Below are 230,686 nucleotides of genomic sequence, written 5' to 3'. Positions count from 1 at the left end.
TTGCTGCAGCAAATAGCACAACGGTAATAATAGGTTTCTTTGCCCGTAAGTTTCTTAACAACAGCCCTATAAAAGTAAAAAAGGATAGTTTACTCACTAAATAAAGGCAGCCCAGCAACAGGGGGTCTACATCGTGTTTATCGCCTAAGGCAATTATCCAGTCTTTTAAAAGGGTAAGGTAGTGGGTCATTAATGCAATGTATGAATAACAAGTTACTTAACGGTGATTTACAGAAAATCGCATATTATTTTTTACTAAGTTCCTGTTTTCTTTTTGCGCTTAAATATTTACGTACCGGGATATCATAAAATACCATTACCAAATAAGCCAAACCAACCAAAAGAACCATACTTATTATAATTATAACGGCCAGTTGCCCGGGGCCCGGCTTATGGGCTACATAATAGTTGGCGAACATCCATATTACCGCGTAGTGGGTCATATACAGGGGGTATGATATATTGCCCGAAAACACACAAAGCTTTTTTAGCCCTTGTGCAAGTATTGCCCCGGCACCCAACGCCACCAATAACGGGAAATAAAATATCACAACCAATGGCTCGGTTACCCAGTTCCATTTGGTAAAGGGCATTAAAAAGGCCAGCATCAGTAATATGGCTATCCCCATAAAGCCCAATTTATTCTTAATGATCCAGCCTCTGCGATAAATAAGCAGCCCCGCTAAAAACGAGTAACCGATGCGCGCGCAGCCATCCCAAAAGTTACCCTTACCCCAGCCACCCATAATATTGCCTGCATGGTAGGTAACAAAACAAAGTACCACAGCTGCAACTATAGTTAATAAAATAAGCCAGCCCATTTTTAAGCGGAACAATATAAAAGCGTAAAAAATATTGGCTACATATTCCCAAAATAACGACCACGCCGGTGCATTTAAACCAAACTGATTAAAAACCCGCTCGGGCATTACCGGGAATGGGATAAGGAATATTGAACATACAAATATCAGCACAGTTTTACCCAGGCTGTATCCTACCGGGCCAACAAACGGATCAAACAAAAAAGCCAGTAACCCCAATACCGAGCCTAATATAACCAATGGGTGCAACCTGATGATCCTCGACTTAAAAAACTCCATAATGCCCATTTTGCCAATCCGGTCATCATAAGCATAGCCTATAACAAAGCCAGATAAACAGAAAAAGAAATCTACTGCCAGGAAGCCATGCGCTATAAAATTTTGGCTGTAATCCGAATAGGCCACTTCCATAAAATGGAAGGCAACAACAGATAAGGCGGCAACGCCCCTTAAGCCGTCCAGTATCTCGAAGTGCTGTTTGGTTTTCAGGATTTCGGGGCTTAGCTTTTCGTCAGTCATTGTTCTTTAGGTGTTATAACTCCAAGATTAATAAATAATACCGATTTACCCATACGCTTTTCTATAAGATTAAGCCTGCCTGGATAAACTGCCGGCTAGTACTCCTAATGTTTTTTTATCTTATATTGCAGTAAACATATAAAGCCGTTTTTTAATGCACGAAATATTGCTGTTATGCATGGGGCTTATCCTCAGCGTTTCTTTCCTGGTTGTGGTGGCAAATAAGTTAAAAATAGCATACCCCATATTTTTAGTGATAGCTGGTTTAGCCTGCAGCTTTATACCCGGCATCCCCAATATCCATATCGACCCTAACCTTGTTTTCCTGGTGATACTGCCCCCGGTATTGTACGATGCGGCCCAAAATACGTCATGGAAAGCCCTTTGGAAATGGCGGCGTATTATCACCGTTATGGCGCTGGGTTATGTTTTACTCACTGCAACAGCAGTGGCTATTGTGAGCCATTTGCTTATCCCCGGGTTTTCATTGGCGCAGGGCTTTTTACTTGGGGCTATTATTTCCCCGCCCGATGCTGCTGCGGCAACCTCAGTACTGCGTTTTATAAAAATGCCCAAAGGGATAGTAGCCATTTTAGAAGGCGAAAGCCTGCTGAACGATGCAAGCAGTTTAACCATATTCAGGTTTGCACTGGCGGCTATAATCAGTAGTAATTTTGAGTGGTATAATGCCGCTGGTGGTTTCTTAGTAGTTACATTTTCGGGTATTGCCATCGGGCTGGTTTTGGGGCTGATATTTTATGCCATTTACCGTTGGCTTCCCACCAATTCAAACCTCGACATCGCATTTTCGCTGGTGCTGCCATATATCATCTACCTTATTGCTGAAGAACTGCATTCATCGGGCGTACTGGCTGTTGTAAGCGGGGGATTATTTATCTCGTACAGGAACCATTTTGTTTTAACTCACAGCAGCCGGCTAAAATCAAATGCAGTTTGGCCATCTCTTGTATTTATTATTAACGCCGTTATATTTTTCCTGATAGGCCTGCAGGTTACCGAAATTGTTGCGGGTTTAAAAAACGTAGCGTTATCTGAGGCTCTTAAAATAGCGCTCATCATCACGGCTGTTGTTATTGTAATAAGGCTGTTTGCCGGCTTATTTTCTGCCTGGTTTACACGTTTTATCAGCCAGTATATTACTGTGGCCCAAAGCAGGCCCGGATGGCGAAACCCACTTATAGTAAGCTGGACAGGCATGCGCGGGGTTGTTTCACTCGCCTCGGCCCTATCTATTCCCTTGCTGTTAAACAACCAGCCTTTTCCACATCGCAACCTTATACTGTTTATAACATTTGTTGTTATAATAGTTACTCTTGTGGGGCAGGGCCTTACCTTACCTGTAATAGTGCGCTGGTTAAAACCCGAACCGCTTTCTGAGGATAAAACCGATGATCAGCAGGTATTGGAAATTGAGATAGCCCTTTTAGAGCGTGCTGTTGAAGAGTTAGGTGAAAACTACCCGCTCGACCTTAAAAACAATGTGCTGTTGCAAAACAAGCTCGACCTGCTAAAAAACAAATTGAAATTATATTCAGAATCGTGTTATAATGAACCTCAAAAAAAGATAGTCAAAAAAATGACAACACGTTTCCAAAGCATCATATCAGCCATAATTGAGCAGCAGCGGGCAGAGTTGCACCAGTTTCGTACCAAAGATAAATTTGATGATGATGTGATCCGCCTGATAGAAAACCGTCTCGACCTGGAAGAAGAGGGCCTGCAGGGGGAAGTAGATTAAACAACCCTACGCATCTGCCAATTCTACCCAAACCGGTCCGTGGTCGCTGGTTTTTTCCCAGCCGCGTACGTTGCGGTCAACACCGGCGGCTAAAAGCCGTTTATTCACATCAGGGCTTAACAAGAAATGATCTATCCGTAAACCGGCATCACGGCCGTAGGCATTGCGAAAATAATCCCAAAAGGTATAAATAACCTTATCGGGGTTAAGCTTGCGGATGGCGTCCGTCCAGCCCTGATCAACCAGTGCCTTAAAGGCCACCCGTGTTTCCGGGCGAAAGAGGGCGTCTTCTACCCAGCGTTCAGCCTTATAGGCATCCAGTTCGGTAGGTATCGCGTTATAATCTCCGGTTAACACAACCGGTTTGCCCGATGCAAGCAATTCGGCTGCATGTTCGGCAAACCGTTCAAACCAGCGCAGCTTATATTCAAACTTAGGGCCGGGTGCCGGGTTGCCATTTGGCAGGTACAGGCAGCCAATGGTAATGCCGTTTACCTCGGCTTCAATATAGCGGCTATGGGTATCGTCGGGGTCGCCGGGTAAGCCACGCCGGGTTTCTTTTATATCTAAATTACGGGTAAGTATAGCAACTCCATTCCAGCTTTTTTGCCCGTGCCATATCGCATTATACCCGGCATCCTTAATGGCCTGTTCGGGGAATTTTTCATCGGGTGCTTTCAATTCCTGCAGGCAGGCAACATCGGGCGTGCTTTCTTCCAGCCAGCGCAGCAACACCGGCAGGCGGCCGTTTATTCCGTTAACATTGTAGGTGGCTATTTTCATAATATAAGGGGACAGGCAGTTGCTTTAATAATTTAAAGGTAATATTTTCCATCATTGGGCCAATGCCCGTGCCCTATATTTAACGCCGTATATTAAAGAATTATCGGGGTATCTATCAACTTACGCCAATCAGCTATTATCAAAGCCGGGTTTTGCATATCCTCGGTAAGCTCTGTTATTTTCTGGTTGATGTATGGTGGGATAGCATCCCTCTTAAAGGCCTCGTAATTAGCATTTTTATCTTTCTTTTCATCCTGGCCTATCTCTCTTTCAATAGATGTAGGCACCCCGCAATCAACAAGGCGCGCCATCCAAACCGTTTTAAAAATGGTGCCTATCCTGGGTGTATATCCATTGGCTACTTGTTTACTGAATTTTTGACTGCCAACCTGCTTACGGCGCTTATCAAGCACGGATACCCATGTTTTTTCGGCAAAATCTGCAAACTGTTTCGCCGTTTTTGATATGGTACCTGTTTTAGGTTTGCCATAGCTCGATTCAAGCGGCGATTTCCATTTCTTTTCCTTTTCGTTATAATTACCCGGGTCAACAAAGGCCATCTCCTGTGTAATACCAAGCTGCAGGGCAGCTCCCAGCATAAATACACCAAGGCCTGCATTTGCAAGCTTTGCATCTTGTAATGAACCCAGCATTCCGCCGGGGCCTGTTAAAAAAAGTTATCATACTTTTGCAGCAGGGTAAATAATTTATCCCTGTCGTTTTTATTATTCAGGTCGGCATTTTGTTTTGCCGGTATGTATTCATTCTCCAGTTTGCTCATCAGGTTATGCAAGCCACCGTTTATGGTGAGGATGGTATTAGCATCTATCTTTTGGTCTACAATACGGGCTACCTCCTGGTAAACCTGGTCGAAATAGTCGGGCACCTCTTCAGGGAAAAAGTGGTTCACAATCATATCGCCTATAAATCCACCCACTTTAGACAGGATGGCCCCGCCAATGCCTTTCGCTATGGTCATAGCTAACGATTTCTTCTTTGCCTTTAACCTGAAAGCTGGCTTGGGGTTAAGGTTAGCATTATTTGCCAACTCTGGCTTAAGTACATTTATGGCTCCATTTTCATCAAGCCGGATATTGATAACCACATAATACATGGTAGCCAGGTTGGTAATACGCTCAAACACTATTGTACCGGCGGCAATCTCTCCATATTTTTTTGAAAGTACACCTAACGTTTCTTTTTCGGCATATTCCCCCAATAACATCGGATAATTGCTATGGATGGTTTGCATCAGGCAATCAATCCTTTTTTGGATGCCAGGTGTAATTTGTGGTAGCTTGGATGGTTCTACCAACGGCAAAGTCCCGGTTTTTATATTTTCAGTACCAGGGAAAAGATTACCGGCCGAGTTGATCTGTGCATAAACGGTAAATATGTCCTGATAATAACCGGGGGCAATATTGGGCTTAAGGGCGCCGGGTACAAGTGCAATGTCCGGCTTAATTGCCGCTACATCGGCAGAGATCGCCATAGTTTTCATTTAATAAGGTTTGGGTTAGTTAATAGCAATTAAACACAGCAACATGCTGATAGCATGTTAGTTACTTTTAAAATTAGGCAAATATTATGGCCCCAAAAGGGGAAATACACCTTTTGGGAATGCCCTTTTTGGCCCTATTTGCCAACCCCACAGTATTTAGCTTTTGTGACGGGAATCTATGGCTTATTTTAGCGCTTTTGCAATGGCCTCGTCTGTTACTTTAGCCATTATTTTATACCCGGCGGCATTGGGGTGTACGCCATCAATGGTGAGGTCGGCGCGTGTTCCTTTTTTATCATCTACCAGTGGGCTGTAGTAGTCAAGCAGGATCAATTTATTTTGGGCGGCGTAAGCTGTTATTGCTTTATTAAGGCTTATTATTTTTTCGGCAGCCGGGAAACCTTTACGCCACGGGTATTCATTGATAGGGACGTATGCACACAATATGGGGGTGATTTTATGTACACGGCATAGTTCTACCATAGATTTAACATCATCTAAAATACGCTTGTTGGTTACATGCCCTGTTGTGCTTGCAATATCATTGCTCCCGGCCAGTATAATTACTGCTTTGGGTTTAAGCGCTATTACATCTTGCTGAAACCGGAGGAGTAGCTGAGGTGCTATTTGCCCGCTAATACCCCTGTCTATATAGTTTTTATGTGCTTCAAAATACTCGGGCAGGCGTGTTTTCCAGAATTCAAAGATCGAGCTTCCTAAAAATACCACACGTTTTTCACCGGGTACCGGGGCAGGCAACAATTTATTCTCGGCTTCATAATGGCGCAGGTTCGCCCAGTCATCACTAAAATTTTCTTTTACAATAGCGGCGGCTGTTTTAGTGGCGGTATCTGTTTGCGCATAAACCGATGCTGTTAATAATAGTGCAGGTAAAAAAAGTGCAATTTTCATGTCTGTCGTATTGGTTGATGATTTTCAAATGTACATGTTCCGTTTAAAAAAGCAAGCAAAAGCATTAAATATCGTTCCCTGGAAATTAATCGGCACATTATAAGGTGATTGTATTTTATTCCCTTAGTTCCACAAAAAGGCGTTAAACCAGTTGCGGGCATTACGGCCATATGGCCTATTTCTAAATCAATTAACAAACCTTTTAAACAATTTACATGTACAAAAAACTCCTTTTGGCATTCGTGTCAATCATTGCCATCCAAACCGTTAAAGCACAAACAGAAAAGGGCAGCCAGATGCTAGGACTTAGCTTTGGGGTAAACACCTCAAGTTCAGACTCCCGCTACATTGATTACTCTACTAATGCTTTCAGTAACGTTCATGGCAAGCAAACCAGTTTCTCTATTGCTCCAACTTACAGCTATTTTATTGCCGACAAGCTGGATTTAGGTCTGTCTGTAGGATACGGCCAGTCAAAGCAGGACTATGGCAGCATTTATAATCCGAGCAACACGGAGTCGAATGCCTTTAACGCTGGCATTTACCTTAGAAAGTACTTCCTGTATGAAAATAAATTAGGGATCAGGACCGGCCCAATGTTTAATTATCAGCATGGTAAATATACCCAGGAATATGCCAGCAACCAGCAAAGTAACTCGGAGAGTATTACTAATACCTATTCCGGGGGCCTTGGGTTAGACTTTGTTTACTTCCCGGTTAAACGCCTCGGCTTAACCGCCGCTTTAGGAGGAATTACCTATGCACATCAGGAGGTTAAGGGAACCACCCCGGGCACTTATAATAGCTTCGATGCCAGTTTCGCGAATCGCTTTATATTTTCTATCAATTACGCATTCGGAAACTAACAATTATATTGATGTTTATAAAGCCCTAAGTTTTGCTTAGGGCTTTGCTTTTACCAACAGATTTTATTCCCTTAACTACTTTCGCGACGAATATTAGCCTTCGGCTTAAATTGAGTCGTTATTTTCAAAATATTAAGACATTTTCTATATTTTAATATAAATTTTGCATAAAAAAATTATTATTATTCATAATTTACCAAAAAAATTAAAAAAAGCCATCGATATTTTATTTAAAATCACGACAAATGGCAAGTAATCGGTTTTTAATTTAAAGATTTTTATGTACAAATCTCAGCATTTTGAAAAATACAATCTAATAAACGGCGTATGGGACGAGATGTACAACGAAAAAAGCATCGTGCGTGACCATTATCAGAAAGTAATTGAATACCTGGCCAAAGAATCGCCCGATGACCTGAATAAAAAAGAAGAACTGGCCAAACGCTTGTTCATGACCCAGGGTATAACTTTTACTGTCTACAACAGCGGCGAAGGTATCGAGAAGATCTTTCCGTTTGATATCATCCCCCGGGTGATAACCGCTGCCGAATGGGATTTTGTAGAGAAAGGCATTAAACAACGGCTTACCGCACTTAACCTTTTCCTAAAAGATATTTACCATAACCAGTTCATTGTAAAAGATGGTATTGTGCCGATAGATATCGTATACTCGTGCCCGCATTTTCTGCGAGAAATGTACCAGTTGAACGTACCTTATGATGTATACGTACACATAGCCGGTATCGACCTGATACGCGACCATGACGGCACTTTTTATGTATTGGAAGACAACCTGCGCACGCCATCGGGCGTAAGTTACATGCTGGAGAACCGCGAAATAACCAAACGACTGTTTCCTGACCTGCTACCCAACTGCGGCGTACGCAGCGTTACCGAATATCCATCCATATTATATAAAAACCTGCTTTCACTTTCGCCGAGGCAGATCAGTAACCCTACCATAGTGCTGCTTAGTCCGGGTATTTATAATTCGGCTTATTTTGAGCATACCACCCTTGCACGCTTAATGGGTGTTGAACTGGTGGAAGGCCGCGACCTTGTGGTGAACAACCATAAGGTGTATATGAAAACAACCACCGGCCTGCAGCAGGTTGATGTAATATATCGCCGGGTGGATGACGACTTTTTAGACCCGCTGGTATTTAACCCTAACAGCGTTTTAGGTGTAGCCGGGCTGATGGGCGCTTACCGCAAAGGCAACGTAGCCATTGTTAATGCCATAGGCAATGGCGTTGCCGATGATAAGGCCACGTACATCTACGTTCCGGATATGATACGCTATTACCTGAACGAGGAGCCATTGCTTAAAAATGTACCTACCTATCGCCTGAGTAATGACGATGAGCGCGAATACGTTTTTAAGAACATTAATAGCATGGTAGTGAAAAAAACCAACGAAAGCGGCGGTTATGGTATGCTGATGGGTCACGCATCCAGCGAAGAGGAAATAGAAAAGTATAAAAAAGATATATTGAAAGACCCGCGCAACTTTATCGCGCAGCCAACCATCAGCCTGTCGGCAGCGCCGTGTTATATTGGCGGAGTGCTGCAACCAAGGCGTATAGACCTTAGGCCATACGCCCTTTGCGGACCGGATGGCATCCAGATAGTGCCCGGCGGCCTAACGCGTGTGGCCTTAACAGAAGGCTCATTGGTGGTAAATAGTTCGCAGGGGGGCGGCAGTAAGGATACGTGGGTGCTTTGTTAAGCCCCGTACCCCCTGAAGGGGGAACAAAATATTAAAACATAATAATATGTATCTCGATATAAATAAAATAATTCATTCAAAAAACTCCTCCTTCAGGGGGATGGGGGGTATATGTTAAGCAGGGTAGCAGCAAGTTTTTATTGGTTAAGCCGTTACATCGAACGGAGTGACGGTATCCTGAGGATGCTGAAGACCAATTACGCATCGTCGCAGGATTCGGTTGCGGGGTTTACGTGGGAGCCGGTTATCCGTATTTTTTCGGGTTCGGATGAAGAATTGATAGAAAAATTAGGGGACGACAGTCGCGCAGTTTTAAAGTATATGGTGATAGATAAGGAAAACCCCAACTCTATTGTCAACCTCATCACGCTTGCCCGCGAAAACGCCCGCAGTGTGCAGGAGCATATCCCGAAAGATCTTTGGCAATGCCTCAACGAGTATTATCATACCGCCAAAGAGCCCCGCATCCTTGCCGGCCTGAAAAAGGACGATCCCATAGGCGTTTTAGATGTATTGATAAAAGAAGTGATGCTGTACTACGGCACAGCCGAAATTACCATGGAACGCGGGCAGGCCCGCAGCTTTATGAACATTGGCAAATACCTGGAGCGCGCCATCCAATCGATAGACATCCTCGATGTAAAGTTCGGGCCTATCAACTCCAACCCCGACCTGCTGCTGGATATCACCTACTGGAAACACTTGCTGCTTTCCATCGGCGGGTACGAATTGTACCAGAAAACCTACCGCGACGGGCTGGAAGCACATAATGTAATTGAACAGGTTATTTTGAATAATGACTTCCCGCGCTCGGTTATCTATTCGGTAAACAACATCCAGCGGTATTTCGACAGATTGAAGAACAACAGCAACGTGAACGATTACCGCGAGATATCCTTTCATATAGGGAAGCTGCAAAGCAATATCAAATACAGTTCGGTTAAAAGCATCCGCCAGATGGGATTGCACGAATATTTGACCAGCCTGCGCGAAGACCTGTATCGCATAGGCAACTCGCTGAACGAATATTACTTTGCAAATTCCTGATAAACAGAATTTATTATGCCCGAATTTAAAATACAACATACCACCAAATATGCCTACGATGGCTTTGTGCGCGATAGCGCCAACAAGATCATCCTGTATCCTATTGTTGACATTTACCAGGATGTTTTAAAACACGACCTGCAAATTAGCGGCCACCCGCAGGTAGATACCTACGTTGATTATTACGGCAACGAAGTGGGGAGCTTTACCTATACCGAGCCGCATAACCTGATGGTGATCAACTCGCAGTTATCTATTATTACCCATCCGAGACCTTTACCGCTGGATAATATATTTTCGGCCGAGCAATGGAACGAGTTATTTAACCTGCGTTACATTGTGCCTTATATAGATTTTTTGAAGCAGGAATACTTTGAAGGCCTGAGCGAACTGCGACCCGTGGTTGAGGCCGAGCGTAAAGTAGAAGATACGCCCTACCACACCACCTTAAAGTTCTGCAAATACGTTTACAAAAACTTCGATTATATAAAAGGGGTAACCACCGTGGAGACCACATTGGATGAAATCTGGAAACTCAAGGCCGGAGTTTGCCAGGATTTTGCCCACCTGCTAATGGTGATGCTACGTTTGGTTGGCATCCCTGCCCGATACGTAAGCGGCTACATTTGCCCAAACAAGGATGGCATGCGCGGCGAGGGGGCAACCCACGCCTGGGCCGAAGCCTACTTGCCCGGTTACGGCTGGCTGGGAATAGACCCGACTAACAACTGCGTGGCTAATGAGAACCATGTACGCCTTGCTGTTGGCCGTAACTTTAGTGACTGCTCGCCGGTTAAAGGGGTCTACAAGGGCGCGGCAGGCCATACGCTTGAGGTATCGGTTTCTGTTGGGTACGAGGACGGGCAAGTTCACGAAGAAAAAGATATATTTACCGTTTCTAAGGCTCCGAAAGCTGAAAATACTATTGCCCGCAATAGCTATGCAAAATATATGGAGATGATTGAGCAGCAACAACAGCAGCAGCAGCAATAAGAGAGGCCGGACATTTAGAAGCAAGAGACAAGACCGGAAAACATCCCGACTCCCCTCTAAAAAAGGTATATATATATGACTTACTGTTTAGGAATAAAAGTTAAAGAAGGCTTAATAGCCATTGCCGATACACGCATTACCTCGGGTACAGATACCACCATCAAAAAAAAGATAACCCTGGTACAAAAAGATGGCGGCGCACTGTTCATCATGACCAGCGGTTTAAGGTCGGTACGCGATAAGGCCGTTGTTTATTTTAACGAATTGGTAGAGACCGAAACTTACGACAAGCTTTACCAAGCGGTTAATGCATTTGGCCAGCAGGTGCGCCGCGTTGCCGAAGAGGACAGGGCGTACTTAGAAAAGGCCGGTTTCAAATTCGACCTGAACACTATTATTGGCGGGCAGCTGAAGGATGATGAAGAGCACAAATTATTTATGCTTTACCCCGAAGGCAACTGGGTGGAACTTGGCCTTGGTGCGCCATTTGTTGTGATAGGCAACTCGGGCCATGGCAAGGCGATATTGAACCGTACACTGGATGAAGATTCGGACATGCGGCTGGCTTTAAAGGCCGGCTTCTTATCGTTCGACTCCACCAGGGTAAGCAGTAACAATGTTGATTTTCCGATAGATGTGATATTGTACAAAAAAGACACATTTAAACTGGTTGAACAGCGTTACACACAAAAGGATATGGCCAGTATTTCTGCGCAATGGGATGACGAATTAAAAACCGCCCTGCAAAATATACCGGGAGATTGGATGGATAAGGCGTTTGCAAAATTACCACAGGTAAAAGATGAGGTTTAAAGTTTCGGCCGAGTTAGGATATGAGGTTAAGGCGCCCAGCACTTTAATATTAAACGTACACGCGCTACGCACCGCGCACCAAACTATCATCGACGAAAAACTAAGTATCGCTCCATACATCAAAGCCGAAGAATTACCATCAACCAATAGCGAAAACCGCTTTGTACGGCTGGACATCACCGATACCGGTATCGTCAATATAAAATACGAGGCCACGGTTGATAATTACTATGAAATAAAAGATTACCGCGATTTTCAGGAAGTACCGGTAAGCAAATTCGACCCCGCTGTGCTAACTTATTTAAACCCCAGCAGGTACTGCCAGTCTGATAAGCTGTACCGTTTGGCTAACAACACCTTCGGGCAAATTGATAATACCTATCGCCAGGTGGTTGCCATAACCGACTGGATCCATAAAAATGTTGAATACCTGAGCGGGTTCAGCAATTCAGAAACCTCCGCTTATGATACCGTTACCCAGCAGGCCGGTGTTTGCCGCGATTTTGCGCACCTGGGTATCGCGCTTTGTCGCGCCCTAACCATTCCAGCCCGTTATTTTACCGGATATGCCTATAAGCTTGTCCCGGCCGATTTTCATGCCTGTTTTGAAGCCTACATAGGCGGCGACTGGATCCTGTTTGATGCCACAAAACTCGCTCCGTTAAACGGCCTGGTAAAAATAGCCACCGGACGCGATGCCGCAGATGCCGCCATTGCCAGCATATTTGGCGATGTATTGTGCAATTATGTAAAGGCCGATTGCCAGATGCTGGACGATGCACCCTTTGAGCCGATCTATTACACCAAATCGGTTTTTGATGGGGTTACGTATTTGTAAGTCGCCTAAAATGTCATGGTGAGCCTGTCGAACCACTAACCGCTTTATTAATCCTTCGACAAGCCCAGGATGTCAGAAATTTGTATCCCCCCTGCCACATTTTACATCAACCTTTTGGCTTACGGTTAATAGGGTTATCTTTGCTGCGCGATGTCAGATAAAAAAGTAAGAGTCCGTTTTGCGCCAAGCCCTACAGGTGGTTTACACCTGGGTGGTGTGCGTACCGTTTTGTTTAATTACCTGTTTGCCAAAAAGCACAAAGGCGATTTTGTTTTACGTATAGAAGATACCGACCAAACCCGCTATGTGGATGGCGCCGAGCAATATATATTAGATTGCCTTAAATGGTGCGGCATTACACCGGATGAAAGCCCGGTTATTGGCGGCCCTTATGCCCCATACCGCCAAAGCGAACGCAAACCGGCCTACCGCCAGTATGCCGAAAAGCTGGTAGCAGAAGGCCACGCGTATTACGCTTTTGATACTGCCGACGAACTGAACGAAAAGCGCAAGGAGGTGCCGAACTTCCAGTATGGGCTTGCTACACGCAACAGCCTGCAAAATTCGCTTAACCTGCCTTTGCACGAAGTTGAAAAGCTATTACATGATGGAACCCCGCATGTTATCCGCATAAAAATGCCCGAGGATGAAACCGTAAGCTTTAATGATATGATACGCGGCCACGTAAGCTTTGAAACCAACCTGGTTGATGATAAAGTTTTGCTGAAGGCCGATGGTATGCCAACTTACCATTTAGCTGTGGTAGTTGATGATTACCTGATGAAAATCACCCACGCTTTCCGCGGTGAGGAATGGTTGCCATCTGCACCGGTGCATATCCTGCTTTGGGAATACCTTGGTTGGAAAGCCGATATGCCTGAGTGGGCACATTTGCCTTTGATATTAAAACCTGATGGCCATGGCAAACTAAGCAAGCGCGATGGCGCACGCCTGGGTTTCCCTGTTTACGCCATGAACTGGTTTGATGCGAAAAGCGATGAGTTAACGCCGGGTTTCCGTGAATTAGGCTTTTTGCCCGAAGCATTTCTGAACCTGCTGGTCATGCTTGGCTGGAACGATGGTACCGACCAGGAAATTTTTACATTGGATGAGCTCATAGAGAAATTTTCTATCGAGCGCATCAGCAAAGCCGGCGCCAAGTTTGATTTTGAAAAAGCCAAATGGTACAATGCCGAGTGGATAAAACGCACCGATGCCGAAAGCTTAAAGCTAAAAGTGTGGGAGATATTAAAAGCTAAAAGCGTTATTGTAAAGGATGAGGCCTATCTGCTAAAAATTATTGATGTAGTTAAAGATCGCTGCGTTTTACTGCCCGATTTTTATCAGCAGTCGGCATACTTCTTCCAGCAACCTGCAGAGTACGACCTGAACGCCGTTAAACCAAAATGGAACGATGTTAAAACGGATTTCTTTAACGCGTTTATAGCTGTATTAAGCTCACCAGACACATTTGATGCCGCTGAGCTGGAAGCCAAATTTAAAGCCCTTGCCGAAGAAAAAGGCCTTAAGCCGGGCGATGTGATGCTGCCTTTCCGTATTATGTTGGTGGGTGGCAAATTTGGCCCGCATGTATTTGATATAGCCAAACTGCTTGGCGAAAGCGAAACCATCATTAGGATAGAAAAAGCGATAGAGGCCTTTACGGCGTAACGCTTCTATAAAAACATTAAAAGGCGGATTGCACAGTGCAATCCGCCTTTTTTGTACCCACGCATCATTGCGAGCGGGAATAATACTTTGCTATCGTGAGTTTAGCGCAGCGTAACTCGTGATGTAGCACAAAGTAAGCTTTCAGCTTACGGCAGCTGAAAGCTGCAGGTATGCCGTGTCACGGGCTGAAAGCCCGCGACAGCAATAATCAATTATATATTCCTTGCCACCCTAAACCCAAGGTCATCAATTTTAAATAAAGTAGGGTGGCTGCGTCTGCGGTTGGTAGCCATACAGCCTCGTTCCTCATCGCTCCAGCCGCCTCCTCTGATGATGCGGTAAGAGCCATAAACAGTTTCGTCATAAATGTCAGAACACCATTCCCAAACATTGCCCAGCATATCATAAAGACCCCAGGCATTGGGTTCTTTTAAGCCCACACCGTGCGTGGCCTTCTCCGAATTGCCCTTATACCAGGCGATCGAATCTAATTCGCCGTATCTGATGCCGGTTATACCAGCCTTACAGGCATATTCCCATTCGGCTTCTGTGGGTAGCCTAAATCCGCTTGCCTTTGCATCGAAGGCAATATCCTCAGCAGAGTTGATTGAATAGCATGGCTTTAACCCGGCCTTTGCTGATAATAAATTACAAAATGTGATTGCGTCTTTCCAGCTTATGGTTTCAACAGGCAGCCTATTTCCTTTAAATACACTCGGCGATTAATTGGTAACGGCAACGTATTCTGCTTGCGTTACCGGGAATTGGGCAAGTAAAAACGATGCGATTTCAACCGTCCATCCTTGTTTTGTACGGTCGTCGCGCAATTCAATTTTTCCTTGCGGGATCTCTACCATTGGAAGTGAGGGGATATTTATATCGGGAATCATGTTGTGTGGGTAGGTAATTAAAAAGCTTGTCGGCTTACGTTAGCTGAAAGCTACAGCCATGATATGTCACGAGTTTAAAACTTGCGACAGGAGGGTCTCGTAGTCTGCATTGTATATGGGATGCCGAATAAATTCAACATAAAGGCCTTACTGTCGGTCTGACCTTGTCGAAGACTTCGCCGCTTTACTAATGGTTTGGCATGCTGATCGCGACATTTTCTACAACGTCTTCCGCATCACAAAATCATTCATCCAGTATGGGCCAATGGGGATATTCTCCTCATAAACTACCTCAAATCCCATTTTCTCATAAAAGCTTTTGGCGTTGTTATAGCGGTTTACGTTAAGGTCTAACGTGGTTTTACCGGCCTCGCGGGTTTTGTCGGCAACGGCGTTGATCAATATTTTGCCATAGCCTTTGCCCTGGGTAACGGGCAGGCAGTAGAGTTTGTGCAACTTGTAGATCTCAGCATCCTCTTCGCGTGGCGAATAAGCTGCAAAGGCAACCGGTTGCCCGTCTTCAACCAATACCAAAAACGTTTGCTGGTTCTCAGCTATCTGCTTTGCGATCTTTTCGGGCGTATACAACTCGCCCAGCATGTAAGCCACCTGTTCTTTACCCAGTAAAGGCTCGTACGTAGGCCACCAGGTTTGGTGCGCTATTTGCAAAATGGCTTCAACATCGGCTGTTGTAGCTTCTTTGATCAAATACATAAAACGGTATTAATGGTTCTCTTCTTTATCAATTTCTACGCTATAAGCAGTAGTACTTTGCCCAACTCCAAAATATTCTTCCAATTCGGATAAGGTAGATGAACTTGTGGCGATATCCTTGATCACCACACCCTTTTCCATCAGCAGGATGCGCTCACAAACATCAGTTACGTGGTTCAGATCGTGGCTGGATACAATAGTGGTAGCGCCATGATTCTTGTTCTGGTCCTTCAGGATGTTTTTTAACCTGAACTGCGTGCTCGGGTCAATATTAGCGAAAGGCTCATCCAACATCAATAATTCCGGTTGTTGTAACAGGCAGGCGCCAACGCCAACCTTGCATTGGTTACCTTTTGACAGATCGCGGATGTATTTGCCTTTATTAATGATCTCGCCGTTAAAAAACTCGGCCATGCCTGCCAGTTTTTCGTCCACCTGTGCCTTGTTCTGCTGGTGCAGGCCACCGATGAAATACAGATATTCTTCGGGTGTTAAATAATCTATAAGGAACCCTTCGTCCAGGTATGACGCGGTGTAGTTTTTCCAGGCTTCGGCACCGGCAACATTTTCGCCCTTAAGTAATACCTCGCCTTTATCGGCACGTATCAGATCCAATATTATGCGGAACAGGGTGGTTTTACCCGCGCCGTTATTACCTACAAGGCCAATACTTTCGCCTTTGTTTATTTGTACATGCGGTACGTTTACTACAGTTACGCCGTTGTAAACTTTTTTCAGGTCTTTAATTTCTATCATGTTATTTATTTCTGAAGCCTTCGGCTATTTTATATCTTTTTGTGTAAAAATCTGCTTCCAGCTTTTTGATCCAGAAGTCGCGCGTTATGATAAATGCTACGCCTATTATTGCCAGTACTGCCAGGCCAACATTGGTATAGCCCATATACTTAAACGGCAAATAAATTACATAAGGGAACAATATCAGCGGGAACGACAGCAACAGCTGACTTGCACCTACACCTTCCCAGTTAAAAGATGCGCCTTTGCTCAGGTCGATGCGTTTATAGTTTCGGTTGGCAAAGTATAATACAATGGTAGTGTTGATGCCCAAATTCCACAGGTACATTACAAAGTGAATAAGCACCGTGCGCCAGCCAAAGTAGGCGTAAGGCGTAGTCAATATAAACGCCACGGTTGATACGATAGTAAACAGCAGGTATTTCGCTTTTAAAAAATCGGAGAATTTAACCTTGCTCACCAGTATGCCGTCAAAATGCGAGGCCTGCCAGCTAAACATAAACTGCCCGTAATTAATGATGAAAATCCCTGTCATAAACATCCCCACAAAAATCTTGAAGCTTTCTCCCAGTTTCGGGTTGGTGTAAAATAACAGCCCGTAAAACATAAAGAATAAACCCATAATGAGCGCCGAGCGCGGCCGTTTGTTACGCAGTATCAGTTTTACTTCGTTTGCTACCAAATCACCTACATGGCCAAAGCGGCTTAGTAATGGTATTTCGGTGCTGCTTTTTGCCGATTCCTTTTTAGAACTAAGCTCCTCTAAATACAGGTTGCCCTTTAAGTAGTAAAAGTTAACGTAATACATGGCAACAGCAAGCACTACCGGCAGTATCACCAGGTAGGGTTTAGTAATCAGGTTGCCAAAAAACAGGTATGAGATTGCCTTTAACGAATATAAATGCCATACATAATCGCCACAGGTTGCCAGTGTTAAAACCGCGCCTGCTATTAAAAAGATCCAGCCGTTTAAGTTGGCTTTACGTTTAATATATAAGGCCAGGTAATTGTTAAATATAGAATATCCTATAATAGAAACGATAAATACAAGCGTGGTTACCGCACCGGATACCGGCAGGATTATTTTTAGTATAAACGGTCCGAATATCACTATCGGCCACAAATTAAAAAAAGATAACAAGGCTGTTAAAGCCAGATAACCAACAACGCTGTTCCGTTTAACTGGCAGGTGCAAATATGGCTGCACCTTAAGGGTAGGCAACTCCTGTAACTGCAAGCGCATCAACAGATCGAACAGGAAATAGACAAGTACAATGCCACAGAAGGCAACTGTCAAATCCTCTTTAGGGAACATAGCGCCAACCAACTTATCCATAAAAAGCCCGAGGGCAAGTACATACAAAAACAAAATGAAGATGAGGATCCCCATCACCACTTTTACTGCTATACTTTTACCTGTGTTTTTTGAGCGCCAAAAACTCTTAAGCTCGTGATCGAAGAAGGTAGATATCATTTGAATGATCGTGAAAAGTTTAACCTAAGATTAACCAGCGGTTAAGATACTAATATTTATACCTGTCGCCCCAAAGTTTCTTTAGCTTTTCTTTTGATTCATTTTCGCGCGCATTGTTACCAGGCTCATAAATTTTTGTCCCCCTGATGGCTTCGGGTAAAAAATCAAGTTCGGCAAAGTTGCCTTCAAAGCTATGGGCATATTTGTAGTTTTTGCCATATCCTATGTTTTTCATCAGTTTGGTGGGCGCGTTGCGCAGGTGCAGGGGTACGGGCAGGTCGCCGGTTTGTTTAACCAGGGCAATAGCCGCTCCAATAGCCGTTGTGGCCGAATTACTTTTTGGCGATGTTGCCAAATAAATAACCGTTTGGCTCAGTATAAGCTGCGACTCGGGCATACCTATTTTATTAACCGATTCAAAACAAGCCTGTGCCAGCAACAGGGCGTTGGGGTTAGCGTTACCAATATCCTCTGATGCCAGGATCAGCATCCGCCGGGCAATGAACAGCGGGTCTTCGCCGCCTACTATCATCCGGGCCAGCCAGTACACGGCGCCATTAGGGTCGCTGCCGCGCATACTTTTAATAAAGGCCGAAATAATATCGTAATGCTGTTCGCCGGTTTTATCGTACAGGGCCATGTTCTGCTGCACGTGTTCCAGCACCACATCATTGGTCAGAACTATTTTTTTACTGTCGAACGCGTTTACCAGCAATTCAAAAATATTGAGCAGCTTGCGGGCATCGCCTCCACTAAGGCGTAACAGGGCCTCGTGTTCTTTTATGATAATGTTCTTCTCTTTTAGTACAATATCTTCTTTTTTGGCTTTCTCCAACAGGTCCAGCAGGTCCTGCTCTTCCAGCGGCTGCAAAATATATACCTGGCATCGCGACAGCAAAGCGGAGATCACCTCGAAAGATGGGTTTTCGGTAGTTGCGCCTATCAGCGTTACAATACCCCGTTCAACCGCGCCCAGCAGCGAATCTTGCTGCGATTTGGAGAACCGGTGGATCTCATCAATAAAAAGTATAGGTAATATCTCGCCCTGCTCTTTTAGCAGGGATGCCTTTTCTATCACCTCGCGCACATCTTTAACGCCGGAGTTAATAGCACTTAAAGCAAAGAACGGACGGTATAAGGATTGTGATATGATATAGGCCAGCGTAGTTTTACCCACACCCGGCGGCCCCCAAAACAACATGGAAGGTAATGAGCCGCTCTCGATAGCCTTGCGCAAAACCGCGCCCTTACCAACAAGGTGTTTCTGGCCCACATAATCATCTAATGATTTTGGGCGCATGCGTTCGGCTAATGGCGGCAGGTTGTTCATAAATGTAAAAATCAGAAATAGAAATACTAAATCCTAAAAAAATTAGTAATTTAATATGATTTGAACTACTTTGTCATCTTAAGGAACGAAGATCTATCGGCGGGTAGATTCTTTGTTATCGCTCAGAATGACAACTTGTTTATACTAACAAAACAATGCCACAACAGTTTACCAAATCTACTTATAACGGCATCTGCGACAAGCTATCCCAAATGGATGCCGATTTTGCTAAAGTTATTCAGCTATACGGCTATCCGTCCATGTGGACAAGGCCCAATACCTTTGAAACCCTGGTACACATTATATTGGAACAGCAAGTATCGTTGGCCTCAGCATTATCAGCACTTAATAAACTGCGTGAGCGGGTACAGGAAATTACCCCGGCAAGAATACTGTTGCTCACCGACGCCGAAATGCGTGAATGCTATTGCAGTCGCCAGAAAACAGCTTATATCAGGTACCTGGCCGAGGCCCTCATTAGCGGGCAAATTGATCTGGAGGGTTTTGAGCAAATGGAGGATGCGGAGATCCGCGCGCAACTAACCGCCCTAAAAGGCATAGGCAACTGGACGGTAGATGTTTACCTGATGTTTGTATTGCAGCATACCGATGTATTACCTATTGGCGACCTGGCCATTGTTAATGCCATTAAACGGTTAAAAAGCTTACCCAAAGAAACGCTTAAAGAGGATTTGGTAATCCTGGCCGAACAATGGAAGCCGTACCGTACGGTGGCAAGTATGTTGTTATGGCATTATTATTTGAGTGACAGGAAACCAAAGATGTAGAGACGCGATACTTCGCGTCTTGTTTAGGCGGGCATTCAATTGCACTATTTGCGAAAGGCGCGTAGTATCGCGTCTCTACAATAAAAAAGCCCATCTGAAAAATCAGATGGGCTTTAATCACTTCAAAAGCTCCCCTTTCAGGGGGTTGGGGCTAAACGTTAAATAATCCGTTGCGTTCCTGTTCCTGGTAGTTTTGTACGGTTTCTATAGCGTTATCAACAACATCGCTTAATGCGGTAATGAATGTACCCGGCTGAGCCAGGCTCATGGCGTGTTTAATAGCGTCTATTTCTTTTGGCACCACTTCAAAACGTTTATCAGCATCTACAGATTTTATACCGTCTGTTAACAGGCTCAGAATATTTTCTGCCGTACGGCCACGCAGGTGTTTCTCCTGGCGAAGGATGATATAATCGAACATTTCGGCGGCTATCTTACCTATCTCGCGGATATCATCATCGCGCCTGTCACCGGTGCCTGCTATGATACCGATCTTCAGCGGCGAATCGATATGGCTCAGGAAGGTTTTGATGCCGTTGTAGCCATCAGGGTTATGTGCAAAATCTATCATGAAACGGAAATCTTTGAACTCAAAGATATTCATCCTGCCAGGGGTTTGCGCGGCCGAAGGAATGAAAGTTTCCAGCGACATTTTAATATCCTCGGTTTTAAAGCCATGTAAGAAGGTAGCCAGTGTAGCTGCCATTACATTATCTATCATAAACGGCACAGTACCGCCAAAAGTAAGCGGGATAAGGATGGTGCGCTGCACGCGGATCTTCCAGTCGCCTTTCATAATGGTGATAAAGCCATTCTCGCATACGCAGGCAATACCCCCTTTTTTGCAATGCGCTACAATAACCGGGTTTTTCTCATCCCTGCTAAAATACGCTACATTACAATCTGCCTTTTTACCAATTTGTACACAGTATTTGTTATCGGCATTAAGCACGGCCCATCCATCTTTTTTAACTGAGTTGATCACCACGCTTTTTACACGGGCAAGGTCATCAAGGGTGTGGATATCGGCCAGGCCGAGGTGGTCTTCCTGTATATTTGTAATAACGCCAATATCGCACCGGCTAAAGCCGAGCCCCGAACGCAGGATACCGCCACGGGCGGTTTCAAGCACGGCAAATTCAACAGTTGGGTCTTTTAAAATAAACTCGCTGCTTACCGGGCCGGTAGTATCGCCTTTCAGCATCATATTATTCTGCACATAAATACCATCGCTTGTGGTAAAGCCCACGCGCAGGCCATTGTTCTTCACAATATGCGCTATTAAACGCGTGGTGGTTGTTTTACCGTTGGTGCCGGTTATGGCAATAATAGGGATGCGGGCAGATTTACCCGGCGGGTAAAGCATATCAATAACATGCCCGGCCACGTTACGCGCCAAACCTTCGCTTGGTGCAATGTGCATCCTAAAACCCGGTGCTGCATTAACCTCTAATACCACGCCGCCATTTTCGGTAAGCGGCTCGGTAAGGTTTTTGGCCATAATATCAATACCGCATATATCCAGCCCTATGATCTTGGAGATGCGCTCGCAAATAAAAATATTTTCGGGGTGTACATGGTCGGTCACATCAACAGATGTACCACCGGTGCTTAAGTTAGCGGTCGATTTTACAAAAACCTTTTCGTCCTTATCCGGTACGGTTTCTAAGGTATATCCCTTTTTCTCCAGCAAGTCTAAAGTATCGCGGTCAATATCAATCAGGGTAAGTACATTTTCGTGTCCGTACCCACGGCGAGGGTCGGCGTTTTCTTTATCTATCAGTTGCTGAATGTTCAGTTCACCGTCCCCAATAACATGCGCCGGGTCGCGTAGGGCGGCAGCAACCATTTTATTATCTATCACCAGTACCCTAAAATCATAGCCCGTTATGTAGCGCTCTACAATTACACGGCGCGAGATATTCGCAGCAAACTCGTAAGCCGCGATCGCGTCTTCAGTGGTGTTGATGTTGATGCTGATACCGCGGCCGTGGTTACCATCAAGCGGTTTAAATACCAGCGGGAAGCCGATACGATCTATCGCTTCTATCACCTGCTCGGTTTTGCTGATGGTCATGCCCTTGGCAACGGGGATAGCCTGCTCCTGTAAAAGGCGCTTGGTTTCGTCTTTGTTGCTGGCTATATCAACAGCAATACTACTCGTCCTTTCGGTCATGGTTGCGCGAAAACGAACCTGGTTTTTGCCGTAGCCCAACTGCACTAACGATTGGTTGTTTAAACGGATCCATGGGATGCGACGGGCAATAGCCTCTTCAACAATAGATCCGGTGCTTGGCCCCAGGCGGGTATTCTCACGAATTTCGCGCATGGTTTGTATATCCTTCTCCAGGTCATATTCGGTACCATCAATAACAGCCCGTACAATATTTACGGCGCTTTCTGCTGCAAATACGCCTACTTTTTCTTCCAGGTAAGCAAATACCACGTTGTAAGTGCCCGGTGTTTTTGTTTCGCGGGTGCGGCCAAAGCCGGTATCCATCCCCGCAAGGGTTTGTATCTCTAAGGCCACATGCTCTATTACATGCCCCATCCAGGTGCCTGCAATAACACGCTCAAAAAAACCGCCCGGTACACCCGGCGAGCAACGGTGGCTGTATAAAGTTGGTATCAATTCTTTTAAACGCTCATAAAAACCATCAATGGTATTAGAAGGGCGGTCTTCCATTTCCTCCAGGTTTAGCCGCATTTGTATTAACTTTTTGCGGCTAATGCTCCAAATGTTTGGGCCGCGCAGTACTTGTATATTCTCGATCTTCATAAATGCTTCAGGAACTTGATATAGGATAATATCTCTAAAGCTAAAAAACTTATGAATGTTTTGAAATGTTTTAGCCAAAAAAGGCAGTTTTATTAATTAATGTGTTAGTTTTTAATCAATTTTTTTTTAATTTGTATATAACTGATACAAAGATTATGGATGTGCCGAGAGGAAAACTGGTAATAATAGGCGGAGCCGTTGATATGGGTAGTAATGTGAGCGTAGTAGAGCATATTATGCAGCCCAATTACATTAAGTTTTTTGAAAAAGGCATTCTAAAGCGCATTATTAACGAGTCGGACAAGCACGAGGGGTCTGTTGTTGAGGTAATTACCACAGCCTCGCAAATACCCGAACTTGTGGGTAACGAATACATTAAAGCATTTAACCAACTTAACGTTACACACGTAAACGTTTTAAATATTAAAAGCCGCGAGGATGCCTCAAACCCGGAATATTTAGAACGTATAAGCAAAGCAGATGTGGTGATGTTCAGCGGGGGCGACCAGCTGCGCCTGACCGCTATTTTTGGTGGCACACAGTTCCTTCAGATCCTGAAACAGCGTTATCAGGACGAGAACTTTGTAATTGCAGGCACATCTGCCGGGGCGGCGGCGGCATCAACCCATATGATCTATCGTGGGCAAAGTAATGAAGCCCTTATTAAAGGCGAAGTACAGATAACCGCCGGTCTTGGCTTTATAGATTCTGTTATTGTTGATACCCACTTTGTACAGCGTGGCCGTATTGGCCGTTTACTGTACGCCGTAGCAACCAACCCGGGCATACTGGGCATTGGCCTTGGCGAGGATGCCGGCCTGCTTATAACCGAAGGCTATATGATGGAAGCCATTGGCTCTGGATTAATAATGTTGGTTGATGGCAAGAATATTGTAGAAACAAACGTTTATGATGTAGAGATAGGTGACCCTGTTTCTATAGAGAACTTAAAGGTGAATGTAATGTCGATATTTGATAAATACGATTTGCAACAGCACCGCATGATCATTAAAAAAGCGATAAAGGTTGAAGAGGACGTTTTTATAAGCGCCCAGGATAGTGATAATAATGATTTACAATGAAGCTGATCATACATGGAGGATTTTTTAGCGAATCGCTTACAAACCAGGAAGTAAAAAAGGCCAAGCAGGACGCCCTGCGCGAAATTGTTACGCTTGGCCATAAATACCTGGAAAGCCATACCGCTGCCCAAACCGTTGTATACACCGTTTGCCTTTTAGAAGATTGCGACCTGTTTAATGCAGGCACAGGTTCACAAATACAAAGCGACGGCAAAATAAGATTAAGCGCCTCCCTGATGGATGGCAAAACCCAAAAGTTTAGCGGTGTTATTAACATTGAGGATGTGAAAAACCCCATTTGCATTGCCGAAAAACTGATGGAATATGACGACCGCGTACTCAGCGGCTTAGGTGCTAATGCATTCGCAGCCAATAACGGCATACCCTATTACAACCCCGAAATACCCCAGCGCCGTAAGGAATATGAAAAGAAACTAAGCGACTCCATCCGCCTGGGTACGGTGGGCTGCGTGGCGCTTGATATTTACGGCGACATAGCCGCGGCAACTTCTACCGGCGGCAAAGGTTTTGAAATACCCGGCCGTGTAAGCGATTCGGCCACCGCTGCCGGCAACTACGCCAATGCATATGCTGGGATCTCCTGCACCGGCGTAGGCGAAGATATTGTGAGCGCATCGGTAGCCAGTAAAATTGTTACCCGCGTAACCGATGGTATGCCCATTGCCATCGCGACAGCAAAAACTTTAGACGAAATGAAACCCTACGATGGTTTTGCCGGTATAATAGGCATTACCAACACCGGCGATATTTACCATGCCGATACCCACCCCTACATGGTTTGGGCTTTACATGATGGAGGGGTGGAGGTTTTTGAGTAATTATAGCATTAGTAAATATAATTGTATGCCGGTATTTAATTTAATTAACAATATTTGGCCTGATGCACCGTTAAGGTTTTTCAATTTTACGCTTAAAAATTAGCCAATAACACTATTCTTAAGCTATTGTAAATCAGAAAACTAATTTTTACATTTGCATACCAGTTAATTTAACTATACCCCCGCGAAAGATTTAAATGCGATATATCATCTTAATAATTCTTTGCGCTCTCAACCTTTCGGCATCAGCCCAATGGTGGCGCGGCGACTTTAAAAAACATACAAGGCACCCGCAAATTGCGCAGGTTAAAGACCGGTCGTTAAAAAATTACCTTGCAGCAAAACGCCCTCCGTACAATCCAAAAACACTTTCTGCAGCTGTTATCCCGCGTAGCCAATTCAATCTGGAGATCAACGAACGTATAGTAATGCGTGCGGCACAGCATAATATGCGTTTCCGCGAGTACGCACAGGCCAGTTATCGTTTTAGTGAGCTGGCAAAGATCTATGTGGGCGAGAACCGCCTGTCGGAAGCGAAGTGGTATTACCTGCAAAGTATCCTTATATCAAAACAACAAAGCGACCATCAGCATACCATAAATAACCTGGTAAGCCTGGCCCTTATTAAGGCCGATTTGGGCGATATGACCCAGGCCCATCAGGACTTAACAGAAGCCCGGGACCTGGCACGCAATACCGGCCGTACCCAGGACGTTAAAATGGTGGACGAAAAGATAAAATTTGTGCAAAGCAATAAGGTTTGGCTACCAAAATCAGAGTTACGGTATGCTGAAGCTGTTGATACCGTTCCAAAGTTTAAATAACACACTGTTTTTGTAACATTTGCGTAAAATGGAGTGTCTATAATAAAACAAACCAAACATTATTGTAATATTGTTATTCAATATATTAGCGGGACGGCTTGGAGGCTGTCTCTTTTTTTATAGGCAAATTAAAAACAGGCACAAGTATTGATGTTTTATTCAGGTCCCGATTTAAATAGTGTAAAAGATATGTTCAAGAAATTATATTTAATGCTGGTTTTAGCGGCTGCGCTTGCCTGCAACGCAGCTCCGTCAAAAATCAACTACAAACACGCAGGCCCTAATGACCTGCAGCCAGACGAACAGCAAGCCGTTGTTTTAAAATATGTAGCCACCCTTATTTCTGATTATAATTACAAAAAGGTACCGATGAACGATTCGGTATCGGCAATTATATATGACCGCTACCTGAAAAAACTGGATGAGAACCACAACTACCTCCTGGCATCTGATGTAAAAGAGTTTGACCAGTTTAAAACCCAGTTTGATGATGATATTAAAGCCGGTAACCTGGCCAATGTGTTTTACATGTTCAACGTGTTTCAGAAACGCTATAACGAGTACGTGGCATTCTCGGTAGCCGAGCTTGGTAAAAACTTTGATTTTAGCCAAAACGAGACATATACTTACGACCGCGATAAAATGCCGTGGGCTGCATCAGAAACCGATTTGCATAACCTTTGGGCACAGCGCGTAAAATATGACCTGCTTAACCTGAAACTAACCGGCAAAGAACTTGCTGCGAACAAAGAAACACTTAAAAAACGTTATACCAGCATCTTATCGCAATCAAACAAGCTTTCAAACCAGGATGTATTCCAGGCGTTTATGGATGCCTTTACTGAAGCTATAGACCCGCATACTAATTACTTTAACCCTGCGCTTGCTGCAAATTTTAATATAGACATGACCCGCTCTTTAGAGGGCATAGGCGCATCGTTACAGGTAGATAATGAATATGTAACCATTAAAGCTGTTACTGCCGGTGGCCCTGCCGATAAAAGCAAACAGGTAAATGTTGATGACCGCATTATTGCGGTTGCCCAGGGTAAAACCGGCGAGTTCCAGGATGTTGTGGGCTGGAGGATAGATAACGCAATTGCGCTTATACGTGGTGCAAAAGGCACAACTGTAAGGCTTCAGCTTTTAGCAAAAGGCAGCGCGGCCACAGCCAAACCACGTATTGTAGAGTTGGTTCGCGAAAAGATCATCCTAAAAGATATCTCTGCTAAAAAGGAGATCCGTACGTATAACAACAATGGCAAAACAGTTAAGATAGGGGTTATTTCTATCCCGGCTTTTTACCTTGATTTTGCCGATTATAAAGCCGGCAACCCTAACTATAAAAGCACCACCCGCGATGTGAAGCTGATACTTGATACCCTAAAGCGTGAAAACGTTGATGGTGTTGTGATAGATCTTCGCCAAAACGGTGGCGGATCATTAATGGAAGCGGTTGAACTTACCGGCCTGTTTATAAAAACAGGTCCCGTTGTACAGGTAAGGGATTCGCGCAACCAGATAGATATTAATCAGGACGAAGACCCTGCTGTAGCTTATTCGGGCCCATTAGCCATCATGGTTGATAGATTCAGCGCCTCTGCATCAGAGATCTTCTCGGGCGCTATACAAGATTATGGCCGCGGCTTGATAGTAGGTACCCAAACTTACGGTAAAGGTTCTGTACAAAACCCTATCGATCTGGATAAGGTTATCGCACCATCGTTAAAAGATAAATTACTGGCTATGGCTGGTAAAGCAAAAACAGTAGCAACCGGCAGCCAAAACAAATTTGGCCAGCTTAACTTAACTATCGCTAAGTTTTACCGCATCAACGGCAACTCAACACAGCATAAGGGTGTAATTCCTGATATCACTTTCCCGTCAATAATACCGTTGGATAAATATGGCGAGGATACCGAGCCATCTGCCATGCCGTTTGATATGATCGCGAAAAGCGATTATACCCCGGTGGGTAGCTTCGCTACTGTTTTACCACAACTTAAAAAACTGCATGACGACCGTATGGCTGCCAGCCAGAGCTACAAGTATTTGCTTCAGGACATCGAAGAGTCAAAGAAACAATCGGAAGAGATAAGCGTGACGCTTAACGAGCAAAAGCTTAAGCAACAGCGCGACGAAGAAGAGAAGAAAGCCTTTGAGCAAAACAATTTGCGCAGGGTAGCTTTAGGCTTACCGGCACTGAAAAAAGGCCAGCCTAAACCCAAAAACGAAGATCTTGATTTCTTACAAAAAGAAGCAGGCCAGATCCTGACGGATTACCTTACACTGGGGAATAAATTAACCAGCGTAAAACCAGCAGGCACTAATTAACATTCTTTTTCAACAAACAAAAAGGGACGCGATAATATCGCGTCCCTTTTTGTTTAAGCCCATTTTTGCGCTCCCGTATAAATAATTTACATTTCAATGTACAACCAAGCTAAATTCATATTTATATTTGCCTAACTAATAATTAGTATGACAACTAAAAAGTTTGATAGCTATTCTTACCTGCTCGATCGCACAGCGCGAAGGGTAAAGGGATATGCACAGCAAAGATTCGCCTCCGGCAATTTTGATATAACGGTTGACCAGTGGCTGATCCTTAAAAGCCTGGATAATGACCGCTACCTTAAACAAAAAGAACTGGCTGAGATTACTGGCAAGGATAACCCCACACTAACCCGCATTATTGATCTGCTTTGCAAAAAAGGCTTAACCGAACGCGTAACCCACAAAGAGGACCGCAGGAGCTTCACCGTTCACCTAACTGCGGCCGGTACAGTAAAATTAGCCGAACTTTCGCCGCAGGTTGATGATATCCGGATGAAAGCCTGGCAAAACCTTACCGAGCAGGATTACGAGCAGTTGAAAACTATACTCAACAAGATCTACCAAAATTTAGAATCTTAACACCAATGATATGATAACTACAGATATAGGCATCATCGGCGCCGGGCCTACCGGGATGTTTGCCGTTTTTGAAGCCGGCCTCCTTAAAATGCATTGCCATTTAATAGATTCGCTGCCGCAAGCAGGCGGGCAGCTTTCAGAAATATATCCACAAAAACCCATCTATGATATCCCCGGTTACCCGGCTGTTAACGCGCAGGAACTGGTTGATAAACTATCCGAACAAATAGCACCTTTCCACCCGGGCTATACACTTGGCGAACGGGTTGAAACCCTGCAAAAACAGGAAGATGACACCTGGCTTATCGGCACTAATGATGGTACACAAATTAATTGCAAAGTAGTTGTAATAGCCGGTGGCCTTGGCTGCTTTGAGCCGCGCAAGCCCGATGTTGACCGCCTTACCGAATTTGAAGGCAAGGGGGTGCTGTATGCTGTACGCAACCCTGAAGCATTCCGCGACCGCAATATTGTGATAGCGGGCGGTGGTGACTCAGCCTTAGACTGGACCATTTTTTTAGCTAACGTAGCAAAAAAGGTAACCCTTGTACACCGGGGCGATACATTTAGAGGCGCGCCCGATGCTGCTGAAAAGGTAGCCGAGCTGGCCAAAACCGGCGCTATCGACCTTGTCCTTAAATCGCGCGTTGTAGCACTGGATGGCGCTGGGCATTTAGAGCAGGTAACTATTACCGGGCCCGATGGGCAAAACAAGCATTTACAGGCCGATAATTTTATCCCGCTGTTTGGCTTGAGTCCGAAACTGGGGCCCATAGAAAACTGGGGGCTGAATATTGACAAGGCAGCCATAGAAGTAAACACCTTTGATTACAGCACCAACGTAGAGGGCATTTATGCCATCGGCGATATCAATACCTATCCCGGTAAGTTAAAGCTGATCCTTTGCGGGTTCCACGAAGCGGCGCTGATGGCGCAGAGTGCATTCAAACACGTGTACCCTGATCAGCGCCTTACATTTAAGTACACCACCGTTTACGGCATACCAGAACTGGCATGATCACATTTACAGTAGAAGGAAGGGATGGCATACAGGTACCCGTAGAAATACCCGAAGGCATCAGCCTGAGCCTGATGGAAGTTCTAAAAGGGAGCGATTACCCGATACTGGCCACCTGCGGCGGAATGGCCCTTTGCGCCACATGCCGGGTAGAAGTATTAAACGGATTAGCGCAATTGCCACCAGCGGGCGATGCGGAACTGGATATACTTGACACCCTGCCCTTTGTGGACGAAAGCAGCAGGCTCTCCTGCCAGTTGCGCGTAAACGAAAGCCTCGAAGGCTGCCTGTTCCGCATCCCGCAGGAAGATTAACCGTAGAGACGCGAAGTATCGCGTCTTTTTTATCTGGAACAATTTTAACCACTGAGGGCACAATGAGAAAACATAAAGCACATAGAGGAAAAATCTGATAGCAGCTCTTAAAACCTCAGTGTTCTCTGTGAGAACGCCGTGCCCCTCTGTGGTTAAATTCCCAAATTGAAACCAATTTATCCCCCGCTGGTTATTATAATACTATGGCCAAACCATTACTAGAATTTACAGACAGGGGCATTTACTGCGCACAGGGAAAGTTTTACATCGACCCATGGAAGCCGGTGGACGATGCCGTGATCACCCACGCCCATGCCGACCATGCTTATTGGGGCCATAAGAACTACCTGGCGCACCATCTTTCAAAAGAGGTGTTGTATTATCGCCTTGGCGAAATTAACCTGCGAACCATCGAATATGGCGAAACCGTAACAAAAAACGGTGTGCAAATCTCTATGTATCCGGCAGGGCATGTCATAGGTTCGGCGCAGATAAGGGTAGAATACAAGGGCGTTGTTTGGGTGGTATCCGGCGACTATAAAACGGATGACGATGGTATCTCCACAGCGTTTGAGCCCGTTAAATGCCACCACTTTATTTCTGAGTGTACCTTCGGGATGCCTGTTTATTCGTGGAAACCACAGTCCGAAATTTTTACCGATGTAAACAACTGGTGGCACAGCAATGTGGAAAACGGCATAGCTACAGTTATAGTTGGTTACTCTTTAGGTAAGGCGCAGCGTATCCTGCAAAACCTTGATCTGGACATAGGTAAAGTGTACACACATGGCGTTATCGAAAACACCAACGAGGCGCTGCGCCGAAACGGTGTCACCTTGAACCCTACCGAGCGCATCACTTCCGATTCCTCAAAAGAAGAAGTGCGCAAAGGCATTATCATTGCCCCGCCATCATCCGTAGGTACGCCGTGGATGCGCAAATTTGGCCCTTATAGTTTCGGTTATTGCAGTGGCTGGATGGCCATTCGTGGTGCTAAACGGCGACGCGCTGCCGACAGGGGGTTCATCATGTCTGACCATGCCGACTGGAACGGATTAGTAAGCGCAATTGACGCTACAGGCTGCGAATGCGTTTATCTCACCCATGGCTACACCGCATCTTTTACACGGTATTTAAACGAGATTGGTTTTAATGCCCGCGAGGTACACACCCTTTATGGCGGCGAGGAAGAGGATGCCCGGGTAACCGAGGGCGAAGAGGTAAAAGAAACCGCGCCATCAGGCGATGTGGTAAAGGAGGGTGCACAATGAAAGCATTTGCCCAGCTCTTCCTTTCGTTAGATGAAACCAACAAAACCAACGAAAAGGTTAAGGTACTGAAGGATTATTTTACCAACGTACCCGATACCGATAAAATGCATATGCTCGCCCTGTTTACGGGCAGGCGGCCAAAACGGCCTATCAATTCTACGCTCATCCGCAACTGGGCTATCGAGGCATCAAACATCCCGCAATGGCTTTTTGAAGAAAGCTACCACGTGGTGGGCGACCTGGCCGAAACGATGTCGCTTTTAATGCCCGAGAGCCGGAACAGCAGCAGTAAAACCCTTACGGAATGGATTGCCGAAATAAATGCCCAGGCCACCCGTACCGAAGAAGAGCGCAAACTATGGCTGATGGAATCATGGGCGATGCTTGACCGGCAGGAGCGCTTTGTGTTCAACAAATTGCTTACGGGCAGCTTCCGCATTGGTGTATCAAACAACCTGGTGGTAAAAGCCCTGGCAGATATTACCGGCATTGAAGCCCCCGCGCTTACCCACCGCATTATGGGAAGCTGGATGCCTGAGGATTATACATACGATCAATTAATAGAAGAGCAAAACGTGGCTGATAATATTTCCCGCCCATACCCCTTCTTTTTGGCTTACCCGATACAGGAAACATCCGAAAAACGCAAATCGGCAGAAGAGGTTGGCCTTGCCCTTGGCGATGCGGACCAATGGCAGGCGGAATGGAAATGGGATGGCATCCGTGCGCAGATGATAAAACGTGGCGGCGAAATTTTTATATGGAGCCGGGGCGAAGACCTGGCTACCGAAAAATTCCCGGAACTGCACCCCTTCCTGAATGCCCTGCCAGATGGCACCGTACTGGATGGTGAGATCCTTGGCTTTCAGAATGGTTTGCCAATGCCCTTTAACATATTACAAACCCGTATCGGGCGCAAAAACCTGAGCAAAAAAATCCTGACAGATAGCCCGGTGGCTACCATTGTTTACGATTGCCTGGAATATGCCGGTGAGGACATCCGATCTAAAACACAATCGGAGCGGCGGGAAATATTAGAGAAATTACAAAATGAAACCGGTTTTCCGGAAGTCTTCCGTATTTCATCGCTCATACAGTTTAATAGCTGGGAAGAACTGGAAAAGACGAGGGAGCAATCTCGCGCCATGATAGCAGAGGGTGTAATGCTGAAACGGAAAAGCGCTACCTACCAGGTTGGCCGCCGCCGTGGCGACTGGTGGAAATGGAAAATAGACCCGCTATCTGTTGATGCCGTGATGATTTACGCCCAAAAAGGCCATGGCCGCCGTGCCGATCTGTACACCGATTATACCTTTGCCGTTTGGGATGGCGATAAACTGGTGCCCTTTGCCAAGGCCTACAGCGGCCTTACCGATGCCGAGATCAACAAGGTGGATTATTTTGTTAAACGGAACACGCTTGAAAAATTTGGCCCGGTACGTACCGTAAAGCCCGAACTGGTTTTCGAGATCGGTTTTGAGGGGATCAATAAATCTACACGGCATAAGTCGGGCATTGCGCTGCGTTTCCCCCGTATCCTGCGCTGGCGGCATGATAAGCCTAAAGAAGAAGCGGATACACTGGATAGTTTAAAGGATCTGTTAGGAGAGAATGGGGGATAGCGGCATGCTATTTTCCCCATGGCATTGCGAGCGTGCAATCTCTTTAATATTCAATCAATAAGCCCATCCTGCTGAACTTATTTCATGTCCGTCATGCTTAGTAAAGCGCTAATCATCAGTCAGCTCGCTGCGGAAAAAGCTTACCCACACAAGCCTTTGCCTTTGGCCGGCTTTTCTGTCTGGACTTTATCTATTTCTCACTGGCTAAACCCTGTAAACGTAAACACTTCGGCACCAGGCCAGACTCAATCGTTTGATTATAAGAACAGTTTAAACGTTCACAGTCGTTCGCGGCTGTGAACGTGAACACAACCTTCAAGCCGACAATTTAAGCCGGATCGGGGGGTTAAAACGCATTAAAAATAAATTCCTTACCTTTGCGGCCATGGAAATCCTTGATCCGGCCTTGCAGGCCTACCTTGATAACCATTGCGACCCTGAACCCGAGGCGTTGCAAAAAATAAACCGGGAGACTTACCTGAAGGTGCTGAAACCGCACATGCTATCAGGTCATTACCAGGGCCGGGTGCTGAGTATGCTCAGCAAAATGATACAACCTAAACTTATTTTAGAGATAGGCACCTTTACCGGGTACTCGGCCATTTGTTTGGCAGAAGGATTGGCAGAAGGGGGCATACTACACACCATTGAAGTTAACCGCGAGTTTGAAGAAATGCTTAACTCACATTTCAAATCAACAAATGTGGATAAAAAAGTAAAGCTTCATTTTGGCGCAGCAGAGGCTGTAATAGCTGATTTAGAACTTACTAACATCGACTTAGTGTTTATTGATGCGGATAAACGAAATAATTTTAAGTACTTTGAGTTAATAATAGATAAAGTAAGGCCAGGAGGCTTAATAATAATTGATAACGTTTTGTGGAAAGGGAAGGTGTTTGGCGCCGAAAATGATGCCGATACCGAGAACATCCGCAAACTAAATGAACTAATAACTGTTAACACACAGGTTGAAAAATTTATTCTACCCGTGCGTGATGGCCTATTGATCATCAGAAAAAAATAATTATGAAGAAACTCTTAACTATTACACTGCTTTCAGTTTCCCTTTTCATTGCTTCTACATCGGCCGTTTCGGCCCAAAGCGCTGCACAATCATACATAGAGAAGTTCAAAGATAATGCCATTCGCATAATGCACGAAACCGGGGTGCCGGCAAGCATCATATTGGGGGTTGCCATGCATGAGAGCGCGAGCGGTAAAAGCGCTATAGCCAAGAACCTTAACAACCAGTTTGGTGTAAAAGGCGTCGGCGGCGCAGTGTACTATAAAAACAACAAAAAAGTCCGTTCATCATACAAACGTTATGATAGCGTAATGGATTCTTTTAAAGATTTTGCCCGCATCATGACAGAGCGCAAGCAGTTTAGCCACCTCCTTGACAGGTTTTCTACATCAGATTATAAAGGATGGGCAAAGGGGATACAGCGCAGTGGTTACGCCAGCAGTAAAAAATGGGCAGCACAGGTGTTAGGGATCATCAACAAATATGACCTTAATGACTTTGATGATGATGCATCCACGCCAGACAGCACTAAAAGAGATTTAGCCAATAACCAGTAATAATTATATTTTTAACCTTAAGTTTGGCTAAAATAAGCTAAATGCATGCGTAAGATATATACATTATTAGTTGCTGTTTTACTATTCACATCGTGTTCGGCGCATAAAAACGCCATCAGCACCAGTAAGGCCCGCAAAAACAATAAAGCCATACAAAAGCGCAACCGCATATCTATAGCGGCGCATAAAGACCTTACCTCCCTTGAGTATATAGAGCGCTTTAAGGCCATTGCTATACAGGAAATGAACAGCTACGGCATACCCGCAAGTATTACGCTGGCACAAGGCCTGTTTGAAAGCGGAAGCGGCAACAGCGATCTTGCAAAATTTGCCAACAACCATTTTGGTATAAAATGCGGCAGCACCTGGACGGGCGAAAGCTATTATAAGAACGATGATAACGAGAACGATTGTTTTAGGGTGTACAACAACCCCGAGGAGTCGTTCCGCGACCACTCCGAGTTTTTAAAGAAAAAAAATTATGCCCGGCTTTTTGAACTGGATAAGAATGATTTTAACGGATGGGCCTATGGCTTAAAGGCCTGCGGCTACGCCACCAACCCTAAGTACCCCCAGTTGCTGCTGAACATCATTACCAAATACCAGCTTGACCAATATGACCGCCCTGAAGGCGAAATAGCTAAAATAAAACGCGAAGACAGGGTGCTGGGCGAAATAAACCAAACGGTTAACCAGCCGCAACAGGATAGCATAACCAAAACCACGCCCGACGATAAAATATACACTGTAAAACAGGGCGACACACTATACAATATTTCTAAACGTTTTGGTATCACGGTTGATGACCTTAAAGAGCTTAATAAGCTGCCCGATACCGGGATTAAAATAGGCCAGAAACTTGTTGTTGTGAAATAGTGTGTTAAAGATTGTTAAAGTATAAAATATCCCTCCCCAAACCAGTAGCTTTAAACGTTGTAATGAAGTTATGGCCCACCCTTTTTTTAAGCATTGTATGCGGATCTGTTTTTGCACAGCAAAAAGAGGTTACGGGTATTGTATTTGATAAGGATAGCAAGGCGCGTGTTGCCAAGGTTAATGTGCAGAACATAACATCAGGCAAGGGGGTATACAATAACTTTAAAGGAGAGTTTACCATAGGCGCCGGCCCGGGCGATGTGCTTGTTTTTAGCAAACCCGACCATCATAGCGACACCCTTACAGTAAAAAACTACGCCGCACTGGCGGTTTATATGAAACCAATGGCAATACATCTGCAGCAGGTAACTATACGCGATAGTTTTTTGACACCTCAACGCAGGCTGGCAAATACACAGCGCGAGTTTAGTAAGATCTATGGATCGGCCTATAACGCCGACCTGCTCAATGTGGGATCGGGCGGGGTTGGCTTTAGTATTGATGCGCTGTACAGCGCGTTTAGCAAAAGCGGACGCAATGCCGAAAAACTGCGCGGGCTAATAGATGCCGAATACCGGCAAAGCATTATCGACTATCGTTTTAACAAAGCCTTTGTACAGGGTATAACGCGCCTTGAAGAGCCAAAGCTAACCGATTTTATGCAGAAATACCGCCCCGGCTATTACCTGGTTACTACCGCCGGCGATTACGAGTTTATTGCCTATATAAAAGCCAATTTAAAGCGCTATCTGCGTCGCCCCTGGGCTTATGGGCTTGCGCCTTTACCACAGGTTAAATGGGAACCGGAAACAAAATAATAATAGCGCCGTTTTTAAAGGTAAACGCAATGGCATTATTCCCCTTTATACTTATCAGGGATAAATGGATGGTTGATGATGTGTTGTTAATAAACCACGAGCGCATCCATTTGCGGCAGCAGGCCGAGCTGCTGGTGATACCATTTTACGTGTTATATCTGCTCAACTACCTGCTTAACCTGCTTATTTATCGCAACCATTATAAAGCCTACATGCATATTGTATTTGAGCGCGAGGCGTACGCTAACGAAACCAACACCGCATACCTTAAACACAGAAAATGGCAGGCGTGGGGTAGCTATTTTTAATTAAATCAAGGAAATAACAGATTTTTGCTTTTTATTTGTAGTATATGTTGAAAACCAGTATCAGGCTATTTTTCTTACTGTCGTTCACAGTTGCATTATCAGCAAGCGCGCAAACTACCGATACCGTTAAAAAAGATACGGTTAAAATAGACACCACCAAACTTAATAAATACCGTATTCAAACAAAAAAGAATGCCATACCGGTGCCGCCAACCCCGTTGCAAATACAGCAGGAGCTGATACCGGTAACCATGCTTGATTATAAGATAAGCTACTGGCGCAAGTTTGTAACCTTTGGGCTCAATTTTAACCAGGCGGCATTTAGTAATAACTACGCTGCCGGGGGCGTTTCCTCAATTGCAATAGGTTCTACCTTTATTTATCGCCTGGAATATAATAAGGCCCCGTTCAGTTATGTATCAGAACTTAACCTGCAATACGGTAAATCAAAAAACAAAGGGCAATCATCCCGTAAAACAAACGATCGTATTTTTTGGGATAACAAAATAGCAACCCAAATGTCCAAACATTGGTTCTTCTTCGGGTCGTTAACGTTCGAGTCGCAGTTTGACAAAGGGTACCAGTACGATGCCAATAACCAGGTACCACCAGTGCTGATATCAAACTTTATGGCCCCGGGTTACATTACCGAGTCGTTAGGTTTTGAGTATAAGCCAACCACCTATTTCGATTTGCGTTTAGGTACAGGAACAGCCCGCCAGACTTTTGTTTTGGATGATGATGTGCGCAAGGTACAATCATACGGTGTTGATACAGCAAATGGGAAAAGCGTGCGTAACGATATCGCATTTCAGATAGTAGGTATCTTTGATAAAGACATTGCTAAAAACATGCACCTGAATGCGCGTTACGAAATGTTTATACCCTATGGCCAGCCCATCGACTATACCCGTCATCGTTTAGATGCTGTACTTTCGGCAAAGGTTAACCGCCTCATCAACGTATCTATAAACGGAACATTATTATTTGATAAAAACACCGGCATAAAAGATGTGCAGGGTACCGAGGGTTTATCCCTGGGAGTGTTGTATAAGTTCCCGTAAGGGGATTGATCCCCTTACTTAACGGATCACCGTTGCAGACATAACCAATATTAAAATCTCATTTGGTTTAATATACACGTTCCTTTCTGAAGCTATAGCAAATAGCACCGGTATTTCGCACTGTACGGGCACGGGCTTGCCTTTTATTGTTCCCGGCACCCATTCGCCGCCTATTTGTTCAATGCCCTTTAAGGCCGCTGCATCAAGCCCATAACCAAGATTTGTTTTTACGGCGTAGTTGCCGGGTGTGCCCTTTTCATCAATAGTGAAGGTCACAATAGCCTCGCCCTGCACACGTGAACTTAAGGCCATACTGGGGTAACGGACGCTGAGCCGCAAGCTTAAAAGCAGCCATACCATTTATAAAAATTGGGGTTCTATCTAAAATGGTATCAGTCCCCGTTACATTAATTACACTGAATTGCTGAACAGAGTCAAGCGGATTTGGCACATAATTGATCAATTGCTGTTTATCGAAATCATATTTCAAGCGTTCAAAGCCCCGGGTATAACCAGTCCAGACACCTGCTTTACCGCCATTTTTATACTGCCCTTCAGACACGAGCTGGCCTTGTGAATAATACTTCCAGGTGCTGTCTTTTAAATTATTATGATAGTATCCTTCAACCAAAAGGGTGGCCTTTCCGTTGGTGCCAAATAGTTTATATTCTCCTTCCCTAACAGTTTTATCGGCGGTTAAAACGCTATAAATCTCTTTTTGGCCAATGAAATAATCAGAATGGCTTACCTGTTTGGTTTGGGCGCTTACACCAACAGATATTAAAAGAAAAAGAGCAAGAAGTTTAGGTTTCATCGGATAAAGATACACGGATGGCCGCTAACAAAAAAGCCCCGATATAAATATCAGGGCTTAAAGTTTTATAGTGGATTTTACATCTTCGGCATCCGGCGCATCATGCTGGCCATGGCTGCGGGGTTACTCATTTGTTTCATCACCTTACGCATATCATCAAACTGTTTCATCAGGCGGTTAACTTCCTGTATGTCGGTACCCGAGCCTTTAGCAATCCGTGTACGGCGGCTTGGGTTGATCAGGTCGGGGTTTTCCTTCTCCTTTGGTGTCATAGAGTTGATGATGGCCTCGATGCCTTTAAAAGCGTCGTCACTAACCTCTACGTCCTTCATCATTTTGCCAACTCCAGGTATCATGCCCATCAGATCTTTCATGTTACCCATTTTTTTGATTTGTTGGATCTGGCTGTAAAAATCGTTAAAATCGAATTTGTTCTTGCGGATCTTCTTTTGCAGCTCGGCAGCTTCCTTCTCGTCAAACTGCTGTTGCGCGCGCTCTACAAGGGATACCACATCACCCATTCCCAAAATACGTGATGCCATACGATCCGGGTGGAAAACGTCAAGCGCTTCCATCTTTTCGCCGGTACCAATAAATTTGATAGGCTTGTTAACAACCGATTTGATGGATAAGGCGGCACCACCACGGGTATCGCCATCAAGCTTGGTTAAAACAACACCGGTAAAGTCAAGCCTGTCATTAAACACCTTGGCGGTGTTCACGGCATCCTGACCGGTCATCGAATCCACAACAAACAATATCTCATGCGGTTGCACAGCCGCTTTAACCTGCTCTATCTCCACCATCATGGCCTCATCAATGGCTAAACGGCCGGCGGTATCAATAATAACAACGTTTTGGCCATTCTGCTTAGCCAGGGCAATACCCTCTCGTGCAATAGCCACCGGGTCTTTCGATTCAAGGTTGGCATAAACCGGTACGCCAATTTGCTGGCCCAAAACCTGTAACTGGTCTATCGCCGCAGGGCGGTAAATGTCATCGGCAACCAATAATGGTTTTTTGCCCTTTTGTGTTTTTAAATAATTTGCCAGCTTGCCGGTAAAGGTTGTTTTACCCGCACCGTTCAAACCCGCTATCAGGATGATGGTTGGCGATGCTTTTAAGTCCAGGTCGGCAGTGGTGCCGCCCATCAACTCGGTAAGCTCGTCGTTCATCAGCTTGGTTAAAAGCTGGCCCGGCGAAATTGAGGTCAATACGTTTTCGCCCAATGCCTTTTGCCTCACATCATCTGTAAAGGTTTTAGCGGTTTTATAGTTAACGTCGGCATCCAGAAGGGCTTTGCGTATCTCCTTCATGGTTTCTGCCACGTTTATCTCAGTAATTGATCCCTGTCCCTTCAGTACTTTAAACGCCCTGTCGAGTTTATCCGATAAGTTTTCAAACATTATAAATTCCTAATTTTTGAGTTTGCAAAGTTAAGATTTTGAAGCGATTTGGCTAATATATATGAAAATGAGATGGATGGGGTGTTTTTACGGGCAGGGGGCTTCGCTGGAGCCAAATATCCCGGTTGTGCTACTCTATAAACAGGATGCTCCGCCGGAGCAAATATCCGCCAATTCAAAACCCTGTAGGGGTTCCCTGTTTATAGAAGAAATAAAGATAGATGCGGGCTCCGGCGGAGCCTCCTAAAATCGATTAAACTTATTTTGCCGCCTTTATCAAGCCCCCCACCCGCACATTAAAATCAGCTTTATTGATTCCCGTTAGTTTGGCCAGTGCTTTAAAATAATTCTCATCGCCCTTTTCCTTTTTACCGCAGCTAAGCAACTCCATAACCGCCGGGAAACCCTTTTCCTTTTCGAGCTGTTGGATGATCAGCGCGTTGATAACGTAGGAGATTTTCAAAATTTTAGCTTCATTATTAAAGTTTGTGCCGTCGGAGTAAAGGGTTAACCAATCGGCATTAGGGTTTTGGCTAACATAGGTTTTGAATTTTGTGATGATTTGCGGCCAGGTAAAGCCCCAGCTGCCGCCATATAAATAAGCCGCGCCTTCATCCACCGGGCGATTGATCACATCGGGCGAAAGCACTGTGCGCAGGCGGTCGTGAAAAAGATCGTGCGGATCAAAACGATGCTGCTCGGCTCCCCATCCGTTAATGATCAGGCTGGTGCCATTTTCATTGGCGGTTAGGTTATTATCCTTAACGCCGGCGTAATCGGCTTTGTAATCTACCCCAAGTAGTTGCTGCGCTTCGGCAAAATTATCGCAATAGTATTGTATAATGGGCGCGTTTGCCTGTAGTTTTTTATCGTAAAGAGCAACCGTTTTTTGGAATGCTTTGGTATCAATGGTATTAAGAGTATCCTTAAAACGGAAGGTAATGTTGCCAAGCGTTTTTGTTTTCCAGCCGGTGGTGTTTTGTTTTAACGGCGAGTAGAAAAGGATTTTTCCGCCCTGTTTTTTAGCGATCAGCTTAAAGCTTGCCCTTATAACGGGGGTTCCTTCTGTAACGCCGATATACGCTATTTGTACAAGGTAGCCATCGCGTTGTTTTACAATATTGGTAAGGTAGGGTTTGTAAAATTTTTTATCGTGCAGTTGGGCGTTTTGCTCCATTCCTTTCATTTCATCAACCAGGGCATATGTGGTTAACCGTTCGGCAGGCAAAATAAATTTATTTTGTTTGTTGGGGCCTTCAATCTGACCCCTAAGGCTATTCAGCGAGGTAATTATTTCTGTAATGGCCGTATCCTTAGGCAGTGTAATATTGGGAGCAATGAGGATTTCGCTATTCTGCCCATAGGATGAGCCTGAAACAAACGAGAGCAAAAACGCGATTAAGACTATAGCTGAAATTCTGCTCATGTATAATAAGGTTTAGGAAGGCAAGATATAAAATTCACCCAACAACCACACCGCTAAATATTTACGCCGGGGTATCAATATTAACACAAGGGCTTGTAACGTTTACGCGCCTTTAGGCATCTTTAACTATCCTTTTGGCCATCGGCCTCAATCGTTTACTTGAATTTGTTTTTTAACGCGGCTAATTTGCTCATCATATCCATTTCCGGCTCCGGTTCGGGCTTGTTTTGTTTTGGTGGATAGGCTTTTTGCACCGGCTTGTTTTCGCGCGGTTTTTGGGTAGCCGGTTCTCGCTTTTCGTTCTCTTTCATCGATAGCGAAATGCGTTTGCGGTTTGCGTCAACTTCGGTAACTGTTACCTCAACCTTTTGATGCACTTTCAACACCTCGTTAGGGTCTTTAATAAAGCGATTAGTTATCTGGCTCAGATGTACCAGGCCATCCTGATGAACACCGATATCTACAAAGGCGCCAAAGTTGGTAATATTGGTTACAATGCCCGGCAGTTTCATACCCACCTTCAAATCGTTAATGGCGTTAACCCCTTCGGTAAAGCTAAAGGCCTCAAACTGCTCGCGCGGGTCGCGGCCGGGTTTGGCCAGCTCGGCCATAATATCATTAAGGGTAGGTAAACCAACCGTGTCCGACGTATATTTTTGCAACGGGATAGATTTGCGCAGGTTACTGTCGCGCATCAGGTCCTGTACGGTGCATTTAAGGTCTTGGGCCATCTGCTCAACAAGGGTATAACGCTCGGGGTGTACAGAACTGCTGTCCAAAGGGTTCTCCGCTCCGCGGATGCGTAAAAATCCAGCCGCCTGCTCATAGGCCTTATCGCCAAGGCGGGCAACTTTCTTCAGCTGGTCGCGGCGTTTAAAAGCGCCGTTTTGGTTGCGGTATTCCACAATGTTTTGTGCCAGCTGCGGGCCAAGGCCCGATACATAAGCAAGGATCTGTTTTGATGCGGTATTCAACTCCACACCCACCGCGTTCACACAACTCATAACGGTATCATCCAGCGATGTTTGGAGTTTGTTCTGGTCCACATCGTGCTGGTACTGGCCCACACCGATAGATTTTGGGTCTATTTTCACAAGCTCGGCCAATGGGTCCATCAGGCGGCGCCCGATAGATACGGCGCCCCTTACGGTAACATCCTTATCCGGGAATTCCTCGCGTGCCACATCAGATGCGGAGTAGATGGATGCCCCGCTCTCGTTCACCATAACGATGGTTGCGCCGGGTAGGTTCAGGTTACGCACAAACAACTCGGTTTCGCGGCCTGCGGTGCCGTTGCCAATGGCAATAGCCTCTATCTTATATCGCTCAAAAAGGTGCTGTACGGTTTTTTCAGCCTCTTTAGCTTGCCCGGCACCTGTGTGCGGGTAAATAGCGGTGTTCTCTAATAACTGTCCCTGCTCGTCTAAGCAAACCAGCTTACAGCCGGTGCGGAAACCCGGGTCGATAGCCATAATGCGTTTTTGACCAAGCGGGGCTCCCAGCAGCAGCTGACGGGCGTTCTCGGCAAATACACGTATAGCTTCCTCGTCGGCTTTCTTCTTGGTCAGCAGGCGGATCTCGGTTTCCATTGATGGTTTAAGCAAACGCTTGTACCCATCGGCAATGGCCATTCCTACTTGCGTAGCAGCCGCATTACGCGAGGTGATAAACTCCCGCTCTAATAACGCAATGGCATCTTCTTCGGCTGGTTTAATATCCAGGTACAGGATCTCTTCCTTCTCGCCCCGGCGCATGGCCAGGATGCGATGCGAAGGAGCCGATTTAACCGGCTCCGACCAGTCAAAGTAATCTTTATATTTTATGCCCTCTTCCTCTTTACCCGGCGCTACCTTCGAATCAAAAACGCCCTTTTCCGTAAACAGTTCCCGCATTTTGGCGCGGGTTTCGGCATGCTCGCTGATGTGTTCGGCAATAATATCACGGGCACCGGCAAGGGCTTCTTCCAGGGTTTTTACGCCTTTTTCTTCGTCGATATACTTCCCGGCTTCCAGCTCTACATCAAAATTCTTTTGGGCTAAAACGGCATCGGCCAGGGGCTGCAAACCTTTTTCGCGGGCCGCCGTAGCGCGGGTTTTGCGTTTTGGCCGATAAGGCAGGTAAATATCTTCCAGCAGCACCATTGTTTCGGCAGCATTGATCTGCTTTTCCAGCTCGGGCGTAAGCTTGCCCATATCGGTCAGCGATTTGAGGATGGCCTCACGGCGCTTGTCCAGGTCGCGCAGTTGCTGCACGCGGTCGCGGATGGCGGCCACCTGCACCTCATCGAGGCTGCCTGTTGCTTCCTTGCGGTAACGGGATATGAACGGTACGGTTGCGCCCTCGTCAAGCAGGGCAATGGTGGCGCTTACCTGCTTGCTGCCAACAGCAAGCTCCTGCGCTATCTTAATATTGTATGATTCCATTTGTAATGCCGGTTAAACCGGGAATGCGAAGTTGGCACTCTTTGGGGAGAAATCAAACGGATATTTTTCAACGGTAAGCCGCAGGCTCAATTGGCTATTTGTAACTTTAGTTACTTTTAATTTTTAGCCGCCATTTTTCGCCACTCCTCCAGGCTGTATTGCTGGTTTTTTTTAGCATCATAAAAAAATATCTGATAGGTTTTAGGATCTACTGCAAACTGGTAGCAGATAACGTTAGTTGGGGGGCCATCAACCACATTTACCTGGTAATACGGGATATTGATATCCGGAGTGCCACTGATCCTTAACTCCACCGGCGTTTTTCCTTTGCTTAACGCGGTTACTTCGCCAACATGCTTTTTTACTTCGGGCAACGCCGAGATAAGTGTAAGTACTTTTTTTTCTTTTGGAGTGTTAGCTATAATTGTTTGCGCAAAGGTTTTATATGGGCATAAATTAACGATTACGCTAACAAACAGGATTAATACTAATGGTTTGATTTTTTTTAACATAAGGTTTAGTTTTTGATGGGCTTAAAAATGATATAGTGAACTAATGATTGACATGCATGACCAATGCTTTATTAAATACATTAAAAGAAAATATCGATGTAATCTGTAGATACGCCATCGCAGTTGAGCATCGACTGCAATCGCCAATATTTTCTTTTACCGCTGGCCTTAAATAAAACCAGGCCGTTGCTTTCGCAAGGCTGGCCGCTATTGACGTAAGAGATACGCGAAACTATTTTGCCGTTAAACTTTAATATGCGCCCCGATGCTAAAAACGTGCCCTTTATGGTCACATATTCGTTTTTGCTTTTGTCGCGCTGCTCGCCTTCAATACTGTATTCATTCTCTCCGATGGATTTGATGAGCACGCTGCCGGGACCTGTTTTGTTAAAGCTAATATACTGAATGGTAAAGGCATGCCTGCCAATGCGAACGGGCTTTACCTGTGCAAACGACGATAGGGTAACGACAACAAAAAGTAATATGATGGATAATAACCGCATAGTGGAAAGGCTGATAAGTGGTTATTTAACAGCTAACATGCCGGCATGTTTGAATTAAGTGGAACGATCTAAACTTAAAATGGCACTATCACCTTCATGCTTATATTCCTTCCGATGTTATAAATTCCGCTACGGCCATTTGGCGATGCATTATAGTATTCAAAATATTTTAAGCGGTTAAGGTTTGATTGATAGGCTACATCAAACAAATTATCGGCCTGTAAAAACAGCTCGCAAATGGTTTTGCCCGATTTTGCCTTTAACGTACTGCCCATACCTGCGTTAATGAGCGTATAACCGTGCGTTGGGGTTTCTGTATCATTTAAGGCGTAATAACGGTTTTGTGTGGCATAGGCGTCTGCCTCGGCACGAAAGTAAACTTTTGAGAATACGCCATAGCTACCCTGCAGTTTCAGTTTCACTTCCGATCGGATATGCAGCGGTGGGATAAACGGCAGATATTTAGCCGCGCCGTTGCTTTGCGCTATCAGCGCCCGGTTTTGGTTAATGCCGGTAACATAAGCCGCGCTGTTGTTCCACTCCAGCCAATTGGCGCCGCGCGGGTGCAGGTTAAACGTAAACTCCGCTCCATACAGGCGCGCTTTGCTTTGCTGGTATTGGTAAGTAGTATTACCGGGCACAATAATAACCGGGTTGCCGTTGGCATCGTCCAGCCGCGATTGATAAATGTAATTCGAAATCTGGTTATTGAAAACCTCCAGCATGAGGTCGGCATCTTTCAGGTAGGCAATAAGGCCCAGATCTTCCTGCAGGCTAAACTCGGGACCAAAGGTGCGGTTACCGAGATAAACAATATGCGCGCCGGGGTCGAGGCCGTTGCTGCCTATCTCCGTAATATTTGGCGCGCGGTACCCACGGGCAATATTGGCTTTTAAAAGGATACGCTCACTCACATTGTATGTAAAACCTAAACTGCCCGATACCCCATGATAGGTATGTTTAAAGTTTGGGAACTGCAACCGCCCACCAGGAGTGTTGGCGTTTACCCTTTGCTCAAAACCATTGGCCGGGTTAGCGCCTACGTAAAAATCATCCCAGTTGATGTTACGGGTATCATACCTTATGCCGCCCGAGATATCCATTTTACCTACGCTTTTTTTGGCGAAGAAAAACCCGCCTATATCAAACAGGTTATAATCGGGTATCGGGAAATCGGTAGCCTGCTTGCTGCGGTTGGTTTGATAAATGCCATTTACACCGAAAGAGGTTTCCCACCCGTTGACCACCTTTGGGCTGTACCTCCAATCGTAGTTCAGGGTGTTCAACGTAACATATAACCCCGCCTGACCGGGCTGCGTGGGATGGTTATACTCGCGCCTTATGCTTTGCTGCCAGCCAAGCGCCGAAGCAAACAGGCCATCGCCAAGTTTAACTTCGGTTTTGTTGTAAACGCGGTAGTGCTGTATGTGCTGATGCAGGGGTGTAACACCGTACGAGTTAAGCCAGGCCTGCGGCGCGATGGGTCGGTTTTTAATATCATCATTTCCGGCTTCGGCAACCTGTACAGTAAACCTGCGGGTGAGCGAATCGCGGCTGCCATCGGGGATCTCCTGTTTATTATCATAAGTAGTAAGGGCGGATTGCGAAGAGCCCCAACCCTTATCAACCCTTGCCATCCCCGATATTATATACTCCTGAAACGCTGAATTATAAACGTATCCATCAACCTTATTTTGATAATTATGCGCCATTTTACCTGTAGCGCGGAAGGCGTATTTCCAGTCGTTTTTTTTGTAGGATAAACCCAGCGAAGACCCAATGAGGCCGTTATTGGTATGGTAATCGGTAATGATATCACCGTTCAGTTTACCATCCTGCCCGTTAGGGATGTAGGGGATCAGGTTGATAACGCCCGCCAGCGCGTCCGACCCATAGGTTAAACTCGCGGGGCCTTTAATTACCTCGACACGGGCAATGCCATACTGGTCAATCTCGATGCCATGCTCATCGCCCCATTGCTGGCCCTCCTGCCGGATGCCATCATACAAAGTAAGCACGCGGTTATACCCCAACCCCCGTATGAAGGGTTTGGAGATGTTTGGCCCAGTAGTAACCGCAGTTACCCCGGGGATGCCTTTTACAATAGCATCAATAATGTTGTTGTTTACATGCTGGTCTATATCCTTTTTTCCCAGCACCACAATAGGCACCGGGTTGCTGCGTAATTCGGTAGCGCGCGAAACGCCTGTTACCACCACTTCGCTCAGCTTCGAGCTGTTTTCTTTCAGGGAGATATTTAAAATAGCGGGATTTCCTGCGGCGATATTAACTTTTACGCGTTCGGTTATATAGCCTACACAACTAAATATGGCCATGTATTCGCCGGGGGTGATGTTTTTAATTTCGTAGAAGCCTTTATCGTTGGTAGTGGTGCCATATTTTGTACTGCTAAGTACAATGGTTGCATAGGCAAGCGGGGTATTGTTTGCTGTGACTACACCATTTAAGCTGCTATTTTGTGCTGAAGATGTTAGCGTTGATATAGTTAGAGTAAGTAGTAATAGTAAACGCATAGATATAAATTTTGTACAAACGTATATAAATAATTTAATTAACCAGTTAAATAAAATTAGACGAGACTAATTTTATTTATAACCATACATTTTTGTTTATGTTTGTACAACCCAATAATTGAGTATGCACACACTATCGGAAGAGAACTACCTGAAATGTATTTACCGCCTGCAGGATAAGGGGCAGAAGATCACCCCAACAGCCATAGCCGAATCGCTGAGTAACAACCCGGCATCGGTGGTGGATATGATCCGTAAACTTACCGATAAGCAGCTGATAGCCTATGATAAAAAGAAGGGTGTGGAACTAACTACGCAGGGACAAAAGGATGCTACGCTGATTGTTCGCCGCCACCGCCTGTGGGAAGTGTTTTTACTGGAGAAGCTGGATTACCATTGGGACGAGATCCATGATATTGCCGAAGAACTGGAGCATATTAAAGACGCCACTCTTGCCGACCGCCTTGACAAATTCCTGGGGTTCCCCGAGTACGACCCGCACGGCGACCCGATACCCAAAGCCAACGGTAAAATGCCCAAGCGTTACTCAACCACCCTGGCCGATGTTAAAGCCGGCGCGCATTGCCGTGTTGCCGCGGTAAAAGATACCACCAGCGCTTTTTTGCAATACTTAATTAAGCTCAATATCAACATCGGCACAAAAATTCAACTGATAGAGAAGATCCCCTTTGATAGTTCGCTGGTGATCAGTATTGATGGCAACGAGCAAAAAACCGTTTCGCAAAAGTTTGGTGAGAGTTTGCTGATTGATATGTAGTTCTGTAACGCATTTCTGTACGCACACAGAAATCAATAACTCTTACTCATCCAGCTCTGCAGCAGTATCACTGCCGATATTGTATCTACCAATTCCTTATTTTGCCTTGCTTTTTTACCCATACCGCTTTGTGCTATGGTGGCGGATGCCATTTTTGAGGTAAAACGTTCATCAAACATCTCCACCGGGATCCCGGGGAACGTTTTTTTGAGCAGGTTGGCAAAGCCCCTAACATGCATGGCCGATTGCGATGGCGTATTATCCATTTGCTTGGGCTCGCCAAGTACAAAACGCTCTACCTGCTCGGTTTGCAGGTATTTTTTCAGATAGTCGATAATTTTTAACGGATGGATGGTATCCAGGCCCGTCGCAATAATCTGCATCGGGTCGGTAACCGCTATGCCGATGCGCTTGGTACCGTAATCAAAAGCCATTATGCGCATGGCTTTGCAGATATGAGATGTGAGATATGAGATATGAGATGTCGCATAGCAAAAATTTAGCGCTTATTTCATTCAAAGATAGGCCAATCCCCCGGTTGTCTCAAATCTCATATCTAAAATCTCATATCTAATTTTTACCTTGCACCAAATGCAATTTAAAGACATCATCGGACAGGAGGCAATTAAGCAAAGGCTCATCAACTCGGTAAACGAGAACAGGGTAAGCCACGCACAATTGTTTTTAGGTCCCGAAGGTGCGGGCGGTTTGGCCCTTGCGGTTGCTTACGCGCAATATCTATCGTGCGAGGATAAGCAGCCCGATGATTCATGCGGGGTATGCCCATCATGCCGGAAGTACCAGAAACTGATGCACCCCGATCTGCATTTTTCATATCCCTTCTTCGCTAAACATAAAGATGATACCGCTCTTACCTTTATTGAGCAATGGCGCGATGCCTTTACAACCAACCCATATTTAAGCCTCGATATTTGGCGCGGCTATCTGGATGCTGATAATAAGCAGGCCAACATCAACATTGCCGAGTGCCACCAGATCATTAAAAAGCTGAGCTTTAAACCATTCGAGTCGGTTTACAAGATCCTCATTCTTTGGCTGCCTGAGTATTTGGATAAAGAGGGCAATGCTTTGCTTAAAGTAATTGAGGAGCCGCAGCCCAATACGCTGTTTTTGCTTGTGGCCCAAAACCAGGACCAGATACTGAACACCATCCTGTCGCGTACCCAGCTCATCAAGATCCCTTGTTTAAACTTTGAGGATATTAAAGGGGAGCTGATGAATAAACATCATCAAACAGAAACCGCCGCGGCCGAAATTGCCTATCTGAGCAATGGCAACATGACCGAAGCGCTGGGCATGCTGCAGCACGATACCAAAAGCTACCACACGCTTTTTGTTGACTGGCTGCGTTTATGTTTTGGCAACAAAGGGCTTGATGTATTGCGCTTTGTTGACCAGGCATCAAAAATGGGCCGCGAAAACCAAAAGAATTTTTTACGCTACGGCACCAGTTTTATCCGCGAGTGCTGCCTGTTAAGGGCCGGGGCCGACAGGATAGTGAAACTGCCCGAACAGGAGCTGGAAACAGCAAAAAAGATGTCGGCAGTGATCAATAATGCCATGGCGCAGGCCATTATAACCGAGCTGGAAAAGGCTCATTATCATATAGAACGTAATGCTAACCCTAAAATCTTGTTTTTAGACGTATCTTTACAAATTATAAAAGTACTAAGTTTTAAAATTACCCCTACGGGGACTCATTATATACCGAATTAAATTATGGGATGCGGAAGTTGCTCAACAGGCGGCGGTTGTTCGCCTGCAGGCTGCAAAAGTAATGGCTCATGCCTTACAAATGGTTGCAGCAAATTAGATGTACACGATTGGCTATCGCATATGGATATGCCAACTAACTATAAGCCTTACTCAATTGTAGAAGTAAAATTCAAGGGGTCGCGTAAGGAGTTTTATCACAATAACGATAACATTTACCTGGAAGCAGGCGATCTGGTAGCGGTTGAAACCACTACCGGCGGTTATGATATTGGCCATGTTTCTATCACCGGCGAACTGGTGCGTATGCAAATGACCAAGCGCCACGTAAAAGAAGCCGATGTTGTTAAAAAGATCTATCGCCGTGCCACTGTTGCCGATGTAGATAAGTGGAAGCTTGCCAAGGATATGGAGTGGGAAACCATGCATAAATCGCGCACGCTGGCATTGGAACTAAACTTATCTATGAAGATAAGCGATGTTGATTACCAGGGCGATAAAACTAAGGCAACCTTTTATTATACGGCCGAAGGCCGCGTTGATTTCAGGGAACTGATCAAAAAAATGGCCGAGAGTTTCCGCATCCGTATAGAGATGCGCCAGATAGGTATGCGCCAGGAAGCAAGCCGCCTTGGCGGTATAGGCTCATGTGGCCGCGAACTGTGCTGCAGCACCTGGTTAACCGATTTTAAAACCGTTTCAACCTCGGCAGCGCGCTATCAAAATCTTTCGTTAAACACGCTTAAACTGGCCGGCCAGTGTGGTAAGCTAAAATGCTGCCTTAACTACGAACTGGATACTTACATGGATGCGCTTAAGCATATCCCTGATAATGTAAACGTGTTGAAAACCGAAAAGGGCGATGCCCGCCTGCAAAAAACAGACATTTTCAAAAAAATAATGTGGTTTAGCTACCCGCGCGAGGAAGCATGGGTGCCGATGCCGATCGCCAAGGTTAAAGAAATTCAACAACAAAACCGCGAGGGTATTATCCCTGCCGATTTGGGCGAAGTTGTTGAAATAGAAACCAAACCGGTAAAAGTGCTGGATTACGAGAATGTTGTAGGCCAGGATAGCCTTACCCGCCTTGATGATAGACGCAACCAGAACAACAAGAATAAAAACAAAAATAAAAGCCGTAACCGCAATCAGGGGGGCAACCGCCCGGACGGGCAACAAACCGGGCCAAGGCCGGACGTTAACCGCCAGCAGGGCGGCAGCAACAGGCCCGAGGGACAGCGCCCGGAAGGCAACCGCCAGCAGCACCAACAAGGTGGCAACAGGCCCGATGCGCAACGCCCCGAAGGCGGTAACCGACCGCAGGGCAACCGCCAGCAAAATCAGCAGGGCGGCAACCGCCCCGATGGGCAGCAGGCAGGGCCAAGGCCAGAGGGGGGCATTGGCAATCGCCCGCAGGGCAATAACAACAGGCGCAACAATAACCGCCGGCCAAATAACCCAAATAACAATCAACCACGAAACGATAATCCGCCCAAGTCTGAGTAAATGAATGCGTTTAAATTTGTTTTTTACGGATTAACTGCCCTCGCGCTTTTTACAGCGCAGGGCTGCACCGACCCAAATGCGATTATTGATCAAAATATAGAGATTGCTAACCATAACTGGTCGTACGTTAACCGTGTAAAATACGATGTTAAGATAGACGATATCAGCGTGCCGTATAACCTGTACTTTAATGTAAGGGTAAGCGGCAGTTATAAGTACTCCAATTTGTTCGCGCTTTTATCGCAAACATCGCCGGGTAAAAAAACACATACCACCCGCTACGAGTTTAAACTGGCCAATAAAGATGGCGAATGGCTGGGCAGCGGCAGCGGTAATTTATACAGCTATCAGTTGCCTTTACGCACGCAATATAAATTCCCGGCCAGGGGGGTTTATCATTTTGAGATAGAGCAAAACATGCGCGATAACCCACTTCACGAGGTTATTGACGCCGGCTTAAGGATAGAAAAAGCACAGTGATTTTCTATCCTGCCTGGTATCCCATAAAAAACAATTATATTAGTTGAATAACCTATTACCTTACACAATGAAAAAGTTAACCTTGCTGGTTTTACTTTGCCCGTTATTTGGAAACGCGCAAACAGCAACACCAAATGCCGATAGCGCCAAAGCCGTATCAACCATAAAGTATTACACTAAACAAATAGCGCAAACCCCAAAAGACGCCACCGCGTTTTTTAAACGGGCTTCGGCACAGCGCAAACTCGAAAACAATAAAGCTGCGCTTGAAGATTATGATGCAGCCATTGCACTAAACCCTAAATATGAGGATGCCCTGATAGAACGCGGCCTTGTAAAAGATGCCCTGGAAGATTATAAAGGGGCCATTGCCGATTATACGCTGGCTATTACCAACAACCCAAAAAGGGCTATCTCTTATTATAACAGGGGCCTGGCTAAAAGGCATATGGATGATGATAAAGCCGCGCTACTTGATTTTAATACCGCCATTGACCTGAACCCTAAAGACGACGATTTTTTTAACGAACGCGGCATCACCAAAAAACGCCTGGAAGATTATGATGGCGCTATTGCCGATTATACCCGCTCTATTGCCCTTTCGCCAACAGCGGCCGGAGCTTACTATAACAGGGGGTATGCTAAATCGCTGCAAAAAAAATATGCCGCGGCCATTGAAGATTATAACCAATCCATAAAGATTACCCCAAATGACCCGGATGGCTATTATATGCGCGGTAACGCAAAGCGTAATTTAGATCAATACGAAAGCGCTATAGAAGATTATACCCAAACATTAAAGTTAGATCCCAAATATGCCGAGGCTTATAACTCAAGGGGTGTTACTAAATACAACCTTAAAGATTATAAAGGTGAAATTGAAGATGTTAACAAAGCCCTGGAGATAGACCCCAAGTATGATATTGCCTATTATAACCGTGGGCTTGCTAATGACGCTCTTAATAATTATAACGAATCTGTTGATGACTACAGTCAGTTTATCGCCCTGAGCCCTAAAGACCCGGACGGCTATTTTAAAAGAGGTACGGCCAGGATTAACCTGGAAGATTATGAAAACAGTATCCCCGACCTGAACAAGGCTATTGAGCTGGACCCAAAATACACTGATGCTTATTTTAACCGTGGCCTGGCAAAGCGTTATTTAGAAGATTTTACTGGTGCTATTATTGATTATAATAAAGCGATAGAGCTTGATCCGAAAGATGGCGACGCATTCAATAGCAGGGGTGTTGCAAAACATTACGCCGGAGATGATAAAGGCGCTTGTATAGATTTTAAGAAGGCTATTGATCTTGGCAATAAGTATGCTATAGAGAACCAAACAAAGTTTTGTAAATAGCATCCCAGGCAAAAACACTTACACGCCGGGCAAACCATAACAGGTTTATCCGGCTTTTTTATTTCCGTTTTTCGCAAAAATTAAAACAGGTAACTGTTATTGTTTGTAGTTAAGGTACATCAACCCGTTAATTATGAAAAGGTTATTTGTTTATTTATTCGCGGCAGCAACGCTATTTTTATCGGCCTGCCAAGGTAATTCGGCAAACAAAGCGACAGATAGCGCGGCGGCTGATTCCGGCCAAACACATGTGGGTAACGAGAGCCCTGCCGATACCGGCAAATTACCCGCAACACCTGTAGAAACCGGCGGTAAAGACACCAGCGGTAATGGTACCGGCACAACCAATGCGCCAAGGGATACCTTGAAGAAAAACCCCTGATATTCACCCTCCTGCATCAAATAAGCCCATTTAGTTTAAAACAACGATCTCATTTTTGTTGTTGTGATGCCATCATCTATACTTTATTTTCTGGTAATAATATTAAACCACACCAATCACAATGAATAAAAAAATACACTCAGGCATATCGTATACATTCGGTTTATTCTTTATTCTGATTGCTGCATCCTGCTCAACGTCATCTCTCGAAGATGTAAAAACTAAGGATGAGTATATAAAAAGGATCTCTGCCTTATCAGGAGATAAACTTCAGAAAACTTTAAAGACCGATATTGACAGTTTAACTTCCCTAAAAGAAGAAATGGACGGGTTTACCATCTACATAGGTTTTGGTATCTCCATGAGCGATGGCAGCGGAAAAAAAGCAGAGGTAAAGCCCGATTCTGCTTTTCGGATCAATACCGACTTTGCTGCTATTAAAAATGATATTAATGAATACTCAAAAAAGCTATACTTTATACAAACGCCCGAACTTCCCAACTCCCGGTTCCAGGTTGCTATAGATGAAAAGCTTGGAAACATATCCACAGATGATATTGATGTAAAATTAAAAAAGGTATATACCAAAGGGCGGGCCTATCCCGAAGATAAAATTGGCATGGTAAAGGCCGATAGCGCGGCGGTCGATTTTAAGTACGAATACCCAAAAAGTTTTGAAACCTTTAAATTTAACCCCCAGGGCAAAAAAGAGATCGCTTATAATAAATATACCATCGAAATAGATTCGGCAGGGGATGATAATATAGAATTTGACACCCCACTGCCTTTGTATAAAGATCTCCTGTCGTACCAGGCCCTGAACCCCGCGGGTGTACTCATGAATTCATCTAGTAATTCTGCAATGCCGCTAACAACCATTAAGGGCAATATCAAAAATGACCTGGCTTCGGCTTTGCAGATCCTTAAAACAGCTTCCAAATTAAATAACAATGACGCCATTGTAAAAGAGTTAAATAAAATACCATCGTCTCTCTTCCCGGCTATAGCCAAATACCACGGCTTTATAACCAAGTATAAAAGCCTTGAAAACGACAAGAACCTGAAAGGTTTTGATGCCATTAAGCGCCTTAAACAACTTATGGAAGAGGATAAAGACCTGTTTGGATTAGAAAAACAAAGGGTTACTTTAAAATTCCCTGATAAGATATCAGAACTGATCTTATACATTGGCCGCGAAAAAGAAACAATAGCGCAGTCTGCCGTTGCAAAAATAACACAGATTGCTTCGCCTTATCAAGCCTTCGCCGATAACCGGGTTGATAAATACGGAATAGTTGACAGTAATTATACCATTATCGTTCCTGCCTCATATGGCCGGTTAGACCGCTCCGACAATATCGGCTTGTATTATAAAGACTATAAAGAAAAGCAGGATTTTCACCTGGATGTGCCTAATAAAAAGCTTATCCCTATTAAAAAGGGCTATACGTATATAAAGGATATCTCAGATCATTTAACCATGTTTTCCGACTCGAATAAATACGTTGGTGTTTTAGAGAATGATGACAAAGTGGTTATCCCTTTTGAATACGATGACATAGAAAAAACAGGCAATACACTACTCTTAACCAAATCAAAAAGGGGGCGCAAGAAATACGAGATCAGAACCCTGGATAATAAACTGGTTAATGACCTGAAGGGCCTAAAAATAACTCCATACCCTGATTATGGTATGCTAATAATTGAAAATGAAAAAGAGAAGTTAGGGCTGATAGATAAAGATGGGCGAACCGTTATTCAGCCTACGTACGTTAATTTAAAGCCAATTGATAAGGACTTATTGCTATATTCTGAGGGGTCTGACAGCTATCAAAAGGGTATTATGAAAGTTGACGGCACCAAAGTAACAGAACCTAAATTTAATTATATAAATGATTTTCAGGAAGGCTTTGCAGTATACCGTACGGACGACATCAATAAATCATACGGGTATTTAAACAAAGCGGGGCAGCCTGTTTTTGGGAAATATACAGTTGCCTACGGTTTTGCCGGTGGTTATGCCCTGGTGTTTGATAACAATATTTTCAGCCTGATTGATACTTCAGGGAAGAAAGTTAAACAGATCCCATATAAAACCTTAGGCGACCCTACTATATCGCTTACAGGCAAAAGCACCATTTATGAGATCGACGGAAAAAAATATAATTACGCCGGCCAGCCCATTAATTAAATATAACCAACACATGAATAAAGTTACTTTTTTATTTGTAGCCGTTTTAGCGCTCTTCCTTTATGGCTGCTCATCAAACCAAAAACCACAATTTGGTAAGGCGCCGCTACACCTGGATAATTTTGGTTTGAATTTAGATGTTGAAACCTTTTTTGGCGATGAGTCCCTTTTCAGGAACAATGAAAAATATTCGGTTAGATCTGAAGAAGAAACTATACAAATAGATGGGTCTGATTCAACACTGAGGTATGTGCAATATACCGTTTCTTCGTCGCATGTTGGTGATACGCTGGCACGCTTTAACGGTTTCTACTTTGGCGACCTAAATGTGGTGATGGATTTTGATGATAAAGAAACCTTTATGGTTGCAGCATCGCAGGAGAATGTGCGCCCGGGTAAACTTGATACACTCATTAAGGAGATCTCTGCCGAGTATGGCAGTGTTTTACCTAATGATAAAAATAACGAACCAAGGTACATTACTTATCAATGGAAAAAGGATAACAAACTTGCCAAACTGGTTTTAAATGTAGAGAGCCCCCTTTACTCAGGTAATGATACTGAGCAAACGCCCAATACAAATAAGCTTTATGCCGATGCTTATCATAAGGCGGATAATGTTTCCGTTACCTTTTTTATAACAAACCCCAAGTTTGATCATTACCTGGTAAAGGCAAGATCAACGAGCGGGCTTTTAACACGTTATTAAATGTCCTCCACTTTTGTAAGTAAACCTATACATTACTAAGTTTTTTGTTTTAATAGTAAAATACCTACATTCGTTTTGCTAATATTTTTATCAAAATGGATGTAGCTATTATCATTACAGCCGCGGTTATTATTATAGCCCTGGTACTTGTTATTTTATTAAGAAAGCCTTCTGCCGCGCTTATTTCTGCGCATGAATTGTCGGTTTTAAGAACAGAGAATGAATCACTAAAAATATCTTTAGCCAAAGCCGAAGAAAAAGCTGCAGGCATTTTTACCGAAAAAGAAAACCTTACCAAACATTTTAAGGATGACCAAAGCCGGTTGTTAGATGAGCTTTTATACGAGCGAAGCCAACTGGCACAGGCAAATCAGTCATTAGAATCATCCCGCTCGTATTTTAAAGCACAGCAGGAAAAACTGGCCGAACAGAAGGAAGAGATAGAGCAAACCCGCAAGCATTTTCAGCGCGAGTTTGAGAACATTGCCGAGAAATTACTGAAGGAAAAATCGCGCGAGTTTACGGATGTAAATAAGCTGAGCATTGATGCCATACTGAATCCCCTTAAAGAAAATATAAAAGCTTTTGAGGATAAGGTTGATAAGGTTTACAATATGGAAGCTGCCGAACGCAATACGCTTAAAGGGGTTATTACACAGTTGATGGACCTGAACAAACTCATCAGTACCGAAGCATCAAACTTAACCAAAGCTTTAAAAGGCGATAATAAAAAGCAGGGCAACTGGGGCGAGGTGATCCTGGAAAAGGTTTTGGAGCGCAGCGGCCTTGTGCGCGACAGGGAATACCGTGTACAAGCCAGTTTGAACAACGCAAACGGCAGCAGGCTGCAGCCCGATGTGATAATTGACCTTCCGGATGATAAACACTTAATAATCGATTCTAAGGTGTCCCTGATAGCTTACGAGCGTTTGGTGAATTGCGAAACCGAGGAAGAACGGAAGCTTTACTCAAAAGCACACGTCGAATCGTTACGGAACCATGTGCATGGCCTATCCTCAAAAAGCTATCACGACCTGTACCAGGTAAACTCGCCCGATTTTGTTTTGCTTTTTGTGCCGATAGAATCGTCCTTCAGCTTTGCCGTACAACTGGATGCCGACCTGTTTAGCGACGCCTGGGATAAGCGGGTGGTGATTGTAAGTCCAAGTACTTTGTTAGCCACCCTACGCACCATTGCCAGCATCTGGAAACAGGAACGCCAAAACCGTAATGTACTGGAGATAGCTCGCCTAAGCGGGGCCATGTATGATAAGTTTGTTGGCTTTATGGCCGATATGGAAAACATCGGCAAAAACATCAACCAAACACAATCGGTTTATAATAACGCTTTTAATAAGTTGGTTGAGGGTAATGGTAATTTAACCAAAACTGCTGAGAAGATAAAAGGGTTAGGGGCAAAAGCTAATAAGCAGCTGGATGGTAAATATATTGGAGAGGAATAGAAGTTTTACCCCGTGTCATTGCGAGGAACGAAGCAATCTTAGCATACCTTTAGGATAATCTTTTATGTATTGTTTGCTACATATCCTATGAGATTGCCACGCTATCGCTCGCAATGACACTATTTTATATTTTGTTTACTGCCCGCTTTTAAAAGCATTCCAACCTTGTGCTTTTAGCTCGTGCAGGTTGCCCGATTTTGTGATGAGGCTGCAACCTTCATTTGGTTCGGTTATGTAACCGATGATCGAAAAATCCATTTTGTGTTTGATCTTATCGTAATCGGCTTGTTTTACGGTGAAAAGCAATTCATAATCTTCGCCGCCGCTCAGAGCGCACACGGTTGGGTCGAGGCCAAATTCGCGGGCGGTTTCGTAGGTCATAGGGTCGATGGGGATCTTCTCTTCGTAAAGCTTACACCCTTTATTGCTTTGCTTACAAATGTGTAATATCTCTGATGCCAAACCGTCAGATACATCTATCATGGCCGTTGGCTTAACGCTTAGTTCTTTCAGCAGGTCGATGATATCTTTACGGGCCTCCGGTTTTAACTGACGCTCTACAATGTAATCTTTCCCTTCCAGATCAGGCTGGATGTTTGGGTTTTCTATATAAACCAGTTTTTCGCGTTCTAATAACTGCAGGCCGATGTAAGCACCGCCTAAATCGCCTGATACGCAGATCAAATCTCCTTCTTCGGCAGTATTGCGGTAAACCACATCCTTTTCATCGGCATAGCCAATAGAAGTAATACTGATTACCAGGCCTTGTTTTGATGCTGAAGTATCACCACCAACAATATCCACATTGTAATTGCCACAGGCCAGGTAAATACCTTCGTATAATTCTTCAATGGCCTCTAAAGGGAATTTACTGCTCATACCTATAGAAACCGTAACCTGGCTGGCCGTACCATTCATGGCGTAAATATCGCTCAGGTTTACCTGCACGGCTTTATAACCTAAATGCTTAAGCGGTGTATAGGCCAAATCAAAATGGATACCTTCCAGAAGCAGGTCGGTGGATATCAGGGTTTTCTTTCCTTCAAAATCAAGCACTGCCGCATCATCACCAACACCCTTAATGGTGCTTTTTTGAGTAAGCATTATATTTTTGGTAAGGTGGTCTATTAAACCAAATTCTCCAAGGTTCTCTATATTGGTTTTCTCTTCGTTCTCGAACATAATATTTCAATAATCTACAAAAATACAAAAGCTTAATGCAATAACCTTATTGTAATTGCTTTATACTTACTGTTAGCAGCAATGTAATATTTATCATACAAACAAATTATTAACATTTAGTTAACTTTACTAATCTATTTTTGCCTTACTAAATACATTTATATGAAAATCAGAAAGTTACTTATCTTTTCGGCCTTTTTACTTGTTGTTGCAAGTTGTAAAAAAGACAATACACCAACAGCCCCTATTGTTGATCCACCTGTTCCGCCAAAGCCTTATACCATAGTTGAGGACTTTGAATCGGGCACTAAGGGTGGTTATGCAATACTGGATGTTCAATTAAAAACAGGTACCTGGAGCTTTAACGATGCCTTGATAGGTAACCTTGCTGCTGATGCGAAAGCAGGTACAAAATCAGTTCGTTTACGCACCGGTGATCTTACCATGAAATTTGATGTTAAAAATTTAGAGCAAATTAGCATCAAACACGCCAAATATGGTAATGATGCGGCTTCAACCTGGCAGTTAATGATGTCGGTAGATAGTGGTAAAACCTTTACCCAACTTGGCGCAGATATCACTGAAAATAACACTACGCTGGTTACCGATTCATTTAAGGTAACAGTAAATAAACCTGTACGTTTCCGTATTCAGAAAACAGGCACTACCCGTATAAATATTGATGACATTACTTTTAAAGGCAAGGGCGATTCGGGTATTGTGCAAGATACCACCGGTGATGGTGGCGACGGTGATAATGGCCCGGGTACAGGCACCCCGGCAGCAGAACGCGGTGTAACTGTAGGCACAGATGCACCACCTGCAAGTGGTGATAACAGTAACCTTTTATTTGGCAACCCATCGGGCGCGCAACCTGCTATTGTAATGCCCGATAATTATTTGATAGACCAGGGTTATTACGTAGAATCGTACAGCAGCAGCCGTGGTACGCCAAACTGGGTAAGCTGGCATTTAGATGCTACCAATGCAACCGGCGCTGTATCTCGTAAAGACGATTTTGCAGGCTTTATTGGTTTACCAAATACTTTTTACCATGTAGAAAGCAACAGTTATTCGGGTTCTGGTTTTGACAGGGGCCATAATTGCCCGTCGGCAGATAGGACAAGCTCAACAAATGCCAATTCCGCTACTTTTTTAATGACCAATATGATACCGCAGGCACCACAAAATAACCAGCAAACATGGAATAATTTAGAAGGTTATTTACGCACGCAGGTTACTGCCGGTAACGAGGTTTATATTATTATGGGTAGCTACGGCGTAGGTGGTACAGGTTCAAACGGTACTGTTAACAAAATAAATAATGATAAAATTACCGTACCAAGCAACGTTTGGAAAGTTGCTGTAATTGTACCAACCGGTGATGGCGATGTAAACCGCGTAAATGCTAATACCCGGGTTATAGCTGTAAATACACCCAACATTAACACCATCAACAGCGACTGGAAACAATACCGCGTAACTGTACGTGATATTGAAACTGCAACAGGTTATAACCTGCTATCAAACCTGCCACAAAGTGTGCAGGATGCGGTAGAGACAAAAAAGGATAATTTATAATATTAAAATTTGAATGATAAGGAAAGGGGCCCTACTTTAAAAGTAAGGCCCTTTTTATTTTTCCGCGCTTCATTGACGCTTTTTTTATCCAATTACAACCCCAAACTTGCCGATATCTCCAGCATTCTTTCGATAGGTTTTACCGCTTTTTCTATAATGTGTGCCGGAACTTCAATCTCCGGCATTTCATTTTTAAGGCACAGGTAAAGTTTCTCCAGTGTATTACGTTTCATATGCGGGCAATCATTGCAGGCACAGGTATTATTTGGCGGCGCCGGGATAAACGTTTTATCCGGGTTATCCTTTTGCATCTGGTGTAAAATACCGGCTTCGGTAGCCACAATAAACTCCTTATTGGGGCTGTTAGTAGCATATTTTAGTATTCCGGTGGTAGATCCTATATAATCTGCCAACTGCAATATAACTTCCTCACATTCAGGGTGTGCCAGTATTTTAGCATTCGGGTAACGTTCTTTCAGCTTCGTAATTTTTTCACGGCTAAAGATCTCGTGCACCATACAGGCACCATTCCAAAGTACCAGGTCCCTTCCCGTTTTTTTAGCTACCCAGGCACCCAAGTTCCTATCCGGGCCGAAGATGATCTTCTGCTCCTTTGGCAAACTTTCTACTATCTGCACCGCGTTGCTCGATGTGCAAACTATATCGCTTAGTGCCTTCAATTCTGCAGTACAATTCACGTATGTTATTACCAGATGATCGGGGTAATTCTCTTTGAATTTTTTAAACAAATGCGGCGGGCAGCTGTCGGCCAGTGAGCATCCTGCTTTCAGATCCGGTAGCAGAACTTTTTTGTTTGGTGATAATATTTTGGCTGTTTCGGCCATGAAATGTACACCGGCAAAAACAATAATATCTGCATCTGTTTTTGCTGCCTGCTGAGATAGGCCCAGGCTGTCGCCAATATAATCGGCAATATCCTGAATATCTCCTTCCTGGTAATAATGGGCCAGTATAACGGCATTTTTCTCTTTTTTAAGTTTTTCTATTTCGGCGAAAAGGTCAAGCGACGGATCGATGTATTCGTCGGCAAAACCTTTCACTTTTATTTCTTCGAAGATATCCATTCCACAAATCAATTAATAATAACTCTTTTTATATATATAAATAAAACTATTGTTATTAAGGTGTTAGTTATGTTAAGAAGTTATGATACGATTTACTGTAAATGTTGTTTTTCCATTTTTACTAACATTTATAAACAGTTTTTTATTTTTTATTTTATTGATTTTAAGATTGGTATGATAAACAAGTTTTAATTTAAATACTTATTTGTTAATAAATACATGTCCAATAAAATGTTAGTTTCGTTGTAATATCGTCTCACAAATTGCTCAAAAGTAAACGTAAAAACTGTAAAATTCAGAGTTATCCACTATTCCATTTATTTTTAGAATTTTACTTACACAAAGTTAACATGTTTTATACCCCTTATTAACATTAGTACTAATTTTACACAATACATATACCAAACATGACCAGAACTGTTGATTTCCTTGTTGTAGGATCGGGTATTGCCGGATTAAGTTTTGCACTAAAGGCTGCAAAGCACGGTAAGGTTCTGATAGTTACAAAAGCTAACGAAGATGAGAGTAACACTAAGTATGCCCAGGGCGGTGTTGCTGTAGTTGTTGATAAAAAAGATGATTCGTTTGAAAAACACATAAATGATACCCTGATTGCCGGTGATGGCCTTTGCGACCCGGTGGTTGTTGAAGCCGTTGTTAAGGAAGGCCCGGAGCGGATTCGCGAAATTATTGACTACGGAACTAATTTCGACAAGACAAATGAGGGTATTTACGACCTTGCCAAAGAGGGAGGCCACAGCGAATATCGTGTATTACATTATAAGGATATTACCGGTTTTGAAATTGAGCGGTCACTTTTAGAAGAGATCCACCGGGAACCTAACATTGAGATACTAACCCACTATTTTGCGGTAGACCTGATAACGCAACACCATTTGGGTGAGTTTGTAGATAAATCATCAGCTGATATTAAATGTTACGGTATTTATGCTTTTAATACAGAGAACAGCCAGGTAGAGAAAATAGAATCAAAAATTACCGTTATGGCATCGGGTGGTGCCGGGCATATTTATTCGGTTACTACCAACCCGGTTATTGCTACCGGCGATGGTGTGGCTATGGTTTACCGGGCCAAAGGTAAAGTGCGTAATATGGAGTTTATCCAGTTCCATCCAACTGCATTATATAACCCGGGCGAATATCCGTCTTTCCTTATATCAGAAGCCGTTCGCGGTATGGGTGGTATATTAAAACGTACTAATGGTGAGGAATTTATGCAGGAGTATGACCCGCGTAAATCATTAGCACCCAGGGATATTGTTGCAAGGGCTATAGACGCTGAGATAAAAAAATCGGGGGAGGATTTTGTTTACCTCGATATACGGCATAAAAAGAAGAAGGATATTATAGCCCATTTCCCTAATATATACGCCAAGTGTTTAGAGATAGGGATAGATATGACGCGCGATATGATCCCTGTAGCGCCTGCATGCCATTATATGTGTGGCGGGGTACTGGTAGATCATCAGGGCCGCTCGTCTATAAACAGGCTTTATGCCTGCGGTGAGTGTTCATCAACAGGTTTGCATGGTGCTAATCGTTTGGCATCAAACTCATTATTAGAAGCATTGGTTTTTGCCCACCGGATATATAAAGATGCTATTGTTGATTTTGATAATTTAGAAATACCCACAAACATACCAGATTGGGATGAAAAGGGTGTGCAGTTATCAAACGAAGATATTTTGGTTACTCATAACATTCGCGAAATGCAAAAGCTGATGAATGACTACGTTGGTATCGTTCGTTCTGATTTTAGGTTGGAACGAGCTATGCGCAGGTTGCGTTTGCTGTATGAAGAAACAGAGGATTTTTATAAGAAAACCAAACTTTCAGTTAAGCTGTGCGAGTTAAGGAATTTAATACAGGTGAGTTACCTTGTAGTAAAATCTGCTATGGCCAGGCATGAGAGCCGCGGGCTGCACTATACTACTGATTATCCTGAGCACCAGGAAGTTTTAGAGGATACGGTTTTTTAGATTGAGCGGAAAACGGGATTCGAACCCGCGGCCTTCAGTTTGGGAAACTGATGCTCTACCAACTGAGCTATTTCCGCTTATATAAAGCATTCAAACATAATAAAAGTAAATCAATCGCTAATTCACTAATTAAAAAAATAACTAAATAAATTATGCCCGTTATACTACCTGTAAAGGATAAAACACCGCAATGGGGAACCGATTGTTTTATAGCCGAAAATGCTACCATTGTTGGCGAGGTAACTATGGGCAATAATTGCTCGGTTTGGTTTAACGCCGTTATACGTGGCGATGTACATTACATCAGGATAGGGGATAATACCAATATACAGGATGGCGCCATTATTCATGCTACCTACTTAAAAGCACCAACCAATATAGGTAATAATGTATCTATAGGCCATAACGCTATTGTACATGGCTGTACCCTGCGCGATCATGTACTGATAGGTATGGGGGCTATTGTAATGGATGATGCCGTAGTGGAAGAATATGTGATAATAGGGGCGGGATCTGTAGTGCTTGAGCGCACCATCTGCGAATCGGGCTACCTGTATGCCGGCACACCGGCAAAAAAAATAAAGCCCCTTACTGACGAGCAAAAGGCTTTATTAAATAAATTACCACAAAACTATATCATGTACTCCGGGTGGTTTAAGGAGTAACCGGTTCTTTGGGTATATCTATAGGTTCTTCTGCTTCCCAGTTTGGCCTTAGGGTTATTTCCTTGTCATATAGCCATATATTCTCCGGTTGTAAACGGCGTTTCACATTACCACTATCCCAACGGCCATTTTTATTGGTATCATACACAACCCGTACTTTATATTTCTGTGTTAAAAAGTTGCGGTATATAACAGAAGTATTGCCTGTAACCACATCGGTACGCACCACGTTTTTCTGTTCGTCTAAAAGTTCAATTACATACTGTTTATCAGCCTCAGGCACACTTACTTTTAGCGTTAACATACTGTAGTTCTCGGGCTTGTCTGCTTCAAAGGCAACTCCTGCACGTTTGTTTTTATCATTATAAATATCAGTAATGGCGGCTTCATTTAATAAAAGCTGGTATTTGCTGCCCGGCCGCCATCTATACTTTATGAGCAGGTCGCGTGTGCTTGCGGTATCTTTACGAATAGTATAATTAGTTACGTTTACAGAGTCTTCCGCCAATACGATCAATCCTTGCTCGAAAGATTCAATTGGTAAATTTGTTGTTATGCGAAAGTCGGTATTGGGCTTTAACTTATTATCCCTGTTTATGCCGTATTTAAAGGTAAGGGTCCTGGTAAAGCTTTCCTTTTTGCCTTTTAACTGGTAAACAGTATCTATAGGTTTATTATTATCATAAATAGCAACCCGCAGCGAGTCGAAATCCATATTGCGCATATAAACAAGTGCGGTATCTTTTGTCTTGCTTATTTCTGCTATCTTTTGGTTATCCAAAGCCGGAGGATAAACTATCTTGATAGATGGATTATCCAGCTTTTTATTAAATATCATCGAGAACACACCGTTAGGCGTAAACTTTTTTTCACTGAGCCTGAACTTTTCTGGCACCTGCTGAAATAACGCAAGTTTAATATCAGATGTATCTTTGCTAAGGTTTATTGTCCGGTTAGAGAAAGCTATCAATTCCCTGTCGTTATCAAATATCTTATTTGGGCTTGGTTCTTTTAAAGCATAAATACGGTATTGGCCATCATGTAAGTTATTTAAAGAGAAGTTACCTGATGAATCTGTTGTTGTATAAATGCTTGGTTTCTTTTTACCGAATAATAGCGAGTCTTGTTTTAAGGGGAAGATCATCACGGTTACATCTTTTTCTTTTTCCTTGGTGATGCTGTTTGTTACCGAGCCAGACATGCTTAACGAATCGATATGCGGGCCGGTTGAAAATACGTAAGTAAAATTTGTGAGTACGTTGCTTTCGTTAACATCTTGTATGGCCTTACCAAAATTGATAACGTAGGTTGTGTTTTTTTGTAGGGTATCCTTAAAGTCGATGTTTAGTACTTTTCGGTTTACATTGTACTCCGGCATTTTTTCCATGGCGGGGCTAATGCTTATTTCCTGGTACTGATTAGTCAACTTAAAAAACTCATCAAATTCCAGGCTTATTTTTTTGGCCGAAAAATTCCGGGTCATATTTTCAGGAGTCGCCTTTAATAATTTTGGCGGGGTAAGGTCACGTGGGCCTCCCATCGGTTTTTGGATGCTGGCACAGCCAAAAACGATCAGGGCTACCATTAAAAAAAATAAATTTTTACCGAAAAAGGCCGATTTTGGTTTTAACATTGTTTTTATGCCCTGTAAACGATTTTTATATTTTTATGAATTGTGATATCAAAAATCTGAGAAAACGCTTTATAAACGATATTTTATAATTAACTGATATTCAGATATTTATATATTATCTTGATACGTGTACCATTAAAACCGACACATCAGACGGCGAAACGCCCGAAATACGCGATGCCTGGCCTAAAGTACGTGGTTTTATCCGCATCAATTTTTCCCGCGCTTCTTTAGATAATGAAACCAGTTGGCGGTAATCAAACTCCGGGTTAATTTCCCGGTCTTCCATTTTTTTCATACGGTCAACTATTTCCAGTTCTTTTATAAAGTAACTCTCATATTTGATTTTTATTTCAGCCTGCTCAATTGTTTCTTTATCATATGCCGATAACTTATCTGACAGAGAACCATCTACCCGCTTTAACTCATTAAAACCTATTTGAGGCCGGCTTAATAAATTAAATAACTTCGCACTTTGGTTAATAGGGGAAGTACCTGCTTCTTCCAGCATACTATTTACTTCAGCAGGATTGATGCTTTTGCTTCTGGTAAAGGCAACTATCTCGTCAGAGTTTTTGATCTTCATGTTTACCTTATCCAGGCGCTCATCGCTTATCAATCCTAAGTTATGGCCAATAGGGCTAAGCCTGATATCCGCGTTATCCTGGCGTAGTAATAAACGGTGTTCGGCTCTTGAGGTGAACATACGGTAAGGCTCTTCGGTACCTTTTGTTACCAGGTCATCTATCAAAACACCGATGTATGATTCTGACCTTTTTAGGATCAGTTCATGCTTATCATTGATTTTTTGGTGTGCATTAATGCCCGCAATAAAGCCTTGTGATGCGGCTTCTTCATAACCGGTGGTGCCGTTTATCTGGCCCGCAAAGAAAAGATTACTGATCTGTTTTGTTTCTAATGTAAGGCTTAACTGGGTAGGCGGGAAGAAATCATATTCAATAGCATAGCCCGGCCTAAACATTTTTGCAGTTTCAAAACCGGGTATTTGCGTCAGCGCTTTGTATTGTACATCCTCCGGTAACGAGGTGGAGAATCCATTTACATATATCTCAACTGTATTCCAACCCTCGGGTTCTACAAATATCTGGTGCCTGTCGCGCTCGGCAAAACGGTTTATTTTATCTTCAATAGAAGGGCAGTACCTCGGGCCTAAACCTTTGATCCTGCCGGTAAACATCGGCGATCTTTCAAACCCTTCTTTTAGCGTTTCGTGTACTTTGGTGTTGGTATATGTTATCCAGCAGCAGCGTTGGTCTGTAGCCAATTCAACATCAGTATATGAAAACCTGCCGCGTTCCTCATCGCCCCATTGTTCTTCCATTACCGAGTAATTAAGGCTCCGGCCATCCACACGCGGTGGGGTACCGGTTTTCATCCTGCCCGACTCAAAGCCCAGGGTTACCAGCTGCTCGGTTAACCCGGTAGCTGCTTTTTCGCCGGTACGGCCTCCGCCAAATTTCTTTTCACCTATATGTATAACACCATTTAAAAAGGTGCCGTTTGTAAGTACTACAGCATCTGCTTCTATCTCTACACCTATAGATGTTTTTACACCTACTACAGTATTTCCTTTTACCAGCAGTGATGTAACCATATCCTGCCAGAAATCTACATTGGGTGTTTTCTCAAGCGCTATACGCCACTCTTCAGCAAATCGTGCACGGTCGCTTTGTGCACGCGGGCTCCACATAGCGGGGCCCTTGCTTAGGTTAAGCATCCTAAATTGCAGGGAGGTTTTATCGGTAATAATACCAGAGTACCCACCCATAGCATCAATCTCCCGTACTATCTGCCCCTTAGCCACGCCGCCCATCGCAGGGTTGCAACTCATTTGTGCAATGGTTCCCATGTTCATGGTAATGAGTAAAACAGACGAACCTAAGTTGGCAGCGGCAGCGGCGGCTTCACAGCCTGCATGCCCGGCACCAACTACTATTACATTATATTTCTTAAACATATAACCTCCATGTTCCACGTGGAACATTATGTGATTTTTTACTTAGATGTTCCACGTGGAACATTCAAAAAGGAATACAGGGCAAATGCGCCCCACACACCTTCTAATACAACAAAAGGATAAAACCCTATTAAATATGATGAAAAGCAGCACATCGCAGCCCCTAAAAAGTTCATCCCCGTATAGACCCTGCCCTGTGCCGAAACCTTTTTATACATATTTAGCAGGAATGCTATTAATAGGATAATAACGCCTACAGAAGCAATAATGTCTGATATTTTCATAGTCTTACGCGTCTTTTAGCTCACCTAATTCTATCCAGCGAGCCGACTTCGCATCAAGCTGTTTGTTTAAGTAAGCTATTTTATCCGTTAGCTTTGTTAACTCTTTAGGGTCGATATTAATGGTATTTAAAGCTTCAGTTGTTTCCCTTAGCTTGGTCTCAATATCTGCTATTTCTTTTTCCAACCCTTCAAACTCTTTCTCTTCTTTAAAACTCAGCTTCGCTTTTTTAGGAGCTTCCGTCTGAACCGGGGCCGGGGCAGCAGCGGCTTTTTTATTTAATTGTTTGCTCTCTTCCAGCTCAATGCGGTATGATGAGTAGTTGCCATTATAGATCAAAACTTTCCCTTCGCCTTCCATAATAAAAAGCTGGTCGGTTAGTTTATCCAGCAAGTACCTGTCGTGCGATACCATGATCAGGATGCCTGGGAAGTTAGTCAAAAACTCTTCCAGTACATTCAGCGTGTCAATATCTAAATCGTTAGTAGGCTCATCCAGGATCAAAAAGTTTGGGTTCTTGATCAGGATACTCATCAGGTGCAGTCGTTTCTTTTCGCCGCCACTAAGTTTTGATACCATGCCGTATTGCTTGGCAGGAGGGAACAGGAATAAAGTAAGCAATGCGGAAGCCGAGATCAGCTTTCCATCGGCCATCGTTATAAACTCAGCAACGTTCTTTACAATATCAATAACCCGCTCATCTTCTTTAAAGCTTAGCCCGGCCTGGTTAAAATAACCAATAACGGTTGTTTCTCCTTTTACAATTTCACCACTATCTGGCTGTAAGCCCCCGGTGATCAAATTTAACAGGGTAGACTTACCGCTGCCATTTTTTCCGGCTAAGCCAATACGGTCGCCTTTTTTAAAGGTGTAGCTAAAGTTTTTTATATAGGTATTGCCGTTAAAACCCTTGCTGATGCCATGCATCTCCATGATCTTATTCCCCTGGCGTGATACCTTAACGCTTAGCTCAACATTTTCTTTAGCTCCGCGATCTTTTGTTTTGGCCTCCAGATCATAAAATGCGTCTATCCGCGATTTTGATTTAGTACCACGGGCCTTGGGCTGCCTGCGCATCCACTCCAGCTCCTTACGTAACAAGTTCGAGTTTTTTTGGAACGTCGCCTCATCAGATGCTTCACGTTCTGCTTTTTTCTCAAGGTAGTAACCGTAGTTACCTACATAAGGTATTATTTTACCGCGGTCTATCTCTAAAATTTCGTTACAAACATTATCCAGGAAGTACCTGTCGTGCGTAACCATCAAAATAGTTTTGCTGCCTTCGGTCAGTAATTTTTCAAGCCACTCAATAGTATCAATATCAAGGTGATTGGTAGGCTCATCTAAAATATAAATTTCAGGGTCCTCAATTAATAGTTTAGCTAAAGCTAAACGTTTCTTCTGCCCGCCTGATAGCGTGCTAATGTGCTGGTTAAGGTGATGTATGTCAAGCCTTCCTAAAATAGTTTTTATTTTATACTCATATTCCCATGCATCAATCTCGCTCATTTCCTCCATCACTTTATCCATCTCCTTCATATTCTCGGGGTCGTTCTCTAACAACTCCTCGTAACGGCGGATCAGCTGTTGCTGGATATTATCAGCATGGAAAATATAATCACTGATGGTAACAGCTTCTTTAAAGTAGGGGTCCTGCTCCAGGTAACCAACATTCAGGTCGCGTGCCTGCGCAACTTTGCCCTCGGTTGGCTTTAACGAACCGGAAAGGATTTTTAACAAGGTAGACTTTCCTGCGCCATTAACACCAACAAGCGCAACCCTGCGGCCGCGGTTAATGCCAATAGTGAGGTTTTTAAACAACCAGTTATCATGAAAAGAGTGGCCTAAATTTTCGGCCGAGATATAAGTGCTCACTAAATAGTATGTATTTTATCTGATGTATATATAAAAGTGCCCGTTGCACTTTCTAATGATTTTTTGAACATGGCTTGGGCAACTGTGCTGCCCTTAATGCTCCTGTACTTTTTTAAGCCGCCTATCAGCAATGGGTCAATTACCTTGAAAAGGCCTGTCGCTAATTTCTCTGCCCAATGGTTTCTATTGCGCTCACCCATCAGCATGGATGGCTGATAAATGTGCAGGGTTTTTAACCCAAGGTTTTTTAAATCATCTTCCAGCTCACCCTTTAATTTCAGGTAAAAGGTTGATGAGTTTTTGTTTGCCCCAATGGATGATACCACATGAAACTGTTCAACGCCATTTTGTTTGGCTAATTGTGCCAATTGAAAAGGATAATCATGGTCAATCTTCCGGTATTGCTGTTCATCCGGTGTTTGGCTTTTAGTGGTACCAAGGCAACTAAAAACGGCATGGCCATTTATAGGCTCTGCATGTTTATCCAGCTCATCAAAATTGACTACCAGTTGCACAAGCTTTTTATGCTGAATGGGCATCTTTTTCCTAACTATGGCTAAAACCTCAGAATATTGCGGCGCTTCCAGTAAAATGTTAACCAAATTACTGCCAATTAGGCCGCTTGCGCCTGCTATAATTGCTTTATATGCCATTATGGTTGGTTTCAACGCGCAAAAATACGCATAATTAAATTGTGGAATAAATATTGCGTGTTTAAACATGTATTTAATTACACAATAAGTATTTTACTATTAATAAGCATTAAATGAAGACAGTATTTCACGCCGCAGGCGAAAGAGGGTATAACGATATAGGTTGGCTAAAAGCGAACTTTTCATTCAGTTTTGGGCCGTTTCGGGACGAAAAAAGGACGAATTTTGGCGCTTTAAGGGTGTTAAATGACGATTTTATTGCCCGCGATAACGGCTTTGGCAGCCACCCGCATGATAATATGGAAATTACTACCATTGTATTACAAGGCGCGTTAGAACACCAGGACAGCATGGGCAATAAGGGCATTATTAAAGCCGGCGATGTGCAGGTTATGTCGGCGGGTACGGGTGTGTTCCATTCAGAATATAACCCTTCAAAAACCGAAGATACTTTATCCCTGCAGATCTGGATCTTCCCGAAGGTAAGGAATATAGAGCCCCGGTACGATCAAAAGAACTTTGGCGATAAGTTTATACAGAACCGGTTCACAACGCTAATATCGCCGTTAAAAAGCGACGAAACCCTTTGGTTAAACCAGGATACCACCTTTTCGCAAGGCAATTTTGATGCGGGGCAGCAGTTAAATTACGCCATAAAAACCCCCGGAAACGGTGCTTATGTGTTTGTTTTAGAGGGAGATGTGAACATAGCTGGCCATACATTAAACAAAAGGGATGCTATTGGCGTTTACGATACAGACAGCTTCGCGATAGAAACAAACAGCGAAAGCAAATTATTGATCATAGAAGTACCGATGTTATAAGCTTTAGCAAAATAAAATTCCGGTAATAAAAACTTTTTACCAATAGTTTGTTTATAACTGGCAAGTAATAAATAACTTATGGCAGAACAGGCAATTACCGGATATAAAAGATGGCTGGAAAGCGTAGGGGAACAAGGTGTGTTCTTCAAAAGCTTTTTTCGCAATATTTTTAGGGGCGGTTTTGAGTGGTCGGAGTTTGTGCGCCAGTGCTACGAGATCGGCTACCGCTCCATGATGTTGGTAGGTATCACCTCATTTATTATGGGGCTGGTACTCATCCTGCAGCTTAGGCCATCCATGTTACAAATGGGGGCCGAAAGTATGCTCCCTAAAACGCTTGCAGTATCTTTTATACGCGAAATAGGGCCTGTTATCATCGCCATTATCTGCGCCGGTAAGGTAGCATCAGGCATTGGTGCCGAACTGGGCAGCATGAAGGTTACCGAGCAAATTGATGCCATGGAAGTATCGGGCGCAAACCCGCTGCAATACCTGGTAGTTACCCGCATTATTGCCACCAGTTTAATGATCCCGCTGCTTACCATTATCGGCGACGCAATAGGCTTGTTTGGAGGGTTCCTGGCGTTAAACTTTACCGATGATATCAGCTTCTCCCTATATTTTCATAAATGTATCTCATCGCTTGAGTTTATAGATCTTTTCCCGGCGCTGGTTAAAACTATATTTTTTGGCTTTGCTATTGGCTTTGTAGGGTGCTATAAAGGCTATAATTCAAACAAAGGCACCGAAAGCGTGGGTATTGCAGCAAATTCAGCGGTGGTTACCGCATCCTTATGGATTTTTGTGATTGATGCCGTTGCTGTACAGATAACCAGCTTATTATTTTACAGGTAAAACATGGAAACAGAAAAAAAACATACCGAAGAAAATAAGAAGCTTGATAAAAACGAGATAGTGGTGGATATCGACCATATCTCAAAATCATTTGGCACAAAAGAAGTCCTGAAGGACATTAACCTGCAGCTAAAACGCGGTGAGAATGTGGTGGTGCTTGGTAAATCGGGCCAGGGCAAATCAGTTACTATCCAATGTATTGTTGGTTTGCTTACGCCTGATAATGGAACAGTTAAGGTTTTTGGCGACGATGTTGCCCAGATGAACGACGAGCAGCTAAAGGAATTGCGTACCAAAGTAGGGTTCCTGTTTCAGAGCGGGGCCTTGTATGATTCCATGACCGTTAGGGATAACCTTGAATTCCCGCTTACGCGGATCCTGAAAATAACCGACCAGGCCGAACTTGATAAAAGGGTAGAGGAAGCCCTTGAAGGAGTAGGCCTTACTGACGCGATAGATAAGCTACCGTCAGATTTGTCGGGCGGGATGCGTAAACGTGCCGGGTTGGCCAGAACGATGATTGTACGGCCTGAAATTATGCTGTATGACGAGCCTACCACCGGGCTGGACCCCATCACCTCGCGCGAGATAAGCGAGTTGATCCTGGATATGCAAAAGAAATATAAAACATCAGCCATCATTATAACCCACGATATGGAATGCGCAAAAATTACCGCCGACCGTGTTGTGATCATGAATGAGGGTACATATATAGCCGAAGGCTCGTTTGATGAGCTCAAAAAATCGGACGACGAATTGGTAAGGTCATTTTTTAACGAAACAACATGAAAACCACATCATCACAAAAAATAAAGATCGGGGCATTTACTATAGTAGGCCTTGTTGTATTGTTCCTGGCAGTATTTTACATCGGGAACCAAAAAAGTCTGTTCAGCTCTACCTTCAGAGTATACGGTACCTTTAAAAATGTAAGCGGCCTTACCGTTGGTAACAATGTGCGTTTTGCCGGGATAAATGTAGGGGTGGTTGAGGCCATTAATATTGTAACAGATAGCTCGGTACGGGTTGACCTGACATTGAACAACTCTGTTAAAAAGTTCATTAAAACCGATTCAAAAATGAGCATTGGCAGCGATGGTTTAATGGGCGATAAACTAATTGTAATTGCACCGGGCGGTATTAAAAGCCAAACTGAGGTACAGGAGGGCAATCAACTTGAGGCTGTTAACCCGGTTGATGTGGATAAGATCATCACCAAACTTACCAAAGTTGCCGATAACGCCGAAAGCCTTACCAGTGATCTGTCGGAAATTGTTGCGAAAGTAAATAGCGGTAAAGGAAGTATAGGCCGCCTGTTAAACAACGATAAAATAGCACGGGATTTGGAAGGTACCGTAAAGCAGGCTAAAACCACCATGAAGGGTGTACATGCTACTACAGCTACGCTAAATGAGGATTTGAAGGCTGCCCAACATAACTTTTTGTTAAGGGGCTTCTTTAAAAAGAAGGAAAAAGCTAAACAAGATTCGCTTAAGAAAATAAAAGAGGCGAAAGAGAAAGCCCAGGAAGCAAAGGAGAAAGCAGCTAAAGATGCAGCTAAGAAGAAGGATGATAATTAATTAGCTGGCTTCCGCGAGCTTTCATCACGTAGTGTTGTTGCTTGCCTACTAATGTAACAACCGCACGATATAAGAACAAAAAAGGGAGGCTATTTAGCCTCCCTTTTTATTATAATTCTTTGGTTATATCTTCAGATAATGGTTTTGTAGTTGAGCGGTAGCGGTGTATCAGCTTACCATTCTCATCAATCAGAAACTTTTCGAAGTTCCATTTGATCTCGCCTGTAAAATCGGGGTTTGGCTCGCTGGTCAGGTATTTAAATAAGGGGTCTATATCATCGCCCTTAACACTCACCTTTGAGCTTAGCGGGAAGGTAACGCCAAAGTTTTTCTGGCAAAACTCTTTTACTTCGCTGTTGGTTCCCGGTTCCTGGCCGCCAAAGTTATTTGCAGGGAAACCCACAACCACAACCTTGTCCTTGTACTGATCTGCAAGTTTTTGCAATTCAGCATATTGTGGGGTAAAACCGCATTTTGATGCCGTATTTACAATAAGCAGTTTTTTGCCTTTGTATTTGGCCAGCGAAAAATCTTTACCGTCAATGGTTTTCAGTTTAAATGTATAAACTGTTGATGGCGCAGATGTAATAAACATCATGGCGCATATTAATGTAAGTAATTTCATGTTTTTAAATTGGTACGAATGATTTACGAAGATGGTTGCCTAACAGATGTAAAATTAGGGATTAAAAACCTCTTTTATCCAAATAGAAATCTTCTTTTGATGTCATTTTTTTCTTATCAGCAGGCGATTTATCCCCGTAACCCAGTAAATGAAGCGCACCATGTATCAAAACGCGGTGCAACTCATCAGCATCTGTAACATTAAATTTACCGGCGTTCTCGCGGATGCGCTCTATCGAGATAAAAATATCGCCCACAATAAGCCCCTCTTCCTCCGAATTATCAAAGGTGATGATATCGGTATAGGTATCGTGGTTAAGATACTGCCGGTTTATTTGCAGCAGGTATTCGTCCGTACAAAAAATATAGGTAAGCTCGCTTAGTTTATAACCCTCGGCAATAATGGTATCGGTTATCCATTTACGTACCGCTGTTTTGTTCTTTAGCTTATAGCTGATGTCTTCCTCGTGAAAAGTAATTGCGGGCATTAGATCTTAAAATGTAGTTCAACCTCGTTTCCTTTTGCATTAAATATGCACTGGTCTGCCAGGTGTTTTAATATAAAAACGCCACGGCCGGTAAGTTCCTCCAGGCGGTCGGCAGCTGTTGGGTCTGCCAGGTTATTATAGTCGAAACCCTCACCCTCGTCGGTAATGGTCCAGATAATTCGTTTGCTGTCTGCCTCCACGTTAACAAAAACCGTTTTGTTGGGGTCAAGTTTATTTCCGTGAATTATAGCGTTAATAACGGCCTCGTTAAGGCAGGTCATCATGTTGGCAAAAGTATCTTCACCAACCTGGTATTTATCCGCTACGGTCTCAATCAAATTCTCCAGCTGTGTTATGCTTTCGTGCTTTGAGGGAAGTTGTAATGTATAAAGTTCAGCCGTTTGAACATTTGCCTGTGCCATATCATTTTCCATTAAGTTGATCAAAGTACTTTTTAATTTTTTGCCTGTAATATAAGTTTAGCGCCGCAGGTACTGTTCTTATCTGTTCCGTTTGCTTTGACTTAACCTGCTCATAATCCTGCAAAGCTTTAATATACCCCAGCGGCATATTGCCTGCCGCGCGGCTCTCTCTCTTTTGGTCCTGCTCCCGCTCTTGTTCCGCCTTTTCGGCCTCCAGCAAACGCGAATGTATTTGCTGCTGCCTGTTTAACGCTTCATTTGTAATTTTCTTGTTTACGAGATCGTTCTCAGTTTGTTCCATTTCTTTTGCAATTTTATCCAAATCGCCCAAGCCGTTCGTCCCGTCTTTATTGTTCTCCTTGTTTATTTGTTGTAAGGATTGTCTTATCATTTGTTGCTCGCGGGCCATTTTAGCAAATTGTTCGCTGGCGCCCTGCTGTCCTGTTTTTCCCGGCTGCGGGTTGCCTGTCTTCTGCATTTGCTCGCGCGCTTTTTGCATATTTTGGTTAAGTTGCTGCTGCATTTTGCTTAGCTGCGATAAAGATGGTTGTTTCCCTTTGCCCTTACCGGCTTTACTTTGCTGTTTTTGCAACTGGTCAAGCGCTTCACTCAATAGCAATGCCAAATTGTTCATGCTGGTCATGGCAAATTGCTGGTTCCGCATAGCCTCGGGCGTTTTTCGCTCACCTAAATTCTCAAGCGATTGATCTATCTGCTCGTTAATTCCGCTAATTTCTTTATTAACGGTCGACTGGATCTGGGGGATACGACGGCTTAACGAATACAGGCTATCCTCAGCCGTTTTTAAATTGTCTTTAACGTCTTTTTGTTTTTGGGCTAACGCGATGTAGCCCGGGTCGGTTGGGTTAGTGACGCGTAATTGCTGCATTATTTTTTCTTGTGTGAATGAACTGTTCACCAGCGACTTTAATAATTCACGTAGCTGGCGCGCATCAACAGCATTATCGCTTTCCTGGCCATCAGCATCATCCTGCTGCATTTTTTGGGCCATTTGTTTCATTTTTTGCGCGGCCTGTTGCTGCGCCTTTGATGCCTGCGGGCGGTTGTTCTTTTTTAAGGCGTCCTCGCTTTGCTTCATCTGCTCGTCAATCGCCTGCTTATCAGCTTCCGGGTTTTTAAAGTCCTGCTTGTTGCCGCCTTTTTCGTTCTCTTTTTGCAGGTCGTCTAACGATTTCTTAATATCATCAAACTGCTGGTTTAGCTTTTGCTGCTGCTGCGCGTCTTTGTTATTGTCTCCCGCTTTTTGGGTTTGTTCGGCCAATTTTTTTTGCTCTTCGGCCAGCTGGTTTAGCTGGTTGATGTTTTGATTTAGCTTTTGCTCAAAATCAAGCTTTTTGTAAAGTTCCAGTATGCGGTCCAGTTCTTTCTTCAGCGATTTATTATCCATCTGCATTTTAGATAGCTCATCGCGGGTGCTATCTTTCTGGTTTTCCTGCAGCAGTTGCTGTAGTTTTTGCAGCATCTCTTTGGTCTTTTGGTCAAGCACGTTATTGAACAGGTTTTCAATCTGTTTTTGCATGTCTATCAATTCCTGCGTTTGCTGCTGGTTTTCCTGGCGGTTGTAAAGGTTCTTTTTGTTATCGGCCTGTATATCCTTTACAAAATCTTCCAGCTCTTTACGCTTTTGCAGCAGGTCTTCCACCTGTTTCTTTTCATCGAACGAGAGGGTGTTTTTATCCAATAATGATTCGGCCAGTTTCTGCGCGCTTTTCTCTATCTGCGCCGCCATTTTTACTGCCGAGCGCATCTTATCCTTCACCGCCTGCGAGCCCGCGTTTAACTGTTCGGCTAGTTGCGCCGCATCCGGGATGTTTAATGTGCGCTCGGGGGTACGGGCTGTTTTTGGGCCATTCACAGCATCGTTATCGGCAACTTCAAAATAATAGGTTACAGCATCTCCGGGTTTTATGCCAAGTTCTTTCAGGTTCCAGAAGTAAAAGAAATCCGACTGTGTGGCGGCCAGATCGGCCTTTACCGGTTTATTAACCGACCGTTCGGCGCCATTGCCGCCAACTTTGTAATGAAAGCTCAGTGAGGAAAAGCCATGATCGTCCTGTATTCGGCCGTTAAAGTAAAAGGCTTTCATGCTTACCGAGTCGGGCTTTTCCTGCACTTCAATGGCAGGGGCCTCATCTGCAACAACGGTTATCCGATAAGCAGCCGAATCGCTTCGTTTAATCGTGTTGTTTAGCGGACTAACGTTATAGGCAGTGCTTTTAAGGATCCGCTCGCGGTGTTCGTATGTATCCTTGCCGGAGGGCTGTATCGTTGTATTGTTACCATCGAGCTTAAATAACAGAGCTGTGGCGTTTTGGGTATAGAATTTCCAGTTAACGGTTGTGCCGGCGGGGAGGGTCAGGTCGCCGGCGTTGGCTACGGTCTCGTTTTTTTTATGCAGATAGGCCGGGTAATTCAGTTCGGCATCAAAATGCAATAGTACGGGCTTAAGGTTAACCTTTATCTCGTATGGTGCCGATGCAAAACCATTGCCCAAAAGCCTGAACGATGTGTTTTGCTGCAGGTTTGTAAACAGGTAATGAAAACGGCTGGTGTTCTCTTTATCAAGCTTAAAGGTAGTATTGGCTGTTTCTACATAAACGTCGGCGGGCAGCTTGTCGCCTGTTAGTTTCAAATCAATTTTATAATCTTCACCCTGTACGGCCGAAAGATTTTTGTTCAGTAGTACAAATTGAAAAGGGGCAACCGGCGCAAAATATTGGTTATGATGGATAAGCCTTTTGGTGCTCTCTGTTAATACGGATGGCGCAGCGAAAGCAATGATACAAATGATGGCGGCAGGTGGGATAACCCACTTCAGGTATTTACTATTCTCGCGGATGTTAACTGCCGATGGGAAGCTTACCGGCTTTAGTGTCTCTATTTTTTGGTTGATGCTGGCCTCTATCAATTCGCGGTGGGCGGCATTCTCATTAACCTGTTTTTTTAGCTGAAGGGTGTTCAGCAGTTTATCGTGTACATCATTAAAATGCCGGCCTATTATCTCGGCGGCCTGATCATGCTTGAGGGTTTTGCCCAGTTTTAACTGTGCCAATAAAGGCGGCAATATCAGCCAAACAAACAGTGCTAAGTTAAGCAGGATGAAGAAGTAGAAAAGGATAGTGCGCAGAGTTGTACTAAAGTTGCCAAAATACTCGCTCAACGTAATAACCACATAGGCCGAAAACAAGCCTACGCCCAAAAATATCAGCCCGCGCAGCAGGTTGTTATAATGGTACTTACGGATGAAAGTGTTGATCTTTTCGATCAACAGATCATAGTTTTCGGCAGAAGTCATATCAGGGTTAAGCTACAACATACGCAATAAACGAAAATAAACTGTTAATTAATACGTGCAAAGGGCAATATCCACCTAAATTATGGCTCTTTATAACACTCAAATGCAATTATCAGGTAATTTAATTATTACAACTGTGTATAAAAACAATTCAGGGACGATTTTTGTCGTTGGATTAATACATAATGAATATAAGCACATTTCAAGCCTTTCGCAGCCGTAACTATCGTTTATATTTCGCAGGTCAATCCGTATCGCTTATTGGCACCTGGATGCAAAAAACAGCTGTAAGCTGGGTTATCTATACACTTACACATTCTACTTTTATGCTGGGGCTAACTTTGTTCGCCAGCCAGTTCCCATCTTTTTTATTGTCGCTTTTTGGCGGAGTGGTATCAGACAGGTATAACCGTTTCCGGGTTTTGCTTACTACACAGGTGGCATCTATGATACAGGCAACCATTTTAGCGGTGCTGATATTGATGAAGCATTACGCTGTTTGGGAAATACTGGCCCTGAGTGTGATGCTGGGAATAATAAACGCGTTTGATGTGCCGGCCAGGCAATCGCTGGTGTATGAAATGATAGAGGACAAGAAAGATCTGCCCAACGCGCTTGCCCTTAATTCATCAATGGTAAACTTGTCCAGGCTGATAGGGCCGGGGATTGCCGGGTTCATATTAGAGTACTGGGGCGATGGTGTTTGCTTTGCCCTTAATGCGGCAAGTTTCATTGCGGTTATCGGGTCGTTATTGCTGATGACCTTGCCAAAATATGTAAAGCAACCCCACACCAAAAACGTTTTTGGCGAATTGAGGGAAGGGTTAGCTTACTTAAAGGCCACACCATCCATATCCTATGTAATTATGATGCTGGGGCTCATTAGCTTACTGGTTTTGCCATTCAGTACATTGATACCTTATTACGCCCGCGAAGTTTTTAAAGGCAACGCCACCACCTTCGGGGTTATTGATAGTGTGATAGGCCTTGGCGCTTTTACCGGGGCAATATTCCTGGCATCGCTGCACGCAGGCAGTAACCTTAAAAAGATACTGAGTATTAACACGCTGGTGTTTGGTGTAGGGCTTGTGCTGTTTTCGCACGAGAACACCTATTGGCTGGCGCTGGTTTTTGCAACTATTGCGGGTTTCGGGATGATGTCGCAGATCACCATCAGCAATACCCTGATACAAACCACGGTTGAGCCCAACATGCGTGGCCGGGTGATAAGCTTTTACGCGATGGCATTTTTTGGCCTGCAGCCGCTTGGCGGGTTGCTGGTGGGTTCGGTATCTAAATGGATAGGCGCCCCCGATACCATTTTGTGCGAAGGTATAGCCGCCCTGCTTATCGGCCTGATGCATATACGTTACCTGCGTAAAGACAAGCTGAAACAACAACACAACGTAATGGCTGTTGAAGAGCAGCATATGCAAGCGGTTTAACCCAATAAATACCGTTAAATAACGGGTTGCTGCAGGGTTTTAAACATCTACATTAGTACATGTTAAATAAAGAACGCTTCCCCAGGCAATTTGTACCCTTGATTGAAGAATACGCGGCCGCCTTTAACAGCCTGCCATGCGCTGTTATTATACATGATTTACGCGATTGGTCGGTGGTGTACATGTCTAACAGGGGGCTTGAGTTACTACAATCTACGCAGGAAGAAATAACAGCGCTTTCATCAGGCGATTACTACAAAAAATATTTTAACCAGGAAGACGCGGAAGATTATGTGCCCAAAATACTGGCGCTGCTGGAAAGGAACAACGATGACGAGCTCGTAACCTTTTTTCAGCAGGTTCGTTTTCCGGGCAGTGATGAATGGAACTGGCACATGTCGAGCGTTAAGATATTTATGCGGGATGGGGCGGGTAAACCAAGTTTAACCATAACTATAGCTGTGCCTATTGATGCCATGCACCACATGACAGCTAAAGCCGAACGCCTGTTGCTGGAAAATAACTTCTTAAGGCAGAATTATGAGAAATTCTCAAAGTTAACCAAACGCGAGAAAGAAGTGCTTACACAGGTAGCCTCGGGGAAAAGCGCCGCCGAAATTGCGAACGCGCTGTATATATCGGTAACAACCGCCGAAACACACCGCAAAAACATCAAACAAAAGTTAAAAGCCACCACCTACGAACTGATGCAGTATGCACGCGCGTTCGATTTGGTTTAGTTGCAGGTTTCTGCCGCTGTACGCCCGGGCGTTTTTGCTATTTCCTTGTCTATCACCTCTGCAAAATACTCAAACGGTTTTGCGCCCATAACCATCCGCCCGTTAATAATGATTGCCGGCGTACCCTGGATGCCTGCACTATTCGCCTCATCTATATCTTTATCAACTTTGGTTTTATAGGTGTGGTTGATGATACAGCCTGCGAGTTTCGCGGTATCTATGTTATTATCACTCGCCCAGTTATTGATAAGGTTATTGTTTAGCTTTTCCTGGTTTTTAAAAAGATAGTCGTGCAGGTCCCAGAATTTCCCCTGTTCGTTAATGCAGGCAGACGCTTCTGCGGCCATCAATGCGTTTTTATGGATAGCCAAAGGCAGGTGCCTGAAATTTACCTGCATAAGGCCCTTATCTACATATTGCTTTTTTAGCCGGGGGAAAATGTCCGTGGCAAAAACCTTACAAAAGCTACACTCAAAATCAGAAAAGATGGTCATGGTTACCGTTGCTGTTCCTGTACCCATGGTTGGCGATCGACTATCAGGGTTTATTTTTATAGTCCCGGGTGTTTTTGTACCGGTATTAGAAATGGCCGATAGCTTTTTATTGATGCGGGTAAGCTGCGTATTCAGGTTATAAACATAAGCCAGTAGTAATATCATAAAAACTATCTGCACAATGCCAAGCACCTGGTTTACGCCCGATTCGGATATTTTGTTGATCTTCAATTGAAATGGTTTAGGGGGTAAAATGGCCGGTGGGTAATTTAAATCCGCCGGCCATAAACATTACTTACAATATCCGCAGGCAGCAACACCAGGCTCCTTTAAATCATCGTACTGGGCGCAAACGGCCTGCACCTGCTGGCTGGATAAGGGCTTCTCGTCAAGGCAGCGGTAGGCATAGGCCGCTCCACAAAAAGCATCAAGCTGTGCATCGTCTATATGCTTATATGCATCAGCGCAAATGCCGCTTACCTCTTCAAAATCGTCATCATCATCTTCCTTTTCGCAAGCAACAAAGGCAGCTGTTGTGGCTAATAGCGCAGTAATAAAAAGTGCTTTTAAACGCATAAATAATTGTGTTAAGGTTTAGGATAATTTATTGTATGTTCAAAAATACCCCAATAAAAATCCGTCGGCAATACCCAAAAATGGGTAGTTTTAAAATATTGGTGTTTAAATAACATACATTAGCAGTTACATTTTATAACCAATGCTATGATACCATTATCTGAAATTGTGATGCGCCTTGCACTGGCATCATTGCTGGGCAGTATTATTGGGTTGGAAAGGCAGCGCCGCGACTGGGCCGCCGGGTTGCGTACACACATGCTGGTTTGCGTGGGTTCTACACTGGCCATGATCGTATCTATGGATGGTTTTGGCGATGTGCTGAATAAACCCGGCATCATGCTCGATCCATCACGCGTGGCGGCACAGGTCATCAGCGGGATTGGCTTTTTGGGGGCGGGCACTATTTTGTTTATGAAAAGTGAAATTGTAAAAGGCCTTACCACCGCCGCCGGTTTATGGACGGTTGCAGCCATTGGCCTTGCAGTAGGCGGGGGCTTATACCTGCCGGCAACAATAGCCACAATTATTGTATTCATCATATTAGCGGCCATAAAACCAATTGAGCGCAGGCTGTTTAACCACAACAAATACACTGGTATTACCCTAACGGTTGCCCGCAACCAAATAGATATGAAAAGTATAGAAGATGTGCTGCAGAAACATCAGATCGTCGTCAACGAAGTACGGATCTCATCAGCAGATGGGGAGAACGACAGCATTAGGATCTCTATTCAAAAGGTAAATTCAAAAGACCCGGTTTCGCTTACCTTATTGCACGATATGCAGCAAATAAACGCGGTTGGTACGGTGGCGTTTGTTACGGCGTGATATTGCAGAAGGCCTTGCCGAATTAATTCCCATTATTATATTTATAACCGAAATTTTCGGGATGTAGCTTTATGCAAAAGGGGAAATTCACCCTGTTATTATATTTAAACAGGCATTAATTTCGCAATACCTAAACCAATAAGCTAACATGACAACAGAAAGTATCACACCCACAAACGGGCCATCGCTCACCAAGCAGGCTACAGCATCAACACCTATCAATTTTGTGCTGCAATCCTTTAATGTGTTTAACCCTATTATTGCCGAGCAACCAAACTTAGTGCTCAGCTATCTTTCCAATTATTTAAAAGCGACCTTAACTGATGACGAGGTAAACATTCAAACGGTTAATGAATCCTTCGTTTCTTATTATAATGAGCTTGAATCATCCCAATCATCTTATACCGAGTTTGCTGCAGCCGTGGGTATTAAGGGAAGTTATGGCTTCTATTCCGGATCTGTAAAAGCAAGCGTCGATTCTAAAACCTATGAGGCCTCCACTAATTTCAATAGCAGCTATAATGCAACTATAAATTGTGGTACAGTGACATTTTATAAACCAGCAGATATTGCCGCAATAAGAGCCTGTTTACAAACCGAGCTTTGTATCGCTCTTGATGGCATCAGCTCTCTTAGCGATGCAAAAATGTTTACCGGAACTTATGGTACACATCTTGTACTTGGATTAAATTTGGGTGGTTGCATTCAATTAAAATCCGAAGCGCAAACCAATAGCTACCAAAGTCAGCTGGAAATGTCGCAATCTGTATCAGCAGCCTATTCAGGAGCGATTAGCATTAGCGCAGTAGCTACAGCTGCTGAAAATTTGGTAAATAACAGCGCCTTATCCACGCTCCAAAAATCGATATATACATCGGGAGGAGATAGTAATATGGCCGCAGCTATAGATTTAACAAATTCTGACACACTTATAGCCTGGGCCGATACCTGCACTGATAATACTTCGTATGGCATTACAGAAGCCATAGAGATCTGGAAACTTACAACAGGGAATGCTCAAAAAATTTTAAAAGAGTATATCCATCTTGTAATATTGGCACAAAGCATTAATTACCCCACCATATTTACAGCCAAAACACCACTCATGGGAGGAACATTGGTTAATACACAGGCAGTAGCAAATGATGCGAATTTCAGAATTATTGGCGGAGGTGCTTATCTGGAAAGCAACGTAAGCAGCTTTTTGGTAAGTTCTTATCCTCAAACAAATAATGTTAGCAGCAATATAAACAGCTGGTCGGTAAGCTCGCACGATATAGCAACACTGGCCTCTTCCAGCAATTATTTAACGGCTTATGCAATTGCCATATACGATCCAAGTTATGGTATCGATGAAGGCTTATTGGGAGTACAGATGACCACAGCACAAGGCACCAATTCGGGCCCGGGCATGGATCAGGCTACCGCCTCAATAGATACGGATTATTTAATTGCCGGTGGAGGCATTCAAGCTTCAATAACCGGAGGTTATTTAAAGTTCATAATGGCTAGTTATCCATCCGGCAATAATTCATGGTCGGCCACTCATTCTGACTATGAACAGGCGGCATCCGGTGTAACATTAACGGTTTATGCAATAGGTATAAAAAGTAATAATACAGCTTTAGTCCTTACATCTTCGGGCATTATTTCGACTGGGACCAACAGCAATCACGGCAATCAAACTACTTCATTGGGAGAAGGTTATTTCATTTTAGGAGGAGGCGTGTCAGTAACGGATACACAAGGGGGCTTTGGTAATCTGGTACAACAATCCTTCCCTTCATCTGCCAACAGTTGGACAGAATATAACAAGGATGATTTGGGTGAACCGACATCTGCAAATTGTACGGCTTATGCATTTGGTCTTACAGCTACTTTAAACATTGATTAATTATAATTTGTTGTTTATCCGCGCAATAGCGTAAATTTTTGTTGTTTGTATTCGTTATTTACGATATAATTCAAAGATTTGCTCAAGTTGTTTTTCAGAATCAAACCGTATACGATAACGGCAGGCGCTTCCCGAAGGGCCTGCCGTTATACAAAAACATATATGTGATTTATTCTGCAATCAATATTCAATCCTTGCCGAATTAATTCCCATTATTATATTTGTAACCGAAGTTTTTCGGGATGTAGCGTAGCCCGGTATCGCGCCAGCATGGGGTGCTGGAGGTCGTGGGTTCGAATCCCGCCATCCCGACGGAAAAAGTAACAGAAAGAGAGCATATTTGAAAGGATTTGATAACCGATTGAATATGCTTTTTTGCTGATTGTTGACCTTTAAACTGTCATAACAACCCCTATTATGGCTACATTAGCAATTGTACTTAAAACAAAACAACGGTTATCAAACAATGAGTTTGCCGTTGCCTTAAGGTTAACTCACGATCGATTAAGCAAATACTACTCAATAAGTATGCTTGTTACTAATCAAACTTTAAAGTTTCGATGTAAGGCCGAGGACTGGAAGTCGGCAGAAATAGAGGACAATGGATTAGGCAAATTTCGAAAGGCGCATTTATCCTATAAAGAGTGCAATGCCATTCTACAAACAAAGCTAACCGAAGCCCAATCAATACTAAAGGGGTTCGATGAAGGGAAAGAGGTATTTAGCTTTGAATTGTTTGAGGCTCATCTTAAACAAAAAGAACACACTCGAACCGCCATCCCGACTTCAACATGTCACAGCAAATTGAGAAACCTGCCTTGGCCTAAACGGGTTATAGGAAAAAGTGTTAACAAGGCTCGAAAAAACCGATGATTCGTTTGGTGATAATAAGCCTGGTGGCTGCATGTTCTAAACTTTTACAATGGGTTTGTGCAAGTATAACTATATTAGCATTTGATTATTTATCATATGACTTATATAGGTTTCTTTCCAGAGGGTAATTGGATTGGGGATAATAACTTAGGGTATCTTTCGAAGATACCAAGAATTGAACTATTAGCAGAAAGCACATCCGATGGTAGACGACAATACAAGTTTAAGTTTGTATCTGATGATGGAGAACCTAAGTTTTTAACGGTCGGTGGATTTCAGCTTTTAGACGCTGGTAGAATAATGTGGGACATCTATAGTAAAACCGATAAGTGTACATTGACATCTGTGAACTCAGATTAAATCAAACGTTTGAACACGTTATAACCGTTAAGGACAGCCCCCATGATGTTTATGGAATAATACTACCCTTCTTAAGAGAGTTGGATACTTACGGAAGTTATAAAGCGTTCCTAACGGCGATGGATAACGCAGCACTTGAAAAGGAGAATGCAAAGCTAAAACAGCAGTTAGAAGAGTGTAAGAATAAGTTAAGTGAGTGAAGATGATTATTTGGCAAAGTTAGGCACTAGGAACAACACAAGGCAAGGAATTTCCAGTATAAACACAAGCCCTTGTACTACCTTATTCCATTCCTCCTTGCATTTAGTTTTTCCTTACGCCTGTATGGGCATCATAATCATTCATTCACTAAACTAAAACAGATATGGAAAACACAAAACAGATTAGTAAATTTAAATTGTTTACCTCTTTGTTTACCCCTCGAAAGGAACAAAGCGAAAATACAGCGTTTATTAATCAATTTAACAACAATTAAGACGATATACGGCAATCATGGGGTGCTGGAGGTCGTGGGTTCGAATCCCGCCATCCCGACAAAAACAACTAAACACCTATCCAAAGTATGAATTTAAACTTCAATGCTGAAACCAGTAACTTTACAGGTACTCTTACTTATAATCACGGGCAATACGAAATCACCCTGGTTGATTTTGATACAGATGACCTGGAAAAGGCCGCCCATTTAGCAACGCAAATAAATAACTGGCTAAACAGCAACCTCAACCAGGTAAAGCAGTTTGCAGCAAATGCGCTTATCGAAGATAAAAATAGCGAGTGGCTGGAAGAAAATGAAGCGCCTGTTAGTGAAGAGGCCTTTATGCAAACCATTGAATTTAAAGGTGTACTGGCATTTTCTGAGGGAAGCTTTGAAATATATTTTAACGACAATGATCTGTTTTGGGGTCACACGATAATAGTTGACGTTGACCAGGATTTTAACCTATCAGGCGTAAACATCGGAGGTTAATTTTATAAGATTTAATTTTCCCCTTGACAATACTTTTTATAAAGTTACATTTGCAACCCTTTCGGGATGTAGCGTAGCCCGGTATCGCGCCACATTTGGGATGTGGAGGCCGCAGGTTCGAATCCTGCCATCCCGACAACAAGCGATACTCAATAAACAATAAGGCCTTCTAAATATATACTTTAGAGGGCCTTGCTGTTTAGCCTGTAGGATGTACTATATTACCATATATCCTAAATTTGCCCGTTCTTTAGCAAAAAACGCACATGTCAAATACCCCTAAACCATGTTTAAAGCAAGTAGTATAAAAACCTATCTCCCAGGTGTAAAACAAGGCCTCAACAAATTAATTTACAATAAACGATTTGTATATACCATTTGGTTTGGAATAGGGCTCTTTATTGTATTGCGCGGGTTAATAAGCCATCAGCCACCCAATAACTACCTTATTTTTAAGCATAATTTTTTAAATGTAATACACCAGCAGAGCCTGTATACCCCACAGCCCGAATATTATTATGACCGCAATCATTACGGGCCGGTTTTCTCGCTGATTATAGCCCCATTTGCTTTATTGCCCGATGGCGTTGGGGCAATGCTTTGGGTACTGTTTAATGTTTTTATATTGTTCAAAGCCTTCCAGGTGTTGCCAATTAAGAATAATGGTTATCTCATTATTATGCTGTTGTGCGCTAATGAGATAATCGCTTCATCAATTTTTTTTCAGTTTAATCCCATCATCACCGCGCTAATTATATTCAGCTTTTATTTTATCAGGAAAGAAAAAGACTTTTGGGCTGCACTAATGATAGCATTAGGAACATTTACCAAATTATACGGGATAGTTGGCTTGGCATTCTTTTTCTTTTCTGATCATAAGCTGAAATTAATAGCCAGTCTTGTTTTTTGGTCGGTAGTGTTATTTGTATTGCCAATGGCTATATCTTCGCCCGAATTCATATTAAAAACATATTCGGCATGGTACCATGACCTGGTGGCGAAAAATGCGGAAAATGCAGGGTCTGACATGCAGGATATTTCTGTAATGGGGATCATTCGCCGGGTTTTTAATATTCCCGGGTTTCAAAGCATATATGTTATAGCTCCGGCTATGTTTCTGTTCGCCTTATCTTATATAAGGATAAAGTATTTTAAGTCGGCCAGGTATCAGTTGCTCATCCTCGCTTCGGTGTTAATTTTCACCGTCATATTCAGCAGTTCGGCCGAATCGGCTACGTACATCATTGCTTTTAGCGGAGTTGCCATCTGGTTTATGAATGTAAACCGCCCGGTTACTATTCTGGAGATTTCTCTATTGGTTTTTGCAATCGTAATTACAAGCTTTCCGTTTGCCGATGTTTTTATAAAAAATATCAGTGTCACTTATATCCGGCCTTATAAATTAAAAGCGTTACCATGCCTGCTGATATGGCTAAAAATTATATACGAAACCCTTACCGCTAAATTTTCTGACGAAGGAAGCCCGGAAGTTGTTCAATAGCGTTTCATCAACTCATCAACACATTGTTATCAACCAAGATAAAGAAGAAAAATAACCATTTGATTGTTATATATGCCCGTATAGTTACGTAATACTTTAATTGTAACGTTTTTGTTGTGATTTGTCCGTTCGTTGTAATGTTTTAGTTACGCAGCCTTGTGCTTGTAACATTTAAATTACAGTGGTATCTTTACATCATCAATACCCCTATGCGTAAGATCTCTATAATTATCCCTGCTCATAATGAAGAGCGTAATATCAGTTATATGGTTAGTGAGCTTCAAAAGCTTTTTAGCGATATTAACTATACTTACGAGTGTATTTTTGTTGACGACGGCAGTACCGATAATACTTTAAATGAAATAAAGGTGCAGCACGAAATGCATCATCATGTTTATTTTATTGAACTGTCCAGAAATTTCGGGAAAGACCGAGCGCTGCAAGCGGGTATCGAGTTTGCCAATGGCGATGCCGTTATTACAATTGATGCTGATATGCAGCACCCGCCACGTTTAATAATTGAAATGATAAGGCTTTGGGAAAGCGGCTACGACGTTGTTTATACCTATCGCGAAAAGGCAAACGAGCATGTTAAATCATTTCAGAAGGTGGCATCTAAACTATTTTATAAGGGCGTTAATATGCTGTCTGAAATTCAGATGGAAGATGGCATTGCCGATTTCAGGCTGATAGATAAAAAAGTTGTTGCGGAGCTGAAACAGATAAACGAGTACGATATCTTTTTCAGGGGCATGATAAAATGGGTTGGCTTTAAACAGAAAGGAATACCATATACTCCGGCCGCGCGATTTTCCGGCGAGGCAAGTTATTCAATTTACAAGTTGTTTAAATTAGCGCTTAATAGTACAATGTCTTTTAGCGTACGCCCTTTATATGCGGCCACGTTTATAGGCCTTATTTTTTCGCTTTCATCCCTTTTATATATTCCTTATATACTTATAAGTCATTTTTTTGGTTTAATAGCGGTTTCCGGGTGGGCCTCACTTATTGCTACCGTCGCTTTTTTTGGAGGGTTACAGTTATTTGTATTGGGCATTATAGGCATGTACCTGGGTAAATTATTTATGCAGGCAAAACAACGCCCCAATTATATTGTACGTACAACCAATTTGCTTGGTATACCTGAAGAATTATCCGCATAACCAATGATCTTACTGGGTTTTGATTTAGAAGAGTTTGATTTACCGGCCGAATATGGCATTAATATCAGTTTTGAGGAGCAGCTTTCGGTTTCTACAGAGGGGGCTGTCGCCGTACTGGATATTTTGCGGTCTACGGGAGTTAAGGCAACATTTTATTGTACGGCTAACTATGCTGTTCATCGCCCAGAGGTTATTTCACAGATTGTAAATGAAGGGCATGAAATAGCTTCGCATGGCTTTTTTCATTCGGCGTTTGCAACAGAAGATCTGTTGCGGTCTAAATTGAAGCTGGAAGAGTTATCCGGAACCCAGGTAAATGGGTTTAGGATGCCCCGGATGATGCCGGTAAGACCTGATGAATTAATAACGGCTGGGTATAGCTATAACTCGTCTACCAATCCTACCTGGCTGCCGGGCAGGTATAATAATTTCAGCGACCCCAGGACCTGGTATCACCATCATCAGCTACTGGAGCTTCCCGCATCTGTATCACCGGTAATACGTATCCCTCTTTTTTGGTTAAGCTTTCACAACCTTCCCCTTCCACTTATCAAATGGCTGGCATCGGCTACGTATAAAAAAGATGGTTATCTAAACCTGTATTTTCATCCATGGGAATTTACAGATCTGGATCAGAACAATAAATTTGGCCTGCCCCGGTACATCATTAATAATTCCGGGATATCATACGTTGACCGCATTTCAAGGTTTATCAGATGGGCACAAAGCAAAGGCTACCCGTTTGCAAGTACCCGCGACTTTGTTGAATTGATAAATGCAGAACAACACGTTTTTTCAGAATAAGCCAGGGCACTATGGTTTCATCAGCATTTTTAAAAGGGGTTCATCCCGCTGATAAATATCATCCCTGAAATTAAGGGCCCCATTATGGTCAACAAATGCTGTAAAATAACCTATATAAACGGGGATCTTTTGTTTTAATACAACCGTTTGCTCTACACCACGGTTCATTGCAGCGCGAATTTTTTGCGGGGTCCAGCGGGGGTTTTGTTTTAATAGCCGTTCCGCTAACTCTTCGGGTTTCTCTACCCTGATACAGCCGTGGCTAAAAGCCCGTACATCCTCATTAAAAAGCGATTTGGATGGAGTATCGTGCAAATAGATGTTATTGGAGTTTGGGAAGATGAATTTCACCAACCCTAACGAATTTTCTTTACCGGGCAGCTGTCTTACATTGCCGCCATTCCATTCCATGTGGTGATTAGCCAGGTAGTTTGGGTTGCGTGTAATGCCTGGTTTAACTTCTTTTTGAATGATGCTGGGCGGGATATACCAATACGGGCTAAACACAATGTATTGCAGGTGCCCGCTAAATATTACAGTTTTGGTCATTGATTTCCCAACTACTACGCTACAGGCCCATTCGGGGCTGTTGTTTATATAATAGTGTAGTTTAAATTCGGGGATATTAACCAGCAGAAATTCACTACCGTGGTCGTCTGCCGGTATCCAGCGCATTCGCTCCAGGTTTACAATTATTTGGTTAATACGCTGATGTAACGGCACATTTATCTGTTTCAAAAAAGCGCTGGTTATTTTCCCATCAGGTTTAAGGCCATGCCGGTCTTTAAAATGCATAACAGCATTGATAAGCAGCGTATCGTAAACGTTTGAAAAATTAACCGTCGAATCGCCAAGCTGCCTGAGCCTGTTTTTTAGTTGAACAAACAATGCAGAGGTATCGCCAGGCGACAATATATTAAGCGGGCTTTTTGAAGGTAAAAGGATATCCGGCCCCGATTTTTCAACTTGCTGATAATGGTTAAGAGCCTTTTTTAGCATCATATACTGCGGTATTACCGCAACCTGCTCTATGCTGCCTGCATCGCTTTTAAGGTTGTGCGCCAGCAAATCCGTGTACGAAAGTTTTTTACGTGGCAAATACCACCCCATATCGGTTGCTTTATCAGCCTCGGCACCACCCCATACATTTTTAGCATAGTTAAAATACTGCCCGGTCAGCATCAACTCGGTGGTGATAGATGGTGTTTTATCTTTGCCCGACTGAGAACTTTCAGTCATTTTTAAAAGAGCCTCTTTATAAGGTATCTCCTTTAATATACCGTCGTTTTGCTGAATGCTAACATGGTTAATGAGGTTGCCGGCCGATTCTGTCAATCCCTTGCTATCATACCACACATAGTGGTATTTGTTGATACGGTAAAACTTGGCGTATTCGGCTGCGAAACCATTTAAGTTGGGGTGCGCTTTTAAAAAATCGGTTATTGCGGTACTGTCAAACTTAAGCTGTGGCGCGGCGTTAAAATTACCTTTAATAAGCGTGTCGGCATGGCTTAAAGGTGCTTTAACTTGTTTCTTGCCCGCCGTATTCTGGCATCCATAATTCGTGCACAGGATACAAAAACATAGCAGCAATACAATAATAAATGTTGGTCGCATCATTTTAACGATTGATAAAATCTCGAATATACCTAAATAGTGCCGGATATAGGGGCGATGGTTGGAGTATTGCCATCGCGGCTTTTAAATTCATAAAGGATATAGGCATCCTCTGCCGGTCCATTAATACACCTTAGCCAGCTTTGCCGCGCAATAATGGGCGAACATGGACCGTAAGTAAAAATACGTATGGTTCTTTTAAGCGATTCTTTTTTCAACACCTCCAGCATTTGCTGCATCATCGCACCTCCAAAAGGGGTGTACATAAAAAATACGGTACCACCGGTATAATCGCCGATTTGCGCTTGTGTATTAATAAAAGCGACGTTGGCGAGGTTTAGTTTTGATGCACAGGTGGTTGCGTAATCACAATAAGCCGGCTCACATTCAACCCCTGTTGTTTTGGCGCCGGATAACAAGTTTACCAGGATGGGCACCAGCCCAAGGCCCGAGCCGATATCAAAAAAAATATCACCGGGCATTAGCCGGGCACGCTCTGCCAGCTCTAAAATTATCCTTGCAGGGGTTTGCTGGTAAAACACCATTTCTTGTTCGCGTTCTACGGTTGCCTGGGGCGGGTGGCGGTGAAATAGCAACCCGTTTATAAAAAGATCCAGGGTATCGTACCCAACCTTATTTGGCGGACTAAAGTCCCCGCCGCAGTAGTTACAGATCATCTTTTTAAAAGTCCCTTCAGCATAATTACCGGAACGGATCTGTTCCCTAAGCGCCTTAAATAAGCGCCTGTCTGTTTCTTCCAGCCGGTATTTTGCTTTTTCGGCACACTGTTTTAGTTTTTCAAGTTCCGCATCCGTTGCGCCGGGTAGTAAGGCGTCTATGCGGTCGATGATATGGAAATCAATAAGATCAATGGCTTTGGCGCGGTCGTTAAAATGAGTATCCAGGCAAATATTCGCATCGTCGTGTATGTTTTGGATATCATATCTGATTTCGGATAGGATGGCTGTTAATTCATCACTCATTACAGCTAAAGGTAATACATCATTACAAAAGTTATGGCAACAAAAAAGGCGACCTGAACAGGCCGCCTGTATAAAATGTTGTTTTATTATTGTTTTGCCGGTGTTGTCTCAGGCGCTTTACCTATCAAATCCATAAACTGATCCAGTTTTGGCGTGATGATAATTTGTGTACGCCTGTTTTGCGATTTACCGGACGGTGTACTGTTGTCGGCAATTGGGTTGTACTCGCCACGGCCACCAGCGGTTAAGCGTTTAGGGTCAACCTGGTAAGTGGTTTGCAGGGCCATAACAACCGATGCCGCCCTAAGGGCACTCAGGTCCCAGTTATTGCGAATGTTTTTCTGAGAGATTGGCACATTATCGGTATTACCTTCTATCAGCACATCATAGTTGCTGTAATCTTTAATGATCTTGGCTATTTTGCTCAGTGTTTCGCCTGATTTGTCAGAGATCTCGTAACTGCCCGATTTGTAAAGCATATTATCGGCCAGTGAAATATACACCACGCCTTTTAACACTTTAACATCAACATCCTGCATTTCCGACTGACTTAACGAGCGTGTAAGGTTATTGGTTAACACCATGTTAAGCGAATCGCTTTTGTTTTTAGCGTTCACCAGTTGCTGTATGTACCGGTTAGAGCTATTGATCTCATCAACCAGTTTAGAAATATTTACGTTACCCTGCCCGCTTGAGGTTAAGCACTTGTCAAGGGCGGATTGTAACTGCTTGTTGTTTGAGCGTTCAGAGGCCAGTTGGTCATCCAGGCTTTTTACACGGTCCTGGGCAACGGCAAAGTTGCGTTCGGTAAGTAAGTATTTACCGCGAAGGTCGCGGGTATTGCTGTCCAGCTTATCGTAACTGGCTTGCAGATCTTTATATTTTTTGCTGCTTACACAGCTGGAGGCTACCACCGCTAACATAAACATCGCGGGTATCAAAAATCGAATTTTCATATACAGGGGTTTTGGTTAAAAAATTAATTACTAATTATTTAACGAAAGATACAACATAAAGTTTTAAATGGGATGTCCGGGCGTTCTCTTAGTCGGTTTTTTACTAAAAAATTATATATTTGAGGGACTAAACCTCATTATGAAGAAAACGACATTCATTTTTCTTGCTATTATTATTGCACTGTTCAGTGCGTGTAAAAAGGAAAACACCACAGTAATTACCCCAGAAAAGCCCGATAATTTTTTTACATATGATACCGATTCTCATACGGTAGTAAGTAGTAGTCGCTCTGTTGATATGTTTAATCACCCGGTAATTATATTTAAAGCAGAAGATAAATGGTCTTTGACGTTGACATTCAAAAACTATCCAACGGCGTCAGGCACATATCAATTGAGCTCTGATATTGAAGATAATGAATTTCGCCTGTCAGGGTCTGACAAGTATGGAGCATCTTTTAATTATCAGAGGAGCCCGATTCCTGTTGAGATAAAGGTTAATGCTTCCGGAAAGATATCAACAACCATCCCGGAAATTTTTGCAGGTGCTGCCTCGCCAAGTAATTCATACAAACTTACAGCTACCCTTTACGAAAAGTAATCATTAATTAGCCCAACTATCCGTCCGGAATGGCTCCATGGGCAAACCCGCAGCATTTTGTAGATTGGTTATAGGAAAATTGGTAAAAGCATAGCGAACGGCAGCCACAGGTAGCGGCGTTCCGTTAGGCGCGGTTAAAATTATTTTATCGCCGCTTATTGTTGCTGTGGCTTTACGGAATACCTGATCGGCCCCGGCTACAAAAAAGAACTGATTGATGGGGGCATTGCCGATAGTATTTAAACCCGTAGCGGTGCCGCTTGTAAAGTTTACTGTAACAGAATTTCCATTTGGCGTAAAGGATGCATACTGTGGCCCTACAGATTGCACAGGTTTACCATAGGTATTACTCAAAGCCAATAAGGCAAGCCGGTCACCAACTTGTTTTTTATATTTAGGATGGTGGTTGGTTACTTCCCCCGCATCCATGGTTATCACCATGCCTGCTGCGGGTACACTGGTGCGCACATTAGCCTGTGTTTCGCGGAATTTGGCCAGATAGTTTAGGGTGGGGTTGCCGCCGCCGTCATCATCAAAAGGGGTTATCTGCACATAATAAAAAGGTAGTTCGCCCTGGTTAAATTCTGCCCGCCATCCTTTTATCAATGCCGCATTTAGTTTGGTATAATCGGTTAGTGGCGCCATTTTCTGGTTATTTTCGCCCTGGTACCAGGTAAAGCCTTTAACCGATAGCTTGGTTATAGGGGCTATCATTCCGTTAAACAGTGCAGAGCTTTGGTTCTGGCCAATATACCCGGATAACTGCGGATCGTTTTGCAGGGCGGCTTTATTGGTCCATGTTTCGCACCAGCTGCCGTTAACCGATGATACAATAATACCGATAGGCACTTGCAGGTCAACATGTAATTTTCGTGCAAAAAAATAAGCTGTGGCGCTTAAAGAGCCGGCATTTTCCGGCGAGCACACCACCCAGCTTGCCGGGTTGGAAAAATCAGCCGCCGGGGCGGGCTCATAATCCTCTTTAACCGTGTACGACCGGATCTGCGGGTAATTAGCCGCGGCAATTTCTGCCGCATAATTTTCAACACCTCCAAATGATGGCGCCAACGGGCCAACGGGCATATTCATGTTTGATTGACCTGCGCAAACCCACACATCGCCAATTAAAATATTATTATAAGCAACATCTTTTTCGCCGGGAGTGGCAATACTCAATGTTTGAGGCAACGCATTGGCCGGTGATGCCGGGATATAAGCCTCCCATGTTCCTGCGGCCGTTGAGGTTGCCGTTATGGGCGCATTATTCCAGCTTGCGTTTATGGTAATTACAGTTGTTGGTTTTGCGGTGCCCCATATTTTAGCGGGTTTGTCGCGTTGTATAACCATATTGCTTTGCAACACTTTGGCTACGCTAAATACCTCATAAGTTACGGGGGGCTGGGTTGGTGGGGGCACAATAGTATGGGTAGGACTATCTTTTTTACAACCGGCAATAATAAGCAGGCATACCAGGCATACAAACAGGCGTTGTTTCACGGTGTTAAAAATAACATAAAATTTAATTGAGGAGTTGGTTATGGATAAAAAGTTTGTGAAGCGATTGATAAACCGGATGTTGGCAGTTTTATTTTTTTAAAGGAACAAAGATGTTATATCTTAATTTATCATCTGATCAGCAAATAACAAGCACACAATTTAAACTGGCGGCTGTGGGCAGTTACGGAGCGGTCTCTTATAAAGGAATAGTTAAAACCATCAATTTTACAATCGATGGTCAAGTAATGACTATACAAATACCCGAACTTACATTAACAAGCGATACAGATACCCCCCCCAAAGCGTCCAGCTTAGCGCTTCTATATTTATTCCAAAGTAGCCACCAAGGCTCAATTTAGTTTCGTTGGTAACGCAGTATCGGTAACAATATCGATAAGTATTTGTTGATGGATAAGGTTTTAATAACTTGCTCCGTTAACTAATAAGTCATGAAAAAAAAATACAGCCCCATACTTATAACCAGCCTCGCTCTGCTGGCCCAAATCGGGTTTGCACAGGATGTAAAACTTTCTCCCGAAGTTAAACAGGCTATGGACGCGGTAAGCGCCGATAAAATAAAAGCGGACATTACTTACCTGGCCGACGACAAACTAAAAGGCCGGGGCCCCGGTACCGAAGGTTACCAGATGGCGGTTGATTACGTGATTGACCAATTAAAGGCGGTGAATGTAAAACCTGCCGGCGAGGATGGAACGTGGTTGCAAAAAGTACGCCTGCGTAAGGCCACTCCGCAAGATGCCCAGTTAGCCATAAATAACCAGCCTGCGGCAAAAGGCAGTTTCGTGTTTTTCCCTAACCCGGCAGCTGCTCAAATAAACCTCACTGCCGGGCTGGCATTTGCCGGCTATGGCATTAGCGAACCAGGCCTTGGGTATGATGATTATGCCGGGCTTGATGTAAAGGGCAAGGTGGTGATTGTTTTACGCGGCGCGCCCGAAAAATTCCCGTCATCGGTTATGGCGCATGTAATGAGTACCGATAATATTTTAAAAGTAGCGGCAAACCACGGCGCGGCAGGTGTTTTTATAGCGCTGCCGGGGGCAAATGCACGCGTACCCGATCTGAGCCGTGGTTCGTACAGTGTATTGGGCCATAATGGTGAGGTTGTTGTATCTGCCACCTACAATAAAAAAATAAGCGTATTGGCAGCAATAAATGCGGCTGTTTTAACCCCGTTAATGCAGCAAGCCGGTAAAGATATCCGGCAGATAACTGACCAGCTTAAGGCCGGTACGCCGGGTTCTTTTGTTATCGATTCAAAAGTAACGCTGAGCTATGCCTCAACCTACCAGGATATTTTAAGCTATAATGTAATTGGTAAGATAGAAGGTACGGATGCTAAACTTAAAAGCGAATATGTTATCCATAGTGCCCACCTTGATCATTTAGGGATTGGCAAACCTGTAGAAGGCGATTCTATTTACAATGGCGCACACGATAATGCATCGGGCACGGCCAGCGTGTTGGGAATTGCCAAAATCTATAGCCAGATAAAAGCCAAGCCAAAACGCTCCATCTTATTTGTACTGATGACCGGCGAAGAGATGGGCGACCTTGGGTCGGGTTATTTCGCAAAACACCCAACCGTGCCCGTTAAAAGCCTGGTGGCCGATGTAAATACCGATATGCCTACTATTATTGCGCCATTGCTTTCTATTACGGCATTAGGTGCCGAGCACTCATCATTGGCTAACCAGGTTACGCAGGCGGCAGGTTACCTTGGGCTTGAGGTTCAGCCCGACCCCGAACCCAAACAGGTACGCTTTGTGCGCAGCGACCAATATAGTTTTGTATTGGCCGGTATCCCCGCCCTGCATGTAAAATACGGTACAAAAACCGCCGATGGTAAAAATAACCTGAACGACTTTGTAGCCACCTGGCGCGCCAAATACTACCACAAACCGCAAGATGATATCAACGGCATCTTTGATTTTGAGGCGGGCAAAAAATACGCGCAGCTTAACTTCCTGATAGGTTACCTGGTTGCGCAGGACCCGGTAAGGCCAACATGGAACAAAGGCGATATATTTGAAGTGAAATAAGGACTATGACAAGTAATACCGCGATAGGAACAGGATCGAGATTAATAAATTTGAAATGCCCGGCATGCGGTGCCGAATATGATGCATCTGTACCAAACACATTTTGCAGGGTGGAGGGATGTAACAGCACGCTGTTTGCCCAGTATGACTTAAGCCTGCCGCTTGATAAAGCTATTTTAAAAGACCGGCCCGCAAGCATGTGGCGCTACCGCGAACTGCTGCCGGTTATGGGAGAAGAAAACGTTGTTACCATGGGCGAAGGGTTTACGCCCCTTATCCCCATAGAAAACCTAAAGCATTTTACCGCAGGCAATGATGTTTACTGGAAGAACGAGGCAGGTAATCCAACAGGCTCATTCAAAGCCAGGGGGATAGGCATGGCGGTATCAAAGGCGAAAGAATTAGGCATAAAAACCATAGCCACACCAACGGCGGGCAATGCCGGCGGGGCATTGGCTGCCTACGCAGCAAGGGCAGGCATCAAAGCGGTGGTATATATGCCCAAACTAACCCCGCAGGTTTTTAAGGATGAATGCCGCCTGTATGGTGCCGAATTAGTGGAGGTTGACGGCAATATAGCCGATTGCGGCAAGCTTGTTGCAGATGGCGCCGCAGAACACGGCTGGTTCCAGATCTCGACACTGAAAGAGCCCTATCGCCTGGAGGGCAAAAAAACCATGGGTTTTGAAATTGTCGAACAATTTAACTGGCAACTGCCAGATGTGGTATTTTACCCAACCGGCGGCGGTACCGGGCTTATCGGCATCTGGAAAGCCTTTGATGAATTGGAGCAGCTGGGCTGGATTGGCAGTAAGCGCCCGCGCATGGTAGCGGTGCAATCCGAAAGTTGTGATGGTATTGTAACTGCGTTTAACGGCGGGCAAAGCAGCGCCGAATTTGTTGACGGCGGCTTTACTATTGCCAACGGCCTGCGCGTACCAAAATCATTTGCCGACAAGGTGATACTTAAAGTACTGCGCGATAGCAAAGGCACCGCACTATCCATCAGCGATGCGGATATGAACACTGCCGTAAAAGAAATAGCCCGTAAAGAAGGCATGTTGATAGCTCCCGAAGGAGCCGCGCTGTGGCAGGCATACAAAAAGCTGAAAGCTTCGGGCTGGATCCAACCCGGCGAAAGTGTGGTGATGGTGAATACCGGCAGCGGTTATAAGTATCTGGAGAATATTACTATATAGTATGTCTAAATCTGTTACTTTGTAAGAAAAAAGAAATGGCGAAAATTTTTAGAGTAACAGAAAGCCCGAGTAATGACGTAATCTATGTAAATGCTGATCATGTAATCGTGTTTTTTGAAGAAACTGATGCGGATGGAACATCTACTAAGATAAAACTATCGGATGGATCCAGTTTGAATGTTCGGGAAACGGTTGCGCATGTTCAAAATTTATGCAGTTAAAGAAAAAAGCCAGGCCAAACCTGGCTGTTTTCTTTAACTGCATGTTTTTTATTCGCATTACGCCCCTAACTTGTCGCGTTTACGCCCTTTAATATCAATTAGCTGGCCGCATATTTGTGTTATAACAATAACCAATAAATCAAACGTCATGTTAAAAGATTCAAAAGCATTCAGCGGCTTTTCGGTAAATGATATTGATGCTGCCAAAGCATTTTACGGCGAAACCTTAGGCCTGCAGGTTGATAAAAATGAAGAGATGGGCGGCATGCTCACCATCCATATCAATGGCAACAATAATAATATTTTGGTTTACCCCAAGCCAAACCACCAGCCGGCAACTTATACTATTCTGAATTTCCCGGTAAAGGACGTAGAAGCAACCGTAAAAGAGCTGGCCGCCCGCGGTGTAAAATTCGAGATCTACGATAGTGAATATTTAAAGACAGACGAAAACGGCGTATCTAAAGGAAATGGCGGCCCCACTATTGCCTGGTTTAAAGACCCTGCCGGGAATTTCCTGTCGGTAATTGAGACGGAACCTTAAACCGTTAAAAGCGAGCCGGATGATATATATTCGGCTCGCTTTTAACAAAAACCATATCACAGGCAAAATGTTAAATTAATAATTAACATGTACTGCTATGAGCCTGGAAAAATATGCCGCTAAGCGCGATTTTACAAAAACCGCCGAACCCAAAGCCGGAATAAGCAAGGATAAGAATAAGCTGATGTTCGTGATCCAAAAGCACGACGCGTCGCGCCTGCACTATGATTTTCGGCTGGAGATGGATGGCGTATTGAAAAGCTGGGCAGTGCCCAAAGGCCCCTCAACAGATCCCAAAAACAAAAGGTTGGCCATGATGGTGGAAGATCACCCGTTTGATTACCGCAATTTTGAGGGCATTATCCCAAAGGGCGAATACGGTGGCGGTACAGTTATTGTTTGGGATGAAGGCACCTACGAACCCATCGAAGAGATAAAGGGCGGCAAAAAAGCACAGGAAAAGCACCTGTTGAAACAACTTAAAGAAGGCTCACTAAAAATAAAGCTCCACGGCGAAAAGCTGCAAGGCGAATACGCCCTTGTTAAAACCCATGGTATGGGCGAGAACGGCTGGCTGCTCATTAAACATAAAGACGATTTTGCGTCTGCTGCGGATATTACCAAAAAAGATAAATCCGTCCTTTCCGGTAAAACCATCGAAAAGATGGAGAAGACCAGCGAAAAAGTATGGAAAGATGGCGGGGAACAGGACGTAGAAGAAGAAAAACCAAAAAAGACAGGATCAAAAAAAAAACTCCATGAGCCGGTAGCCGATCTGGAAGAAAGAGCGGAGGAAACTACCACCAGTAAGATAGATACAGAAGCGATTCTGAAAAAAGCACCAAAAAGCAAAATTCCAACCGGGATAAAACCTATGCTGGCCACCCTGGTAAACGAACCCTTTGACGACCCGGATTGGGTATACGAAGTAAAATGGGATGGTTACCGCGCGCTTGGTTTTATTAACAAAGGCGAGGTGCAGCTGCTATCGCGCAATAATAAAGATTTTAACGAGAAGTATTACCCGCTGAAAAAATTGCTGGAAAGCTGGGAGATCAACGCGGTTATTGATGGTGAGATACTGGTGCTGAATAACAAAGGGGTTTCCAACTTTGGCGCACTGCAAAACTGGCGCAGCGAAGCCGATGGCGAACTGGTACTGTATATATTCGACATCCTGTGGTATGAGGGCAAAAACCTGATGGGCTTGCCGCTGATAGAACGACAGGCCATTATGCGCAAGGTTATCCCCACCGATGACGATAGAGTACGCCTGAGCCAGATCTTTAAGGCCAACGGTACCGAGTTTTTTGAGGCTGCCGGTAAAATAGGGTTAGAGGGCATCATGGCTAAAAGGGCAAGCAGTACTTACGTGCCTGACAATCGCTCTAAAGACTGGCTGAAAATAAAGATCAATAAACGGCAGGAGGTGGTTATTGGCGGCTACACTAAAAATGAGGGGACGGCCAAGCAATTTAGCTCACTGTTGCTTGGTGTTTACGAGGGCGGGAAGCTGCAATATGTTGGTAAAGTGGGCACCGGTTTCTCTGATAAGCTACAGAAGGAAATGATGGCGAAATTTGACGTTCTAAGGGCGGAAAAAAGCCCTTTTGGCTACGAACCGGACGTGAATAAGCCGTCGAGGTTCCGTCCAAATCCGCCGAAAGCCAAGGCCACCTGGTTAAAGCCCGAGTTGGTTTGCGAGGTGAGTTTTGCCGAAGTAACCAGCGATGGCGTGTTCCGCCACCCGTCATTCGAGGGCATGCGGGATGACAAAAAGGCGAAAGATGTAGTACGCGAAACAGAGGTGGAAACCGACGAAATAGTAGACGAAGGGCATCATGCCGAAAAGAAAACCGATCCTAAACATAAGTTGGTTAGCGCACCTAAAGGAGACGCGAAACGTACGCTTCTTAATCCCAAAGAAGAAACTCAGGTAAAAAAGATCTGCGGGCACGACCTTAAATTTACACACCTCAGTAAAGTTTACTGGCCAGAGGACGGCATCACCAAGCGGGATATGTTTAACTACTATTACCAGGTGGCCGAGTATATTTTGCCGTATCTGAAAGATAGGCCGCAATCGCTTAATCGTTTCCCTAACGGCATACACGGGCCAAGCTTTTACCAGAAGGATGTACGCGGAAAATCGCCAGAGTGGGTGAGGACGTTCCCTTATACCACCAGTGAGGGTGAGGATAAAGATTACCTGGTTGGCCATGATGAAGCCACCTTGCTTTGGATGGCATCTTTAGGATGCATTGAGATGAACCCCTGGTTTAGCCGCATCCAGTCGCCGGACAACCCGGATTATTGTGTCATAGATCTCGACCCAGACAAAAATACATTCGACCAGGTCATACAGGCCGCACAAGAGGTAAAGAAAGTACTTGAGGCCATTGATGTTCCCAGCTATTGTAAAACATCGGGCTCTACAGGTATGCATATTTACATTCCGCTGGGGGCTAAATATGACTATGACCAGTCGCAGATGTTTGCGCGGCTCATTGTAAACATTGTACATCAGCAGATCCCCGATTATACCTCATTGGAGCGGATGGTGAAGAACCGCGATGGCAAAATGTACCTGGATTTTTTACAGAACCGTCCGGGGGCTACTATTGCCGGTCCATATTCGCTTAGGCCAAAACCCGGCGCTACCGTTTCTATGCCCCTGCATTGGGATGAAGTAAAACCCGGTTTAACCATGAAGCATTTTACCATTCATAATTCCATTGCCCGGTTAAAAAAGGAGGGCGATCTGTTTAAAGGTGTTTTGGACAAGGGAATTGACTTAGAGAAAACGATTAAAAAAGCGCAAAGTATATTCCAATAAGTGTTCACGTTCACCGCCGTGGCCGAATGCGAATATCAATAAACGACTGATAATAAGGTGTTTTTGAATTTGGCTGCTGGCAAAAATATCCTTTACTGTCGCGAGTTTAGCGTAGCGTAACTCGTGATGTGGCACAAAGTAAGCTTTCAGCTTACGACAGCTGAAAGCTGTAGCCATGCCGTATCACGAGCTGAAAGCTCGCGACAGCGGTAAATTATTCCGTAAAGCGTCCACGCTTTACCGTGAACCACTTTACGCTAAAATCCCCCTGTCCTAAATGATTACCGGCTGACTATCCCTCTACAACTTATATGGCGGCTATAAGTGCTTTGCTATCGCTCAGCATAGCAACCTGTTTAGTGAAAATTATCAATCTATAAATCAATTAGTTAAGTTGCTTTCCCAAAGAAATACTAATCAATTAGTTGCAATACTAATTGATTAGTATTAAACTTGTTTTATAATTTAAATTTTATGCAAAAACTGGCTAAGCGCGAAGAACAAATAATGCAGGTGTTTTGGAAACTGGGGAAAGCTTTTATCAAAGAGATCATCCCCGAAATGCCCGACCCAAAGCCGCATTATAACTCGGTAGCTACCATGGTGAAGATACTGGAGGAGAAGGGGTTTTTGGATCATGATACTATCGGGAACATTTACCACTACTATCCAAAAGTTACTCGCGAGGAGTATCAGAAACATGCTATGAAGGATATTGTGAGCCAATACTTTGATGACTCGTACCCGAGCATGCTTGCCTTTTTTGCCAAAGAACAGAAAATTAGCGAACAGGAACTTGAAGAGATATTAAACCTGATTAAAACCAACAAGAAATGATACCATACGTATTGCATGTTGCATTGCTGATAGGCTTTTGCCTTTTGTTTTACAAGTTGTTATTGCAAAAGGAAACCTTTCATCATTTAAACCGCTGGGTGCTGCTGGCTTGCCTGGCCCTGACATTTGTGCTGCCATTGCTGCGTGTGCCGCAACAGTGGGCTTTACGAAAAACGACCGGGGTTGCTGTAATACCATCTCCGAACCTGAACCAATCGCCGCAAAAACCGGTGCAGTTTACAGAGCACCCCGAGCCGCAGCCTGTAAAGCCAACGGTAGTGCCGGTAAAAGAAACATCGGTTACCGAAACGGCTACCGCGCTTATGCCGCAACTTTTAAAATGGGCATTATGGCTTTACTGGTGCGGGGTGGCGGCCTTTGGGTTAAACTTTTTACTGCAGGTTGTGGTGCTGGTACGCCAGGCGTATAAAAGCCCTGCCATACAGGATGGGCAGTTCCGTATTGTAGAACTGGATACAGATAAAGCCCCATGCTCTTTCGGTAACTATATTTTTATAAACCCGGCTAAATACGATTGGGATACCTACAGCCAGATATTACTTCATGAGAAGATCCACGTTAAACAGGGGCACAGCTTTGATTTGTTATTGGCCGAGCTGATGCTGGTGTTTCAGTGGTTTAACCCGTTTGCCTGGCTATACCGTAAGGAACTGGAGAATAACCTTGAATATTTAACTGATAGCGATATACTAACTCATAACGAAGTAGAAAGGGAAATGTACCAAATGAGCCTGCTAAAGGTATCGGTACCCAACCTGTCGCTTCGGATAACAACCAACTATAATCAATCACTCCTTAAAAAACGAATTGTTATGATGAACGCAAAACGATCAAACATACATACCACCTGGAAATACTTTTTCCTGCTGCCGCTGATGGCATTTTTAATGTGCGCTTTTAATGAACCAATGGCAAGCCGCCGCCCGGTAGTTGTAAAAAGCGAAACAAATTACGTTGTTTCAGATACCGAACAGGAAGGTAGCTGGAAAGCAACCATAAATGGTAATAAGGTAGATATACAGTTTTATAATGAAGATAATAAAAACCACATGAGTAACAGTAACTTCCTGTTAAGTGAGTTTACATCGTTACCAAGAACCGGCAACGGCGATTTTAAACTGATTCGCGAAGCTGGGACGATGAATTTTACCGGCAGATTTGACGGCAACAAAGGTAGCGGGCATTATAAGTTTGTAAGCAATGCCGAATATGTTAAATACCTGCAAAGCCAGGGCATAAAGGGTATTGAAAAGAACGACGAGATGGCCTTTTTTATGATCAACATTAAAAAGAGTTATGTTGCCATGATGCACCGCCAGGGGTACAAAAACCTGTCGAAAGGCGACTTGATTGCCACCGCAGCCCTGGGTGTAGATGAACCTTACATTGTATCGTTAAAGCAGAATGGTTTCCCGGATATTAGCGAACAGGACCTGATAACCGGAAGGGCAATGGGTATTAACGGCGCTTTTATTGCCGAGATCTGCAAGGCGGGTTACCCCAACGCCTCATTTGATAAATTGGTAAGCTTTAAGGCACAAGGCATAAACGGAGAATACATTACCAAGTTTAAAAATGCACGCACCGGAACAGCAACCCCTGCTAATGTTAAGCCGAAGAACCACGCGTCAAAAGCAGATGAGGATAATGCCGATGATATGATTGCCTACAAAGCCTTAGGTGTAGATGATGCGTTTGTGAGCGGCTTAAAAAAAGCAGGCTTAACCAACCTGAGCAGCAGCGACCTTACCGGCATGAAAGCCGTTGGTGTTACGCCGGAGTATGTGCAAAGCTTTAAAAATGCCGGGTATACAATGGGGTCGGAGGACTATGTATCGATGAAAGCATTGGGTATAACTCCCGAGTATTTGAACGGATTTAAAAATGCCGGCTTTAAAATAAATGCCGACAAAGCGGCGGGCCTAAAAGCATTAGGTGTAACGCCAGAATATGTGAAGAGCTTTAAAGGCATGGGTTTTGGCGATATTTCTTTAGATGATGCAACCGCGTTGAAAGCTTTGGGCATAACCCCGCAGTATATCACAGATATGCGCGAAAAGGGCTTTAAATCAAACGATATCAATAAGTATATCACCATGAAAAGCGCCTTTTAATTAGTTAGATGAAAAGAATAACCATTTCGGCGCTGGTCATTTTTCTGTTAATAGTGTGCATTTGCCAGGCTCAGACAAATATTGGCGCCGGGATAGATTCTATATTTGCCACATATAGCACTAATAACCCTGGTTGTGCGGTTGCTGTTGTAAAAAATGGGCAGGTAATATTTACCAAAGGGTATGGCTTGGCCAGCATGGAATATCAGGTTCCCATAACTGCATCAAGTATTTTTGATGTTGCCTCTTTGTCAAAGCAATTTACCGGGTTCGCTATATCTACATTAATACAGCAAGGTAAAATATCATTGAATGATGATGTACGGCAATACCTGCCGGAGTTCCCGAAAATAGGAAAGGTTATTACCATTGGCAACCTGGTGCACCATACCAGCGGCCTGCGTGATTGGCCCGAGGCTTTGGAGGTTGCCGGTTGGCGCTACAGCGAACTTTGTTCGTTTGATGATATCATGAATATGGTTAAACATCAAAAGGAACTTGATTTTGAGCCGGGATCCGAACACTTTTACTCTAACACCGGTTACAATGTTTTGGCGGCAATAGTAGAAAAGGTTACCGGTAAAACCTTCCGCGAATGGACAAGCGGAAATATTTTTAAGCCATTGGGCATGGGTGATACCTTCTTTTTAGATGATAGCCGAAAAGTTATACCGGGGCTGGCATCTTCTTACTACCCGGATAATGGTGTTTTTGTAAAAAGCACCGATATCCTAACGGCTTATGGTTCAAGTTCGCTTTATACATCGGTTAATGATCTGGCTAAATGGACAATAGCTTTTGAAAAGGCCATTGATGCGAAAGACACGGTTTACACACGGATGCTTGAAGGGACAACCCTAAACAACGGAACTAAAATTGCGTATGGTTTTGGTTTAGAAACAGAGGATTATAATGGCTACAAAAGCATTGTGCACACCGGCGCATGGGCTGGCTATCGAACCATCATCAGGATGTTTCCTGATCAAAAATTAGCATTTATTGTTTTGGGGAATGCTAACGACAATAACCTTAGCGGAGGGCTTACCGGAAAACTTGTGGGACTGTTCCTGGAAAAGAAGAATAACGCGGCTACTCCGGCAAAAATAACAGTGAGTTATCATCCGGCTAAGGCTGTATTAAATAAATATATGGGCAATTATAAATGGGGAGGTGGTGAAGTTGCCATAGCCCAGCAAAATGGTGTATTAATGTTTCAGTACAGCGGCGAGGATGCGTACCCAACAATAGCCCTTTCAGATTCGGTATTCCTGTTAGAAGCCGCAAATAAAAACGTTACTTTTCATGCCGATAAAAACGGCGCGGTAAATACGTTTACGTTTAGGGATAAACCGGCTAAACGCTTTATGATTTATAAAACGCCACCCGGAGAATTGCCTCAATATACAGGTGTTTATTATAGCCCCGAATTAGAAGTTCAATACCGGATTTATGTAAAAGATAGAAAACTGTTTATCCATCATTTTCGCAGGGGAGACTTTGAATTATCGTCAAATACGAAAGATGAATTTACCGGCGGTATAGGTATGTTAGCTTTTTACAGGGATGCCAAAGGCATATCTGGCTTTAAGCTTTCGGGCGGCCGTGTTCGGAATATCCGGTTCAATAAATCAAATGAATTGCCAATCAATTAAGCCGCTAATTGCATCGCAACTTTATTGATCAGCGCATTCATGTCAAACGGTTTGTGTAATACATCGTTTGGTGCGCCATCCTGGGTTAGTGCGGCATCAAGGTTATCTTCAGACGAGCAGATGATCACCGGCAGATCTTTTGTTGCTTTATTTAGTTTTAATATTTTGCAGATGTCGCGGCCATCCATACCGGGCATTATAGCATCAATGATCAGCAGGTCGGGGTGGGTGCTTTTTACTTCTTCAAACACATGATCTCCATTGGGTAGCGATGATACCTCATAGCCGCTATTGATGAGAATGTAGCTCATTACTTCTACTATCAGCTCGTTGTCGTCAACTATTAATATCTTCTTGTTCATGGCTTTGTATTTCAATAAGTTATGCAAAGCCCATGCCGAAACCCACTTAGCTGTAAAAATAAGGCTAAATCAAAAGGGCGGATACATATCCGCCCTTTTGTTGTATGTAATACTAAGCAATTTATACGTGTATAAATAATTCGCTTGCAGGCCTGCGTACTTTTGCTGCCCGGCTTGTGGCATCATCTTCGGCGCGGTAGCCAATGGTTGCAATAACGGTTGCTGTTAAGCCTTTTTCTGTTAAGCCTAATATTTTATCAAAACCGGCAGGGTCAAAACCTTCCATCGGGCAAATATCAACATCCTGCTCGGCAGCTGCTGTAACCAATACACCTAAGCCGATGTAAGCTTGTTTTTGCGCCCAAAGTAACAGCTGTTCGGGGGTACGGCTGTTAATAGTACCTAACACCATACTTTCATAACCGGCTAAGTTTTTGCGCGGTACGTTGCGGGTTGCAGCAACATTATCTATAAATTTTTTACCAAAATCTTCGTTGATGTTGGTTTCTGCGGCAAAAACTATCAGTTGCGATGCATCTGTAATTTGCGGCTGGCCATATGCAACCTCGCGCAATTGGGCACGGGTAGCGGGGGCTTCAACCACCAGTATGCGGTAGTGCTGCAAGCCTAATGATGATGGGGCCAACTGTACTGCATCCAGTATAGTTTGTAATTTATCAGCAGCTATTTTTTTAGTGCTGTCGAATTTTTTTGTGGCATAGCGCCAGTTCAATTTATCTACTAATGACATGATTTTTTCAGCGTTTGTTTATGCGGGCAAACATATATGTTTAAACACATAAAAATGGTCATGCGGAAGTAAAGACTATAGGATTGGTAGTTTAAATACGAAAGTTAAAATTCACCGGCTGTAGAAGGTAGCTCGGTCACGTCGCCCTCAAAATGTAATAAGGCCTGCCCCGGTATAAACAGGAAATTATAATAGGAGTGCTGGTTAAGATGGTCTTTGATCACATCCTCGCAACCAAATGTTAATTGCATATCATAGGTCACACGTAAACGACCTTTTAGTATAGCCATATCATAATGCACAACCCCGAAACGTATGTTACTGATTGCCGATGGTCCAAACTTTGGTTTGTTTTCGTATTGTATGGCAGATGCCAGGCTGCTGAACGCGGGTTCCTGCGGGGCAAAAATATTTTCTAAGCTTGTTTTTAAATCCGCTTCATTTTCAGGGATTGCAAACGCCGCGGGTAATGAAACATCAAATTGCTCCTGCATATTAAGGCATGCGGTCTTTTAACTCTTTCACCTTTTCTTTGCCCTCATCTTTCAACCGGTTTTTCTCAGCCTTTATTTCTTTTTTGGTTTTACCGGCGGTATCCACGTTATCTACCCGTAATTTATAATCGGCTTTTACCTTTTCAATTTCCTGTTTAAGGCGGGTTTTTATAGCGTCATTGGTTTCCTCTATCTTTTTTTCAAGCTTGGCTGCGGTAGTGTCTTTCTTACCAAATAAGCGTTGGAAAAAATTGGGGTGTTTGGGCTCTTCAAAAACAGGCGTAACGCCAATGCCCGTGTTGTTATCATCGTCGGTTTGATGCATCAGGCTATCCGCCACTGCTGTATCAATAGGCGCAATTGTTCTGCGCAGGCCTTCCCGTAAACGCACCCCGTAAAAGCCATAGGCATTCGTGTCGCGCGCTATAAGCCCTTTGCCCGCCATCAGCCTGCCTATAAGGTTAAAATAGCCATGCAGGCCCTGCCTAAGCGTTCCATCGGGCTGGAAAGCATATAGGCCCGCTTTGGGGTTAGGTACAATACTGGCAAGGTAAATACTCTCGCCAACGGAAAGCTCTGAAGGCGATTTGCCAAAATAATACCTGGCTGCTTCCCCAATGCCATATATACCACGGCCCCACTCAATAATATTAAAATAAACCTCAAGCATACGGTTCTTGCTCATGATACGGTTATTCTCTATCAGCCAAACAATCAGGATCTCCTCTATTTTGCGCGACAGAGTTTTGTTGCGGCTCAAAAACGCATTTTTGATGAGCTGCATGGAAATAGTACTGCCACCGCGTTTAAATTTCTTTTCCTTAATATCGGTAATGAACGATTTGCGGATGGACTCATCCACAAAACCGCGGTTGGTGTAAAACGACGGGTCTTCGGCCGTCATCACCGCGTTGCGAACGTTTGGCGAGATCTGCTCCAGCGGGGTAAAGTTAGGAGCACCTGGGCCTATAGTATGCGGCGGCATGGCTTTACCTTTTTCGTACGGGGTGTAAACAAATGTTTTGTTAAGCTTGCCCAGGTCGGCCCTGCCGTATTTCACGATCCTGAAGTCTTTGTCTTTTTGCAGGCGCGAATCAAAAACCATATCATCAATATGCGCCCAGTTCAGGAACATGTTAAGGCTGTAGTTTAGTTTGCCTGTTGCCTGTATCCCGTCTAATGATTCGAACATCCCGGTGGGGAACGAATCGAAAACATCCTGCGCGTTAACCCAACCTGTATTTACCTTTACCTCGTATATTTTAACCGGGTTAAGTGTGTATTTTAAATACGGGTTAGCGGTAAGCTTTTTAAGGTGGATAACAGACGAGCTATCGAGCGAGATATAATTAGTGCCCACAAATACGTTGGCATCTACCGATCCATTGGGTATCACAATATCACTTACCGATAACCCTGGATGGTTCAATAACAGGTTACGTACACTCCATGACCCGTATACCTTTGTTTCGCCGTTGCTGTGTTTAACATTGCTTAAGCGGGTGCTCAGGGTATCAAAGTTTAGCTTTAGTTTAAATTTCTTTTCGATGATGGGCAGCTCTACCTTTTTTCCATCGGCATACAGGTGCACATCAATATCTTTATCTGAGGGCTGCATCTTACCATCAATATGCCAGGTGGCAGCCCCGTCGTCAACTTTAATGGTTGAGGCCAGCTTGCCATTTTTAATAATGGCGGTTTGGGCCAGCATTTTTAAGCGGGCGCTATCGTCAACAAAGCTCACCAAAAAGTTATGCAGCGAAAGGTTATCCGGAATTTTGTAAAGCACCTCATTGATGAGGTTGTTTGAGAGTTCGGACAGGTCTACCTTGTTACCCGTACTGGTAGTATCTTTTTTCTTTTTAAAAAGGAAATCGAAGTTTTTTACGCCTTTTATGCTGGTTAAGTTGAGGCGGCCGTTCTGCAGTATAACATCGGCCAGTTTGATGTTGCCAAATATCAGCGGGAGAACCTTTACGCTAACGCTAAAATCTTTTACCGAAAACAGGCTGTCGCGCTGAAATGGTACTACGGTGATATCGGTAAAGGCAACAGTACTAAGCCCTGTAAAACGCGCCGAACCTATTTTTACATCTAAATTATAATCCCTTTTGGCTTTTGCTTTAGCTTTGTAAATAGCTTTTTGCAGCAATACCTCACGTTTAGAATAGGCAACGTATCCGCCTATCAGCATAATAACTACTAATATTAGAACGGTTATACCTGCAATACGGATATATTTGGGGTTGATACGGCGCATATAGGAATTTTGCTTCAAAACTAAACTAAATATGATGTGGTGCAAACGGTTGTAGCCCGCAAATTGTTTTTTTAACAAACGCATGCTGCTACCTGTTTTCGTATTTTTGCGATTAAATAAATATGGAATTTACAAAAGAACAAGTTTTACAAGCCCTTGGAAATGTTGAAGAACCGGATCTGAAAAAAGACCTGGTAACGCTGAACATGATACAGGATATACATATTGAGGGCAACAAACTGAGCTTTTCGGTTGTGCTTACCACACCGGCATGCCCGTTAAAGGCGTTAATTGAAAATGCCTGCCGCAACGCCATCGGTCATTTCATCAGTAAAGAGATTGAAGTTACCGTGAATATGACGTCGCGCGTTACCTCGCAAAAAAACACCGGCGTACCGGGCGTTAAAAATATTATCGCGGTAGCATCGGGCAAGGGTGGGGTTGGTAAATCTACCGTATCGGTGAACCTGGCGCTGGCGCTTTCAAAAACCGGCGCAAAGGTGGGATTGATAGATGCCGATATTTATGGCCCGTCTATCCCGATCATGTTCGGGTTAGAGAACCAACGCCCGAAAGCCACACAGGAGAACGGCAAAACACGCATAGAGCCAATTGAGAAATACGGCATCAAATTGCTTTCGATAGGTTTCTTTACAGACCCAAACCAACCGGTACCATGGCGCGGGCCAATGGTATCAACAGCCGTAAAACAACTGTTTAATGATGCCGATTGGGGCGAGCTGGATTACCTGGTTGTAGACCTGCCACCGGGTACGGGCGATATCCACATTACCGTTACGCAAAGTTTCCCGGTTACGGGGGCGGTAATTGTAACCACGCCGCAAAATGTAGCGCTGGCTGATGCTAAAAAAGGTATTGGTATGTTTTTGATGCCGGCCATCAATGTGCCCATTATGGGAGTAGTGGAGAACATGGCCTACTTTACACCAGCAGAACTGCCCGATAACAAATACTACATATTTGGCCAGGGTGGGGGCAAAAAGCTTGCAGAAACTTTAGATGTACCATTTTTGGGCGAAATTCCGTTAATAAAGGGAATAAGCGACTCTGGGGATGCGGGCAGGCCTATTGTGATGGACGACGATGGTGTAATGACCACCGCATTTATGGAAATGGCCAGGCGCGTTGCCCAGCAGGTTTCTATTTGTAATGCCCAAAAGGCCGATAACTTAAATGTGGTAAATAATTAATAACTTTACTTTATAATTTAAATAAAAAATGAGTTTAACAGATCAGGTGGAAGCAGCGTTGGATACCATAAGGCCTTATTTAGAGGCAGATGGCGGAAACGTTTCTGTAGAAGATATAACCCCTGAAAAAGTGGTAAAGTTAAAGCTGCTTGGTTCTTGCGGGTCGTGCCCGATGAGTATCATGACGCTTAAAGCTGGTATTGAACAAGCCATTTTAAAGGCTGTGCCGGAAATTACCGGTATTGAGGCGATAAACCTAACCGATATTGACGACCCCAATGCCGTGCTTCCTGAAAATTTAAGATAGTGTTAAGAAGTGTTAAATACGCTATTGATATTTTTTCAATAACGTATTTTTACCCGCACATGTAAAACAAAGCTAAACATGGCAGGTAATTTGTGTAATCAGGTTAAATGAAAAGATTAATTGGCATATTATTTTTACTGACATCTTTATCAGCATTTGCCCAAAAAAAAGAGGCTCCGCTGGTTCAGTTTACGGGTGTGGTATACAATGCCGATAGCATATCTGTTATAGTACCTTATGTAAGTGTTACCAACGTTAGCCAGCATAATTCTGTTACTGTAACAAACTTTAAAGGTTACTTTTCATTTGTGGCACATGAGCAGGATTCATTGCAGTTTACAGCTATTGGTTATGCACCCGTAACGGTTGTAATACCTGCCGATATAAAAAGCAAAAGCTATACCGTACGCGTTTTAATAAAACCGCAAATAACAAACCTGCCAATGGTTAGGGTATTCCCTTGGGCTACGACAGATGAGTTCAGGAAAGATTTTGTGAACGCTAAAATAGCCGATGATGACCTTGCAATTGCCCGCAAAAATATCAGCCGGTCATCTATAATGGCCATGACCAATAGCCTGCCGCGCGACGGACAGGAAATACAATCGGCCAATTCACAATACCTGCACCAGGATATTGTTAACTCGCATTCCCGTACCAATCCATTGCTAAACCCGCTTGCCTGGGGCAGCTTAATTAAGTCGATAACCGACGGAGACAGCAAGTAAGAGAGAATCAGGATTTTTAGAATCAAGAGACAAGACAGCTGCACAAGCTGATACCTATAATAGAAAAGGGCTTCGATAATTCGAAGCCCTTTTCCGTTTTTATATGTTTTTACTCTTAATTCTTATGTCTTGGCTTCTTGACTCTTTTCTAACGTCCTTTCTTCGCCGCCGGGAATTTCATGCGGTAATCTACATCAACAGCACCTTTTGAAATATCGTTCAATTTTTTCTCTATCAGACGTTTGCGTAGCGGGCTCAATTTATCGGTAAATAGTTTACCTTCAATATGGTCATACTCGTGCTGTATAACGCGGGCCGCCATGCCACGGTAAGTTTCTTCGTGATGTTTCCAGTCCTCGTCATAGTACGAGATCTTAATAACCGGCTTGCGGCTTACATCCTCACGGATATCCGGGATGCTCAGGCAACCTTCATTAAAAGCCCACTCTTCGCCGGTTTCTTCTAATATAGTAGCGTTAATAAATGCTTTTTTGAAATCCTTTAGTTCAGGCTCTTCATCATCAAAAGGGGAAACATCAATTACAAACAAACGCATAGACATACCCACCTGTGGGGCAGCCAGCCCAACACCGCGGGCGCCATACATGGTTTCAAACATGTTGCCTATCAGTTCTTTTATATGAGGGTACTCATCAGGCTCAATAGAAGTGGCTTTTTTTCTTAAAACCGGGTCGCCGTACGCTACTATAGGATATTTCATAGTACAAAGGTAAAAGTTTTATTACTTAGGCTCAAATAATAAGGTTATCATACGGTCATTATCAAAAATTTCGTTGCTTATCTCCAGGAGGTCTTCGGCTGTAACCGCATTTATTTTGGTGAAGATCTCCTCCAGCGAATCGATCCGGTTAAAATCGAGCAGGCTTTTTGCCATAGATATGATCAGGCTCATGCGGCTTTCTTCGGCCAGCGCTATCTGGCCAATAAACTTTTCTTTGGCTTGTTTTAACTGTACTGTTCCAAGCTTGTTATCTCGCAGCTTTTTAAGTTCTTTATGTACCAGTTTAAGGGCTTTTTCGGCCTTCTCCGCATCGGTACCAAAGTATATAGAGAAGATGCCCGTATCTGTTAACGAGGTGTAATTTGATTCGATGGTGTAAGCTATGCCGTGTTTCTCGCGGATCTCCAGGTTAAGCCGGTTGCTCATGCCCATGCCGCCCAAAACATTGTTGAGCAGCAGTAACCCATATTTATTTTGATGTGCCGATGGATACGCCCTGCCACCCAAAATACAATGCGTTTGTGAGATGGGTTTTTGCAAGGCATAAATGCCGTGGCTGATGGCATCAGGCGCTATCCTGTTTTTTTGACTGGTGTTTTCGGGCACTTTGCCAAAGTACTTTTCGCACAGCTTTACCAGTTTCTTAAAATCGTAATCGCCATAAACAGCGAACACCATTTGGTGGGTATTATTATTGGCAGCGGTAAACTGTTTAATGTCGGCACCGTTTAATATACCAACGCTTTCGGGGGTGCCCAAAATGTTGTTACCTATGGGGTGCCCTTTAAAAAGGTACTCTTCAAAATCATCTTGTATAGCTTCCTCTGGCTGGTCCAGGTATGACGAGATCTCGTCAAGTATCACGCCGCGCTCCTTCTCCATTTCATCCTCCGGGAAGGTGGAATGAAACAGAATATCCTCAAACAGGTCTACAGCGCGCTCCAGGTGTTGTTTTAATAACGAGGCGTGGATACAGGTGTACTCTTTGGTGGTATAAGCGTTAAGGTCGGCGCCTACAAGTTCCAGGTGGTTTAATATCTGCGTAGTATTGCGCCTTTCGGTTTCTTTAAAAAGCAAATGCTCAATAAAATGGGCGAGGCCTTCTTTTTGGGGCAATTCATCGCGCGACCCCGCGTTTAGTACAAAACAGCAGTGCGTAATAGGCGAAGGTGAATATTTAAATAATATGCGGATGCCATTGGGCAGCGCATGAACCTGGTGATCTGTCATAAAAGGTTCAAAGATAGCGTTTAAACCTCCAAATTGTTTGGTATTGCTTATGTTTACCCTATGAAATTACAAATAGCCGACCTTGAATTTGAGCCGATGTACCCGCATGAAGTGATACAGAAACGTATTGCCGAGCTTGCGCAGGATATAAATAATGATTTTGAAGGCCGCCAGCCCATATTTGTGGGCATACTGAACGGCAGTTTCATGTTCGCGTCAGACCTGCTGAAAGAGATTGTTGTACCCTGCGAGGTAACTTTTACCAAGCTCGCATCTTACTTCGGCGGCCTGTCAAGCACCCGTACTATCCGCGATGATTTTGACCTGCACGTAAACATTACCGGCAAAGATGTGATTTTGCTGGAGGATATCATCGATAGCGGTAACACCATTAAATACCTGATAGAAAAGTTAATGGTGCGCAACCCGGCGTCCATTACCGTATGCACCCTGCTTTACAAACCCGATTCGGTTGAGCATAGTATTGAAGAGTTAAAATACGTAGCCTTTCAGATCCCTAACAAATTTGTGGTAGGGTATGGGTTAGATTATAAGGAATTGGGTAGAAATTTGAGAGGGATCTATCAGAAGGTTTAATATCTTTGAATATAATATAACGTTATAAAATGAAGATTTCTGCTTTATTGAAGCATACCCTTTTAACAATTTTATTTTACTTTTTTGCAAATTACTTTGTGTCAACTATGAGGAAGAACCTTAAGCTGCCTAAAGTAACTGATGCAAAAAAAATAGTTGATTCTGCAATTATCTCTTTCACTATTAATGAAAACGGAAGTTTGATAGAAATTGGTACAGTAAATCCTGTGCCATCTGAAATACTCAGCGCATTGAAACAGGCACTTGGAAAATGCTCAAATTGGACACCATCGATGTTTTATGGAATTCCATTAAAATCAAAGGTGCAAATGTCATTAAAAATAAATTCCGAGTATATCGATAAAAGTTATCAAAAGAGTATAAAATATAACATAAAAACTCTTTATAGGGATAATCCATTAGTAATACCGGACTACATGCGTTCAATGATTCGGTAAAGAATGAGCAAAAAAATTATAGCTACGGCTACACCCCAACCACCATCATTTCTTCTAACAATTCCAACGCTTCATCAATATTGGCAACGCGCTCAACGCTTAGGCGCAGGGTGTTTTTTACTTCTTTCAGATTTGTTCGGCGCGGGTTGCGCTGTACAAAGTTCAGCACTTCTTTAAAGGCATCGGTTTCAAAATAAGCCGATTGCTGATTGGTTATAAAATAACCGCGCAGTACATTCTTCTTAAGCGATACCTTCTCAAAACCGATGGCCTTGCCTAGCCATTGCAGGCGCATGGAGTTCAGCAAGTCGTTCACCTGTTCTGGTATAGGGCCAAACCTGTCGTGCAGTTGCTGTTTAAAAGCCTGCAGCTCAGTTTCGTTTTCCAGTTTGCTGAGTTCGGTATACAGGTTGTAGCGCTCTGCTATGCTGGTTACATACTCATCAGGTATAAGTATCTCCTGGTCGGTATCAATCTGAGTGAAGCTGATAAACGGCCTTGGCTTATCATCAGGGAATACACCCTTAAACTCGTCATCCTTCAGTTCCTGTATGGCTTCATCAAGTATCTTATGGTACATGTCAAACCCAATTTCGGCTATAAAACCGCTTTGTTCGGCTCCCAAAAGATTCCCGCTGCCGCGGATGTCAAGGTCGCGCATGGCAACGTTAAAACCACTGCCCAGGTCGCTAAACTCTTCAATGGCGCTCAGGCGTTTGCGGGCTTCGTTGGTTAGGGTGCTCAGCGGCGGACTCAGCAAATAACAATATGCCTTTTTATTGCTTCGGCCAACACGGCCACGCATCTGGTGCAGATCGCTCAGGCCAAACATGTGGGCGTGGTTTATGATAATGGTATTGGCATTAGGGATATCCAAACCGGCCTCGATAATAGTGGTTGCCACCAAAACATCATACTCGTGGTTCACAAACTTCAGCATCACATCTTCCAGGGCATCACCCTCTAACTGGCCGTGGGCAATACCTACGCGTGCCTTTGGCACCAGCTTATGGATCATTCCGCCAAGCTGCGGCAGGTCGGCCACGCGGTTATGAATAAAGAACACCTGCCCGTCGCGTTCAATCTCGTGCTCAACGGCCTCTTTTATCAAGGTATCGTTAAACACATGCAGTTCGGTAACCACCGGCTGCCGGTTTGGCGGAGGGGTGGATATAATGGAAAGGTCTCTTGCGCCCATTAATGAGAAATGCAGCGTACGCGGTATCGGCGTTGCGGTTAACGTTAAGGTATCCACATTGGCGCGCATATGTTTTAGCTTCTCTTTTACCGATACACCAAACTTTTGCTCCTCGTCAATGATCATCAGGCCAAGGTCTTTAAACTTCACGTCCTTGCTCACTAAACGGTGTGTGCCTATAATGATATCTACCTTACCCTGCTTTAACCCATCCAGGGTATCTTTTACCTGTTTGGTGGTTTTAAATCGGTTTACGTAATCAATATTTACGGGGAAGCCCTTTAGCCTGTCGCTAAATGTTTTGTAATGCTGGGCGGCCAAAATGGTTGTAGGCACCAATATGGCTACCTGTTTGCTATCGGCCACGGCCTTAAACGCGGCGCGTACGGCAATTTCGGTTTTACCAAAGCCTACATCGCCGCATATCAGCCTGTCCATAGGATGCGGCGATTCCATGTCCTTCTTGAAATCTACGGTCGCCTTTTCCTGGTCCGGGGTATCTTCGTAAAGGAAGGATGCTTCCAGTTCTGTCTGCAAATAACTATCGGGCGAAAAGGCATTCCCATCCTGGGCTTTGCGCAGGGCGTAAAGCTTGATCAGGTCGCGGGCGATGTCTTTAACTTTTTTTTTTGTGGTTTTTTTGAGTCGTTCCCAGGTATCGGTGCCCAGCTTGTTCATGCGGGGTTCTGTGCCTTCTTTGCCGCTGTATTTGCTGATCCGGTTTAACGAGTTGATGTTTACATACAATAGATCGTTATCGGCATAAACCAAACGGATCATCTCCTGCGTTTTGCCGTTTACCTCCACCTTTTCAAGCCCGGCATATTTGCCGATACCATGATCTATGTGGGTAACAAAATCGCCGGGTTTTAGGTCGCGCAGCTCTTTAAGCGTAATAGCCTGCGAACGCTGGTAGCCTTTTTTAAGCTTGTATTTATAGTAACGGTCAAATATCTGGTGATCGGTATAACAAGCCAGTTTTTGTTCCCTATCAATAAATCCTTCGCGGATGCTGATGCTTACCGGGGTAAATTTAACAGTTTTGTCCAGGTCTTCTAAAATAGCATATAGCCGCTCAACCTGTCGCGCCGAATCGGTAAGGATGTAGTTCTCTATCTTCTCGGCCTCGTTATTTTTAAAATTATGGATCAGCAGGCTAAAATCCTTATTGAAGGATGGCTGCGGACGCATATCAAAACTGATCTGCGTAGCATCGTTGTAAAAGAATTGCTTGCCAAATTCAACCAGTGCAAAGTCATGCAGCTGGTCGGCAATAAGTTTCTCGTCGGTAAAGCTAAATTTGGGGTCTATCCAATCGGGGTTCTGGTTCTTTTCATCCGCGGATAAGGCCTTCCAAAGCTGCGTAGCTTTTTTATGCCCGGTTTGGATAATATCCAGCGTAAACTGCACATCTTTTATCCATACTTGTGTGTCGGGTTCTACATATTCCAGCAGGGAGATGTTATTCTCGGTAAGAAATTTTGATTGGACGTTGGGTACAATGGTGATATTCTTTACCTGCTCAACAGATAGCTGGCTTTCTATTTCAAATGTACGTATGGACTCAATAACATCGCCAAAAAACTCGACTCGGTAAGGCAAATCATGCGAGAAAGAGAAGATATCAACAATCCCGCCACGAACAGAGAACTGCCCGGGCTCGTAAACAAAATCAACCCGGTCAAAATCATACTCCACCAAAAATTCGGTGATGAAATCGATACTGAGCTTATTATTTACAGATATTTCGAGCGTGTTTTTCTCCAGCGATGAGCGGTCTATCACCTTTTCGGCCAAAGCCTCGGGATAAGTTACGATGAGCTGTCCGTATTCAGTAGAATGGTTAAGTTCATTCAACACCTCGGCACGGGCAAGTACATTGCTGCTGTCGGGTTGGGTAAATTCAAACGGTTTGCGGTATGACGAGGGGAAAAGCAGGATGTCTTTACCGGTAAGGTTTTCCAGATCGGCCAGGAAATATGCGGCTTCTTCGCGTTCGGGCAGCACAAATATCATGTGTTTGTGCTGCAAAAAATACAATGCAGCCGCCATGGCCGCATCACCCGACCCGACTAAACCACGAAGCTGCACCCTTGGATTTTTACCGGCATTTAAAGCTTTCGCCAATGCCTTTATCCTATCGTCAGCCTTGTATCGCTCTAATATATCACGGATGTTCAAAACGGTGTAAATATAGGTAAAAAAGCCTTTTTTTATGTGGCCGGGTATTTATCATAAAATTAAAGCAAACAATTTGCGCTTATGTTTACTTTTAAATGATATTTCGAAACTACAACAAAGTACCAAACTTTATACAACATGAAGAACTCAGTAATATTTGGATTAGTAATAGGTGTTTTAAGTTTAATATGGCTTTTTATAATGCGCCAAACAGGATATCACTTAACCGATAGTGAGGTTAACCCCATTGAATATGTTTCCATATTAATACCGCTTATAGGGTTGTTTTTTGGGGTTAAAAACTTTAGGGATGGCGAACTGAAAGGCAATATGGGCTTCTTGGAAGCATTGATACAAAGCTTTAAAATTTTATTGGTTGGCGGTGTTCTAGCTGTGTTTGCCGGAATTGTATTTATTAACTGGGGTGGTGCGGGCAGTAATGATACCACTTTTCAAAGTTTTAGCGGCCGTATTTTCGGCGCGCTGCTTGTTGGTGTAATAGAAGCGTTTGCAGTATCTTTACTGCTAACCACCAGGAGCAACCGAGTTGATTAGAAAGTACTTTAACCGATATTTTGAATTAATTTTTTGGATAGTGGCTTTGATTTGCCTGGCGTTTACAAACCCGGCAGGTGAAAGCCACTTTAGCTTATGCCCTTTAAAGCTGCTTGGCTTTACCTGGTGCCCGGGTTGCGGCCTTGGCCATGCTATCTCTTATTTGTTTCATGGTGATATAAAAAGCTCTTTCCATGCGCACTGGTTGGGTATACCTGTGCTTGGCGGTTTGTTGTACCGCATCTATACACTGGCGCTGCCACGTAAATACCGCTTTAACGCTGATAACCGGTAAAAAAATTCCCCTGTTTCGCCGAATAAATTACCGCGCTTACCGATGGTTTATAACAGGTTGCCTATTAGTTATAGGCAAATTTTTATTTCGATATTAGTTTTACATCATCAATCACAACAATAAAACGTAAAAAAATGAACACTTACAATCCTTATATGTCACTGCCAGGCATCACAACAGAGGAAATGGCAGTTTTGCACCAGGCAACAAGCAGCCTGAGCGATACCCAAAAACAAACCTTTTACATGATCTATTCAGGTAAAAGAAAAAGCCCGCAGGATATTATGATATTCACGCTGCTTGGCTTTATCGGCATTGCGGGGGTACAGCGCTTTTTGGTGGGCCAGGTAATGATGGGCGTATTTTACTTTTTTACAGCAGGCTTTTGCTTTATCGGTACCATTGTCGACCTCATAAACCACCAGTCTATAGCAAACGAATACAACCAGAAAATGGCCTACGAAAGCTTTAACATAGCTAAAATGGGTGTTTAATTATCAAAATATATACAAATCCCTAAACCATATCACAATGAAAACCCTGAGAAAACCAATAGCAAACAAATTAATGTCTCGTTTTGATAAAGAATTGATGAACATTTTAATGAACGACCTGAAAGTTGCAAAAGCCAAGGTACGGTCAAAGATATAAGCAAAGTTTTTAAGCTATATAAGGATCAAAACGCGGTGAGCGTTGGCAGGCCGGTGACGGTTGGCGCCAAAGAAAATATCACTGGTTGTTTTGATCTTTTTGCGTTTTACTCACCCCAGCGACACTACGTGCGCGACCCTCTCTTCGCTGCACGGAAAGAAGGTTTGTTTTTCTCCTTGCCTTTTTACGAAGCAGAGAGGGTAGATGCCGGGGCGAGTAAATAATAAAGCGATTACACCAACCGAATAAAATATTCTTTCCAAACATCGCCGCACCTTACTACCTTAGTACAATTATGAAATTAGCACAGCTAACTGCTTACCTGGAGAGCATGGCCCCGCTGGCCTTGCAGGAAGATTATGATAACAGCGGCCTGATAGTGGGACAGCCGGAGATGGAGGTACACCAGGCGCTGATATCGCTGGATTGCACCGAGGCCGTGGTTGACGAGGCCATAGCAACCGGTTGCCAGGTTATCATATCGCATCACCCTATTGTATTTAAAGGGCTAAAAAGGTTTAATGGCAAAACGTATGTAGAACGCGTGGTTGAAAAAGCCATCCGCAATAACATAGCGCTGTATGCCATCCATACCAACCTGGATAACGTAATGACAGGCGTTAACGCCCGCATTTGCGAAACGCTTGGCCTAACCAATACACGTATTTTAGCCCCCAAGCATAACCTGCTTAAAAAACTGGTTACCTATGTGCCCATTGCCCAGGCCGAACAGGTGCGTAAAGCGCTGTTCCATGCAGGGGCAGGCCATATTGGCGAGTACAGTGAAGTAAGTTTTAACGCCGAAGGAACCGGCACTTTTAAGGGTAGTGAAAATAGCGACCCTTATGTGGGTGAGCCAGGCGTTCGTCACCACGAAGAGGAGATGCGGATAGAAACCGTTTACTCGGCCAACCTGGAAAGCAAGATCATCATGGCGCTTGTTTTGGCGCACCCGTATGAGGAGGTAGCGTACGACCTGTATAACCTGACCAACCAGCACCAGGAAATTGGCAGCGGCATGATAGGGGAACTGGACGCACCAATGGACGAAGCCGAATTTTTAGCAGATGTAAAAACAAGTATGGATGCACAGGTAATAAGGCACACCGCATTTACAGGCAAACAGGTAAAAAAAGTAGTGGTTTGCGGTGGCTCGGGAGGCTTTTTATTGAAGCAGGCCATAGGTGCAGGGGCAGATGTTTTTATTACTGCAGATTATAAATATCACGAGTTTTTTGATGCAGAGGGAAAAATACTCATCGCCGACATTGGACATTTTGAAAGTGAGCAATTTACGCAACAATTATTGTTCGAAATTATTCAGAAAAAATTTAGTAACTTTGCCATCCGTTTAACAAAAGTGAATACAAACCCCGTCAAATATTTTATTTAATGGAACAAACCATAGAACAAAAGCTGAAAGCTTTATACGACCTGCAAACCATCCACACCAAAATTGACAAGATACGCCAGGTAAGAGGTGAATTGCCTATGGAAGTTGCAGATCTTGAAGATGACGTAGCAGGCCTTGAAACCCGCATACAGAAGATCAAGAATGAGCTTGATGATCTTGAGGATGAAATTGTAACCCGCAAGAACCTGATAAAAGACGCACAGTCTAACATAAAAAAATACGAAACTCAGCTTAACGAAGTAAAAAACAACCGCGAGTATGATGCCATATCAAAAGAAATTGAGATACAAGGCTTAGATATACAAGTGAGCGAGAAAAAGATTCGTGAGTATGGTTTCGAGATCGCATCAAAAACCAGCATTTACGAAAAAGCACAAGCAGATCTTGATGCACGCCGCAGCGACCTTGATGCTAAAAAAGATGAGTTAGGCACCATTACCGCCGAAACCGAAAAAGAAGAAAGCGAGTTAACGGGACAGGCCGAAAAAGCTACCGGTAATATTGATGAGCGTTTGCTGATTGCTTATAACCGTTTGCGTAAAAACGCTAAAAATGGTTTAGCAGTAGTTACCATTCAGCGCGATTCATGCTCTGGTTGCTTTAACCAGATCCCGCCTCAGCGCCAGTCAGACATCCGTCAGCGTAAAAAGATCATCGTTTGCGAGCATTGCGGACGTATCCTGGTTGATGAGCTAATGGCTTTGGAAGAAGAGAACGCTTAATTAGCAACCACGTTCATAAACTTATATTTATAAGGCCCCTCTACGGGGCCTTTTTTGTTGTGGAATAATCCCCGCGCGTAATTGCGGAGTATGAAGCAACGCCGTTCTTTTTTTCAAATAAAATTTCCTCTCTCAAAAGAACGGCTATCTTTACCGCGAGAAGATTAGAGATATGGGATTACCGCTACGGATTACATTTAACGACAAGGATTATGTTTACCAGATTGTAAACAGCCGTTTAATAAACCAAAATACAACCGAACTGGAATTACTGCTGAACGGCGAAAAGCTACAGCTGATAAAAGAAAACACCATCTGGATCCAAAAAGATGGCGAAGAGCAACTCGACCCTAATTTTGTACAGGCGCTGGGCAGGTCGGTATCGCTTAGGTTGAGGATGTAAGCTCTTTCTAACCACCGCGTCATTGCAATGACGATTAGGGTTAAAACATACTCGTTTGCTTTCCGCCCCTTGGTGTAAACAATGTAAAATCATATTGCGGCATTTCGCGGCCCGCCAGGAAACGTACGCAGGCCATACGGTATAGTTGGTGGATGGATTGCGCAACCTGGCCCTCGCCGCTCATACGGCGCCCAAATTCACTATCATTAAGGCTGCCCCCGTGGCAGGCCTTTATCATATTTAAAACCTTCTCAGCCCTGTCGGGGAATGCCTTGTGTACCCAGTCGGTAAAGATCTCGGCAATTGCCCCGTTAAGCCTTACAATGGTAAAGCCGGCTGCTACTGCGCCCCGGTCGGCAGCTGCTTTTATAATATCGGGGATCTCGTTACTGTTTAGCCCGGGGATGATTGGCGCTGCCATCACCCTGCAGGGGATGCCTTTTTCTGATAGCTTTTGGATAACACCAAGCCTGCTCATGCCCATAACCGTACGTGGTTCCAGCTTTTGCCGTAACGATTCATTTAACGTGGTGATAGATACGTTTACATGCGCAAGGTTCATGCGGGCTAATTCGCCCAATATATCCATATCGCGTAGCACCACATTGTTTTTAGTAATGATGCTAACCGGATTGCGGTATTTTAAAAACACTTCTAACAGCCCGCGGGTTATTTTAAGCTTGCGTTCAATTGGCTGGTAGCAATCTGTATTGCCCGAGAGTACGATGGGCACGGGCTCGTAACCCTTTTTATTGAAATATTTTTCGAGCAGCTCTGGCGCATTACGTTTTACGATGATCTTACGTTCAAAATCGAGACCGGCGCTAAAGCCAAAATACTCGTGGCTGTTGCGGGCATAACAATAAATGCAGCCATGTTCGCAACCCTGGTAAGGGTTTATGGAGTGGAAGTGACTCAGATCCGGACTATTAGATTCGCTTACGATCTTCTTTGGGGTTTCTTCAAAAAGTTGGGTATGCGTATTTTCCAGCAGTTGTTCGTCAAGCCCCTCAATATGGTCCAGTACATATTTGTTCTTTAAAAACCTGTTGTGCGTATTTACCTGCGCCCCTCTACCCTTAAAAAATTCATCGTTTTCCGCATGTGACATGAAAACAAATTTGCTAATAATTTTAGCAAATTACAATTCAATCATGTTATTTTTTATCGCGTATAAAACCAGCCCTACACGGCTTTTTATCTGTAGTTTTTCAAAAAGCTGGTCGCGGTAACCGTCAACCGTGCGCGCACTAACGCACATTTGGTCGGCAATTTCCTTGTAGGTAAGTTCGGTGCCAGCAAGTTTTAGAAACTCAATTTCGCGGGCGTTAAGCTTAATTTGGTCTGTGTTTTTGTTAAAGCTTTGTACCAGGTGGCGGGTTACAAATTCGGGGTAATACAGTTCGCCCTGCGATACTTTTTTAAGAGCCTGCTCAAACTCGTGCGGTTCGGCGTCTTTTAGCAGATAGCCTTTAACGCCAATTTTTACCATACTCAATACTTTTTCGGCATCCTCAAACATGGATAAGATGATGATACAAACGTCGGGGTAATGCGTGCGCAGCCAGTGCGCGGTGCTGGTGCCATCCATTACTGGCATGTTTATATCCAGCAAAACAATATCGGGTTTAAACTTGGGAGATATTTTACGCGTTAGTTCTTCGCCGTTGCCAGCCTCAAAAAGTATTTTATAGCCAGTAATAGAAGTTATTAATGATACGATGCCACTTCTGAAGAGGCGGTGATCATCAACCAGGGCTATAGTGGTTTCCGTTGGCATGGGTATATTGTGTAAGGGGGTCAATAGTAATTTTTATACAACAACCCTTGCCTGGTGCGCTGTCAATAACAGCATCAGCACCAATTAAGGCAGCCCTGTTCACAATGTTTCTTAAGCCTGATCCGCTTTTGTTTAGCGAATGGGCCGGGAAACCCACACCGTTGTCTTGAATGGTTAAGTTAAACAAATGATCAAAATAATCCAAACTGATCTTTAGCTGCTTTGCGCCCGAATGTTTCAGCGTGTTATTAAGTGCTTCCTGGAAAATGCGGAACAATACCAGCTCGCGTTCTTCGCCCAGGTTACGGGCGTTGCCGCCAATGGCCAGTATAATGTTAATAATGCCACTTTTGTTGACACGGCTGGTTTCTATTTCCATGGTTTGTACAAGCCCAAGCTGCATAATATGCTCATAGCTGAGGCTCTTTGAAAGATCGCGCAGGTCATTTATTACCTGCGCAACCAGGTTGCGGCTTTCACTTATTTTTTGCTCGGCCTGTTCGGGTGTAGCTTTCGCGGGGATAGCCAGGTTAAGCTTAACAAAAGAGAGTACCTGGGTTACATTATCATGTATTTCGCGGCTAATATGGTTAAGGGTCTGCTCCTGCATTTCTACCTGGGTTTTTAGAAGTTCCTGCTGGAATTGCGATTCGAGTAGTGCTTTTTCTTCCACAAGTTTTTTCTTGCGCTGGTTGTATAGGTTAACGTATATCAGCACAAAGGCGGGCGCTAATAAAAAAATCAGCGTTGCTGTGACAATTAACTCAACCGTTTCCTTTGTTGATATCTGCATAAAAATGAGTATGACCAGCAACTGTATAAAAGCAGGTTTAATATAGCGTATATATCTGAACGTAAGTTGTTTGGGATTGAAAATAACTGATAAAAGAAAAGGTCGCAGGCAACGCTTCCAAAATAAAAAAAGAAAACGCCGTTTACCCACCAAAACGATGGCAGTTTTGACAATTGCTCATACCCTTCGCTTTTTAAAAGTTGGTAATAATATAACAAGCTGCAAATGCAAAAATGTACGGATAGCAGGGTGTCGCTGTTTACATTAAATTTAGTAATACCGTGAGATACTACCTCTTTTGTATATACGATAATAAATAGCAGCACCACAGCTATTATATATAGCCTTCCTTTTATATAATCTTCAAAAAAAGTGTAGAACACGGCACTTACAAAACCAGTTTCGAGCAACAGATACAAGTTGTAGATCCAACTATTATTTTGCTGGATGATTATCCTGTAATACCGCCCGGTTAACTCAATAATACACACCGCGATTAAAAACAAGATCTGGGCTCTCCAGATCTTGTTTTTATCATTGATGAGAAAAACTATAGCTAAAAGCAGGCCGGTTAACTCAACAATGTTGTTAGCAGATAAAAACATAAGTAATTATTATGGGCATGAAAGTACTGCACCAATCTCACAGCATTTTACCGGAGGAGGGCAAAGCTCGCCTTTGTCTGCAGGGCCGGTTAAAATAAAGGCCTTTTCATCGTTAAAATAATCGCGATGAAAATGCACCTTTGCAAGATTTACAGAATCTTTTGTTGAAACAAAAACAAGCGTGTTTCTAAACGAGTTATTAGGATCAAGGTCATATGTGGCAGGCTCTTTAGCATTATCACCATAAGTTCCAAAATAAACACGTACACCATCTGTTTTTCCATTAGCCGCCCTCTCTTTTTTCAATATCTCGACATATTTCTCCAGTTTATCCAGTTCAAGCCAAACAGAGCGCGTATTGCCGTCGGTAGACGCCAGAGTTCCATCTGGCTTTGATACGGCGCCAACATGTGGTTCATAATTCTTAACCATTCGGCTTGCAAGTTCAAAGGGGATTTCAACAGGGCCGCGGTCGGTTACTGCGGTATCGGGCGAGGTTGTTACTGCGGCCGGCTCATCGGTAGCTGCAGGTTTTTGCTTACACGATGCAAGTACACATAATACAAATAGTACTGAGAGTAAATTTTTCATTGTTTAAATTGTTTTAAGATTAACGGTTTCCCTAAGTTACATTCTATCAGGAACATTTGTATTTACAAAGATTATTTTTTAAAATAAGCTGTCCTCACTTCGCCATTATCATTTGTAGACATCACAAGCTCACTACTGGTTAGTTTTTCTACAGTGGCAATATTGGGTTTCCCGGCAACAATAAAAGTTATTTTATTACCGGATAGGCTCCATTGTGCATTGTCATTGTCCATGCTGTCGTAAGCTGTACCATCTTCGTTAAGCTGAAAGTATTCGCCATCTTCAAAAGTTTCGGTATCGCCGTTTTCAACGAATTTTACATAAAGCCATTTGCCAATAAGTTTACTTTTTGATATCGATGTTGAAGGGGAACCGTCCTCGTTGTTTTTTTTGCTGCAGCCGGCAAATATGGTAAGCCCGCCAATAAGTAGTAATGCGATAAATAATAGTTTTTTCATGATCGTGATTAATTAATGTTTAATTGATGATTTGCAACTGCTAAATTATTTGTATCGCAGGGGTATTAGCCCCGTGTTTTCACGGTATTTGCACAGCATAAACACAGTATAACTTGGGTGATATGCGCATTGATGCGCCTTGCTGTTTAACGGAGATTTGTGATAAGCAATTACAGCAATTGTGGCCGGGAAAGCCGAAAACGGAACAGAGTAGGCAGCATAGATTTTTGATATGAATAACCTTAACCTTTCAAAACTTTTATTTATCCCTTTACTATGTGCAGGCATAACCGCCAGTGCGCAAACTAACAGCCTTACCGGCATCACCCAGCCGGAGGCTAGCTCAAACCCTACAGCCGTGTTGGTAAACAAATCTGTAAATTTTACTCCTTTGGCAAGCGGAAAAAACCTATTTGAACAAAAGGCAGCGTTTAAAAATGTTGCAGCAGCAGATGCATCTTCATCAACATTCAACTTTGGGTTAGAGCTCGAAGGGTTACTGCCAGTGGGTAATTTTAAAGATGCTACATCGGCAGGACTTGGCGTTAACGCAGTTGGTTTATACCATATTGGTGATATAGGAGCGGTTACCGGTAGTGTGGGTTACAATTACTTCTTAAAAAAAGAGGATGCTGAAGTAAAATACTCGGGCATACCTATTAAGGTTGGCTTTTTGGCCAAGTTTGGCGGGATGTTTTTTGTTGAGCCGCAAGTGGGTGTTTATAACCTGCGTGTGTCTGATGAGGACGATAACTCTGCAAGTAACACCAATTTACTGCTGGCTGCCAAAGTTGGCCTTAACATAGGCGAAAAATCTCATTTGGGTGTAGGTTATAACTACATCAAAGTAACCGGCGGTTCGTATGCGTTTGCAGGCGTTAGCTACCTGTTTACCTTCTAAAATCTATTTATAAACAAGCACTAACACATGAACAATATGAAAACTTTAAAAAGAAATTTATTTGTAAAAAGCCTGCTGCTTTTAATGGTGGTAGCCTTTTTGGGTAGCTGTAAAAAGGATGATAGCGGAAACGACGATATCGGCGCGGGTGCAACCGGTACATTTACCATAATGGGTACAAAATTTAGCGGGCCATGCCAGTCAATACCTGCAACAAGCGGCGTATCTGGTAATATTGATGTGATCATCGCGTCAAGCACCGGCGCGTCTTTCACTGTGTATAACATGCCAACTGGTAGCAGTGGCACAAGCAATGTTGTTAATTTTGATGATAACACCGGGTTTTCATCAAAACTATATGCCGTATGTGTTCCAAACAGCAATACTGTGTATTCATCAACAGGGGGAACCGTTACCAAAAAGAGTTCCACTTCGTACGAGTTTTCTGTTAACATGATAGATCTGCTAACAGATGAACGGGTTACCATAACCGGCAGCGGCAAGTATTAATTCTTAAACCTTATCACACAATTATCAGCGGCGCATGTTAATCCCCACATGCGCCGCTTTTTACAACGCCTGCTTTATAAACCCGTATCGCGCCTAGCCGATAAATTCTCATCAAGGCCGGATAAGGCAAGGGTTAATAAGGCATTAAATTCGCTATATAAAAGCATCATTACCAAGCCGGGTAAAAATGGACTGGTAATACCATTCGCCCCTGAAAAAGATAAGTTCATTATCTTTTCTGATCAGCATAAAGGAGCAAGGGACGGGGCCGATATATTCGCCCTTTCGGCAAAGAACTACCTGGCCGCGCTTGATCATTATAACCGCGAAAAATTTATTTATATAAACCTGGGCGATAGCGAAGAGCTTTGGGAAAACCTGTTTATAACCGTAAAGCGGCACAACAAACCAACGTTCGAGAAAGAGAAGCTATTTATGGAGCAGGACCGGTTTGTAAAGATATTTGGCAACCATGACCTGTACTGGGGTAACGACCCGCTTGCAATGGTAAGCCTGTTGCAAATTTACGGCAAAGCTATAAGGGTTTATGAAGGAGCCGTTTTACAAACGCAGGTGAATGGTAAACCGTTAGAGATATTTATGACCCATGGCCACCAGGGCGATCTGCAAAGCGATGGCAATTGGTTCAGCAAGTGGTTCGTGTCTGACGTTTGGGGGCCATTGCAGGGCTACCTTCGCATAAACCCTAACACGCCGGCCTATAACAACCAGCTAAAAACAGATCATAACCGCATTATGTACGAATGGAGCAGCCAGCGCAAAAACACACTGCTGATAACCGGGCACACGCACCAGCCGGTATTCCGGTCGCTAACCGAGCTGGAAAATCTTTACATACGCCTTGATAAAGCCAGAACCGATAACGATGTTTCCAAAGTAGCGGAGTTTGAAAAAAAAATAACCAGCCTGCACCTGCAGGGGAATACGCCACCTGATTTTAATGGCTACCTGGATACTTATTTTAACACTGGCTGCTGTTGTTTTAATGATGGCGATATCACCGGGATAGAGATAGCAGATGGCTATATCCGTTTGATAAAATGGGCTTATAACAAAAAGGCGAGCGAAAGGGTGGTGTTGGAGGAGTGTAAGCTGGATGAGTTGAATATTTTAAGAGAAGTAGAGAGATAGAGGTGATAAGCGCGTTATTTTGAAAGGAGCGGTAGTGATCGGTATGAGTCGCGCTCTTCGCTCTGGAAATCACGCTCTACTATCCATCCAATAAAAAAACAAACAGTTCTTTAGGGCCGTGGGCCCCCAAAACAAGTGTTTTTTCAATATCGGCAGTACGGCTTGGGCCTGTTACATGGGTTATCATAGATGGAATGCCGGTGCCGTATTTTTCCTTCAGCAGTTTAAAACCGTCTTTAAGATCTAGCACCAATTGTGAGGTATATGCCAATACAATGTGTACCGGGGGGTAAATGCTTAAACGCCTGCCTGCTGCATTGCCGTTTGAAAGCAATATGGTGCCGTTACGGGCTATCAAAGCTTCGCAAAGGGTAAAGCCAACTTCGGCCTGGTCAAAATCTTTATCGGTTTCAAAAAAGGGGTAATCGTACTGTTTAAGCATGTCCTGCAAAGCTGGCTCCCAGCAATATATTTTATGCCATTTACGTTCTTCGGCAAGCTCCAGCAGGTTTTCTATAAACTGCACCTCATCTTCGCAAAAAACAAACTGGCCGCTAACAGCTGTAAACTCTTCAGCAAAAAGTACTTCCAGCATCTCGTCGGTTGGCGGATACATAGGTAGGTCTTCCAGATTTGGATAGGGGTTATCGCGTTTCTCTAAAAGCGCTTTGCGCACCTTTTTTAACAGCTTTTCTTTAGATGTAGTAATATCCCTCATGTAAAATCAAAAGTAATAAGTATAAAGCAAAAAGTCGCAAGCCTTTGCCAGACTTACGACTTTTTACTTCGAACTTAAAAATTATTCTTTAGTTGCATCGGTTTCTTCAGGGTTCCTATCAAAGGTACCGGAGTGATCACCAACACCTTCATGAACCAGGTTTTGTGCAGCCGGGTCCTGGTTTGATTCCGGGCCATTCACAAATTCATCATAAGTGGTGCGGTTATCAAACGGGCGTTTGCCCAATATCTCTTCCAGATCCGACTGGAATAAAATTTCTTTCTCTATCAACTTGTTGGCCAGTTTCTCTAAACCATCGCGCTTTTCGGTCAGCAAACGTTTTGTGCTTTGGTAAACATCACCAATAAGAGCACGCACCTCGTTATCTATCAATTCAGAAGTTTTTTCTGAATATGGTTTATTAAACTGGTATTCGCCTTGTGTATCGTTGAAAGAAACGTTACCCACTTTTTCGTTCATACCGTATATGGTAACCATGGCATAAGCCAGTTTGGTAATACGTTCCAGATCGTTTTGCGCACCGGTTGAGATTTTACCGAAAGTAAGATCCTCGGCAACACGGCCACCCATGGTCATGCTCATGCCGTCAAGCAATTGCTCTGTAGTATACAGGAATTGTTCTTTCGGCAAATACTGGGCATAACCCAATGCAGCAACACCACGCGGCACTATAGACACCTTCACCAACGGATCGGCATGCTCCAGGAACCAGCCTGCAATAGCGTGGCCAGCTTCGTGGTAAGCCACAATGCGTTTTTCTTCCGGAGAGATGATCTTGTTCTTCTTCTCTAAACCACCAATAACACGGTCAATAGCATCCTGAAAATCCTGCATATCAACGGCCTCTTTGTTTTTACGGGCAGCTATTAAAGCGGCTTCGTTACAAACGTTAGCAATTTCTGCACCCGCAAAACCAGGGGTTTGTGCCGATAGTTTTTTAGCATCAACTCCTTCTGCCACCTTAACAGGTTTTAAGTGAACCTTAAAGATCTGCTCGCGGCCAATCAAATCGGGTTTGTCAATAGATACCTGCCTGTCAAAACGCCCCGGGCGCATTAGTGCGCTATCAAGTACATCAGGGCGGTTAGTTGCAGCAAGTATAATAATGCCGCTATCGGTACCGAAACCATCCATCTCAACCAGTAACTGGTTCAGGGTGTTTTCGCGCTCATCATTGCCACCCATCATCGTGTTTTTACCACGGGCACGGCCAATAGCATCGATCTCATCAATAAAGATGATACAAGGGGCTTTATCTTTTGCCTGTTTGAACAAGTCGCGAACACGTGACGCACCCACACCCACAAACATTTCCACAAAGTCGGAACCCGACAGCGAGAAGAAAGGTACCTGTGCCTCTCCTGCAACGGCTTTGGCCAATAACGTTTTACCGGTACCCGGCGAACCAACCAGCAATGCACCTTTTGGTATTTTACCACCCAGATTGGTATATTTTTTAGGATTTTTAAGGAAATCTACAATCTCCATAACCTCTTGTTTGGCCTCTTCAAGCCCGGCAACATCATTAAATGTAACCGATACCTGGGCTTCTTTATCAAACAAGGTAGCTTTTGATTTACCAATGTTAAAGATCTGGCCACCTGCGCCACCACCAGCACCACCGCCCATACGGCGCATTATAAACAACCATACACCAACAAGCAGCACTGCCATTATAACACATTGCACCAGCCAGTTGCTTAGCAGGTTTTCTTTACCTTGCTGGTATTCAATAGCGGTTTTTTGCGCATCGGGTACATCTTTTTGTGCTGCCGCGATAGATTGCTTTAAGCTTTCGTAAGAGGCGTCAGTAAAATTATACTGAGGGTCGTTAGATACGCCCAGGCCGCGTTGCCCTTTTCCGGCATCGGCGTATTCGGGCTTTGTTAAACTGTCTTTTTTAATAAAAACTTCGGCGGTTACCAGGTCGCCATTTTTGTAGGCCACAATTTTTTCAACATCGCCGGTGCGAAGCATCCTGGTGCTAAACCTTTGAAAATCTATTGATTTTCCGGTGCCGCCGCTCATAAGTGTAGGCACTACCAATATACCAATAATAGCAATGGCGTAAAGCCACATCAGGTTAAACTTTGGTGGTTTTGGTGTAACTTTTTTATTCGGAACCTTGCGTAAAGGTTTTGGGGAATCTGACTTCTTATCTTTAATTTCCATGTTCTACAAGCTCAAGTATCAATCTGTTAGTAATTTAAAAGGGTATTAATTTGAGCTTTCTTAAGCGCTTTTATAGCTTTTAATTTCAGCATCACCCCATAGGTCTTCAACACCATAAAACTCTCGTTTGTCGGTCCTGAAGATGTGTATGACAACATCTATATAATCCAGCAGTATCCATTCGCCATGCTCAAGCCCCTCTTTGCGCCAGGGGTTCTGTTGTATAGCTTTATAAATTTCTTCCTCAACACTATGTGCAATTGCTTTTACCTGTGTGGCCGAATCGGCATGGCAAATTACAAAGTAATCTGCTACCGAACTGTTTATATTACGAAGATCAAGCCTTACCAGATCATTCCCCTTTTTTTCCTGCATGCCATGTATGGCAAGTTCAGAAATATAGGCGGATTCATTTATCACTTTACTTTTTACCATTAAAAAGATTTAGTTTTGAACGATTTCGGGTTTAATAATATTATACGTTGCAAAATAACATATTTTCAGGATTATTTGTTGGACAAAATTTAGTGACACTAAAAGAAGTTGACTCTACAAACACATTCCTTAAAAATATCCTGTCAAATTCCAAGCCAGTACCTGATGGAACGGTCATTATGGCAGAGCGCCAGTTTGCGGGCCGTGGCCAGCGCAATAACACCTGGCATGCAGAGCCGGGCAAAAATTTAACCTTCAGCATATTGTTACGCCCATCTTTTTTATCGGCATCGCAGCAGTTTTACCTTACCTGTGCCGTTAGCATGGGTGTATATGACGCACTGTACCCCCTGTTGCGTGACAGCCTGAAGATAAAATGGCCAAATGATATTTATTTTGATGATAGCAAACTTGGCGGGATGCTTATTGAAAACATATTGCAGGGCAGCCAGATAAAGCACTCGGTTATAGGTATCGGGCTTAACGTAAACCAGGAGGTTTTTGCACCCGACGCGGTTAATGCTACTTCTATAAAGAAGATATTACAGAAGGATTATGAATTAAAAAATATATTAGCAGAAATTTGCAACCACATTGAGGGCTATTATCTGCACCTAAAAGCCGGAAGGCTGGAGTTTGTAAGGAATATGTACTTAAGCCGACTATATTGGTTAAACGAAGTTCGACAATTTAAGTCGAACGGTCATATTTTTGAAGGCACTATAATAAATGTTAAAGAAAACGGTTTGCTTGTAGTAAAGCAACAAAACGGCGAACAGGAATATAACTTAAAAGAAATAGAATTTTTAAATAAATAAGATGAAGAGATTATTTTTAGCGGTTACCGCATTATTAATAACTATAGGTGCAAAGGCACAGATAGAATCGCACGTAAAATGGTCGTACGCGGCTAAAAAAATCAGCGCGACAGATGCTGTTGTATTGATAAAGGCTACTATTGACCAGGGCTGGCATATCTATTCACAAAATGTTAAAGAAGGCGGGCCAATTAAGACGAGCTTTACTTTTGCCCCGTCAAAAGAATACGCATTGGTTGGCAAACCCAGCGAACCAACGCCTATAACCAAGTACGAAAAAACTTTCGGTATGAATGTTGGCTACTTTGAAAACTCGGTTGTATTTCAGCAAAAGGTAAAACTTAAATCGGCAAAGGCTTCAGCAGTTAAAGGTAAGCTGGAGTTTATGACCTGTAACGATTCAAAATGTCTTCCGCCAGACGAAGTAGAGTTTTCTATCCCGTTAGGTAAATAATATAATGAAGACAACAGCCATTAAACGCACCCTGCTGCGCAGCGTATTCTTGTTTTTAGTAGCCATTTTTGCTTTTGTGGTTTTAGCACCGAAACAGCTTAGAGCGCAAACGCCCGACACTGTTTCTACAAATGATGTGGAATTTACGGAGGTGCCATCGGCCTCTCAGCAGGTCATCGCCAACAAAAAAAGCGCAGATTCGCTGGCTAAAATAAAGGCAGATTCTGTTGCAAAAGCAGGTGTGAGTAAAACGGATGCCACAACAATTAAAGCAGATACCAACACAACCGATATCCCCAAAAGCCTTTGGCAATTATTTATTATTGGCTTTTTAGGTGGTTTCGCGGCATTTTTATTGCCTTGTGTTTATCCTATGTTGCCATTAACGGTTAGCTTTTTTACAAAAAGAGGGGGAAGCAGGGCCAGCGCTATCTGGCAATCATGCCTGTATGGGTTCTCCATTATATTTATATATGTAGTTTTTGGCCTGCTGATCACCATTATATTTGGTCCAGCTGCGTTGAATGGTCTGGCTACTAATGGCATCTTCAATTTCTTTTTCTTTTTGATGCTGGTAGTGTTCGGGGCTTCATTCCTTGGCGCATTTGAGATTACACTGCCCAGTTCATTAGCAAACAAGCTCGACGCCAACTCTGATAAAGGTGGCTTTGCGGGGATCTTCTTTATGGCTGCTACGTTGGTAGTCGTATCATTCTCATGTACTGGCCCTGCTATTGGCGGTGTGCTTTCAAGCGCGTTTACCAAAGGCGACAGGCTTGCCCCGGCAGTGGTGATGTTTGGTTTTTCGCTGGCTATTGCTTTGCCGTTTACCATATTTGCTACGTTCCCATCGGCATTGAAAAGCCTGCCAAAATCTGGCGGGTGGTTAAACAGCGTTAAGGTGATCCTTGGGTTTATCGAGATCGCATTTGCCCTGAAGTTTTTATCGAATGTAGACCTGGCTTACCATTGGAACCTGATAGACCGCGAGGTTGTTCTTTCCCTTTGGATAGCCATTGGTATATTAATGAGCTTATACCTTATAGGTAAGATCAAATTCTCGCACGATAGTGATGTAACGCATTTAACGGTTACCCGTACGTTCATCGCTATGGGCATGTTTGCCTTTACTATATACATGGTGCCCGGCCTTTGGGGCGCGCCGTTAAAAGCCATCAGCGCTTTACTGCCGCCTTTAAGCACGCAGGATTTTGATATCTCGGGCGGTGGGAGCAGTGCTGCTATTGCAACGCCGGCAAATACATCATCAACCATAAAAGTAAAGAAATACGAAGAGCTATTTAAGCGCCTGCCAAAGGTAAAGGGCCTTGATGAATGGTACGATTATGACCAGGCGGTACAGCTTTCAAAAGAACTGCATAAGCCCATATTTATTGACTTTACCGGCTGGAATTGTGTTAACTGCCGCCAAATGGAGCAAAACGTTTTGCCTTACCCGGAAGTATTAAAGAGGTTGCAGAACGACTTTGTGATACTGCAAATGGTAATTGATGATAAAACGGAATTGCCTAAAGCAGAACAATATAATTCGCCCGTTCAACGAAAAGATATTACTACCCTGGGGGGTAAATGGCTCGATCTGGAGATAAGCAAATATGGATCAAATGCGCAGCCTTATTATGTTATTACCAACGAAAAGGGCGAGCCCCTTGTTAAACCGGTAGGCGCAACAGACATAAAATCCTTCATTTCCTATCTGGATAGTGGGATAGCAGCCTATAAAAAATAGGCAGGTAAAAAAAATTAGTGTAAATTCGCGGAACTTTACGGAAACGATGCAGCAACCCTGTATGGCTTTTGTAAAGTTCTTTCTGTTTACACTTACAAAGCGACAGCGCCCTTTAAAAAATGACGCAGATCAAAAATATAGGAGTTTTTACTTCAGGTGGTGATGCACCAGGTATGAATGCCGCCATCCGCGCGGTAGTACGTTCGGCAACTTATTATGGAATTGAGGTTACCGGTATCCGCCGTGGATACGAGGGGATGATTAATGGTGAATTTTTTACCATGGACAGGAAATCTGTTTCCAATATCATTCAGCGCGGAGGCACCATTCTTAAAACAGCCCGCAGCGAACAATTTAAAACAACCGAAGGCCGCAGATTGGCTTACGACCAGCTAAAGAAGCATAACGTTGATGCCCTTGTTGCTATTGGTGGTGATGGTACTTTTACCGGGGCACGTATATTCGGTACCGAATATGATATCCCGGTTGTTGGTTTACCCGGCACTATTGATAACGACCTTTTAGGCACCGATTTTACCATCGGTTATGATACTGCCATTAATACCGTAATTGACGCTGTGGATAAGATCCGCGATACAGCAGAATCTCACGACAGGGTGTTTATTGTTGAGGTGATGGGCCGCGATAGTGGATTGATAGCCCTGCGTACCGGTATTGCATCAGGCGCGGAAGCTATTGTTATTCCGGAAAGTAAAACCAATATTGATGCTCTTTGCGAGCGCCTGGAGCATGGCCGTAAGGATAAATTATCCAAAATTGTAATCGTTGCCGAAGGAGATGACGCAGGTGGCGCTTTCGAGATAGGTCGCCACGTAAAGGAGCGTTTCCCGCATTACGACACAAGGGTTTCTATATTAGGCCACATCCAGCGTGGTGGCAGGCCATCATGCCAGGACAGGGTATTGGCAAGCCGCGTAGGTGTTGCCGCTGTTGAAGCTTTAAGGGATGGCCACCGTAACGAAATGATAGGCGTTATCCATAACGAGATCTCATACACACCGTTTGAGCATGCCTGCAAACACAATGTTGAAATAAACCCCAACTTTTTAAAGATAGTAGAGATACTGGCGATATAAGTTTGGTTGAAGAAATATAAAAAAGGGAAAGCCGCTCAACTTGAGCGGCTTTCCCTTTTTTATTAAATCCGTCATTGCCACGCTATCGCTCGCAATGACGGTTGGAAATTAGAAGCGCAGGCCTCGTGCGATTCCTTCCCCCGGGAAGGAGGAGGAAGGGGTTAATAAAGCGACCTCGTTAACCCCTTCCGAGGGAGGGAATTGGCTGGATTACTCCGCCTTTGGCGTTACATCCACCACTTTAGCATCACCTTCGCATTGCAGCTTTTTAAGCATTTCGCTGCCAATTAAAGCATCTATCATACCATTGCCTCCGCCGTTTTGGCCGTTAACCAAAATCTCGGGCACCAGTTTAATGCCATTGCTGGCTAAAGCTTCGGCCACGCGGACTATAGCGTATTGCTCGGTACCCATGGCTTCGGTTTTTTGTTTGGTAACCTCGGCTTCGGCCAAACCTATGGCCTTTATTTTACCGGCATCGGCAGCACCATTAACCTCGGTTGCGTTGGCATCCGCTTTAGCATTAATAGTTTTGGCTTCAGCATCGGCTTTGGCAATGATGGTTTTGTTCTCGGCATCAGCCTTAGCGTTAATGACTCTCGATTCAGCATCACCCTTAGCTGCGGCAACTTTTGAGGCGGCCATTTGGGTGTTTATCTCCACCTGGCGGGTTGATTTTACCACCTCGGGCTGCATATCGGCACCGGCTTTGGCGCTTTCAAATTCCTTACGCTCAATTTGTGCGCTTTTTTGAATTTCGTAAGTAACGCGTTCTTGCTCGGCTATTTTACGGTCGGTAAGGGTTTTCATCAGGGCTTCGGGCGGCACAATGTCACCGATTAGGGTATCTACGCCTTCTACATTATAGTCGGCCAGTACTTTGCTGATCTGCGCACGGGCATCCTCCTGTCTTTGCGACCTGTTTGTCAGGAACTCTATCACACCGCTTTTTTGCGCCGAGTTACGGAAATAGTTGGCAATAGTGGGCTCCAGTACCTGCGATACCAGGTTTTTTGTATTACCAAACCTTGCAATAACCTTTGGCGCATCGTTACGCGGGATATGGATGATCTGAGATACATCCAAATTGAATGTAAACCCATCAGATGAACGTACGCTGATGGTACACAGGTTTTTATCCAGCTCGTGGCTTTCGGTACGGCTGTTTGCCCAGTTAAGCACAATATTGGTGGTAGGCACTATCTCAACCGTGTGGGTATAAATGTTTACAGGGTGCTTGCCCGGGTCGAGCGGTTCATCCCAAACACCCTTGTCGTATTTCTTCACAATATTACCGTGGGTAAAACCTACGCCGCTGGTATCTTTACCTTCGGGGCCTACGAATGAGTTAACCACACCAACATACCCAATGTGGATATGCACCATCTCTACCTGCTCAACAATGGCAAACCATGGGTTAAGGTAATAGGTCCCTGCCAGGATAACGTCTTCCTGTAAACCTTTTTTACCGCCGGCTTTAATGAAAGCCATGGGGTCCTGGTAGTTACGGTGCCCGGCAACCGAGCCGCCGGCAATTTCGCCTTTATCCAAAGGCTCACCATCCAGCGTGGTTACTATACCCACCTTGTTTTCGTGGATGCTGGTAGTTGGCACCATCATAATCTCGAACAGGAAGGTGTTGATACGATAGTTACCCGGAGTTAAAAATGCGGCCTGCGGGCCTTTTTGACCATTGTTTTCAAGAAAGGCCTGCGAATCCTGGAACTTGTCGCAGTCCACAGGTTTGCCCAGCACACGGCCAATATCCATAGGGGCGCCGTCTTTAGCTTTTACAAGGCCCAGCTTATCCTGCGGCACAACTGTAAAAGCCTCCATAGTAATTACATACTGCCATGGCCACATGCGCCAGTAAAGGCCCGGGGCAAGTGGCTTGGCCTGCATACCGGCTTCGCCATTAATGGCAATGATACGGCCATCGGGCAGCCGTTTGCTGCCATAAAGGGTAAATTTTTTAACAACCAAACCAATGCGGTCATCCGGAACGATGATCATACCACATAATACCCGCAATACAAATTTGTAAAGCAGAATAGCACCCACCAGCGGAAATACCCACCAGAATTGGATCAATAAATTTTCAGACATTTTGTTTAAGTGATTAATTTAACGGGGCCCTTAAGGTGCGGGCTCCTCACAATAACTTATAGCTTTATAAGACCTTGGCTATATAGTGATATTATGATGCCGGTGAATTATTCTTGTTACAAAAAATAGCGAAAATATTTTTAAGCGATGCATCAATGTATATGTGGGTCTACTCACCCCCCCCCCTTCGCTTCTCTGGTCGACCCTCTCTGCTGCGCAAAGAGGGCGAAGAAGTGAGAAATAAAAAAGCTCCCTCTCTTGCGCAGCAGAGTCAGTTAACTAATAAAGCGGACAATCCATCTTTATAGTAAGAAATATCCCTACCTAATTAATTACAAGCCTTTTATATATAAATAATAATTTATACCTTTGCATCCCCGCAGAAAGAACTCCGGGGACAATGTTGAATACATAAAAATAAAAGAATGGCAACTAAGATCAGACTGCAAAGACACGGTAAAAAAGGAAAACCTTTTTATTACATCGTAGTAGCAGATGCCCGTGCTCCAAGAGACGGTCGTTTTATTGAGCGTGTAGGTTCATATAACCCTAACACCAACCCAGCTACAATCGACATCAATTTCGAAAAAACTCTTGAGTGGGTAAACAATGGCGCACAGCCAACAGACACTTGCCGTGCAATACTGTCATACAAAGGCGTATTATACAAAAAACACTTACAAGGCGGTGTTAAAAAAGGTGCTTTAACCGAAGAACAGGCAGAAACTAAATTTGCTGAGTGGTTAGATCAAAAAGACAGCAAAATAACAGGTAAAAAATCAAATCTTAACGCTGCAAAAGACGAAGCCCGTAAATTGGCTTTAATTGCTGAAGCTAAAAAGAAAGAAGATAAAGCTGCAGCTATCGCTGCTAAAAATGCTCCTGTAGCTGAAGAAGTAGAAGAAGAAGCAACTGAGGCCCCGGCTGAAGAAGCTGCTGCTGATACCGAAACTGAAGCAGAAAGCGCTGAGTAATTATTGAACGCAAGTTCTAAGCAAATGGCGAAGTAACCCAACGGTTCTTCGCCATTGTTATTTAACCGTATCGTTATGAAAACCGAGGATTGTTTCAGGCTGGGCAGCATTTTAAAAACCAAAGGCCTTAAAGGCGAAATGCAGGTATATATTGATTTTGAAGGCGCGGAAGCTATCAAGATCAAATCGTTATTTGTGGATATTGCGGGTAAGCTGGTGCCTTATTTTGTAAGCTCGATAAAGTTTTTGCAAAAGAACCAGGCTTACCTAAACCTGGAGGATATAGATACTATTGAAAAGGCAACCATGCTGGTAAAAAAGGACATCTACCTGCCTAACAAGGTAAAGCCTAAAAAGAAGAAAGAAGAGTTTACCCTTAAAGATGTAAAAGGCTTTATTGCGGTTGATGAAACACACGGTGAACTGGGCGAGATACTGGATGTAGTTGAATATCCGCAGCAGCTTATCGCATCTGTAAATTTTAAAAATAAAGAGGTACTGTTCCCGCTGAATGTAGAGATCATAAAAGGAATTGACGTAGAAGGCGGCGAGATTTATATTGCCTTGCCGGACGGTTTGCTGGATGTTTATTTAGAGGGATAACATAATCGGGTTTTTTTCAGGCAGAGACGCTAAGACGCACATAATTTGCAGTTTTAGCGCCTTTTTTGTTTTATAAAGGCCGCTTTTATTCCTCCTTTGCAAGGAAACTTTAATAGATAAAAAAAATGTCAAATATATTTGACATTTGTAAAGTTTGTTTTACATTTGGTAAATCAAACTTTACAATTATGAAATCACGGTTTTTGTTTCCACATTATTATCGAAGGATAGGGTACTTCTGTTTTATAGCGGTTGTTCTATTTGCCATTGCTTTTAAAATTCTGCATCCGCATGGTTTTGCACAGGAGTTGCATCATGACGCACAGCCGGGAATGAAGCTCTCGCATGACACTACCGCTTTGCTGTTGCTTTTCGGATTGATATTTATCGCCTTCTCTAAAGAAAAAATAGAAGATGAGCATATCTCGCTCATCAGGTTGGAATCATTACAGTGGGCGGTATATTTAAATTATTTTATACTGGCCATTTGTGTTGTATTTACCAATACAATTGAGTTGATGTATATAATCTTAACAGCGGTATGGGCGCCACTGATATTCTTTATTATCCGCTTTCGCTGGATGATCTTCCGCCTTAACAGGGACGCTGCAAAAGAAGTTGACTTATCATAATAATGTACACCATTAAACTTTACAATTATGAAATCACGATTATTATTTCCCCACCGCTTTAGGCTATTCGGATGGCTTTTGGCATTGCCAGGCTTTGTACTTGGCTATATGGTTGTTTATAACGACTACAAAATTCCGGGTTTTGGTATGCAGCTTAGAGAGCAGAGCCAATTATTTTTACCCGCTTACGAAAATTTTACAAATGAACTTGCCTTAACATTGGTAGTAGGCGGCTTAATTTTCATCGCGTTTAGCAAGCAGAAATTAGAAGATGAACTAACGGCGAACATTAGGCTTAATGCTTTGTATTGGGCCATATTGGCTAATTATGTTATGTACGCGATGTTTTTAATTACAGCAGCCATAAATAATGTTTTGCAATTGCGATTGATCGAGAAGGCGATTGAAGTTATTGCCAGTGGCTTTACCTTTATGACTTATAATTTGTTTACGCCATTGGTTATTTTTATGGCTCGTTTTTATTACCTTTTATATAAACGTAACGATGAGTACGAAATAAAAACTATCAAATTTTTACCGAATAAACCCTATCGCCTTATTGGGCAAACACTATCTGTCGCTTTTGCTGTGATGATAATAGCTCAAAGCATTAAGCGCGAAGATATCACCTGGCTGTTTTATACACTGCCCTTACCAATGTTAATATGGGTATTCTCTAAAGAAAAACAGGAAGACGAGTATATTAGCGCTATAAGACTCGAGGCTATGCAACTTTCGGTGTATGCAAACTACATTATATTATTGATAGCAAATTTTGCTTTTTACAGCACCGACTTTTTATTTGTTATGGCCTTCAACTTTGTTACTATCCCGGCCATTTTTTTAATAGTATTTCACTATCGATTATACAAAATCCGGAAACCGGATGTGGCTTCAGCAAAAAGCAACCTAAACCTGTTGTAATAAACGCATTATGAAAAACACCTTGCGTGTAGAACGCGCTATAAAAAACATAACCCAGGCCGAACTTGCTGAGGCCATTGGTGTATCGCGGCAAACCATTAATACTATCGAGAGTAATAAATACGTGCCATCTACCGTACTGGCTTTAAAAATAGCCCGGGTTTTTAATAAACCGGTTGAAGCTATTTTTGAGCTGGAAGATGTTGATTAATAAACTATTACCTAAATTAGCATATGGCAACACCAATATTTGCACCGATGCTCATTATCCCCAATGGGGTAACCGATGTAAGTTTTTACACAAAAGCCTTCGATGCGGAAGAAGTACACCGCTTTAGCAATGATGATGGCAGTATCCACGTGGTAGAGTTTTCTATTGGCGGGGCAACGTTCCATTTGCATGAGCAATGGGAAACCACACTGATAAGTCCAACAAGAGCGAATGCAAGTACCGTATCTGTAAATATTTTTGTTGATGATGTAGATGCCGTGGTTGCCCAAGCCGTTGCTGCCGGAGCTAAGATCACCTCGCCTGTACAGGACTTCGACTATGGCTACCGCCAGGGCGATCATCGACATTTTTGGCCATTGCTGGCAAATACAGAAAAAGATATAGGGGAGAATCAAGACTTTTAGAATCAGGAATCAAGATGAAGGGAAAAAATCTTGGTTCTTGATTCTTTACTCTTGCTTCTAATAAAAGTATCTTTGCCCAATGCGTTTTGATATCATCTCTGTTTTGCCCGGTTTGTTAGAAAGCCCCTTTGCCCATTCTATTTTACAGCGTGCGCAAAAAAAGGGCGTTGCAGAAATTGTGGTGCATAACCTGCGCGATTATGCCACCGGCAAGCAAAAAAGTGTTGACGATTACCCTTATGGTGGTGGCAGCGGTATGGTGATGACCATACAACCATTTGCGGCTTGTATAGAGAAACTAAAAGGCGAGCGCGAATATGACGAGATTATTTTCATGAGCCCCGATGGTGAAACACTGAACCAAAATATAGCTAATCAGCTATCCATCAAAAAAAACGTCATTATACTTTGCGGCCATTATAAAGGGATTGACCAACGCATCCGCGACATCTACGTTACACGCGAGATCTCGATAGGTGATTATGTACTCTCGGGCGGTGAACTGCCCGCAGCGGTGCTGGTTGATGCCGTAGTGAGGCTGATACCCGGCGTATTGAACGACGAGACTTCGGCCCTGTCTGATTCTTTCCAGGATGATATGCTGGATGCACCTGTTTATACACGCCCTGCCGATTGGAACGGGCATAAAGTGCCCGACATACTGTTAAGCGGAAACACGCCCGAAATAGAAAAATGGCGTTTTGAGCAGGCCCTTGAGCGTACCAAACAAAGGAGGCCCGACCTGTTGGAGTAATAAAGAATAGTTAATTGGTTTGAGTAGCGCATAGTTTAAAACCACTCTCATAATCAACTCAATCAACCAAAAAACCAGCACAACTTGTTAACAAAATACAATTTGTGGAAATTTTAAAAATAGGTTTTTATATTTCAAATAATATCCTTATTATTGCACTCCGATTTTTACGGGTTAAAAATCGCTTTAAGAGCTAAAAATCATGGATTTAGTAAAATTTGTAGAAGAACAAACAGTAGTTAAGAATACCTTCCCGTCATTTAAGGCCGGTGATACTGTTAGTGTGCATTATAAAATCAGAGAAGGTAATAAAGAACGTATCCAGGTTTACCAGGGTGTTGTTTTACAACGTAACAGCGTTGGTAACAGCGAAACCTTTACTGTACGTAAAGTTTCTAACGGTATAGGTGTTGAGCGTATCTTCCCTTACAATTCTCCAAATATTGATAAAGTTGAAGTTAACAGCGTTGGTAAAGTACGTCGCGCTAAACTTTACTACCTGCGTGCCCTTACCGGTAAAGCAGCTCGTATCAAGTCAAAAAGGGTTTAATTATCTTTTCGCCGCAAGGCGGATACATATACAGCTTACAAGAACCTGCACTTTTCAGTGCGGGTTTTTTTGTGTTGAGGCAGATTACTGCCACTTCCTTCACACGTGTCATTGCGAGGAGCGATAGCGACGTGGCAATCTTCGAAATGCTTATCGCCTACTTTTCTATCGAAGATTGCTACGCTCGCAATGACAGGTCGGTTATAGACCGCCAACAAAAAAGCCCCAATGCAATGCATCAGGGCTTCAAAATATATTTAAGAGAACCTTATTTTTTATCGTTCTTCTTAACCGCTTTGGGTGTTGCAGCAGTTTTTGCTGCCGGTTTTTTTGCCGGTGCAGGCTTAACTACAGGCTTTTTCTTAGCTGTGGGTTGCTCTTTCTCTATATCGTGTTCAATAACCAATGTTTCTTCACCATGTTCATCGGTTAAGGGCTCGGTATGGTCAGGGATGGTTTCGTTAACAACATCCGATGTTTCATCGGGTAATGCTACGTTGTTGGTTAATTCGGCCAGTACAGTGCGCCCGCCCTTAACAACCTGGTTAAGTTCAACGTTTATTTTGGTGCCCAGCGGCAGGAAAATATCCACCCTCGACCCAAATTTAATAAAGCCAAATTGCTGGCCCTGTTCAACCACATCGCCTTCTTTTACATACCAAACAATGCGGCGTGCAAGCGCGCCAGCTATCTGGCGGAACAATACCTGTGTGCCCTCGCTGTTTTCGGTTACAACGGTTGTGCGCTCGTTCTCGGTTGATGATTTTGGGTGCCATGCAACCAGGTATTTACCCGGGTGATATTTAAAATATTTGATAACGCCGCTTATCGGGTTGCGGTTTACGTGCACATTTACCGGCGACATAAATACTGATAACTGTATGCGCCTGTCTTTTAAAAACTCAGGTTCGTCGGTTTCTTCAATTACCACCACCTTGCCATCTGCAGGGCATAGTACATGCGATTCATTTTTGCTGATATGTAGTATGGGACTGCGGAAAAACTGTACAATGATTAAAAAAAGCAAAAACGACAGGATGTAAACTATCCATTTTACAACATGCGCATCCGGGAAATAAAATGAGATAAGTGCGTTCAATACAAAAATGAACAGCACCGTTAATGCAAGTGATGTATATCCTTCTTTATGAAAAGTCATTATATAGGCGAATAAGTTTTTACAAAATTAAACATTTACAACGAAGTACAAGTATGTATAAACAATAGGTGCGGCTATCAGTAATCCGTCAAACCTGTCAAGCAACCCGCCATGGCCGGGTAATATGTTGCCGGAGTCCTTGATGTTGATGCTTCGTTTAAACATTGATTCTACCAGGTCGCCAAGGGTGCCAAAGCACGAGATCAGGATCCCTACAGACATCCAGTGCTTCCAGTTCAGCTCAGGGAAGTACAGGCTGATGATATAACCAACCCCTGCGCTGATAACTACACCTCCAATAAAACCCTCCCAGGTTTTTTTAGGGGAGTGGCGCTCAAACAATTTGGTGCGGCCAATGCTCATGCCAACCAGGTAGGCACCGGTATCGTTAGCCCAAAGCATTAGCAAAAAGCCAAGCGGGATATGAACAGTATATGGGCCGCTAACATAGGCCAGTGCATGGAAAAACGTAAAGGGCACTATTACAAACACAACCCCTAAAATGGTGTAACCAATATTGGCAAAAGGGGCAACGGATATTTTAAATAACTCGAAAATAAATACCACAATTACAGCAAGGGGAACTAAAAACAGCAGCGTATAGCCTATGTATTTACTGCCTTCGCCGGCTGGTGCTAAATATGCGGCATAAGTAATAAATGCAAACGCGGCGTAAATAAGCGCCCCGGTTAATAAGCCTGCTGGTATATTGGGGGAGGCGGTATCTTTCTTAATAAGTGTATAAAACTCATATAGGCAAAACCCGCTCAGTAATAAATAAAATGCCCCGAATACATTATGCCCCAGCAAAAAGGAGCCTATCATCACTATAGTAAAAAAGAAGCCTGTTATGGCGCGTGTCTTCATAAATTAATCTGGTTCAATATCATTATTTCTATAGCGCTGCTAAAGTTTTCCTGGTGCACGTAAACCTCAATATCGCCAAAAGCCTGGTGCGATGATGCCTGCCGGTTAAGCAATACGGCATCAATCTGGTACCCGGTAAGTACCTGTTTCACAATTTCTGACTGATAAAAGTTCGACGATGTAAAAATTTTAACCCAGTTCTTCTCCATTTAATTCGGGCTGTTTTTTGCCCAATGCTATCTTTTTATAAACTAACAGCAAAATTATAATAATAATCAGGCTAAATATATACTGCCACCAACTAAATACAGTCGTATCATCGGGGTTTAGCTTAATATACTTTTTTTGATACAGGTAAGTTATAACAACCGCCGAGCCATTATTTAAAAAATGGCCCCAAACCGCAGGCCAGATGCTGCCGCTCCAGGCAACAAAATAGCCAAACAACGCACCCAGCAGCAGGCGGGGTAAAAAGCCGTAAAATTCCATATGGAAGGCACTAAAGATTGCCGCGGTAACCCAAATAGCAACATGCGTGTTTTTAGTCCATTTTTGCAGAATGGTTTGTATAACGCCACGAAACATAAACTCTTCGGCAATGGCGGTTAGCAGGCCTATGAGAATGATGTTTTTAATACAATCCCCAATGGTTTGCATGTTTAGTATAGCGCCGGTCATGCGGCGCGCGCTTTCCTCACTTTCCTTCATCCACCTTTCAAGTCCGTTTAGCCATTTTGGCAAAACCATTTGCTGGTTTATATTGCTTAAAAATTCAATAAGCGGCGGCGAGAACAGCATCACAAAAAAGGCGACTATAAAAAGCATCCACGGAATACGGATAGTTGGCTTTATATATTGCGACGGGGCTTTTGCCACCCAATAGCCAAAAATAACAGGGGCTAAAAATATAGGGATGGTAGTGGTTACTATTTGTAATATGTATAAAGCGGGAATGCTTTGCGGGTTGGTAAAGTTTAGTTGCGCTATCTCCATTACCAGGTTAAGACCATACATAACCGCTATAATGGCTATCCCCAATAAATTCCCGATGATGAATATCGCCGCAAAAACAACCACAAAAAGAAGGAATTGTAATCCCGGTGACATTTGATTTACAGGCGTTTTCATCATATAGCTTAAATTGCGTAAATTTGCAACGAATATAATCCATGTCTGTACAAATAGGAAATATTGATTTAGGGGAGTTCCCGCTGCTGCTGGCACCGATGGAAGATGTGAGCGATCCGCCTTTCCGTTATGTGTGTAAGCAAAACGGGGCTGATATGATGTACACGGAATTTATCTCATCCGAAGGGTTGATCCGTGATGCTGCCAAGAGCCGCAAAAAACTTGATGTTTTTGAATACGAGCGCCCTATTGGCATCCAGATCTTCGGCAGTGATATTGAGCACATGCGCGAGGCTACCGAAATAGCGTCATTGGCAGGGCCCGATCTGATGGATATTAATTACGGCTGCCCCGTTAAGCAGGTGGCATGCCGCGGCGCAGGCGCAAGCCTATTGCAGGATATTGACAAAATGGTGGCTATGACCAAAGCAGTTGTGGAAGCTACACACCTGCCGGTTACCGTTAAAACCCGCCTTGGCTGGGATGATAATACCAAAAATGTTTACGAAGTTGCCGAACGGCTGCAGGATGTAGGTATTAAGGCATTAACTATCCACGGCCGTACCCGCTCGCAAATGTATAAGGGCGTTGCCGACTGGAGCCTTATCCATGCGATTAAGAAGAACCCACGCATCAAGATCCCGATATTTGGTAACGGGGATATTGATTCGCCGGAGAAGGCCGCCGAATGGCGTATGCAGTTTGAGGTTGATGGCATGATGATAGGCCGCGCGGCCATTGGTTACCCGTGGATCTTCCGGGAGATAAAACACTACTTTAAAACCGGCGAACACCTGGAGAAACCCACCATTGCCGAACGGATTGAGGTTTGTAAAACCCATCTGGAAAAATCAATGGAGTGGAAGGGGCCTAAAACCGGTATTTTTGAAATGCGCCGCCACTATAGTAACTATTTTAAAGGCGTTCCCGACTTTAAGGAATACCGCATGAAACTGGTTACCGCGGCTACGGTTGAAGAAATTATGGATATTTTAGCCCAGGTAGATAAAAAATATGCTTTTGAAATGGCGTAATATTTGTTTGCATGCTATATATTTGAATATAACGATACAATAAGAACAATGGCCACTACTATAACTGAAGGTGTTAAGGTTTCAGTGGAAACAATTTACCAGCCCGAATACTCTAACCCGATGAATGATCATTTTATGTTTGCCTATAGGGTGAATATTGAAAACATGGGTAACTACGCCGTGCGTTTAGTGAGCAGGCACTGGTATATCTTCGACTCAAATGGCGCCAAGCGCGAAGTTGAAGGCGAAGGTGTTGTTGGCCTGCAGCCTGTTATTGAGCCCGGCAGTTCGCACGAATACGTAAGCGGCTGCAACCTGAAAACCGACATGGGCAGCATGAAGGGCGAATACCAGATGGAGCGCCTGCTGGACAATTCAGTATTCAACGTACAAATCCCCGAGTTTTATTTGATTGCGCCTTACAGGTTAAATTAAAAAATAAGAATCAAGATATATTATATGCCCCGACAGAAATGCCGGGGCTTTTTTGTTGCCGAATTTTACAGCGTATTTAAATGAACAGTGGCGGGGGGGAAAGGTGAGGATGGAATCTATATAATTCATATAAGTTAATTAACACACGGCCTCATTTTGTTATTCTTATTCCTATATGTTCGCACCCAAACTATATTAACCCACAGGCATGTGAACTACTTTTGGGGGCTTTACAAACCGGTTAAAATTAGATTATTTTTCGCCTGCAATAATTTCGCCGCCAGGTATTTTGCTGTAAGCATACTCGCTTACTATAATTTCATTTGTAGTAGTTTCGTGGCTTAATTTTATCCATCCAAAATAAGGTTCACCATTAATTTTTAGGGCGATGCCTAAATATTTATCGGCTTTGTTTGCCCATAAGCCTTCAACTGTGGTTTGCGATCCGGCAGAAACAATACTCACAATAGAGGCTTTTTGCTGATTTGATGTCCATTTAATATTGTTTTCTTCGGTCGGCTCAATTAATTCGTTTTTATTGAAAGGATATGCCCATAAACTACCGTTAACCAACTGTTCTCCGTTTTTTACAAATAGTTTGTTGCCACTATTGGTTTTTCCGTAAGCGGACAAGTATAAATGTTGTTTCCCGTCATGCATAATCAGTACGCTCGAAAAACTTATATCGGTTGTTCCATCCCCATTAGCATCCAAAAAAATGTGTTTATTATAACCAAGTTTTATGTTCAGCTTGCGGTAAACTATATTAGCCGATGATGGCTGGGTTTCCCCGCTTACAGGTGTGGTTTCAATCGGGTCGGCTGGTATAACAATTTCACCGGTGTTTTTATCTTTTTTACATGCGTTGAGTGCCAATGCTACTACCGCATAAAGCAATATATATCTTTTCATAGTGCATACATGACGGTGCTTTACCGGGAAGTGTTACAGTAGCAGAAAAAAACGCCCCGAAAACTCCGGGGCGATCTATATTTTTGTCCTTTATCAAAAAAACGGCTTAGTTACGGCGGTTAAACAGGAATGATGCATAGTAAACCAATGTAGCCAGGGCGCTTAAGGCAGCAACCACGTACGTCATGGCGGCCCACCAAAGGGCATCTTTAGCCTGCGCATGCTCTTCGCGGGTTTGCATAATGGTGTAATTGTTATTTAACCAGGCCAGTGCGCGCTGGCTGGCATCAAATTCAACCGGCAGGGTAATAAAACTAAACAGGGTTACTAATGCCAATGCGCCAACACCAACGGCCAGTACAAGCGGGTTATGTGTAAAAAACAACAGCATAATACCAATCATCAGTGTCCATTGCGTAAGTGTTGATGCCACATTAACTACCGGCACCATTGATGAGCGGAAGCTTAACCAGCTGTAAGCCCTGGCGTGTTGTACCGCGTGCCCGCACTCGTGCGCGGCAACAGCGGCAGCAGCAATACTGCGGCTATGGTACACATCGGGGCTCAAGTTTACTGTTTTATCTTCGGGGTTGTAATGGTCGGTTAGCTGGCCTTCAACAGATATTACACGTACATCGTAAATGCCATTATCTTTCAGCATACGTTCGGCAACATCCTTGCCGGATAGGCCCGACAGTAAAGGCATTTCGGAATACTGCTTAAATTTGCTTTTAAAACGGAATTGCACAATAAAGCTTACCAATGCTATCACAATCATGAGTAGCAAGGCCGAATTGTAAGATACAAATAATAGGGTCATCATTTTTCAATAGTTTTTGTAAAAAGGGTATTTCAAAAAGCATTCCAGTTTAAGTAAAAGGTAAAATTCAAAAGTCAAAAAATGAATCTGCCGATATTCACTTTTTTGATTTTTTACTTTTTAAATTTGACTTAATGGACAATGGGAACTTTTCCTACTGGGAGCGCACCGCTTTTATTGATAACGCAGATGTAATCATCATAGGCAGCGGCATTGTGGGCCTTAGTGCGGCCCTGCATTTAAAAACCCGCGAGCCAAATTTGAAGGTGCTGGTTTTAGAGCGCGGTTTTTTGCCCAGCGGGGCCAGTACAAAAAATGCAGGTTTTGCCTGTTTCGGCACAGTTTCTGAACAATTGGAGGCCCTTAAACACACGCCCGGCGAAGAGGTTGCCCGCCTGGCCAATTACAAATGGCGGGGATTGCAGCGCTTACGTCAAAATCTGGGCGATAAAAATATCGACTATCATCAGCACGGCGGCCATGAGCTTTTTATGCATAGCGAAGATGCGTATGCGAATGAAGCCATAGAAAATATCAGCCGCCTGAATAACTTATTAAAACCCGCTATTGAGGGACATGACATTTATGCAGTTGCAGATGCTAAAATTGCAGATTTTGGCTTTAATGGGGTAAGCCACATGATCTATAACCCTTATGAGGGCCAGATACATACCGGTAAAATGATGCGGACGTTGCTCAATAAATGTTACCAAAAAGATGTACTGGTTTTAAATGGGTGCGAAATAAAAGACATCCACAATGATAATAACGGGGTGCGTTTAACATCCCCGCAGGGAAACTTTAAAGCTGCGAGGGTGATTATGGCCACAAACGCCTTTGCAAGGCAACTATACCCCGCTTTGGAGGTTGTTCCCGGACGGGGGCAGGTGCTGGTTACCAAACCTGTGCCAGGGCTAAAAATAATTGGTACCTACCATTTTAATGACGGGTATTATTACTTCAGAAATATTAACGGCAGGGTGCTATTTGGCGGAGGCCGTAATATTGATTTTACTGCCGAAGAAACCCCGGAATTTGGCCACACTGCCGCCGTTAAACAAAAACTGACCGATTACCTGCATAACATGATCTTACCGGGGCAAAATACCGAAATAGATTACTGGTGGAGTGGCATTATGGGTTTTGGTGAAGAATTAAGCCCCATAGTAAAACAGGTGAAACCTAACATATTTTGCGCTGTACGCTGCAACGGCATGGGCGTAGCCATGGGTAGTTTGGTAGGGGAAGAGGTAGCGGATTTGGCTTTGTCCTCATAGTTCCCCTCTTGAGAGGGGTTAGGGGTGTGTTATGGAAGCGGTAATTGTAAGGCGACGAAACCCACCCTTATCCGTACACATATCCTGCCACATCCCTCCAAGGGTAGCCGCTACGCGGCACAACTCACGATTGCTATTTTCTACAAAGCGGTAGACCCTACGGGTCATTACTTACCAGTATTTAAATCTTGTGGTTACATAGGAGCCTCAAGGAAGGGGAACTGTTTACTTCTTTCCTAAAACAAATCCACCAATCGTTCCAGCGCCATACCTCTCGATCCTTTAATCAGGATAGTAGCATTGGTTATCGGGTTTGTTTTTAGCCCGATGATAGCATCTTCGGCGGTCATGTAAAATGTAGTATTAATCAGGTTGGTATTATTTATTTCGGTTTGCTGACTGGAGAAGTCCTTGCCTATAAAAATGCGCTCGTCTACATTGGCGCTCATGGCTTTTTCAATTACCGCCGTATGCTCCACGGCCGATTCTGCCCCCATCTCGAACATATCGCCCAGTATCATCACCTTATGGCCGGCCTGCACTTTATCCATATTATCAATAGCTACAAACATGCTGCTGGGGTTGGCGTTGTAAAAATCGCAGATGAGCGTGTTGGTTGCGGTTTTTGTAATCTGCGAGCGGTTGTTTTTGGGTTGATAGCCTTCAATACCCTGGTTTATCTCGTCAGAATCCAATCCGAAAAAGCTACCTATGCATGTCGCCGCCAGTATATTATCCAGGTTGTAAGATCCGGTAAGCTGCGACTTTACGTTGTGTGATAAACTTTTCCTGTCGTGCCATTTAAAAGCAAGGAAAGGCGAGTTATCCAGCAGCCGGCCACTAACCAGATTGTCGGCGTTGCCATTTTTGCCGTAATAAACTACGTTATTTAATCCCCTGGATTTTTGCATTTCCAATAAGGTTTTATCATCGCTGTTTATAAAGGCAACCCGGTTTCCCAATATCAAGTAATCATACAATTCGCCCTTGCCTTTCTTCACGCCCTCAACCCCGCCAAAACCTTCTAAATGAGCTTTGCCGACATTGGTAATAAGGCCATGGGTAGGCTGTGCAATGGTGCAAAGCAGCGCAATTTCCTTTTGATGATTGGCGCCCATTTCTATCACTGCCATTTGGTGCGAACTATCGATAGTTAGGATAGTGAGCGGTACGCCTATATGGTTATTAAGGTTGCCCTGCGTGGCCAGTGTTTTAAATTTTTGCGATAATACAGCGTTGATCAGTTCTTTGGTTGTGGTTTTGCCGTTTGTGCCGGTAAGGCCAATAACCGGGATATCCAGTTGGCTGCGATGGTGCCTGGCCAGATCTTGTAAAGAGGTGAGCGCATCATCAACCAATAAAAACCTTTCGCCTGTTGCATACTCCGGGTTATCGATAATTGCGTAAGCCGCACCTGCTTCAACAGCCTTTTGAGCAAAGGAGTTGGCATCAAACTTATCGCCTTTAAGGGCAAAAAATAAGCTGCCGGGTGTAATTTTACGGGTATCTGTACTGATAACAGGGTGCTGCAGGTATAGTTGGTATAGTTGGTTTATGCTTGTCATGGTTAAATTCTGTTATTTAAAATTACGCATCCTTATTCATCCAGGCAATAACGGCTTTTATTTCGCCGTAGGTATAGGCATCGCCCAAAACCTCTTTTAACGGCGACAATATTTCGCTCCCATAGCTTTCAACCGCGTTTTTTATGGCCGAGATCTTGGCTTCATTAACAATTTCCTGCACATCAAGTTCTCCGGTTTGTATAAAACGGCTTAAATGCCCCTCAATAGTTATAGGCGATAAGTCGCGTTCCTGAGCTATTTCTGTAACGGTTTTACCCCCTTTATATAAGTCGAACGTAACTTTAAACGTATCTGAGATCTTGCTTGTTTTTGATTTCGATTTACGCTCGCGCTTAACCGATTTTTGAGTAATGCGCGATGTAAGCCCTTTTTCAACGCTGTACGCATTAATAACAGCCAGAAACTCGCGCCCATATTTCGCCAGTTTTACATCGCCGAAGCCAGATATCAGCCTTAGCTCGTCCATTTTTTGCGGCAGGTAGGTAGCAATTTCCAGCAAGGTAGCGTCTGATAGTATGATGTATGCCGGCAGGTTTTCACCTATGGCTATCTCCTGTCGTTTTGCTCGCAGATCGGCCAGTAATTCAGCCTCGTAGCTTAATGCTTCTTCTTCGTGGTCGCTAATAACTTCTGATGCTATCAGCTCAACCCTTAAATCGCCTCTTAAAACAGCTTCGCTTTTTGGGGTAAGTTGTATGGCCGAGTAACCATCTTCGCTAATGCGCAACAAGCCTTGTGCTATCAGTTCGCGCAGGTAACGCTGCCAGTCGGCCTTGCTGATGTCTGCACCGGCACCGTAAGTTTTAAGGGTTTTATGGTCGGCCCAGATCTTTTCATTTTTTGAGCCGCGAAGAAAATCGATAATATAATTGGCGCCAAACCGCTCTTTTACCCTTGCCACGGCCGATAATGCTTTTTGAGCGATGAGCGTACCATCAAATTTGATAAACTCGCTGAGGCAAAAATCGCACGATCCGCAATTATCCGGGAACGGCTCATCAAAATAATGCATTAAAAACTGGCGGCGACAGGCATGTAACTGGCAGTAATTCACCATATCATCCAGCTTTTTAAGCATAATGGCGCTTTGCTCCCGGTTGTTCTCTACCGTGGCAAAGCTGCGCAGTTTAATGGCATCCCCGGGTGAATAGAGCAGCAAGGCATCAGATGCCAAACCATCCCTGCCGGCACGGCCGGTTTCCTGATAATAGCCTTCAATGTTTTTGGGCAGGTCCATGTGTACTACGTAGCGCACATTGCTTTTATTGATACCCATACCAAAGGCAATGGTAGCCACCATTATCTTTACTTCATCCTTTAAAAAGGCTTCCTGGTTGCGGGCTTTTACCTCATTGGTGAGGCCTGCATGGTAGGCCTCAGCGGCGTAGCCTTCGTCCTTCAGGTCGGCGGCCAACTGCTCCGTAGACTTCCTTGAAAGGCAATAAATGATCCCTGAATCGCCTTTTTTCGCCTCTAAAAAGGACAAAAGCTGCCTAAAACTGTTCTTTTTGGGATTAACACGGTATGTAATATTCTCGCGGTTAAAAGATGAGATAAAAACCGCGGGTTGATGCAGGTTTAGTTTCTCCAGGATATCTTTTTGGGTGAGCTTATCGGCAGTGGCGGTAAGGGCTATTACCGGCACCCCCGGGAATTCTTTTTTTAAACCGGCCAGCATCAGGTACTCCGGGCGGAAATCATGGCCCCATTGCGAGATGCAGTGCGCCTCGTCAATAGCTATCTGTACCACATTCAGCGTATGCAAAAAGGCCATCATTTTATTATCGCCACCAAATAAACGCTCGGGGGCCAAATACAGCAGGCGGATCTCGTTATTGCGCAGTTGCAGGGCAATATCGCGCTGCTCATCGGGGTTTTGGCTTGAATTTAGAAAAACCGCCGGGATGCCGCTCAGGTTAAGGCTATCAACCTGGTCTTTCATCAGCGCAATAAGGGGCGATATCACGATGGTGAGCCCGTTAAGCAGCACTGCGGGTAACTGATAGCAAAGCGATTTGCCGCCGCCGGTAGGCATCAGCACCAGTGTGTCCTGTTTGTTTAAAACATTACTGATGATGGCTTCCTGCGAGAGCCTGAACTGCGAGTAACCGAAATATTTTTGAAGGGCTTGTATGGGTGTCATGCGATAAATACAAAAGTGCAGATTTGAATTAATAGCCTGATGATGAAACCTCAAAAAAATATATTTAGATTAGCGTTACTGATCTAATTACTAACGTATGTTAAAAAAGCTACTCTTCGTATTTTTATCTGTTTTTGGATGCGCCTCTGTTCTCGCGCAGCAAATCCAATCGCCGGCCGAATTTTTAGGCTATAAACCTGGCGAAAAATTCACCCCGCATTACCGCGTGGTAGATTATTTTAGATATGTTGCCAAAACCGCAACCAATGTAGAGCTAAAGCAATTTGGTACTACCAATGAGGGCCGCCCGTTGCTGGCCATGTTCATCGCATCGCCCGAAAACATTAAACGGCTGGAAGAGATACGCCATAACAACCTGCGCCTTGCGGGGGTAGAAAGCGGTACAGCAACAACAAACACACCTGTTATTACATGGCTAAGCTATAACGTGCATGGTAACGAGCCGTCATCAAGCGAGGCTGCTATGTGGACATTATTTGACCTGGTTGACCCCGCTAACACCAAAGCTGCCGAATGGCTCAGGAATAGTGTTGTAGTGATAGACCCATGCCTTAACCCTGACGGACGCGACCGTTACACCAACTTTTATAACTCGGTGCGCGGTATGGTGCCGGATGCCAGCCCAACCTCGCGTGAGCATATTGAACCATGGCCGGGCGGGCGTGTAAATCATTACTATTTTGATCTTAACCGCGATTGGGCATGGCAGGCACAAAAAGAGACACAGGCGCGTGTGGCTTTATTTAATCAATGGTTGCCCGAGGTTCATGTCGATTTTCATGAGCAAGGGTACAATAACCCATACTATTTTGCCCCGGCTGCTGAGCCTTATCACAAGGATATTACCCAATGGCAGCGCGATTTTCAGGTGACCATTGGCAAAAACAATGCTAAATATTTTGACCAAAACGGTTGGATGTATTTTACCAAACAGGAATTTGACCTGCTGTATCCATCATACGGAGATACGTACCCATTATACAATGGCTCTATCGGGATGACTTATGAGCAGGGGGGGATAAGCGGGGGGCTGGCCGTAGTTACCCGTAGTGGTGATACGCTTACCTTAGCGCAACGTGTTTCGCACCATCACACAACCAGTTTAAGCACGGTAGAAATTGTAGCAGCTAACGCCCAAAAGGTTGTTGATGAATTTAAGAAGTTTTTTGATAACAGCCGCCAAAACCCGCCGGGTGTTTATAAAACCTACGTTATTAAAAATGATAATAATGAAAAGGTGAACGAGCTGGCCAAAATGCTTACCCGCAATGGTATACAGTATGGTTTTGGTTTGGCCAATAAATCGGTTACCGGGTATAACTATTTTACGGGGGCAACAGAACAATATAATGTAGATGCGAATGACCTTGTGGTAAACGCCTATCAGCCAAAATCGGTATTGCTGCATGTATTGCTTGAGCCAAAAACCTTCATTCCCGATTCAAATACTTATGATATTACTGCATGGGCGCTGCCTTATGCTTATGGGTTAAAGGCTTACGGGATAAAAGAGTCGTTTAAGCCTGCAACAACCAGTTGGGGCGTTATAAAGCCCGCGCCTCTTACCAATACCAGGGCTTACGCCTACGTATCGGCATGGCAATCTATAGCTGATGTTAAATTCCTTTCGGCCTTGCTGAAAAAGAAAATAAAAGTGCGCTATTCAGAAACGCCATTTGAGGCCGGAGGGAAAAAGTTTACAGCCGGCTCGTTATTAGTTACCCGCGCAGGTAATGAAAAGATTGATTTTGACCGTGTAGTTAGCCAGATAGCTGCCGACCTTGGCCATGAAATTACACCGCTGTCATCGGGCTTTGTAGATAAGGGATCGGATATTGGATCGTATGACGTGAAGTATATTAAACAACCGCGTGTTGCGTTGGTTAGCGGCGATGGCATCAATTCGGAAGCAATGGGCGAGGTGTGGCACCTTTTTGAACAGCAGATAGGTTACCCCATTAGCCTGATACGCTATCAGGATATTAACCGTATAAAACTTGCCGATTTTGATGTGGTTATAATGCCCGACGGCAGGTATAACGACCTGTCGTCAGACAACCTGCAATCATGGGTGCGCGATGGGGGCAAGCTGATAGCGTTAGAAAACGCAGTTGCTGCCCTGGTTGACAAAAAAGGCTTCGAAATAAAAAAGAAGGAAGCTAAAAAAGACGATAAGGCAGATGCCAAAACAAAAACTGCGGTAAAAATTTATGCCGACCGTAACCGCGATGCTATACGGTCAAGCATTCCGGGTGCTATTTTTAAATTGGACATGGATAATACACATCCTTTGGGTTTTGGTTTCCCTAATTATTACTACTCGTTAAAATTAAGCGATGATATTTATGAAATGCTTGGCGAAGACAACTGGAATGTGGGTACCATTGCAAAGAATGGTTATGTAGCAGGTTTCGCGGGCTTCCAATCTAAACAAAAAATAAACAACGGTATGCTGCTTGGTGTGCAATCTCTTGGGCGCGGCTCGGTAGTTTACCTGGTTGATGATCCGCTTTTCCGTAGTTTTTGGGAGAATGGTAAGTTGCTGTTTAGTAACGCTGTATTTATGGTAGGGCAGTAAGAAGAGAGAGTCTCGATTTAAACCGTGTCATTGCGAGCGATAGCGCGGCAATCTCATCGGACAGATAGAAACAGTGCAATACCCATGTATGTACACCAATATTGTATTTATATAGTCACCAACGCATCAGACAACGTTCTGTATACGGGTGTAACAAGCGATTTGAAGAACCGCATTTTAGAACATAAAGAAAAAATAAATAAAGGATTTACAGCGAAATATCAATGTAGTAAATTGGTTTATTTTGAAGTTTTTCAATGGGTTAATGATGCAATTGCCAGGGAAAAGCAAATTAAGGCTGGTTCACGGCAAAAGAAAATAGATTTGATAAATTCTACAAATCCGGATTGGACCGATTTAAGTGAGGGTTGGTACGATTAGTGATTCTGTATATTTACTATAAGTAAACAGGTGTAATTGCAAGCGTTGAGCGTGGCAATCTAAGCATATTCGCTTGTCCTGTAAGATTGCCACGTCACTACGTTCCTCGCAATGACACCATTATTATCTATTTCTATCCCCGCTTTTCACCGGCCTTTTTCATCTAAGTAAACAGGTGTAATTGCAAGCGTTGGGCGTGGGAATCTAAGCATATTCACTTGTCCTGTAAGATTGCCACGTCACTACGTTTCTCGCAATGACACCATTATTATCTATTTCTATCCCCGCTTTTCACCGGCCTTTTTCATCTAAGTAACAGGTGTCATTGCAAGCGTGGGCGCGGCAATCTAGGCATATTTACTTGTTCTGTAAGATTGCCACGTCACTACGTTCCTCGCAATGACACAATTATTATCTATTTCTATCCCCGCTTTTCACCGGCCTTTTCATCTAAGTAAACAGGTGTAATTGCAAGCGTGGGCGTGGCAATCTAAGCATATTTACTTGTCCTTTAAGATTGCCACGTCACTACGTTCCTCGCAATGACACAATTATTATCTATTTCTATTCCCCCACTTTTCACCGGCCTTTTTCATCTAAGTAAACAGGTGTAATTGCAAGGGTAGGGCGTGGCAATCTAAGCATATTCACTTGTCCTTTAAGATTGCCACGCCATTACGTTCCTCGCAATGACACCATTATTATCTATTTCTATCCCCCACTTTTCACCCTGCCTTTTTCATCTTCGGCGCCGGTTTGGTGCTGGCGGGCCTTTATTTTGCTGTTACCAAAGTTGTACGTAAAGGTTATACGGGCAATGCGTGTTTCGTTTTTCTGTACCAGGTTAAGCTGGGTATCTGAATAGTTGGTGCTTACCCTGCTTTTGCGGGTGTTAAATATATCGCTTACAGCAAGCTTAAGGTTCATTTTTTTCTGGTAGAAAGAATGGCTTACCCCTGCATCAATTGCATACTGAGATTTCATTTTAAATATGCTGTAGCTTTGTGCCGACTGATAGTTGGCTGTAAGCTCAAATTTATATCCCGGTAGTATAAACGTTTGCGTGGCGCGGCCCTGGAAAGCGAACTGACCGTTATTTAGCATCTGCCCCAAAAGCGCTGCCGATTTAAAGCTTTGGTAAAAGCCATCAACATTAAGGTTTCCTGTCCACCATTTGGTAATAGTATAAGGCGTATTGATATTGATGTTGTAGTTATCCCGTGTTTGCAGGTTTTCGTTAGTCTGGAAGGTAGCCTTCCTTACAGTATCAGTATATAAAACATCTACGCTTGCATCAGTAGTGCGGCTGTATCCCAGTGTAACATTAAGGGTTTTATTATAAGTGTAGGCTAATTCAAAACTATTAGTGTACTGAGGTTTCAGGAAAGGGTTGCCTTTTTCGTAGGTGTACTGGTCAAGATAGTAAGTAAATGGGTTAAGGTTATCATAACCCGGGCGGTCTATCCTGCGGCTGTAGTTGATCCCTAATTCGTGTTTATCAGACAGGGTTTGATTAATAAATACACTGGGGAAGAAATCAAGGTATGAACGGTGAACAACATTACTATTGGTGATCAGGTTCCCGGTAGAGGTAGTGTTCTCGGCACGTAAACCTGCCTGTATAGTTGTTTTTTTGAATGTTTGCCCAAGGTTTATGTAAGCAGCGTTAACCTTTTCATCGTAAATAAAACGGTTGGTGCGCGATGCATCGTTCACAAACACGCCACCCTGTTCAATTTCGGCCCGCAAGTCATTATCGGTTTTTACCGAACTTGCTTTTACACCTGTTTCCAGTTTCAGGCTTTTGCTAAGCGGATAGGTGTAATCGGCCTTTGCGGTATAGATACTGATGGTTGATGGCGTTTGGTTACGTAAAAATAACGTAGGCCGTGGCGTACTCCCATCCGGAAGGAAAAAGTAAGTATCGTAGTTGGCGAATGAGTTGTTATTAAACTTAGAATAATCCAGGTCGATGCTCAGCTCCTGGCCGGTAGTATCTATTACCAGCTTATCATTAAGGTTAACCGCTATATTACGATAGGTTTGTTTAATGCCCGACAGGGTGTTCTGGAAGGAGTCGATCCCCATAGGCTGCGAACCGATGTTTGTTCTGCTGGTGTTGTTGTTAACCTCATTGGTATAATCGCCGCTTACTACAAAGCCTAACGTGTTTTTGGCCGATGTATTATAATCGGCACCTACGCGGTAGTTATTATAATGTACGGGCTTTTTCATCAAAGTGCTTTGAGTAAAGTACCGTGTTGTTGGGCCACTTACAACAGTCCTGTTTATATCCAGCACATTCTCGCGGGTAATATCGCCGTGGGTTAACGTACCAAACAAATTAAGGTTGCCGGTTTTGTGGTTAAACGTAAGGCTTGTGTTATCCCTAAAGTTTTTGCCATAGCCGGCCCCTGTGGTTAAACTGCCGTTTGTGCCGCTTTGCTTATTCTTTTTTAGTTTTATGTTGATGATACCCGAGTTGCCGGAAGCATCGTATTTGGAAGAGGGGTTGGTTATAACCTCGATAGACTGGATAGTGCTGCCATCTGTAGAGCGTAATAAAGCTGCCAGTTGTGCCGATGAAAGATAAGTAAGCTTATCATTTATCATTACCGTTACGCCCTGTTTACCTTTCAGGGTAATGTTATCATCTTTATCAATGGTAACACCGGGTGCGCGTTCCAGAATTTCTAAGGCGTTGTTACCTGCCGCAAGTACGCTGTTTTCCACGTTCATTACAGTACGGTCAAGCTTACGTTCAATAAGCGGTTTTGCCGCGGTAATGGTAACCCCCTGCAGGTTACGGCTGCTTTGCTGCATTTTTATAACCGGCGCGCTGATCACCTCGTTATCAATTTCAAGCACGGGACTATATGATGACTGGTAGCCTACGGTTGTCGCTTTGATGATGTAGCGACCGGCAATAAGGTTATCAAACTTGTATTTGCCGGCATCGTTGGTAAGCGTGCTTTTAACTACCGAGGAATCTTTGCCCCTTAGCAGCGTTACTGTGGCATAGTCCATTGGCTTTGCCTGTTCGTTTTGCAGCTGGCCTGTTATGCCTGCTGTTGGTTTGGTTGCCTGTGCGCTAAGTGCGGCAGGGGTTATTAACAGGAGTATTATATATAGTAGTTTAGTGATGTGTGTTTTCATGATGTAAAAATTTAGGCAATAAAAATCCTGCAAGGGCTTATCCCTTGTTTTTTTGAAATAGCATTAAAATTTGTTTAGTTGCTGAGGCGAATAGCCCGGGCTATATTATATATAGTGTAGATGTTTGCATAGGTACAGGGTTTATGTGGTATGCCGGCACGGGCAGGCATGTAATTGTTTTTTTATAGTAAGATGTTAAAACAGTGCTTTAGGTTACAGATTATTTTCAATTTGTAAGTTCAGGGAAGTATATATCTGCAATAGCCTGATAGATAAATGAATGTGGCCACAGGTTTTTTGCAGGGTGCGGGGCAGTTATACAGGCGGAGCCCTCTATTGCCTGTTTTTTTGTATTTGAGGAATTGAAAAAGGGTAATATAAGCCCGCTGAACAGCAGCAGGCTTATATACTTTATAATAGGTTTCATTATTCTCCGTTATTTGCTCTGGCAGCACTATCAGCAGCAGCTTTCTGCTGTGGCGTTTGCGGGATAACCAGGGTATCTACCTTACATTGCAGCCCGTTATCGGTCATGATGAATTTGGCTGATGATTCGCCTTCTTTTTTATTATCGCGCTTGCAATCATAAACGCTCACACCTCTCACAAACCGATCTATCTGATCATCAATTACCACCTTAGCGTTTAAAGGTATTTTTAAGGTTAGGTGTAACTCTTGCGCACGCCATAATCTGTTGATCTGTTTTTCGAACCTGCGGTTAAATTTCAATACATTGCCCTGCTGTTCAAAATGGTAAGTTGTACCGCGTGCATTAAATAAAGCATCGTCATAATCAGAACCGCGTGCACTGAACGATTCTACCAGTACCGGTTGTGCTACATCGCTTTTCTCGATATAAAGATCGATGTTTTTGTCGGGCATATCCATATTATTGTCCTCATCGTCGTCTAATATAACGCGGCCCCTAAAATCGTCTTTAACTTTTAAACGGATGCTGTCTTCGGCAGTAAGGTATTTAATATCATTAAGCTTTAAGTAATAAGTGCTATCGGCACTGGGTTTGATATTTATGGTTTGGCTAAAGCTGGCGCCCGATTTAAAATCGGCAGATGTTTTAGCGGTATAATATACAACCACACTTAATGCAACAACCCAAACCATTAATAAGGCCGAACCCGCGGTGCGGTTAATTACATTACCTTTGAATACATAATTTATTATAGCCAGTATAATAGCCAGCAACGGTATTATAAGCATTAATAATGAGCATATAATAAATATGTTATTTACCTGCTGGTTAACTATGTTAAACGGAAAGATGCGGTATATATTCATATTGTGGTTGCCATAAAAAAATGCGGATATGGTTATCACAATAAGAAATATGATACCGGCAAAGCAGCTTGCCAGTATGGCTATAGCAACAAGTTTACCCAGCATTTTACCAGCGCCGCCTACAAAGCTGCCTATGTGCCCAAAAAGGTCGCCTGCAAAATCGCGGGTTTTATATACAAGTGGGCGGGCCTCGTTTTGGAAATTGTGAAGGTTGCCTTTTACGGTGTTCAGTTCCTCCTCAAAATTGTTTTTAAAACCCTGAAGGTCCAGTTTCTGGCCTTTCATGGCCATACGGTCGGCACGGGTAACGGCCTTTGGTACAACTATCCATAATATAATATACAGTATAAAGCCTGTGCCCGCAAAGGCTATAGCAATGGCAAATAGTAAACGTACCCACACCGGGTTAAAATCAAAGTAATTGGCAATGCCCGAGCATACGCCTGCAACCAGGTGGTCGTCCGGGTCGCGGAAAAGGCGGCGGGGCTCTGTACCGTAAGTAAATGCCTGCTGTGCATGTGGTTTTGCACCATCTTCAACTGTTTCAAAATCCTCAACCGAGCCCATTTGCTCAACAACTGTTTTAACATCCTGCAAAACAACAACCTGTTTGCCTTCTTTAAGCAGTATTTCGTTAAACATTTCGGCTATGCGGTTCTCTATATCCGTTGTGATCTCCAGGCTGTCGGCCGAATTGAGGAAATGACGCTGTACATCGGTCATGTAGCTTTTAAGTATCTCGTAAGCATCTTCTTCTATATGAAAAACGATGCCGTTTATATTTATGATGATAGTTTTATTCATGATTGGGTGATAATTAGTGGTTTTATTAATTGTTTCTGTCGCCAATTGCTGTTTGTACGGCAAATGCCAGTTCCTGCCAGGTTCCATCAAGCTGCTCAAGCACCTTGCGGCCTTCGTCGCTCAGTACATAATACTTTCGCGGGGGCCCCGATGTCGACTCCACCCAGTTGTATGAGAGCAGGCCATTATTTTTTAAGCGGGTTAATAAAGGGTATAACGTACCCTCAACTACAAGCAGGCGGGCTTTTTTTAACTCAGATATAATATCTGAAGCATATATCTCACCCTTTGCTATAATGGAAAGTATGCAATACTCCAGTATGCCTTTCCTCATTTGGGTTTGTGTATTTTCAACAATCATAATGCAAAGATATATGTTTTGGAATGTATTATGCAATACATAGTACTATATTTTTTATTTTATTTTAATTTTTTGAATTTATTTTATGAAAATTCATCTTTTTTTACTTTTTAATTTGATTTATTGATAACGTAACACTACTTTTATGACTAATTAACTATTAACTGATCTTATTATTAACAAACATGAAAAAACTTCTACTAGTAAGTTTGTGTTTCCTGATGTTATGCATAACACAGGTATATGCACAAAATCGTACAATTACTGGTACAGTTACTTCAAAGGATGATGGCTTGCCATTGCCAGGAGTAAGTGTTACAGTGTCTGGAACTTCAATTGGTACCCAAACCAATGCTTCCGGAAAATTCAGTCTAAGCGTGCCTGCATCGGCAAAATCATTAAGCTTCTCATTTATCGGCTTCCAAAAAAAGGAATCTCTTATTCCGGCAAGTGGTGTAGTAAGCTTGTCATTGGAATCAAGCTCAAGCCAATTGGGCGAGGTGGTTGTTGCGGCTGCTGGTTTGCAGGTGCAAAAAAGTACACAGGGTTACGCAACTACACAGCTTAAAAGCCAGGCTATTACACAAGGTAAAACTCCAAGTGTTGCAGCAGCATTATCTGGTAAAGTTGCTGGTTTGCAGGTTAACGTTGTAAGCAGCGGTGTTAACCCTCAGGTACGTATCGTACTGCGTGGTAACCGTTCATTACTTGGTAACAACCAGGCTTTGGTGGTTTTGGATAACATTATTGTTCCGAACGCTGTACTTACCAACTTAAACCCTGAGGATATCGAAGATATCCAGGTGTTAAACGGTTCATCAGGTGCTGCACTTTATGGTTCTGATGCATCAAACGGTGCGTTATTGATCACAACCAAAAAAGGTAAAAAAGGACAAACCTCTATCCGTTTCTCAAATACTACAAGCTGGGAGCAGGTTAGTTACTTCCCTAAAGTTCAGAACAAATTTGGTTCTGGTTCTAACAACGATATCCAGGCTTATATTCCTTACGAGAACCAACAATACGGTCCTGCGTTTGATGGTGTACTGAGGCCTGTAGGTAGGGTGTTAGAGAATGGCGATCAGCAAATGTTACCATATGCTGCTACCAATTCTAAAAATGATTTCTGGAATACAGGTACAATGAACCAGTCTGACTTCACCTTAACTTCAGGTGATGATAAATCAACAGTTTATTTATCTGGCCAGTACGTAACACAAAATGGTACTACTCCTGGTGATAAATATAACAGGGTGTCATTACGTTTAAACGGTACACGAGATCTGGGTAACAAAGTAAGTATTGATTACGGTGCTAACTACGTTCAAAACCGTTATGATATTACTTCGGCTACAGGTACAATTTATGACAACTTGTTAAACCAACCGGATAACATCCGTATTACAGATTATAAAGATTGGCAAAATAATGAGTATGCTAATCCTAATGGTTTTTATAACGACTATTATAACAACCCATACTATACCGCGGCTAATAGCCGTCAAAAAACCAGAAATGATTATTTGATCGGTAGGTTAGAGCTGAAATGGAGGCCGATTGATGAGTTAACGTTCACTGGTCGTGTGGGTATCTCTACTTACAATACTTCATACAAAACGTATTCAAATAAATTTGTTTTCACCCCATACACTTTAGCTAGTGGTAAATTCAATGGTAAAAGCAATATTGCTGGCAGTGTTGAAGATGGTAGCTCATATACTACCCAGTTATTATCCGAATTCCAGGGTACTTATGCTAAAACCTACGGCGACTTTAAGGTGTCATTTACCGCAGGTGGTCAATTACGAGGAAATAATGATAATGCGCAAACTATTAATGCAACAGGTTTGATTCAGCGCGATCTGTTTAACGTAGCGCAACGTTATACCCCAACCCCAGACGGTGGACAAAGTTCTGCTGTTAGAAGGCAGGTTGGTGTTTATGGTGATTTAAGGGTAACTTACAAAGATTACTTAACATTAGAAGGTACCGGCCGTAACGACTGGACTTCAGTTTTAGCGGTAGCAAACCGTTCATTCTTCTACCCTTCATTAAGTGCATCATTTGTACCTACTCAGGCTTTCGAATCATTAAAAAACAATCGTATATTAAGCAGCTTAAAGATCCGTGCTTCGGTATCTAAAGTAGGTCAGGCTAACATTGGCGCTTATGCTAACGTACCTACTTACAGCCAGGCTGCTGGTTATCCATTCAGCACAGGCCCTGGTTACAGAATCAGCGGTCAGTTAGTATCTCCAAGCCTTCGCCCAGAGATTACCAAGGGTTTTGAAGGTGGTTTCGACGCGTTATTCCTTGATGAGCGTATCAGCGCGAATGTTACCTACTACAAAACAAATACTACTGACCAAACAGTACCTACAGGTTTATCTAACGCTACCGGTTATACACAATTCTTAACCAATACAGGTAACGTTAAAAACGAAGGTATCGAGACAGTGTTAAGCTTTATCCCATTGAAAACATCAAACGGATGGCAGTTAACATTAGGTGGTAACTATACTTACAATGATAACAAGGTTACAGAAATAAGCGCCGACCTTAAACAATTAGCTTTAAGCTCAGGTGCACAGGCACAGGCATATGCTATCACCGGATATTCTTATCCAATGTTACAAGGTTCAGATTACCAACGCGATTCTCAAGGCCGTGTAGTTATCGACAAAACAACAGGTTACCCTATTGCTAACCCAAATCAAACTATTTTAGGGAATACTAACCCTAAACACCGTTTGGGCTTAAACTTCGAGGTTAAATACAAAAACTTAAGGTTATTTGCTTTAGCTGAGTACCGTGGTGGTTTTGTTGTATACAACAGCGGCGCGGGTACTTATGATTTCTCTGGTTCAGGTATCAGAACTGCATATTACAACCGTGAGCGTTTCGTATTCCCTAACTCATCATACTATGATGCAGCTACTGATTCATACATCGCAAACACAAACATTACAGTATCTGATGGTGGCGCAGGTTTCTTTGCTGATAACAACCGTAACATGAACATTGCTACCAACTACATTTACAGTGGTGCATCATGGAAAATACGTGAGGTATCATTAACCTACGATTTACCTAAATCAGTACTTGCAGGTCAAAAATATGTTAAAGGTGTAAGCATTAGTGCACAAGGCCGTAACTTATTCTTATGGGTTCCTAAATCGAACTTGTACACTGACCCAGAGTTTAACTTTACCGACGGTAACGCAATCGGTATCCAATCGTTAAGTCAAACGCCTCCAACCCGTTACTACGGCGCTACCTTAACAGTAACATTATAATTTTTTTAACAGAAAAAAGATGAAAAGGATAAAAATATTTAGTATGATACTTATGGGGGGCTGTTTAATTGCGGCAACTTCATGTAAAAAGTATCTGGATGTTAATAACAATCCAAACTCACCAATAGATGTAACCCCGGACTTGATTTTGCCTGCGGCTGTAGCGCAAACCGCTGCTACAAACGTAACCTTTAACAGCTATGGTGCATGGGCTGGTGGTTATCAGGCTAACGCAGGTGGTTACGGTGGTTTCGGGTCTGTTTTAACTTACAACTATTCAACCAGCGATAACACTGGTTTATGGTCTCAGAGTTTTAACAACCTTAACGATTACCAAACTATTATAAACAAAACGGATGCTACAGGCCCATATAAAAACTATAATGCCATAGCTAAGATCATGAAAGCGTTTTGCTACTTACGCTTAATTGATGTTTATAATGATGTTCCATACTCTGAAGCATTAAAGGGCTTAGGTAATCTTAGCCCTAAATATGATAAAGCAGAGGATGTTTACCGTGGTTTATTTAAAGAGATCAATGAAGCTATTGCTTCTTTAGCTCTTCCAAATGATCCACAAGTAACCATTAAAACAGCTACAAGCCCTAACAGCCAAAGGATAGATATCGTTTATGCCGGTGGTGAAGGTGATGCAGCTAACTTTACAAACTTTGAAGCTTCAACAGGTTTCCCATCTGCAAGATGGACCCAGTTTGCAAATACGCTGAAATTAAAAATGCTTGTTCGTACCCGCGAAGTACCAACTTTTAGCGCAACTTTCAACGAGGAGAAAGCTAAATTAGCCGGGGCTACTTTTGTTACTTATGATGTAAAAGTACAACCAGGTTATGCTGCACAAAGTGGTAAACAAAACCCACATTGGAACTCTTACGCATGGGATGCTGCCGGTAACGTTCAACAGCTAACAACCCTGCCAACATTTTTTGCATTCGGTTTTTATGATGGTACTAAAATTGAAGACGATGTTAGAGGGTATGGCAATCATGCACCGGTTGTAACTTATAAAAACTATGATGACGGTAACCAATTAGGCGTACAGAATCAGTTTGTACCACTATCACCAAATGGCACTCCTTGGTTTACAGGCTCGGGTAGCTCAACTTCAGGTTCAGGCCTTGGTGTTTTAAAAGGACCAACCATGTCTCAGCCATTAATGCTTGCTGCAGAAAGCTATTTCTTGCAGGCAGAAGCAAACCTTTTTGGTATTGTTGCCGGTAATGATGCTACTAATTTTAACTTAGGTATACAGGCATCTGAAAGGTATTTATATACTAAACAAGATGAAAGCTGGGATCCGGTTCGTGTTAAAGGTACAGGTGCAGGTAGTGATTTTGATTATTATCTGAATGAAGGTAATAACCCGAACAACTACTTAGTGATTTACGGTTTGCCGAAACAACCAGAGTCGGTTAACCCGAATGATAAGTATAATACAGATGCTATTCAGCGTAAGCTAGAGGCTATCATTACTCAGAAATGGATTGCGGTTAACTACATCCACAGCAATGAGGGATGGTCAGATTACAGAAGAACAGGGTACCCTGTAACAGGTGCGCAATTTGCTCCTGCTGGTGCTCACCTTGAGTATTATAACTTTGCTTCTACTCAATCTACATCAACTCGTCTTGATAAATTACCAGTTAGGGTTTTATATCCACAGTCGGAATACGCACTTAACCCAACTAATGTACCGCAGGGAATCAATGCGTTTACATCACGAGTGTTTTACGATTTAAATTAACATCCCATTTAAATTAAACAAAATGAAAAAATATTTTAGCATTATCTTATTCACCGCAGCTGTAGGTTTTACAGGGTGTTTAAAGGATAACAAAACTAACCTGACGCCTAATAACTCACCTGCGGTTATTGAGTGGTCTACCGCTGTTACAGGAGATGCGCCAGTATCGCCATCGGGAAGTACTTTCCCATTATACTTAAGAAGTTTGGAAATCAACCCAAGTGTAGACCTTACTTTCGAAGTAAACTATACAGGTGGTGAAGCTGCTCCGGAGGATATCACGGTAAATTTCGGTCTTGATAACACAGCTCTTACACAGTATAATCAAGAAAGACTTGACCGCGACCATGAAACTGTAAACTTAGAGCCAATGCCAACAAGCTGGTATAGCATAGAGGGTACAAGCGTTGTGATCAAAAAAGGAGAGAGAAAAGGCGTGATAAAAGGTAAAGTTAATACTACCAATATTACAGACTTTAATAAACAGTATGTTGTTGCTTTAAAGATCACTTCAGTTAGCCGCGGAACAATCAGCGGTAACTATGGCACCATTTTAATGCAAATTGGCGCTAAAAACCCATATGATGGCACCTATACGCATACATACACAAGTAGTTTAGGTAACGGTACAAACACTCTTGATCTGGTAACTACTGGTGCTAACACAGTTGCATTAGATCCGGGATTGTTAGGTGTTTATTCAAATGCTCAAACACTTACTATTGATCCGGCAACTAATAATGTTACCGTTTCTATGTCAAGCTTATTACCTATTGGCAACACCGGCCCAAGCACTTGGGACCCGGCAACCAAAACATTCCATGTTAAGTGGACAAGTAACGGCGGTGCACGTACTTTCGACGAAACATACGTGTTTAAGTCGCCTAGGAATTAATAAAGCCTAATATTGTAAAAGCCGCCCTACTACAGGGCGGCTTTTTTTTGTAAATTTTTTTACATATAATTAGCATTTTAGGAGTATTGCCTGACAGTTAATCTTTTACCTAATCACAGCTTTGTGAAAAAGCAATATTATGTTTAGTGATATTGGTATTTATTTTACCAATGGCATCATTTAGGGGGGGCATAAACATTATCGTTAAGAAAACAGATTGGTTTATTGGGTATTTGACCCAAAAGGCCATACTTTTGCTGTTACAGGAGATAATTTTGGAGGATCCTCGGGTAATATAGTTTCATTCACCGAAAACGGTGTGCCATGTGTTTTACTTACCGGTACATGGGGTAATGCTTCTGGTGGTAATTATGTTAAATATAGAAGAAACTCTAGTTCAAGCGTGTCTATATATGAGGGGTTGTTTTACACATTATAAAAATTAATAAAAACCGGTTAATTAATCGGCTTTTACTTTTTATCTACACTGTATTTTCCCGGGCCCACAAATATTAACCCGGCAAAAACAAATACCAGTTCAACGGCATGCGCGGCACCGCCCAATCCTTCACCTTCTCCAAAATGGGTCGCAGCAGCAACAATAAGAAACAACATCAGGAAAAGAGCAGCAGGCCTGAAAACCAAACCGATTATTATCAAAAACCCGCCAAGTGTTTCCGTAAGGGCACCTAAAAACCCCCACAGTACCGGCCAAAAATGTATCCCCACATATTTGGTAGATTCACCCAGCCCAGCCCAGCCATGAGGGCCGCCTAAAAGTTTAGGGTATCCGTGATAAATCATCATTGCTCCCAAACCTACCCTTAGTATAAGCAGGCCGGTATTACGGTAGTTATTTAAGTTGCTTAAGTATGCCATATTTATTCATAATTAATATTAACGCTATCGGATATTACCGATAAATTTATTGTTTTACCTAAAACCAGGCTGCAGTTATTAGGTATATGCCCTGCCGGGAAATCAAAGCAAACCGGGTAATCATATTCTGCCACAACATCCATTACAATTTGGGGCAGTGTTTGGCCAAACGGAATGTCATTATCTTTAAGATCAGTAAACCCGCCCACGATGAGGCCTGCAATGTTTTTGAGTTTACCTGCACGTTTTAAAGCCCGCAGCATCCTGTCTACCGCGTATAGGTATTCGCCTACATCTTCAATAAACAAAATCTTGCCTTCATAAGCCATATCACTTACCGAGCCGGATATGGCGAGTAATAAAGAAAGGTTACCGCCTATCAGTATCCCGGCACTTTCACCCATACGGTTAAGCGGATTAGATTTTAGTTGATACGCCAGCTTCTCGCCAAACAAAGCCGTTTTTAATGTTTCCAAAGAATATTTGGATGCATCGGGAATATTCAGGGGCATTTGGCCATGTATACAAGGTAAGTTGTAGTTAGCAATTACATGGGAATGCAATAAGGTTATATCGCTAAATCCCACCAGCCATTTGGGGTTTGTTTTCAGATAGCTAAAATCAACCAGGTCAACCATGCGGATACAACCATATCCGCCGCGTGCGCAAATAATTGCTTTGATGCTGTCATCCTCAATAAAACGTTGCAGGTCTGCCGCGCGGAAGGCATCATCACCAGCGAATTGATTGTAGCTTGCGTTTACGGTATCGCCTAATACCACTTCAAGCCCCCAGGATGTAAGCAAGTTTACCGCATCCGTCATAGGGATAGGTAGCTTTTTGGCCGGGCAGGTAATAGCTATCTTGTCGCCTTTTTTTAAGTATGGTATAGCAGTGTCCGAAAGTCCTTTAGCTGGCATAAGTCCGAAAGATTAAAATATACTTTTAAAGCTAACTCATATTCTTGTCTTCCGGTCTTACGGACTTTCCGTCTTTCCCAACTTTCTGACTTAAAAAAATTATCTTTGCAAATTAATAAACATCCCTGTTTAATGTCGCAACTTAACAAATATAAAAGATACACCATAACCTCAGCGCTACCGTATGCAAACGGGCCGCTGCATATTGGCCACCTGGCTGGGGCATACCTGCCTGCAGATATTTTTGTACGTTACCTGCGGCTAATGAAAAAGGATGTAGTGTACATTTGCGGATCTGACGAGCATGGCGCAGCCATCACCATAAAAGCAAAAAAGGAAGGCACCACGCCACAAGCAATTATTGATAAATACCATAACCAGATTAAAGATAGTTTTGAAGAATTTGGGATAGCGTTTGACATCTATCACCGTACTTCATCGGCTATTCATCATGATCTGTCGCAGGAGTTTTTCCTGAACCTTTACGAAAAAGGGGAGTTCATTGAAAAATACTCTGAGCAATACTACGACGAAGATTTTGATCAGTTTTTGGCCGATAGATATATTACAGGCACCTGCCCCGTTTGCAGCTATGATAAAGCCTACGGCGACCAGTGCGAAAATTGCGGCACATCGCTAAACCCAACAGACCTGATAGACCCAATATCAACCCTAAGCAGTAAAAAACCTGTGTTAAAACCAACCAAACACTGGTATTTGCCATTGGATAAATACCAACCATGGTTAGAGAAATGGATTGATGAAAAAGAGGGGGAGTGGAAGGTAAACGTATTTGGCCAATGCCGCTCCTGGTTAAAATCGGGCTTGCAGCCACGCTCTATGACCCGTGACCTGGATTGGGGTATTGACGTGCCTTTAGAAGAAGCAAAAGGTAAAAAATTATACGTGTGGATGGATGCGCCGATAGGCTATATATCTGCAACCAAACAATGGGCAACAGATAATGGTAAGGACTGGCAGCAGTACTGGAAAAAGCAAGCCAATACCGAAGATGATGCCTGCCTGATGCATTTTATTGGTAAGGATAATATTGTGTTCCACTGTATCATATTCCCGGCGATATTAAAAGCGCATGGCGATTATATATTGCCGCAGAATGTGCCCGCAAATGAGTTTTTAAACCTGGAAGGCGATAAGCTATCCACATCCCGCAACCACGCGGTTTGGCTGCATGAGTACCTGGAAGAATTCCCCGGTAAGCAGGATGAATTGCGTTATGTGCTTACATCTATATTACCGGAAACAAGCGACAGCGAATTTACCTGGAAAGATTACCAGGCACGCGTAAATAATGAACTGGTTGCCATTTTGGGTAACTACGTTAACCGCGTAATGATACTGATGCACAAATATTACGAAGGCAAGGTAGAGAGCGATAACGGTGTTATTAAATTAAGCGATGCCAAAGTAGGTGCTGAGTTGGGCGGTTACTATGATGAATTGGGCAAAAGCCTGGAAAGCTATCGTTTCCGCGCGGGCCTGCAGAACGTGATGGATATGGCCCGCTTAGGCAACCGTTACCTTACCGAGCAAGAGCCATGGAAAACGATTAAAAGTGACCCTGAAGCTGCTAAAACAGCTTTACATAACAGTTTGATACTGATAGGCCACCTGGCTACATGCCTGCAACCGTTTTTGCCGGCAACGGCCGCCAAAATATTCGGTATGCTTAATTTGGATGCAGTTACTTTTGATCAGGAACTTGAATTTTCAAATGGCCATCAGTTAAACCCTGCAGCTTTGTTATTTGAAAAGGTAGAGGATGAAGCGATAGAAAAACAGATACAAAAGCTGGCGGATAAAAAAGCCGCATCGGCAGTAGTTGCGAAACACGTTATTGCACCTGCAAAAGCTAACATTACCTTTGATGAGTTTGTAGGGCTGGATATCCGTACCGGTACCATATTAACAGCCGAGAAAGTAGCCAAAACTAAAAAGCTGTTAAAGCTTACTATTGATACAGGGATAGACCAACGCACGGTTGTATCGGGCATTGCTGAGCATTACGAGCCCGAAGCCATCATAGGCAAACAGGTAAGCATTCTGGTTAACCTGGAGCCAAGGGAGATCAAAGGCATCATGTCGCAAGGGATGATACTGATGGCTGAGAATGCCGAAGGTAAGCTGAGCTTTGTTACGCCTGCCGATGAAATGCCAAATGGGTCTGTGATAAGGTAACAATTTTGTTAACTATTAAACTGTGGGTTAGTATTTAAGTCACAGTTTAATATTAACACTTAGTTCCATATCATCATGAAACCTTTACTTTTTACAGCTTTAGTATTTTGCTGCTTCGTTATTACCTCATGCAGCAGGTACCAGGTAAACGTTATTAGCAGCACAAACGGAACAAAAAACCAGCAAACGGGCGATTTTGAATTTGAAAATGATTCTGTTAAGATAGCCTATTCTTTTTACGGACCCAACGCCCCTGTTACCGTTAATGTTCAAAACAAATTAAACAAACCATTATACATCGATTGGCAAAAATCAGCCTTGATAATTGATGGGGCGGCAGTTAGTTATGCGCCCGATAAAGTTGCCATAACAGGCAGCATTAATGCGCAAACAGATTCTTATCATTATAATAACAACCCGTCATTCAGTAATCCCGGCTATACTACCGGCAGCATTAATGCGGTGGCAGGCTTGCCAAAAAACACCACTTTTTTGCCACCCCATTCGCAAAGCAGTAATACCAGCGTGAGGCTAACCAAAGGGTTTTTAAACATTCCCGATAGTGTTTTTCACAAAGTAAGAATGGTTTATAAATACCAGGATACCGTTAGTTTAACAAAAGTTAAGTCGGCTGATTTTAGCGATCAAAGCTCGCCGCTAAGGTTTAAAAGCTACCTAACGCTATATATTGTAAATGGAAACGAGGCACAACCGGCAACGTACCAGCACGATTTTTTTGTTTCGAGATCACTAACCACAACCATGGATCCCAAACAATTCAGGGAGTTTAGCCAAAAGCGCGGGGACTACTTTATCAATTCAAAAGCAACGGGTTATGCCAAGGCGATGGCGGGTATAGGTGTTGCTACTGCTATTGGTGCAGGCGGGGCAATAAGCAACTCGCATAATAATAGTAAATAATTTGTATTTAATGTTCGCCGTTAATTGGCGGGGTCAGGTAAAATTTGCAAATTTGCATTTCCTAAAATAACTGGTCCCGTAGTTCAACGGATAGAATAGGAGTTTCCTAAACTCTAGATATGAGTTCGATTCTCGTCGGGACCACAAAATGACCCACCTTGGGAATAAAATTAAAAACCCTTTAGATGGAAATCTGGAGGGTTTTTAATTTTAAACGATTGAAGACTAATCACAATCCCAGTTACCGCGCATTTTGCCACAGTGGCTGCATTCGAATACATAATAAGTAGGATACCACGCTTCAAGTTTTGTCTCAGTCTCTGGTAAACTATCATCCCACAAATGATTTAGTTCTTTATCTGTCATGCTCATAAAAAGAGCTTTACCGTCGCCATCTTTACTGTTTGAATAAAAATCTTTTGGCTCCCAAGTCCCTTTGTAAACCATAAAATCATCACAATGCGTTAGCCACAATTCTTGTTGCCAAGTTATAATTTGCGGTGTTCTTCTTAACTCTATTAGCCTTTCAGCCGTAATCGACGGCGGGTTCACCATATTATGTTTATAAACCTTACTCAAACCGTTTTTATCAAGCATCCCGAATTCGGTATCGTGCCAAAATTCAAACTTCCCTTCCTTTAAACATGAGTAACATCCAAACTTTCCATCTTTGTCATCGTCATTAAAAATATCAGTAATGACGTAATCTAATTCAAAACAATAGTCTGTTTTTCCACAAATTGAGCAAATTGATTGTTCATCAACAAGGTTACTCATTTCATCAATCGGCCCTTTAAAATATTTGAAGATCATGAGATTCATTTTATGAATTAAAAATAAGAAGATGAAAACTTCATGTAATTAAAGTTAAGATTTTCACTTCAATATATTGTTTCGCTAACCTGTGTACAATAAAATAACCTTGCAGGGTTTCAAAGCTTACCATTTCTTCTTTTGATTAAAATACCATAGCAGCAATATGGCTAAACCGGCGCTTCCAATCCTGATGGAGTTACCGATCCAGCCGGTTGCTGCGGTATCTGAAACCGAAAACATGGTCCACGCGGCATTTAGCGACGCATGGAATATAAAACCGCTCCAGATGGTATAACCATCCATAGCATCTAATATCACAAATACTACAGCGCCTAAAAAGGTAATACCCAAAACCTGCAGGGCAATTCCGCTACCGTCGCCACCTGCCGAAAGCCAGTGAATCCATCCAAATGCAATGGACTGCAGCAGTATGGCTGGTGCCCAATGCCAGCCTAATGCCCGGCGTGTAAATAAAGATCCAAATCCACGAAACACCAATTCTTCGGCAAAGGGGAATACAATAGCCAGCATCAAAATATCCAGCAGGGAAATATCTTTTACAAGAGGCCCTTGTAAGGCCAGGCCTATCCAGCAGGGGATGGTAGCAACAAGGGCAAGAAGCGGCCCCTTAAAGCCATTCCAGGTAACGCCCAATGCTCTAAATACACTGCCCTTAGGGCCAGGGATAAGTATAATTGCAGCTAAAATTGCAAATAAAACCGCGCTTAAATTGTCTACAATGGCACCGCCGTAAGGGATTGGGAACCCCGGTATTTTTACACCAACCAGTTTTGTAATATCACGAATGTTTAATGCGCAGAATAACACAATTGCTACAAGCAGCCATGAGGCAATTTTTTTGCCTGTATTAAATTTAGCTATTGCTTCAGCTGAATAGTCGTTTTGTTTCATGCAGTTTTAAAGTTTTGGTATTAACTTTTAAGACGGCAATTTTTTGAAAAGGGTTGCAAGCTCAAAACAGTAAACGATACTGGCCGGTCTTTATTTGGTATGAACAGCAAATTTTTCGGCTTTACCGCTTACCGGTGTCATCCATTTAATGCTACTGCGTTTTATAACGGTGTTCAGCTTATTTGCTGCAATTGTATTTTTTTTATCGATAGCTACCAGGTCGGTTTCAGACGTTAGCTTTATCCAACCGGTGTTGTTAACCAAATAAAACTGGTTGTCTATTGGTATAAATACGTCCTGGTTATCGGCTTTTGCTTTGGCAAGTTTATCGTTGAAGGTTTTCTCTTCCTTTACCTTATCAAAATTGCGCAGTACGTTATCATAACTAAGGTCGTTGCTATTGGCAATACTATTAGGCGAAGATGAGAATGCTTTATTAGCTGAACTATTTAACCCAAAGTACATGATAGTGCTGATGTTGCCCGATAGGTTTCCCCAATGTTCGCGGCGGATGAACTTTTGAAAACCATGCTTTACTACCCGTAGCCCAAAATAGATCTCGCCCGGGTTATTGTAACGGATAGTGATTTTAAAATATCCGTTTTTATCGGTGGTACCCAATATATTGTTCCCGCTATCATAGATGGCAGCCGAGTCGATTGGGCTGAGGGTTTCAGAATTAAATACCAATCCGGCTATGTTAATGTCGCGTACTTCAGGAGTTTTTGCAGACACAAATGAAAGGGTACTTAAAAGAACAGTAAACGCAATAGTTAAGATAAGTTTTGCAGCAGTGAGGGTTTTCATAGTTTAAAATTATCCCGAAAGATACAAATAGAATTAAATACCATAATTTTACAGCAATACATTTTTAATATAACATGGAAGAACCAAGAGCATTAAACCAGGTAGCTGAGTTTCATAAAACGTTTAAACATCCGGTAGTTGATAAACCTGCCATCCCATCAAAAGAAAGAAGCGCTTTAAGGGTATCATTACTGGCCGAAGAAGTGAGAGAGCTACAGGAAGCCATTGATGATAATAACCTGGTTGAAATTGCCGACGCCCTTTGCGATATACAATACGTTTTAGCAGGTGCTATACTTGAATTTGGACTTGGCGAAAAGTTTAAGGAACTGTTTGATGAGGTGCATCGCTCAAACATGAGCAAGGCCTGCAAAACCGTTGAGGAAGCAAACGACACTATTGCACATTACAAAAACAGGGATGGAAGCGAAGCCCATTATAAAGAGGAAGATGCCTTGTTTTTAGTTTACCGTACTAACGATAACAAAACCTTAAAATCTATCAATTATTCGCCTGCGGATTTAAAAAGCATCCTGTAATGACAGATCAGTCACAGAATAGCAGCGAAGAAAAAACAAACCTGCACCCGCGCAACTTGCACCGGGGAAGGTATGATTTCAAGGCATTGATAAAGACCTTGCCTGCGCTTCGCGAATTTGTTGTACAAAACGAACGCGACGAGCTATCCATTAATTTTACCGACCCTGACGCGGTAAAAACGCTTAATAAAGCGCTTTTGAAACTATACTACGGGGTAGCCCAATGGGATATCGCTGAAGGCTTTTTATGCCCGCCTATCCCCGGCCGGGCCGACTATATCCATTACATAGCCGATGTTTTAGCCGAAGGGAACAACGGCGTTGTGCCTACGGGTAATAGCGTTAAAGTATTGGATGTTGGCGTTGGTGCTAACTGCATTTACCCGCTTATTGGCCACAAAGCCTACGGATGGAATTTTGTTGGCAGCGAGGCTGATTATATCGCGGTAGCAGCAGCCAAAAAGATAGTAGATGATAACAACCTTGCCGGTGCTATAGATATCCGCAGGCAAACATCTTATGCAAATATTTTTGAAGGGATCATTAAGCCCGGCGAAAAGTTTGATATAACGATGTGTAACCCGCCGTTCCATTCATCATCAAAAGAGGTTAAGGAAAAATCGAGCCGCAAGTGGAAAAACCTGGGCCAGGATAAAGGCACCGAACTTAATTTTGGCGGCCGCAATAACGAGCTTTGGTGCGAAGGCGGCGAGCCCCGTTTCCTGAATAAGATGATGAGCGAAAGTAAGGAGTTCGCCAAATCATGCAAATGGTTCTCGTCCTTGATCTCGCAAAAAACTACGCTGCCCGGCTGTTACAAATCGCTTGATTATTTGGGTGCGAAGGAAGTGAAAACCATCAACATGTCGCAAGGGCAAAAAACCAACCGTATTTTGGTGTGGACGTTTCAGGACATAGCATAATCATCGGGTACGCCCCCTTTTCTTATCAACTTTGTAAGTATTACATTAGATAACCAATTACACAATAGGAGTAGGCGGCATTAGCGAATGGCATAATATGAAAAGGCCTTGAACAGAAATGTTCAAGGCCTTTTGTTTGATACTTTATTCTGGTAATGAACCAGCCAAGATTGGCTGTACGGGAATAAGCAAAGCATTTGGGTCGGAGATGTAACTCATAATGTACAGGGCTGTTTCGCCGCCGCCTGCCCCGGCATATAAACGGGTTTTATCCATCCGTAAGGCGCTGGTGCCATTGCCTACCCTCATTGCTTTTTGCGAGAGTGCCCAGTTGGGGCCAACATAAATAACATTTACATCGCCACGCGTATCCTGCATATTGCTGTCGCTGGTAATGTAAATAAGGTTACCATCAACAATAATATTTTGCATGTAGATGTTGATATGCTGCTGTAATAGTTTTGTTGGGGTATCGGTAGAAATATCAAACACCCTCAGTTGTGTATCGCCGCTGGTACAATAAAGCAAGTTATCCTTTATCACAACCGGCGATTTTATGCCATTGCCGCTTTGGGGTTCAATATTTATGCTTTTAATAATGGCTTTGGTTTTAACATCAATGATCTTTAAGGTGCTGTATGCTTCGCTGCTAAACCAGGCGGTAGTATACATTTTATTGTTTTTAATCCGTATCCCGTTGCTGCTGCCACTGCCCACGCCCTGCAACGGATCGGTTAAAGTTAAATCGCTCTCAAACGTAAATGTTTTCAGGTTTATCACCTTCGTGGTAAAGCCCGGAACACCAATCGCCATAAACAGGGCATACAAGTAATCGCCGTCAATATCAAAGCCCAGCAGAAATGCGGCCCTCATAAACCCACTTCCCGGAGGCCCCCATGATAGGCGGCCAACCTCGGCAGGTGCATCGCCCAGTTTTATTTTAATAATATCCCATCTCACGTCGTCACTTTTGGCCATAGAAGCGGTATAGGCAAAGCCATCTTTTTCGGCCATGGTAAAATTTATCCGTACATCATCCGGGGCAAACTCATTTATTTTTTGAGCAGTGTTAGGGTTTAGCGTAATAAACTTAGGGACTGGCGTTTGCATCCCCGCCTGTACATACAGGCGGTCGCCTTTCGGCAAAATATCCGTTACGTCGGTATCCAGTTGCAGGGTGTTTTGAAGTACGGTTTTTGGGGCATAGCCCATATATATTTTAACCTCATCATTCATCTGCCCAACGTAGCTGTTATAGTATTTGGAAGCCATGTCTGATGAATCGTTGTAATGATATGCCTCGATGATCAGCATAAGCGCCTTTACCTGTAAGCCATAATAATACATAAACTGGGTATGTGCCATGGCAGCATACTCATTTACGGATTTTGATGCTTTAAATGCCACGCGTGTGCCCAGCGAAGTCATGTTCTCGCCGCCCGATGCCGTACCCAGCAGGTTGTTTTTTATAGCAATAAAGGCATTAGGGATGTTATTACGGATGTATGCTGCCAGTTCATCGAGTTCGGATTTTTTGCCGGTGCCAGCCTCTAATTGTGCTGCCATTTTAAGGCGTTCAAAAGCGGCATCGATATTGGCCGCGCTTGTGTTGATGCCCTGTACTGCGGTGTAGTATTTAGCTCCGTCTATTTCGGCTTTAATAGCTTCTACTGCAGTATTGAGAGCGGCGCTTAGCGCGTCAATTTTACTTTCAATTACTTTTAGTTCCTGATATTGTTTTTCAAGTGCTTCTTTAACCTCATCTTTTGGTTCGGGGCCGGGGCCAAGGCCTACCAGGTTCATGATCCAGCCGGTAGCTTTCTTTTTTACTTTTGATATTACAGTATCCTTTAAATCGTTCAGGATCGATTGAAAAATATCGGTATCCTTATCGCCCATAAGCAGCGGGCGATTGCCGGGCTGCGCTTTTTGAAGGGCAAGCAAGCCTTCAAATTCTTTTTGAATATCCATTGTTTTGTGATTGGTTTAGTGCAACTAATCTACCAAAACAAAACACCCCCCAAAAGGGTGATTTTAGCTATAATAAAAATATCAACGCAGTTAAAATTTTTACCTAATTAGAAGATTTGGCCTTTAACGGCACCCAGATCTCTTCTTCCGATTCGGGGTCTTCATTTTTATATTTAGCGCCCAAAATTTCAAAGTAAATAAGCCTGTCGAACCATTAGCAAGGCTGCTAAGTCTTCGACAAGCTCAGACTGACAATAGGGTCTGTCATGGTGAGCCTGTCGAACCATTAACAAGGCTGCTAAGTCTTCGACAAGCTCAGACTGACAATAGGGTCTGTCATGGTGAGCCTGTCGAACCATTAACAAGGCTGCTAAGTCTTCGACAAGCTCGGGCTGGTAATAATAGGGTATGTCATGGTGAGCCTGTCGAACCATTAACAAGGCTGCTAAGTCTTCGACAGGCTCAGACTGACAATAGGGTATGTCATGGTGAGCCCGTCGAACCATTAGCAAGGCTGCTAAGTCTTCGACAAGCTCAGACTGACAATAGGGGTATGTCATGGTGAGCCCGTCGAACCATTAGCAAGGCTGCTAAGTCTTCGACAGGCTCGGGCTGGTAATAATAGGGGATTAAAACCTGTCCCAGAACGCAGGCGGCTCAATACCGAGGGCACGCAGGTAAACGTAACCTTGCCCGCGGTGATGGATCTCATTATCAAAAAGGTACTGCAAGGTGTTGATAATGGTGTTTGGGTATTGGCCAAAAGCGGCCTCTGTTTCAAAAAAGCGTTCGGCAGATATCTGGGGCCATAAAGCGTCTATCTGATCGGTTACCTCGTCCCAGGCTTCTAATAATTCGGCTTTTGTGGTAAGGTTAATCTCGTGGTTAAAATGATCAAGCGCCGGTGTTGTTTCCCATTTGCCGGTAACAATGCCGTTTATACCTGCGCTGGCAAGGCCGGTCATTTCACCTACCAATACATTATAAGGGCGCATGCCGCCGATTGAAAATTCAAAAAGTTCTTTTTCGGGGAAGGCCGCTAAAACCCTGCGGCTTAATGCACGGTGCGCCTGCCAGTTTTTTAAAAAATCCTGTGAGGTTATTACCGGGGTGTTTGTTGTTGCTGTTGTGCTTGTCATGGCTTATTGTTTAAGTTTATGATACAAAGAAACCACAGGCGGATGACAGCAGTATGTCAGTAGGGAATTGAATAAAAATATTATTTACAATATTCTTTCATTGCATCCAATATCATGGGTTTGTTATCGCCCAGGGTATACGCCAAATTTAAATCGGCACATATTTTTTCAAGATCATCCTTCGGTATCGGTACGATATCTTTAGCGGCTAAAATGATAACTTCTTTTGTTTTGCTTAAAGTGCGGTTATCTTTAAACTGATATTTCCTTAAACGCGTAAAAGCCCTGTTTGCAATGGCTTCCATATACAGCGGCTCAATTGCAATTGCTCTATCCAGATCTGCCACAGCGTTATCAAAATCAAATAAATCTAATTTAGCGGTACCCCTGTAAAAGTACAGGTCGGCATAACCTTGTTTAATTTTTTCGGCAGCATCCAACTTTTTAATAACAGCGGCATAATCTTCTTCCTGCATCAGGCTTAAGCCTTTATTCATTAAGAAATAAAACTTTTCTTCTTCTTTTGATAGGCTCTGTTTATTATTAATAAAAGAAGATTCTCCTTTTAGCTTTCCGGTGGAATAAAATACCTGCCATAATCCCACTTGTTTTTTATCAACAAAACTTCCTTTTTGCTTAAGCTTTCCATTAATAAAATACTCTTCAGACGCGCCATTTTCAACCCCATTGATATAGGTGTAAAAGTATCGGGTGTTTCCATTTGGATAATACATTGTTCTGATGCCATCTATTATACCGTCCTTTAAAACACCCTCGCCTTGTTTCCTGCCATTCATAAAATAATCTATAAATGGGCCTGAATATGGGTTGGTTGCATCTTTTAACTGCCATAGGCCATTTTTACGTGTCATCGTTTTTGTTGATGGGATTGATTTTATTGCATCTGTGCGTTGTGTATATGCTTTGGTGGTAACGTAAATTATCTTATCAAGCTTCCCTTCGTAACCGGCCTTCTTTATGCTATCAGGGTTTGTCACTATTTTAACAGCATCAATTTCATCATTTTTTGGCTGCTCGTCCTCTTTGGGTTCATCAATAACAGGTATGCCATCAACTATGAATAACACACGGTCCTGTGTTTGAGCAAAGCATTTTGTAGAAAAAACAAGCAGGAATAAGCACACCAATATTTTATTCATAAAATGAAAGTATAAAATAATTCAGAGGTTATGCCAATTATTATTTACTGGCTACTCCGCCAAAAACTCGTTTACCATTGCCACAAACAGATCGGGTATTTTACTTTCGGGTTTGGGGTTATATGCCTCGCCAATGTAACTGCCGTGTGTACCGGGCAAAATAGCCAGGCGCCCATGTGGGAACAAGCGCGCCATTTTTGCGGCATGCTCCGGTGTTGCCAGGTCCTGGTCGCCAATGATTACAAAGGCAGGTGCTTGTATAGAGCTGATCTGCTCATCAGTCCAGCCCTTAAAGTTGTGCATACGTTGCACATCCTTATTAAACATATTCATCAGGCCTTCGGGTGTGCCTATCTTCAGGTATTCATCTTTATAAATTTGCGGCATGTGGGCGAAATCGGGCGTTTCAAATCCTTTCCAGAACGCTTTGGGGGCGGCATCACGACTGTAAAAAGCGGAAGCAATTACCAGTTTGCGTACTTTATCCGCGTGTCGTAAACCCAGTTCAATGCAAGTTTGGCCGCCATTGCTAAAGCCTAAAAAGTCAGCTTGGGGTATATTAAGCTGGTTTAGCAGTTCAGCAACATCGTCGGCATCCTGTATGAAACTTTCGGGGGCATCACGGTCGCCGCTGTGGCCGTGTGCTTGCAGTTCAACAGCAATAACCTGGTGCGTTTTAGCGAGCCCGGGCATAATACGGCTAAAGTTTGTTTTAATAGTAGAGCCGCCGCCATGCAGCAAAACCAGCGGGCTGCCGGTGCCGTGTACCTCGTAATACATTTTTATGCCGTTAACACTGGCATAGTTGCCCATGGTTTGGGCATTAGATAGATTGTTTGTCATAATGAGTAATGTTACACTTAAAATTAACGATTGGATATTTTTCATAAACATTGTTTTAACACCCGCATAATTTTAGACTTGATAAAAATTAAGTATTTGATTATCAGTACTTCCGTGGTAGTGATGGTGTTCACGGCTGTGAACGTGAACACTTTTAATTTACTTACACTTACGCCGCCTTGTCTTTGCTGTATTTATTCCGATATTCAACCGGCGATAGGCCGGTTATCTTTTTAAATATCATCCTAAAAGCTTTAGTATCGGTATAGCCAACGTTGTACATCACCTCGTTCACGTTCTCGCGGATGGTCTCCAGGCTCATTTTGGCGGCCTCTATCCGTACGCGCTGCATGTACTCAACCACTGTATTTGAGGTAGCCTTTTTAAAGCGGCGTTCCAGATGCCTGCGGCTGATGGCAAACAGATCGGCCAGGTGGTCAACCGTTATTTTGTCGCGGTAATTGTTTTCAATAAAGTCCTGCGCTTTTTTGATCACCTCGTCCTCGTGGTCTTTTTGCCCGTGGAAGATCATAAATAGCGACTGGCTATTACGTTCGATATCTATCTCGAAGATCTTTGAGGTGTTAATGGCCATATCCCTGCCCGCGAACTTCTCTACCAGGTACAAAAGCAGGTTGAGCGATGAATATGCACCACCGCTGGTGTAAATGCCGCCCTCGTCGGTAATTATCTTGTAGGGCATCAGGTTTACCTCAGGGAACATTTTGCGAAAATCATCGGCCATTAGCCAGTGCGTGGTGCAGCTGCGGCCCTTTAGCAGACCTGTAGAGGCCAAAATAAAGGCGCCTATGCAAAGCGAAACAACTTCGGCACCTGTTTTATATTGTTTTATTATCCAAGGGATAAAATCGCTGTTATTGCTTAATACCTTATTGATATCACCATGCACCGCGGGGATGATGATCAGGTCGGTTTTGGTAACTTCTTCATAGGTCATATCGGGCTTAATGGTAAACAGCCCGTTGGTTAAAGCCGTTTCTTTATTTAAGCCTACCAACTGTATTTTAAACAGTGGCGGTTTCTTCATCCTGTCAAGCGTTTGGTTCACCATAGAAAACATCTTATAAGTTGCCTCTATATTGCTCAGGCTGGTTTCGCCCTGCGGAATAAGGATTGATATGTGTTTCATAGTTTCAAAGGTAGATGGTATCACCGTCGCAATCAACCCCTTAGATTGTCGTAATTACCCCCGTCTAAATATACTAAAGCGCCGCACCTTTGTAATGCATCAACACATTTATTTATGATGATTGAGGTTTTTAAGACAAATGTTCAGGAGAAGGATACATCAAGGGTGCTTATCCAAAAGCTTCTGGAGCAGTTCCCGGCCAGCAAAATAAATTTCGATCTGGAAGATTGCGATAAGATACTGCGGGTAGAAGGGAAAGATTTTTGCGCGCACCAGATCATCGAATTGCTTAAATTGAACGGACATTACTGCGAGATACTTACTTAAACAATTAAAACTAAAGCCATGTTAAAAATCAGCGCTTACATCAATTTTAAAAACAACCAATGCAGCGAAGCCATGACCTTTTACCAGGCGGTATTAGGCGGAGAACTGAGCCTGATGCCGGTAAAAGATTCGCCGATGAAGGATATGTTCCCGGCGGAGGCGCAGCAAGGTATACTGCATGCCGACCTTACCGGCGGCGATTTTACCATCCTGGCAACAGATATGCCTGATGATAATGTGGGCTCGGAGTTGGGGGCCGTATCATTAACGCTAACCTGCGCTACCAAAGCCGAAGTACAGCAGAAATTTGCTCAACTGGCAGAGGGCGGCAGGGTGGTACACCCCATCATGACCTTTTTTGCCGGTACCATGGGTAACGTGGTTGATAAATTTGGCATCCGATGGGGCGTATTTACAGACGAACAATAACGATTAACCTAAATCTCATGAATCCAAAAACTATCAAGATCATATACCGGGCGCTAACAATATTATTTGCTTTAGCTATGCTGGGCGATGCTTACGGTGGTATCACTAAACAAGAAGCCGGGCAGGAAGTTATGCGCCACCTGGGATACCCTATTTATATAATGGTGATCACCGGTATATTTAAACTGTTGGGCGCTATTGCCATATTGCAAAATAAGTTTACTACAATAAAAGAATGGGCTTTTGCAGGCTTTGCTATTAATTTTATAGGTGCTTTTGCATCAAGGGCGGCCATTGGCGATAGTGCTAATTTGTTAATAATGCCGCTGGTAATACTTGCAATAATGTTTATCTTGTATTACTTCTGGAAGAAATACCAAACTATTAAAACCACATAGATGGATACCTTGACTACCATTTTAGGCATTATTGCAGGCATTGTTGTAGTGGTGCTGTTATTGGCCCTTATTGCTCCAAAAGGATATGTGGTGCAACGTAGCATTATTATTAACAAACCCCGCCAGCAGATATTTGACTATATTAAATTCCTGCGTAATATGGATTATTACAGCAAGTGGGTAATGACCGACCCTAATAAGCGGATGACCTATACCGGTACTGATGGCACCGAGGGTTTTGCCGCTGCATGGGATAGCGATATCAAACAAGCCGGCAAAGGTGAGCAAACCATCGAAAAAATTATTGATGGTGAGCGGATAGATATCCGTGTGGTATTTATAAAGCCGTTTGCAGGCGTGGCCGATACGTACATCGCAACGCAATCGGTAACCGAAGAGATTACTACCGTAAAATGGGCTTTTGCCAGCAAAATGCCGTTCCCGATGAATGCCATGCTGTTATTCCTAAACATGGAAAAAATGCTGGGTGCTGATATGGAAATAAGCCTGAATAACCTGAAACAGATACTGGAGAAAGAATAAACACAAACACTAACTTTAAATATTATGAAGATTGCAATGATCATTGTTCGTACACTGATGGGGCTGATGTTCCTTTTCGCATCAGTTGTAGTACTTTTTAAAATCAACATGGGTAAAATGCCCGAAATGAGCGAAGCCAATAAAACTTTTATGGCAGGTATAACGGCGTCAGGCTATTTAATGACCTTTATAAAAGTAACAGAACTGGTATGTGCTATATTGTTTTTAATTGGCCGCTACGTAACTCTTGCTACTGTTGTGATATTCCCGATTGTGATAAATATTTTATTAACGCACATATTTGTAGCACCCGAAGGTGTACCTACTGCAGTTGCATTGTTAATTGGTAACTTGTTCCTGGCGTACTACTACCGTAAAAACTACGTAACATTATTCGCTGCTAAATAAGCAGAAGAATTAATACAGAGGGCATAAGTAATTCATAGAGGTCACAAAGATTATTTCTTTGTGACCTCTGTTTTTTAGGGGCATGCAAATTCTCAGTGTACTCCGTGGTTAAAAATCAATAAATTAGCACATGCAAAAACTGGTCTTCTTAATACTGTTCCTACCGATAATTGGTATAGGCGATAAAAAACCGATTCACCGTATTGATGAGAAGATCCCCCCAATGTTTAAAGGTAATTTTGTAGACGATTACGGCATCCGTTATACGGTTAACGATACCTTGTTTATGCAGTTACCCCGCACCAAATACCATATCATTAAATGGAATGTTAAAGACCAGTACATCGTAGCCCGTAATGATGCTCAAAACCCGGGTGAAGGAGGTTTGTATACACGTATAGATTATATGCAGTTCAGCAATATGGAGCCCTGGAAATGGGGGTTCTGCCTCAGCGTATACGATGCCAAAACCGACCAGATAGCCGAAACCACCGCAAAAGCCGACAGGAAAAACCCAATGAAAGGCTGTAACGGGTTTCCGTTTTCAAGAATGAAGAGGAAGGAGTAATATCCGCGCGTCATTGCGAGCGATAGCGTGGCAATCTTCGATAGAAAAGTAGGCGACAAGCATGTCGAAGATTGCCACATCGCTATGATCCTCGCAATGACGTGGGTAAATAAAAAGCCGCGCCAGTTTTGGCGCGGCTTGCTTATATAAACAAACTGTTAATAGCTTACTACTTTCCCAACCTGCGTTTTAACTCATCAATTGGCATGCTTATCATGCGGCCAACCGGTTGTTTGCCACGGTAGGTTATCACCTTTAATTGCGTAGCATCAATAGGGATGTTTAACACACCTGTATATTTAGGATAAAAATTATCCGGGTACGAGTTATCAAAGCTGTAGTAAATATCCAGGCCCGGCACTTCGTTGGTTAGGGTTACATTTAAGGTGCTGTCGGCATTGCGACCTGGTTTAAAATCAGGGTCGTAAGCGCTTGGGGCATATTTGGTTTCAGCCTCGTTAAAGCGGGCAAAATGTTTTTCAACCTTAGTGAAGAACGTATTGAAATTCTTTTTTGATGCCGGCGACCATACACTCTCTGCCAGCGCAAAGCCACGCGGCCAGGTCATGTACTCGGCCTGGCGGATGTTGTACACCTGCTCTGTCCAAAGGTTGGCCTGCCCGCCTTTTATCATTTTGGCATCAACACCTTCAGGTACCGGGTCAAACTCATAGGTTTTGCTCAGGCGCAAGCTGGCATAAACATGCGGTTCCATTATGCGGTCGCTTTGCATATAATCCAGGTAAACAAAGGTTGTTGGGCTCATCACAACCTCGTGGCCAAGTTTGGCAGCTTCTATACCGCCTTTAACCCCGCGCCAGCTCATTAAAGCCGCGTTAGGGCCAATGCCGCCTTCCAGTATCTCATCCCAGCCCATAAACTTTTTGCCTTTCGATTCTACTATCTTTTCCAAACGTTTTTCAAAATAGCTTTGTACTTCTTCCTGTGTTTTCAGGTTCTCTTTAGCCATCAGGGCTTTCACCTGGTCGCTTTGCTCCCAGAAATTTTTGGCACATTCATCGCCACCCATGTGGATGTAACCAAAAGGGAACAGATCCGCTATCTCGCCAACTACTTTATCTAAAAAAGTGTAGGTAAATTCGCCTGCAGGGTTTAGCGTATTATCCACCAGTGCCGGGTGGCCGGGTTTCGACCAATCCATTATCTTTTCGCCCGAACGTACTACGTATTTATCGGCACCTGCCGTAGCCGATAATTCAGGATAGGCAACAACCGCTGCAAGGCTGTGGCCGGGTACATCAACCTCGGGCATGATGTTTACAAAACGCTGTTGAGCGTACTTAATCACTTCACGAATATCATCCTGGGTATAATAGCCGCCATAAGTGCGCGGCTCGTTAGGTTTTGGCGGTATAAAATCTCCAAAGCTGCCTTCGCGCTTCACATTGTAAGCACCAACAGTGGTTAGCTTAGGGTAGCTTTTTATTTCAATTCTCCAACCTTCATCATCTGTTAAGTGCCAATGAAAAAGGTTAAGCTTATATTTAGCCATATTATCAATATAGCTCATCACTTCTTTCTTGGTGAAGAAATGGCGAGATACATCAAACATTAAACCCCTCCACTCAAAGCGCGGGTAATCGGTAATATCAACAATTGGCACTGCCCATTTTATATTTTTAGCAACTACTTTTCCTTCAATCTCCTTTGGCAGTAATTGCAAAAGGGTTTGCACGCCATAATATAAACCGGCTTCTGTATTAGCCCGTATGGTTATGCCTTTTGCCTTGGCCGAAAGGTAATACCCCTCTTTGCCGATCACATTATCAGTAGTTTTATTAAGCACCAGTTTAAGAGCTGCTGTAGGGGCAGCCGCATTAACCCGGATGATTTTACCGGTAGCCGTAGAAAATTTGTTTTTGATAAGGTTTAGCACAGGTGTCATTCCCTCATGCGAACCTGCCTGCACAGTTAAAACAGCCGGTAATACAAATTGCCCAGTGTGTGTGGTTATTTGAACCGGCTCGGGAATGATGGCTATGCTTGTATTGGCTTGCTGCGCAAAAACAAAAGTGCCCATTAGGCAGGAACATACCAGTAAGGATAATTTTTTCATACACTATAATTGATGGTTTACAGATTGGGGTAATCATCTGCAATTTATAACTTTTTAAATAAAATTAAAAAGTTTTTTGTAGTTTTAAATACAGTAGTTAACTAACTGTATATTAATATAGGTAAAGGCTTTTTCGTTTTGGTATTTTTATTAAATTGCCTTTTTTAAACCCTTAATTGCCCCTGCAATTAATTAACCAATTATTAAAGCTTAATTTATTTAACAAAATGAGCACAGACCGTAGAAAGTTTTTGAAACACCTGGGTACCTCAGTTTTACTGACATCCGCATCGCTTACCAGCTTAGCAGCTAAAGAAGAAAATGAAGTGAGGATATTACGGGCCGAAAAGCGCGTATCTCCTAACGACAAGATACGGATAGCAACTATTGGTATGGGGATAATGGGTTACAACGATACCAATGCTGCGTTGACCGTGCCAGGTGTAGAGATGGTTGGCGCCTGCGACCTGTACAAAGGCCGCCTGGAACACGCCAAAGAGGTTTACGGGAAAACCCTTTTTACCACCATGGACCACCGCGAATTACTGGACCGTAAGGATATAGATGCTGTTATAGTTGCCACCAGCGATAACTGGCACAGCCAGATAGCCATGGATGCCATGCGCAAAGGCAAAGCCGTTTACAGCGAAAAACCAATGGTGCATAAAATAAGCCAGGGCTTGGAGGAGATAAGGGTGCAAAAAGAAACCAAGATGGTGTTTCAGGTGGGTAGCCAGCGGGTTAGCAGCATTGCATACCGTAAAGCAAAAGAAATGTACGAGTCGGGTGCTATTGGTAAGATCAATTCTATTGAGGCCTCGTTTAACCGGCAGGATGCTTTGGGCGCATGGCAATATACTATCCCGACTGACGGAAACATTAAAAATGTTGATTGGGCGCGTTACCAGGCAAACGCAGATAAGAAAATGGATTTTGACCCGAAGCGTTTTTTTAGATGGAGAAATTACCGGGAGTATGGTACCGGTGTTGCAGGCGATTTGTTTGTGCATTTATTAACCGGCATCCACTTTATAACCGGATCAAAAGGGCCTGAGAGTATTTATTCTATAGGCGACCTGGCTTATTGGAAGGATGGCCGCAACGTGCCTGACGTAATGAGCGCTGTTGTGCGTTATGGCGAAACCAAAGAGCACCCGGCGTTCCAGGTTACTTTAAGGGTTAATTTTATTAGTGGCGAGGGCGATAAAACCACAACCAAGATCGTAGGATCGGAAGGGGTGATGGATATTGGCGGCGAGGGTGAAAGCTTCAGGATACAGCAGAATAAGCTGGCAGCAGCACCGGGTATTGGCGGCTGGGATTCGTACTTTACCTATACCGAAGCCGAGCAAAAACGTTTAATGGACGATTACAACAAACGCTATACCCAGGAGCAACGCACAAGGCCAAAATTTGACCCCATAACCTACCGCGCACCTGATGGCTACAATGCCTCTAACGACCACTTCGCCAACTTTATGGATTCGGTACGTACGGGTAAGCCCGTGGTAGAGGATGCTGTGTTTGGTTTTAGAGCGGCAGCGCCGGCACTGGCCTGTAACGACAGCTACTTTCAGAATAAAATTATCCATTGGGATGCCGAGAATATGAAGATAGTGGGGTAGAACCGGGAGATGATAAGAATCAATATATAAAAAAGAAGCCGCTGAATTATCAGCGGCTTCTTTGTATTAAACGGTCTGTCAGTCGAAGCTGGTCGAAGACTTAAACGCGCGGCTAATGGTTCGACAAGCTCACCATGACATTAATTTTTGTCCCCGCTACCGCAAGCGTCTTCGCTTGTGGCAATAATAATAATATATCTCTACTTCAACCTATTCGCTGTAACCCCTTCATTTGTGATCTTCACGGGGTTTATCAACCCATCCTTATCAAAGGTCATTTTATCAATACAGGTAACACGGTGGTTGCCGTCGGTTTCAGTTAGGGGGCGGCGGTGATAAACAATATACCATTCGTCTTTACCCGGTACTTTAATCACCGAATGGTGGCCGGCGCCGGTGGCTATAGCCGCATCCTGCTGTAATATGGTGCCAATTTTTTTGAACGGGCCATTTATACTATTGCCAATGGCGTAAGCCACGCGGTAATCGGGGCCTGTCCACCCGCCCTCGCTCCACATAAAGTAATATTTACCGTTACGAATAAACATAACAGGCCCTTCAACATAACCTTCGGGGGTTATCTCTTTAAAGGTTTTGCCATCAGCAGCAGGCTCAATGCCTGTAAAATCATTTTTTAGCTTCGCGATGTTGCAGTGGCCCCATCCGCCATAAATAATATAGTATTGGCCGTCGGTATCTTTAAACACATACTGGTCTATTGGCTGGGCGCCGTTGTAAAACTTATCAATAAGCGGTTTGCCTAAATAATCCTTAAACGGGCCTTCGGGTTTATCGGCCACGGCAATACCTATGCCTCCATAAGCTTTATCGCTTTGTATATCATTTGCCCCGAAAAAGAAATAGTACTTATTATCCTTTTTTATAATAGCGGGAGCCCACATAGCGCGTTTGGCCCATTTTACGTTCGATGAATCGAGCACGTTCGGGTGCTTGGTCCAGTTCACCAGGTCTGGCGAAGAAAAGGCGTCAAAATGCACCTGCTTATCATATTTATCCGAGTAGGTTGGATAAACCCAATATTCTTTACCAAATATAGTTGCCTCCGGGTCGGCGTACCAACCCTCGGCTATAGGGTTGCCAGATGTTGTTTTTTTAGGGCTTTTTTGAGCGTAAGCTACCTGTAATAACGAGGCAGGCAGTAATAGTAATAGCAGTGTTTTTTTCATAGTTTTTGTATCAGTTAAGGCTGGCTACTACGTAGCCCACCACTTCTTTAATATATAAATTCCATTGCGCTATGGCATCAACATCGGGCAAAAAATCTTTTAAATAAATATGCCTTGTAGGTGCCATATTATTACTTGTATAAGGCACAACGTTTATACCGGCCTTTTTAAATATCAGCATTGCCCGCCGCATATGAAATGCCGATGTAACCATCAAATAGGGCGGTTGTAAATTAGCCTGCTTTAATAATTGTTTAGCAAATATGGCATTTTCGGCTGTATTGCGGGCTTTACTATCTAAAAGGATCAGGCTATCGGCAAAGTTTTGTTTTTTTAATTCAGCTTTAACAAAACCAGCCTCACTAAACCCATCAGGGTAAATATCCGAATTGCCGCCGCTAAATAATAAGTGCGAGGCGGTATGGCTTGCCAGTAATTTAGTGGCCTGCGTGTAGCGATCAGTCACCCAGTTAAAATAACCCTGGCCACTTTCGTCCTCTGAAACAAACCCGCCCAAAAGCACAACACAGCTATAGGTTTTTGCTGATGGCTGATAGGGCGCCACATCCCAGATACGGGCCATTGTATCGGCTGTAAACCGGTTCGAGAAAAAGTAGAGCAGGGCTATTGCTGTTATTAAAATCTTTTGCTTGTACTTTTGCCTTTTTGTGAAAGCAGCATAGATCAGCAAACCCAATACCCAGGTAAGCGGAAAGATAAATACAACAAGCACTTTAGAAAGTATAAAAAACATCAGCCTTAAATAGAGCGCAAATTAATTGATTTTTATGAACGGGGCACACCTTATGTTTTATTAAGTAAAGATGTAACGTTTGTAAAGGATGTTAGCTTATAGAGATATATAAATAGGGTATTAAATAATTTATCCAAGGGCTGGAAAGTGTGAGCACTTTAGGATCGGATTGTTATATATAGTGGCGTTCATCCCTATATAATTACGTAACAATATACCGCAAATGCGGTATTGCTAACCCGGCTATATTGCTGTTGCTTAGCACTATTAAACCTAACAAATAATAAATACTTAAATCTTAAAACAATGAAAAAAATCGTTACTATCGCAATCATCATCCTGGCCGGTTTTGCTACAAGATCGCATGCGCAGGGTTTCAAGCTTGGTTTGGGTGTTGAAGGTGCACTGCCTGTAGGCGCATTAAAATCTGCCTATAACGTTGGCGCCGGTTTAACAATACGTGCAGCTTTTGGTATTGACGATGCAAGCGCTGTTACTTTAACATCGGGCGCTATTGCTTTTTTACCCAAAGATCTCTCTAACCTGGGTATAGATACCAAAGCACAATTAAACATACCCGTTAAGGCTGGTTATAAATATAAATTTGGCGGTAACTTTTACGGTATTGCCGAAGCAGGGGCAACAATTGTAAGGTCGTATTATAGTGATTCTAACGGCGATTTGCAGTCTGTTGGCAGCACACACTTTACTTACGCACCGGGTGTTGGTGTAGAACTGGGGGGATTTGATGCCAGCATCAGGTACGAGGGTTACCAGGGCGCGGGCTTTATGGGCCTGCGCGTTGGCTTTAACTTCTAAAAAACAAAAAAACAAATAATTAATATTCGAAAATCAACAATAATAAAGGCTGTCCATATAATTTGGATGGCTTTATTAATTTAATATCGTTATTTTTAAAGGAGATAACTTTGATTACTATGAGCCATATACCGGTTGCTATTGTTGATGATAAACGATTGCTTCGCGAAGCGTTGGTTAACAATATCTCCTATTATAAAGAGATAGACATAGTGCTGCAAGCAGGGGATGGGGCCGGTTTTATAGAGCAACTAAAGCCACTGGCCGCAGAAAAGCGCCCGCAAGTGGTTTTGATGGATATTGAGATGCCTGTAATGGATGGCATTGAAGCCGTTGCCATAGCCAAAAGCTTATATCCCGAAATGCATTTTTTAATGCTTACTGTTTTTGATGATGATGATAAGCTTTTTGAGGCCATTAAAGCCGGTGCGAGCGGGTATTTACTGAAAGATGAAAAAGTATCTAATATTGTTAAAGCCATTACCGGGATAGTATATGAGGGCGGCGTACCCATGTCGCCACGCATTGCACGTAAAGCATTGGCCTTGTTAAGGAACACGCCTAATGTAACCGAGCCGGTTAAGGCCATTGAAGAAGATGAGCACCTGCTATCAACCCGCGAAATGGAGATACTTAACCGAATTGTAGATGGCCTGAATTACCAGGAAATAGGCGAGCGCCTGTTTATAAGCCCGCACACCGTACGCAAGCACATAGCCAATATTTACGATAAGCTGCACGTTTGCAATAAAGCATCGGCCATAAAAGTGGCTACCAGTAAAAAGTGGTTTAGCTGATGGGTACCGTACCTACGGCACGCAATATCGCATTGTACTTTACTACAAAGCGGTAGCTCCTAACGGAGCATTCTCAAAAGCAACTCATCAAATAACACTACCAACCTTTCTGCTCGGTTAGATATAGTAGGCTAAAAAAAATCAGCCTCGTAGAGGCTGCCGCTTTGTAGAAATCCAAATATCTTTTTGCTCTGCAGGAGTTACCCCGATAGATTGATATTCTAATATTTCATATCGAAACCTTCTTTAGGAGACTCCTACTGAGTCAAAAGATATAATGTCAGAAATACTACAAACACGTGGCTCCGCTGGAGCCGATATAACGTGCTAACGCTCCGTAGGAGCATCCTGTTTATAGATAAGTGGGGATAAGCTGCGGGCTCCAGCGGAGCCTCCTTAAACGTATAATATTGTTAAAAAGAAAAGCGCCCCTTTCAGAGCGCTTTCATTTTTTATATCGTTACGTTTTCCATTCCGTATTGCTTTAATACGTCGGCTGGTACGCCTGTCCATTTGTTGGGGGCGTTACCTGCATAGCCAATATCTTTGGTGCCCATTTCGCTGCTCCAAAAGCCAGAGGCTGTCAGATCGCGCATGCGGTTAAAAAAGGCTACACCCTGCGCCATTTCTGGTTTGGCCTTATACGGATAAGCTATTTGGTCAAGCACTTCTGTTTGTTGCTTGCTGCTACACTTAATAAATGGATTGCCATAGGTATTAAGGCAATGCATATCCAGCCATTTAAGGCCGCCGCGCATAGGTAATTTGTGGCTTGGGATATCTTTTACAATAAACTCAATAAAGGCGGGTACACCCGCATCAGATGCACTGCCCGAGTGCGCATCTTTAGGGATAATAATATCGGCCAGTATGGTAATGGTAGCCATTTCGTGCTCATCAAAATACTTTTCGGCCTTGATCTTATTTTCACGTTCTACTTCTTCGGGCATGCGGCCGGGTACTGCGGCTGCTTTTCCATTAGTAACCTCTGGGGCAGCTTTTTCGCCCGGTTTGCAACCAACGCCTATTAAAAGCCCGGTTGTTAAAGTTCCTAAACCTATTGCTTTAAGGGATTCGCGTCTGTTCATGGCCTTATACGTTAAGTTTTTTACGTTGTGATAAAATATATTCTGCGGTACGCATGCTTAATGCAAGTATGGTCCAGGTTGCGTTTTTATCGCCTTGTTGCACAAATGGCGCGGCATCAACCACAAAAAGGTTATTACAATCATGCGCCTGGCAATATTTATTCAATGCCGATTTTTTTGGATCGTCGCCCATGCGCACGGTACCCACCTCGTGGATGATCTTGCCGGGTGCTTCTAAGCCATAATTGGTATCTTTGCCTTGCATTTCGCCGTAAATAGCCCCCATGTTATGCAATATCTCCTGGAAGGTCTCCTGCATGTGCTTGGCCTGGTTTATCTCGTCGTTGGTCCATTTGTAGTGGAAACGCAATACCGGGATACCATATTTGTCAACCACACCGTTAGGGTCAATTTCGCAATAGTTATCGGCACGGGCAATTGCAGTACCACGGCCGGCCATGCCAACCTGTGTGCCATAAAACCTGCGGTAATCATCTTTTAATGATGCACCGTAGCCGCCGCCGTCTTTCTTTTTGCCATCGCGGCCCGGTACGGCGCCGTTCATATCCTGTATACCGCCGCCAAAACCGTATGATGGCATGTGCATACCCCCACCGTACTCGATATGATATCCACGCGGGAAGTTTAGTTTTTTATTATCAAGCCACCACGGCGAGTAAATGTGCACACTGCCCACACCATCTTCATTGTAACGCTTACGGTCCATCAGTTGCGGAAGGAAACCACCTGCGCCCGAGCCGGTACTATCATGCAGGTATTTACCAACCACGCCGCTGCTGTTGGCCAAACCACCCGGGTGAGCCGCCGATTTTGAGTTGAGCAGCAATCGTGCGCTTTCACCGGCACTGGCGCCAAGTATTACTATTTTGGCATTTACCTGGTATTCCTGCAAGTCGTCCTTATTTACGTATGATACGCCTGTTGCCTGGCCTTCTTTATCGGTAAGCACCTCGCGCACCATAGCGTTGGTTATTACTTTTAGGTTGCCGGTTTTTATAGCCGGGATAACCAGGCATGATGATGCCGAAAAATCGCCATATACTTTACATGACCTGCCGCATTGCCCGCAAAAAAAGCATGCGCCACGGTCTTTATTATTGGGCAAAGCCTCGGTTAATACCGAACCACGGCCGGTAATAACTTTTACACCCGCTTTGCTTGCGCCTTGTTTAATAAAAAGCTCATTTAAACGCGGTTTTGGCGGGGGCAAAAATATACCATCGGGTTCGCTTTCAATATTTTCAACAGTTCCGTAAACGCCTATCATACGGTCAACCTTATCATAAAAAGGTTTCAGGTCTGAATACGAGATGGGCCACGGATCGGTAAGTCCGTCTTTTGGTTTAAAATCCTCAGGACCCATGCGTAACGAGATGCGCCCCCAGTGATTGGTACGGCCACCCAGCATGCGCGAGCGGAACCAGGCAAATTCGGTACCGTCTTTTTGGGTGTAAGGTTCGCCCTCCAGTTCCCAGCCGCCGTAGGCCGCATCAAAATCACCAAACGGGCGGGTTGTGCCGGCACCACGCCGGGCCGATTCCCACGCCCATTTTAACTGGTGCGAATCTGTTTTCGGGTCGAAATAAGCGCCTGCTTCAAGCATCAGCACTTTAAGGCCTGCATTGGCCAGTACGTAACCGGCCATGCCGCCGCCTGCGCCAGAACCAACTACAATTGCGTCGTAAACGGTGCCGGACTTTTTGATCTGAATATCTTCCATTTATATGTCGAACTATAAAGAATTAGGTTGTTCTCAGGTAAATTACAGTTGTTTAAGTTTGATGTTTTTGTATGCTACAACAGCACCGTGCGATTGCAGGGCGATGCGGCCTTTTGGATATTTAGCAAAATCTTTCCAGGTTTTAAATTTACTGTTGTTCAGCATTTCTGTCCACTCGGGGCTGCCAATTTGTACGTCAACAGTTTCTTTACCGTTAAGCCAAAAAGTGAGGTGGCCTTTATCTTTGCGGATCCTGGCTGTGTTCCACTGGCCGGCAGGCTTTGCTGCGTCGGCAGGGGCCGCTTTTAAATCATATAATGAACCGGCCAGGTGGCTGGGTTTTTTGTTATCTTCTGCCTTTACGTTATCCAATACCTGCATCTCGATACCCGAAAGATAGGTTGCGCCTAATGCGGGGTCTTCATGCACGCCAAAAATGATCCCGCTGTTACCGCCTTCGGCGATTTTCCAGTCTACAGAAAGGTCATAGTTTTCGTATTCGCCATCAGTTACCAGGTCGGCCGAGTTTGGTGCTTTAGGGTCAAACTGTAAGGCTCCGTCAACAACGCTCCATGGGCCTGCGTCTTTTTGTAAATAAGCATGCCAGCCGGTAGTAGTTTTGCCATCAAATAATTTTATGGTTTGTGCCATTGATGAATACTGTAACGCTGCAACAGCCAGCGCGCTCAAAATTAGTTTTTTCATTCGGTTATCAGATTTAGCAGCGCAGGGGGGCGCACACTTGTTAATATTACAAAGGCTAAAAGTAGTATTTATTTTAATTGATGCTATAGTAACGCAATATATCAATCAAAATTTTTACCGATATGAAGAGAATGTTAATTCTTATGGAATAAAAAGTTTAAGCCCGATGCTATACCAAACTGTACGTATGCGTAGCTATCTTCAAAATAAATGTTGTAATCATCCTGCCCACGGTAACCACCTCCCACAATAAACGAAACGTTTTGCATAAAAGGGAACTGGTAATAATACTTCAGGCTTACGTTAAGGCGTTTTTTTAGGTTAAAGGCATTATAGCCATTGTATTTATCGGCAATGTAGGTGAAATCGAACTGGATACGCTGCCAATTTTTAAAAGATGATTTACCAGGGTCGATATCATCCTGGTACTTTTTAGCAATGTTATAAATATAACCACCATTTACACGTACAAAACCGTAATGGCCGGGCAGGCCCAAAGCAGCATCATTACCAAATAAACCCCGGTGAAGCTCGACGCCAATGGTGCTATAGTGATTATCAATGGTATTGGTTTTGTCTACCCGTTTGCCAATAGTATAGTTAAGCGAGTAAAAATCGGTGCTGAACTTGCCGCTGTCGCGGTTAAAAGAGCCATCAGGCAGCAAGGTTGACCCGCGGATGCCGTTGGAGTGGTGGGTATAGCTCAATTGCAGAAACTGAGGTTTGTAGGCATCGCTGTTTAGCCGGTAATACAAGTTACCACTTGGCATGTAACTGGGGGATTTTACGGGTTCGCCATATTGTGCTAAAAGGCGTACTTTTATCCTCGCCGATACATCAAAAAAGAAACGTGATGTTGGGGTATTGAACAATACAAAATGCGCGTTAATATCGCCCACCAATTTTGTTTTAACCGGCTGAAAAAGCTCCTGGCCAAAAAAAGATGGCTTTAGGTTTTGTACATAAATGTTGTTAAAATCGCGGTTAATGATGCGCGTAGCAACTTTGCCCGTATCGGCAGTAGCATGGTTTGTGGCTGTATCAATTATTGAGGCATAACTGCCCCTGCCGGATAAAATGAGCAGAAGTATGGTTATAAAACGGATTTGAACGGAGGATGTAAGGTGTTTAAACATATGAAATAACGAATACTTATAAATGATCCGGCAAGAAAATAGTTTTCTTTAAGCAGTAATTTTTACTGTCTTTTTTGCAGGGTCAAAATTATGAGATACTTCATCATAATAAAGTAAACAATAGTATAACCCGTAAAAATGCCTAACTTGCATCTTTACATTTAATTAGATAAGTGACTTTTCAGGATTTTAATTTCAACGAACAACTTTTAGAAGGCGTTTTAAGCATGGGGTACACCACCCCAACTCCCATACAGGAAATGACCATACCGGTTATTATGAATGGCGACGACCTTATAGCCTGTGCGCAAACAGGCACCGGCAAAACAGCATCATACCTGCTACCGGTTCTAAACCATATAGCCAATACACATAACCATCATACTACGGCATTGGTGCTTGCCCCAACGCGCGAGCTTGCCCAGCAGATAGACCAGCAGGTAGAAGGCCTTGCCTACTTTACCGGCATCAGCTCGCAGGCCGTTTTTGGCGGCGGCGATGGGATGGCTTACGAGCAGCAACGCCGTGGCATACAAAACAACGTAAACATTATTATAGCCACACCGGGCAGGCTTATAGCCCACCTTACATCGGGTGTGCTAAAGTTTGATAAAATAACGCACCTGATACTTGATGAGGCCGATCGCATGCTAGATATGGGTTTCTCTGACGATATTATGCGCATTATTGGTTACCTGCCGAAAAAACGCCAAACGTTACTGTTCTCGGCTACCATGCCGGGCAGGATCCGTACGCTGGCTAAGGCTATTTTAAACAACCCGCAACAGGTTAATATTGCCATATCGCAACCGGCGGCCGGTATAGATCAGCAGATCTACAAACTGCACGATGGGCAAAAAACGCCATTATTAAAAATGCTTTTAAAGGATGGCGGCTACCTAAGCTCTATCATTTTTGCATCCCGTAAGGAAATTGTAAAATCGCTTTATAAAGAATTAAAGGCGGCGCATATCAGTGTGGCGGCTTTCCACTCAGACCTGCAACAGGGCGAGCGAGAAGAGATACTTTTACGTTTTAAGAACAAGCAGTTACCCGTAATTATTGGTACCGATGCACTATCGCGTGGTATTGATGTGGAAGGTATTGACCTGGTTGTTAACTACGATGTACCCGGCGATCCAGAAGATTATGTACACCGCATTGGCCGTACAGCGCGTGCTGCTACTAAAGGCACAGCTATAACCTTTGTGAACAACCGCGACCTGAAACGTTTAAAAAGTATTGAGGACCTCATAGAGAAACCTATTGCCCAAAAAGAACTGCCCGAAGAGCTGAAGAGCATTGAGGCGCCACCGAAAGAAGACCGGCCGCATAGTTCTGCACCGGGGCAGCACAGGGATGGAAAACGCAACCCCAAACGTTTTGGTAAGAAAAAGCCACCACGGCCGGCGGCTAATTAAACCTTGTAATAATTATCAGGTCTATTTGTTTTGTATAGTCAATGTGTTACATTTACACAAACCAATTAAAATAACCAGATAATGACATCAAGACGATCGTTCCTGAAAAGCAGCGCAATGCTATCGGCCGGCCTGTTAATGGCTCCTGAATTATTTGCAGCACATAAAAAAAGATATGTAGGCGTACAACTTTATACCGTACGCGATGCAATGGCTAAAGACCCGGTTGCTACCCTGGCTAAAGTTGCCAAGGTGGGCTTTAACTCGGTTGAAGGCGCTACTTATACCGGCACCCAAAAATTCTACGGAATGGCACCTGCCGAGTTTAAAAAGGTTTTAACCGACAATGGCCTTATCATGCCAAGCGGCCACTTTATGCTGGGCGAAGGTATGCCTAATGCCAAAGGTACCATTACTAACGATTGGCAAAAAGCCGTTGACGATGCTGCCGCTGTAGGCCTTAAATACATGGTTTGCGCTTACCTGCTGGATAGCGAACGCGGAAGCCTTGACCATTATAAAGAAACTGCTGATAAACTGAACAAAGGCGGCGAGATTGCAAAAAAAGCAGGTATACAACTTTGTTATCATAACCACGATTTTGAATTTGCATCGCAGGATGGCAAGTACCCATATGATGTATTGCTGAGCAGTACAGATGCCGACCTGGTGAAAATGGAAATGGATATTTACTGGATGTACAGGGCCAAGCAAGACCCTATTGCGATGTTTAAAAAACACCCGGGCCGTTTCCCGCTATGGCACGTAAAGGATATGGATAATACCCCAAAACAAATGTTTACCGAAGTTGGTAACGGTGTTATCCCGTTCAAAAAGATCTTCGCCCACGCAAAAGAATCGGGTTTAAAGTACTTCTTTAACGAGCAGGATATTTGCCCCGGTGATCCGTTTGTGAGCATCACCAAAAGCTACAACTATATTAAAGCGAATAACTTTCACGTATAGTTTTTAGAGAATCAAGACATTTAGAGTCAAGAATCAAGATAGAAAAAGCCCGGTTACATTAGTAACCGGGCTTCTTGTTTAAGGCTCATCGCAATGTATGGCGGAGATTATACCACCTTTATCCCATACTTAGTCAATAACCCTTCCAGCCCGGTCATAGCAAACACCGCTTTTTTAAGGATGTTCAGTTCCGGGTCGAGGATATAATTATAGGCGGTGGTGAAATTTACGGAGGTAAGGTCGGTGCGGTTAAATACGGTTTCGAGCAGGTCGCACTCGTCAAAAACAGAGCCGGTTAAATTAGCTTGGCTAAAGCTAACATCTTTAAGGGATGATCTTTTGAATTTTGTTTTAACCATCTTTTTACCGGCAAACGAAGCGTAATCCAGTATACAGCCATCAAAACCAACACCGAATAAAAAATCCTCGCATTTGCTGAAGTTTACCGCTAAAAGTTTGCAGCCTTTAAACACCACATCATTCATAGTTGATGCCTCGAAGTTCACCATAGATAGGTTACATTCCTCGAAAGTACACTCTAAAAATTTGTTACGGATAAAAGTGCTGTTGCTGAAATCGCAGTTACGGAAAGTGCAGCTTTGAAACTCTTTATTGCGGGTAATGCCATCTGTAAGTACTAATTTCTCGAAGGTTTTATCGTCGTAGGTGGGCTGGTCAAACATAGGGTTAAAGTTAAGGAAAACCACGCGCCCTTGCGAAGGCAGCTCGCTGGTTTGGTAATTAGTTGCCTACAAAACGCCGTTCACCTGCTCCATAACATCCGCAATCAACTCTGCCGATTTGATGACGCGTTCGTGCCCGGCCCCACTATAGTTTTTTGTTTTGATGGTTGGGTGTGCTTTCAGGAAATCCTGTAAATAGGCATCGGGCAGCATAGCGTCGTGGTCATCATAGGCCAGCCAATGGTTAAGTGTGTCATCAAAAGTGTAAAGCTTTTGCATAGCATATTCTGATGGGTAGATGCCATAGCGCGATTTAAAATCCTCGAGAAAAGCCTGTTGCGCATCGGCAGGAACACCAACCGCTGTCATGCTTCTTATAAAATTCTCCTGCAAGAGTATAAACGGCGCAATGCTGACCAGCAGCATCGGGGTAATATGAAGCTCTGTTAATGCCGAAACATTGGCCATGGTGCCAAAGGAATGGCCAATCGCAATATCCGGTTCTCCTGTTGCGGCTATCACCGCTTTAACCGCATTTGCAAAAAGCAACAGGTTGGATAGATCGCCATCCGAACTGCCGTTAGCGGGTGCATCAAATGCGACGATCTGCAAATCTTTATTTTCCCGCAACGCATTGATCAATCCGTCAAAATCGGCGGCCTTTGAGCCCCAGCCATGGCTGAGTAAAACTTTATGGCTGCCGGTGCCCCATTTAAAGCCGTTTATGTTGAGTTGCTGGTTGGTAAAATAAGGGTCGTTGACCGTAACGGTAAATTTCTCCGCCTCACTAAAAAGTTGTTCCTGGTGTAACCGCAAGGGTATTTTTGGTGGATAGCAGATCAATTGCCAAAGCATTGTGTTCAGTTCGTCGGGCTTGTTTTCGGCTATCAGGGTTTTAACCTGTTCTATAATTTGCTTTAGTTTTTTCATGGGGCGATAGCCAAAGCTATCAATTATTTTAGAGCGTGTAGTGTTAAATATATATGTTTACATTAAATCAAAAAACACTCATTCATCGTATATGAAGCATGTACCAAAAACAAAAAGCATGATTGTGCTGATATTGCTCGTTGTGCTATTACTTGCTTCGTTACTTACCGTATTTAAAGCGCCAACGTATCATTTATGGCTGCTGGCTATAGCGGTATCTGAGTTCCCGCTGATATTTATCGGCATTACCGGTGTGTTGCTTGTCACATTGGTTTGGGTAGAAAAGTATCAATTTACATTGACTCTAATAGGCGTATTGGCTTTGCTGCTTTTTGCATCACCAATAGTAAGGGCTTATATTGCTGCATCAGCCGTAAAGCAGGATTTTGTTAACGCCTTTGGGCCGGGCAGCACCATTATAAACGGCGATAACAACCAACCGGCATTTAGCTTTTTTAAGTTGTTTAAAACCGCGAAAGTAAATTTATATAGCTATAAAACAATTACTTACGGGAGCGATGTTGAGCAAACGCTTGATTATTACCCCGCTCGTTTTGCGGGTAAAAGGCCCTGTGTAATCGTAGTACACGGTGGGTCGTGGAGCAGTGGCGACAGCAAACAACTGCCCGAATTGAACAGCTACCTGGCCGCCGAAGGCTATAATGTAGCGTCTATCAATTATCATCTGGCGCCCCAATACCAATCGCCGGTTGCGGTGGATGATGTGGATAAGGTGTTTATCTATCTGCGTAAAAACGCCGGTAAACTGAACATCGATACCGGTAATTTTGTGCTTTTAGGTCGCTCTGCAGGGGCTCAAATTGCACTTTTATCGGCCTATAACCGCCCTCAAAACGGCCTGAAAGGTGTTGTAAATTTTTATGGCCCTGCCGATATGGTTTGGGGCTACTCGGCACCGGCAAGTAAACTGGTGATGGATTCGCGCGCGGTGATGGAACGTTACCTGGGCGGGACCTATAAGGCCGTGCCCGATAAATACATTGCCAGTTCGCCTATCGAGTTTGTTAACCGACAAACGGTACCCACGCTTATTATCCATGGAGATAACGATGTACTTGTATCACCCATCCACAGCCAAAAGCTGGATAAGAAGCTACAGCAGAACGGCATCAAGCATTACTACCTTAACCTGCCGTGGGCAACTCACGGGTTCGATTATAACCTTAACGGCCCCGGCGGGCAGCTATCTACTTATGTGGTTGAGCGGTTTATCGCTACAGTATGTAAATAGTTATAGGCCCGAGTAATAATCATACCCCTGCTCGGCCCAATAATCGGGCGGGCGTTGGTTGCTGAAGCTCATGGCGCCAATACACTTTAGGTTTTTAATGCCATATTTTACGGGGATGATGAGGCGTAGCGGCTGGCCGTGTTTGGGTGTCAATGGCCTATCGTTCATTTCGTAAGCCAGCAGGGTTTGGGGGTGCATGGCACTGGGCATATCAAGGCCAACGTAATATTTTTTATCGGGGGTAACCAAACCCACATAATCCAGTTTGGCCTGGTCATCCAGTTTAAAGTGATGTATAAAATCGCTGAACTTTACACCGCCCCAGTGCGAGATCTGGTCCCACCCCTCCACGCATTTAAAATCAAAAACTATCTCGGTTTTAGGTAAGCTCTTAAGTTCATCCAGGGTAATATTCAATACCTCGCCCGATTGCTTTTTTACCTGTAGTCTCCAACTTTCTATATCGGGTTCTGTTTGCAACCCTATACCGCTGTTATAGCGCACCACTTTTGCAGCACGTTCTTTTGGGTAAGTTTTTACAAGGTTATTATTACTAAAAAAATTACGAAAGAAAAGTTCGGTTTTGTTAAGCGCCCTGCGTAAAGGCACTTTTGCCCCGGCTGTAACCGTGCGCATTTCTTTGGGCGAATTTTTAAGCCAGTTCCAGCCGCCGTAGGCCGCGCCGGATAGCACGGCAAAGGTACCGAACGAGATAAATGTGCGCCGGTTTATTTTCTGCTCAATGGTTAACGGCTTTTTTACCTTTTTAGGTTTTGGGTTACTTTTCATCGGCGGTGGGTTTAATAACAGGTTGAGGCTTATCGTTCACTACCTCGAAACCCGTAATAACAGACTGGAAGTTTCGCCAGCCGGCAAGCACTACCTGCACCACGTGGACGATAAAGAAAAATACATAGCCAATGGTGAGTACAAAGTGTTCGATCCGGGCTGCATGATAGCCGCCGCAAAGCCAGGTAAGGGTATTAAACTGTACCGGCTTATAAATGGCCAGCCCGGTTATAACCGAACCGATGCCCATAACAATGATAGCCGTATAGGCGATGCGTTGCGCGGCATTGTATTTATTTTGAGGCGGGGCTATTTTGCGGATGTGCAGATCATGCAGCAGTACCTGCCAGGCTTCTTTAAATGAATTGCGTTTGGGCACCAGCTCGCGCCACTCGCCCGAGAAAACGGTGTACAGGATGTAAACCACCCCGTTAATTGTAAAAAACCACATAAACAAAAAGTGGAATGCCATACCCTCTGCCAACCGGCCGGGGATATTAAGAGCATCATTAAACCATTTTGGGAAAAACCTAAAAAACGTATGCCCGAACAGGCCGAAAGTATAAGTGTCGTTGCCCCAGTAAATAAGCATCCCGCTCCATATCATAATGGTGAGTATGGGGAAATTTACCCAATGGCACCATCGCATGGCTAAGGAATGTTTCTCTTTTATGGTTTTCATTTGTATTAATTGCTTGCTGTAACAGTAGTTGAGAACGGTGCGCGTGTGGCCCCGGTAATTTCGCCGGTGCCGGCATTTTGTATAAATGCGATCAACTCGTAACCCGGTGCCGAAAAAGTGCCAGGCAAAGCTATGCTGCTTTCGCCCTCTTTATTTTTACCTAACGGGATGCTTTTAAAATTAGTTACTATTTGAATATGCGAAAGTGTATGCCCGCCATTTTCTCCGCTTTTAACATTAGTTACTGCGTTTTTTTGAACAAGCGCCAGTTGCAGGGTTGTATTATCAGTATAGCCTGTAGCATTGTACTTTAGTGTAGCATTGTGCCCGTTAATAACCACATTGCTTAAAGTTACCCGGGCTTTTGCTTCTTTTTTTAAACCCGTATTTATAGCGTTATGCAATGTGCCTTGCGCCGAACCCACAAACTCGGTTAGGCCGTTAACAACAGCTTGCGGGGTGTACACACCACTTAGCTTTAACCATTTCGAATAAGCGCTTTGTCTTTGGCTATACTCAGCCTTGCTGAAAACATCTTTCCATCCTAAACGGTTCCAGTAATCTACGTGGTAAGCCAAAATATAAACAGGTTTACCGGCGGTTTCTTTTTGTACTTTGGCAAGTAACTCATCGGCAGGAGGGCAGCTGGAGCAGCCTTCGGATGTAAAAAGTTCTACTACCGCAAAACCATCTTCGCCAGTAATAATAGCCGGTTTAACCCTGTTTATTTTGATAAATGCTGCCGATACCAGGGCTGTGATAGCAAGGCATAAGATGACAGCATATACTTTTATATTTTTCATGTTGGTGGTTCCTTTCGAGGCTTAGTAGGCTGTTGCCTCAAATCCTTACAAGAAATAATTATATTTAGAAACAGGGTTTAGTTAAATATACGTAAATGTGCTTAATGGAGATGAGGCTTTTTAAATATCGGCCATCAATTAAAAATAAGAAAACCTTGTAAGGAGTTAAATATCTGGACGACTAACACGCGTTTACTATGGATAATAAAGAAATAATTGCCGAACGAACACCGCTTAAACCCCATGAGTGGGTTAATGCACATGCCGATTATTTATACGCTTACACCATTACGCGGGTAAATAATGAAGAACAGGCCCGCGACCTGGTACAGGAAACCTTTTTGGCCGCGCTTGAAGGGATGCACAAGTTTGAAGGCAAAAGCTCGGAGCGCACCTGGCTTACGGCAATACTGCGGAATAAGATCATCGATACCTATCGTAAAAAAACAAAGGGACTTAAAACGCTAAGTATAAATGATACGGAAGCGGGGGAAACTGAATTTTTTTGGAACGAAGAAGGGCACTGGCACCAGGAACACTGGCCCGTGCATTTCGGTATTGATAATATAGACCCATTGGTGAATAAGGAATTTAACCACATACTGCAAAAGTGCATGCAAAAGCTACCTGCACTGTGGCTATCGGTATTTACCATGAAACATATGGATGATGAAACAACCGATGTAGTTTGTGCCGAATTGAAAATAAGCGCGTCGAATTTTTGGGTCATCATCCATCGTGCTAAGTTAAACCTGAGGGCTTGTCTTCAAAAAAACTGGATGTAATATGAATAAGCTTTTAAAAATACTTTACAACTGCCGCAAGGCCACCTTCATGATAGAAAAGCGGATGGTTAAGCCGCTTACCGTGCAGGAGAATTTGGAGCTGCGTATGCACCTGGTTACCTGCGGTGTGTGCCGGTTGTACATACAACAAAGCCGCAAAATTGATTTGATGGTAAAGCAAATACTAAACAGTACCCCGCCTGCAAACATCCGCCTGGATGAGGATTTTAAAGAGGAATTAAAAGTGCGGATAGATAACGAACTGAATAAAAGTTAACCACCGCTTGTAAGGTTTACGAATTACCTGCGACGAAGCAGGCAAATTAATAACGTAAAAAATGAAAACGAACAACAGATCAGTTTTAAAAGGCGCCATGTTAGCAGGCGCTATTGCATTATGTTTTAGCCTTAACCTGAGCGCGGCAGGCACCATCGGTCATTCTTCACCATCAGTTACCGCCGTTAGCGATACCGGCAAAATGCAAAAGATGGACAAAATGAAAAAGAAGGATATGAAGATGAAAAAGAAGAAAATGGATAAGATGGAACCATCTAAAATGGAGCCATCAAAAATGGACGCTGATAAAATGGGTAGCAAAATGTAATTATCCGCAGGGGTAAGTTTTGTGTTGAAGGCGGGGGAATTGAATGGCCCCCGCCTTATTTACAAAGTTAATTTTAAACATAATGAAGAAATATATATTAGCAGCTACAGCGCTTGTATTTTCGGTACATGTTATGGCGCAAGCCGGGTTAAAAAAAGGAGATACAGCTCCTTTTTTTACGGCGAAGGATAATTCCGGTAAAACGGTTGACCTGAAAGCGGTGCTTAAAACGGGAAAATCGGTGGTGTTGTTTTTTTACAGGGGGCAGTGGTGCCCGTACTGCAACAAGCAAATGCAGCACATACAGGATTCGTTACAACTACTAACCGGCAAAAATTCTTATGTGATTGGGGTAACCCCTGAAACAGCCGAGAACATTAATAAAACCATTGCCAAAACAAAAGCCACATATTCTATAGTGCAGGATAAGGGCTACAACATTATGAAAAGCTACGGTGTAAACTATGTTATGGATGATGCCACCGTTAGCAAATACAAAGGATATGGATTAGATATGACCAAAGCCAACGGCAATACCGACAATGTTTTGCCCGTACCCGCTACGTATGTAATAAACAGCGCAGGCAAAATTGCCTTTGTACATTTTGATAAGGACTATAGCAAGCGCGCATCGGTAAAAGATATTTTGGCGGCGCTTTAATAAAACGACACTTATTTACTAATTTGCTCGGGGTTGCTTATGCGGCCCCGGGCTTTTTTATTTAGCTATCATGAAAAAAATACTACTGTTTCTTTTACTCGGCTCCGGTGCGGCCTTCGCTCAGGAAAAAAACCAGCAAACTTTAAAATTTACCATTTCCGGCGATGTGGAGAAGGGATCTGTTATCACACTGGATTCGCTTAAACAGTATACCATTAGCCCCATTGGCGATATTAAGGTAACCGACCATACCGGCGCCTTTAAACATCAGGACGACCAATTGAAAGGCATCTTGCTGAAAGACGTATTATCGCATACTAAATTCAAAACCAGCAGCCCTAAATTGCTGAGTCGTTTTTACTTTGTTTGCACCGGTGGTGATGGTTATAAAGTAGTTTATTCATGGAACGAACTGTACAATACCGAAGTAGGCAACCATGTGTACATCATTATGGAAAAGAACGGCATTAAAGCCGATAAAATGCCCGAAAGCATGCAGATGACATCCGCCACCGATTTTAAAACGGGCCGCAGGTATCTGCATAATCTTGATAAAATAGTGGTGAGCCAGGTGCAGTAGGATAGAAACCTGCTCCGCGCGTCATTGCGAGCGTAGCGTGGACAACCGACCGAAGGGAGCTCATTAATTCCATAAAGAAAAAATAAGCTCATTAATAATCTTCGATAGAAAAGTCGGCTACAAGCATGTCGAAGATTGCTTCGTACGCGCAATAACAGTTGTGGGTTATCCTATCTCCAACTCATCCCTGCTAACCCCATCCAACTCCTGCGGGTTATGGCTTACAATTAAGGCAGTTGTGCCAAGCTCTTTAAACAGCACTTGCAGGTCTTTGATCAATGCCGATTTCATTTTCACATCCAATGCAGAAAACGGCTCGTCCATTAAAAGTAGTTTAGGTTTAATGGCCAGTGCACGCATAATGGCCAGTCGCTGTTGCTGCCCGCCTGAAAGATGATCGGGTTTATGGCTGGCAAATGTTTCCAGTCCGCCGATAGTTAACAATCGGTTTATCCAATCCGCATTATCTGTAGCATATTCCAAATGCTGTTTAACCGTCATGTTGGGGAACAGCGCATAATCCTGGAAAACAAACCCAACCCTGCGCAGTTGCGGCGCCAGGTTCATCTTCTGCGAGGCATCAAACCAGGTTGTATCATTAGCTTTTATGGTTCCGTTGTCTGGCGATACCAAGCCTGCTATCATTTTCAAAAACGTTGTTTTCCCCGCACCGGATGGGCCGGTGATACGCGTGATGCCGCCCGGTAAAAAAGTTTTTTTTATCCGCAGTAGCTGCAAGCCATTGTAGGCCTTTAGTTTTTTCTCAATGTTAACTGCTATCATTCTAAGGGGCTTTTGGCCTGGTACTTATTATAAATAAACACGCTCAATACCATCACAAACGTTATGGCGAACAGTATAAGCGAATAGTTATTGGCCGATGCATAATCGCGCTGCTCAACCGAGTCATAAACCGCTATGGATGCTACCCGCGTAACACCCGGGATGTTGCCGCCAATCATCAGCACCACGCCAAACTCGCCAAGGGTATGCGCAAAGGTTAAAACAGTTGCGGTTAATAATGATGGTTTGATATTGGGCAGCAGCACATGCCAAAAGGTTTGCCATTGTGTTTTGCCAAGCGTGTACGATGCCTGCGATAACGATGCCGGTAATTGCTGAAACGCCGATTTAACCGGACTGATCATAAAAGGCATACTGTAAATAACGGATGCCAAAACCAGGCCTTTAAACGAGAACACGAACTGCACATCAAACGTTTGCTGTAGCCAGTGCCCAAGCCCATGCTGCGGGCTAAATGCCAGCAGCAAATAAAACCCCAAAACTGATGGCGGAAGAACCAAAGGCATGGTGATGATAGCTTCGATAACGATCTTCGCCAACGACCGCTTTTTTGACAGCCACCAGGCCAGCGGCAGGCCAATCAGCAGCAATATCAATGTAGTGATAGCCGCTAATTTTAGGGTGAGCCAAATTGGTGAAAGATCCATTAGTTTTTGGTATGATAGCCGTAGGCCTTAAATATGGCTTGGGCGGCCGGGCTTAAAATATATTGGTAAAACTTTTCGGCGGCGGTGTTTGCCCTGGCATGTTTTAACAATACCATAGCCTGTTCTATTGGTGCGTATGTTTTCTCGTCTATCAGTTTATAGTATAGCCGCGGCTTTTTGGCATCATCCTTTATTAAAGATAGCGTAGTGAAACCTGCCTGCACAACACCGGTAGTAATGTAGGTATTTACCTGGCTGATGCTTTCGCCGAAAACGATCTTATCCTTCACTTGAGTATAAACGCCTGCTTTGGTAAGGGCTTGTTGCGCGGCTTTGCCGTAGGGTGCAATGGCCGGGTTGCCAATAGCTATTTTTTGAACGGTATTGCCCTGTAAAAGCGGAGCCCATTGGGTAAGATCAAAATTTTGCGTGCTGCAGATGATGAGTATGCCTTGTGTATAAACAACAGATGGCTTTAAGGTAAACCCATCCTGTTGCAAGGACTGCGGGAAGCCTTTATCAGCAGATAGGAACACATCATAAGGTGCCCCATGGCGGATCTGCGTACTCAGGTTGCCGGATGCGCCCGATATCACATCGATACTTATGCCCGTACGGGTTTTAAAATCTGCTTTCAGGTCTTTCATCACGGGTTGCAGGTTGGCCGCTATAGCCACGGTTACGGTTTGCGCGTTTACCGAGACGAATAAGGCGCAACTTATAAAAAACAGCAAAAACGTTTTGATGAATAGTTTGGTCATCCTTATGGTGTTGTTTCACAAAATACGTAATATTGGCATACAGGTACAAATGCTAAATGATAATAGAATATCAGTTACATTTGTTTAACACGCTTTGCCAATTGGCGTATATACCAAATGCTTTATTTAAATAAATGAAAAAACTCATCACAACCATGCTGCTTTCGGCTGCGGTAATGTTTACAGCAGCGGCGCAGGTACCAAAATTCATCACCGTAAAAGGTAAAGAAATAATAGGTGCCAATGGCAAGCCATTCTTGATCCGCGGGACTAACCTGGGCAACTGGCTGGTACCCGAGGGGTATATGTTTAAATTTAAAACGGTTAACTCGCAACGCTTAATAAACGAAGCCCTGACCGAGCTGGTTGGCCCCGAAGAGATGAAACTTTTTTGGCGTACTTTTCAGGATACCTACATCACCGAAGCGGATATTAAATTCCTGAAGGCATCTGGCATGAACTCTATCCGTATCCCATTCAACTATAAGCTTTTTACCTACGAGGACTATATGGGCCAGAACAACCCCAACCGGGGTTTCGAACTACTTGATAGAGTTATAGGCTGGTGTAAAAAAGCAAACCTGTACGTGATACTGGATATGCATTGCGCACCAGGCGGCCAAACCGGCGATAATATCGACGATGGCAACGGTTACCCGTTCCTGTTCACCAGTGCGGCAAGCCGTAAGTTAACTTCGGATATCTGGCGTAAAATAGCCAACCACTATAAAAACGAAACCATTGTGATGGGCTACGACCTGCTGAACGAACCCATAGCACATTATTTTGATGTAAAGGCCCTTAACCCGCATCTGGAGCCCACTTTTAAAGAAATAACCGCGGCAGTGCGCACAGTTGATAAAAACCACATTGTGTTTATTGGCGGCGCCCAGTGGGATAGCAACTTTAAAGTATTCGGTAAACCCTTCGATAGCAAAAGCGTTTACACCTTCCACAAATACTGGACAGATGTTAAACAGGATGTAATACAGGAGTACATTGACTACCGCGATAAGTATAACGTGCCCATTTACGTTGGCGAAACCGGCGAAAATACCGATGAGTGGGTGAGAGATTTTAAGATCCTTTGCGAAAAGAACAACATCGGCTGGCATTACTGGCCTTACAAAAAACTCGATAATCTGAAAGGCATCACCAGCTTTAACGAGCCCGATGGTTACGACGAGATCATCGCCTACACCGAAAAGCCACGCGGCAGTTTTGAAGAGATCCGCAAGGCAGCCCCCGCCGACAGGGAAAAAATTAAGAAAGCCCTTTGGGGGTTTTTAGAGAACAGCAAGTTTGCAAATTGCATCCCTAACAAAGGATATATAGAGGCGTTAGGGTTAAAGGTGCCGGGGAAGTAGTTAGGCTATAAATAACAGCATAATTATACTTATTAAACCTACTATGTTTGTGATAACCAGCGGAAAATATGTTTTGTTACTGTCCGTGATTTTATTCAACGATTTTATGCAAGAAACTACGCTGAAAATTAAAACTATAGGGTAAACTAAACAATCTAATCCGGGGCCTGCTAAACTAATTGGGTCAACTTTATGTGCCCATACGATTAAAATAATAGCGAGAATATATCCGCTTACTGTTATGGTGATTTTGTTGTTGAAGAACCACTTATAAACGTTTTCTTCAAATGGCCCGATTTCATTTTCCATATAATCAACACACCTTTAAGCATAAAAAGCTCTCAGGGTTTCTGAGAGCTTTTTACTTCTTTTATCAGTTTAAGTTTGAGGGTGATAAACACACCCCCAATAAATGCGCCGGCTAAAACGTATTCGTACCGGGCAAGCTCAAAGCCTTTATAAATAAATAACAAGCATAAAAATATTATGATGTTATAAAAAACGTTAAGCGCTACCTTTTTGCCCATATTAGTAAACGTTAAGTTCGGGATCAATTTCGGCTTTCCAGGCTAAGATGCCGCCCTGTAAATTGCTTAAGTTGGTATAACCCTGAGCCTCTAACTGCATAATAGCTGCCGCACTGCGTTTACCGCTGCGGCACATTACCACAACAGGTTTATCGTGCGATATTTTTTCAGCCTCAATTAAAATGCCGCCCAGCGGGATATGCTGCCCGCCAATGTTTGATGTTTCGAATTCAAAATCCTCACGAACGTCTATCAGTTGAAGATCTTCGCCTTTATCTAACTTTTCTTTAAGTTCCTGTACGCTTATTTCTTTCATCTTAATGTATTTATAGGCCAAAGGTATGTTTTTCTGTATTAAATATTTACGTGTAATCTGTAACAAACAGTAGCCAAGTGCGTTTTATGTTAATAAGTGTAAATTATTACATCATAACTTCATGAAGAAAGTAACCAGGTTTTTTTGGTTCTGTTCCGGTGCGCACGTGGACACGCTGAAAAAATACCCTATAGAACATAACAAATATGTGGGCATAGGTGCCACCATATTTTTCACAGCATTATTTGCATCATTATCCGGCGGGTACGCTATGTACTTCGTATTCAGCGGTAATGCATTCGCGGTTGGCTTTGCTATACTTTTTGGGTTAATATGGGGCACCGCCATATTTAATATGGATAGGTACATCGTATCAAGCATCAACAAAGAAGGCAGCATGAACCAGCAGATACTGCAGGCTACGCCCCGTATTTTATTGGCTATCATGATAGGGGTGGTGATATCCCGCCCGCTGGAGTTGAAGATTTTTGATAAAGAGATCCGCACCAAGCTAAAAACGGCCTATTTAAAAGGCCAGCATAGCAAGATAGATACCTTGCAAAAAACCTATCAGCAAAAATATGGACAGGAGCTTGTTAAAAATAACGATCTAAAGAAAGAAAAAGATTCATTGGAGCGCGATATTAACCGCTCTCGTTACGAATTAAACCAGGAAGTTTTTGGCGATAAAACCAATCAAACATCTGGTATAACCGGCTATGGCACTTATGCCAAGCAAAAGGCGCAGGTATTACAGGAAAAGGAGGACAGGTTAAAAACCGTTACCGAAAACCTGGGGCAAATGGATCAGTACCTGAGCAAGCGTAAGGATTATGAAGGCCTTAACGCGACCCGACTGTTCAGTGAAACACAGCTGGATAGCCTGGCCAACGTAGCGGGCTTCGCCGATCGTAACTGGGCACTTGGCCAACTATCTTACAATGTTGATGGTTCGCGCGATCTGGATACCTATATGGCCATATCATTCATCGGATACTTGTTTATCCTTTTTGAATGCTTGCCGGTTTTTGTAAAGCTGATGTCGCCCAAAGGGCCATATGATACAGCATTGGCAAAGATAAGCGAGGCCAATATCTACTTTGCCGAAAAAGATAAAGACCGGGATATTGCAGTTACCGACAATACGTACAACCATGGCCTGGATGCCGATATTGCGCGGCGAAAGCAGATCATCACCGCGCAATCGGAGTATGACCTGGGCAGGCATAGTTATGATTAGCAGGCAAATAAGACCATTGCTTTTGTAATAAAATTGATAGACAACAATTACTGTTTTATTGGTAATTTCATCACCTGAATCATACCACCCCAATGAAAAAAATATTTTTACTGGCAGCGGCAGCATTTTTTGCGTTTGCTGCATCGGCTCAGATCAGTGGAGCGCGCAAGCCGATCTTTTATAGCGTGTCTTTCCCCAATGCCCAGCATCATGAGGCAGAAATTACAATGACCATACCTGATGCCCCTTCGGGTTCATTAAAGGTGAGGATGAGCCGTTCATCTCCGGGGCGGTACGCCACGCACGAGTTCGGCAAAAATATATACAATGTAAGGGCTACCGACGGTGAGGGTAACCCGCTTACTATAGAACAAATAGAAGGCGATGTATATGAAATATCTGTACACCCGGCAGTAGTGAATGTAAGCTATACCCTGTTTGGTAACCACGCAGATGGTACTTACGTTGGCATTGATGCCAGCCATGCCCATTTAAATATGCCGGCTGCTTTTATGTGGGGCATTGGGTTGGCAAGCCGCCCTGTAAAGTTTGCATTTAACGATCTTGAAAAATATGGATGGAAAGTTGCAACACAACTAAAGCACGAAGCCGATAACGTTTACAGCGCACCCGACCTGCAATACATGATGGATAGCCCAACCGAGCTTGCCGCCGTTAAAACAAATTATTGGGAACTGGTAAATACCAACGGTAAAAAACAAACTATGGGTATTGCCGTACACTCTGATGATGACCAGGCAACCATAGATAATTTTGCTAAAATGGTGCAAAAGGTTGTACTGGAAGAGCGCGCCGTTTTTGGCGAGCAACCCAATTATGATTTTGGCAGCTATACCTTTTTGGATGATGTACACCCAACCGTTTTTGGTGATGGTATGGAACACCGCAACTCTACCTGCATTGTTAGCGGGGCAGAAAAAATTGGTGGTAACGAAAAATATCTTTTAGGCACCTACTCGCACGAGTTTTTCCATAGCTGGAATGTAGAGCGTATCCGCCCGAAATCATTAGAGCCGTTCAATTTTGAGCATGCCAACATGAGTAACGAGCTTTGGTTTGCCGAAGGCTTTACCCAGTATTACGGCGAAATGCTTTTGGTACGCAGTGGGTTTAACACAGTTGATGAGTACACAGGTACAATAGCCGGATTAGTTAACTCGGTTACCGCATCACCGGCTCCGGCCAAATTCCCGCCAACACAAATGAGCCGTTACGCGGTATTTACGGATGCGGGTGTAGCGATTGATGCGACCAATTACGGTAATATATTCACCAGCTATTATGTATATGGCGGTGCTACAGCCCTGGCGCTCGACCTGCGCTTACGCAGCGAATTTAAACTTACGCTTGATGATTACATGCGCCAGGTTTGGCTTGCCTATGGCAAAAGCGGCCGGGCATATACCATCCCCGATCTGCAAGCGGTATTAGGAAAACTCACCAATCCCAAGTTTGCCAATACCTTTTTTAGCGATTATATATACGGTATAAAAAAGAACGATTACCAGGCATTGCTGGCAAATGCAGGTCTGCTTTTACAAAAAGCACAACCGGGCAAAGGCTGGATGGGCCGTGTACAAAGCAAGCCATCAAACGGTGGGTTAATGATAACCGGTTCTACCATATCTAACACCCCCATTTACAAAGCAGGTATTGATGCCGGCGATATCATACTGAAAATTGACGGACAGGAAGCAAAATCACCAAGCGCTTTTGCCGATGCCGTAAAGGATAAAAAACCGGGTGATAAAGTAGCGGTAAGCTATAAAAACCGTACCGGCAACCACGAAGCCACTATTATATTAGAAGAAAGCCCGGCCTTTGAGGTGGTAACCTTTGAAAAAGCAGGTAAAGAATTAACACAGCAACAAAAAGATTTCCGTAGCAACTGGTTATCATCAAAAGTAAAATAAATGAAAGTAAAATTTTTAATAGCAATAACCGCTTTAGCCGCAGCGCCGATACTGGGCTTTTGCCAGGATGTAAATAAATTGATTAAGCAGGATGATGTTGAACGCATCATCAAAACCCTTAGTGCCGATGATATGGAAGGCCGCGGCGTTTTTACCCGAGGGATTGAAAAGGCCGCTACTTTTATTGAAGGTGAATTTAAAGCTGCCGGTTTAAAGCCATTTACGGGTAACCCTGGTTTTCGCCAAAGTTTTAATATGGTTAGTACCACACCGGTAAGTTCTAAAGTTACCATCAATGGAGAGGACGTACCCGCAGCTAACTTGGCCATCAGCTCTTCGGCATCGTTCAACTGGACAAGTACTGATGGTGTGGATGTGGTGAAAATTGCTGCAGGAAAAGATTTTATGGCTCAATACAGGGCAGTTTTTAGCGGAGGCAAAAAACAACTTGTATTGGTTGATACCAGCTATTCAAAAAACTTCGGCAGGCTGGTTAGCCGCTACAAAAGAGGAGGTACGTCTTTTAAAGGAGCGGACAATACAGCGCCTGTTATTGTTTTTGTACTGGGTACTTACGCCGATGTGAAGTCGATAGCGGCAAATTATGAGGTTAAGGCTACCGAAAAACCATTATTCAATGTTGTCGGCGTTATTCCCGGTAAATCAAAACCTAATGAGTACGTGGTTTTTGGCGGGCATTATGACCATTTGGGTATTATCAAAAAAGGTGCAGAGCAAGATACCATTGCCAACGGCGCTGATGATGATGCATCGGGTACAACAGCAGTGATCACTTTGGCCAAGTATTATAAAAAGCTAAATAATAACGAGCGTACACTGGTATTTGTGGCCTTTACGGCCGAGGAAACCGGCGGTTATGGCTCGCAGTATTTTTCAAAACAGCTTGATCCTGATAAGGTAGTGGCTTTGTTTAATATTGAGATGATTGGTAAGGCGGCTAAATTTGGCGAGAACTCGGCATTTATAACCGGTTTTGAGCGTTCAGACTTTGGGCCTATCCTGCAAAAAAACCTGGAAGGTACAGCCTTTAAGTTTTACCCGGACCCATACCCGGAGCAAAACCTGTTTTACCGTAGCGATAATGCAACACTGGCAGCTTTAGGTGTACCTGCGCATACTATCTCAACCGATCAGATCCCTACGGATAAATTTTACCATACCGTAAAAGATGAATATTCAACGCTTGATGTAAATAATATTGTGGCTACCATTCGCGCTATTGCGTTAAGCTCCCGCAGTATTGTATCCGGTAAGGACACTCCTACACGCATCCCGAAACTGGATAAGTAATTTCAATTTAATCAGATATGCTAAGGCCCAAACAATTGTTTGGGCCTTGCTGTTTAAAAGCTAAATTAATACGGAAATACTATGCAATGGTTTGGCAGGCGCGAAAGCAGTAATACAGAAGATGGCAGTGCAAGCGGTAGCCGCGGGCTGGCCCTTGGTGGCGGGCTGGTAGGCATTATAGCCGCGGCTATTTACTTTTTTACGGGGATAGATCCATCTGCCGTACTAAACCAGGTGCAGGGTAATGGCGCACCGCAGGAGAACAACCAACAGGCCATACCCGATACCCGCGAGAAGAAATTTGCCAAGGTTGTTTTTGCCGATACGGAAGATGTTTGGAATAAGCTATTCAGCGATATGGGAAAAACCTATCAAGAGCCTAAGCTGCATTTCTTCCAGGAAGCGGTAAACACTGCCTGTGGGCAGGCGGGTGCAGAAACCGGGCCGTTCTATTGCCCCGGCGACCAGAAGGTATATCTTGACCTGTCGTTTTTTAACGAGCTTTCTCAAAAATTTGGTGCTGCCGGCGATTTTGCCCAGGCCTATGTAATAGCGCACGAGGTTGGCCATCATGTGCAGGACCTGCTTGGTCTGTCTGCCAAAATGGATCAGGCAAGGCAGCAACTTAGTAAAACCGAATACAATAAGTTGTCGGTGAAGCTGGAGTTACAGGCCGACTTTTATGCCGGTATATGGGCACATTACGAGCAGCAGATGAAAAATGTGCTCGACCCGGGCGATATTGAAGAGGCCCTAAATGCTGCCCACCAAATTGGAGACGACCGGCTGCAGAAAGAATACCAGGGCGAGGTACGTCCAGATAGTTTTACCCACGGCACCAGCGCCCAGCGTATGTACTGGTTTAAAAAAGGGTTTGAAACTGGCGATCTAAAGCAGGGCAATACTTTTGAAGGTACGGATCTGGAGTAAACTAACATATCAAATATGTCATTGCGAGCGTAGTGTGGCAATTTTAGCATATCCGCCTGTACTCTGAGATTGCCACGTTGCTATCGTTCCTCGTAATGATATTCTGAAACCTGTAGTGATGATTAACCTGGCGCTCTTCGCAAAGTCAAGTGTTCACGTTCACAGCCGTGAACGCCTCGAACATTATAAGTGTCTTATAATCAGTTATTTATTTTGCTAATGGCGAAATAAACGCCACCATTTTGCCAGGTCAAGCGTTGACGCTTAAACGGGCGTTAGGGCACAACTTTAAGCGTGTTGAGGGTCTACTTTCGCCCTTATCCTGTCTTCCACTTGTTGCACTAACTCATCAACAGGGGTAGTTCCCGGTTCAATGGGTTCAAGCACTTCCCATTTCATGGGGGTGAAGGTATTTAAAGGATACAACCCGTAGCGGATCATCTTCCATGAATCGGTAATGGCAACCGGTACCAAAAGCGCATCAGGGCATTTTTTAAGCAGCGTGGCAACACCCGCCGACTGGAATTTCTTCACCTTGCCGTCCTGCGAACGGGTGCCTTCGGGGAATATCATCGCCCCCCAGTTGTTCTCTTTCATCCGGGTGGCAAATTTTACCAGTTCGGTGATAGACTGGCGCGGGTCTTTTCGGTCTATATTTGCGCCGCCGCCATGCCTTAAGTTAAACGATATGGATGGGATGCCTTTGGTCAGTTCTACTTTCGAGATAAATTTAGCATGATATTTACGCAGATAATAGATCATCGGAGGGATATCAAACAAGCTTTGGTGGTTGGCAATAAATATAATAGGCCTGCCAACAGGTAAATTTTGTTTGTTGATAAAAGTGATGCGGTTACCCACAATGTAGGCGGTATGTACCAAAAAGAAGTTCAGGAGATCAACCGAACGCTTATGCGCGCTATAGCCACCTAATTTTAAGCATAGCCATTGCACCGGATGGAAGATCACCAGGAACAAAAAGAATGCTAAAATTGCAAACGGGGACAGGATGTAGCCAAAAAATTTCTTCATCAGGGCCGCAAATTTAAAGTTTTTTTGAGGATTTGATAATTCGGAATTTACAAAGTGTTCTCTAACTGCATTAAACGGGCTTTTAATATTGCCGCTACCGCTAAAGAATCGGTTATTTCACCGCCGCAAACCATCCTGTAAACGTCCTCAAACGGCACTTTTTTTACAACGAGTTGTTCGGTATCCTCGGGTTCGGCCTCGTGTTGTTCCAGGCCGCGGGCAATATACAGGATGCAGAGCTCATCACTTACCGAGTTAGATAGGTGCATCCGCTGGATCTCTGTCCACCGCGAGGCTTTTAGCCCGGTCTCTTCCAGCAGTTCGCGTTTAGCAGACTCCAACGGGTCAATGCCGATGATGCCGCCGCCTTCGGGCAGTTCCCAGCTATATTGGTTCAGGGTGAAACGGTACTGGCCAACCAGATAGGTGTTCATCTCATCATCCAAAGGTAAAATGCCAATGGCAATGTTTTTATAATGCACCTGCCCGTAAATACCCGGGTTACCCGATGGATTGATCACCTGGTATTCGGTAACTTTTATCCAGGGGTTATCATAAATTTCCTTTTCTGATGTTATTTTCCAGGGGTTTGCTTCAGGGTGCTGCATAGGAATAAAGGTAGTGGTTTTGCCCGTTTTTTACACCACGTCATTGCGAGCGTAGCGTGGCAATCTTCGACTTGCATATCGCCGATTAGCTCTCCGTTAGGAATGGCTGTGAGTGAAATGAATCGTCAGTGGATGTTACTTTCTTTTCTCTCAAAAGAAAGTAACCAAAGAAAAGTCGCGGCTTGGTCCCGAACTTTGTAAGGTAGTGCTTTAGTAGTGTCAGTGCTATCCGTGCGTTACGCTATGCCGCATTTGTAGCTAACGTTCTGTTCGTCAGGATCCAAAAAATCCCTAATCCGAAGATCCACCTAATCCCGGTTCCGCTTCAAATACCCAGGCACATTAACCAGTAATATCCCCGCCAGAATCACCACCAGGCACACCAACTGTGCATGGTTAACGGGTTCATCAACCATCAGCCAGCCCAAAAACACAGCAACAACAGGGTTTATATACGTATGCGTGCTAACAATAGCAGGCGGTTTTATGCTAATGAGCCATATAAATGATAAATAAGCCACCAACGATCCCATAACGATCAGGAATATCAACCCGCCCCAGGCTTCGGCTGAGACATTGTTAAAATGGAAACCCTGGTACTCGCCTTTGCCCAAAACCACTATGCCGCTGGCCAGGCCGGCTGCAAGCAACTGCACCGAGGCGTTCATTACAGTTGAGCTTTGGCCTTTATTATCCTTTGTAATAAGCGACCCCAGTACCCATATCAATGCGCTTACTATTACTACAATGCTGGCAATAGTTGCCATGGCCGATGTACTTGTAGCCGCAACGCCTAATCGCAAAAAAAAGTAAATGCCCGTAAAGCCGATAAGCAAACCACTAACGATGTACTTATTTGAAAAATACTGCGGCCAGCGTTTACGATCCACCAGTAAAAATATCAGGGGTTCGGTAGCTACCAGTATGGCGGCCTGCCCCGAACTGATGTATTGCTCGGCCCAGGCTATCATGCCGGTACCACCAACCAGCATCATGGTGCCGCTAAGGGCATGGCGCCACAGGTATTTCCATCCGGGGTGTTTCTCGCCCCTCAGTTTGCACCAGGCAAAAAGTATAGCGCCTGCCGTGGCGTACCGTAAGCCCACCAGTATAAACGGCGGAAAGCTTTTAAGCCCGTAAATTACCGCCAGGTAGGTTGCGCCCCATATAATATATATGCTGAAGAATGCAAAGGCAACCAGTAAAGGAGGGGCGGTGTTTTTAGTCATTATTATTAAACAAAAAAGGCGCACTTTTGGGTGCGCCTTTGTAAAATTTTAAATTTTATTTACAAGCCGAAGGCGCTTTTTACTTTTTCTACATAATCAAGCTTTTCCCAGGTAAACAGCTCTACCTCGCGGGTTACGGTGCTGCCATCATGCGCGTTGAATGATTTGGTAACAACCTCGCTCGGGCGGCCAAAGTGACCATAAGCAGCGGTTTCGCTGTATATTGGGTTGCGCAGTTTAAAGCGGGTTTCAATAGCGTATGGGGTCATGTTAAAGATCTCTTCAACCTTCTTAGCTATTTCGCCATCATTTAAACCAACTTTAGCGGTACCATAAGTATTTACGTAAATACCCATAGGTTTTGCAACGCCAATAGCGTATGATACCTGTACCAATATCTCGTTACAAACGCCGGCAGCTACCAGGTTTTTAGCGATGTGGCGGGTTGCATAAGCAGCAGAGCGGTCAACCTTTGATGGGTCTTTACCGGAGAAAGCACCACCACCGTGCGCGCCTTTGCCTCCGTAGGTATCCACGATGATCTTACGGCCGGTTAAGCCGGTATCGCCATGCGGGCCACCAATAACAAACTTACCGGTTGGGTTAATATGGTAGGTAATATTGTCATTAAAGAAATGCGCGTATTTAGGATATTTAGCCTTAACACGTGGGATAAGGATGCTGATGATATCGCTGCTTATTTTTGATAACATGGCTTCTTCCTCGCCAAAATCATCATGCTGGGTAGATATAACTATCGCATCGATACGGGTAGGCTGGTTATCATCGCTGTACTCTAAAGTAACCTGCGATTTTGCATCCGGGCGAAGGTATTTGATATCGGTATTCTCGCGGCGGATAACAGCAAGCTCCCGCAATAAAGCGTGGGCAATATCTAAAGCCAAAGGCATATAGTTATCAGTTTCAACAGTGGCGTAACCAAACATCATACCCTGGTCGCCGGCGCCCTGCTCTTCTTTAGCTTTGCGGTCAACACCCTGGTTTATATCGGGCGATTGTTCGTGAATGGCAGATAGCACACCGCACGAGCTGCCATCAAACATATACTCGCCTTTGGTATAACCAATACGGTTTATTACATCGCGGGCAATTTTTTGTACATCTAAATAAGCTTTTGATTTAACCTCGCCGGCTAAAATAACCTGCCCGGTTGTTACCAGGGTTTCGCAAGCCACTTTCGATTCAGGGTCGAATGCTAAAAAGTTATCAATTAACGCGTCCGATATCTGGTCGGCAACTTTATCCGGGTGCCCTTCTGATACGGATTCCGATGTAAATAAGTATGGCATATTATTTTTTAAATAAACGTTAAAGCCGAAAGGTAAAGATTTTTTTGAAACGTTGTAAAAGGAGCAGGGTTAGCACTTTTTTACGTGGTTGCAATCCAGCTTTCAGCGTATGAAGGCATTAAATCAGTCCACTTTCGGGTGGCAAAAATAAAACAATTTTTCACAAAGCCGAAAATACATTTACTTTTGCCCGTTGAAAACCTATATAGTTGAAAAGGAAAGCTTTATTTATAATAAACCCGGTGTCGGGAGGGAAGAAAAAGGATGGTGTGCCGGAGCTTGTAGAGAAGTACCTCGACCCAGCTATTTTTGAGTACGATATAGAATTTACCACCGGTATTTTCCACGCGCATGATCTGGCCAGGGCTGCTGTAGGCGAGTATGAAATTGTTGTTGCCGTTGGCGGCGATGGCACGGTGAACGAAATAGCATCGGCTATAGTCGGCACCGATACCGTTTTGGGGGTTATCCCATTTGGATCAGGCAATGGCCTTTCGCGCTTTTTAACCATCCCGATGGATGCCGAAGGCGCTATCAAAACCATGAATGCCGGCCGTACCATTACTATTGATGCCGGTAAAATGAACGGGCAATGGTTTTTTAATATGGCAGGCATGGGCTTTGATGCCCATATTAGTCATGTTTTTGCTAATGGCAGTACAAAGCGTGGTTTTGTTAGCTATTTTAAATCATCGGTACAGGAGATATCCACTTATAAATCAAAAAACTACCACATAGAAGTTGACGGCGTGGCTTATGACCGAGAAGCATTTATGCTAAGCATGGCCAATTCATCACAGTATGGCAATAACGCACACGTATCGCCAACGGCATCGGTGCAGGATGGTTTGCTGGATGTTTGTATCATCAAGCCGTTCCCGCTATGGCGTTTCCCGGAGATGGGCTTGCGTATGTTCACCAAAACGGCCAATAGCTCAAAGTATGTAGAGATCATTAAGGGCAAGCATATTGTTATTACCCGGCAGCAGGAAGGCCCCATTCACCTGGATGGCGAACCGCAGGTGGCCGGTACGCATATTGATATAGAGGTTGTGCCAAATGCTCTGCACGTTATTGTTGGCGGTACCTATAAAAAATAACCCATGGCAAAGAAAAACTTTACCGGCATTATGTACTCTACCGACCCTGATTTTCAATACCAGGAGGAAAACACGGGCGAACAGCAAACCCTGCCACCACAACAGCAAAACTTAAAAATATATCTCGACAGGATAAAAGGCAACAAACTGGTAACCCGCATCAGTGGCTTTATTGGCGCCGATACCGACCTGGAAACCATCGGCAAAAAACTAAAAACCAAATGCGGCGTGGGCGGCTCGGTAAAGGATGGCGAGATACTGCTGCAGGGCGATTTTAGGGACAAGGTATTAACCATGCTGCAAACCGATGGCTACAAGGCTAAAAAAGCCGGAGGATAGTGTATTGAAATAAAAAATATTACCATTGCAACTTAATGTAAGTCAGTATTTTACATAGTGTGTAAAACATACATTATGTAAATAAATGGCGTAAAACACTTGTTTAATAGTGTATTAAAAAGGTAATTTTGGGGCAACCAATTATAAATTATCTTCTTAATGAAAACCAACACTAACCAGGTACCTCAATTAGGGTATCTAAACCTGGCCAAGGCCCCTGCCATTTTATACCAATTAACCCCCGCACAACTTGTTGAAGCTGCCATAAAAAGAAACGAAGGCGTTTTAAGCGACTCGGGTGCGCTGGCTATTGATACCGGTGAGTTTACCGGCCGTTCGCCTAAGGACCGTTTTATTGTTGACGACCATGTTACCCATGATAACGTATGGTGGGGCAGCATTAATTACAAGTTTGACGGCGCAAAATTTAACGCTTTATATAATAAGGTAACAAAATACCTGTCGGAGCGTGAGATATTTGTGCGCGACTCATGCGCCTGCGCTAACGAAAAATACCATATAGATATCCGCGTAGTTACCGAAACGGCTTATCAAAACCTGTTTGTGCATCATTTGTTTATTCGCCCCGAGGTGGTAAACCCGGATAGTACACCCGAATGGACCATCATAGCGGCCCCCGGCTTTATGGCCGACCCGGAGGTTGACGGCACCCGCCAAAAGAATTTCTCGATCATCAGCTTCAGCAAAAAAATAATCCTGATAGGTGGCACGGGTTACACCGGAGAGATCAAGAAAGGCATATTTTCGGTATTGAACTTTATATTACCGCACGATAAGCAGGTGCTGTCTATGCATTGCTCGGCCAATACCGGCAGTAAAGGCGATACCGCTATTTTCTTTGGATTATCGGGCACGGGCAAAACCACCCTCTCTGCCGATCCTGACCGTAGCCTGATAGGCGATGACGAGCATGGTTGGAGCGATTACTCCATATTTAATTTTGAAGGCGGCTGCTACGCCAAATGCTCGGGCCTGACAGCCGAGAAAGAGCCGCAGATATTTAATGCGATAAAATATGGTGCGTTATTAGAGAATGTGAACTTTATACCCGGCACGCGCAAGGTTAACTACAATAATATAGATAAAACAGAGAATACCCGGGTTGCTTACCCTTTATCAAACGTTAGCAATGCTATTATACCATCTATAGGCGCATCGCCAAAAAACATCTTTTTTTTAACCGCAGATGCCTTTGGGATACTGCCGCCTATATCAAAACTAACGCCAGAGCAGGCCATGTACCACTACATATCGGGCTATACCGCTAAAATAGCAGGTACCGAAACGGGTATCACCGAGCCGGTAACTACTTTCTCGGCATGTTTTGGCGAGGCGTTTTTACCGCTGCACCCGGTTACTTATGCTAAACTGTTAGGTAAAAAAATAAAAGAGCACCAGGTAAATGTATGGTTAGTAAACACCGGCTGGACAGGCGGCGCCTATGGCGTAGGCCAGCGCATGAAACTTTCATACACCCGCGCCATGATAACCGCGGCTATAAACGGCGGGCTCGATAATGTTAAATATCACCAGCATCCTATATTCAATTTAGCTATTCCCCTTAGCTGCCCTAACGTGCCCGATGAGATACTTGACCCCAGGAACACATGGGCCAATGCAGATAATTATGAAGACAAAGCAAACCAATTGGCTTTGGCCTTTGTTAAAAATTTTGAAAAATATGCTGATTACAGTACCCCAGACATAGTAAATGCAGGGCCAAACGTAGCTGTAGCCGTATAGTTAGACGCAACTATATCACTTTAGTTACATACTTTTTATGTGTTATAACTTGCTATTCTTAAAAAAAATAGGTTTTATTGTAAAAAAATTGTCTGCCTGACAGACAATTTTTCTGTTTTAGAGCGTTAAGTAGTCACCGATTTACAGCGCTTTACATGCAGTATATTAAATTATTATAAAGAATTACATAAAAAGTTTTTTTAATTCATTTAAATTCTATTTTTGTTATTCGCTTAAATAGCACACATTTTTTATTAACTTATATTATAAACAAAACGAAAACTAAAATTTAAAAAGTAATGGCAAACGCACCAACAAAACCAACTACTCAAGTAAAAGAAAGCTCAAGTGCATCAGGCGCATTTGCAACTTTGACCATTCCTATCTGTATAGTTGCGGCAATTTTAATATTCATTTTCATTTTGGGCCACCCAAGCCACTTTAAAGGCGGTGATCCGGCAAATGATCCAAACCCAGGCGATTTATTTGGTACTGTACATAAAGGTGGGGTAATTGTACCTATCATTATGTCATACCTGTTAATGGTTATCGTTTTTTCAATTGAAAGGTTTATCGTTATTGGTAAAGCATCAGGTACAGGTAATGTAGACGCTTTTGTTAGAAAGATCCAATCTTTCCTTAACGCTGGCAACATTGAAGGCGCTAACGCAGAGTGCGACAAACAAAAAGGTTCTGTAGCAAACGTTATCAAATCAGGTTTGAAAAAATACCGCGAAATGGAAGGTGATACTACAATGGATGTAGATCAGAAAGCATTAGCTATCCAAAAAGACATTGAAGAAGCAACAGCTTTAGAAATGCCAATGTTAGAGCAAAACTTAACTATCATCGCTACTTTGGTATCAATCGGTACATTAACCGGTCTGTTAGGTACGGTAATCGGTATGATCGGTGCGTTCGCAACATTGGGTGCATCTGGTGCTCCAAACCAATCAGAACTATCAACTCACATTTCTGAGGCACTTATTAATACTGCATTAGGTATCGGTACTTCAGCTGTATCAATTGTTATGTACAACGTATTTACATCAAAAATTGATAAACTGACTTATGCTATCGATGAAACTGGTTTCAGCATCGTTCAAACATTCTCGGCTTCTCACAAAAATAAATAATTGTAAAATATAGTTTGCTTTTATCCGTTATAACAGAATATAATTTGGATAATTACAATAATTAACTATCTTTACATTATATATTTAAAATAAACAGAATATGCCAAGAGTAAAAGTTGCAAGGAAGAGCACTGCTATAGATATGACCGCCATGTGCGACGTAGCTTTCCTGTTGCTTACTTTCTTTATATTAACAGCAAAACCCCGTACCGAAGACCCTGTACCTATAGATGTGCCGGCTTCAACCGCGGAGATACCGCTTCCTGAAGAAAACGTGCTTTTGTTGACCGTTGGACAGGGAAAGGTTTTCTATACGGTAGAAGGTACAGATATACGCAAACAAACGCTTGAGCAAATGGGCGAAAAGTACAACATTAAGTTTACCCCGGAGCAGAAGCAAGTGTTTTCAGGTGTGCCGGTTCTTGGCGTGCCGATGAACCAGTTACAGGCGTTCCTTAACTTAGATGTTGATAAGCGTAAAGAGTATAAGCAACCTGGTATCCCTAATGATACTACGGCTAATAATGAGCTTGCCGACTGGATACGCGAATCGCGTAAGGCCGTTGCCTCATTGCATAACAAACCGTTAAGAATATCTGTTAAAGGGGATAACAAAGAAGAATACCCTACTATCAAAAAGATAATCGGTATTTTTCAAAAACAAAGAATTGATAAGTTTAGCTTTATAACAGCAGTTAAAAACGAACCTAAAAAATAATAAACAATGGCAGAATTAGACACCTCCGGCGGGGGTAAAAAGGGCGGGAAAGTAAGAAGTAAAAAAGCTTCAACACGCGTAGATTTAACTGCGATGGTGGATTTGGCTTTCTTATTGATCACGTTCTTTATCATGACCACCACGCTATCTAAACCGAAAGCGATGGATGTGACCATGCCCCGTAAGGATGAAAATCAAAAAG

220 protein-coding genes, 4 tRNA genes and 2 pseudogenes (2 of these 226 cut by a window edge) are annotated in these 230,686 nt (G+C 43.5%); 126 read left to right on the top strand and 100 right to left on the bottom strand.

Going from position 1 to position 230,686, the window contains the following annotated elements:
- Positions 1 to 190: the 5' end (the start) of a hypothetical protein gene (locus tag IDJ75_RS08920; RefSeq protein WP_191175279.1), read on the bottom strand. Its footprint begins 215 nt before the window's first position; only the first 190 of its 405 coding nucleotides appear in the window; its start codon is at positions 188 to 190; its stop codon lies beyond the left edge, outside the window.
- Between the two features lie 55 nt (positions 191 to 245).
- Positions 246 to 1,340 carry an acyltransferase family protein gene (locus IDJ75_RS08915; RefSeq protein WP_191175278.1) on the bottom strand — a complete coding sequence of 365 codons (1,095 nt, stop codon included), beginning with the start codon at positions 1,338 to 1,340 and terminating at the stop codon, positions 246 to 248.
- Between the two features lie 154 nt (positions 1,341 to 1,494).
- On the opposite strand from IDJ75_RS08915, the gene IDJ75_RS08910 reads away from it, so the two are divergent.
- Complete coding sequence (locus IDJ75_RS08910; RefSeq protein ID WP_191175277.1) at positions 1,495 to 3,099, top strand: Na+/H+ antiporter; 1,605 nt, start codon at positions 1,495 to 1,497, stop codon at positions 3,097 to 3,099.
- A gap of 6 nt (positions 3,100 to 3,105) precedes the next feature.
- Here IDJ75_RS08910 and xth read toward each other — a convergent pair whose 3' ends face one another.
- From xth to IDJ75_RS08890, 4 genes are all read right to left on the bottom strand, one after another.
- Positions 3,106 to 3,882, bottom strand: a complete 777-nt coding sequence (gene xth / locus IDJ75_RS08905; RefSeq protein WP_191175276.1) for an exodeoxyribonuclease III — start codon at positions 3,880 to 3,882, stop codon at positions 3,106 to 3,108.
- Positions 3,883 to 3,974: 92 nt separating this feature from the next.
- On the bottom strand, positions 3,975 to 4,535 hold the full coding sequence (locus tag IDJ75_RS08900) for a hypothetical protein (protein ID WP_191175275.1): 561 nt from the start codon (positions 4,533 to 4,535) through the stop codon (positions 3,975 to 3,977).
- A gap of 14 nt (positions 4,536 to 4,549) precedes the next feature.
- On the bottom strand, positions 4,550 to 5,383 hold the full coding sequence (locus tag IDJ75_RS08895; RefSeq protein ID WP_191175274.1) for a hypothetical protein: 834 nt from the start codon (positions 5,381 to 5,383) through the stop codon (positions 4,550 to 4,552).
- 183 nt (positions 5,384 to 5,566) lie between these two features.
- A complete protein-coding gene (locus tag IDJ75_RS08890; RefSeq protein ID WP_191175273.1) occupies positions 5,567 to 6,295 on the bottom strand; it encodes a GDSL-type esterase/lipase family protein in 729 nt (242 codons plus the stop codon).
- Between the two features lie 215 nt (positions 6,296 to 6,510).
- Between IDJ75_RS08890 and IDJ75_RS08885 the strand changes: the two genes are divergently transcribed.
- From IDJ75_RS08885 to gltX, 7 genes are all read left to right on the top strand, one after another.
- Complete coding sequence (locus IDJ75_RS08885) at positions 6,511 to 7,161, top strand: hypothetical protein (RefSeq protein ID WP_191175272.1); 651 nt, start codon at positions 6,511 to 6,513, stop codon at positions 7,159 to 7,161.
- Between the two features lie 280 nt (positions 7,162 to 7,441).
- Positions 7,442 to 8,890, top strand: a complete 1,449-nt coding sequence (locus tag IDJ75_RS08880) for a circularly permuted type 2 ATP-grasp protein (RefSeq protein WP_191175271.1) — start codon at positions 7,442 to 7,444, stop codon at positions 8,888 to 8,890.
- A gap of 111 nt (positions 8,891 to 9,001) precedes the next feature.
- Positions 9,002 to 9,937, top strand: coding sequence for an alpha-E domain-containing protein (locus IDJ75_RS08875; RefSeq protein ID WP_191175270.1), 936 nt, complete (start codon positions 9,002 to 9,004; stop codon positions 9,935 to 9,937).
- 15 nt (positions 9,938 to 9,952) lie between these two features.
- The gene (locus tag IDJ75_RS08870) at positions 9,953 to 10,930 is read left to right on the top strand and encodes a transglutaminase family protein (RefSeq protein ID WP_191175269.1); all 978 of its coding nucleotides are present in this window, start codon (positions 9,953 to 9,955) and stop codon (positions 10,928 to 10,930) included.
- A gap of 75 nt (positions 10,931 to 11,005) precedes the next feature.
- On the top strand, positions 11,006 to 11,743 hold the full coding sequence (locus IDJ75_RS08865; RefSeq protein WP_191175268.1) for a peptidase: 738 nt from the start codon (positions 11,006 to 11,008) through the stop codon (positions 11,741 to 11,743).
- Positions 11,733 to 12,581 carry a transglutaminase-like domain-containing protein gene (locus IDJ75_RS08860; RefSeq protein WP_191175267.1) on the top strand — a complete coding sequence of 283 codons (849 nt, stop codon included), beginning with the start codon at positions 11,733 to 11,735 and terminating at the stop codon, positions 12,579 to 12,581. Before IDJ75_RS08865 ends, IDJ75_RS08860 begins: the two co-directional genes overlap by 11 nt.
- Before the next feature lie 150 nt (positions 12,582 to 12,731).
- A complete protein-coding gene (gene gltX, locus IDJ75_RS08855) occupies positions 12,732 to 14,252 on the top strand; it encodes a glutamate--tRNA ligase (RefSeq protein WP_191175266.1) in 1,521 nt (506 codons plus the stop codon).
- Positions 14,253 to 14,464: 212 nt separating this feature from the next.
- Here the strand turns inward: gltX and IDJ75_RS08850 are convergent.
- From IDJ75_RS08850 to IDJ75_RS08830, 6 genes and pseudogenes are all read right to left on the bottom strand, one after another.
- A pseudogene (locus IDJ75_RS08850) lies at positions 14,465 to 14,950 on the bottom strand (formylglycine-generating enzyme family protein); the annotation flags it as partial.
- Between the two features lie 24 nt (positions 14,951 to 14,974).
- Positions 14,975 to 15,142, bottom strand: coding sequence for a formylglycine-generating enzyme family protein (locus IDJ75_RS21140; RefSeq protein ID WP_224746548.1), 168 nt, complete (start codon positions 15,140 to 15,142; stop codon positions 14,975 to 14,977).
- Positions 15,143 to 15,361: 219 nt separating this feature from the next.
- Positions 15,362 to 15,856, bottom strand: coding sequence for a GNAT family N-acetyltransferase (locus IDJ75_RS08845; protein ID WP_191175265.1), 495 nt, complete (start codon positions 15,854 to 15,856; stop codon positions 15,362 to 15,364).
- Between the two features lie 9 nt (positions 15,857 to 15,865).
- The gene (locus IDJ75_RS08840) at positions 15,866 to 16,612 is read right to left on the bottom strand and encodes an ABC transporter ATP-binding protein (RefSeq protein WP_191175264.1); all 747 of its coding nucleotides are present in this window, start codon (positions 16,610 to 16,612) and stop codon (positions 15,866 to 15,868) included.
- 1 nt (position 16,613) lies between these two features.
- Positions 16,614 to 18,086: a DUF5687 family protein gene (locus tag IDJ75_RS08835; RefSeq protein ID WP_191175263.1), complete on the bottom strand. Its 1,473-nt coding sequence runs from the start codon at positions 18,084 to 18,086 to the stop codon at positions 16,614 to 16,616.
- A gap of 49 nt (positions 18,087 to 18,135) precedes the next feature.
- Positions 18,136 to 19,416, bottom strand: coding sequence for a replication-associated recombination protein A (locus IDJ75_RS08830; protein ID WP_191175262.1), 1,281 nt, complete (start codon positions 19,414 to 19,416; stop codon positions 18,136 to 18,138).
- A gap of 155 nt (positions 19,417 to 19,571) precedes the next feature.
- Between IDJ75_RS08830 and IDJ75_RS08825 the strand changes: the two genes are divergently transcribed.
- Positions 19,572 to 20,204: a DNA-3-methyladenine glycosylase family protein gene (locus IDJ75_RS08825; protein ID WP_191175261.1), complete on the top strand. Its 633-nt coding sequence runs from the start codon at positions 19,572 to 19,574 to the stop codon at positions 20,202 to 20,204.
- A gap of 151 nt (positions 20,205 to 20,355) precedes the next feature.
- Here IDJ75_RS08825 and cphA read toward each other — a convergent pair whose 3' ends face one another.
- Positions 20,356 to 22,983, bottom strand: a complete 2,628-nt coding sequence (gene cphA / locus IDJ75_RS08820) for a cyanophycin synthetase (RefSeq protein WP_191175260.1) — start codon at positions 22,981 to 22,983, stop codon at positions 20,356 to 20,358.
- 155 nt (positions 22,984 to 23,138) lie between these two features.
- Between cphA and IDJ75_RS08815 the strand changes: the two genes are divergently transcribed.
- From IDJ75_RS08815 to IDJ75_RS08745, 15 genes are all read left to right on the top strand, one after another.
- Entirely contained in the window at positions 23,139 to 24,065 is a 927-nt protein-coding gene (locus IDJ75_RS08815) for a cyanophycinase (protein WP_191175259.1), read from the top strand.
- Positions 24,062 to 24,904 carry an isoaspartyl peptidase/L-asparaginase gene (locus tag IDJ75_RS08810; RefSeq protein ID WP_191175258.1) on the top strand — a complete coding sequence of 281 codons (843 nt, stop codon included), beginning with the start codon at positions 24,062 to 24,064 and terminating at the stop codon, positions 24,902 to 24,904. The genes IDJ75_RS08815 and IDJ75_RS08810 overlap by 4 nt, the downstream gene beginning before the upstream one ends.
- Before the next feature lie 197 nt (positions 24,905 to 25,101).
- Positions 25,102 to 25,728 carry a hypothetical protein gene (locus IDJ75_RS08805; RefSeq protein WP_191175257.1) on the top strand — a complete coding sequence of 209 codons (627 nt, stop codon included), beginning with the start codon at positions 25,102 to 25,104 and terminating at the stop codon, positions 25,726 to 25,728.
- 189 nt (positions 25,729 to 25,917) lie between these two features.
- Positions 25,918 to 28,062: a carboxy terminal-processing peptidase gene (locus tag IDJ75_RS08800; RefSeq protein ID WP_191175256.1), complete on the top strand. Its 2,145-nt coding sequence runs from the start codon at positions 25,918 to 25,920 to the stop codon at positions 28,060 to 28,062.
- A gap of 147 nt (positions 28,063 to 28,209) precedes the next feature.
- Complete coding sequence (locus IDJ75_RS08795; RefSeq protein WP_191175255.1) at positions 28,210 to 28,644, top strand: MarR family winged helix-turn-helix transcriptional regulator; 435 nt, start codon at positions 28,210 to 28,212, stop codon at positions 28,642 to 28,644.
- Positions 28,645 to 28,654: 10 nt separating this feature from the next.
- Positions 28,655 to 29,662 (top strand): NAD(P)/FAD-dependent oxidoreductase, encoded by a 1,008-nt coding sequence (locus IDJ75_RS08790; RefSeq protein ID WP_191175254.1) that lies wholly within the window; start codon positions 28,655 to 28,657, stop codon positions 29,660 to 29,662.
- Entirely contained in the window at positions 29,659 to 29,976 is a 318-nt protein-coding gene (locus IDJ75_RS08785; RefSeq protein ID WP_191175253.1) for a 2Fe-2S iron-sulfur cluster-binding protein, read from the top strand. Before IDJ75_RS08790 ends, IDJ75_RS08785 begins: the two co-directional genes overlap by 4 nt.
- A 203-nt stretch (positions 29,977 to 30,179) precedes the next feature.
- Complete coding sequence (locus tag IDJ75_RS08780; RefSeq protein ID WP_191175252.1) at positions 30,180 to 31,247, top strand: ligase-associated DNA damage response exonuclease; 1,068 nt, start codon at positions 30,180 to 30,182, stop codon at positions 31,245 to 31,247.
- Positions 31,244 to 32,869 (top strand): ATP-dependent DNA ligase, encoded by a 1,626-nt coding sequence (locus IDJ75_RS08775; protein WP_191175251.1) that lies wholly within the window; start codon positions 31,244 to 31,246, stop codon positions 32,867 to 32,869. The genes IDJ75_RS08780 and IDJ75_RS08775 overlap by 4 nt, the downstream gene beginning before the upstream one ends.
- Before the next feature lie 385 nt (positions 32,870 to 33,254).
- Positions 33,255 to 33,893: an O-methyltransferase gene (locus IDJ75_RS08770; RefSeq protein WP_191175250.1), complete on the top strand. Its 639-nt coding sequence runs from the start codon at positions 33,255 to 33,257 to the stop codon at positions 33,891 to 33,893.
- A gap of 2 nt (positions 33,894 to 33,895) precedes the next feature.
- Positions 33,896 to 34,450, top strand: coding sequence for a glycoside hydrolase family 73 protein (locus IDJ75_RS08765; RefSeq protein WP_191175249.1), 555 nt, complete (start codon positions 33,896 to 33,898; stop codon positions 34,448 to 34,450).
- A 45-nt stretch (positions 34,451 to 34,495) separates the two neighbouring features.
- Complete coding sequence (locus IDJ75_RS08760) at positions 34,496 to 35,326, top strand: glucosaminidase domain-containing protein (protein ID WP_191175248.1); 831 nt, start codon at positions 34,496 to 34,498, stop codon at positions 35,324 to 35,326.
- 62 nt (positions 35,327 to 35,388) lie between these two features.
- Positions 35,389 to 36,144 carry a peptidase associated/transthyretin-like domain-containing protein gene (locus IDJ75_RS08755; RefSeq protein WP_191175247.1) on the top strand — a complete coding sequence of 252 codons (756 nt, stop codon included), beginning with the start codon at positions 35,389 to 35,391 and terminating at the stop codon, positions 36,142 to 36,144.
- Positions 36,123 to 36,452 (top strand): hypothetical protein, encoded by a 330-nt coding sequence (locus IDJ75_RS08750; protein WP_191175246.1) that lies wholly within the window; start codon positions 36,123 to 36,125, stop codon positions 36,450 to 36,452. The genes IDJ75_RS08755 and IDJ75_RS08750 overlap by 22 nt, the downstream gene beginning before the upstream one ends.
- Before the next feature lie 44 nt (positions 36,453 to 36,496).
- Positions 36,497 to 37,516: a DUF3078 domain-containing protein gene (locus tag IDJ75_RS08745; protein WP_191175245.1), complete on the top strand. Its 1,020-nt coding sequence runs from the start codon at positions 36,497 to 36,499 to the stop codon at positions 37,514 to 37,516.
- A gap of 18 nt (positions 37,517 to 37,534) precedes the next feature.
- Here IDJ75_RS08745 and IDJ75_RS08740 read toward each other — a convergent pair whose 3' ends face one another.
- The 8 genes from IDJ75_RS08740 to IDJ75_RS08705 all read right to left on the bottom strand — a co-directional run bounded on the left by IDJ75_RS08740 (position 37,535) and on the right by IDJ75_RS08705 (position 47,134).
- Positions 37,535 to 37,828, bottom strand: coding sequence for an energy transducer TonB (locus tag IDJ75_RS08740; RefSeq protein ID WP_191175244.1), 294 nt, complete (start codon positions 37,826 to 37,828; stop codon positions 37,535 to 37,537).
- A complete protein-coding gene (locus tag IDJ75_RS08735) occupies positions 37,776 to 38,330 on the bottom strand; it encodes a toxin-antitoxin system YwqK family antitoxin (RefSeq protein ID WP_191175243.1) in 555 nt (184 codons plus the stop codon). The genes IDJ75_RS08740 and IDJ75_RS08735 overlap by 53 nt, the downstream gene beginning before the upstream one ends.
- A gap of 77 nt (positions 38,331 to 38,407) precedes the next feature.
- Positions 38,408 to 39,736: a signal recognition particle protein gene (gene ffh / locus IDJ75_RS08730; RefSeq protein ID WP_191175242.1), complete on the bottom strand. Its 1,329-nt coding sequence runs from the start codon at positions 39,734 to 39,736 to the stop codon at positions 38,408 to 38,410.
- A 259-nt stretch (positions 39,737 to 39,995) separates the two neighbouring features.
- Positions 39,996 to 41,162 carry a hypothetical protein gene (locus tag IDJ75_RS08725; protein WP_191175241.1) on the bottom strand — a complete coding sequence of 389 codons (1,167 nt, stop codon included), beginning with the start codon at positions 41,160 to 41,162 and terminating at the stop codon, positions 39,996 to 39,998.
- Positions 41,163 to 41,317: 155 nt separating this feature from the next.
- Positions 41,318 to 43,585, bottom strand: coding sequence for a Tex family protein (locus IDJ75_RS08720; RefSeq protein WP_191175240.1), 2,268 nt, complete (start codon positions 43,583 to 43,585; stop codon positions 41,318 to 41,320).
- A gap of 116 nt (positions 43,586 to 43,701) precedes the next feature.
- On the bottom strand, positions 43,702 to 44,097 hold the full coding sequence (locus IDJ75_RS08715; protein ID WP_191175239.1) for a hypothetical protein: 396 nt from the start codon (positions 44,095 to 44,097) through the stop codon (positions 43,702 to 43,704).
- A gap of 80 nt (positions 44,098 to 44,177) precedes the next feature.
- Complete coding sequence (locus tag IDJ75_RS08710; RefSeq protein WP_191175238.1) at positions 44,178 to 44,600, bottom strand: hypothetical protein; 423 nt, start codon at positions 44,598 to 44,600, stop codon at positions 44,178 to 44,180.
- A gap of 74 nt (positions 44,601 to 44,674) precedes the next feature.
- Complete coding sequence (locus IDJ75_RS08705; protein ID WP_191175237.1) at positions 44,675 to 47,134, bottom strand: TonB-dependent receptor; 2,460 nt, start codon at positions 47,132 to 47,134, stop codon at positions 44,675 to 44,677.
- 124 nt (positions 47,135 to 47,258) lie between these two features.
- On the opposite strand from IDJ75_RS08705, the gene IDJ75_RS08700 reads away from it, so the two are divergent.
- Complete coding sequence (locus tag IDJ75_RS08700; RefSeq protein WP_191175236.1) at positions 47,259 to 47,912, top strand: metal-dependent transcriptional regulator; 654 nt, start codon at positions 47,259 to 47,261, stop codon at positions 47,910 to 47,912.
- A gap of 32 nt (positions 47,913 to 47,944) precedes the next feature.
- On the opposite strand, the gene ruvX is transcribed toward IDJ75_RS08700, so the two are convergent.
- Positions 47,945 to 48,355, bottom strand: coding sequence for a Holliday junction resolvase RuvX (gene ruvX, locus IDJ75_RS08695; RefSeq protein WP_191175235.1), 411 nt, complete (start codon positions 48,353 to 48,355; stop codon positions 47,945 to 47,947).
- A 148-nt stretch (positions 48,356 to 48,503) separates the two neighbouring features.
- On the opposite strand from ruvX, the gene IDJ75_RS08690 reads away from it, so the two are divergent.
- From IDJ75_RS08690 to rmuC, 8 genes are all read left to right on the top strand, one after another.
- Positions 48,504 to 49,649 carry a DNA polymerase III subunit gene (locus IDJ75_RS08690; protein WP_191175234.1) on the top strand — a complete coding sequence of 382 codons (1,146 nt, stop codon included), beginning with the start codon at positions 48,504 to 48,506 and terminating at the stop codon, positions 49,647 to 49,649.
- Between the two features lie 3 nt (positions 49,650 to 49,652).
- Entirely contained in the window at positions 49,653 to 51,152 is a 1,500-nt protein-coding gene (ricT, locus tag IDJ75_RS08685) for a regulatory iron-sulfur-containing complex subunit RicT (protein ID WP_191175233.1), read from the top strand.
- Positions 51,153 to 51,632, top strand: coding sequence for a gliding motility lipoprotein GldH (locus IDJ75_RS08680; protein WP_191175232.1), 480 nt, complete (start codon positions 51,153 to 51,155; stop codon positions 51,630 to 51,632).
- A 67-nt stretch (positions 51,633 to 51,699) separates the two neighbouring features.
- On the top strand, positions 51,700 to 52,992 hold the full coding sequence (locus tag IDJ75_RS08675) for a tetratricopeptide repeat protein (protein ID WP_191175231.1): 1,293 nt from the start codon (positions 51,700 to 51,702) through the stop codon (positions 52,990 to 52,992).
- A gap of 133 nt (positions 52,993 to 53,125) precedes the next feature.
- A complete protein-coding gene (locus IDJ75_RS08670; protein ID WP_191175230.1) occupies positions 53,126 to 53,374 on the top strand; it encodes a hypothetical protein in 249 nt (82 codons plus the stop codon).
- Positions 53,375 to 53,495: 121 nt separating this feature from the next.
- Entirely contained in the window at positions 53,496 to 55,565 is a 2,070-nt protein-coding gene (locus IDJ75_RS08665) for a WG repeat-containing protein (RefSeq protein WP_191175229.1), read from the top strand.
- Positions 55,566 to 55,578: 13 nt separating this feature from the next.
- Positions 55,579 to 56,274, top strand: a complete 696-nt coding sequence (locus IDJ75_RS08660) for a hypothetical protein (protein ID WP_191175228.1) — start codon at positions 55,579 to 55,581, stop codon at positions 56,272 to 56,274.
- A gap of 95 nt (positions 56,275 to 56,369) precedes the next feature.
- Positions 56,370 to 57,737 carry a DNA recombination protein RmuC gene (rmuC, locus tag IDJ75_RS08655; RefSeq protein ID WP_191175227.1) on the top strand — a complete coding sequence of 456 codons (1,368 nt, stop codon included), beginning with the start codon at positions 56,370 to 56,372 and terminating at the stop codon, positions 57,735 to 57,737.
- Between the two features lie 135 nt (positions 57,738 to 57,872).
- Here rmuC and thiL read toward each other — a convergent pair whose 3' ends face one another.
- Entirely contained in the window at positions 57,873 to 58,919 is a 1,047-nt protein-coding gene (gene thiL / locus IDJ75_RS08650) for a thiamine-phosphate kinase (RefSeq protein WP_191175226.1), read from the bottom strand.
- Positions 58,920 to 59,081: 162 nt separating this feature from the next.
- Between thiL and IDJ75_RS08645 the strand changes: the two genes are divergently transcribed.
- On the top strand, positions 59,082 to 60,500 hold the full coding sequence (locus IDJ75_RS08645; protein WP_191175225.1) for a DNA/RNA non-specific endonuclease: 1,419 nt from the start codon (positions 59,082 to 59,084) through the stop codon (positions 60,498 to 60,500).
- Positions 60,501 to 60,592: 92 nt separating this feature from the next.
- On the opposite strand, the gene nadA is transcribed toward IDJ75_RS08645, so the two are convergent.
- Positions 60,593 to 61,585 carry a quinolinate synthase NadA gene (nadA, locus tag IDJ75_RS08640; RefSeq protein ID WP_191175224.1) on the bottom strand — a complete coding sequence of 331 codons (993 nt, stop codon included), beginning with the start codon at positions 61,583 to 61,585 and terminating at the stop codon, positions 60,593 to 60,595.
- A gap of 407 nt (positions 61,586 to 61,992) precedes the next feature.
- Here nadA and nadB point away from each other — a divergent pair, with 407 nt between their 5' ends.
- Positions 61,993 to 63,585, top strand: coding sequence for an L-aspartate oxidase (gene nadB, locus IDJ75_RS08635; RefSeq protein WP_191175223.1), 1,593 nt, complete (start codon positions 61,993 to 61,995; stop codon positions 63,583 to 63,585).
- Between the two features lie 4 nt (positions 63,586 to 63,589).
- On the opposite strand, the gene IDJ75_RS08630 is transcribed toward nadB, so the two are convergent.
- Positions 63,590 to 63,662, bottom strand: a tRNA-Gly gene (locus IDJ75_RS08630).
- Positions 63,663 to 63,737: 75 nt separating this feature from the next.
- Here IDJ75_RS08630 and IDJ75_RS08625 point away from each other — a divergent pair.
- A complete protein-coding gene (locus IDJ75_RS08625) occupies positions 63,738 to 64,250 on the top strand; it encodes a gamma carbonic anhydrase family protein (RefSeq protein ID WP_191175222.1) in 513 nt (170 codons plus the stop codon).
- Here the strand turns inward: IDJ75_RS08625 and IDJ75_RS08620 are convergent.
- The 5 genes from IDJ75_RS08620 to IDJ75_RS08600 form a co-directional block, all read right to left on the bottom strand.
- Positions 64,240 to 65,883, bottom strand: coding sequence for an Ig-like domain-containing domain (locus tag IDJ75_RS08620; RefSeq protein WP_191175221.1), 1,644 nt, complete (start codon positions 65,881 to 65,883; stop codon positions 64,240 to 64,242). The two genes, IDJ75_RS08625 and IDJ75_RS08620, sit on opposite strands and share 11 nt — an antisense overlap.
- Before the next feature lie 115 nt (positions 65,884 to 65,998).
- A complete protein-coding gene (mnmG, locus tag IDJ75_RS08615) occupies positions 65,999 to 67,861 on the bottom strand; it encodes a tRNA uridine-5-carboxymethylaminomethyl(34) synthesis enzyme MnmG (protein ID WP_191176103.1) in 1,863 nt (620 codons plus the stop codon).
- A gap of 38 nt (positions 67,862 to 67,899) precedes the next feature.
- Complete coding sequence (locus IDJ75_RS08610) at positions 67,900 to 68,145, bottom strand: CBU_0592 family membrane protein (RefSeq protein WP_191175220.1); 246 nt, start codon at positions 68,143 to 68,145, stop codon at positions 67,900 to 67,902.
- A gap of 4 nt (positions 68,146 to 68,149) precedes the next feature.
- Positions 68,150 to 70,018, bottom strand: coding sequence for an ABC-F family ATP-binding cassette domain-containing protein (locus IDJ75_RS08605; protein ID WP_191175219.1), 1,869 nt, complete (start codon positions 70,016 to 70,018; stop codon positions 68,150 to 68,152).
- Complete coding sequence (locus IDJ75_RS08600; RefSeq protein ID WP_191175218.1) at positions 70,018 to 70,671, bottom strand: oxidoreductase; 654 nt, start codon at positions 70,669 to 70,671, stop codon at positions 70,018 to 70,020. Before IDJ75_RS08600 ends, IDJ75_RS08605 begins: the two co-directional genes overlap by 1 nt.
- 113 nt (positions 70,672 to 70,784) lie before the next feature.
- On the opposite strand from IDJ75_RS08600, the gene IDJ75_RS08595 reads away from it, so the two are divergent.
- The 4 genes from IDJ75_RS08595 to IDJ75_RS08580 all read left to right on the top strand — a co-directional run bounded on the left by IDJ75_RS08595 (position 70,785) and on the right by IDJ75_RS08580 (position 73,930).
- A complete protein-coding gene (locus tag IDJ75_RS08595) occupies positions 70,785 to 71,495 on the top strand; it encodes a pirin family protein (RefSeq protein ID WP_191175217.1) in 711 nt (236 codons plus the stop codon).
- A 78-nt stretch (positions 71,496 to 71,573) separates the two neighbouring features.
- Positions 71,574 to 72,350, top strand: a complete 777-nt coding sequence (locus IDJ75_RS08590) for an MlaE family ABC transporter permease (protein ID WP_191175216.1) — start codon at positions 71,574 to 71,576, stop codon at positions 72,348 to 72,350.
- A 3-nt stretch (positions 72,351 to 72,353) separates the two neighbouring features.
- Positions 72,354 to 73,139 carry an ABC transporter ATP-binding protein gene (locus tag IDJ75_RS08585; protein WP_191175215.1) on the top strand — a complete coding sequence of 262 codons (786 nt, stop codon included), beginning with the start codon at positions 72,354 to 72,356 and terminating at the stop codon, positions 73,137 to 73,139.
- Positions 73,136 to 73,930 carry an MlaD family protein gene (locus tag IDJ75_RS08580; protein WP_191175214.1) on the top strand — a complete coding sequence of 265 codons (795 nt, stop codon included), beginning with the start codon at positions 73,136 to 73,138 and terminating at the stop codon, positions 73,928 to 73,930. The genes IDJ75_RS08585 and IDJ75_RS08580 overlap by 4 nt, the downstream gene beginning before the upstream one ends.
- A 109-nt stretch (positions 73,931 to 74,039) precedes the next feature.
- Here IDJ75_RS08580 and IDJ75_RS08575 read toward each other — a convergent pair whose 3' ends face one another.
- From IDJ75_RS08575 to IDJ75_RS08560, 4 genes are all read right to left on the bottom strand, one after another.
- Complete coding sequence (locus IDJ75_RS08575) at positions 74,040 to 74,555, bottom strand: glutathione peroxidase (protein WP_191175213.1); 516 nt, start codon at positions 74,553 to 74,555, stop codon at positions 74,040 to 74,042.
- Positions 74,556 to 74,616: 61 nt separating this feature from the next.
- A complete protein-coding gene (gene ybeY / locus IDJ75_RS08570; protein WP_191175212.1) occupies positions 74,617 to 75,042 on the bottom strand; it encodes an rRNA maturation RNase YbeY in 426 nt (141 codons plus the stop codon).
- Positions 75,042 to 75,476: an ATP-binding protein gene (locus IDJ75_RS08565; protein ID WP_224746547.1), complete on the bottom strand. Its 435-nt coding sequence runs from the start codon at positions 75,474 to 75,476 to the stop codon at positions 75,042 to 75,044. The genes ybeY and IDJ75_RS08565 overlap by 1 nt, the downstream gene beginning before the upstream one ends.
- Positions 75,466 to 78,780 carry a DUF4175 family protein gene (locus IDJ75_RS08560; RefSeq protein ID WP_191175211.1) on the bottom strand — a complete coding sequence of 1,105 codons (3,315 nt, stop codon included), beginning with the start codon at positions 78,778 to 78,780 and terminating at the stop codon, positions 75,466 to 75,468. The genes IDJ75_RS08565 and IDJ75_RS08560 overlap by 11 nt, the downstream gene beginning before the upstream one ends.
- A gap of 185 nt (positions 78,781 to 78,965) precedes the next feature.
- Here IDJ75_RS08560 and IDJ75_RS08555 point away from each other — a divergent pair, with 185 nt between their 5' ends.
- Entirely contained in the window at positions 78,966 to 80,225 is a 1,260-nt protein-coding gene (locus tag IDJ75_RS08555; protein WP_191175210.1) for an MFS transporter, read from the top strand.
- Positions 80,226 to 80,284: 59 nt separating this feature from the next.
- Positions 80,285 to 80,965, top strand: a complete 681-nt coding sequence (locus IDJ75_RS08550) for a response regulator transcription factor (RefSeq protein ID WP_224746546.1) — start codon at positions 80,285 to 80,287, stop codon at positions 80,963 to 80,965.
- Here IDJ75_RS08550 and IDJ75_RS08545 read toward each other — a convergent pair.
- Together IDJ75_RS08545 and IDJ75_RS08540 are read right to left on the bottom strand one after the other, a co-directional pair.
- A complete protein-coding gene (locus IDJ75_RS08545; RefSeq protein ID WP_191175209.1) occupies positions 80,962 to 81,690 on the bottom strand; it encodes a DsbA family protein in 729 nt (242 codons plus the stop codon). The genes IDJ75_RS08550 and IDJ75_RS08545 overlap by 4 nt on opposite strands.
- Positions 81,691 to 81,750: 60 nt before the next feature.
- The gene (locus IDJ75_RS08540; RefSeq protein WP_191175208.1) at positions 81,751 to 82,035 is read right to left on the bottom strand and encodes a hypothetical protein; all 285 of its coding nucleotides are present in this window, start codon (positions 82,033 to 82,035) and stop codon (positions 81,751 to 81,753) included.
- 147 nt (positions 82,036 to 82,182) lie between these two features.
- On the opposite strand from IDJ75_RS08540, the gene IDJ75_RS08535 reads away from it, so the two are divergent.
- The 9 genes from IDJ75_RS08535 (at position 82,183) to IDJ75_RS08495 (ending at position 90,428) form a co-directional block, all read left to right on the top strand.
- Complete coding sequence (locus IDJ75_RS08535) at positions 82,183 to 82,866, top strand: MgtC/SapB family protein (RefSeq protein ID WP_191175207.1); 684 nt, start codon at positions 82,183 to 82,185, stop codon at positions 82,864 to 82,866.
- A gap of 244 nt (positions 82,867 to 83,110) precedes the next feature.
- Positions 83,111 to 84,760 carry an MAC/perforin domain-containing protein gene (locus tag IDJ75_RS08530; RefSeq protein WP_191175206.1) on the top strand — a complete coding sequence of 550 codons (1,650 nt, stop codon included), beginning with the start codon at positions 83,111 to 83,113 and terminating at the stop codon, positions 84,758 to 84,760.
- A 238-nt stretch (positions 84,761 to 84,998) separates the two neighbouring features.
- A tRNA-Pro gene (locus IDJ75_RS08525) sits at positions 84,999 to 85,072 on the top strand.
- A 105-nt stretch (positions 85,073 to 85,177) separates the two neighbouring features.
- Positions 85,178 to 85,633: a hypothetical protein gene (locus IDJ75_RS08520; protein WP_191175205.1), complete on the top strand. Its 456-nt coding sequence runs from the start codon at positions 85,178 to 85,180 to the stop codon at positions 85,631 to 85,633.
- A 922-nt stretch (positions 85,634 to 86,555) separates the two neighbouring features.
- Positions 86,556 to 86,960 carry a DUF2262 domain-containing protein gene (locus IDJ75_RS08515; RefSeq protein WP_191175204.1) on the top strand — a complete coding sequence of 135 codons (405 nt, stop codon included), beginning with the start codon at positions 86,556 to 86,558 and terminating at the stop codon, positions 86,958 to 86,960.
- A gap of 62 nt (positions 86,961 to 87,022) precedes the next feature.
- Positions 87,023 to 87,096 (top strand) — tRNA-Pro (locus IDJ75_RS08510).
- Between the two features lie 150 nt (positions 87,097 to 87,246).
- Positions 87,247 to 88,461: a glycosyltransferase family 87 protein gene (locus tag IDJ75_RS08505; RefSeq protein ID WP_191175203.1), complete on the top strand. Its 1,215-nt coding sequence runs from the start codon at positions 87,247 to 87,249 to the stop codon at positions 88,459 to 88,461.
- A 209-nt stretch (positions 88,462 to 88,670) separates the two neighbouring features.
- Positions 88,671 to 89,624, top strand: coding sequence for a glycosyltransferase family 2 protein (locus IDJ75_RS08500; protein ID WP_191175202.1), 954 nt, complete (start codon positions 88,671 to 88,673; stop codon positions 89,622 to 89,624).
- 3 nt (positions 89,625 to 89,627) lie between these two features.
- Positions 89,628 to 90,428 carry a polysaccharide deacetylase family protein gene (locus IDJ75_RS08495; protein WP_191175201.1) on the top strand — a complete coding sequence of 267 codons (801 nt, stop codon included), beginning with the start codon at positions 89,628 to 89,630 and terminating at the stop codon, positions 90,426 to 90,428.
- 9 nt (positions 90,429 to 90,437) lie between these two features.
- On the opposite strand, the gene IDJ75_RS08490 is transcribed toward IDJ75_RS08495, so the two are convergent.
- The 3 genes from IDJ75_RS08490 to IDJ75_RS08480 all read right to left on the bottom strand — a co-directional run bounded on the left by IDJ75_RS08490 (position 90,438) and on the right by IDJ75_RS08480 (position 93,984).
- The gene (locus tag IDJ75_RS08490; RefSeq protein WP_191175200.1) at positions 90,438 to 92,048 is read right to left on the bottom strand and encodes a L,D-transpeptidase family protein; all 1,611 of its coding nucleotides are present in this window, start codon (positions 92,046 to 92,048) and stop codon (positions 90,438 to 90,440) included.
- Positions 92,049 to 92,077: 29 nt separating this feature from the next.
- On the bottom strand, positions 92,078 to 93,028 hold the full coding sequence (locus tag IDJ75_RS08485; protein ID WP_191175199.1) for a hypothetical protein: 951 nt from the start codon (positions 93,026 to 93,028) through the stop codon (positions 92,078 to 92,080).
- Positions 93,029 to 93,114: 86 nt separating this feature from the next.
- On the bottom strand, positions 93,115 to 93,984 hold the full coding sequence (locus IDJ75_RS08480) for an OmpA/MotB family protein (protein WP_191175198.1): 870 nt from the start codon (positions 93,982 to 93,984) through the stop codon (positions 93,115 to 93,117).
- A gap of 139 nt (positions 93,985 to 94,123) precedes the next feature.
- Between IDJ75_RS08480 and IDJ75_RS08475 the strand changes: the two genes are divergently transcribed.
- Positions 94,124 to 94,585, top strand: a complete 462-nt coding sequence (locus tag IDJ75_RS08475) for a lipocalin/fatty-acid binding family protein (protein ID WP_191175197.1) — start codon at positions 94,124 to 94,126, stop codon at positions 94,583 to 94,585.
- Positions 94,586 to 94,588: 3 nt separating this feature from the next.
- On the opposite strand, the gene IDJ75_RS08470 is transcribed toward IDJ75_RS08475, so the two are convergent.
- Positions 94,589 to 96,082: a sialate O-acetylesterase gene (locus IDJ75_RS08470; RefSeq protein ID WP_191175196.1), complete on the bottom strand. Its 1,494-nt coding sequence runs from the start codon at positions 96,080 to 96,082 to the stop codon at positions 94,589 to 94,591.
- Positions 96,083 to 96,531: 449 nt separating this feature from the next.
- On the opposite strand from IDJ75_RS08470, the gene IDJ75_RS08465 reads away from it, so the two are divergent.
- The 7 genes from IDJ75_RS08465 (at position 96,532) to IDJ75_RS08435 (ending at position 107,569) form a co-directional block, all read left to right on the top strand.
- Positions 96,532 to 98,145: a M28 family peptidase gene (locus IDJ75_RS08465; protein WP_191175195.1), complete on the top strand. Its 1,614-nt coding sequence runs from the start codon at positions 96,532 to 96,534 to the stop codon at positions 98,143 to 98,145.
- A gap of 5 nt (positions 98,146 to 98,150) precedes the next feature.
- Positions 98,151 to 99,344 (top strand): threonine synthase, encoded by a 1,194-nt coding sequence (locus IDJ75_RS08460; RefSeq protein WP_191175194.1) that lies wholly within the window; start codon positions 98,151 to 98,153, stop codon positions 99,342 to 99,344.
- Between the two features lie 369 nt (positions 99,345 to 99,713).
- Complete coding sequence (locus IDJ75_RS08455) at positions 99,714 to 100,109, top strand: VOC family protein (RefSeq protein ID WP_191175193.1); 396 nt, start codon at positions 99,714 to 99,716, stop codon at positions 100,107 to 100,109.
- Between the two features lie 97 nt (positions 100,110 to 100,206).
- Positions 100,207 to 102,945 carry a DNA ligase D gene (ligD, locus tag IDJ75_RS08450; protein WP_191175192.1) on the top strand — a complete coding sequence of 913 codons (2,739 nt, stop codon included), beginning with the start codon at positions 100,207 to 100,209 and terminating at the stop codon, positions 102,943 to 102,945.
- Between the two features lie 474 nt (positions 102,946 to 103,419).
- Positions 103,420 to 103,782, top strand: a complete 363-nt coding sequence (locus IDJ75_RS08445) for a BlaI/MecI/CopY family transcriptional regulator (RefSeq protein ID WP_191175191.1) — start codon at positions 103,420 to 103,422, stop codon at positions 103,780 to 103,782.
- Entirely contained in the window at positions 103,779 to 105,917 is a 2,139-nt protein-coding gene (locus IDJ75_RS08440) for a M56 family metallopeptidase (RefSeq protein ID WP_191175190.1), read from the top strand. Before IDJ75_RS08445 ends, IDJ75_RS08440 begins: the two co-directional genes overlap by 4 nt.
- Positions 105,918 to 105,925: 8 nt before the next feature.
- A complete protein-coding gene (locus IDJ75_RS08435; protein WP_224746544.1) occupies positions 105,926 to 107,569 on the top strand; it encodes a serine hydrolase domain-containing protein in 1,644 nt (547 codons plus the stop codon).
- On the opposite strand, the gene IDJ75_RS08430 is transcribed toward IDJ75_RS08435, so the two are convergent.
- From IDJ75_RS08430 to IDJ75_RS08415, 4 genes are all read right to left on the bottom strand, one after another.
- On the bottom strand, positions 107,566 to 107,931 hold the full coding sequence (locus IDJ75_RS08430) for a response regulator (protein ID WP_191175189.1): 366 nt from the start codon (positions 107,929 to 107,931) through the stop codon (positions 107,566 to 107,568). The two genes, IDJ75_RS08435 and IDJ75_RS08430, sit on opposite strands and share 4 nt — an antisense overlap.
- 121 nt (positions 107,932 to 108,052) lie before the next feature.
- On the bottom strand, positions 108,053 to 108,682 hold the full coding sequence (locus tag IDJ75_RS08425; RefSeq protein ID WP_191175188.1) for an NAD(P)H-dependent oxidoreductase: 630 nt from the start codon (positions 108,680 to 108,682) through the stop codon (positions 108,053 to 108,055).
- A 104-nt stretch (positions 108,683 to 108,786) separates the two neighbouring features.
- A complete protein-coding gene (locus tag IDJ75_RS08420; RefSeq protein WP_191175187.1) occupies positions 108,787 to 109,176 on the bottom strand; it encodes a hypothetical protein in 390 nt (129 codons plus the stop codon).
- Position 109,177: 1 nt separating this feature from the next.
- Positions 109,178 to 111,520, bottom strand: coding sequence for a biosynthetic peptidoglycan transglycosylase (locus IDJ75_RS08415; protein WP_224746543.1), 2,343 nt, complete (start codon positions 111,518 to 111,520; stop codon positions 109,178 to 109,180).
- Positions 111,521 to 111,558: 38 nt separating this feature from the next.
- Between IDJ75_RS08415 and IDJ75_RS08410 the strand changes: the two genes are divergently transcribed.
- The 3 genes from IDJ75_RS08410 (at position 111,559) to IDJ75_RS08400 (ending at position 113,682) form a co-directional block, all read left to right on the top strand.
- Positions 111,559 to 112,647 carry an Mrp/NBP35 family ATP-binding protein gene (locus tag IDJ75_RS08410; RefSeq protein WP_191175186.1) on the top strand — a complete coding sequence of 363 codons (1,089 nt, stop codon included), beginning with the start codon at positions 111,559 to 111,561 and terminating at the stop codon, positions 112,645 to 112,647.
- 28 nt (positions 112,648 to 112,675) lie between these two features.
- Positions 112,676 to 112,954: a NifU family protein gene (locus IDJ75_RS08405; RefSeq protein WP_191175185.1), complete on the top strand. Its 279-nt coding sequence runs from the start codon at positions 112,676 to 112,678 to the stop codon at positions 112,952 to 112,954.
- Positions 112,955 to 113,061: 107 nt separating this feature from the next.
- Positions 113,062 to 113,682, top strand: coding sequence for a peptidase associated/transthyretin-like domain-containing protein (locus IDJ75_RS08400; protein ID WP_191175184.1), 621 nt, complete (start codon positions 113,062 to 113,064; stop codon positions 113,680 to 113,682).
- A 148-nt stretch (positions 113,683 to 113,830) separates the two neighbouring features.
- On the opposite strand, the gene def is transcribed toward IDJ75_RS08400, so the two are convergent.
- Together def and IDJ75_RS08390 are read right to left on the bottom strand one after the other, a co-directional pair.
- The gene (gene def, locus IDJ75_RS08395; RefSeq protein ID WP_191175183.1) at positions 113,831 to 114,403 is read right to left on the bottom strand and encodes a peptide deformylase; all 573 of its coding nucleotides are present in this window, start codon (positions 114,401 to 114,403) and stop codon (positions 113,831 to 113,833) included.
- A gap of 21 nt (positions 114,404 to 114,424) precedes the next feature.
- The gene (locus IDJ75_RS08390; protein WP_191175182.1) at positions 114,425 to 115,654 is read right to left on the bottom strand and encodes a M16 family metallopeptidase; all 1,230 of its coding nucleotides are present in this window, start codon (positions 115,652 to 115,654) and stop codon (positions 114,425 to 114,427) included.
- Positions 115,655 to 115,714: 60 nt separating this feature from the next.
- Between IDJ75_RS08390 and hpt the strand changes: the two genes are divergently transcribed.
- The gene (gene hpt, locus IDJ75_RS08385) at positions 115,715 to 116,251 is read left to right on the top strand and encodes a hypoxanthine phosphoribosyltransferase (RefSeq protein WP_191175181.1); all 537 of its coding nucleotides are present in this window, start codon (positions 115,715 to 115,717) and stop codon (positions 116,249 to 116,251) included.
- Between the two features lie 107 nt (positions 116,252 to 116,358).
- The gene (locus IDJ75_RS08380) at positions 116,359 to 116,709 is read left to right on the top strand and encodes an energy transducer TonB (protein WP_191175180.1); all 351 of its coding nucleotides are present in this window, start codon (positions 116,359 to 116,361) and stop codon (positions 116,707 to 116,709) included.
- Positions 116,710 to 116,737: 28 nt separating this feature from the next.
- Here the strand turns inward: IDJ75_RS08380 and mfd are convergent, their stop codons facing one another.
- Positions 116,738 to 120,088 (bottom strand): transcription-repair coupling factor, encoded by a 3,351-nt coding sequence (gene mfd, locus IDJ75_RS08375; RefSeq protein ID WP_191175179.1) that lies wholly within the window; start codon positions 120,086 to 120,088, stop codon positions 116,738 to 116,740.
- A 138-nt stretch (positions 120,089 to 120,226) separates the two neighbouring features.
- On the opposite strand from mfd, the gene IDJ75_RS08370 reads away from it, so the two are divergent.
- The 6 genes from IDJ75_RS08370 to IDJ75_RS08345 all read left to right on the top strand — a co-directional run bounded on the left by IDJ75_RS08370 (position 120,227) and on the right by IDJ75_RS08345 (position 124,128).
- Positions 120,227 to 120,643, top strand: a complete 417-nt coding sequence (locus IDJ75_RS08370; RefSeq protein ID WP_191175178.1) for a DUF4199 domain-containing protein — start codon at positions 120,227 to 120,229, stop codon at positions 120,641 to 120,643.
- A gap of 40 nt (positions 120,644 to 120,683) precedes the next feature.
- On the top strand, positions 120,684 to 120,938 hold the full coding sequence (locus IDJ75_RS08365; RefSeq protein WP_317173752.1) for a DUF2752 domain-containing protein: 255 nt from the start codon (positions 120,684 to 120,686) through the stop codon (positions 120,936 to 120,938).
- A 134-nt stretch (positions 120,939 to 121,072) separates the two neighbouring features.
- Positions 121,073 to 121,432, top strand: a complete 360-nt coding sequence (locus IDJ75_RS08360) for a TM2 domain-containing protein (RefSeq protein ID WP_191175176.1) — start codon at positions 121,073 to 121,075, stop codon at positions 121,430 to 121,432.
- Positions 121,433 to 121,884: 452 nt separating this feature from the next.
- Positions 121,885 to 122,982: a Nif3-like dinuclear metal center hexameric protein gene (locus IDJ75_RS08355; RefSeq protein WP_191175175.1), complete on the top strand. Its 1,098-nt coding sequence runs from the start codon at positions 121,885 to 121,887 to the stop codon at positions 122,980 to 122,982.
- Entirely contained in the window at positions 122,982 to 123,725 is a 744-nt protein-coding gene (locus tag IDJ75_RS08350) for a zinc ribbon domain-containing protein (RefSeq protein WP_191175174.1), read from the top strand. Before IDJ75_RS08355 ends, IDJ75_RS08350 begins: the two co-directional genes overlap by 1 nt.
- 172 nt (positions 123,726 to 123,897) lie before the next feature.
- On the top strand, positions 123,898 to 124,128 hold the full coding sequence (locus IDJ75_RS08345; protein ID WP_191175173.1) for a hypothetical protein: 231 nt from the start codon (positions 123,898 to 123,900) through the stop codon (positions 124,126 to 124,128).
- 40 nt (positions 124,129 to 124,168) lie between these two features.
- On the opposite strand, the gene IDJ75_RS08340 is transcribed toward IDJ75_RS08345, so the two are convergent.
- The 6 genes from IDJ75_RS08340 to IDJ75_RS08315 all read right to left on the bottom strand — a co-directional run bounded on the left by IDJ75_RS08340 (position 124,169) and on the right by IDJ75_RS08315 (position 128,355).
- A complete protein-coding gene (locus tag IDJ75_RS08340; RefSeq protein WP_191175172.1) occupies positions 124,169 to 125,239 on the bottom strand; it encodes a PA0069 family radical SAM protein in 1,071 nt (356 codons plus the stop codon).
- Positions 125,240 to 125,269: 30 nt separating this feature from the next.
- Positions 125,270 to 125,908 carry a response regulator transcription factor gene (locus IDJ75_RS08335; RefSeq protein ID WP_191175171.1) on the bottom strand — a complete coding sequence of 213 codons (639 nt, stop codon included), beginning with the start codon at positions 125,906 to 125,908 and terminating at the stop codon, positions 125,270 to 125,272.
- The gene (locus IDJ75_RS08330) at positions 125,877 to 126,701 is read right to left on the bottom strand and encodes a sensor histidine kinase (protein ID WP_191175170.1); all 825 of its coding nucleotides are present in this window, start codon (positions 126,699 to 126,701) and stop codon (positions 125,877 to 125,879) included. Before IDJ75_RS08330 ends, IDJ75_RS08335 begins: the two co-directional genes overlap by 32 nt.
- Positions 126,668 to 127,306, bottom strand: a complete 639-nt coding sequence (locus IDJ75_RS08325) for a hypothetical protein (RefSeq protein ID WP_191175169.1) — start codon at positions 127,304 to 127,306, stop codon at positions 126,668 to 126,670. Before IDJ75_RS08325 ends, IDJ75_RS08330 begins: the two co-directional genes overlap by 34 nt.
- Positions 127,307 to 127,315: 9 nt before the next feature.
- Positions 127,316 to 127,897 carry a hypothetical protein gene (locus IDJ75_RS08320; protein ID WP_191175168.1) on the bottom strand — a complete coding sequence of 194 codons (582 nt, stop codon included), beginning with the start codon at positions 127,895 to 127,897 and terminating at the stop codon, positions 127,316 to 127,318.
- Between the two features lie 71 nt (positions 127,898 to 127,968).
- Complete coding sequence (locus IDJ75_RS08315; RefSeq protein WP_191175167.1) at positions 127,969 to 128,355, bottom strand: lipocalin-like domain-containing protein; 387 nt, start codon at positions 128,353 to 128,355, stop codon at positions 127,969 to 127,971.
- A gap of 232 nt (positions 128,356 to 128,587) precedes the next feature.
- Here IDJ75_RS08315 and IDJ75_RS08310 point away from each other — a divergent pair, with 232 nt between their 5' ends.
- From IDJ75_RS08310 to IDJ75_RS08300, 3 genes are read left to right on the top strand one after another with little or no spacing between them, the layout of a single operon-like run.
- Entirely contained in the window at positions 128,588 to 129,256 is a 669-nt protein-coding gene (locus IDJ75_RS08310; RefSeq protein ID WP_191175166.1) for a hypothetical protein, read from the top strand.
- A gap of 36 nt (positions 129,257 to 129,292) precedes the next feature.
- Positions 129,293 to 129,766: a hypothetical protein gene (locus IDJ75_RS08305; RefSeq protein WP_191175165.1), complete on the top strand. Its 474-nt coding sequence runs from the start codon at positions 129,293 to 129,295 to the stop codon at positions 129,764 to 129,766.
- Between the two features lie 48 nt (positions 129,767 to 129,814).
- Positions 129,815 to 130,918 carry a metallophosphoesterase gene (locus tag IDJ75_RS08300; protein WP_191175164.1) on the top strand — a complete coding sequence of 368 codons (1,104 nt, stop codon included), beginning with the start codon at positions 129,815 to 129,817 and terminating at the stop codon, positions 130,916 to 130,918.
- A 79-nt stretch (positions 130,919 to 130,997) separates the two neighbouring features.
- Here IDJ75_RS08300 and IDJ75_RS08295 read toward each other — a convergent pair whose 3' ends face one another.
- The 3 genes from IDJ75_RS08295 to rsfS all read right to left on the bottom strand — a co-directional run bounded on the left by IDJ75_RS08295 (position 130,998) and on the right by rsfS (position 134,264).
- Complete coding sequence (locus IDJ75_RS08295) at positions 130,998 to 131,636, bottom strand: LutC/YkgG family protein (protein WP_191175163.1); 639 nt, start codon at positions 131,634 to 131,636, stop codon at positions 130,998 to 131,000.
- Between the two features lie 81 nt (positions 131,637 to 131,717).
- Entirely contained in the window at positions 131,718 to 133,829 is a 2,112-nt protein-coding gene (gene ftsH, locus IDJ75_RS08290) for an ATP-dependent zinc metalloprotease FtsH (protein ID WP_191175162.1), read from the bottom strand.
- A 60-nt stretch (positions 133,830 to 133,889) separates the two neighbouring features.
- Positions 133,890 to 134,264, bottom strand: coding sequence for a ribosome silencing factor (gene rsfS, locus IDJ75_RS08285; RefSeq protein ID WP_191175161.1), 375 nt, complete (start codon positions 134,262 to 134,264; stop codon positions 133,890 to 133,892).
- Positions 134,265 to 134,356: 92 nt separating this feature from the next.
- Between rsfS and IDJ75_RS08280 the strand changes: the two genes are divergently transcribed.
- The 4 genes from IDJ75_RS08280 (at position 134,357) to pfkA (ending at position 138,383) form a co-directional block, all read left to right on the top strand.
- Positions 134,357 to 135,082, top strand: a complete 726-nt coding sequence (locus tag IDJ75_RS08280) for a biotin--[acetyl-CoA-carboxylase] ligase (RefSeq protein ID WP_317173751.1) — start codon at positions 134,357 to 134,359, stop codon at positions 135,080 to 135,082.
- A gap of 1 nt (position 135,083) precedes the next feature.
- A complete protein-coding gene (locus IDJ75_RS08275) occupies positions 135,084 to 135,536 on the top strand; it encodes a protein-disulfide reductase DsbD N-terminal domain-containing protein (RefSeq protein WP_191175159.1) in 453 nt (150 codons plus the stop codon).
- A 4-nt stretch (positions 135,537 to 135,540) separates the two neighbouring features.
- Entirely contained in the window at positions 135,541 to 137,286 is a 1,746-nt protein-coding gene (locus IDJ75_RS08270; protein ID WP_191175158.1) for a protein-disulfide reductase DsbD family protein, read from the top strand.
- A 119-nt stretch (positions 137,287 to 137,405) separates the two neighbouring features.
- On the top strand, positions 137,406 to 138,383 hold the full coding sequence (gene pfkA / locus IDJ75_RS08265; protein WP_191175157.1) for a 6-phosphofructokinase: 978 nt from the start codon (positions 137,406 to 137,408) through the stop codon (positions 138,381 to 138,383).
- Between the two features lie 210 nt (positions 138,384 to 138,593).
- On the opposite strand, the gene IDJ75_RS08260 is transcribed toward pfkA, so the two are convergent.
- On the bottom strand, positions 138,594 to 140,489 hold the full coding sequence (locus tag IDJ75_RS08260; RefSeq protein WP_191175156.1) for an SPFH domain-containing protein: 1,896 nt from the start codon (positions 140,487 to 140,489) through the stop codon (positions 138,594 to 138,596).
- 425 nt (positions 140,490 to 140,914) lie between these two features.
- On the opposite strand from IDJ75_RS08260, the gene IDJ75_RS08255 reads away from it, so the two are divergent.
- The 8 genes from IDJ75_RS08255 to rplS all read left to right on the top strand — a co-directional run bounded on the left by IDJ75_RS08255 (position 140,915) and on the right by rplS (position 145,562).
- On the top strand, positions 140,915 to 141,463 hold the full coding sequence (locus tag IDJ75_RS08255) for a 30S ribosomal protein S16 (RefSeq protein WP_191175155.1): 549 nt from the start codon (positions 140,915 to 140,917) through the stop codon (positions 141,461 to 141,463).
- A gap of 75 nt (positions 141,464 to 141,538) precedes the next feature.
- Positions 141,539 to 142,066, top strand: coding sequence for a ribosome maturation factor RimM (rimM, locus tag IDJ75_RS08250; protein WP_191175154.1), 528 nt, complete (start codon positions 141,539 to 141,541; stop codon positions 142,064 to 142,066).
- A 188-nt stretch (positions 142,067 to 142,254) separates the two neighbouring features.
- A complete protein-coding gene (locus tag IDJ75_RS08245; protein WP_191175153.1) occupies positions 142,255 to 142,698 on the top strand; it encodes a hypothetical protein in 444 nt (147 codons plus the stop codon).
- A gap of 27 nt (positions 142,699 to 142,725) precedes the next feature.
- Positions 142,726 to 143,622, top strand: a complete 897-nt coding sequence (locus tag IDJ75_RS08240) for a hypothetical protein (RefSeq protein WP_191175152.1) — start codon at positions 142,726 to 142,728, stop codon at positions 143,620 to 143,622.
- A 10-nt stretch (positions 143,623 to 143,632) separates the two neighbouring features.
- Positions 143,633 to 143,833: a helix-turn-helix transcriptional regulator gene (locus tag IDJ75_RS08235; RefSeq protein ID WP_224746542.1), complete on the top strand. Its 201-nt coding sequence runs from the start codon at positions 143,633 to 143,635 to the stop codon at positions 143,831 to 143,833.
- Positions 143,834 to 143,856: 23 nt separating this feature from the next.
- The gene (locus IDJ75_RS08230) at positions 143,857 to 144,258 is read left to right on the top strand and encodes a VOC family protein (protein ID WP_224746541.1); all 402 of its coding nucleotides are present in this window, start codon (positions 143,857 to 143,859) and stop codon (positions 144,256 to 144,258) included.
- A 79-nt stretch (positions 144,259 to 144,337) separates the two neighbouring features.
- Complete coding sequence (trmD, locus tag IDJ75_RS08225; protein WP_191175151.1) at positions 144,338 to 145,012, top strand: tRNA (guanosine(37)-N1)-methyltransferase TrmD; 675 nt, start codon at positions 144,338 to 144,340, stop codon at positions 145,010 to 145,012.
- Positions 145,013 to 145,214: 202 nt separating this feature from the next.
- Positions 145,215 to 145,562 carry a 50S ribosomal protein L19 gene (gene rplS, locus IDJ75_RS08220; protein WP_191175150.1) on the top strand — a complete coding sequence of 116 codons (348 nt, stop codon included), beginning with the start codon at positions 145,215 to 145,217 and terminating at the stop codon, positions 145,560 to 145,562.
- A 505-nt stretch (positions 145,563 to 146,067) separates the two neighbouring features.
- Here rplS and IDJ75_RS08215 read toward each other — a convergent pair.
- From IDJ75_RS08215 to IDJ75_RS08200, 4 genes and pseudogenes are all read right to left on the bottom strand, one after another.
- Positions 146,068 to 146,721, bottom strand: a pseudogene (locus tag IDJ75_RS08215) (phosphatidylserine decarboxylase family protein); the annotation flags it as partial.
- Between the two features lie 27 nt (positions 146,722 to 146,748).
- Positions 146,749 to 147,588, bottom strand: a complete 840-nt coding sequence (locus tag IDJ75_RS08210; RefSeq protein ID WP_191175149.1) for a phosphatidate cytidylyltransferase — start codon at positions 147,586 to 147,588, stop codon at positions 146,749 to 146,751.
- Entirely contained in the window at positions 147,585 to 147,797 is a 213-nt protein-coding gene (locus tag IDJ75_RS08205) for a hypothetical protein (RefSeq protein ID WP_067056593.1), read from the bottom strand. The genes IDJ75_RS08210 and IDJ75_RS08205 overlap by 4 nt, the downstream gene beginning before the upstream one ends.
- Positions 147,778 to 148,719, bottom strand: coding sequence for a CPBP family intramembrane glutamic endopeptidase (locus IDJ75_RS08200; protein WP_191175148.1), 942 nt, complete (start codon positions 148,717 to 148,719; stop codon positions 147,778 to 147,780). Before IDJ75_RS08200 ends, IDJ75_RS08205 begins: the two co-directional genes overlap by 20 nt.
- 38 nt (positions 148,720 to 148,757) lie before the next feature.
- On the opposite strand from IDJ75_RS08200, the gene dusB reads away from it, so the two are divergent.
- Together dusB and apaG are read left to right on the top strand one after the other, a co-directional pair.
- Positions 148,758 to 149,750 (top strand): tRNA dihydrouridine synthase DusB, encoded by a 993-nt coding sequence (dusB, locus tag IDJ75_RS08195; RefSeq protein ID WP_191175147.1) that lies wholly within the window; start codon positions 148,758 to 148,760, stop codon positions 149,748 to 149,750.
- Between the two features lie 48 nt (positions 149,751 to 149,798).
- A complete protein-coding gene (gene apaG, locus IDJ75_RS08190) occupies positions 149,799 to 150,185 on the top strand; it encodes a Co2+/Mg2+ efflux protein ApaG (RefSeq protein ID WP_191175146.1) in 387 nt (128 codons plus the stop codon).
- A 252-nt stretch (positions 150,186 to 150,437) separates the two neighbouring features.
- On the opposite strand, the gene IDJ75_RS08185 is transcribed toward apaG, so the two are convergent.
- Both IDJ75_RS08185 and IDJ75_RS08180 read right to left on the bottom strand, forming a co-directional pair.
- On the bottom strand, positions 150,438 to 151,097 hold the full coding sequence (locus IDJ75_RS08185; protein WP_191175145.1) for a hypothetical protein: 660 nt from the start codon (positions 151,095 to 151,097) through the stop codon (positions 150,438 to 150,440).
- A gap of 106 nt (positions 151,098 to 151,203) precedes the next feature.
- The gene (locus IDJ75_RS08180) at positions 151,204 to 151,920 is read right to left on the bottom strand and encodes a zinc metallopeptidase (protein ID WP_224746540.1); all 717 of its coding nucleotides are present in this window, start codon (positions 151,918 to 151,920) and stop codon (positions 151,204 to 151,206) included.
- Positions 151,921 to 152,051: 131 nt separating this feature from the next.
- On the opposite strand from IDJ75_RS08180, the gene IDJ75_RS08175 reads away from it, so the two are divergent.
- Positions 152,052 to 153,194, top strand: a complete 1,143-nt coding sequence (locus IDJ75_RS08175; protein ID WP_191175144.1) for an NAD(P)/FAD-dependent oxidoreductase — start codon at positions 152,052 to 152,054, stop codon at positions 153,192 to 153,194.
- A 236-nt stretch (positions 153,195 to 153,430) separates the two neighbouring features.
- On the opposite strand, the gene IDJ75_RS08170 is transcribed toward IDJ75_RS08175, so the two are convergent.
- Both IDJ75_RS08170 and recQ read right to left on the bottom strand, forming a co-directional pair.
- Positions 153,431 to 154,759, bottom strand: coding sequence for a UDP-N-acetylmuramoyl-tripeptide--D-alanyl-D-alanine ligase (locus IDJ75_RS08170; RefSeq protein ID WP_191175143.1), 1,329 nt, complete (start codon positions 154,757 to 154,759; stop codon positions 153,431 to 153,433).
- Between the two features lie 22 nt (positions 154,760 to 154,781).
- Complete coding sequence (gene recQ / locus IDJ75_RS08165) at positions 154,782 to 156,923, bottom strand: DNA helicase RecQ (protein WP_191175142.1); 2,142 nt, start codon at positions 156,921 to 156,923, stop codon at positions 154,782 to 154,784.
- A gap of 97 nt (positions 156,924 to 157,020) precedes the next feature.
- On the opposite strand from recQ, the gene IDJ75_RS08160 reads away from it, so the two are divergent.
- Positions 157,021 to 159,522 carry a M14 family metallopeptidase gene (locus tag IDJ75_RS08160; protein ID WP_191175141.1) on the top strand — a complete coding sequence of 834 codons (2,502 nt, stop codon included), beginning with the start codon at positions 157,021 to 157,023 and terminating at the stop codon, positions 159,520 to 159,522.
- 84 nt (positions 159,523 to 159,606) lie between these two features.
- The gene (locus IDJ75_RS08155) at positions 159,607 to 159,903 is read left to right on the top strand and encodes a GIY-YIG nuclease family protein (RefSeq protein WP_191175140.1); all 297 of its coding nucleotides are present in this window, start codon (positions 159,607 to 159,609) and stop codon (positions 159,901 to 159,903) included.
- A gap of 711 nt (positions 159,904 to 160,614) precedes the next feature.
- Here IDJ75_RS08155 and IDJ75_RS08150 read toward each other — a convergent pair.
- From IDJ75_RS08150 to IDJ75_RS08140, 3 genes are all read right to left on the bottom strand, one after another.
- Positions 160,615 to 163,059, bottom strand: a complete 2,445-nt coding sequence (locus tag IDJ75_RS08150) for an outer membrane beta-barrel family protein (protein ID WP_191175139.1) — start codon at positions 163,057 to 163,059, stop codon at positions 160,615 to 160,617.
- A 426-nt stretch (positions 163,060 to 163,485) separates the two neighbouring features.
- A complete protein-coding gene (locus IDJ75_RS08145; protein WP_191175138.1) occupies positions 163,486 to 165,159 on the bottom strand; it encodes a PspC domain-containing protein in 1,674 nt (557 codons plus the stop codon).
- A gap of 25 nt (positions 165,160 to 165,184) precedes the next feature.
- Positions 165,185 to 165,520, bottom strand: coding sequence for a PadR family transcriptional regulator (locus IDJ75_RS08140; protein ID WP_191175137.1), 336 nt, complete (start codon positions 165,518 to 165,520; stop codon positions 165,185 to 165,187).
- 185 nt (positions 165,521 to 165,705) lie between these two features.
- On the opposite strand from IDJ75_RS08140, the gene IDJ75_RS08135 reads away from it, so the two are divergent.
- Genes IDJ75_RS08135 through IDJ75_RS08125 form a run of 3 tightly spaced genes read left to right on the top strand, consistent with a single transcriptional unit; the run spans position 165,706 to position 171,473 of the window.
- On the top strand, positions 165,706 to 168,816 hold the full coding sequence (locus IDJ75_RS08135; protein WP_191175136.1) for a SusC/RagA family TonB-linked outer membrane protein: 3,111 nt from the start codon (positions 165,706 to 165,708) through the stop codon (positions 168,814 to 168,816).
- Between the two features lie 19 nt (positions 168,817 to 168,835).
- Positions 168,836 to 170,578: a SusD/RagB family nutrient-binding outer membrane lipoprotein gene (locus IDJ75_RS08130; protein WP_191175135.1), complete on the top strand. Its 1,743-nt coding sequence runs from the start codon at positions 168,836 to 168,838 to the stop codon at positions 170,576 to 170,578.
- 22 nt (positions 170,579 to 170,600) lie between these two features.
- Positions 170,601 to 171,473, top strand: coding sequence for a DUF1735 domain-containing protein (locus tag IDJ75_RS08125; protein WP_191175134.1), 873 nt, complete (start codon positions 170,601 to 170,603; stop codon positions 171,471 to 171,473).
- A 471-nt stretch (positions 171,474 to 171,944) separates the two neighbouring features.
- Here the strand turns inward: IDJ75_RS08125 and IDJ75_RS08120 are convergent, their stop codons facing one another.
- Entirely contained in the window at positions 171,945 to 172,352 is a 408-nt protein-coding gene (locus IDJ75_RS08120; RefSeq protein ID WP_191175133.1) for a DoxX family protein, read from the bottom strand.
- A 2-nt stretch (positions 172,353 to 172,354) separates the two neighbouring features.
- Positions 172,355 to 173,272 (bottom strand): S66 peptidase family protein, encoded by a 918-nt coding sequence (locus IDJ75_RS08115; RefSeq protein ID WP_191175132.1) that lies wholly within the window; start codon positions 173,270 to 173,272, stop codon positions 172,355 to 172,357.
- Positions 173,273 to 173,404: 132 nt separating this feature from the next.
- Between IDJ75_RS08115 and metG the strand changes: the two genes are divergently transcribed.
- From metG to IDJ75_RS08100, 3 genes are all read left to right on the top strand, one after another.
- A complete protein-coding gene (gene metG, locus IDJ75_RS08110; RefSeq protein WP_191175131.1) occupies positions 173,405 to 175,471 on the top strand; it encodes a methionine--tRNA ligase in 2,067 nt (688 codons plus the stop codon).
- Positions 175,472 to 175,546: 75 nt separating this feature from the next.
- Positions 175,547 to 176,392: a hypothetical protein gene (locus IDJ75_RS08105; protein ID WP_191175130.1), complete on the top strand. Its 846-nt coding sequence runs from the start codon at positions 175,547 to 175,549 to the stop codon at positions 176,390 to 176,392.
- Positions 176,393 to 176,464: 72 nt separating this feature from the next.
- Positions 176,465 to 176,536: transfer RNA gene (locus IDJ75_RS08100), tRNA-Arg, on the top strand.
- A gap of 81 nt (positions 176,537 to 176,617) precedes the next feature.
- On the opposite strand, the gene IDJ75_RS08095 is transcribed toward IDJ75_RS08100, so the two are convergent.
- From IDJ75_RS08095 to IDJ75_RS08085, 3 genes are all read right to left on the bottom strand, one after another.
- The gene (locus IDJ75_RS08095) at positions 176,618 to 177,205 is read right to left on the bottom strand and encodes a CbrC family protein (protein WP_191175129.1); all 588 of its coding nucleotides are present in this window, start codon (positions 177,203 to 177,205) and stop codon (positions 176,618 to 176,620) included.
- 126 nt (positions 177,206 to 177,331) lie between these two features.
- Positions 177,332 to 178,120 carry a CPBP family intramembrane glutamic endopeptidase gene (locus IDJ75_RS08090; RefSeq protein WP_191175128.1) on the bottom strand — a complete coding sequence of 263 codons (789 nt, stop codon included), beginning with the start codon at positions 178,118 to 178,120 and terminating at the stop codon, positions 177,332 to 177,334.
- A gap of 90 nt (positions 178,121 to 178,210) precedes the next feature.
- Entirely contained in the window at positions 178,211 to 178,927 is a 717-nt protein-coding gene (locus IDJ75_RS08085; RefSeq protein ID WP_191175127.1) for a peptidase associated/transthyretin-like domain-containing protein, read from the bottom strand.
- A gap of 74 nt (positions 178,928 to 179,001) precedes the next feature.
- On the opposite strand from IDJ75_RS08085, the gene IDJ75_RS08080 reads away from it, so the two are divergent.
- Positions 179,002 to 179,466, top strand: coding sequence for a pyrophosphohydrolase domain-containing protein (locus IDJ75_RS08080; RefSeq protein ID WP_191175126.1), 465 nt, complete (start codon positions 179,002 to 179,004; stop codon positions 179,464 to 179,466).
- Positions 179,466 to 180,389: a 23S rRNA (adenine(1618)-N(6))-methyltransferase RlmF gene (rlmF, locus tag IDJ75_RS08075; RefSeq protein WP_191175125.1), complete on the top strand. Its 924-nt coding sequence runs from the start codon at positions 179,466 to 179,468 to the stop codon at positions 180,387 to 180,389. The genes IDJ75_RS08080 and rlmF overlap by 1 nt, the downstream gene beginning before the upstream one ends.
- Before the next feature lie 144 nt (positions 180,390 to 180,533).
- Here the strand turns inward: rlmF and IDJ75_RS08070 are convergent, their stop codons facing one another.
- From IDJ75_RS08070 to IDJ75_RS08050, 5 genes are all read right to left on the bottom strand, one after another.
- Complete coding sequence (locus IDJ75_RS08070) at positions 180,534 to 182,360, bottom strand: LVIVD repeat-containing protein (protein WP_191175124.1); 1,827 nt, start codon at positions 182,358 to 182,360, stop codon at positions 180,534 to 180,536.
- Positions 182,361 to 182,989: 629 nt separating this feature from the next.
- Complete coding sequence (locus tag IDJ75_RS08065; protein WP_191175123.1) at positions 182,990 to 183,499, bottom strand: DinB family protein; 510 nt, start codon at positions 183,497 to 183,499, stop codon at positions 182,990 to 182,992.
- An 80-nt stretch (positions 183,500 to 183,579) separates the two neighbouring features.
- Entirely contained in the window at positions 183,580 to 184,659 is a 1,080-nt protein-coding gene (locus IDJ75_RS08060; RefSeq protein ID WP_191175122.1) for a toxin-antitoxin system YwqK family antitoxin, read from the bottom strand.
- Between the two features lie 51 nt (positions 184,660 to 184,710).
- On the bottom strand, positions 184,711 to 185,502 hold the full coding sequence (locus tag IDJ75_RS08055) for an alpha/beta fold hydrolase (protein WP_224746539.1): 792 nt from the start codon (positions 185,500 to 185,502) through the stop codon (positions 184,711 to 184,713).
- Positions 185,503 to 185,671: 169 nt separating this feature from the next.
- A complete protein-coding gene (locus tag IDJ75_RS08050) occupies positions 185,672 to 186,652 on the bottom strand; it encodes a GlxA family transcriptional regulator (protein ID WP_191175120.1) in 981 nt (326 codons plus the stop codon).
- A 114-nt stretch (positions 186,653 to 186,766) separates the two neighbouring features.
- On the opposite strand from IDJ75_RS08050, the gene IDJ75_RS08045 reads away from it, so the two are divergent.
- From IDJ75_RS08045 to IDJ75_RS08020, 6 genes are all read left to right on the top strand, one after another.
- Positions 186,767 to 186,979 (top strand): hypothetical protein, encoded by a 213-nt coding sequence (locus tag IDJ75_RS08045; protein ID WP_224746538.1) that lies wholly within the window; start codon positions 186,767 to 186,769, stop codon positions 186,977 to 186,979.
- An 18-nt stretch (positions 186,980 to 186,997) separates the two neighbouring features.
- Complete coding sequence (locus IDJ75_RS08040; RefSeq protein WP_191175119.1) at positions 186,998 to 187,408, top strand: VOC family protein; 411 nt, start codon at positions 186,998 to 187,000, stop codon at positions 187,406 to 187,408.
- Between the two features lie 17 nt (positions 187,409 to 187,425).
- The gene (locus IDJ75_RS08035; RefSeq protein ID WP_191175118.1) at positions 187,426 to 187,806 is read left to right on the top strand and encodes a DoxX family protein; all 381 of its coding nucleotides are present in this window, start codon (positions 187,426 to 187,428) and stop codon (positions 187,804 to 187,806) included.
- Positions 187,807 to 188,349 carry an SRPBCC family protein gene (locus IDJ75_RS08030; RefSeq protein WP_191175117.1) on the top strand — a complete coding sequence of 181 codons (543 nt, stop codon included), beginning with the start codon at positions 187,807 to 187,809 and terminating at the stop codon, positions 188,347 to 188,349.
- Positions 188,350 to 188,373: 24 nt separating this feature from the next.
- Complete coding sequence (locus IDJ75_RS08025; RefSeq protein WP_191175116.1) at positions 188,374 to 188,757, top strand: DoxX family protein; 384 nt, start codon at positions 188,374 to 188,376, stop codon at positions 188,755 to 188,757.
- A gap of 130 nt (positions 188,758 to 188,887) precedes the next feature.
- Complete coding sequence (locus IDJ75_RS08020; protein WP_191175115.1) at positions 188,888 to 189,325, top strand: hypothetical protein; 438 nt, start codon at positions 188,888 to 188,890, stop codon at positions 189,323 to 189,325.
- A 169-nt stretch (positions 189,326 to 189,494) separates the two neighbouring features.
- On the opposite strand, the gene IDJ75_RS08015 is transcribed toward IDJ75_RS08020, so the two are convergent.
- Complete coding sequence (locus tag IDJ75_RS08015) at positions 189,495 to 191,402, bottom strand: beta-N-acetylhexosaminidase (RefSeq protein WP_191175114.1); 1,908 nt, start codon at positions 191,400 to 191,402, stop codon at positions 189,495 to 189,497.
- A 227-nt stretch (positions 191,403 to 191,629) separates the two neighbouring features.
- Between IDJ75_RS08015 and IDJ75_RS08010 the strand changes: the two genes are divergently transcribed.
- The gene (locus IDJ75_RS08010) at positions 191,630 to 193,027 is read left to right on the top strand and encodes a Gfo/Idh/MocA family protein (RefSeq protein ID WP_191175113.1); all 1,398 of its coding nucleotides are present in this window, start codon (positions 191,630 to 191,632) and stop codon (positions 193,025 to 193,027) included.
- A 200-nt stretch (positions 193,028 to 193,227) separates the two neighbouring features.
- On the opposite strand, the gene IDJ75_RS08005 is transcribed toward IDJ75_RS08010, so the two are convergent.
- Positions 193,228 to 194,214 (bottom strand): glycoside hydrolase family 43 protein, encoded by a 987-nt coding sequence (locus IDJ75_RS08005; protein ID WP_191175112.1) that lies wholly within the window; start codon positions 194,212 to 194,214, stop codon positions 193,228 to 193,230.
- Between the two features lie 10 nt (positions 194,215 to 194,224).
- Positions 194,225 to 194,968 (bottom strand): YdcF family protein, encoded by a 744-nt coding sequence (locus tag IDJ75_RS08000; RefSeq protein ID WP_191175111.1) that lies wholly within the window; start codon positions 194,966 to 194,968, stop codon positions 194,225 to 194,227.
- Positions 194,969 to 195,274: 306 nt separating this feature from the next.
- Between IDJ75_RS08000 and IDJ75_RS07995 the strand changes: the two genes are divergently transcribed.
- Positions 195,275 to 195,787 carry a hypothetical protein gene (locus IDJ75_RS07995; RefSeq protein WP_191175110.1) on the top strand — a complete coding sequence of 171 codons (513 nt, stop codon included), beginning with the start codon at positions 195,275 to 195,277 and terminating at the stop codon, positions 195,785 to 195,787.
- Positions 195,788 to 195,906: 119 nt separating this feature from the next.
- Positions 195,907 to 196,584 carry a response regulator transcription factor gene (locus tag IDJ75_RS07990; protein ID WP_191175109.1) on the top strand — a complete coding sequence of 226 codons (678 nt, stop codon included), beginning with the start codon at positions 195,907 to 195,909 and terminating at the stop codon, positions 196,582 to 196,584.
- A 452-nt stretch (positions 196,585 to 197,036) separates the two neighbouring features.
- Here the strand turns inward: IDJ75_RS07990 and IDJ75_RS07985 are convergent, their stop codons facing one another.
- From IDJ75_RS07985 to IDJ75_RS07970, 4 genes are all read right to left on the bottom strand, one after another.
- Positions 197,037 to 197,672 (bottom strand): gluconate 2-dehydrogenase subunit 3 family protein, encoded by a 636-nt coding sequence (locus tag IDJ75_RS07985; protein WP_191175108.1) that lies wholly within the window; start codon positions 197,670 to 197,672, stop codon positions 197,037 to 197,039.
- Positions 197,673 to 197,676: 4 nt separating this feature from the next.
- Complete coding sequence (locus tag IDJ75_RS07980; protein ID WP_191175107.1) at positions 197,677 to 199,413, bottom strand: GMC family oxidoreductase; 1,737 nt, start codon at positions 199,411 to 199,413, stop codon at positions 197,677 to 197,679.
- Positions 199,414 to 199,455: 42 nt separating this feature from the next.
- On the bottom strand, positions 199,456 to 200,118 hold the full coding sequence (locus IDJ75_RS07975; RefSeq protein ID WP_191175106.1) for a 3-keto-disaccharide hydrolase: 663 nt from the start codon (positions 200,116 to 200,118) through the stop codon (positions 199,456 to 199,458).
- A gap of 134 nt (positions 200,119 to 200,252) precedes the next feature.
- Positions 200,253 to 201,254 (bottom strand): hypothetical protein, encoded by a 1,002-nt coding sequence (locus tag IDJ75_RS07970; RefSeq protein ID WP_191175105.1) that lies wholly within the window; start codon positions 201,252 to 201,254, stop codon positions 200,253 to 200,255.
- Positions 201,255 to 201,427: 173 nt separating this feature from the next.
- Here IDJ75_RS07970 and IDJ75_RS07965 point away from each other — a divergent pair, with 173 nt between their 5' ends.
- Positions 201,428 to 202,675: a DEAD/DEAH box helicase gene (locus tag IDJ75_RS07965; protein WP_191175104.1), complete on the top strand. Its 1,248-nt coding sequence runs from the start codon at positions 201,428 to 201,430 to the stop codon at positions 202,673 to 202,675.
- An 81-nt stretch (positions 202,676 to 202,756) separates the two neighbouring features.
- Positions 202,757 to 203,641, top strand: coding sequence for a TIM barrel protein (locus IDJ75_RS07960; RefSeq protein WP_191175103.1), 885 nt, complete (start codon positions 202,757 to 202,759; stop codon positions 203,639 to 203,641).
- A gap of 107 nt (positions 203,642 to 203,748) precedes the next feature.
- On the opposite strand, the gene IDJ75_RS07955 is transcribed toward IDJ75_RS07960, so the two are convergent.
- Both IDJ75_RS07955 and IDJ75_RS07950 read right to left on the bottom strand, forming a co-directional pair.
- A complete protein-coding gene (locus IDJ75_RS07955) occupies positions 203,749 to 204,324 on the bottom strand; it encodes a pentapeptide repeat-containing protein (protein ID WP_191175102.1) in 576 nt (191 codons plus the stop codon).
- A gap of 66 nt (positions 204,325 to 204,390) precedes the next feature.
- Complete coding sequence (locus tag IDJ75_RS07950) at positions 204,391 to 205,254, bottom strand: alpha/beta fold hydrolase (protein ID WP_191175101.1); 864 nt, start codon at positions 205,252 to 205,254, stop codon at positions 204,391 to 204,393.
- Positions 205,255 to 205,345: 91 nt separating this feature from the next.
- Here IDJ75_RS07950 and IDJ75_RS07945 point away from each other — a divergent pair, with 91 nt between their 5' ends.
- Positions 205,346 to 206,506 carry an alpha/beta hydrolase gene (locus tag IDJ75_RS07945; RefSeq protein ID WP_224746537.1) on the top strand — a complete coding sequence of 387 codons (1,161 nt, stop codon included), beginning with the start codon at positions 205,346 to 205,348 and terminating at the stop codon, positions 206,504 to 206,506.
- Here IDJ75_RS07945 and IDJ75_RS07940 read toward each other — a convergent pair whose 3' ends face one another.
- From IDJ75_RS07940 to IDJ75_RS07930, 3 genes are read right to left on the bottom strand one after another with little or no spacing between them, the layout of a single operon-like run.
- The gene (locus IDJ75_RS07940) at positions 206,507 to 207,295 is read right to left on the bottom strand and encodes a molybdopterin-dependent oxidoreductase (protein WP_191175100.1); all 789 of its coding nucleotides are present in this window, start codon (positions 207,293 to 207,295) and stop codon (positions 206,507 to 206,509) included. It abuts the gene before it with no gap.
- The gene (locus IDJ75_RS07935) at positions 207,285 to 207,977 is read right to left on the bottom strand and encodes a cytochrome b/b6 domain-containing protein (protein ID WP_191175099.1); all 693 of its coding nucleotides are present in this window, start codon (positions 207,975 to 207,977) and stop codon (positions 207,285 to 207,287) included. The genes IDJ75_RS07940 and IDJ75_RS07935 overlap by 11 nt, the downstream gene beginning before the upstream one ends.
- 5 nt (positions 207,978 to 207,982) lie before the next feature.
- Entirely contained in the window at positions 207,983 to 208,780 is a 798-nt protein-coding gene (locus IDJ75_RS07930) for a DUF1223 domain-containing protein (RefSeq protein WP_191175098.1), read from the bottom strand.
- A gap of 197 nt (positions 208,781 to 208,977) precedes the next feature.
- On the opposite strand from IDJ75_RS07930, the gene IDJ75_RS07925 reads away from it, so the two are divergent.
- From IDJ75_RS07925 to IDJ75_RS07905, 5 genes are all read left to right on the top strand, one after another.
- Positions 208,978 to 209,565 carry a sigma-70 family RNA polymerase sigma factor gene (locus IDJ75_RS07925; RefSeq protein ID WP_191175097.1) on the top strand — a complete coding sequence of 196 codons (588 nt, stop codon included), beginning with the start codon at positions 208,978 to 208,980 and terminating at the stop codon, positions 209,563 to 209,565.
- A 1-nt stretch (position 209,566) separates the two neighbouring features.
- Positions 209,567 to 209,842, top strand: a complete 276-nt coding sequence (locus IDJ75_RS07920; RefSeq protein ID WP_191175096.1) for a hypothetical protein — start codon at positions 209,567 to 209,569, stop codon at positions 209,840 to 209,842.
- Between the two features lie 61 nt (positions 209,843 to 209,903).
- Positions 209,904 to 210,170, top strand: coding sequence for a hypothetical protein (locus IDJ75_RS07915; RefSeq protein WP_191175095.1), 267 nt, complete (start codon positions 209,904 to 209,906; stop codon positions 210,168 to 210,170).
- Positions 210,171 to 210,252: 82 nt separating this feature from the next.
- Positions 210,253 to 210,831, top strand: a complete 579-nt coding sequence (locus tag IDJ75_RS07910; RefSeq protein WP_191175094.1) for a peroxiredoxin-like family protein — start codon at positions 210,253 to 210,255, stop codon at positions 210,829 to 210,831.
- Between the two features lie 70 nt (positions 210,832 to 210,901).
- A complete protein-coding gene (locus tag IDJ75_RS07905; protein ID WP_191175093.1) occupies positions 210,902 to 211,411 on the top strand; it encodes a molybdopterin-binding protein in 510 nt (169 codons plus the stop codon).
- A 165-nt stretch (positions 211,412 to 211,576) separates the two neighbouring features.
- Here the strand turns inward: IDJ75_RS07905 and IDJ75_RS07900 are convergent, their stop codons facing one another.
- The 3 genes from IDJ75_RS07900 to modA are packed head-to-tail and all read right to left on the bottom strand — an operon-like array spanning position 211,577 to position 213,623.
- Entirely contained in the window at positions 211,577 to 212,194 is a 618-nt protein-coding gene (locus tag IDJ75_RS07900; RefSeq protein WP_191175092.1) for an ATP-binding cassette domain-containing protein, read from the bottom strand.
- On the bottom strand, positions 212,191 to 212,862 hold the full coding sequence (modB, locus tag IDJ75_RS07895; protein ID WP_191175091.1) for a molybdate ABC transporter permease subunit: 672 nt from the start codon (positions 212,860 to 212,862) through the stop codon (positions 212,191 to 212,193). The genes IDJ75_RS07900 and modB overlap by 4 nt, the downstream gene beginning before the upstream one ends.
- Complete coding sequence (modA, locus tag IDJ75_RS07890) at positions 212,862 to 213,623, bottom strand: molybdate ABC transporter substrate-binding protein (protein ID WP_191175090.1); 762 nt, start codon at positions 213,621 to 213,623, stop codon at positions 212,862 to 212,864. The genes modB and modA overlap by 1 nt, the downstream gene beginning before the upstream one ends.
- 134 nt (positions 213,624 to 213,757) lie before the next feature.
- Between modA and IDJ75_RS07885 the strand changes: the two genes are divergently transcribed.
- On the top strand, positions 213,758 to 214,990 hold the full coding sequence (locus IDJ75_RS07885) for a glycoside hydrolase family 5 protein (RefSeq protein WP_191175089.1): 1,233 nt from the start codon (positions 213,758 to 213,760) through the stop codon (positions 214,988 to 214,990).
- On the opposite strand, the gene IDJ75_RS07880 is transcribed toward IDJ75_RS07885, so the two are convergent.
- Genes IDJ75_RS07880 through IDJ75_RS07875 form a run of 3 tightly spaced genes read right to left on the bottom strand, consistent with a single transcriptional unit; the run spans position 214,991 to position 215,833 of the window.
- Positions 214,991 to 215,299 (bottom strand): hypothetical protein, encoded by a 309-nt coding sequence (locus IDJ75_RS07880; RefSeq protein ID WP_191175088.1) that lies wholly within the window; start codon positions 215,297 to 215,299, stop codon positions 214,991 to 214,993.
- A gap of 32 nt (positions 215,300 to 215,331) precedes the next feature.
- Positions 215,332 to 215,517, bottom strand: a complete 186-nt coding sequence (locus tag IDJ75_RS21455) for a DUF6358 family protein (RefSeq protein ID WP_224746536.1) — start codon at positions 215,515 to 215,517, stop codon at positions 215,332 to 215,334.
- Position 215,518: 1 nt separating this feature from the next.
- Positions 215,519 to 215,833 carry a rhodanese-like domain-containing protein gene (locus tag IDJ75_RS07875; RefSeq protein ID WP_191175087.1) on the bottom strand — a complete coding sequence of 105 codons (315 nt, stop codon included), beginning with the start codon at positions 215,831 to 215,833 and terminating at the stop codon, positions 215,519 to 215,521.
- 121 nt (positions 215,834 to 215,954) lie between these two features.
- On the opposite strand from IDJ75_RS07875, the gene IDJ75_RS07870 reads away from it, so the two are divergent.
- The 4 genes from IDJ75_RS07870 (at position 215,955) to ypfJ (ending at position 221,248) form a co-directional block, all read left to right on the top strand.
- Entirely contained in the window at positions 215,955 to 217,073 is a 1,119-nt protein-coding gene (locus tag IDJ75_RS07870; protein WP_191175086.1) for a DUF4407 domain-containing protein, read from the top strand.
- Positions 217,074 to 217,165: 92 nt separating this feature from the next.
- Positions 217,166 to 219,007 (top strand): M61 family metallopeptidase, encoded by a 1,842-nt coding sequence (locus IDJ75_RS07865; RefSeq protein WP_191175085.1) that lies wholly within the window; start codon positions 217,166 to 217,168, stop codon positions 219,005 to 219,007.
- Entirely contained in the window at positions 219,008 to 220,318 is a 1,311-nt protein-coding gene (locus IDJ75_RS07860) for a M20/M25/M40 family metallo-hydrolase (RefSeq protein WP_191175084.1), read from the top strand.
- Between the two features lie 81 nt (positions 220,319 to 220,399).
- Complete coding sequence (gene ypfJ, locus IDJ75_RS07855; RefSeq protein WP_191175083.1) at positions 220,400 to 221,248, top strand: KPN_02809 family neutral zinc metallopeptidase; 849 nt, start codon at positions 220,400 to 220,402, stop codon at positions 221,246 to 221,248.
- Positions 221,249 to 221,536: 288 nt separating this feature from the next.
- Here the strand turns inward: ypfJ and IDJ75_RS07850 are convergent, their stop codons facing one another.
- From IDJ75_RS07850 to metK, 4 genes are all read right to left on the bottom strand, one after another.
- Positions 221,537 to 222,280, bottom strand: coding sequence for a lysophospholipid acyltransferase family protein (locus tag IDJ75_RS07850; RefSeq protein ID WP_191175082.1), 744 nt, complete (start codon positions 222,278 to 222,280; stop codon positions 221,537 to 221,539).
- 47 nt (positions 222,281 to 222,327) lie between these two features.
- A complete protein-coding gene (locus tag IDJ75_RS07845; RefSeq protein ID WP_191175081.1) occupies positions 222,328 to 222,888 on the bottom strand; it encodes an NUDIX domain-containing protein in 561 nt (186 codons plus the stop codon).
- Between the two features lie 308 nt (positions 222,889 to 223,196).
- Complete coding sequence (locus tag IDJ75_RS07840; RefSeq protein WP_191175080.1) at positions 223,197 to 224,117, bottom strand: EamA family transporter; 921 nt, start codon at positions 224,115 to 224,117, stop codon at positions 223,197 to 223,199.
- Between the two features lie 59 nt (positions 224,118 to 224,176).
- Complete coding sequence (metK, locus tag IDJ75_RS07835) at positions 224,177 to 225,427, bottom strand: methionine adenosyltransferase (protein ID WP_191175079.1); 1,251 nt, start codon at positions 225,425 to 225,427, stop codon at positions 224,177 to 224,179.
- 209 nt (positions 225,428 to 225,636) lie between these two features.
- Here metK and IDJ75_RS07830 point away from each other — a divergent pair, with 209 nt between their 5' ends.
- The 6 genes from IDJ75_RS07830 to IDJ75_RS07805 all read left to right on the top strand — a co-directional run.
- Complete coding sequence (locus tag IDJ75_RS07830; RefSeq protein WP_191175078.1) at positions 225,637 to 226,527, top strand: diacylglycerol/lipid kinase family protein; 891 nt, start codon at positions 225,637 to 225,639, stop codon at positions 226,525 to 226,527.
- A gap of 3 nt (positions 226,528 to 226,530) precedes the next feature.
- Entirely contained in the window at positions 226,531 to 226,866 is a 336-nt protein-coding gene (locus IDJ75_RS07825; protein WP_191175077.1) for a translation initiation factor, read from the top strand.
- A 159-nt stretch (positions 226,867 to 227,025) separates the two neighbouring features.
- Complete coding sequence (pckA, locus tag IDJ75_RS07820) at positions 227,026 to 228,630, top strand: phosphoenolpyruvate carboxykinase (ATP) (protein ID WP_191175076.1); 1,605 nt, start codon at positions 227,026 to 227,028, stop codon at positions 228,628 to 228,630.
- A 299-nt stretch (positions 228,631 to 228,929) separates the two neighbouring features.
- The gene (locus IDJ75_RS07815; RefSeq protein WP_191175075.1) at positions 228,930 to 229,766 is read left to right on the top strand and encodes a MotA/TolQ/ExbB proton channel family protein; all 837 of its coding nucleotides are present in this window, start codon (positions 228,930 to 228,932) and stop codon (positions 229,764 to 229,766) included.
- A 100-nt stretch (positions 229,767 to 229,866) separates the two neighbouring features.
- Positions 229,867 to 230,484, top strand: coding sequence for an ExbD/TolR family protein (locus IDJ75_RS07810; RefSeq protein WP_191175074.1), 618 nt, complete (start codon positions 229,867 to 229,869; stop codon positions 230,482 to 230,484).
- A 6-nt stretch (positions 230,485 to 230,490) separates the two neighbouring features.
- On the top strand, positions 230,491 to 230,686 hold the 5' portion of the coding sequence (locus IDJ75_RS07805; RefSeq protein ID WP_191175073.1) for an ExbD/TolR family protein. The gene runs 335 nt beyond the window's last position; 196 of the gene's 531 nt are visible here — the first part of the coding sequence; its start codon is at positions 230,491 to 230,493; the stop codon falls past the right edge of the window.

The organism is Mucilaginibacter rigui (genome assembly GCF_014773275.1).
GTDB lineage: Bacteria > Bacteroidota > Bacteroidia > Sphingobacteriales > Sphingobacteriaceae > Mucilaginibacter > Mucilaginibacter rigui_A.
This window is presented reverse-complemented; position numbering and strand designations above follow the sequence as displayed.

What these genes read in the sequence shown, in the direction of transcription:
- IDJ75_RS08915 (WP_191175278.1), bottom strand. Translation starts at nt 1,340, where the DNA reads ATGACTGACGAAAAGCTAAGCCCCGAAATCCTGAAAACCAAACAGCAC.
- IDJ75_RS08910 (WP_191175277.1), top strand. Translation starts at nt 1,495, where the DNA reads ATGCACGAAATATTGCTGTTATGCATGGGGCTTATCCTCAGCGTTTCT.
- xth (WP_191175276.1), bottom strand. Translation starts at nt 3,882, where the DNA reads ATGAAAATAGCCACCTACAATGTTAACGGAATAAACGGCCGCCTGCCG.
- IDJ75_RS08900 (WP_191175275.1), bottom strand. Translation starts at nt 4,535, where the DNA reads ATGCTGGGTTCATTACAAGATGCAAAGCTTGCAAATGCAGGCCTTGGT.
- IDJ75_RS08895 (WP_191175274.1), bottom strand. Translation starts at nt 5,383, where the DNA reads ATGAAAACTATGGCGATCTCTGCCGATGTAGCGGCAATTAAGCCGGAC.
- IDJ75_RS08890 (WP_191175273.1), bottom strand. Translation starts at nt 6,295, where the DNA reads ATGAAAATTGCACTTTTTTTACCTGCACTATTATTAACAGCATCGGTT.
- IDJ75_RS08885 (WP_191175272.1), top strand. Translation starts at nt 6,511, where the DNA reads ATGTACAAAAAACTCCTTTTGGCATTCGTGTCAATCATTGCCATCCAA.
- IDJ75_RS08880 (WP_191175271.1), top strand. Translation starts at nt 7,442, where the DNA reads ATGTACAAATCTCAGCATTTTGAAAAATACAATCTAATAAACGGCGTA.
- IDJ75_RS08875 (WP_191175270.1), top strand. Translation starts at nt 9,002, where the DNA reads ATGTTAAGCAGGGTAGCAGCAAGTTTTTATTGGTTAAGCCGTTACATC.
- IDJ75_RS08870 (WP_191175269.1), top strand. Translation starts at nt 9,953, where the DNA reads ATGCCCGAATTTAAAATACAACATACCACCAAATATGCCTACGATGGC.
- IDJ75_RS08865 (WP_191175268.1), top strand. Translation starts at nt 11,006, where the DNA reads ATGACTTACTGTTTAGGAATAAAAGTTAAAGAAGGCTTAATAGCCATT.
- IDJ75_RS08860 (WP_191175267.1), top strand. Translation starts at nt 11,733, where the DNA reads ATGAGGTTTAAAGTTTCGGCCGAGTTAGGATATGAGGTTAAGGCGCCC.
- gltX (WP_191175266.1), top strand. Translation starts at nt 12,732, where the DNA reads ATGTCAGATAAAAAAGTAAGAGTCCGTTTTGCGCCAAGCCCTACAGGT.
- IDJ75_RS21140 (WP_224746548.1), bottom strand. Translation starts at nt 15,142, where the DNA reads ATGATTCCCGATATAAATATCCCCTCACTTCCAATGGTAGAGATCCCG.
- IDJ75_RS08845 (WP_191175265.1), bottom strand. Translation starts at nt 15,856, where the DNA reads ATGTATTTGATCAAAGAAGCTACAACAGCCGATGTTGAAGCCATTTTG.
- IDJ75_RS08840 (WP_191175264.1), bottom strand. Translation starts at nt 16,612, where the DNA reads ATGATAGAAATTAAAGACCTGAAAAAAGTTTACAACGGCGTAACTGTA.
- IDJ75_RS08835 (WP_191175263.1), bottom strand. Translation starts at nt 18,086, where the DNA reads ATGATATCTACCTTCTTCGATCACGAGCTTAAGAGTTTTTGGCGCTCA.
- IDJ75_RS08830 (WP_191175262.1), bottom strand. Translation starts at nt 19,416, where the DNA reads ATGAACAACCTGCCGCCATTAGCCGAACGCATGCGCCCAAAATCATTA.
- IDJ75_RS08825 (WP_191175261.1), top strand. Translation starts at nt 19,572, where the DNA reads ATGCCACAACAGTTTACCAAATCTACTTATAACGGCATCTGCGACAAG.
- cphA (WP_191175260.1), bottom strand. Translation starts at nt 22,983, where the DNA reads ATGAAGATCGAGAATATACAAGTACTGCGCGGCCCAAACATTTGGAGC.
- IDJ75_RS08815 (WP_191175259.1), top strand. Translation starts at nt 23,139, where the DNA reads ATGGATGTGCCGAGAGGAAAACTGGTAATAATAGGCGGAGCCGTTGAT.
- IDJ75_RS08810 (WP_191175258.1), top strand. Translation starts at nt 24,062, where the DNA reads ATGAAGCTGATCATACATGGAGGATTTTTTAGCGAATCGCTTACAAAC.
- IDJ75_RS08805 (WP_191175257.1), top strand. Translation starts at nt 25,102, where the DNA reads ATGCGATATATCATCTTAATAATTCTTTGCGCTCTCAACCTTTCGGCA.
- IDJ75_RS08800 (WP_191175256.1), top strand. Translation starts at nt 25,918, where the DNA reads ATGTTCAAGAAATTATATTTAATGCTGGTTTTAGCGGCTGCGCTTGCC.
- IDJ75_RS08795 (WP_191175255.1), top strand. Translation starts at nt 28,210, where the DNA reads ATGACAACTAAAAAGTTTGATAGCTATTCTTACCTGCTCGATCGCACA.
- IDJ75_RS08790 (WP_191175254.1), top strand. Translation starts at nt 28,655, where the DNA reads ATGATAACTACAGATATAGGCATCATCGGCGCCGGGCCTACCGGGATG.
- IDJ75_RS08785 (WP_191175253.1), top strand. Translation starts at nt 29,659, where the DNA reads ATGATCACATTTACAGTAGAAGGAAGGGATGGCATACAGGTACCCGTA.
- IDJ75_RS08780 (WP_191175252.1), top strand. Translation starts at nt 30,180, where the DNA reads ATGGCCAAACCATTACTAGAATTTACAGACAGGGGCATTTACTGCGCA.
- IDJ75_RS08775 (WP_191175251.1), top strand. Translation starts at nt 31,244, where the DNA reads ATGAAAGCATTTGCCCAGCTCTTCCTTTCGTTAGATGAAACCAACAAA.
- IDJ75_RS08770 (WP_191175250.1), top strand. Translation starts at nt 33,255, where the DNA reads ATGGAAATCCTTGATCCGGCCTTGCAGGCCTACCTTGATAACCATTGC.
- IDJ75_RS08765 (WP_191175249.1), top strand. Translation starts at nt 33,896, where the DNA reads ATGAAGAAACTCTTAACTATTACACTGCTTTCAGTTTCCCTTTTCATT.
- IDJ75_RS08760 (WP_191175248.1), top strand. Translation starts at nt 34,496, where the DNA reads ATGCGTAAGATATATACATTATTAGTTGCTGTTTTACTATTCACATCG.
- IDJ75_RS08755 (WP_191175247.1), top strand. Translation starts at nt 35,389, where the DNA reads ATGAAGTTATGGCCCACCCTTTTTTTAAGCATTGTATGCGGATCTGTT.
- IDJ75_RS08750 (WP_191175246.1), top strand. Translation starts at nt 36,123, where the DNA reads ATGGGAACCGGAAACAAAATAATAATAGCGCCGTTTTTAAAGGTAAAC.
- IDJ75_RS08745 (WP_191175245.1), top strand. Translation starts at nt 36,497, where the DNA reads ATGTTGAAAACCAGTATCAGGCTATTTTTCTTACTGTCGTTCACAGTT.
- IDJ75_RS08740 (WP_191175244.1), bottom strand. Translation starts at nt 37,828, where the DNA reads ATGGCCTTAAGTTCACGTGTGCAGGGCGAGGCTATTGTGACCTTCACT.
- IDJ75_RS08735 (WP_191175243.1), bottom strand. Translation starts at nt 38,330, where the DNA reads ATGAAACCTAAACTTCTTGCTCTTTTTCTTTTAATATCTGTTGGTGTA.
- ffh (WP_191175242.1), bottom strand. Translation starts at nt 39,736, where the DNA reads ATGTTTGAAAACTTATCGGATAAACTCGACAGGGCGTTTAAAGTACTG.
- IDJ75_RS08725 (WP_191175241.1), bottom strand. Translation starts at nt 41,162, where the DNA reads ATGAGCAGAATTTCAGCTATAGTCTTAATCGCGTTTTTGCTCTCGTTT.
- IDJ75_RS08720 (WP_191175240.1), bottom strand. Translation starts at nt 43,585, where the DNA reads ATGGAATCATACAATATTAAGATAGCGCAGGAGCTTGCTGTTGGCAGC.
- IDJ75_RS08715 (WP_191175239.1), bottom strand. Translation starts at nt 44,097, where the DNA reads ATGTTAAAAAAAATCAAACCATTAGTATTAATCCTGTTTGTTAGCGTA.
- IDJ75_RS08710 (WP_191175238.1), bottom strand. Translation starts at nt 44,600, where the DNA reads ATGCGGTTATTATCCATCATATTACTTTTTGTTGTCGTTACCCTATCG.
- IDJ75_RS08705 (WP_191175237.1), bottom strand. Translation starts at nt 47,134, where the DNA reads ATGCGTTTACTATTACTACTTACTCTAACTATATCAACGCTAACATCT.
- IDJ75_RS08700 (WP_191175236.1), top strand. Translation starts at nt 47,259, where the DNA reads ATGCACACACTATCGGAAGAGAACTACCTGAAATGTATTTACCGCCTG.
- ruvX (WP_191175235.1), bottom strand. Translation starts at nt 48,355, where the DNA reads ATGCGCATAATGGCTTTTGATTACGGTACCAAGCGCATCGGCATAGCG.
- IDJ75_RS08690 (WP_191175234.1), top strand. Translation starts at nt 48,504, where the DNA reads ATGCAATTTAAAGACATCATCGGACAGGAGGCAATTAAGCAAAGGCTC.
- ricT (WP_191175233.1), top strand. Translation starts at nt 49,653, where the DNA reads ATGGGATGCGGAAGTTGCTCAACAGGCGGCGGTTGTTCGCCTGCAGGC.
- IDJ75_RS08680 (WP_191175232.1), top strand. Translation starts at nt 51,153, where the DNA reads ATGAATGCGTTTAAATTTGTTTTTTACGGATTAACTGCCCTCGCGCTT.
- IDJ75_RS08675 (WP_191175231.1), top strand. Translation starts at nt 51,700, where the DNA reads ATGAAAAAGTTAACCTTGCTGGTTTTACTTTGCCCGTTATTTGGAAAC.
- IDJ75_RS08670 (WP_191175230.1), top strand. Translation starts at nt 53,126, where the DNA reads ATGAAAAGGTTATTTGTTTATTTATTCGCGGCAGCAACGCTATTTTTA.
- IDJ75_RS08665 (WP_191175229.1), top strand. Translation starts at nt 53,496, where the DNA reads ATGAATAAAAAAATACACTCAGGCATATCGTATACATTCGGTTTATTC.
- IDJ75_RS08660 (WP_191175228.1), top strand. Translation starts at nt 55,579, where the DNA reads ATGAATAAAGTTACTTTTTTATTTGTAGCCGTTTTAGCGCTCTTCCTT.
- rmuC (WP_191175227.1), top strand. Translation starts at nt 56,370, where the DNA reads ATGGATGTAGCTATTATCATTACAGCCGCGGTTATTATTATAGCCCTG.
- thiL (WP_191175226.1), bottom strand. Translation starts at nt 58,919, where the DNA reads ATGTTCGAGAACGAAGAGAAAACCAATATAGAGAACCTTGGAGAATTT.
- IDJ75_RS08645 (WP_191175225.1), top strand. Translation starts at nt 59,082, where the DNA reads ATGAAAATCAGAAAGTTACTTATCTTTTCGGCCTTTTTACTTGTTGTT.
- nadA (WP_191175224.1), bottom strand. Translation starts at nt 61,585, where the DNA reads ATGGATATCTTCGAAGAAATAAAAGTGAAAGGTTTTGCCGACGAATAC.
- nadB (WP_191175223.1), top strand. Translation starts at nt 61,993, where the DNA reads ATGACCAGAACTGTTGATTTCCTTGTTGTAGGATCGGGTATTGCCGGA.
- IDJ75_RS08625 (WP_191175222.1), top strand. Translation starts at nt 63,738, where the DNA reads ATGCCCGTTATACTACCTGTAAAGGATAAAACACCGCAATGGGGAACC.
- IDJ75_RS08620 (WP_191175221.1), bottom strand. Translation starts at nt 65,883, where the DNA reads ATGTTAAAACCAAAATCGGCCTTTTTCGGTAAAAATTTATTTTTTTTA.
- mnmG (WP_191176103.1), bottom strand. Translation starts at nt 67,861, where the DNA reads ATGTTTAAGAAATATAATGTAATAGTAGTTGGTGCCGGGCATGCAGGC.
- IDJ75_RS08610 (WP_191175220.1), bottom strand. Translation starts at nt 68,145, where the DNA reads ATGAAAATATCAGACATTATTGCTTCTGTAGGCGTTATTATCCTATTA.
- IDJ75_RS08600 (WP_191175218.1), bottom strand. Translation starts at nt 70,671, where the DNA reads ATGGCATATAAAGCAATTATAGCAGGCGCAAGCGGCCTAATTGGCAGT.
- IDJ75_RS08595 (WP_191175217.1), top strand. Translation starts at nt 70,785, where the DNA reads ATGAAGACAGTATTTCACGCCGCAGGCGAAAGAGGGTATAACGATATA.
- IDJ75_RS08590 (WP_191175216.1), top strand. Translation starts at nt 71,574, where the DNA reads ATGGCAGAACAGGCAATTACCGGATATAAAAGATGGCTGGAAAGCGTA.
- IDJ75_RS08585 (WP_191175215.1), top strand. Translation starts at nt 72,354, where the DNA reads ATGGAAACAGAAAAAAAACATACCGAAGAAAATAAGAAGCTTGATAAA.
- IDJ75_RS08580 (WP_191175214.1), top strand. Translation starts at nt 73,136, where the DNA reads ATGAAAACCACATCATCACAAAAAATAAAGATCGGGGCATTTACTATA.
- IDJ75_RS08575 (WP_191175213.1), bottom strand. Translation starts at nt 74,555, where the DNA reads ATGAAATTACTTACATTAATATGCGCCATGATGTTTATTACATCTGCG.
- ybeY (WP_191175212.1), bottom strand. Translation starts at nt 75,042, where the DNA reads ATGCCCGCAATTACTTTTCACGAGGAAGACATCAGCTATAAGCTAAAG.
- IDJ75_RS08565 (WP_224746547.1), bottom strand. Translation starts at nt 75,476, where the DNA reads ATGGAAAATGATATGGCACAGGCAAATGTTCAAACGGCTGAACTTTAT.
- IDJ75_RS08560 (WP_191175211.1), bottom strand. Translation starts at nt 78,780, where the DNA reads ATGACTTCTGCCGAAAACTATGATCTGTTGATCGAAAAGATCAACACT.
- IDJ75_RS08555 (WP_191175210.1), top strand. Translation starts at nt 78,966, where the DNA reads ATGAATATAAGCACATTTCAAGCCTTTCGCAGCCGTAACTATCGTTTA.
- IDJ75_RS08550 (WP_224746546.1), top strand. Translation starts at nt 80,285, where the DNA reads ATGTTAAATAAAGAACGCTTCCCCAGGCAATTTGTACCCTTGATTGAA.
- IDJ75_RS08540 (WP_191175208.1), bottom strand. Translation starts at nt 82,035, where the DNA reads ATGCGTTTAAAAGCACTTTTTATTACTGCGCTATTAGCCACAACAGCT.
- IDJ75_RS08535 (WP_191175207.1), top strand. Translation starts at nt 82,183, where the DNA reads ATGATACCATTATCTGAAATTGTGATGCGCCTTGCACTGGCATCATTG.
- IDJ75_RS08520 (WP_191175205.1), top strand. Translation starts at nt 85,178, where the DNA reads ATGGCTACATTAGCAATTGTACTTAAAACAAAACAACGGTTATCAAAC.
- IDJ75_RS08515 (WP_191175204.1), top strand. Translation starts at nt 86,556, where the DNA reads ATGAATTTAAACTTCAATGCTGAAACCAGTAACTTTACAGGTACTCTT.
- IDJ75_RS08505 (WP_191175203.1), top strand. Translation starts at nt 87,247, where the DNA reads ATGTTTAAAGCAAGTAGTATAAAAACCTATCTCCCAGGTGTAAAACAA.
- IDJ75_RS08500 (WP_191175202.1), top strand. Translation starts at nt 88,671, where the DNA reads ATGCGTAAGATCTCTATAATTATCCCTGCTCATAATGAAGAGCGTAAT.
- IDJ75_RS08495 (WP_191175201.1), top strand. Translation starts at nt 89,628, where the DNA reads ATGATCTTACTGGGTTTTGATTTAGAAGAGTTTGATTTACCGGCCGAA.
- IDJ75_RS08490 (WP_191175200.1), bottom strand. Translation starts at nt 92,048, where the DNA reads ATGATGCGACCAACATTTATTATTGTATTGCTGCTATGTTTTTGTATC.
- IDJ75_RS08485 (WP_191175199.1), bottom strand. Translation starts at nt 93,028, where the DNA reads ATGAGTGATGAATTAACAGCCATCCTATCCGAAATCAGATATGATATC.
- IDJ75_RS08480 (WP_191175198.1), bottom strand. Translation starts at nt 93,984, where the DNA reads ATGAAAATTCGATTTTTGATACCCGCGATGTTTATGTTAGCGGTGGTA.
- IDJ75_RS08475 (WP_191175197.1), top strand. Translation starts at nt 94,124, where the DNA reads ATGAAGAAAACGACATTCATTTTTCTTGCTATTATTATTGCACTGTTC.
- IDJ75_RS08465 (WP_191175195.1), top strand. Translation starts at nt 96,532, where the DNA reads ATGAAAAAAAAATACAGCCCCATACTTATAACCAGCCTCGCTCTGCTG.
- IDJ75_RS08460 (WP_191175194.1), top strand. Translation starts at nt 98,151, where the DNA reads ATGACAAGTAATACCGCGATAGGAACAGGATCGAGATTAATAAATTTG.
- IDJ75_RS08455 (WP_191175193.1), top strand. Translation starts at nt 99,714, where the DNA reads ATGTTAAAAGATTCAAAAGCATTCAGCGGCTTTTCGGTAAATGATATT.
- ligD (WP_191175192.1), top strand. Translation starts at nt 100,207, where the DNA reads ATGAGCCTGGAAAAATATGCCGCTAAGCGCGATTTTACAAAAACCGCC.
- IDJ75_RS08445 (WP_191175191.1), top strand. Translation starts at nt 103,420, where the DNA reads ATGCAAAAACTGGCTAAGCGCGAAGAACAAATAATGCAGGTGTTTTGG.
- IDJ75_RS08440 (WP_191175190.1), top strand. Translation starts at nt 103,779, where the DNA reads ATGATACCATACGTATTGCATGTTGCATTGCTGATAGGCTTTTGCCTT.
- IDJ75_RS08435 (WP_224746544.1), top strand. Translation starts at nt 105,926, where the DNA reads ATGAAAAGAATAACCATTTCGGCGCTGGTCATTTTTCTGTTAATAGTG.
- IDJ75_RS08430 (WP_191175189.1), bottom strand. Translation starts at nt 107,931, where the DNA reads ATGAACAAGAAGATATTAATAGTTGACGACAACGAGCTGATAGTAGAA.
- IDJ75_RS08425 (WP_191175188.1), bottom strand. Translation starts at nt 108,682, where the DNA reads ATGTCATTAGTAGATAAATTGAACTGGCGCTATGCCACAAAAAAATTC.
- IDJ75_RS08420 (WP_191175187.1), bottom strand. Translation starts at nt 109,176, where the DNA reads ATGCAGGAGCAATTTGATGTTTCATTACCCGCGGCGTTTGCAATCCCT.
- IDJ75_RS08415 (WP_224746543.1), bottom strand. Translation starts at nt 111,520, where the DNA reads ATGCGTTTGTTAAAAAAACAATTTGCGGGCTACAACCGTTTGCACCAC.
- IDJ75_RS08410 (WP_191175186.1), top strand. Translation starts at nt 111,559, where the DNA reads ATGGAATTTACAAAAGAACAAGTTTTACAAGCCCTTGGAAATGTTGAA.
- IDJ75_RS08405 (WP_191175185.1), top strand. Translation starts at nt 112,676, where the DNA reads ATGAGTTTAACAGATCAGGTGGAAGCAGCGTTGGATACCATAAGGCCT.
- IDJ75_RS08400 (WP_191175184.1), top strand. Translation starts at nt 113,062, where the DNA reads ATGAAAAGATTAATTGGCATATTATTTTTACTGACATCTTTATCAGCA.
- def (WP_191175183.1), bottom strand. Translation starts at nt 114,403, where the DNA reads ATGAAATATCCTATAGTAGCGTACGGCGACCCGGTTTTAAGAAAAAAA.
- IDJ75_RS08390 (WP_191175182.1), bottom strand. Translation starts at nt 115,654, where the DNA reads ATGACAGATCACCAGGTTCATGCGCTGCCCAATGGCATCCGCATATTA.
- hpt (WP_191175181.1), top strand. Translation starts at nt 115,715, where the DNA reads ATGAAATTACAAATAGCCGACCTTGAATTTGAGCCGATGTACCCGCAT.
- IDJ75_RS08380 (WP_191175180.1), top strand. Translation starts at nt 116,359, where the DNA reads ATGAGGAAGAACCTTAAGCTGCCTAAAGTAACTGATGCAAAAAAAATA.
- IDJ75_RS08370 (WP_191175178.1), top strand. Translation starts at nt 120,227, where the DNA reads ATGAAGAACTCAGTAATATTTGGATTAGTAATAGGTGTTTTAAGTTTA.
- IDJ75_RS08360 (WP_191175176.1), top strand. Translation starts at nt 121,073, where the DNA reads ATGAACACTTACAATCCTTATATGTCACTGCCAGGCATCACAACAGAG.
- IDJ75_RS08355 (WP_191175175.1), top strand. Translation starts at nt 121,885, where the DNA reads ATGAAATTAGCACAGCTAACTGCTTACCTGGAGAGCATGGCCCCGCTG.
- IDJ75_RS08350 (WP_191175174.1), top strand. Translation starts at nt 122,982, where the DNA reads ATGGAACAAACCATAGAACAAAAGCTGAAAGCTTTATACGACCTGCAA.
- IDJ75_RS08345 (WP_191175173.1), top strand. Translation starts at nt 123,898, where the DNA reads ATGGGATTACCGCTACGGATTACATTTAACGACAAGGATTATGTTTAC.
- IDJ75_RS08340 (WP_191175172.1), bottom strand. Translation starts at nt 125,239, where the DNA reads ATGTCACATGCGGAAAACGATGAATTTTTTAAGGGTAGAGGGGCGCAG.
- IDJ75_RS08335 (WP_191175171.1), bottom strand. Translation starts at nt 125,908, where the DNA reads ATGCCAACGGAAACCACTATAGCCCTGGTTGATGATCACCGCCTCTTC.
- IDJ75_RS08330 (WP_191175170.1), bottom strand. Translation starts at nt 126,701, where the DNA reads ATGCAGATATCAACAAAGGAAACGGTTGAGTTAATTGTCACAGCAACG.
- IDJ75_RS08325 (WP_191175169.1), bottom strand. Translation starts at nt 127,306, where the DNA reads ATGTTTTTATCTGCTAACAACATTGTTGAGTTAACCGGCCTGCTTTTA.
- IDJ75_RS08320 (WP_191175168.1), bottom strand. Translation starts at nt 127,897, where the DNA reads ATGAAAAATTTACTCTCAGTACTATTTGTATTATGTGTACTTGCATCG.
- IDJ75_RS08315 (WP_191175167.1), bottom strand. Translation starts at nt 128,355, where the DNA reads ATGAAAAAACTATTATTTATCGCATTACTACTTATTGGCGGGCTTACC.
- IDJ75_RS08310 (WP_191175166.1), top strand. Translation starts at nt 128,588, where the DNA reads ATGAATAACCTTAACCTTTCAAAACTTTTATTTATCCCTTTACTATGT.
- IDJ75_RS08305 (WP_191175165.1), top strand. Translation starts at nt 129,293, where the DNA reads ATGAAAACTTTAAAAAGAAATTTATTTGTAAAAAGCCTGCTGCTTTTA.
- IDJ75_RS08300 (WP_191175164.1), top strand. Translation starts at nt 129,815, where the DNA reads ATGCGCCGCTTTTTACAACGCCTGCTTTATAAACCCGTATCGCGCCTA.
- IDJ75_RS08295 (WP_191175163.1), bottom strand. Translation starts at nt 131,636, where the DNA reads ATGAGGGATATTACTACATCTAAAGAAAAGCTGTTAAAAAAGGTGCGC.
- ftsH (WP_191175162.1), bottom strand. Translation starts at nt 133,829, where the DNA reads ATGGAAATTAAAGATAAGAAGTCAGATTCCCCAAAACCTTTACGCAAG.
- rsfS (WP_191175161.1), bottom strand. Translation starts at nt 134,264, where the DNA reads ATGGTAAAAAGTAAAGTGATAAATGAATCCGCCTATATTTCTGAACTT.
- IDJ75_RS08275 (WP_191175159.1), top strand. Translation starts at nt 135,084, where the DNA reads ATGAAGAGATTATTTTTAGCGGTTACCGCATTATTAATAACTATAGGT.
- IDJ75_RS08270 (WP_191175158.1), top strand. Translation starts at nt 135,541, where the DNA reads ATGAAGACAACAGCCATTAAACGCACCCTGCTGCGCAGCGTATTCTTG.
- pfkA (WP_191175157.1), top strand. Translation starts at nt 137,406, where the DNA reads ATGACGCAGATCAAAAATATAGGAGTTTTTACTTCAGGTGGTGATGCA.
- IDJ75_RS08260 (WP_191175156.1), bottom strand. Translation starts at nt 140,489, where the DNA reads ATGTCTGAAAATTTATTGATCCAATTCTGGTGGGTATTTCCGCTGGTG.
- IDJ75_RS08255 (WP_191175155.1), top strand. Translation starts at nt 140,915, where the DNA reads ATGGCAACTAAGATCAGACTGCAAAGACACGGTAAAAAAGGAAAACCT.
- rimM (WP_191175154.1), top strand. Translation starts at nt 141,539, where the DNA reads ATGAAAACCGAGGATTGTTTCAGGCTGGGCAGCATTTTAAAAACCAAA.
- IDJ75_RS08245 (WP_191175153.1), top strand. Translation starts at nt 142,255, where the DNA reads ATGAAATCACGGTTTTTGTTTCCACATTATTATCGAAGGATAGGGTAC.
- IDJ75_RS08240 (WP_191175152.1), top strand. Translation starts at nt 142,726, where the DNA reads ATGAAATCACGATTATTATTTCCCCACCGCTTTAGGCTATTCGGATGG.
- IDJ75_RS08235 (WP_224746542.1), top strand. Translation starts at nt 143,633, where the DNA reads ATGAAAAACACCTTGCGTGTAGAACGCGCTATAAAAAACATAACCCAG.
- IDJ75_RS08230 (WP_224746541.1), top strand. Translation starts at nt 143,857, where the DNA reads ATGGCAACACCAATATTTGCACCGATGCTCATTATCCCCAATGGGGTA.
- trmD (WP_191175151.1), top strand. Translation starts at nt 144,338, where the DNA reads ATGCGTTTTGATATCATCTCTGTTTTGCCCGGTTTGTTAGAAAGCCCC.
- rplS (WP_191175150.1), top strand. Translation starts at nt 145,215, where the DNA reads ATGGATTTAGTAAAATTTGTAGAAGAACAAACAGTAGTTAAGAATACC.
- IDJ75_RS08210 (WP_191175149.1), bottom strand. Translation starts at nt 147,588, where the DNA reads ATGAAGACACGCGCCATAACAGGCTTCTTTTTTACTATAGTGATGATA.
- IDJ75_RS08205 (WP_067056593.1), bottom strand. Translation starts at nt 147,797, where the DNA reads ATGGAGAAGAACTGGGTTAAAATTTTTACATCGTCGAACTTTTATCAG.
- IDJ75_RS08200 (WP_191175148.1), bottom strand. Translation starts at nt 148,719, where the DNA reads ATGATGAAAACGCCTGTAAATCAAATGTCACCGGGATTACAATTCCTT.
- dusB (WP_191175147.1), top strand. Translation starts at nt 148,758, where the DNA reads ATGTCTGTACAAATAGGAAATATTGATTTAGGGGAGTTCCCGCTGCTG.
- apaG (WP_191175146.1), top strand. Translation starts at nt 149,799, where the DNA reads ATGGCCACTACTATAACTGAAGGTGTTAAGGTTTCAGTGGAAACAATT.
- IDJ75_RS08185 (WP_191175145.1), bottom strand. Translation starts at nt 151,097, where the DNA reads ATGAAAAGATATATATTGCTTTATGCGGTAGTAGCATTGGCACTCAAC.
- IDJ75_RS08180 (WP_224746540.1), bottom strand. Translation starts at nt 151,920, where the DNA reads ATGATGACCCTATTATTTGTATCTTACAATTCGGCCTTGCTACTCATG.
- IDJ75_RS08175 (WP_191175144.1), top strand. Translation starts at nt 152,052, where the DNA reads ATGGACAATGGGAACTTTTCCTACTGGGAGCGCACCGCTTTTATTGAT.
- IDJ75_RS08170 (WP_191175143.1), bottom strand. Translation starts at nt 154,759, where the DNA reads ATGACAAGCATAAACCAACTATACCAACTATACCTGCAGCACCCTGTT.
- recQ (WP_191175142.1), bottom strand. Translation starts at nt 156,923, where the DNA reads ATGACACCCATACAAGCCCTTCAAAAATATTTCGGTTACTCGCAGTTC.
- IDJ75_RS08160 (WP_191175141.1), top strand. Translation starts at nt 157,021, where the DNA reads ATGTTAAAAAAGCTACTCTTCGTATTTTTATCTGTTTTTGGATGCGCC.
- IDJ75_RS08155 (WP_191175140.1), top strand. Translation starts at nt 159,607, where the DNA reads ATGTATGTACACCAATATTGTATTTATATAGTCACCAACGCATCAGAC.
- IDJ75_RS08150 (WP_191175139.1), bottom strand. Translation starts at nt 163,059, where the DNA reads ATGAAAACACACATCACTAAACTACTATATATAATACTCCTGTTAATA.
- IDJ75_RS08145 (WP_191175138.1), bottom strand. Translation starts at nt 165,159, where the DNA reads ATGAATAAAACTATCATCATAAATATAAACGGCATCGTTTTTCATATA.
- IDJ75_RS08140 (WP_191175137.1), bottom strand. Translation starts at nt 165,520, where the DNA reads ATGATTGTTGAAAATACACAAACCCAAATGAGGAAAGGCATACTGGAG.
- IDJ75_RS08135 (WP_191175136.1), top strand. Translation starts at nt 165,706, where the DNA reads ATGAAAAAACTTCTACTAGTAAGTTTGTGTTTCCTGATGTTATGCATA.
- IDJ75_RS08130 (WP_191175135.1), top strand. Translation starts at nt 168,836, where the DNA reads ATGAAAAGGATAAAAATATTTAGTATGATACTTATGGGGGGCTGTTTA.
- IDJ75_RS08125 (WP_191175134.1), top strand. Translation starts at nt 170,601, where the DNA reads ATGAAAAAATATTTTAGCATTATCTTATTCACCGCAGCTGTAGGTTTT.
- IDJ75_RS08120 (WP_191175133.1), bottom strand. Translation starts at nt 172,352, where the DNA reads ATGGCATACTTAAGCAACTTAAATAACTACCGTAATACCGGCCTGCTT.
- IDJ75_RS08115 (WP_191175132.1), bottom strand. Translation starts at nt 173,272, where the DNA reads ATGCCAGCTAAAGGACTTTCGGACACTGCTATACCATACTTAAAAAAA.
- metG (WP_191175131.1), top strand. Translation starts at nt 173,405, where the DNA reads ATGTCGCAACTTAACAAATATAAAAGATACACCATAACCTCAGCGCTA.
- IDJ75_RS08105 (WP_191175130.1), top strand. Translation starts at nt 175,547, where the DNA reads ATGAAACCTTTACTTTTTACAGCTTTAGTATTTTGCTGCTTCGTTATT.
- IDJ75_RS08095 (WP_191175129.1), bottom strand. Translation starts at nt 177,205, where the DNA reads ATGATCTTCAAATATTTTAAAGGGCCGATTGATGAAATGAGTAACCTT.
- IDJ75_RS08090 (WP_191175128.1), bottom strand. Translation starts at nt 178,120, where the DNA reads ATGAAACAAAACGACTATTCAGCTGAAGCAATAGCTAAATTTAATACA.
- IDJ75_RS08085 (WP_191175127.1), bottom strand. Translation starts at nt 178,927, where the DNA reads ATGAAAACCCTCACTGCTGCAAAACTTATCTTAACTATTGCGTTTACT.
- IDJ75_RS08080 (WP_191175126.1), top strand. Translation starts at nt 179,002, where the DNA reads ATGGAAGAACCAAGAGCATTAAACCAGGTAGCTGAGTTTCATAAAACG.
- rlmF (WP_191175125.1), top strand. Translation starts at nt 179,466, where the DNA reads ATGACAGATCAGTCACAGAATAGCAGCGAAGAAAAAACAAACCTGCAC.
- IDJ75_RS08070 (WP_191175124.1), bottom strand. Translation starts at nt 182,360, where the DNA reads ATGGATATTCAAAAAGAATTTGAAGGCTTGCTTGCCCTTCAAAAAGCG.
- IDJ75_RS08065 (WP_191175123.1), bottom strand. Translation starts at nt 183,499, where the DNA reads ATGACAAGCACAACAGCAACAACAAACACCCCGGTAATAACCTCACAG.
- IDJ75_RS08060 (WP_191175122.1), bottom strand. Translation starts at nt 184,659, where the DNA reads ATGAATAAAATATTGGTGTGCTTATTCCTGCTTGTTTTTTCTACAAAA.
- IDJ75_RS08055 (WP_224746539.1), bottom strand. Translation starts at nt 185,502, where the DNA reads ATGACAAACAATCTATCTAATGCCCAAACCATGGGCAACTATGCCAGT.
- IDJ75_RS08050 (WP_191175120.1), bottom strand. Translation starts at nt 186,652, where the DNA reads ATGAAACACATATCAATCCTTATTCCGCAGGGCGAAACCAGCCTGAGC.
- IDJ75_RS08045 (WP_224746538.1), top strand. Translation starts at nt 186,767, where the DNA reads ATGATGATTGAGGTTTTTAAGACAAATGTTCAGGAGAAGGATACATCA.
- IDJ75_RS08040 (WP_191175119.1), top strand. Translation starts at nt 186,998, where the DNA reads ATGTTAAAAATCAGCGCTTACATCAATTTTAAAAACAACCAATGCAGC.
- IDJ75_RS08035 (WP_191175118.1), top strand. Translation starts at nt 187,426, where the DNA reads ATGAATCCAAAAACTATCAAGATCATATACCGGGCGCTAACAATATTA.
- IDJ75_RS08030 (WP_191175117.1), top strand. Translation starts at nt 187,807, where the DNA reads ATGGATACCTTGACTACCATTTTAGGCATTATTGCAGGCATTGTTGTA.
- IDJ75_RS08025 (WP_191175116.1), top strand. Translation starts at nt 188,374, where the DNA reads ATGAAGATTGCAATGATCATTGTTCGTACACTGATGGGGCTGATGTTC.
- IDJ75_RS08020 (WP_191175115.1), top strand. Translation starts at nt 188,888, where the DNA reads ATGCAAAAACTGGTCTTCTTAATACTGTTCCTACCGATAATTGGTATA.
- IDJ75_RS08015 (WP_191175114.1), bottom strand. Translation starts at nt 191,402, where the DNA reads ATGAAAAAATTATCCTTACTGGTATGTTCCTGCCTAATGGGCACTTTT.
- IDJ75_RS08010 (WP_191175113.1), top strand. Translation starts at nt 191,630, where the DNA reads ATGAGCACAGACCGTAGAAAGTTTTTGAAACACCTGGGTACCTCAGTT.
- IDJ75_RS08005 (WP_191175112.1), bottom strand. Translation starts at nt 194,214, where the DNA reads ATGAAAAAAACACTGCTATTACTATTACTGCCTGCCTCGTTATTACAG.
- IDJ75_RS08000 (WP_191175111.1), bottom strand. Translation starts at nt 194,968, where the DNA reads ATGTTTTTTATACTTTCTAAAGTGCTTGTTGTATTTATCTTTCCGCTT.
- IDJ75_RS07995 (WP_191175110.1), top strand. Translation starts at nt 195,275, where the DNA reads ATGAAAAAAATCGTTACTATCGCAATCATCATCCTGGCCGGTTTTGCT.
- IDJ75_RS07990 (WP_191175109.1), top strand. Translation starts at nt 195,907, where the DNA reads ATGAGCCATATACCGGTTGCTATTGTTGATGATAAACGATTGCTTCGC.
- IDJ75_RS07985 (WP_191175108.1), bottom strand. Translation starts at nt 197,672, where the DNA reads ATGAACAGACGCGAATCCCTTAAAGCAATAGGTTTAGGAACTTTAACA.
- IDJ75_RS07980 (WP_191175107.1), bottom strand. Translation starts at nt 199,413, where the DNA reads ATGGAAGATATTCAGATCAAAAAGTCCGGCACCGTTTACGACGCAATT.
- IDJ75_RS07975 (WP_191175106.1), bottom strand. Translation starts at nt 200,118, where the DNA reads ATGAAAAAACTAATTTTGAGCGCGCTGGCTGTTGCAGCGTTACAGTAT.
- IDJ75_RS07970 (WP_191175105.1), bottom strand. Translation starts at nt 201,254, where the DNA reads ATGTTTAAACACCTTACATCCTCCGTTCAAATCCGTTTTATAACCATA.
- IDJ75_RS07960 (WP_191175103.1), top strand. Translation starts at nt 202,757, where the DNA reads ATGACATCAAGACGATCGTTCCTGAAAAGCAGCGCAATGCTATCGGCC.
- IDJ75_RS07955 (WP_191175102.1), bottom strand. Translation starts at nt 204,324, where the DNA reads ATGTTTGACCAGCCCACCTACGACGATAAAACCTTCGAGAAATTAGTA.
- IDJ75_RS07950 (WP_191175101.1), bottom strand. Translation starts at nt 205,254, where the DNA reads ATGAAAAAACTAAAGCAAATTATAGAACAGGTTAAAACCCTGATAGCC.
- IDJ75_RS07945 (WP_224746537.1), top strand. Translation starts at nt 205,346, where the DNA reads ATGAAGCATGTACCAAAAACAAAAAGCATGATTGTGCTGATATTGCTC.
- IDJ75_RS07940 (WP_191175100.1), bottom strand. Translation starts at nt 207,295, where the DNA reads ATGAAAAGTAACCCAAAACCTAAAAAGGTAAAAAAGCCGTTAACCATT.
- IDJ75_RS07935 (WP_191175099.1), bottom strand. Translation starts at nt 207,977, where the DNA reads ATGAAAACCATAAAAGAGAAACATTCCTTAGCCATGCGATGGTGCCAT.
- IDJ75_RS07930 (WP_191175098.1), bottom strand. Translation starts at nt 208,780, where the DNA reads ATGAAAAATATAAAAGTATATGCTGTCATCTTATGCCTTGCTATCACA.
- IDJ75_RS07925 (WP_191175097.1), top strand. Translation starts at nt 208,978, where the DNA reads ATGGATAATAAAGAAATAATTGCCGAACGAACACCGCTTAAACCCCAT.
- IDJ75_RS07920 (WP_191175096.1), top strand. Translation starts at nt 209,567, where the DNA reads ATGAATAAGCTTTTAAAAATACTTTACAACTGCCGCAAGGCCACCTTC.
- IDJ75_RS07915 (WP_191175095.1), top strand. Translation starts at nt 209,904, where the DNA reads ATGAAAACGAACAACAGATCAGTTTTAAAAGGCGCCATGTTAGCAGGC.
- IDJ75_RS07910 (WP_191175094.1), top strand. Translation starts at nt 210,253, where the DNA reads ATGAAGAAATATATATTAGCAGCTACAGCGCTTGTATTTTCGGTACAT.
- IDJ75_RS07905 (WP_191175093.1), top strand. Translation starts at nt 210,902, where the DNA reads ATGAAAAAAATACTACTGTTTCTTTTACTCGGCTCCGGTGCGGCCTTC.
- IDJ75_RS07900 (WP_191175092.1), bottom strand. Translation starts at nt 212,194, where the DNA reads ATGATAGCAGTTAACATTGAGAAAAAACTAAAGGCCTACAATGGCTTG.
- modB (WP_191175091.1), bottom strand. Translation starts at nt 212,862, where the DNA reads ATGGATCTTTCACCAATTTGGCTCACCCTAAAATTAGCGGCTATCACT.
- modA (WP_191175090.1), bottom strand. Translation starts at nt 213,623, where the DNA reads ATGACCAAACTATTCATCAAAACGTTTTTGCTGTTTTTTATAAGTTGC.
- IDJ75_RS07885 (WP_191175089.1), top strand. Translation starts at nt 213,758, where the DNA reads ATGAAAAAACTCATCACAACCATGCTGCTTTCGGCTGCGGTAATGTTT.
- IDJ75_RS07880 (WP_191175088.1), bottom strand. Translation starts at nt 215,299, where the DNA reads ATGGAAAATGAAATCGGGCCATTTGAAGAAAACGTTTATAAGTGGTTC.
- IDJ75_RS21455 (WP_224746536.1), bottom strand. Translation starts at nt 215,517, where the DNA reads ATGGGCAAAAAGGTAGCGCTTAACGTTTTTTATAACATCATAATATTT.
- IDJ75_RS07875 (WP_191175087.1), bottom strand. Translation starts at nt 215,833, where the DNA reads ATGAAAGAAATAAGCGTACAGGAACTTAAAGAAAAGTTAGATAAAGGC.
- IDJ75_RS07870 (WP_191175086.1), top strand. Translation starts at nt 215,955, where the DNA reads ATGAAGAAAGTAACCAGGTTTTTTTGGTTCTGTTCCGGTGCGCACGTG.
- IDJ75_RS07865 (WP_191175085.1), top strand. Translation starts at nt 217,166, where the DNA reads ATGAAAAAAATATTTTTACTGGCAGCGGCAGCATTTTTTGCGTTTGCT.
- IDJ75_RS07860 (WP_191175084.1), top strand. Translation starts at nt 219,008, where the DNA reads ATGAAAGTAAAATTTTTAATAGCAATAACCGCTTTAGCCGCAGCGCCG.
- ypfJ (WP_191175083.1), top strand. Translation starts at nt 220,400, where the DNA reads ATGCAATGGTTTGGCAGGCGCGAAAGCAGTAATACAGAAGATGGCAGT.
- IDJ75_RS07850 (WP_191175082.1), bottom strand. Translation starts at nt 222,280, where the DNA reads ATGAAGAAATTTTTTGGCTACATCCTGTCCCCGTTTGCAATTTTAGCA.
- IDJ75_RS07845 (WP_191175081.1), bottom strand. Translation starts at nt 222,888, where the DNA reads ATGCAGCACCCTGAAGCAAACCCCTGGAAAATAACATCAGAAAAGGAA.
- IDJ75_RS07840 (WP_191175080.1), bottom strand. Translation starts at nt 224,117, where the DNA reads ATGACTAAAAACACCGCCCCTCCTTTACTGGTTGCCTTTGCATTCTTC.
- metK (WP_191175079.1), bottom strand. Translation starts at nt 225,427, where the DNA reads ATGCCATACTTATTTACATCGGAATCCGTATCAGAAGGGCACCCGGAT.
- IDJ75_RS07825 (WP_191175077.1), top strand. Translation starts at nt 226,531, where the DNA reads ATGGCAAAGAAAAACTTTACCGGCATTATGTACTCTACCGACCCTGAT.
- pckA (WP_191175076.1), top strand. Translation starts at nt 227,026, where the DNA reads ATGAAAACCAACACTAACCAGGTACCTCAATTAGGGTATCTAAACCTG.
- IDJ75_RS07815 (WP_191175075.1), top strand. Translation starts at nt 228,930, where the DNA reads ATGGCAAACGCACCAACAAAACCAACTACTCAAGTAAAAGAAAGCTCA.
- IDJ75_RS07810 (WP_191175074.1), top strand. Translation starts at nt 229,867, where the DNA reads ATGCCAAGAGTAAAAGTTGCAAGGAAGAGCACTGCTATAGATATGACC.